The organism is Ancylothrix sp. D3o, from assembly GCF_025370775.1.
Lineage (GTDB): Bacteria > Cyanobacteriota > Cyanobacteriia > Cyanobacteriales > Oscillatoriaceae > Ancylothrix.
In genome coordinates this window covers 518,680-747,649 of record NZ_JAMXEX010000002.1, presented here as the reverse complement: position 1 = coordinate 747,649, position 228,970 = coordinate 518,680, and the positions used below count along the sequence as shown (strand labels likewise).

Annotated in this window: 173 protein-coding genes; 87 read left to right on the top strand and 86 right to left on the bottom strand. The window is 43.7% G+C overall.

The annotated features are described in order from the left end of the window. Positions 1 to 102: 102 nt before the first annotated feature. Positions 103 to 801 (top strand): glycosyltransferase, encoded by a 699-nt coding sequence (locus NG798_RS07385; protein WP_375338949.1) that lies wholly within the window; start codon positions 103 to 105, stop codon positions 799 to 801. Between the two features lie 96 nt (positions 802 to 897). Here the strand turns inward: NG798_RS07385 and NG798_RS07380 are convergent, their stop codons facing one another. From NG798_RS07380 to NG798_RS07365, 4 genes are all read right to left on the bottom strand, one after another. Further along, on the bottom strand, positions 898 to 1,656 hold the full coding sequence (locus NG798_RS07380; RefSeq protein ID WP_261221512.1) for a peptidylprolyl isomerase: 759 nt from the start codon (positions 1,654 to 1,656) through the stop codon (positions 898 to 900). A gap of 52 nt (positions 1,657 to 1,708) precedes the next feature. Further along, positions 1,709 to 2,320 (bottom strand): DedA family protein, encoded by a 612-nt coding sequence (locus tag NG798_RS07375; RefSeq protein ID WP_261221511.1) that lies wholly within the window; start codon positions 2,318 to 2,320, stop codon positions 1,709 to 1,711. An 88-nt stretch (positions 2,321 to 2,408) separates the two neighbouring features. Beyond that, positions 2,409 to 3,686 carry an adenosylhomocysteinase gene (ahcY, locus tag NG798_RS07370; protein WP_261221510.1) on the bottom strand — a complete coding sequence of 426 codons (1,278 nt, stop codon included), beginning with the start codon at positions 3,684 to 3,686 and terminating at the stop codon, positions 2,409 to 2,411. Between the two features lie 656 nt (positions 3,687 to 4,342). After that, complete coding sequence (locus NG798_RS07365; RefSeq protein ID WP_261221507.1) at positions 4,343 to 5,827, bottom strand: calcium-binding protein; 1,485 nt, start codon at positions 5,825 to 5,827, stop codon at positions 4,343 to 4,345. Positions 5,828 to 5,914: 87 nt separating this feature from the next. On the opposite strand from NG798_RS07365, the gene NG798_RS07360 reads away from it, so the two are divergent. Next, positions 5,915 to 7,984, top strand: coding sequence for a thioredoxin domain-containing protein (locus NG798_RS07360; protein WP_261221505.1), 2,070 nt, complete (start codon positions 5,915 to 5,917; stop codon positions 7,982 to 7,984). Between the two features lie 61 nt (positions 7,985 to 8,045). Here the strand turns inward: NG798_RS07360 and NG798_RS07355 are convergent, their stop codons facing one another. Together NG798_RS07355 and NG798_RS07350 are read right to left on the bottom strand one after the other, a co-directional pair. Then, entirely contained in the window at positions 8,046 to 9,929 is a 1,884-nt protein-coding gene (locus tag NG798_RS07355) for a penicillin-binding protein 2 (protein WP_261221503.1), read from the bottom strand. A gap of 139 nt (positions 9,930 to 10,068) precedes the next feature. Then, positions 10,069 to 10,602: a hypothetical protein gene (locus tag NG798_RS07350; protein ID WP_261221502.1), complete on the bottom strand. Its 534-nt coding sequence runs from the start codon at positions 10,600 to 10,602 to the stop codon at positions 10,069 to 10,071. Between the two features lie 493 nt (positions 10,603 to 11,095). On the opposite strand from NG798_RS07350, the gene NG798_RS07345 reads away from it, so the two are divergent. From NG798_RS07345 to NG798_RS07330, 4 genes are all read left to right on the top strand, one after another. Beyond that, positions 11,096 to 11,350, top strand: coding sequence for a hypothetical protein (locus NG798_RS07345; protein WP_261221500.1), 255 nt, complete (start codon positions 11,096 to 11,098; stop codon positions 11,348 to 11,350). 278 nt (positions 11,351 to 11,628) lie between these two features. Continuing rightward, a complete protein-coding gene (locus tag NG798_RS07340) occupies positions 11,629 to 12,297 on the top strand; it encodes a glutathione S-transferase family protein (RefSeq protein WP_261221498.1) in 669 nt (222 codons plus the stop codon). A gap of 421 nt (positions 12,298 to 12,718) precedes the next feature. Continuing rightward, on the top strand, positions 12,719 to 13,489 hold the full coding sequence (locus NG798_RS07335; RefSeq protein WP_261221497.1) for a hypothetical protein: 771 nt from the start codon (positions 12,719 to 12,721) through the stop codon (positions 13,487 to 13,489). Positions 13,490 to 13,522: 33 nt separating this feature from the next. Further along, entirely contained in the window at positions 13,523 to 13,816 is a 294-nt protein-coding gene (locus tag NG798_RS07330; protein ID WP_261221495.1) for a glutathione S-transferase, read from the top strand. 115 nt (positions 13,817 to 13,931) lie between these two features. Here the strand turns inward: NG798_RS07330 and ribBA are convergent, their stop codons facing one another. Further along, positions 13,932 to 15,629, bottom strand: a complete 1,698-nt coding sequence (gene ribBA, locus NG798_RS07325) for a bifunctional 3,4-dihydroxy-2-butanone-4-phosphate synthase/GTP cyclohydrolase II (RefSeq protein WP_261221493.1) — start codon at positions 15,627 to 15,629, stop codon at positions 13,932 to 13,934. Positions 15,630 to 15,824: 195 nt separating this feature from the next. Between ribBA and NG798_RS07320 the strand changes: the two genes are divergently transcribed. Together NG798_RS07320 and argC are read left to right on the top strand one after the other, a co-directional pair. After that, entirely contained in the window at positions 15,825 to 16,058 is a 234-nt protein-coding gene (locus NG798_RS07320) for a hypothetical protein (protein ID WP_261221492.1), read from the top strand. 109 nt (positions 16,059 to 16,167) lie between these two features. Continuing rightward, positions 16,168 to 17,226, top strand: a complete 1,059-nt coding sequence (gene argC, locus NG798_RS07315; protein ID WP_261221491.1) for an N-acetyl-gamma-glutamyl-phosphate reductase — start codon at positions 16,168 to 16,170, stop codon at positions 17,224 to 17,226. A gap of 68 nt (positions 17,227 to 17,294) precedes the next feature. On the opposite strand, the gene NG798_RS07310 is transcribed toward argC, so the two are convergent. Continuing rightward, a complete protein-coding gene (locus NG798_RS07310; RefSeq protein WP_261221490.1) occupies positions 17,295 to 17,879 on the bottom strand; it encodes a Uma2 family endonuclease in 585 nt (194 codons plus the stop codon). Positions 17,880 to 18,044: 165 nt separating this feature from the next. Between NG798_RS07310 and NG798_RS07305 the strand changes: the two genes are divergently transcribed. Then, on the top strand, positions 18,045 to 20,306 hold the full coding sequence (locus tag NG798_RS07305) for a DNA phosphorothioation-associated putative methyltransferase (RefSeq protein ID WP_261221488.1): 2,262 nt from the start codon (positions 18,045 to 18,047) through the stop codon (positions 20,304 to 20,306). A 93-nt stretch (positions 20,307 to 20,399) separates the two neighbouring features. Here NG798_RS07305 and NG798_RS07300 read toward each other — a convergent pair whose 3' ends face one another. Then, a complete protein-coding gene (locus NG798_RS07300) occupies positions 20,400 to 20,978 on the bottom strand; it encodes a hypothetical protein (RefSeq protein ID WP_261221486.1) in 579 nt (192 codons plus the stop codon). Between the two features lie 266 nt (positions 20,979 to 21,244). Between NG798_RS07300 and NG798_RS07295 the strand changes: the two genes are divergently transcribed. Both NG798_RS07295 and NG798_RS07290 read left to right on the top strand, forming a co-directional pair. Next, positions 21,245 to 22,147, top strand: coding sequence for a DUF5050 domain-containing protein (locus NG798_RS07295; protein ID WP_261221484.1), 903 nt, complete (start codon positions 21,245 to 21,247; stop codon positions 22,145 to 22,147). A gap of 86 nt (positions 22,148 to 22,233) precedes the next feature. Beyond that, positions 22,234 to 23,091 (top strand): ChaN family lipoprotein, encoded by an 858-nt coding sequence (locus NG798_RS07290; protein ID WP_261221482.1) that lies wholly within the window; start codon positions 22,234 to 22,236, stop codon positions 23,089 to 23,091. Positions 23,092 to 23,163: 72 nt separating this feature from the next. Here the strand turns inward: NG798_RS07290 and NG798_RS07285 are convergent, their stop codons facing one another. The 4 genes from NG798_RS07285 to NG798_RS07270 form a co-directional block, all read right to left on the bottom strand. After that, the gene (locus NG798_RS07285) at positions 23,164 to 23,946 is read right to left on the bottom strand and encodes an inositol monophosphatase family protein (protein WP_261221480.1); all 783 of its coding nucleotides are present in this window, start codon (positions 23,944 to 23,946) and stop codon (positions 23,164 to 23,166) included. A 128-nt stretch (positions 23,947 to 24,074) separates the two neighbouring features. Further along, positions 24,075 to 25,523, bottom strand: a complete 1,449-nt coding sequence (locus tag NG798_RS07280) for a BCD family MFS transporter (RefSeq protein ID WP_261221478.1) — start codon at positions 25,521 to 25,523, stop codon at positions 24,075 to 24,077. Between the two features lie 108 nt (positions 25,524 to 25,631). Continuing rightward, a complete protein-coding gene (locus tag NG798_RS07275; protein WP_261221476.1) occupies positions 25,632 to 27,857 on the bottom strand; it encodes a carotenoid oxygenase family protein in 2,226 nt (741 codons plus the stop codon). A gap of 111 nt (positions 27,858 to 27,968) precedes the next feature. After that, on the bottom strand, positions 27,969 to 31,880 hold the full coding sequence (locus NG798_RS07270; RefSeq protein WP_261221474.1) for an adenylate/guanylate cyclase domain-containing protein: 3,912 nt from the start codon (positions 31,878 to 31,880) through the stop codon (positions 27,969 to 27,971). Between the two features lie 486 nt (positions 31,881 to 32,366). Between NG798_RS07270 and NG798_RS07265 the strand changes: the two genes are divergently transcribed. The 4 genes from NG798_RS07265 to pgmB all read left to right on the top strand — a co-directional run bounded on the left by NG798_RS07265 (position 32,367) and on the right by pgmB (position 39,742). Then, the gene (locus NG798_RS07265; protein WP_261221550.1) at positions 32,367 to 33,335 is read left to right on the top strand and encodes an aldo/keto reductase; all 969 of its coding nucleotides are present in this window, start codon (positions 32,367 to 32,369) and stop codon (positions 33,333 to 33,335) included. A gap of 179 nt (positions 33,336 to 33,514) precedes the next feature. Beyond that, positions 33,515 to 34,036: an isoprenylcysteine carboxylmethyltransferase family protein gene (locus NG798_RS07260; RefSeq protein ID WP_261221473.1), complete on the top strand. Its 522-nt coding sequence runs from the start codon at positions 33,515 to 33,517 to the stop codon at positions 34,034 to 34,036. 134 nt (positions 34,037 to 34,170) lie between these two features. After that, a complete protein-coding gene (locus NG798_RS07255) occupies positions 34,171 to 36,471 on the top strand; it encodes an amylo-alpha-1,6-glucosidase (RefSeq protein WP_261221472.1) in 2,301 nt (766 codons plus the stop codon). A 364-nt stretch (positions 36,472 to 36,835) separates the two neighbouring features. Beyond that, positions 36,836 to 39,742 carry a beta-phosphoglucomutase gene (gene pgmB / locus NG798_RS07250; RefSeq protein ID WP_261221471.1) on the top strand — a complete coding sequence of 969 codons (2,907 nt, stop codon included), beginning with the start codon at positions 36,836 to 36,838 and terminating at the stop codon, positions 39,740 to 39,742. A 259-nt stretch (positions 39,743 to 40,001) separates the two neighbouring features. Here pgmB and NG798_RS07245 read toward each other — a convergent pair whose 3' ends face one another. Then, on the bottom strand, positions 40,002 to 40,304 hold the full coding sequence (locus tag NG798_RS07245) for a DUF2973 domain-containing protein (RefSeq protein WP_261221470.1): 303 nt from the start codon (positions 40,302 to 40,304) through the stop codon (positions 40,002 to 40,004). Positions 40,305 to 40,458: 154 nt separating this feature from the next. Beyond that, positions 40,459 to 40,785: a DUF2605 domain-containing protein gene (locus NG798_RS07240; protein ID WP_261221468.1), complete on the bottom strand. Its 327-nt coding sequence runs from the start codon at positions 40,783 to 40,785 to the stop codon at positions 40,459 to 40,461. 290 nt (positions 40,786 to 41,075) lie between these two features. Between NG798_RS07240 and thrS the strand changes: the two genes are divergently transcribed. The 5 genes from thrS to NG798_RS07215 all read left to right on the top strand — a co-directional run bounded on the left by thrS (position 41,076) and on the right by NG798_RS07215 (position 47,857). Continuing rightward, positions 41,076 to 42,911, top strand: coding sequence for a threonine--tRNA ligase (gene thrS / locus NG798_RS07235; protein ID WP_261221467.1), 1,836 nt, complete (start codon positions 41,076 to 41,078; stop codon positions 42,909 to 42,911). A gap of 60 nt (positions 42,912 to 42,971) precedes the next feature. Further along, positions 42,972 to 43,436 carry a hypothetical protein gene (locus tag NG798_RS07230; protein WP_261221465.1) on the top strand — a complete coding sequence of 155 codons (465 nt, stop codon included), beginning with the start codon at positions 42,972 to 42,974 and terminating at the stop codon, positions 43,434 to 43,436. A 53-nt stretch (positions 43,437 to 43,489) separates the two neighbouring features. Beyond that, positions 43,490 to 44,281 carry a DUF4058 family protein gene (locus tag NG798_RS07225; RefSeq protein WP_261221464.1) on the top strand — a complete coding sequence of 264 codons (792 nt, stop codon included), beginning with the start codon at positions 43,490 to 43,492 and terminating at the stop codon, positions 44,279 to 44,281. 158 nt (positions 44,282 to 44,439) lie between these two features. Next, the gene (gene thrB, locus NG798_RS07220) at positions 44,440 to 45,387 is read left to right on the top strand and encodes a homoserine kinase (RefSeq protein WP_261221462.1); all 948 of its coding nucleotides are present in this window, start codon (positions 44,440 to 44,442) and stop codon (positions 45,385 to 45,387) included. An 805-nt stretch (positions 45,388 to 46,192) separates the two neighbouring features. Further along, positions 46,193 to 47,857 (top strand): NAD(P)H-quinone oxidoreductase subunit 4, encoded by a 1,665-nt coding sequence (locus NG798_RS07215; protein WP_261221460.1) that lies wholly within the window; start codon positions 46,193 to 46,195, stop codon positions 47,855 to 47,857. 71 nt (positions 47,858 to 47,928) lie between these two features. On the opposite strand, the gene NG798_RS07210 is transcribed toward NG798_RS07215, so the two are convergent. Continuing rightward, positions 47,929 to 48,750, bottom strand: a complete 822-nt coding sequence (locus NG798_RS07210) for a hypothetical protein (protein ID WP_261221458.1) — start codon at positions 48,748 to 48,750, stop codon at positions 47,929 to 47,931. 187 nt (positions 48,751 to 48,937) lie between these two features. Between NG798_RS07210 and NG798_RS07205 the strand changes: the two genes are divergently transcribed. From NG798_RS07205 to NG798_RS07190, 4 genes are all read left to right on the top strand, one after another. After that, complete coding sequence (locus tag NG798_RS07205; RefSeq protein ID WP_261221456.1) at positions 48,938 to 49,171, top strand: hypothetical protein; 234 nt, start codon at positions 48,938 to 48,940, stop codon at positions 49,169 to 49,171. 307 nt (positions 49,172 to 49,478) lie between these two features. Next, positions 49,479 to 49,715 carry a hypothetical protein gene (locus NG798_RS07200; RefSeq protein WP_261221454.1) on the top strand — a complete coding sequence of 79 codons (237 nt, stop codon included), beginning with the start codon at positions 49,479 to 49,481 and terminating at the stop codon, positions 49,713 to 49,715. Positions 49,716 to 50,135: 420 nt separating this feature from the next. Continuing rightward, the gene (locus NG798_RS07195) at positions 50,136 to 55,511 is read left to right on the top strand and encodes a cadherin domain-containing protein (protein ID WP_261221452.1); all 5,376 of its coding nucleotides are present in this window, start codon (positions 50,136 to 50,138) and stop codon (positions 55,509 to 55,511) included. A gap of 852 nt (positions 55,512 to 56,363) precedes the next feature. Continuing rightward, positions 56,364 to 58,127, top strand: a complete 1,764-nt coding sequence (locus NG798_RS07190; protein ID WP_261221450.1) for a PAS domain-containing protein — start codon at positions 56,364 to 56,366, stop codon at positions 58,125 to 58,127. Positions 58,128 to 58,190: 63 nt separating this feature from the next. On the opposite strand, the gene NG798_RS07185 is transcribed toward NG798_RS07190, so the two are convergent. Next, positions 58,191 to 58,538, bottom strand: coding sequence for a translation initiation factor (locus NG798_RS07185; protein ID WP_261221448.1), 348 nt, complete (start codon positions 58,536 to 58,538; stop codon positions 58,191 to 58,193). A 105-nt stretch (positions 58,539 to 58,643) separates the two neighbouring features. On the opposite strand from NG798_RS07185, the gene NG798_RS07180 reads away from it, so the two are divergent. Together NG798_RS07180 and NG798_RS07175 are read left to right on the top strand one after the other, a co-directional pair. Next, the gene (locus NG798_RS07180; RefSeq protein ID WP_261221446.1) at positions 58,644 to 59,810 is read left to right on the top strand and encodes a methyl-accepting chemotaxis protein; all 1,167 of its coding nucleotides are present in this window, start codon (positions 58,644 to 58,646) and stop codon (positions 59,808 to 59,810) included. Positions 59,811 to 59,957: 147 nt separating this feature from the next. Further along, entirely contained in the window at positions 59,958 to 60,215 is a 258-nt protein-coding gene (locus NG798_RS07175) for a hypothetical protein (RefSeq protein WP_261221445.1), read from the top strand. 88 nt (positions 60,216 to 60,303) lie between these two features. On the opposite strand, the gene NG798_RS07170 is transcribed toward NG798_RS07175, so the two are convergent. The 12 genes from NG798_RS07170 to NG798_RS07115 form a co-directional block, all read right to left on the bottom strand. Then, entirely contained in the window at positions 60,304 to 61,203 is a 900-nt protein-coding gene (locus NG798_RS07170) for a carbohydrate ABC transporter permease (RefSeq protein WP_261221443.1), read from the bottom strand. Positions 61,204 to 61,271: 68 nt separating this feature from the next. Then, positions 61,272 to 62,381 carry an ATP-binding protein gene (locus tag NG798_RS07165; protein WP_261221441.1) on the bottom strand — a complete coding sequence of 370 codons (1,110 nt, stop codon included), beginning with the start codon at positions 62,379 to 62,381 and terminating at the stop codon, positions 61,272 to 61,274. Positions 62,382 to 62,385: 4 nt separating this feature from the next. After that, positions 62,386 to 68,253 carry a PAS domain S-box protein gene (locus NG798_RS07160; protein ID WP_261221439.1) on the bottom strand — a complete coding sequence of 1,956 codons (5,868 nt, stop codon included), beginning with the start codon at positions 68,251 to 68,253 and terminating at the stop codon, positions 62,386 to 62,388. A 270-nt stretch (positions 68,254 to 68,523) separates the two neighbouring features. After that, the gene (locus NG798_RS07155; protein ID WP_261221438.1) at positions 68,524 to 69,627 is read right to left on the bottom strand and encodes a response regulator; all 1,104 of its coding nucleotides are present in this window, start codon (positions 69,625 to 69,627) and stop codon (positions 68,524 to 68,526) included. A gap of 53 nt (positions 69,628 to 69,680) precedes the next feature. Next, complete coding sequence (locus NG798_RS07150; RefSeq protein ID WP_261221435.1) at positions 69,681 to 71,435, bottom strand: EAL domain-containing response regulator; 1,755 nt, start codon at positions 71,433 to 71,435, stop codon at positions 69,681 to 69,683. Between the two features lie 458 nt (positions 71,436 to 71,893). Then, positions 71,894 to 73,036, bottom strand: a complete 1,143-nt coding sequence (locus NG798_RS07145) for an ATP-binding protein (RefSeq protein WP_261221433.1) — start codon at positions 73,034 to 73,036, stop codon at positions 71,894 to 71,896. 11 nt (positions 73,037 to 73,047) lie between these two features. Beyond that, complete coding sequence (locus NG798_RS07140; RefSeq protein ID WP_261221431.1) at positions 73,048 to 77,838, bottom strand: PAS domain S-box protein; 4,791 nt, start codon at positions 77,836 to 77,838, stop codon at positions 73,048 to 73,050. 301 nt (positions 77,839 to 78,139) lie between these two features. After that, positions 78,140 to 78,847, bottom strand: coding sequence for a response regulator transcription factor (locus NG798_RS07135; protein WP_261221429.1), 708 nt, complete (start codon positions 78,845 to 78,847; stop codon positions 78,140 to 78,142). 505 nt (positions 78,848 to 79,352) lie between these two features. Continuing rightward, positions 79,353 to 80,897, bottom strand: coding sequence for an ATP-binding protein (locus tag NG798_RS07130; protein WP_261221427.1), 1,545 nt, complete (start codon positions 80,895 to 80,897; stop codon positions 79,353 to 79,355). A 322-nt stretch (positions 80,898 to 81,219) separates the two neighbouring features. Beyond that, the gene (locus NG798_RS07125) at positions 81,220 to 83,607 is read right to left on the bottom strand and encodes a PAS domain S-box protein (RefSeq protein ID WP_261221425.1); all 2,388 of its coding nucleotides are present in this window, start codon (positions 83,605 to 83,607) and stop codon (positions 81,220 to 81,222) included. Positions 83,608 to 84,760: 1,153 nt separating this feature from the next. Further along, complete coding sequence (locus NG798_RS07120) at positions 84,761 to 86,116, bottom strand: DUF3370 domain-containing protein (RefSeq protein ID WP_261221423.1); 1,356 nt, start codon at positions 86,114 to 86,116, stop codon at positions 84,761 to 84,763. A gap of 243 nt (positions 86,117 to 86,359) precedes the next feature. Further along, positions 86,360 to 86,665: an RNA-binding protein gene (locus NG798_RS07115; RefSeq protein ID WP_261221421.1), complete on the bottom strand. Its 306-nt coding sequence runs from the start codon at positions 86,663 to 86,665 to the stop codon at positions 86,360 to 86,362. Positions 86,666 to 87,531: 866 nt separating this feature from the next. On the opposite strand from NG798_RS07115, the gene NG798_RS07110 reads away from it, so the two are divergent. Then, positions 87,532 to 89,565 (top strand): family 10 glycosylhydrolase, encoded by a 2,034-nt coding sequence (locus NG798_RS07110; protein WP_261221419.1) that lies wholly within the window; start codon positions 87,532 to 87,534, stop codon positions 89,563 to 89,565. Positions 89,566 to 89,841: 276 nt separating this feature from the next. Next, positions 89,842 to 91,995, top strand: a complete 2,154-nt coding sequence (locus NG798_RS07105; RefSeq protein ID WP_261221416.1) for a family 10 glycosylhydrolase — start codon at positions 89,842 to 89,844, stop codon at positions 91,993 to 91,995. A 101-nt stretch (positions 91,996 to 92,096) separates the two neighbouring features. On the opposite strand, the gene NG798_RS07100 is transcribed toward NG798_RS07105, so the two are convergent. From NG798_RS07100 to NG798_RS07065, 8 genes are all read right to left on the bottom strand, one after another. After that, positions 92,097 to 93,377, bottom strand: a complete 1,281-nt coding sequence (locus NG798_RS07100; protein ID WP_261221414.1) for a Rid family detoxifying hydrolase — start codon at positions 93,375 to 93,377, stop codon at positions 92,097 to 92,099. A 182-nt stretch (positions 93,378 to 93,559) separates the two neighbouring features. Next, positions 93,560 to 94,375: a pentapeptide repeat-containing protein gene (locus NG798_RS07095; RefSeq protein WP_261221412.1), complete on the bottom strand. Its 816-nt coding sequence runs from the start codon at positions 94,373 to 94,375 to the stop codon at positions 93,560 to 93,562. Between the two features lie 265 nt (positions 94,376 to 94,640). After that, positions 94,641 to 95,042, bottom strand: coding sequence for a type II toxin-antitoxin system VapC family toxin (locus NG798_RS07090; protein WP_263012916.1), 402 nt, complete (start codon positions 95,040 to 95,042; stop codon positions 94,641 to 94,643). Continuing rightward, positions 95,042 to 95,323, bottom strand: a complete 282-nt coding sequence (locus NG798_RS07085; RefSeq protein WP_261221409.1) for a hypothetical protein — start codon at positions 95,321 to 95,323, stop codon at positions 95,042 to 95,044. Before NG798_RS07085 ends, NG798_RS07090 begins: the two co-directional genes overlap by 1 nt. A gap of 141 nt (positions 95,324 to 95,464) precedes the next feature. Continuing rightward, the gene (phnE, locus tag NG798_RS07080) at positions 95,465 to 96,256 is read right to left on the bottom strand and encodes a phosphonate ABC transporter, permease protein PhnE (protein WP_261221407.1); all 792 of its coding nucleotides are present in this window, start codon (positions 96,254 to 96,256) and stop codon (positions 95,465 to 95,467) included. Between the two features lie 77 nt (positions 96,257 to 96,333). Next, positions 96,334 to 97,068: a phosphonate ABC transporter ATP-binding protein gene (locus tag NG798_RS07075; RefSeq protein WP_261221406.1), complete on the bottom strand. Its 735-nt coding sequence runs from the start codon at positions 97,066 to 97,068 to the stop codon at positions 96,334 to 96,336. 338 nt (positions 97,069 to 97,406) lie between these two features. Next, positions 97,407 to 98,432 carry a phosphate/phosphite/phosphonate ABC transporter substrate-binding protein gene (locus NG798_RS07070; RefSeq protein WP_261221404.1) on the bottom strand — a complete coding sequence of 342 codons (1,026 nt, stop codon included), beginning with the start codon at positions 98,430 to 98,432 and terminating at the stop codon, positions 97,407 to 97,409. Positions 98,433 to 98,700: 268 nt separating this feature from the next. Further along, complete coding sequence (locus NG798_RS07065) at positions 98,701 to 99,135, bottom strand: NUDIX hydrolase (RefSeq protein WP_261221402.1); 435 nt, start codon at positions 99,133 to 99,135, stop codon at positions 98,701 to 98,703. A 182-nt stretch (positions 99,136 to 99,317) separates the two neighbouring features. On the opposite strand from NG798_RS07065, the gene malQ (NG798_RS07060) reads away from it, so the two are divergent. Both malQ (NG798_RS07060) and malQ (NG798_RS07055) read left to right on the top strand, forming a co-directional pair. Continuing rightward, positions 99,318 to 100,802, top strand: coding sequence for a 4-alpha-glucanotransferase (malQ, locus tag NG798_RS07060; RefSeq protein WP_261221400.1), 1,485 nt, complete (start codon positions 99,318 to 99,320; stop codon positions 100,800 to 100,802). A gap of 141 nt (positions 100,803 to 100,943) precedes the next feature. Further along, complete coding sequence (gene malQ / locus NG798_RS07055) at positions 100,944 to 102,485, top strand: 4-alpha-glucanotransferase (RefSeq protein ID WP_261221398.1); 1,542 nt, start codon at positions 100,944 to 100,946, stop codon at positions 102,483 to 102,485. 40 nt (positions 102,486 to 102,525) lie between these two features. Here the strand turns inward: malQ (NG798_RS07055) and NG798_RS07050 are convergent, their stop codons facing one another. Then, on the bottom strand, positions 102,526 to 103,320 hold the full coding sequence (locus tag NG798_RS07050) for a RodZ domain-containing protein (protein ID WP_261221395.1): 795 nt from the start codon (positions 103,318 to 103,320) through the stop codon (positions 102,526 to 102,528). After that, the gene (locus NG798_RS07045) at positions 103,317 to 104,108 is read right to left on the bottom strand and encodes a pseudouridine synthase (protein ID WP_261221394.1); all 792 of its coding nucleotides are present in this window, start codon (positions 104,106 to 104,108) and stop codon (positions 103,317 to 103,319) included. Before NG798_RS07045 ends, NG798_RS07050 begins: the two co-directional genes overlap by 4 nt. 611 nt (positions 104,109 to 104,719) lie before the next feature. Here NG798_RS07045 and NG798_RS07040 point away from each other — a divergent pair. Continuing rightward, positions 104,720 to 105,478 (top strand): DUF2993 domain-containing protein, encoded by a 759-nt coding sequence (locus tag NG798_RS07040; protein WP_261221393.1) that lies wholly within the window; start codon positions 104,720 to 104,722, stop codon positions 105,476 to 105,478. A 56-nt stretch (positions 105,479 to 105,534) separates the two neighbouring features. Here the strand turns inward: NG798_RS07040 and NG798_RS07035 are convergent, their stop codons facing one another. Beyond that, complete coding sequence (locus tag NG798_RS07035) at positions 105,535 to 106,404, bottom strand: phosphatidate cytidylyltransferase (protein WP_261221391.1); 870 nt, start codon at positions 106,402 to 106,404, stop codon at positions 105,535 to 105,537. A 116-nt stretch (positions 106,405 to 106,520) separates the two neighbouring features. Here NG798_RS07035 and NG798_RS07030 point away from each other — a divergent pair, with 116 nt between their 5' ends. Continuing rightward, positions 106,521 to 106,667 (top strand): hypothetical protein, encoded by a 147-nt coding sequence (locus NG798_RS07030; protein ID WP_261221390.1) that lies wholly within the window; start codon positions 106,521 to 106,523, stop codon positions 106,665 to 106,667. Between the two features lie 88 nt (positions 106,668 to 106,755). Here the strand turns inward: NG798_RS07030 and cbiT are convergent, their stop codons facing one another. Together cbiT and NG798_RS07020 are read right to left on the bottom strand one after the other, a co-directional pair. Then, positions 106,756 to 107,349 (bottom strand): precorrin-6Y C5,15-methyltransferase subunit CbiT, encoded by a 594-nt coding sequence (gene cbiT / locus NG798_RS07025; RefSeq protein WP_261221388.1) that lies wholly within the window; start codon positions 107,347 to 107,349, stop codon positions 106,756 to 106,758. 51 nt (positions 107,350 to 107,400) lie between these two features. Further along, a complete protein-coding gene (locus NG798_RS07020) occupies positions 107,401 to 108,861 on the bottom strand; it encodes an aminotransferase class I/II-fold pyridoxal phosphate-dependent enzyme (protein ID WP_261221386.1) in 1,461 nt (486 codons plus the stop codon). A 184-nt stretch (positions 108,862 to 109,045) separates the two neighbouring features. On the opposite strand from NG798_RS07020, the gene NG798_RS07015 reads away from it, so the two are divergent. Next, entirely contained in the window at positions 109,046 to 109,264 is a 219-nt protein-coding gene (locus NG798_RS07015; protein WP_261221384.1) for a hypothetical protein, read from the top strand. A gap of 169 nt (positions 109,265 to 109,433) precedes the next feature. Here the strand turns inward: NG798_RS07015 and NG798_RS07010 are convergent, their stop codons facing one another. Further along, positions 109,434 to 109,811 (bottom strand): hypothetical protein, encoded by a 378-nt coding sequence (locus tag NG798_RS07010; protein ID WP_261221383.1) that lies wholly within the window; start codon positions 109,809 to 109,811, stop codon positions 109,434 to 109,436. A 244-nt stretch (positions 109,812 to 110,055) separates the two neighbouring features. Here NG798_RS07010 and ychF point away from each other — a divergent pair, with 244 nt between their 5' ends. Next, the gene (ychF, locus tag NG798_RS07005; RefSeq protein ID WP_261221381.1) at positions 110,056 to 111,153 is read left to right on the top strand and encodes a redox-regulated ATPase YchF; all 1,098 of its coding nucleotides are present in this window, start codon (positions 110,056 to 110,058) and stop codon (positions 111,151 to 111,153) included. Between the two features lie 143 nt (positions 111,154 to 111,296). Beyond that, positions 111,297 to 111,500 carry a hypothetical protein gene (locus tag NG798_RS07000; RefSeq protein ID WP_261221379.1) on the top strand — a complete coding sequence of 68 codons (204 nt, stop codon included), beginning with the start codon at positions 111,297 to 111,299 and terminating at the stop codon, positions 111,498 to 111,500. 185 nt (positions 111,501 to 111,685) lie between these two features. Here NG798_RS07000 and NG798_RS06995 read toward each other — a convergent pair whose 3' ends face one another. From NG798_RS06995 to NG798_RS06980, 4 genes are all read right to left on the bottom strand, one after another. Further along, positions 111,686 to 112,828, bottom strand: a complete 1,143-nt coding sequence (locus tag NG798_RS06995; RefSeq protein ID WP_261221377.1) for a DNA cytosine methyltransferase — start codon at positions 112,826 to 112,828, stop codon at positions 111,686 to 111,688. A gap of 22 nt (positions 112,829 to 112,850) precedes the next feature. After that, the gene (locus NG798_RS06990; RefSeq protein WP_261221375.1) at positions 112,851 to 113,624 is read right to left on the bottom strand and encodes a hypothetical protein; all 774 of its coding nucleotides are present in this window, start codon (positions 113,622 to 113,624) and stop codon (positions 112,851 to 112,853) included. Between the two features lie 27 nt (positions 113,625 to 113,651). Further along, a complete protein-coding gene (locus tag NG798_RS06985; protein ID WP_261221373.1) occupies positions 113,652 to 114,236 on the bottom strand; it encodes a Uma2 family endonuclease in 585 nt (194 codons plus the stop codon). A 133-nt stretch (positions 114,237 to 114,369) separates the two neighbouring features. Beyond that, a complete protein-coding gene (locus NG798_RS06980; protein ID WP_261221371.1) occupies positions 114,370 to 120,642 on the bottom strand; it encodes a translocation/assembly module TamB in 6,273 nt (2,090 codons plus the stop codon). Between the two features lie 485 nt (positions 120,643 to 121,127). Here NG798_RS06980 and NG798_RS06975 point away from each other — a divergent pair, with 485 nt between their 5' ends. The 3 genes from NG798_RS06975 (at position 121,128) to murQ (ending at position 123,346) form a co-directional block, all read left to right on the top strand. After that, the gene (locus tag NG798_RS06975; RefSeq protein WP_261221370.1) at positions 121,128 to 121,898 is read left to right on the top strand and encodes a calcium-binding protein; all 771 of its coding nucleotides are present in this window, start codon (positions 121,128 to 121,130) and stop codon (positions 121,896 to 121,898) included. A gap of 138 nt (positions 121,899 to 122,036) precedes the next feature. Beyond that, on the top strand, positions 122,037 to 122,408 hold the full coding sequence (locus tag NG798_RS06970; RefSeq protein ID WP_261221368.1) for a DUF3110 domain-containing protein: 372 nt from the start codon (positions 122,037 to 122,039) through the stop codon (positions 122,406 to 122,408). 14 nt (positions 122,409 to 122,422) lie between these two features. Then, positions 122,423 to 123,346 carry an N-acetylmuramic acid 6-phosphate etherase gene (murQ, locus tag NG798_RS06965; protein ID WP_261221366.1) on the top strand — a complete coding sequence of 308 codons (924 nt, stop codon included), beginning with the start codon at positions 122,423 to 122,425 and terminating at the stop codon, positions 123,344 to 123,346. Positions 123,347 to 123,635: 289 nt separating this feature from the next. On the opposite strand, the gene NG798_RS06960 is transcribed toward murQ, so the two are convergent. Further along, complete coding sequence (locus tag NG798_RS06960) at positions 123,636 to 127,787, bottom strand: putative Ig domain-containing protein (protein WP_261221364.1); 4,152 nt, start codon at positions 127,785 to 127,787, stop codon at positions 123,636 to 123,638. A 491-nt stretch (positions 127,788 to 128,278) separates the two neighbouring features. On the opposite strand from NG798_RS06960, the gene NG798_RS06955 reads away from it, so the two are divergent. The 6 genes from NG798_RS06955 (at position 128,279) to NG798_RS06930 (ending at position 134,143) form a co-directional block, all read left to right on the top strand. Further along, entirely contained in the window at positions 128,279 to 129,799 is a 1,521-nt protein-coding gene (locus NG798_RS06955) for a site-2 protease family protein (RefSeq protein ID WP_261221363.1), read from the top strand. Positions 129,800 to 130,034: 235 nt separating this feature from the next. After that, positions 130,035 to 131,087, top strand: a complete 1,053-nt coding sequence (locus NG798_RS06950; RefSeq protein WP_261221362.1) for a PIN domain-containing protein — start codon at positions 130,035 to 130,037, stop codon at positions 131,085 to 131,087. A gap of 355 nt (positions 131,088 to 131,442) precedes the next feature. Next, positions 131,443 to 131,667 carry a hypothetical protein gene (locus NG798_RS06945; RefSeq protein ID WP_261221361.1) on the top strand — a complete coding sequence of 75 codons (225 nt, stop codon included), beginning with the start codon at positions 131,443 to 131,445 and terminating at the stop codon, positions 131,665 to 131,667. An 85-nt stretch (positions 131,668 to 131,752) separates the two neighbouring features. Beyond that, positions 131,753 to 131,944 carry a hypothetical protein gene (locus tag NG798_RS06940; RefSeq protein ID WP_261221360.1) on the top strand — a complete coding sequence of 64 codons (192 nt, stop codon included), beginning with the start codon at positions 131,753 to 131,755 and terminating at the stop codon, positions 131,942 to 131,944. Between the two features lie 501 nt (positions 131,945 to 132,445). Next, positions 132,446 to 132,700, top strand: coding sequence for a hypothetical protein (locus NG798_RS06935; protein ID WP_261221359.1), 255 nt, complete (start codon positions 132,446 to 132,448; stop codon positions 132,698 to 132,700). 273 nt (positions 132,701 to 132,973) lie between these two features. Next, the gene (locus tag NG798_RS06930) at positions 132,974 to 134,143 is read left to right on the top strand and encodes a hypothetical protein (RefSeq protein ID WP_261221358.1); all 1,170 of its coding nucleotides are present in this window, start codon (positions 132,974 to 132,976) and stop codon (positions 134,141 to 134,143) included. 41 nt (positions 134,144 to 134,184) lie between these two features. Here NG798_RS06930 and NG798_RS06925 read toward each other — a convergent pair whose 3' ends face one another. Next, positions 134,185 to 135,978 carry an ABC transporter ATP-binding protein gene (locus tag NG798_RS06925; RefSeq protein ID WP_261221356.1) on the bottom strand — a complete coding sequence of 598 codons (1,794 nt, stop codon included), beginning with the start codon at positions 135,976 to 135,978 and terminating at the stop codon, positions 134,185 to 134,187. Between the two features lie 414 nt (positions 135,979 to 136,392). On the opposite strand from NG798_RS06925, the gene NG798_RS06920 reads away from it, so the two are divergent. Together NG798_RS06920 and NG798_RS06915 are read left to right on the top strand one after the other, a co-directional pair. Further along, positions 136,393 to 136,779, top strand: a complete 387-nt coding sequence (locus tag NG798_RS06920; RefSeq protein WP_261221355.1) for a VOC family protein — start codon at positions 136,393 to 136,395, stop codon at positions 136,777 to 136,779. A 152-nt stretch (positions 136,780 to 136,931) separates the two neighbouring features. Further along, positions 136,932 to 138,512 (top strand): FAD-dependent oxidoreductase, encoded by a 1,581-nt coding sequence (locus tag NG798_RS06915; protein WP_261221354.1) that lies wholly within the window; start codon positions 136,932 to 136,934, stop codon positions 138,510 to 138,512. Positions 138,513 to 138,616: 104 nt separating this feature from the next. On the opposite strand, the gene NG798_RS06910 is transcribed toward NG798_RS06915, so the two are convergent. Continuing rightward, positions 138,617 to 139,849: a glycoside hydrolase family 10 protein gene (locus NG798_RS06910; protein ID WP_261221353.1), complete on the bottom strand. Its 1,233-nt coding sequence runs from the start codon at positions 139,847 to 139,849 to the stop codon at positions 138,617 to 138,619. Positions 139,850 to 140,175: 326 nt separating this feature from the next. Here NG798_RS06910 and NG798_RS06905 point away from each other — a divergent pair, with 326 nt between their 5' ends. Together NG798_RS06905 and NG798_RS06900 are read left to right on the top strand one after the other, a co-directional pair. After that, on the top strand, positions 140,176 to 140,388 hold the full coding sequence (locus NG798_RS06905; protein WP_261221352.1) for a hypothetical protein: 213 nt from the start codon (positions 140,176 to 140,178) through the stop codon (positions 140,386 to 140,388). After that, on the top strand, positions 140,385 to 140,834 hold the full coding sequence (locus NG798_RS06900; protein WP_261221351.1) for a nuclease: 450 nt from the start codon (positions 140,385 to 140,387) through the stop codon (positions 140,832 to 140,834). The genes NG798_RS06905 and NG798_RS06900 overlap by 4 nt, the downstream gene beginning before the upstream one ends. Before the next feature lie 225 nt (positions 140,835 to 141,059). Here the strand turns inward: NG798_RS06900 and NG798_RS06895 are convergent, their stop codons facing one another. The 5 genes from NG798_RS06895 to NG798_RS06875 form a co-directional block, all read right to left on the bottom strand. Further along, on the bottom strand, positions 141,060 to 141,941 hold the full coding sequence (locus NG798_RS06895; RefSeq protein ID WP_261221350.1) for an alpha/beta fold hydrolase: 882 nt from the start codon (positions 141,939 to 141,941) through the stop codon (positions 141,060 to 141,062). Between the two features lie 254 nt (positions 141,942 to 142,195). Then, positions 142,196 to 142,540 (bottom strand): DUF1815 family protein, encoded by a 345-nt coding sequence (locus NG798_RS06890; protein WP_261221349.1) that lies wholly within the window; start codon positions 142,538 to 142,540, stop codon positions 142,196 to 142,198. Positions 142,541 to 143,496: 956 nt separating this feature from the next. Further along, positions 143,497 to 143,712, bottom strand: a complete 216-nt coding sequence (locus NG798_RS06885; RefSeq protein WP_261221348.1) for a DUF2839 domain-containing protein — start codon at positions 143,710 to 143,712, stop codon at positions 143,497 to 143,499. Positions 143,713 to 143,828: 116 nt separating this feature from the next. Continuing rightward, entirely contained in the window at positions 143,829 to 145,370 is a 1,542-nt protein-coding gene (locus tag NG798_RS06880; protein WP_261221347.1) for an ATP-dependent DNA helicase, read from the bottom strand. Positions 145,371 to 145,455: 85 nt separating this feature from the next. Further along, complete coding sequence (locus NG798_RS06875; protein ID WP_261221346.1) at positions 145,456 to 146,313, bottom strand: hypothetical protein; 858 nt, start codon at positions 146,311 to 146,313, stop codon at positions 145,456 to 145,458. A 995-nt stretch (positions 146,314 to 147,308) separates the two neighbouring features. Here NG798_RS06875 and NG798_RS28155 point away from each other — a divergent pair. From NG798_RS28155 to NG798_RS06865, 3 genes are all read left to right on the top strand, one after another. Beyond that, on the top strand, positions 147,309 to 147,596 hold the full coding sequence (locus NG798_RS28155; protein ID WP_375338948.1) for a hypothetical protein: 288 nt from the start codon (positions 147,309 to 147,311) through the stop codon (positions 147,594 to 147,596). 77 nt (positions 147,597 to 147,673) lie between these two features. Continuing rightward, positions 147,674 to 148,078, top strand: a complete 405-nt coding sequence (locus tag NG798_RS28150; RefSeq protein ID WP_375338947.1) for an RNA-guided endonuclease InsQ/TnpB family protein — start codon at positions 147,674 to 147,676, stop codon at positions 148,076 to 148,078. Between the two features lie 212 nt (positions 148,079 to 148,290). Then, complete coding sequence (locus tag NG798_RS06865; RefSeq protein ID WP_261221345.1) at positions 148,291 to 150,861, top strand: response regulator; 2,571 nt, start codon at positions 148,291 to 148,293, stop codon at positions 150,859 to 150,861. Between the two features lie 11 nt (positions 150,862 to 150,872). Here the strand turns inward: NG798_RS06865 and NG798_RS06860 are convergent, their stop codons facing one another. The 3 genes from NG798_RS06860 to NG798_RS06850 all read right to left on the bottom strand — a co-directional run bounded on the left by NG798_RS06860 (position 150,873) and on the right by NG798_RS06850 (position 154,723). Continuing rightward, positions 150,873 to 151,478 (bottom strand): DUF1517 domain-containing protein, encoded by a 606-nt coding sequence (locus NG798_RS06860; protein WP_261221344.1) that lies wholly within the window; start codon positions 151,476 to 151,478, stop codon positions 150,873 to 150,875. Between the two features lie 65 nt (positions 151,479 to 151,543). After that, complete coding sequence (locus tag NG798_RS06855) at positions 151,544 to 153,115, bottom strand: pentapeptide repeat-containing protein (RefSeq protein ID WP_261221343.1); 1,572 nt, start codon at positions 153,113 to 153,115, stop codon at positions 151,544 to 151,546. An 84-nt stretch (positions 153,116 to 153,199) separates the two neighbouring features. Next, entirely contained in the window at positions 153,200 to 154,723 is a 1,524-nt protein-coding gene (locus NG798_RS06850; protein ID WP_261221342.1) for a pentapeptide repeat-containing protein, read from the bottom strand. Between the two features lie 752 nt (positions 154,724 to 155,475). Here NG798_RS06850 and NG798_RS06845 point away from each other — a divergent pair. The 4 genes from NG798_RS06845 (at position 155,476) to NG798_RS06830 (ending at position 159,191) form a co-directional block, all read left to right on the top strand. Next, positions 155,476 to 156,747 (top strand): HhoA/HhoB/HtrA family serine endopeptidase, encoded by a 1,272-nt coding sequence (locus NG798_RS06845; protein WP_261221341.1) that lies wholly within the window; start codon positions 155,476 to 155,478, stop codon positions 156,745 to 156,747. 264 nt (positions 156,748 to 157,011) lie between these two features. After that, on the top strand, positions 157,012 to 157,866 hold the full coding sequence (locus tag NG798_RS06840) for a GGDEF domain-containing protein (protein WP_261221340.1): 855 nt from the start codon (positions 157,012 to 157,014) through the stop codon (positions 157,864 to 157,866). 164 nt (positions 157,867 to 158,030) lie between these two features. Next, positions 158,031 to 158,534, top strand: coding sequence for a hypothetical protein (locus NG798_RS06835; RefSeq protein ID WP_261221338.1), 504 nt, complete (start codon positions 158,031 to 158,033; stop codon positions 158,532 to 158,534). 171 nt (positions 158,535 to 158,705) lie between these two features. Beyond that, complete coding sequence (locus tag NG798_RS06830) at positions 158,706 to 159,191, top strand: gluconokinase (RefSeq protein WP_261221336.1); 486 nt, start codon at positions 158,706 to 158,708, stop codon at positions 159,189 to 159,191. 65 nt (positions 159,192 to 159,256) lie between these two features. On the opposite strand, the gene NG798_RS06825 is transcribed toward NG798_RS06830, so the two are convergent. From NG798_RS06825 to NG798_RS06815, 3 genes are all read right to left on the bottom strand, one after another. After that, complete coding sequence (locus tag NG798_RS06825) at positions 159,257 to 159,547, bottom strand: hypothetical protein (RefSeq protein WP_261221334.1); 291 nt, start codon at positions 159,545 to 159,547, stop codon at positions 159,257 to 159,259. A 74-nt stretch (positions 159,548 to 159,621) separates the two neighbouring features. Then, a complete protein-coding gene (locus NG798_RS06820) occupies positions 159,622 to 160,443 on the bottom strand; it encodes an SDR family oxidoreductase (protein WP_261221332.1) in 822 nt (273 codons plus the stop codon). Between the two features lie 133 nt (positions 160,444 to 160,576). Further along, positions 160,577 to 160,816 carry a hypothetical protein gene (locus tag NG798_RS06815; protein ID WP_261221330.1) on the bottom strand — a complete coding sequence of 80 codons (240 nt, stop codon included), beginning with the start codon at positions 160,814 to 160,816 and terminating at the stop codon, positions 160,577 to 160,579. 130 nt (positions 160,817 to 160,946) lie between these two features. Here NG798_RS06815 and psb32 point away from each other — a divergent pair, with 130 nt between their 5' ends. Continuing rightward, the gene (gene psb32 / locus NG798_RS06810; protein ID WP_261221329.1) at positions 160,947 to 161,669 is read left to right on the top strand and encodes a photosystem II repair protein Psb32; all 723 of its coding nucleotides are present in this window, start codon (positions 160,947 to 160,949) and stop codon (positions 161,667 to 161,669) included. A gap of 91 nt (positions 161,670 to 161,760) precedes the next feature. On the opposite strand, the gene NG798_RS06805 is transcribed toward psb32, so the two are convergent. The 4 genes from NG798_RS06805 to NG798_RS06790 all read right to left on the bottom strand — a co-directional run bounded on the left by NG798_RS06805 (position 161,761) and on the right by NG798_RS06790 (position 166,748). Next, positions 161,761 to 162,141, bottom strand: coding sequence for a DUF4346 domain-containing protein (locus tag NG798_RS06805; protein WP_261221327.1), 381 nt, complete (start codon positions 162,139 to 162,141; stop codon positions 161,761 to 161,763). Positions 162,142 to 162,212: 71 nt separating this feature from the next. Beyond that, complete coding sequence (locus NG798_RS06800; protein WP_261221325.1) at positions 162,213 to 164,036, bottom strand: aspartate kinase; 1,824 nt, start codon at positions 164,034 to 164,036, stop codon at positions 162,213 to 162,215. 206 nt (positions 164,037 to 164,242) lie between these two features. After that, complete coding sequence (locus NG798_RS06795) at positions 164,243 to 166,009, bottom strand: cell envelope integrity protein TolA (RefSeq protein WP_261221323.1); 1,767 nt, start codon at positions 166,007 to 166,009, stop codon at positions 164,243 to 164,245. 271 nt (positions 166,010 to 166,280) lie between these two features. Then, positions 166,281 to 166,748, bottom strand: a complete 468-nt coding sequence (locus NG798_RS06790; protein WP_261221321.1) for an NUDIX hydrolase — start codon at positions 166,746 to 166,748, stop codon at positions 166,281 to 166,283. Between the two features lie 9 nt (positions 166,749 to 166,757). Between NG798_RS06790 and NG798_RS06785 the strand changes: the two genes are divergently transcribed. Beyond that, entirely contained in the window at positions 166,758 to 167,462 is a 705-nt protein-coding gene (locus NG798_RS06785) for a triacylglycerol lipase (protein WP_261221320.1), read from the top strand. Positions 167,463 to 167,465: 3 nt separating this feature from the next. Here the strand turns inward: NG798_RS06785 and NG798_RS06780 are convergent, their stop codons facing one another. Together NG798_RS06780 and NG798_RS06775 are read right to left on the bottom strand one after the other, a co-directional pair. After that, positions 167,466 to 168,425: a DUF459 domain-containing protein gene (locus NG798_RS06780; protein ID WP_261221318.1), complete on the bottom strand. Its 960-nt coding sequence runs from the start codon at positions 168,423 to 168,425 to the stop codon at positions 167,466 to 167,468. A gap of 2 nt (positions 168,426 to 168,427) precedes the next feature. Then, entirely contained in the window at positions 168,428 to 169,699 is a 1,272-nt protein-coding gene (locus NG798_RS06775; protein WP_261221315.1) for an MBOAT family protein, read from the bottom strand. Positions 169,700 to 170,073: 374 nt separating this feature from the next. Here NG798_RS06775 and NG798_RS06770 point away from each other — a divergent pair, with 374 nt between their 5' ends. The 4 genes from NG798_RS06770 (at position 170,074) to NG798_RS06755 (ending at position 172,877) form a co-directional block, all read left to right on the top strand. Then, entirely contained in the window at positions 170,074 to 170,298 is a 225-nt protein-coding gene (locus tag NG798_RS06770) for a DUF167 domain-containing protein (protein ID WP_261221313.1), read from the top strand. 12 nt (positions 170,299 to 170,310) lie between these two features. Beyond that, complete coding sequence (locus NG798_RS06765) at positions 170,311 to 170,943, top strand: molybdenum cofactor guanylyltransferase (protein ID WP_261221312.1); 633 nt, start codon at positions 170,311 to 170,313, stop codon at positions 170,941 to 170,943. A 114-nt stretch (positions 170,944 to 171,057) separates the two neighbouring features. Beyond that, positions 171,058 to 171,246 (top strand): CsbD family protein, encoded by a 189-nt coding sequence (locus NG798_RS06760; RefSeq protein WP_261221310.1) that lies wholly within the window; start codon positions 171,058 to 171,060, stop codon positions 171,244 to 171,246. Positions 171,247 to 171,659: 413 nt separating this feature from the next. Further along, entirely contained in the window at positions 171,660 to 172,877 is a 1,218-nt protein-coding gene (locus NG798_RS06755; protein ID WP_261221308.1) for a DUF3747 domain-containing protein, read from the top strand. A gap of 80 nt (positions 172,878 to 172,957) precedes the next feature. Here the strand turns inward: NG798_RS06755 and NG798_RS06750 are convergent, their stop codons facing one another. Next, positions 172,958 to 173,755, bottom strand: coding sequence for an MOSC domain-containing protein (locus NG798_RS06750; protein WP_261221307.1), 798 nt, complete (start codon positions 173,753 to 173,755; stop codon positions 172,958 to 172,960). Positions 173,756 to 174,150: 395 nt separating this feature from the next. Here NG798_RS06750 and NG798_RS06745 point away from each other — a divergent pair, with 395 nt between their 5' ends. Then, positions 174,151 to 178,476, top strand: coding sequence for a response regulator (locus NG798_RS06745; RefSeq protein ID WP_261221306.1), 4,326 nt, complete (start codon positions 174,151 to 174,153; stop codon positions 178,474 to 178,476). An 89-nt stretch (positions 178,477 to 178,565) separates the two neighbouring features. Here NG798_RS06745 and NG798_RS06740 read toward each other — a convergent pair whose 3' ends face one another. From NG798_RS06740 to NG798_RS06720, 5 genes are all read right to left on the bottom strand, one after another. Beyond that, on the bottom strand, positions 178,566 to 179,498 hold the full coding sequence (locus NG798_RS06740; RefSeq protein WP_261221305.1) for an FTR1 family protein: 933 nt from the start codon (positions 179,496 to 179,498) through the stop codon (positions 178,566 to 178,568). Positions 179,499 to 179,693: 195 nt separating this feature from the next. After that, positions 179,694 to 180,128 carry a bacterioferritin gene (locus tag NG798_RS06735; protein ID WP_261221303.1) on the bottom strand — a complete coding sequence of 145 codons (435 nt, stop codon included), beginning with the start codon at positions 180,126 to 180,128 and terminating at the stop codon, positions 179,694 to 179,696. Between the two features lie 79 nt (positions 180,129 to 180,207). Beyond that, on the bottom strand, positions 180,208 to 181,155 hold the full coding sequence (locus NG798_RS06730) for an FTR1 family protein (protein ID WP_261221302.1): 948 nt from the start codon (positions 181,153 to 181,155) through the stop codon (positions 180,208 to 180,210). 79 nt (positions 181,156 to 181,234) lie between these two features. Beyond that, positions 181,235 to 182,266, bottom strand: a complete 1,032-nt coding sequence (locus NG798_RS06725) for a helix-hairpin-helix domain-containing protein (protein WP_261221300.1) — start codon at positions 182,264 to 182,266, stop codon at positions 181,235 to 181,237. A 279-nt stretch (positions 182,267 to 182,545) separates the two neighbouring features. After that, on the bottom strand, positions 182,546 to 183,535 hold the full coding sequence (locus NG798_RS06720) for a multicopper oxidase domain-containing protein (RefSeq protein WP_261221298.1): 990 nt from the start codon (positions 183,533 to 183,535) through the stop codon (positions 182,546 to 182,548). A gap of 942 nt (positions 183,536 to 184,477) precedes the next feature. Between NG798_RS06720 and NG798_RS06715 the strand changes: the two genes are divergently transcribed. The 3 genes from NG798_RS06715 to NG798_RS06705 are packed head-to-tail and all read left to right on the top strand — an operon-like array spanning position 184,478 to position 186,812. Next, on the top strand, positions 184,478 to 185,401 hold the full coding sequence (locus NG798_RS06715; protein ID WP_261221296.1) for an energy-coupling factor ABC transporter permease: 924 nt from the start codon (positions 184,478 to 184,480) through the stop codon (positions 185,399 to 185,401). Beyond that, positions 185,394 to 186,050: an energy-coupling factor transporter transmembrane protein EcfT gene (locus tag NG798_RS06710; protein WP_261221294.1), complete on the top strand. Its 657-nt coding sequence runs from the start codon at positions 185,394 to 185,396 to the stop codon at positions 186,048 to 186,050. Before NG798_RS06715 ends, NG798_RS06710 begins: the two co-directional genes overlap by 8 nt. Before the next feature lie 18 nt (positions 186,051 to 186,068). Then, the gene (locus NG798_RS06705) at positions 186,069 to 186,812 is read left to right on the top strand and encodes an energy-coupling factor ABC transporter ATP-binding protein (RefSeq protein ID WP_261221292.1); all 744 of its coding nucleotides are present in this window, start codon (positions 186,069 to 186,071) and stop codon (positions 186,810 to 186,812) included. A gap of 41 nt (positions 186,813 to 186,853) precedes the next feature. On the opposite strand, the gene NG798_RS06700 is transcribed toward NG798_RS06705, so the two are convergent. After that, positions 186,854 to 187,798 (bottom strand): ion transporter, encoded by a 945-nt coding sequence (locus NG798_RS06700; RefSeq protein ID WP_261221290.1) that lies wholly within the window; start codon positions 187,796 to 187,798, stop codon positions 186,854 to 186,856. A 372-nt stretch (positions 187,799 to 188,170) separates the two neighbouring features. On the opposite strand from NG798_RS06700, the gene NG798_RS06695 reads away from it, so the two are divergent. Together NG798_RS06695 and NG798_RS06690 are read left to right on the top strand one after the other, a co-directional pair. Further along, positions 188,171 to 189,133: a LysR family transcriptional regulator gene (locus NG798_RS06695; protein ID WP_261221289.1), complete on the top strand. Its 963-nt coding sequence runs from the start codon at positions 188,171 to 188,173 to the stop codon at positions 189,131 to 189,133. Between the two features lie 57 nt (positions 189,134 to 189,190). Continuing rightward, positions 189,191 to 190,234 carry an anthranilate phosphoribosyltransferase family protein gene (locus NG798_RS06690; protein WP_261221286.1) on the top strand — a complete coding sequence of 348 codons (1,044 nt, stop codon included), beginning with the start codon at positions 189,191 to 189,193 and terminating at the stop codon, positions 190,232 to 190,234. Positions 190,235 to 190,282: 48 nt separating this feature from the next. Here the strand turns inward: NG798_RS06690 and NG798_RS06685 are convergent, their stop codons facing one another. Further along, positions 190,283 to 192,460 (bottom strand): CHASE3 domain-containing protein, encoded by a 2,178-nt coding sequence (locus NG798_RS06685; protein ID WP_261221283.1) that lies wholly within the window; start codon positions 192,458 to 192,460, stop codon positions 190,283 to 190,285. A 90-nt stretch (positions 192,461 to 192,550) separates the two neighbouring features. On the opposite strand from NG798_RS06685, the gene NG798_RS06680 reads away from it, so the two are divergent. Together NG798_RS06680 and NG798_RS06675 are read left to right on the top strand one after the other, a co-directional pair. Then, a complete protein-coding gene (locus NG798_RS06680; RefSeq protein ID WP_261221282.1) occupies positions 192,551 to 193,228 on the top strand; it encodes a response regulator transcription factor in 678 nt (225 codons plus the stop codon). A 403-nt stretch (positions 193,229 to 193,631) separates the two neighbouring features. Next, entirely contained in the window at positions 193,632 to 194,303 is a 672-nt protein-coding gene (locus NG798_RS06675) for a pentapeptide repeat-containing protein (protein WP_261221280.1), read from the top strand. Positions 194,304 to 194,447: 144 nt separating this feature from the next. Here NG798_RS06675 and NG798_RS06670 read toward each other — a convergent pair whose 3' ends face one another. After that, positions 194,448 to 195,632, bottom strand: a complete 1,185-nt coding sequence (locus NG798_RS06670; protein ID WP_261221279.1) for a bifunctional 2-polyprenyl-6-hydroxyphenol methylase/3-demethylubiquinol 3-O-methyltransferase UbiG — start codon at positions 195,630 to 195,632, stop codon at positions 194,448 to 194,450. A gap of 386 nt (positions 195,633 to 196,018) precedes the next feature. Between NG798_RS06670 and NG798_RS06665 the strand changes: the two genes are divergently transcribed. Continuing rightward, positions 196,019 to 199,270, top strand: a complete 3,252-nt coding sequence (locus NG798_RS06665) for a phycobilisome rod-core linker polypeptide (protein WP_261221277.1) — start codon at positions 196,019 to 196,021, stop codon at positions 199,268 to 199,270. A 90-nt stretch (positions 199,271 to 199,360) separates the two neighbouring features. Here NG798_RS06665 and NG798_RS06660 read toward each other — a convergent pair whose 3' ends face one another. Beyond that, positions 199,361 to 199,804 (bottom strand): retroviral-like aspartic protease family protein, encoded by a 444-nt coding sequence (locus NG798_RS06660; RefSeq protein WP_261221276.1) that lies wholly within the window; start codon positions 199,802 to 199,804, stop codon positions 199,361 to 199,363. A 265-nt stretch (positions 199,805 to 200,069) separates the two neighbouring features. Here NG798_RS06660 and NG798_RS06655 point away from each other — a divergent pair, with 265 nt between their 5' ends. Further along, on the top strand, positions 200,070 to 201,206 hold the full coding sequence (locus NG798_RS06655) for an EcsC family protein (RefSeq protein WP_261221275.1): 1,137 nt from the start codon (positions 200,070 to 200,072) through the stop codon (positions 201,204 to 201,206). Between the two features lie 140 nt (positions 201,207 to 201,346). On the opposite strand, the gene NG798_RS06650 is transcribed toward NG798_RS06655, so the two are convergent. Next, complete coding sequence (locus tag NG798_RS06650; RefSeq protein WP_261221273.1) at positions 201,347 to 202,225, bottom strand: Rpn family recombination-promoting nuclease/putative transposase; 879 nt, start codon at positions 202,223 to 202,225, stop codon at positions 201,347 to 201,349. Positions 202,226 to 202,499: 274 nt separating this feature from the next. On the opposite strand from NG798_RS06650, the gene NG798_RS06645 reads away from it, so the two are divergent. Next, the gene (locus NG798_RS06645; protein WP_261221272.1) at positions 202,500 to 204,665 is read left to right on the top strand and encodes a putative Ig domain-containing protein; all 2,166 of its coding nucleotides are present in this window, start codon (positions 202,500 to 202,502) and stop codon (positions 204,663 to 204,665) included. Positions 204,666 to 204,730: 65 nt separating this feature from the next. On the opposite strand, the gene NG798_RS06640 is transcribed toward NG798_RS06645, so the two are convergent. The 4 genes from NG798_RS06640 to NG798_RS06625 form a co-directional block, all read right to left on the bottom strand. Then, the gene (locus NG798_RS06640) at positions 204,731 to 205,228 is read right to left on the bottom strand and encodes a peptidoglycan-binding protein (protein ID WP_261221270.1); all 498 of its coding nucleotides are present in this window, start codon (positions 205,226 to 205,228) and stop codon (positions 204,731 to 204,733) included. Positions 205,229 to 205,318: 90 nt separating this feature from the next. Then, on the bottom strand, positions 205,319 to 205,822 hold the full coding sequence (locus tag NG798_RS06635; protein WP_261221269.1) for a peptidoglycan-binding protein: 504 nt from the start codon (positions 205,820 to 205,822) through the stop codon (positions 205,319 to 205,321). A gap of 90 nt (positions 205,823 to 205,912) precedes the next feature. After that, the gene (locus tag NG798_RS06630; protein ID WP_261221267.1) at positions 205,913 to 206,416 is read right to left on the bottom strand and encodes a peptidoglycan-binding protein; all 504 of its coding nucleotides are present in this window, start codon (positions 206,414 to 206,416) and stop codon (positions 205,913 to 205,915) included. A gap of 90 nt (positions 206,417 to 206,506) precedes the next feature. Beyond that, the gene (locus NG798_RS06625; RefSeq protein ID WP_261221265.1) at positions 206,507 to 207,010 is read right to left on the bottom strand and encodes a peptidoglycan-binding protein; all 504 of its coding nucleotides are present in this window, start codon (positions 207,008 to 207,010) and stop codon (positions 206,507 to 206,509) included. Positions 207,011 to 207,540: 530 nt separating this feature from the next. Here NG798_RS06625 and apcA point away from each other — a divergent pair. From apcA to NG798_RS06595, 6 genes are all read left to right on the top strand, one after another. Beyond that, complete coding sequence (apcA, locus tag NG798_RS06620; protein WP_261221263.1) at positions 207,541 to 208,026, top strand: allophycocyanin subunit alpha; 486 nt, start codon at positions 207,541 to 207,543, stop codon at positions 208,024 to 208,026. Positions 208,027 to 208,100: 74 nt separating this feature from the next. Further along, positions 208,101 to 208,586 carry an allophycocyanin subunit beta gene (gene apcB, locus NG798_RS06615; protein ID WP_261221261.1) on the top strand — a complete coding sequence of 162 codons (486 nt, stop codon included), beginning with the start codon at positions 208,101 to 208,103 and terminating at the stop codon, positions 208,584 to 208,586. A 412-nt stretch (positions 208,587 to 208,998) separates the two neighbouring features. Further along, positions 208,999 to 209,202 (top strand): phycobilisome linker polypeptide, encoded by a 204-nt coding sequence (locus NG798_RS06610; RefSeq protein WP_261221260.1) that lies wholly within the window; start codon positions 208,999 to 209,001, stop codon positions 209,200 to 209,202. A 129-nt stretch (positions 209,203 to 209,331) separates the two neighbouring features. After that, a complete protein-coding gene (locus NG798_RS06605) occupies positions 209,332 to 210,513 on the top strand; it encodes an FtsW/RodA/SpoVE family cell cycle protein (protein WP_261221258.1) in 1,182 nt (393 codons plus the stop codon). 37 nt (positions 210,514 to 210,550) lie between these two features. Further along, on the top strand, positions 210,551 to 210,742 hold the full coding sequence (locus NG798_RS06600; RefSeq protein ID WP_261221256.1) for a hypothetical protein: 192 nt from the start codon (positions 210,551 to 210,553) through the stop codon (positions 210,740 to 210,742). 112 nt (positions 210,743 to 210,854) lie between these two features. Then, positions 210,855 to 212,804 (top strand): ATP-binding protein, encoded by a 1,950-nt coding sequence (locus NG798_RS06595; protein ID WP_261221254.1) that lies wholly within the window; start codon positions 210,855 to 210,857, stop codon positions 212,802 to 212,804. A gap of 105 nt (positions 212,805 to 212,909) precedes the next feature. On the opposite strand, the gene NG798_RS06590 is transcribed toward NG798_RS06595, so the two are convergent. After that, positions 212,910 to 213,602 (bottom strand): Uma2 family endonuclease, encoded by a 693-nt coding sequence (locus NG798_RS06590; RefSeq protein ID WP_261221253.1) that lies wholly within the window; start codon positions 213,600 to 213,602, stop codon positions 212,910 to 212,912. Positions 213,603 to 213,697: 95 nt separating this feature from the next. Here NG798_RS06590 and NG798_RS06585 point away from each other — a divergent pair, with 95 nt between their 5' ends. The 4 genes from NG798_RS06585 (at position 213,698) to NG798_RS06570 (ending at position 217,008) form a co-directional block, all read left to right on the top strand. After that, positions 213,698 to 214,291, top strand: a complete 594-nt coding sequence (locus NG798_RS06585; RefSeq protein ID WP_261221251.1) for a Uma2 family endonuclease — start codon at positions 213,698 to 213,700, stop codon at positions 214,289 to 214,291. Between the two features lie 66 nt (positions 214,292 to 214,357). Then, positions 214,358 to 215,095 (top strand): cytochrome c biogenesis protein CcdA, encoded by a 738-nt coding sequence (locus tag NG798_RS06580; protein ID WP_261221249.1) that lies wholly within the window; start codon positions 214,358 to 214,360, stop codon positions 215,093 to 215,095. 92 nt (positions 215,096 to 215,187) lie between these two features. Continuing rightward, positions 215,188 to 215,400 carry a hypothetical protein gene (locus NG798_RS06575; protein WP_261221247.1) on the top strand — a complete coding sequence of 71 codons (213 nt, stop codon included), beginning with the start codon at positions 215,188 to 215,190 and terminating at the stop codon, positions 215,398 to 215,400. Between the two features lie 246 nt (positions 215,401 to 215,646). Further along, positions 215,647 to 217,008 (top strand): cytochrome c biogenesis protein, encoded by a 1,362-nt coding sequence (locus NG798_RS06570; RefSeq protein ID WP_261221245.1) that lies wholly within the window; start codon positions 215,647 to 215,649, stop codon positions 217,006 to 217,008. Positions 217,009 to 217,086: 78 nt separating this feature from the next. Here NG798_RS06570 and queF read toward each other — a convergent pair whose 3' ends face one another. After that, on the bottom strand, positions 217,087 to 217,494 hold the full coding sequence (gene queF, locus NG798_RS06565; RefSeq protein WP_261221243.1) for a preQ(1) synthase: 408 nt from the start codon (positions 217,492 to 217,494) through the stop codon (positions 217,087 to 217,089). Positions 217,495 to 217,765: 271 nt separating this feature from the next. On the opposite strand from queF, the gene NG798_RS06560 reads away from it, so the two are divergent. Further along, entirely contained in the window at positions 217,766 to 218,305 is a 540-nt protein-coding gene (locus NG798_RS06560) for a hypothetical protein (RefSeq protein WP_261221242.1), read from the top strand. Positions 218,306 to 218,462: 157 nt separating this feature from the next. Here the strand turns inward: NG798_RS06560 and speD are convergent, their stop codons facing one another. Together speD and NG798_RS06550 are read right to left on the bottom strand one after the other, a co-directional pair. Continuing rightward, a complete protein-coding gene (gene speD, locus NG798_RS06555; RefSeq protein ID WP_261221240.1) occupies positions 218,463 to 218,879 on the bottom strand; it encodes an adenosylmethionine decarboxylase in 417 nt (138 codons plus the stop codon). A gap of 130 nt (positions 218,880 to 219,009) precedes the next feature. Then, positions 219,010 to 220,065 carry a pentapeptide repeat-containing protein gene (locus NG798_RS06550; RefSeq protein ID WP_261221239.1) on the bottom strand — a complete coding sequence of 352 codons (1,056 nt, stop codon included), beginning with the start codon at positions 220,063 to 220,065 and terminating at the stop codon, positions 219,010 to 219,012. 1,003 nt (positions 220,066 to 221,068) lie between these two features. On the opposite strand from NG798_RS06550, the gene NG798_RS06545 reads away from it, so the two are divergent. The 4 genes from NG798_RS06545 to NG798_RS06530 all read left to right on the top strand — a co-directional run bounded on the left by NG798_RS06545 (position 221,069) and on the right by NG798_RS06530 (position 228,801). After that, positions 221,069 to 224,740: a PAS domain S-box protein gene (locus NG798_RS06545; protein WP_261221238.1), complete on the top strand. Its 3,672-nt coding sequence runs from the start codon at positions 221,069 to 221,071 to the stop codon at positions 224,738 to 224,740. A 220-nt stretch (positions 224,741 to 224,960) separates the two neighbouring features. Continuing rightward, a complete protein-coding gene (locus NG798_RS06540; RefSeq protein ID WP_261221236.1) occupies positions 224,961 to 225,407 on the top strand; it encodes a response regulator in 447 nt (148 codons plus the stop codon). Positions 225,408 to 225,531: 124 nt separating this feature from the next. Then, a complete protein-coding gene (locus tag NG798_RS06535) occupies positions 225,532 to 227,901 on the top strand; it encodes a bifunctional diguanylate cyclase/phosphodiesterase (protein WP_261221234.1) in 2,370 nt (789 codons plus the stop codon). A 180-nt stretch (positions 227,902 to 228,081) separates the two neighbouring features. After that, positions 228,082 to 228,801, top strand: a complete 720-nt coding sequence (locus NG798_RS06530; protein ID WP_261221232.1) for a hypothetical protein — start codon at positions 228,082 to 228,084, stop codon at positions 228,799 to 228,801. Positions 228,802 to 228,970: the final 169 nt, after the last annotated feature.

Below are 228,970 nucleotides of genomic sequence, written 5' to 3'. Positions count from 1 at the left end.
TTTCTTGCACCCTTACTACTTTTTTGGTCGGAAAATCCCTACACTGTTTACTTTTCTCACTGATTCAGCAAGCCCTATTTAGATAAAGCTATTGCTTCTGTTGTGGCTCAAACTTATGAAGATTGGGAGTTAATTATTTGGGATGATGGCTCAACGGATGCGTCAGTTATGATTGCCCAAAGTTGGGCAGCAAAAGATGCGCGTATTCGTTTTTATTCGGCTGCTCATCAGGGGTTTAATTCGGCTTTGCGTGCAGGCTATGCCTTGTGTCGGGGTTACTATCTTGGTTCAGTTGATTCTGATGATTTGCTTGCACCGGCAGCTTTAGAAGAAACGGTGGATTTTTTAGATAAAAATCCGAATTATGGTTTGGTTTATACTGACCGGTTTCTAATTGATTCTCAAGGCAATAATCGCGGTTTAGATGAGCGCTGTAAAATTCCTTATAGTCGTGACAAATTGTTAGTAGATTTGATGGTTTTTCATTTTCGATTATTTCGCCGGCCGGTATTTGAAGCAGTTGGGGGAATTTCGCCAGATTTTGAAACAGCAGAAGATTATGATTTTTGTTTGAAAGTTTCGGAAATTGCCGAAATTAAACATCTGCAAAAACCGCTTTATTATTATCGAATTCGCACCGGCCAAATTACGCAAGCAAAACGTCCTGAAGTAATAAGAGATTCAGCAAAAGCTATTAATAATGCTCTTTTGCGTCGTGGTTTGGCAGAGTCTTATTATTTAGAAGTGACTGATCAGCAGGTATTTCGGATTTTGCGCCGGCAAGATAAAGTCGCCGGTTGAATAGCGCCTACAAAAAACCAACCCCGTAGGGGTTTTATTCGTGTAGAGACGGGTTTTAACCCGTCGCATTAACCCGTCGCTTGGCAAAAAACGAGATTAATCAATGTGTAATTTAATGTCTTTGTTTTGAAGTTGTTGTTTTATCCAATCTTCAAAAAGTTGGTCTTGAATTTCTTGTTTTAACTTGGCTTCGAGGATAGCCGGTTGCCATTGTTCAACGCGCAGAATGGTGTGCCGGTTTTCGACTTCCACCGGCCCCAAAATATCCCCTGGTTTTGCATCAATCAACAGTTCTTGAATAGCATCAGGAAGTTGACCTACTTTCACTAATCCCATCATGCCATTTAAAAGCCGGTCAGGAGTGATCGAGTGTAGCTTTGCAAGTTGTTCAAAAGGCCGGCGATCATCAAGCAATTGACGCATCAATTCTTCAGCAAGATTAATGTCTGTGACAACAATGCGAGACAGAATAACTTGATTGAGTAGATATTGGTTTTCGTTGAAATATTTTTCGATTTGATTATTGGTAAGTTCGCCTTTAAGTTGGCTGAGTTTAAGCGTCGTGATAAATTGTTGGCGAAATTGCTTGTAACTGAGGTTTTGGGTTGTTAGCCATTCTTCAAAAGTTTCTGGGAAACCAAGCTGATTTTGTAGTCGAAAATTGATGATAGCTTGTTCTAGTTGTAAAGGATCAATTTCGAGGCTGGGACGAAGCGTAAGCTGTTGTTCGATGATATGTTGGCGGAGAATTGTTTGGATAATGCGCGATAGTTCGCCGGCAGTTTGGAGATAACCAATTGCTTGACGTAGGCTGATTGGTTGGTTGTTAAAAGTTAGAAAAGTTTCAGTATCCATAATTTTTGGGTGAAGCATAAGTCAGAATGATTGTCTGCCGGTTTTAGCGAAATTACTCATCTCGCAATCTTTTTCTTAATACCCACAAAATAAACCCGATCACTAAAATTGCGGCAACAATTTTGGAAACCGGCCCTAAATATTCATCTACAAGATGATAATCTTTGTTTAAGCTTGCCAAATAATACCCAGCTATTGTTAATAAACTTACCCAGATGATTGTCCCGATGGTGGAATATAACAAAAAGGGAAAAAGTGCCATGCCATTGATACCGGCAGGAATGGAAATGAGAGTGCGAACTCCGGGGACTAACCGGCCAAAAAATACCGCTTTTTTGCCATGCCGGTTAAACCAATTATTTGCTTTTTGGATGTCTTTTGCTGAAACAGAAATCCATTTTCCATATTTATCTGCTAATTGTTCTAAGCGGTGTTCTCCTAACAGTTTGCCCGCATAATACCAAGGTAATGCACCCAAAACAGTCCCCACAACACCGGCCAATATTGCCGGCAAAAATTCCATTTGTTTCTGGAATATTGTAAACCCGGCCAACGGCATAATTAACTCGGAAGGAATGGGCGGAAATAAGTTCTCTAAAAACATCAATAACCCAATACCAAAATAGCCCAGGGTTGTCATCGTTTCTGTAATCCACTGTTCCATATTCGTTTTATTTTTCCCCCAATAATTTTGTTTCGTGGCCGGCTCTGCAAAAGAAACCCGGTTAACTTAACCGGGTTTCTAAATCAAATTAAGTTCCTGATGTCCAAGAGTTGATATACTCAATTTGATCGGCGGTTAAGCTATCAATTGAAATACCCATTGCTTGCAGTTTCAAACGAGCAATTTCTTGGTCAACTTCCACAGGTATAGAATGAATACCGGGTTCAAGTTTGCCTTGATTTTTAACCAAATATTCACAGGCTTTTGCTTGGTTGGCAAAGCTCATATCCATCACAGCGCTGGGGTGTCCTTCGGCGGCGGCTAAATTAATTAACCGGCCTTCTCCCAACACAATTACAGATTTACCAGATTTGAGTTTATATTCTTGGGTGAAAGGACGAACAGTAGAAATATCTGCTGCTTGGGCTTCCAAAGCTTTGAGATCAATTTCAATGTCAAAGTGACCAGAATTACAAACAATTGCCCCATCTTTCATTGAAGCAAAATGTTCGCCACGAATGACGTGCTTATTGCCGGTAACGGTGATAAAAATATCGCCAATTGCCGCAGCTTCATCCATCGGCATGACTCGGAAACCATCCATAGTTGCTTCAATGGCTGGAACCGGGTTAATTTCGGTGACGATGACGTTTGCACCCATGCCGCGAGCACGAGAGGCGGTACCTTTGCCACACCAACCATAACCAGCAACAACGATAGTTTTACCGGCTAATAAAATATTAGTAGCACGGATTATGCCATCGAGAGTTGATTGGCCGGTGCCATAACGGTTATCAAAGAAATGTTTGGTTTCGGCGTCGTTGACATTAACTGCGGGGAATGTCAAAACACCATCTTTAAACATTGCTTTCAAACGCACAATGCCGGTGGTGGTTTCTTCGGTGGTACCAATTAAATCAGCAATTTGATGAGGGCGTTCTTGAAGCAAAGTTGCAACTACATCACTACCATCATCAATGATGATATTAGGTTTGTGATCCAAAGCAATTTGAACGTGCCGATGATAGGTTTCGTTATCTTCGCCTTTGAAAGCAAAAACGGGAATGCCATAATCGGCAACCAAGCAAGCAGCAACGTCATCTTGAGTGCTGAGGGGGTTGCTGGCGATGAGAAGGGCGTCTGCACCACCGGCCTTGAGGGCGATGGCTAGGTTTGCCGTTTCTGTCGTGACGTGACAGCAGGCGACTAAGCGAATGCCGGCAAACGGTTTGTCTTTGGCGAATTGATCGCGGATCTGCCGCAGCACCGGCATTTCGCGCGATGCCCATTCAATGCGCTGACGTCCGAGGGGCGCAAGGGATAGGTCTTTGACTTCGTATTGTAACTGAACTTGAGTTGCGGTCATATTCTTGGTTGCTCGACAAATTTAACCTTAACAAAAGTATGCACTTTCGTGTACAAAAAAATTCTCCAAGCGGGCCGGTGATCCGGCTGTTGACAGCAGGCAACCTCTGGAAGTTTGCCCCTAGCAAGTGTTCGGAGTCTTGGCAAGGGTGAATCACAAAGAATTTACCCTTGCAACATCTCCCTCATTGCAGAAACGCAAAATCTAAGCTTTTTCAGATAATAAGGGCATCGGCAAAAGCCAGTTTTTTTATAAACCTGCTTTTGATAACTGCCAAACTCTACTACATCCAACTAAAAACTGCTCTCAATCCTTCAATTTTTTTTGGTTTTGGCGGTTTACAGGATTGGGAGATTTTTTGCCGCTATCTTGCTGGGGTTGGGTGTCGTTTCCTCGCACTTGTGAAACTTGAAAAACTAATTTAAAAGATTGATTGATTTCCCGTTTCAGAAACTCCTCAACTAAACAAATTCTGGCAATTATACAAGCGCTGCCGGTGAGGACAAAAAAGTTTATTTCCAGCCTGGAGTCTTCTTGTAGGTCTAGGTTTTTTAGCCGCGACGGGAGTTGAAAAGATTTTAGGGTAAGTGGTTATTGTTTGGAGTTTATCAATAGTTGGGTAGTTTTTAGGGTCGGTTATTCAACCCATCAAAACCCTACAAACTCAAAATTGAATCCGTCACCGGCGCAATAAACGTACTATTGGTAACATCCGCAGGAGAAGCATTAAAAACCACCGCTAAAATATCCCCAGTTGGCCTCAATTGAATCACCGTATTGGGCCCCGCCGCGCCAAACACCAAATCCGACAACTGCAAACTCCCAACTACCCCAATTCTATCTTGCCCTACCACAAAATCACTCACCTGATCTGCTATGGCAATCTCCTTTTTACCCGCCTCTGTTTCCGTCCGAAAAACAAACGTATCTCTCCCACCTCCACCAATCAAAGTATCATTGCCAAAATCCCCTATTAAAATATCATTACCATCGCCTCCCGCCAAAAGATCATTATCTCGATTTCCCCGTAACAAATCATCCCCACTTCCCCCATCCAAAGCATCATTCCCTAAATTTCCATTCAAAAAATCATTTCCATCTCCCCCAAAAAGTTGATCATTATCTCTGCCGGCAAGCAACATATCATTTCCGCCATTACCCACCAACAAATCCATCCCCACATTTCCATAAATTACATCATCATTTACACTTCCACCCACCGTATCATTCCCATCAAAAGCCCTCACTCCCCCCACATCTTCAGCCAAAGAATTAGGCGACAATTGTTGAATCAAATCATCCCCAAATGTTAAATCAAAATGTTGCCGTCTTGCGCCCCCAACAGCAGCCCTAGCTGACATTGTTTTAAACAAATTCAGCAAATTAAAATCATTAACAATCAAAGATGCCGGCTGTGTAGCTGCTAAAGATAACAGATATTGTGTATCAGCACCGGCATTAAATAAATCAGAGCCATTATCCACCAAAACATAATAATTTCCCCCCGGCAAAGGAATATTAATACTATCCTCTGCTACACCCAAATTTGTCGAAGCAACAACTAACTCATCCTCATCCAAAATTCCATTATTATCATCATCTCGAAACAAACGTAAATTTGCATTTTGACTTAACTGATAAAGCAACCCACTAAAATCAGCCGCCGCCCCCAAACTAAAACGATAAAAATCTCTGGTGTCTGCTTGTCCTACAAACTCATTAAAAAGTAATGGCGGAATTCCCAAAAAACCAATATTTAACGCCGTATTAGCAGTATTACCCACCGAATCTTGCAGGCCGGTTGTTTGATAAGATAAATTTAACGAATAATTAGTGTTTGACGTAAAAACATTCGTCACCTGCGCCAAATAAATCCCAGCCCCTAACAACCCACTAATACGCTCATTCGCCACCCCCAAATTTGCCGAACCGGTAATCAATTCATTTAACTCAGCTAAACCATTATTATTTCGGTCTAAATATAAATAAATATCCGCATTATCAGTTAAATTACTTAACCCCACCGTCAATTGTCCCACACTATCCAAAGCAAAACGATAAATATCCTGCGGAGCAGCCACCCCCACAAATTCACCAAAACTTGGACTACCTACCAAAAAACCGATATCATACGTCGCCATAATCTCAGATTCTCATTCTGCCGGTTGAAACCAACAGCTACAATTTAGTTAAAATTATAAAACCTTCACCAAAAAATATCATTACCCATGTCAAATCATTTAGCCGACTCAAAAAGCCTTTACCTCCGAAAACACGCCGACAACCCGATCAATTGGTGGCCTTGGTGTGAAGAAGCCTTGCAAACAGCCGCATCAGAAAATAAACCGATATTTCTATCAATTGGTTACTCAAGCTGCCATTGGTGTACTGTCATGGAAGGCGAAGCATTTTCTAACCAAGAAATAGCCGACTATATGAATGCAAATTTTCTGCCAATCAAAGTTGACCGCGAAGAAAGGCCAGATATTGACAGCATTTATATGCAGGCATTACAAATGATAGCCGGTCAAGGCGGTTGGCCCTTAAATATTTTCCTCACCCCCGACGATCTCGTTCCCTTTTATGGCGGAACTTATTTCCCCATTGAACCTCGTTATGGACGCGCCGGCTTTTTACAAATATTGCAAGCACTACGCCGGTTTTATGACACAGACAAAGCCAAACTCAACTCCATCAAATCAGAAATCTTAGAAAACCTCAAAAACTCCGCCAACCTCCCAGCCTCCTCACTCACCCAAAACCTACTACACAAAGGACTCGATACAGCCTCAACCATCATCGCCACCCCCGTCTACGGCCCAGCTTTCCCGATGATACCCTACGCAGACCTGACGCTCAGAGCGAGCCGGTTTGAAAATGAAGAATTTAAACATGACCCCAAAAAGGCAGCCTTACAACGCGGTTTAGACCTCGTATTAGGAGGAATTTACGATCATATTAGCGGCGGATTTCATCGCTACACCGTTGACCCCAACTGGACAGTCCCCCACTTTGAAAAAATGCTCTACGACAACGGACAAATCGTAGAATATCTATCAGAATTATGGGCAAGCGGAATCAAAGAACCGGCCATCGAACGCGCCATAGCCGGCACCGTAGAATGGTTAAAACGAGAAATGACGTCCACCACCGGCTACTTTTACGCCGCCCAAGATGCCGACAGTTTCCCCAACAGTGACTCCAAAGAACCCGAAGAAGGACATTTTTATGTATGGAGTTATAGCGAACTCCAACAAAACCTCAGCCGCGATGAACTTGCCGAACTCGAAGCAGTTTTTAGCATTAGCCAACAAGGCAATTTTGAAGGAAAAAATGTTTTACAAAGACAGCAAAGCGGTAAACTAAGCGACAGCATAGAAACCACCCTCGAAAAATTATTTGAACTGCGCTACGGAAGCCGGCCGGTAGACACACCAACCTTTCCCAGTGCCCGAAACAACCAAGAAGCCAAAACCGCTAACTGGCCAGGACGCATCCCCCCTGTGACTGACACAAAAATGATCGTCGCCTGGAATAGTTTAATGATATCCGGTTTAGCCAGGGCTTCTGCTGTTTTTGGCAAACTCGAATATCTCCAACTTGCCATCAAAGCCGCAGAATTTATCCTCAAAAATCAATTCATAGAAAATCGCTTTCACCGGCTCAACTATGACGGCGAAACTTCAATTTTAGCTCAATCAGAAGACTACGCTTTTTTCATCAAAGCTTTACTTGATATTCATCAAGCTTGTTTAATTTATCCCTCATTGGAGCCTAACCAATGGTTAGAAAACGCCCTCAAATTACAAGCCGAATTTGACGAATTTTTGTGGAGTTCTGAAAGTGGCGGTTATTACAATACAGCCAGTGATGCCAGTCAAGATTTATTAGTCCGAGAACGCAGTTATATAGACAATGCGACTCCTTCGGCAAATGGTATAGCTATTGCAAATTTAGTGCGTCTTACAGAACTCAGCGAGAACCTAGAATATCTGGCAAAAGCAGAAAAAACGTTAGAAGCTTTTAGCAGTGCTATGTTGCAAGCTTCCCAAGGTTGTCCGAGTTTATTTAGCGCCCTTGACTGGTATCAAAATCAAACTTTAATTCGCACAGGTTCGGAACAGATTGCTCAACTTATTAAGGAATACGGGCCGGCAGGAGTTTATAAAGTAGAAACAGGTTTGCCGGCGGGTAGTGTTGGATTGGTTTGTCAAGGTTTACGGTGTTTGGAACCGGCTACAACAATTGAGAAACTGTTACAGCAAATTCGGGAGAGTCAAAATTTAAGAAGAAATTAACCGCATCCTATAGCAGATAAACGCAGATAAATGCAGATAAATGCACAGCAGGTTTCTGGGTTTATCGGCGATTATTTTCTGGGGCTGTCGTAGGGGGGATTTTTTCAAGAGCGATTAAGGCTTCAATGACAGTTTTAACAATTGGTGCTCCTACCTCGCCGCCACTTCCCCCCACCGGCTCATCCACAATTGCTACTACTACATAACGGGGTGATTCTGCCGGCACTACAGCCCCAAAACTCACGATTTTGGCATAATCAGAATAGCCTCCAGAAGCGCTAGATTTTTGAGCGGTGCCGGTTTTGCCTGCAATGCGATAACCTTCAATTTGAGCGGCTTTGCCGGTGCCATCAGTTACTACTTTTTCCATCATGGCAAGAACCGCTTTCGTGGTACTAGGCGAGAAAATTTGCTCGGCTTCTTCTAATTTTGGCTGCCAATAATATTTGCCATTACTATCAGTCAAACCTTTGACAACATGGGGAGAAACTAATTTGCCACCATTGGCTAAAGCTCCATAAAATTCTACAAGTTGCAAAGGAGTAATTGCAAAACTTTGTCCAAACGCTGTAGTGGCTGCATTAACTTTGCCGGCCAAAAATTCTTTTTCACTCAAAATTTGACTTCGACCGGCAAAAGGTAAATCTGTTTTGAGAGTTGAACCTAATCCTAAACGTTCTAACCACTTATAAAACAAATCTTGTTTCAGCGAAAAAGCCACTTGTGCCGTGCCGACGTTATTAGAATATTGCATCACTTCCGTCAGAGAAATCGTACCGCGACCGGCTCCATCAGCGTTACCAATCGTCGCCCCATTCACATAAAGCTGTCCGCTGTCGTACACCACCGAATCAGGTTGAACCGTTCCTGCTTCCAGCGCTATCGCAATTGTCAAGGGTTTGAAAGTAGAACCGGGTTCATAAATATCAGAAACAGCCCAATTTTTAAAGCGAGACAAATCATATTTGAAATACTGATTCGGGTCGTAAGTTGGTTCGCAAACCAGCGCCAAAAGCGAACCATCTACAGCATCCATAACAATTACAGTCCCGCGTTTGGCTTTAAACTCTGTCATTTTTTCACTCAAAGCTCTGCGGACGGCTCGCTGTAACCGGCTATCAAGCGTCAATTGTAAACGCAACTCATCAATAGCCACAAAACCAGGACTGTGGGGGGGAACATTGCGCTCAAGCATTTGAGAAAAACTGTATTCAACACCGGCTTGAGGAAGATTTTCTGCATCCACATAGCCCACAACCTCAGCCGCAAGGTCTTCGTAGGGGTAGAGACGAGCATAACTTTCTAACAGTTCTAAACCATCGAGCCTGAGTTCAACAATTCGAGAGCGCACTTGTTCTGAGAGAAACTCAGAAACTTTGAGGCCGGTGTCTCCCTGAGAGAATAAATCGATTAATTCTGACTTTTTTCGCTGCAAAAGCGGCGCTAACTTTTCGGCTACCTCAACGGCTGGCTGGTTAAACATCACCGGGTGAGCATAGAGCGTATAAACGGGCCGGTCGATGGCTAAAAAATTACCTTGACGGTCAATAATAGGCCGTCGGGGGATCATGCGGGTAGGAGCGAGTTGTTGCTGAGCCATTGCTCGTGCACGCAGATCCGAGCCTTTAAAAATTTGTAGTTTAACTAAATTTAAGGTTAAACCTAGACTGCCTGCCAGCAAAACTCCCCACACCAATAACAATCTCCAGCGCCTACCGCGAGGCGACATCTCGATAGCCGGTGGAGAAGACGGCTTCTGAGGACGGCGGCGGCGTCTTCGGTTGAGCGGGGTTGGTTGGTTGGAGGGGATGCCGGTTTTGTCCTTTCTTGTTCGCTTAGCCTCGCGTAGGGGAGGCGAATTGTTGCTAACAACGCTCAAGCGCCGGTTATTTTTGCGACCTTTAAAAGCTTTTAATTTTGAGTTTGGGGGGTTGCTGGCATCCATTATTTCCTCGGCCTGTATTCTCGCAAACAATAACTCTTGTTGGGGTTTTATTTACTTACCCTTGTCAATCAACCCATCGGTGGTTTTTTGGAAAAAAAACGGCCAATTGCTGCTATTTATGTCCATTGGGCCACAAATGTTAGTAACCGAGAGGAGCGGGCTCGGTATCTTGGGGCATTACTGGGCGAGACTGGGCGGGGGTTGCTGGTTGAGTGCGCTGGGGGGCTGGTTCGAGAAACATAATTTGAGAGGAATTGGGTTGCACTAAACCGCTGCCCGGACGGTCGGCTAATTTGGCAATTTGATTTTTGAGGGTTTCATTGGCGGCGATCAATTGGCGCTCGTCGCGGCGCAAAGAGTTCAGTTTGCTCGATTCTTGTTGCCATTTTTCCTGGGAGTAGACGGTGAAGCCATAGACGCTTAAACAAGCCGCGACTAAAACCAAGGTTAATATCGATGAAGCTTGTTGAGCTTCTATCAAAGAACGCAACCACACCGGCATCTGTGTCGGCGAGGGCATCATTTGTACGGTTTGCTCGCCCCTGCTAACGGATGGTAGGGTTGTTTTTTTTCTATCTATGGGCGTGACTTTGGCGCTGGTTGCGGCACTTTCAGGTTTGGGTAGGGGTTGGAGCCGGTGGCTCGAAAGAGAGGCTTTAATAGCAGCAGTCATAGACTTGTCCTATATCAAATCACTATTTTTGCACGGCTCGATCTCCCAAGATTTGATGAGCTTTTCAGACTGGCTCAGATCGGGCCTGTGGGTACAGGTGTGCGACTAGAAATGAATCTCCACCATCCTAGCAGAGAGGCTGTTTTTCTCTGGTACAATTTCACGCGGGTTGTGGGGGAGGGGAAAACCGTCCTAAACAAGTATGTTGACTTTTATGAAATTTTTGGTTAAATGAAGTATCTTATTCATCTAGCGGATTACAATTTGGGCCGCTGTTGAATCGGGCTTAAGGCTGGACTTTTCAGTTTAGACTTGGTTCTCGGCTATAGTAGATTCGCTGTTGAGCGCAACTACTTACTAGGAGCGCGAAAATCGCTTCTACATACCGCCGGCTCTTCAACACTGATACACTGCTGATTGTCAACTTTATTAGGAGGTAACGTGCTTATCCATCCCCCCCTGTTGGGTGGCGTAAGTAGCGAACTATTGGTCTATGAACAAAAAATTAGTTGCTTTGGTTTTAAGTCTGGGTTTGGCCGGCACTTTGGCTGCTTGCGGTGGCGAAACCACTACAACCCCTGAAGCTACTCCTGCTGGTGGTTCTACTCCGGCTGCTCCTGCCGGTGGCGCTACTACAAGTCCGGCTGCTCCTGCTGGTGGTGCTAAGTCTACTGATACTAAGTCTCCCGCTGCTGGTGAAAAGGGCGAAAAGTCTCCGGCTGCTACACCCGCAACCAAAACTCCTTAATTGGTTGGCTCGCTCCTCACTTTTTTTGCGAGCTATTTAAAGAGCGTGTTTTTTCACGGAAGTTGAAAGAGCGTTTGCTCTGGCATTCGCTCCTCTCCACTTTCTTGATGGGTTTTTCCATCAGCTTTCAAGGGTTCTGTGTTGAACCAAACAGCACAAAGGGGCTAGTCTTGTTTTTGAGAAATTCAAGCCTAGCTCTATTGTCTGATTTTGTTCGGTTTGTTATGTTTGTCGGGGTGCTATCTTCCCGGTTTTTTATTGGATTTTTTGGCTGATTAATGTTGCTTTTACAGTTCAGTACGTCTCACTATTGCCGTAAGGCTCGTTTGGCTCTGGGTTATAAGAAAATTCCTTATGCGGTGGAAAATTTAACTCCTGGGTTTCATGCTTTGAAGTTGAAACCGCTTACGGGTTTGACGACTATGCCTGTTTTACTTCCGCAATTGGAAAATCAACCGGCTGCAATTGGTGATTCTACGGAGATTTTAAGGTTTCTCGAAGGCTACCAGCCTCTGCCTTCTTTTTTACCGGCTTCCCCGTCGCTACAGGCGGAGGCTTGGATGTTGGAAGATTGGCTGGATGAAAGTGTTGGGGTGGCGGCGCGGTTTGTTTATTATGATTTTCGTGCCGGTGCCGGTAAGTCTATTGATGAGTCTTTTTTTAGTCAGTTGGTGATTGGGGTGGTACGCCGGCAATATAAGATTAATTCGGCTTCGGTACGGCTGGCTGCTCTGCGTTTGGAGAAGGCGATGGAGTTTTTGCGCTGCCGGTGGCAAGTTTCGCCTTTTTTGGTGGGAGATAATTTGAGTGTGGCGGATATTGCGGCGGCGGCTTTGTTGAGTCCGCTGGCTTTGATTCCCCAGTATCGAGAAAATTATCCTGAGTTGATGCAGCTCATTGCTGAGATTCATAATGTTTGTAATGAACCTTTACCGCCTGGTTTGTAAAATTCTCTGGGCGAAGAAAATTGAATAACTATTTCTTTTTTAGCCTAAGAGGGGTAGGCAAAAAAGGCTTTTTGTGCTTGTTTAAAAGTGTTTTGCCTGCTGATACCAGGTCATAATAGAGTTAGATTTTCTGGTTTTTTGGCCTGTTTAAGTGGTTTTTTTACTGCCTTTTTAACCAAACTCTTCAGGATTTTTCTGGTGCATTGGATGATTACATATGTCAAAAGTCAGGATATGTGATCTATCTACGGGGGGAGCTATTTTCCCTTTACCTTGTATTAAACTTACCTTAACCTCACTAAAAGTCGTAGAAATAAGAGCTAAACAGTTCTTGGAAATGGCAGAGTCAATCTGGATCTGGCACCCTCTAAGTCTATGTTTCTAGTGGGAAAAAGTTCCCAGAATTATTGAGAATAAAGCTATGAAATTAAAAGTTTCCTTGTCTCCGTGGAAGGTAACACGGTTTTTGCTGTTGATTGTTTTTTCTCTGGCAACGCTTTCTTTTTTAACACATTTAAGTAACTTTTTCTTTCCTAATTATCCATTAAAATATTATTCACACAGTCTAGTTAATGTAGATGGGGAAGGAAATATACCTACGCTTTATTCAGCTTTGACATTGCTGTTTAGTGGGCTGCTGCTAGGGCTGATTGCTTATGTAAAAAAACAAGATAATTCTCGCTATGCACGCCACTGGGGGTTTTTATCGGGGGTATTTTGCTTTCTTTCTTTTGATGAGCTTTTTCAATTTCACGAACAGTTGATTTCACCGACTCGTAAGTTGTTAGGAGCGACGGGTTTTCTTTACTTTACTTGGGTTGTACCGGCAGCTTTTTTGTTGGTGATATTGGGGCTATCTTATGTTAAGTTTTTAGGTCATCTGCCGGCAAAAACTCGGACGTTATTTATGTTGGGGGCTGGGCTTTATATTGGGGGGGCGATAGGTGCAGAATTGATTGGCGGAAACATCGCTTTCGAGGGAGGAATGAATAATTTGTCTTACCATGCAATCGCTACTTTTGAGGAGCTATGTGAAATGCTGGGCGTTGTGACGTTTATCCATGCGTTAACATCTTATATTAGCAATTATCTCAACGAGGTGATTGTGCAAGTTCGGGTAGGGAAGGAATTGGCCGCTGTGCGACAAAAACCGAGTGAGGAGTTGGTTTCTCAAAGCAGCTATTTCGAGTAACATGGGTTAAGGAGCCGGTTGGAGGACAGACCCATGAAAAAGTTTGCTGTTATTTGTTTACTTTTGTGGTTTGTCGGTGTGGTTTCACCGGCCCTTGCTTTACCCCCGCCAGAGGATATTCCCGAAGAAATTCTGCGGACAGAGATTTTTACGGAGGCGCGTTCGCCTTTGGATGGCAGCCTCGTGAGTGCGGCGGAGTATATTTCGATTCAAGAAGATTTACAAAAAGGGCCGGCAGAGGTAAGAATTAGCTCGGATATTCAGCATCTTATTTTCTTGCTGAAGGTGCGGGGCTTTCTGCGGAATATTATTCCTTTTGTGCCTTAATTTTTCAGGGGTTAGTGGTCAGTTGTGAATTGTGAATTGGTCTGGGGATGAGGGAAAGTTTGCCAATTCTTTATTTACGACTGACCATACCACTGAGTAAGGTTTTTGTCAAGATTTATTTGGGATGCTCTTGACTAAAGTTGTAGATGATTTGGGTTTCGAGATGTTGACAAACAGAAGAGGGTAGCTGATTTAATAAGCTGTAGTTTTGGCGGTCGAGATCGGCGGTTAAGTGGATTAGGGGGTCGTGGCCGCCGGTGGAGGTTAAGAATTCCATGCGGGCGAGTTGAGGCAGAGTGGCAATTTTATCGAGAATTTGGGCAAGGGATTCGAGATAGGGGTGGTTGGGTTGGCGGTACCAGTCGGGGGATGCCATGCCTGGTTGATCGAGGCCAAGATGGACGGTGACGGAGGGTTTGCCAAAGAGGGGTAAGATGACCGGCCTGGCTTCTTCGCGGAGTAGAAGGTGGTGATCGAGGACGTGGGAGCGGATTTTTTCGAGCCGGTTATAGCGTTCTGGGAGGGTGGGTTCGTCGTCCCAGAAAATGGCAACGGTTGCTAGGTAGGTTTGAAGCAACATATGGCCGAGTTTTTGGGCTTTTGTGTCGAGATAGAAGCAGTTATAGGGGTTGGCTTCGATGAGCAGGGGTACGCGGTCTACGATTTCGATGCCGTAACCTTTGAGACCGGCAATTTTGCGGGGGTTGTTGGTGATGAGGCGGATTTTTTTGATGCCCAGATCGTTGAGCATTTGGGCTCCCATGCCGTAGTTACGGAGGTCGGCGGGGAAGCCGAGGCGTTCGTTGGCTTCGACGGTATCGTAGCCTAAGTCTTGGAGGGAGTAGGCTTTGAGTTTGTTGACGAGTCCGATGCCGCGTCCTTCTTGGCGCAGGTAAACTATGACGCCTTCGCCTTCTTGTTCGATCATTTTGAGGGCGGCTTGTAGCTGCATTCGGCAGTCACAGCGTAATGAGCCGAGGGCGTCGCCGGTGAGACATTCGGAGTGAACGCGCACCATGACGGGTTTTTCGGCGAAGTCTTTGGGGTCGCCTTTGACTATGGAGACGTGCTCGGTGTTGTCTAGGAGGTTGCGGTAGGCGTAGATTTTGAATTGGCCGAATTCGGTGGGCAGGAGGGCTACGGTTTCGCGTTGTACGAAGCGGTCGTGTTTTAGGCGGTAGCTGATCAGGTCGGCGATGCTGATGATTTTGAGGTTGTGCTCTTTTGCATATCCGATGAGTTCGGGTAGCCTTGCCATTGAGCCGTCTGGGTTTTGAATTTCGCAGATCACTCCGGCTGGGTAGAGGCCGGCGAGTCGGCAGAGGTCTACGGCTGCTTCGGTGTGACCGGCCCGCTGGAGTACGCCGCCTTCTTTGGCGCGGAGGGGAAAGATGTGTCCGGGCCGGCGGAGGTCGTTAGGTTGGCTGGTTGGGTTGAGGGTGATTTGAATCGTGCGGGCGCGGTCTTCTGCGGATATGCCGGTGGTGACTCCGAGGTGGCGGGCTCCGTCGATGCTGACGGTAAAGGCGGTTTGGTCGGAGAGGTTTTTGCTATTGGAGACCATCAGGGGAAGGTCGAGTTCGTCGAGGCGTTGGCCGGTCATGGCGAGACAGATTAAACCTCTGGCATGGATGGCCATGAAGTTGATCATGTCTGGTGTGGCGAATTGGCCGGCGCAGATGAGGTCGCCTTCGTTTTCGCGGTTTTCGTCATCGACGACTACTATACACCGGCCTGCTTTGAGTTCGTCTAGGGCGGTGTCGATGGGGTCAAATTTGACGTTTTGTGTTATGGGGTTTTGGGGCGATTGCACGGAATAGTCCAGCTATTTACTCGTAAAGTTTTCTTAAGCTTATAATATTTTCGATTTTAGCCCGTTTGGGGGTGGCGAGTACGGGTTGGTTGGGGTGGAGTTGGGGGAAAGGGGGAGAGGGGGGAAGAATTGATGGGGGTGATGGCTGTATAATTTTGAGCCAGATGTATTTGAAAAGAAGTAAAGCGCCCCAGCATGGTAACTCGCAAAGCATTGGCGGAAATCGTTAGCTGTTTGGGCCCACCCTATTATGAAGCACCAAACTGCATAATTTATCAGATCGATTGCCTAGAGGCGATGTCAAGGCTGCCTGATGAATGTTTAGAACTGACGGTTACAAGTCCTCCCTACAACATTGGTAAAGAGTACGAAAAACCATTGCCATCTATCGGGCGATTCAATCTACACACTATGAGTGTGATGAAGTAATTGCTTAAAAACTATGGTGCCGTGCAACGGTTCGCACAAGCCAACGTGGTATAGAATTCAGCAAATACGGCACGAACGTTAGGAAAAAAATGGTTAGGGAGTAACTATTATGAATGATTCGCAACGTCTACGAGTGGGGATTGTTGGTGCTTCTGGGTATGGCGGGGTGCAATTGGTGCGCCTGCTGATGGATCATCCTAAGCTGGAGTTGACTTATCTGGGGGGTGACAGTAGTGCGGGTAAGCCTTTTTCTGATTTATATCCGCATTTGGGGCATTCTGTGTCTCAAGTTATTGAGCCGGTGGATGTGGAGGTGATGGCAAATCGCTGTGATGTGGTGTTTTTGTCGCTTCCAAATGGTTTGGCGTATAAAATGACTCCAACTTTGTTGGAAAAAGGCTGTAAGGTGCTGGATCTTTCGGCAGATTATCGCTTTTTTAATTTGGATACTTACACGGCTTGGTATGGTGGGGAACGGACGGATAGGGATGCGGCGGAAAAGGCTGTTTATGGGTTGCCTGAGTTGTATCGAGAACGCATTAAGGAGGCTCAATTAGTTGGTTGTCCGGGGTGTTATCCGACGGCTAGTTTATTGGCGCTTTCTCCGCTTCTTAAACAGGGTTTGGTGTTACCTGAAACGGCGATTGTTGATGCAAAATCTGGTACTTCTGGGGGGGGTAGACAGGCGAAAACTAATTTGTTATTGGCTGAGGCTGATAATTCTTTGGGTGCTTATAATGTGGGGCGTCACCGGCATACTCCTGAGATTGAGCAGATTTGTAGTGATTTGGCCGGCCATGAGGTGAGGGTGCAGTTTACGCCGCATTTGATTCCTATGGTTCGGGGTATTTTGGCTACGGTTTATGCTACTTTGCGTGATCCGGGTTTGGTAAGGGAAGATTTACTTACTATTTATTCGGCTTTTTATCGTTCTTCGCCTTGGGTTAAGGTTTTGCCGACGGGGGTTTATCCACAGACAAAATGGGCTTGTGGAACTAATCTTTGTTATATCGGGGTGGAGGTTGATCCGCGTACTGACCGGGTAATTGTGATGTCGGTGATTGATAATATGATTAAGGGTCAGGCTGGGCAGGCTATTCAGTGTCTTAATTTGATGATGGGTTGGGATGAGACTTTGGGTTTGCCTCAAATGTGTTTTTATCCTTAGTTTTTGGGGTGGGCTTTTGCCCACTTTTTTTGTTTTTAAGGTTTGGGTAAAGGGGTTTAGTGGGTGTTTTAAATGTCCCAAATTGTGGTTAGGTCTAAGATAAAACCAGGTAGGACTTCTTCGCCGACTAATGTTGTGGGATTTTCGAGAATTTCTACATTTTGAGAAGGTCGATAGATTTCTACTTGTTTGGTTTTTGGGTCGATTAACCAGCCTAAATTGGCTCCATTGTTGATGTATTCTTTCATTTTTTCTTGGAGGGTTTTAAGGCTGTCGCTAGGTGAGCGTAATTCGATGACGAAATCAGGGCAAAGGGGTATAAATTTTTCTTTTTGTTCTGGTGTTAATGCTTCCCAACGGTGCCGCTGTATCCATGAGGCGTCTGGGGAACGATCCGCACCGTTGGGGAGTTTATAGCCGGTGGATGAGTCAAAGGCATGGCCAAGGTTTGTTTTGCTGCTCCATATTTCTAGTTGAGCGGCTATTTTAATGTTACGTTTGCCTGTGTTTCCGCCGGTTGGTGACATAATAACTAATTCTCCTGATGCTGTGCGCTCAAATTTTAAGTCGCGGTTTTTTTGACATAGCTGGAAAAATTGTTCGTCTGTTAAGTCGATTTCTAATGCAAGGGGAGTTGTTAAGGTTGTTTCCATGATTTTTTACCCCTAAATTGGTTTTTAGTTTTTGTTTAATTTAACATAAATTGGTGTGCAAGTGGGGTGAATTTAAAAGATTTTATTAAATTTTTAAGGTTTTGTGTTGGATTGGTAGATGATTGGTATCACAAGCTGATAGGGCGGTCGTCCGCAGGAAAGGCTATGAGTGATTGCAGTTTTGCTTCCATAAAAACTGTTTCTGCTGATGGGGAATCTGCCACACAGCAACGGGAAGATGTGGTTATTGATGTGGCTGTTTGTAATTTTCGGGAACGGGTGGGTTTGGAGGTTTTGCCGGCTTCTTTGCAAAAAAATATTGAGGCTTTTTTTGGGTGTTATGAGTCTGCTTTTGTGGCGGCTGAGGAAATGCTTTCTCAAGTTAAACAAGCAGGTGTTATTAGTAATCTCTGCGAAGTTTCAACTGTGGGAAAACATTTACCAAATGCTCTTTATGTTCACTCTTCGGCTGTTTTTGCTCTTGATCCGTTGTTGCGTTTATATGAAAAGTTGGCTTATGTTGTGGCGGGTTGTCCCGAAAATGTGACGTTAATTAAGTTTCAAACTGATAGACCAAAAGTTTCTTATTTATTTTATCCGGATTTTGATAGCGATCCTCACCCGGCTTTACGCTCTACTATTGTTGTGGGAATGGATAATTTAGATGTGACGAGTCGGGATTATGCTGATACAAATAATCCGCCGGTTTTACACCGTAAAGAAACTTTTGTTATGCAAGGTTATCCTTGTTATGAGGAGTTTGCGGAGTTAACTCGTCAAGAGGAGTTGCTGGGTTTGTTGGATGAAACTCGCGGTATTGGGATGAAAATTGGCTGGCAACAACGTTTAAATTGCCAAAAAATTGCTTTTAATAATCATTGGCTTGTTTGTCGGATTGATTGTGGTTGGGAAGAGTTGAAATTGCGAATTGATCGGCATAAGGCGGCGATGGCTCGCACGAGTTTATCTAAGCCGGTGCGGACGGCTTTGGAGGCGGATTTATTTAGGGAAAAAACGACTTTTTTTGATTATGGTTGCGGTTATGGTGGGGATGTTAGCCGCATGAAGGAAAAGGGTTATGATAGTGTTGGGTGGGACCCTTATTATTTTCCGCATAATGGCAAGGTTTCTGCGGATATTGTGAATATTGGTTATGTGATTAATGTTATTGAAGATAGGGTGGAACGTCAGGATGCTTTGCGGGAAGCTTGGAGTTTAACTAAGCGGGTTTTGGTTGTTTCTGCTCAAATTTTGGTGGATGATTATCAACAAGGTTGGATGGTTTATGGGGATGGAATTATTACGAGTCGAAATACGTTTCAAAAGTATTATGAGCAGGAAGAGTTGAAAGTTTATATTGATCAGGTTTTAGAGGCTGATTCTGTTCCTATTGGGTTGGGGATTTATTTTGTTTTTCGTGATGAAGCAGAGGCGGAAGTTTATAAGGCTTTGAAATTTCGCTCTCGCACGAGTACGCCCAGAATTCGCAAAAATTTTAAAAGCTTTGAAGAGTATCAGGAATTGCTTACGCCTTTAATGGCTTTTGTGGCAGAAAGGGGTCGTTTACCGGCTAAGGGCGAATTGCCATCTGAGGCGGAAATTAAGGCGGAATTTGGCAGTTTACGCCGGGCTTTTGATGTGATTTTGCGGGCAACGGATATGAAAGAATGGGAGGCAATTACGCAAAAACGGCGGGAAGATTTGCTGGTTTATTTGGCGCTTTCTCGGTTTAGCCGGCGTCCGAAGCCGGTGGAGTTGACTTTTGAGGCTAAGGAGGATATTAAGGGGTTGTTTGGTAGTTATAAACAAGCTTGTCGCGAAGCTGATGCGTTGCTTTTTAGCAGTGGTCATCTTAATATTATCCGCGAAAGTTGTGAAAATAGTTCGGTTGGAAAACTTTGGCCTAATTCTTTTTGGTTTCATGTTTCTGCTTTAGAATCTCTTGATCCTTTGTTGCGGGTTTATGAAGGTTGCGCGAGTCGGACAATTGGCCGGTTAGATAAGTTTAATGTGATTAAGTTAAGTACGAAAGCCCCAAAGATTTCTTATTTGTTTTACCCTGAGTTTGATACAGATCCACATCCGCTTTTAAAAAGTTGTATGCAGGTGGATTTACGGGATTTGAAGGTGAGTTATCAAAGGTGGAAAGTTGAAGATAATCCGCCGGTGCTTCACGAAAAAGATAATTTGGTAATGTGCGATTACCCGCTTTATGAAAAGTTTGCAAAATTAACGCAGCAGGAGAGAAATTGGGGGTTATTAGATGACTTTTCTGCGATTAGTAATCGTAGCGGTTGGCTGAAATGTTTGGAAGAACATTGTGCGGTGATTGTTGGCTATCAATTACGCTGGAAAAAAGATGCAGATCCTTATAAAGTTAAGCTCTTACGTTCGGCAATGCGTGCGCGTCAAACAAAACATAATTAATGCCAATGGCCGAAATTTAGGGGCGTGTTTATCCGTGATGAAACTGGGAGAATAAATTAAAGATAAACCGCCTCTCCAAATAAAAAGTTACTGTTATTTGGGAATTTTCCCGGCTAATTCTCTCCAATATTCTATGCCTTTTTTGCTGGGGATTCCGGTTTCGGTAAATGTCCAGATATCTCGCTTGTTTTGGGGGCCATAACTGATATGAATAGGTCGAGTTTTTCCATAATAATAAATTGAATCAAAGGGCAATTGTTTTTGTAATAACCAGTCTAGGACTTTATCGCTGGATTCGCTGATGATTAAAAAATCACAGGCTGCTCCTAGCCGGCTACAATAATATTGACCTTTTTTGTTGATTTCGTGGGCGATGTGTTGGTCGCGGCTGGTGTCAATTCTGCCGTTTTTTTGGCCGGTTTGGGGGTCTTTTTTGTCTAGGTATCTTTTGAGGGTTGGAGAACAAAACCCATAGGTTAGCTTAAAGTTTTCGCGGCCAAAGTTATCGATAATGGGGTCAATAATTATTTGGTTAAGTGCTTGTAAAGCGGGGATAGTTTCTTCAATATTTTTCGGGTAAGGATCAATTGACTCGGCATATTTTTGATAGGTTTTACTACAGGTGCAAAATTCTTGTAGGGTTAGGTATTTTCCAAGGTTTAGGGATTGCATGATTTAAGCTTGGGATGTTTGGTGGAGTTTTTATTTAAATTTTATCAAATTCTTGTTTGAAGTAAAAAGTTTGGGGTTGAAAGGTTAGCAAATATAGCTTATAATTGAAAACAGCAGTTTAATGGTAATTAACAGTAAGGAGGGCCGGTGGATAATGATAGTTTAAAAAAAATAAATGCTGTTTCCGGAATATTTAGATAATTTGAGGATGAATAAAAAAGCGTCTCAGTCTGTTAATATAAAGAGTGTGTGGTGAGGAAAATTTTATGAAAAACCTCTCGATTTTGCGTTTAATTTCGGTGTTTGTATTTGGCGTGGTTTTGGTGATGGCCGGTCATCATAAGTGGGGGATGGCTCAAAGTTCAAATGAAAGTCGCATTGTGTTTATTTCTGACCGCGATGGCAGCCCAGAAATTTATTTTATGAATTTTGATGGCTCGAATGTAACAAAAATTACTAGCAATTCTCCTTTACCTAATTTACCACAGTGGTCGCCAAATGGGGAGAAAATTGTTTTTCTGTCCGATAAAGATGGCAATGCAGAACTGTATTTGATGAATATTGATGGCTCAAATCAAGTTAATTTGACGAATCATCCGGGGGGTGATTACTCGCCTGATTGGTCGCCGGATGGCAGCAAAATTGCTTTTGATTCTTATCGAAATGGCAATTTTGAAGTTTTTGTTATGAATGCTGATGGAACGAATTTAGTTAACCTGACTAATAACCGCGCCAGTGATGGGTTTCCTGCTTGGTCGCCTGATGGTCAAAGAATAGCATTTTCTTCTGATAGAGATAATGATGAGGATAATATTTATTTGATGAATGCAGATGGTTCAAATTTGGTGAAATTGACGAATACAAAAGAGGCTGATTTTTCACCGGCCTGGTCTCCTGATGGCAGTAAAATTGCTTTTGTTTCGGAACGCGATGGCAATAGCGAAATTTATGTGATGAATGCGGATGGAACCAATGTTATTAATTTAACAAAAAACCCTAATTTTGATACGTTTCCTGCGTGGTCGCCTGATGGCAGTAAAATAATTTTTCATTCGGAACGTGATGGCAATATGGAAATTTATGCCATGAATGCTGATGGTTCAAATGTTACCAACCTAACCAATAATCCGGGGGTTGATATGTCTCCTTCCTGGGCGCCTAGGCGATGAGAAAATATACCCCACGCAAAAGAAATAACTGTAAGTGTCAAAAATGCTATGACAATTCGTCTCAAATGACAAAGGACAAATGACAAATGACAAAATTTTTGGCGTTTTCTCTCGGTTTTTTGTTGCTATGCACCGGCACCGCAGAAGCACAAAAAATTACTTCTCCCGTCGAACAACAAATTTACACCCGTGAGCAGTTTTTTCCGCTTTTGGAAAAAGCAAATGTTGTGTATTTGGGAGAAACTCACGACAGCGAAGCTGATCACAAAGCCCAATTACAAATCATCCAACAATTACATAGCAAAAATCCTAAAATTGCTATTGCTATGGAGATGTTTCAGCGGCCTTTTCAAGGCGTAATTGATGATTATTTGGCGGGAAAAATTAGCGAAGTTGAGTTGTTTGAAAAAAGCGAATATAACAAACGTTGGGGTTTTGATTGGGAGTTGTATGCACCGATTTTGCGTTTTGCGAAGGCTAATAATTTGCGGGTTTTGGCTTTAAATACGCCGTCGGAAGTGACGCGAAAAGTAGCGCGGGGGGGTTTACAAAGTTTAACCGCAGAAGACCGGCTATATATTCCCTCAGATGCCGAAATTCGCACGGATAATGCGGAATATAAAAATATGGTGATGGAGGTGTTTAAACAACATTCTGGGGCCGGTCATGGTAATAGTGCCAATTTTGATAATTTTTTTCTGGCACAAGTTTTGTGGGATGAAACAATGGCGGAAACTATTGCAAATTTTGCTCAAAATAACCCCGATTATCAGGTGGTGGTTTTGGCCGGCAAAGGTCATATTATTTACGGTTATGGTATTCCTAGCCGGGTGATGCGGAGAGTTAATAATGCGGGTTTTATTCAGCGTTCAATTTTGCTTAATCCAGATCAAGATTGGCCTTTAAAAGATGGGCCTGTGGCTGATTTCTTTTGGCATGATTGATTATTTAACCGCAGATGAACGCAGATGAACGCAGATATGAACGCTGATATTTAATGATAGGCAAAGGGGGTACTATCCGAATTTTTTTACGGCAATTAGGGGTTTAAAAACCGGCCCCCATTCTTCTTTACTGATTACCATTGTTGGGTAGTTTTTTTGGCTATAATCTTTGCCAGGTTCTAAGGGAAAAAGTGTTTCTGATTCCAAGGAAACCCAACAACCACCGGCTGCTTTTACAATTGTCCAAACTGCTGCTATATCCCAGATTTTCGGGGTGGCTTCGACTCCTCCTAATGTCCAGCCGGCAGCCACGTTTAAAAAGTTATAGCTGGCAACTCCTAACATTCTTATTTTACACGAAAAGGGATGCTCAATTGAGGCAATGCTGCGCGAACAAAAGCTGAAAAATTCATTTTTGCCGGGGGGACGTTGGCTAGTATGAATGGGGCGTTTGTTTAAAAAAGCTTGGTCAGAAAAAGCATGGAATGTTTGCCCCAGAGGAGGTAAAGAAACGTAGCCAAAAACCGGCCTTCCGTGATGAAATAAAGCCATTGAAATTGCCCAAATAGGAATCCCCCGCGCAAAATTTGTAGTTCCGTCTAAAGGGTCAATAATCCAGCAATATTCGTTTTCTGGGAAAACATGATCTCCCTCTTCGCTTAAGATTCCGTGTGTAGGAAAGGCGGCTTTTATTGCTTGGGTAATTTCAATATCTGCCCATTTATCGGAACGAGTAACTAAACTGCCATCTGCTTTTTCGTCTGCTTGCACTTTGCCAAAATCTTCTAACAATTGCTTGCCAATTTTTTCGGCAATTGTATCGCAAAATTCCAAGATTTCTGTAAAAAAATCCATCTTCCTCAACTCAATTATAACTTTTAACTTTTTAACCCCCTCCGGGGGTTTTCTTCGTGTAGCCACCGGTTTTAATCGGTGGCGATATTGGTGGCGATATCGGTGGCGATGCTGGTTTTAACCGGTGGCTAATCCAATTGCCCCTCCATCACTGCCTTAATAGCCGCATTAGCATTGTCTTTAAACTCCTGCACATTGACATAATTTAAAAACCAAATTGCCAGTAACATTCCCACTGCTTGAATTGCAAAAACACTGCCATAAGCAAGGAGTGGCACCCCAAACAAACTCTTACCAATATCTAAAACAATTCCCCCCAAAATTGTAGCACTTCCCCGCGCCATTGCCTGCGCTAAACCCCACGCCCCGACAAAAGTACCGGCAGTTTCAGCAGCAGTTAAATCTAGCATTAAACTCAACGCGCCGGTTGTGGCAACTCCCGCAGATAATCCAAATAATACCATCGCGGCTTTTAATAATCCTTGATTGGCGCTAAATCCTGACAAGATAATTAACAGAAAACTTACTGAAGTTGCCAAACATCCTAACTGCGTGGTTTTGCGTTTTCCTAAGCGGGGAACAAGGTAAAAGCCGGTGGCACTTAAACTCATTAACATCCCAATTCCCCAAAACGAATTTAACAGCGAAGTTTCGGGAATTGACATTCCAAAAATTTGCCCGCCATAGGGTTCTAAAACTGCTTCCTGCATGAATAAACTTATGCTCATTATCAGCATGAAGGTGAAAAATAAGGCGGTTTGTTTGCTGGCAGTGAGGATTTTAATTGCCATGCCTAATGTGATTTTGTCTTCGCGGTTGCTTGTGCTGACGCGAGTGGAATAACGCGAGTATTTTTTTTCGACTCCCCAGGTGGCAATTACTGCTAAAATAAAAACAATTGCCGGCACAATCAGAAATAAGTTGCTAATGGCTGATTGGATAATTTCTAAGGAGGCATTGTTGTCTTCTAAGCGTTTTAACAAGACTTTACTGGTAATTCCTCCAGCCGCAATTCCTACGGTCATCATTGACCAGACAATGCCTATTAATTGGCCGCGATTTTCTTCTTCGGAAACATCGACTAATAAGGCAAAAAATGGGGTGGAACTTATGCAGCTTGCTGTGCCATAAAGGGCGAAAATACCGGCTAAAGCTGCCGTTAAACCAAAAGTTTGAGTGTTCCAAACCCAACCACCGGCAGCGTTGACAACATTGCCTAATTGCCATATAATTTGAGTAGCAAAAAATAAGGCAATTGCAAATAAACCGGCCCCAATCAAAACATAGCCGGTGCGGTGGGTTCCAAACAGCGGTTTGCTATCGGACATTTGCCCAAATAAAACTCGCAAGGGTGCCACAAATTGCGATACGGTAATGGTGGCGGCGGTGATGGTGGCGGGAATGGCTAACTCGGCAATCATTACGCGGTTGAGCACTCCCAAGGTTAAGACGGCTAAAATGCCTAACCCCATTTGAAATAAACCCAGACGAAACATCGTCAGAAGCTTTATTTGCGGCAATATTACCGGTTGTGGTGGTTGGGTTTGGTCGAAGTTTGATAAGTTTTCGGCTGTCATCGCAGGTTGTGTATCAGTTTACTGTATTTTCCCACGATAGTTAAGTGCCGGTGTATTTTCAAGCCCTGTTGAGTGCCCACCCGGTTATAATGGTGGGCAGAGTTCAGCTTAAGATTGAAAATGCGGGTAAATTTCTTTCTCAAATAATTCTTGAATTTCAGGCGGCTGCTTTGCAACTAAATCTTTATAATCGTCCTCAACAGGAATATTGTAAGTTGCTGTGCGTTTACTAATTTTTGGCAACCAAGCTGTATGTACAGTAAAACCGAGTTTAAGTTCTGGATGCCATAGCTGACAAACCGGCCCTTGTTTAAGATTTGCCGCATCAAAAATCCAAATTTCATTACCATTATCTGTTTCCTCATCTGTGCCATGATGCACCACACAAACAATATACCCATCCGTTGAGTTTCCACTCCCACCGGCGCGAGGCACAAATTGCGGTGAAGTCCCAAACGAATTACTCGGAAACTGATAGATATCTTGAATTTCTAAACGATTTTCCGACCCGCTAACAATCGTTAAAGGCTTAATATGCAAGCGCAATAAGTTTGATTGGATTCCCTCTTTTGTTAGGTTAATAACTTCATGTTCTGGCACGTCTCGATACTTAAAGTCTTTGTACAGTTTTAACCCGTGTTTTGTTAGTAACTCCGGCCAACATCCCAAACAACTCCAGTAAATATCTTGCAATTCTTGCGGCGGCGGCGTATCCACACAAGTAAATAATGCCGGCCCCCAAGTGTACTGAGAATAAGGTTTTTCTTCTTTATTTTCCTCAGATTTATTTGAGTTATAATTCTCGTAGAGATCCGTCAAATCTGAGCGGATTAATTTGCCGGTTTCTCCATTCAGAATATGGCATCCCAGCCGGCTTATATCTGTTGGGCCCATAATCACCCCATAAAGTTTTTCTAAATCGTCAATTTCCCCTGATTTAAACACTGATTCATCAATATCTCGAATCCACTCCGCCGCATCCCAAGTCCCCATATTTGCCATGTGCAGAGTAATTTGTTGGTTGGGATTTTTGTATTCAGCTATAAAATGATTTGTACCACGAGGAATGCTGGCTTTTTGTACCCGGACTTTTTTCTTGTCTGGTTTTAGCGCCTCTCGACGAACAATATAAACCCGATTGTCGGCTAATTGTTGCCTGTCTATTAAATTCCTTAACCATTTCTCAACACTTTTATATTTTTTACCTGGTGCCGCCGGCAATATCTCTTCTATCAGCATTTTAAATGCCGTATCTATCAGGATAATATAATCTTCCGTTATGGCAAATTGGTGTAGACTTTGCTCAATTTTTACCGGACAGCCATTTGCTTGTACGAGTTTCCATTTTTGAATATTTCCTTTACCATCCCAGCGCACCAAGTAGGTAAAATTACTAAACGGGTTGAAGGCTTGCAACAAATTGTAAATTGCTAAAATTAAGCTTTTAAAAAAATCGATAATTTTCTCAAAAATGTTTTGGGAAGGTGCTTGTTTTTCTTCTTGTGCTTCTCTTGGTTGCTGGATAATGATATCTTCAGGAGGGTGAGGTCTGATTAAACTTAGAACATCCAAAACCCAATAAATTACTGGTCGTAATTGTGAAAGAAATGTGGTTAAAGACCGGCCAGTATTAACCGTAAACATTTCTTTTGTATTAAAATCAAAACAAGGATGCGCTGAACCTTGAATTAAAGGGAAAGGAAAAGGTGGTTGAAAAGGCAAATCTGCCATTAAAGGATTCATCGGACGCCACTCCGAACTATTCCCCACCGGCGTTATAAGTTCCAGAGTTTCGGTGTCAATTTCGTAAGGCCGGCCAATATCCCACGTTGCCAACAAACGATAACCTTCTTCCTCAGAAAACTTCATTGGTAAAAAAGCAGTATTAAGCTGATTTCTTGCTCCCAATTTTTCAGAAAAACGTAAAATTCCTAAATTATAAAACTTTATTTTTTTTTGGCGAAACGTGGCAATATCAGCATAATAACAGGGAGTTTTCATCAACGCCGAAGAAAACTTCACTCCCGCAGGAATATCATTAAAATCTAAGCGATAAACCATTCCATCGCCATTATAAAGAGCAGTTGAGCCATCACTGGCAGGAAAAACAATTTCTGTACCAGGCTTATTAGGAGAATTTACCGAGCCCACCGGCCCAATAATAAAGACATGACCCTGCAAATCTTCTGGAATTTTTTTATCATCTTTCACAAGCAATTTTAGCGCCTGTTTTTTCGCTTCTTGCGTCTCATTTGTGGCTCCAAATTCCGCTCGATTTGTTGATAAAACTGAGCGAGGAAACACCCCAGTAACCACTTCCCCTTTTTGATTCATAACACCCTTTATTGTTTAATTTGCTAATAAATACAGCAGATAGGCGGGAGCGAGTAGATTTTTTTATCTTAAAGGAGAAAAAATCACATCCAGGTTTTTCTTCCAATTTTTTTAAGAAAGTTCCCTCAGCAATTGTTGCGCCGCGATTAAATCTGGCATATCAAACCCCTGCGTAAACCAACCATAAATCTCACTTAGCAATGCTTTAGCTTCGATTGTTTTGCCTTGCTGCTGCCACAAGCTACACAAAGAAATACTAGCTCGTAATTCTAAAGACTTTGCCTCTTGCCGGCGTGCCACCTCAATACTTTTTAAATAACTTTGTTCCGCCTCTTCTACTTGGTTTAAATCTAACAAAAATTGCCCCTTAAGACGATAAACTTCAGCTTCAAAAAAACACTCTTTCGTCCGTTCTATTTCATCAACACACTCAGCTAAAATTTCTAATGCTGCTGCCGGTTTTCCGGCTTTAGCATAACCTTCTGCCAAGAATGTTAAATGACAGTGCCGAGCTAAAACCGCTCCTACAGACTTCCACAATTTTAAAGTTTCTTCAATTTGATTAATCGCTTCTTCTGGCTGGTCAAGTTGGATGGCAACCCAAGCCCGAATCAAATTTGATAACATGATAAAAAAAGGAAACTCATTTTCAACAGCCACAGCCATTAATCCATCCGCTTCTTGTAAAGCCTTTGATACTTGTTTACTGTATAAAGCCAGCCAAGCCTTACAGTTAAAACCATAAGCCAAACTAAACGGATGAGATAATTTTTGAGCTAGGGTAATAATTTCTTTACTCTGCTGAGTAGCAACCTCTGGATACCCTAAAAACCAGTTAGCCATACAGTCAAACAAGAAACACCCTATTGCCGGATCTTGTGCATATTTAGCCATATAAAACTCATGGTTTTCTGGCTGATAAGTCGCTATTCCCAACTCTGCGTAATATCGGGCTTGATTAAATTCCCCCAAATGGAAGAAATTAAAAGTGTATGAATTAGAAAATAATGGGAACAATCGCTGCTCTTGCGTACTTTGAGCTAAAGCTTCAAGTTGCTTACACAATTCCAGAGAAGCGGGAAAATCCGATTGAGTACAATAAGACACAGCCAAGGCATTTAAAATAGAAAATAGTTGAGATTCTTGTCCAACTTGTTGACAAAGTTCTCTGGCTCTATCGTAGGTTGCTTTAACTTCGACTGCACCATAACCTCTAATCGCCATTAACGGGCTACCCAAAGCAATTTGCAAACGCAATTCCTGCTCTTTTCTCTCCAGCGTATCCGGCAAAGTTTCCAACCAATCCAACGCCTCCGTAAATAACTGCAACGCCTCCCGCAAAGCGTGCGCCCGCACCGCCTGCTCTCCCGCCTTTTCTAAATAAAAAATAGCCTTTTCTGCAACCCTCGCCTGACTCCAATGATGCGCCAAAACCGAATAAAAACCCGACAAATCCTCATAGCTTCTTTCATACCACAACGCCAAAGTTTCATGCACTTGCCGGCGCTGCGAATACAACATCATCCCATAAGCAACTTCCTGCGTAATAATATGCTTAAACGTATAAGCCAACTCTGGCTCCGGCGTTTCCATCGGAGTCAAATCAAATTTTTCTAACTTCGTTAAATAAGTAGGCAATTGTAACTTATCATCCTCAATTGGATGAATTTCTCGCAACATCCGAAACCCAAAAGACCGGCCTATCACACTCGCCACTTTTAAAGTAAGCTGCTCATTAGGAGAAAGCCGGTCAATCCGCTCAGCAATTACCCCCTGCACCGTCTCAGGAAAACGTAACTCATCCAAATTCCCCACCCCCGGAGCAATTCGACATTCCCCATGATGAATTTCAATCACCCCCGCCTCGCGCAAACCATACAACAATTCCTCACTAAAAAACGGATTTCCCTCCGCCTTTTTCTCAATTAACTCCACCACCTCATCCGGCAAACTTTTCACCCCCAAACGCTGACACAACATCTCTCGCGTATCTGTAGCGTGCATTGCTTCTAAATGCAACTGTTCTACACCTTCCACCCTCAGCAATTCCTCGTATTCCACCGGCACCGGCTCACCCATCGGTCGCGTTCCAATCACCAGCAGCAAGCGCTTGACGTTCTTAGATACCGCCAAAACCAGTGCCCAGCTTGACGAATCCAACCAATGAGCATCCTCTATAACCAGCAACTTAGGAGAACGATTCACTGAATCCTGCAACAATTGTACCAACAAATCCCGCGTCGCCTCCGCCCGTTGCTGCCCCACCAACCCAGCCGTCACTTCCGTATCTGGCAAATCTAATTGCAAAACTCCATTTAAAAGCGCCGCTTTTTCTAACAACTCCGCCTCATCTTCTAATAACTCTAAAACCTGCTGTTTTTTCGCCTCTGGAGTTGCCAAAAAAGTTAAATCCAGCAATTGATTAAACACCCCATTCCAAGCATGATAAGGCTTAGATTGATCAATCGCATCCCCCGCACCAGTAAGCGTACCCAACCCTAAATCTTGTGCTTGCAAAAGCAAATTTTCTATCAAACAAGACTTGCCAATTCCCGCCTCCCCAGAAATCAACATCACCCCAGAAGCACCGGCTTTTAATTGCTGTAATTTTTCAGCCAACAAAGCCCTTTCTTTTTCCCGCCCCACAATATTTTTTTGAGTTTCTAAACTCATCCACCAAGGGCGATCTTGCACCACAAAGCTAGTCGGAACAAACACCGCTACCGCCTCATCTCTACCTTTAACTTTAATCGGAGTTAATGTTTCAAAATTTATCTTTTCTTTAGCTCTTTCAAAAGTCCTCTCATCACACAAAATCCCATCATTTGCCGCCTGCATCAACCGCGCCGACAAATTCACCACCGCCCCAATAATCGTATATTCCCGCCGTTTATCACAACCAATTACACCACTATAACAAATGCCGGTGGTGATGCCAATTTTCGGTTTTAATCCTAACTTTCTCAACTTCTCTAAAATCGCCATTCCCGCTGTCACACAGCGCACCGCATCATCTCCGTGAGAAAAAGGCGGCAACCCCAAACCTATCACCAATGTACTGCCTTTATCATCTACCAAAAACTTATTTAAAGTGCCTTCATAAACCGTTAAAACATTTTGAATAACCGTCAAAATCTCTGTAATAAAATCCAAAGAATTGGGAGCATTATAATCAATACCAGGCAAATTTAAAAACATCACCGACACGCGCCGCAATTCTCCTAACCACTGGGTTTGACCGGCCTCCAACCGTTGCAAAACCCCCATATTGATATATCGTTTCAGCCGAGTTTCCATCGCTTTATTCAAGGAAATTTCAGGTGATTTAGGCAAATCTAAAATACTGCGATCCACCACCGATGCCTGATAATTAAAACCTTCTAAACGCACAACATTACTTTCTAACAAACTGCCATTAAATTGATGTTTAATTAATTTCCAAGCCGGTAGAGAAATACAAGCCTCACCCGTACCTGCTGCTATTTCAGCACTTGCAACTTGAGCAATAGGTTCACCGGCCACAAAATACTCCCATTTATCAGCACTACCGCCGGTGTAAAATTCCTTCAGTTCGCCAGCACCAATACCGATATGTAATTGTAATTGAGCATCGGCGCTTTTATATTCCCCCAAATCATTTAAAATTGCCAAAGCACATTGAGCCGCTCGAAAAGTTGCTTGTTCTAAAGAAAGAGTTTCTGCCGGCCAAATAGCCAACATAGCATCGCCGGCAAACTTGACAATATCCCCCTCATGTGCTGTGATTAGCTCTATTAATTGGCCAAAGTAAGCATTAAGATGTTTGGTGAGTTCCTCAACACCGGCAGAACCTTTTTGAGCAAGACGTTCTGTCAGAGACGTAAAACCAGAAATATCAGCAAATAAAACCGCCGCATTCAAAGAAGATATTTTTGGACTTTTGAGAGGGATAGGATCTGCCGCGAAGCAGCTTAAAACACGGAATGGCATAAAGCTGGCAAGAGTTTCTAACAAAGTCGGCATAGGAGAATTGCGAGTCATCATGGGAAAATAATATTAGTGGGGATGCAATAACGTTTTGATGGAATTAATAACACCCTGAAACGGCTTTTATCCGGTTTTATTTGAAGAATGGCGTCTTAGTGTTACCTACAGCACTATTTAAGCCAACCATGTTTGTGTATGGCCGGTGCCATCCCTCATTATTGAAATCTAATTTTTAAACTAGCACAAAATCGGAAATTTGCCGATAACATCCTACTTTCTGCCTTTTGGGAATTTTTAATAAATAGCTATTTTGCCAAAGTCAAACAGAAGTTAAATTGCTTAAACTCTTGTTAAGACTGATTTTTCTCTGGAGACAAATAAAATTTTAACTTAAACATTTGTCCTCAATTTTCGGAGAATTTGCCCAAATGCGAAGAGAACAAGGCGACTCGTGAGGACACTTGGGCAGAAAACAGTGCCGGTTTAACACTTAATAGAGAAGACCACGCTAAAACTAAAGGAAGAGTAGACAATTTTGGCAATATGGAAACCACAACCCTCGGCTATCGCCCCGCCAACGCCGGCGAAAAAACTGGCCCCACCGTCACAAAACTAGGCATCGGCGCCTGGTCATGGGGAGACAAACTCTTCTGGAACTATGGCAAAGACTACGGCGAAGAACAAGTCAAAGAAGCCTTTAAAGCCGCCGTCGAAGCCGGTATCACATTTTTCGACACGGCAGAAGTCTATGGCCCAGGCGAGTCGGAAATCTTACTCGGTAAATTTATCAAAGAAACCGGCGCCAATGTCCAAATCGCCACAAAATACGGCCCCTTACCTTGGCGTTTCACAGCCGAGTCAGTTTCCGACGCCTTAACCGACAGTTTAAAACGATTGCAACTGCCCCGCGTCACCTTGTATCAAGTTCATTGGCCATTTACATTTTTAATGAGTCAAGAAACCTTGATGAACGCCTTAGCCAACGAAGTAGAAAAAGGCAGAATTGAGTCGGTTGGTGTTAGCAATTACTCAGCCGAACAAATGCAGCAAGCCCATCAAATTTTAGCCAAACGAGGCATCCCCCTAGCCGTTAATCAAGTACGATACTCATTACTAAACCGGCAAATAGAAAGCCAAGGAATTCTAAGCACAGCAAGACAACTAGGCGTAACAATATTAGCCTACAGCCCGCTTGCCCAAGGCTTACTCACCGGCAAATACACCGCACAAATAACACCAACCGGCCCCCGCCAATGGGATGCAAAGTTTAGTAAAGAAGGATTGCAAAAAATTGAGGGAGTGTTGGAATTATTAAGAAAATTTGCCGAAAAATATCAACGCACACCGGCGCAAGTTGCTTTAAATTGGTTAAAGGCTCAAGAAGGAGTAATCCCCATCCCCGGAGCCAAAACAGCCAAGCAAGCCATAGAAAATGCCGGTGCATTAGGGTGGCAATTAACCTCCGATGAAATCGCTCAATTAGAGCAAATATCACGCCCTTGGTTGAAGTAAAAAAGTTGTCGTTGGTCATTAGTCAAACGTAGGGGCGGTGCCACTTTTTGGCGCAGGCAGAGCGGCTGTAAGCCCCGCTCAACAAACGACCAATGACAACTTTATGGCCGGTGCCACTCTTTAGCGCAGGCGGGGCGCTTGTATGCAAACCTCAACAAATAACAAAGGAAATTTGACAAATGACAAAAGACATATTAAGAGAATGGGGTTTCACCCGTGAGGGGTGGCGCACCGGCCAAAAAGGAGAATATTTAGTATTACTACAAGGGCTATTACTTGTAGGATTTTTTTGTTTGCCGGTGTACAAACCAGCCGGTTTAAAAATCAACACAGCCGGCTTACATTGGGGAATATGGATAATAGCCGTTAGTTTAGCAATAGCAGGGGGCATTTTAATAATCAAAGCCCTACTTGACTTAGGCAACAACCTCACCCCCTTACCCCAACCAAAGGAGACAAACCAACTTGTACAAACCGGCATCTACAGCATAGTCCGTCACCCCCTTTATAGCGGCATAATCTTCCTAGGACTAGCTTTTACCATCTATCATCAAAGCCTAACTCACCTGCTTGGTAGCCTGATATTATTTATCTTTTTTGACATCAAAGCCAAGCGAGAAGAAAACCTCCTCAGCCAAAAACACAGCGACTATCCTGACTATCAAAAACGAGTTAAAAAACTCCTACCCGGACTCTATTAAAACCCCACCAAAACCACCACAAACCCTACGCCAAAAGCAGAAAACCCATCCGCGTTAATCTGTGGGGCAGGCATCTTGCCTGCTTGACATCTGCGGTTAAAAAATCCAAAACACCCACCAAAAAAATCATCAAAATGACACAAGAAACCATCCAAATCGAAGGAAAAACCTACATCAACGCCGAACAAAACCCCATCCCCGAATGGCCGGCAGTCGTCAACGAACAACCCCAACCAACCCTAACCCTAAAAGACAACGACATATTCTTAGTTACAGACAGCCTAGGAAACATCGCCGGTAGCCTACAAGACGACTGCAACAGCAGCATGGGATTATTTTGCCGCGACACAAGATTTCTCAGCCGGCTAGAACTACAAATCGAAAAACGCACACCCGTCCTCCTCAGCAGCACAGCAGACAAAGGCTTCGGGCTCACCGTACTTTGCACAAACCCCCGCATAGAAAACCACCTTTCCCCCGACACCCTAGGAATCAAACGGGAACTAATGCTAAATGGCGCATTATTTTCCGAAATTGAAATCACCAACTACAGCACAGAAGCCGTCAGTTTTCAAATTAGCCTAAGCTTAAACGCCGATTTCGTAGACTTATTTGAAGTGCGCGGATATGGCCGGCCAAAACGCGGACAACTTTTGCGAAATTTGGCAATTATTGGAGACAAAAAACCCGTAGAAGAACTGCTCACCGTAGGCGCCGGCAACAACGAAATTGAAAAAGAATTTGCCAACTATATAACACCCCTCAGCCAAGACGAAGAACTAATCTTAGCCTACCTCGGACTTGATAATAAACTCATGGAATCGCGGATTCGCTTTGATCACCGGCGCCCCGACTACCTAAAAGGATATACCGCCATTTGGAACATGAATCTACAGCCGCATCAAACCGAAATCATCGGCTACCGGCTGCAAATGTTCATCAATAACCGGCCCGCATCAGTCATCAACCCCCCCGTCACCCTCACCCAAGCCAAAGCAGCAGAAAGCCAAGAAGAACAACTCTGGACACACGAAAGCACCCACATCCGTTCCGACAAAAACACCTTTAACGAAATCATCGAACGCGCCGAAGAAGACTTATATATTTTGCGGCAAACTTTCGGCAAAAACACAGCCTTATCAGCCGGCGTACCTTGGTTCTCAACTTTATTCGGACGAGACTCGATCATCGCCGCTTCCCAAACTTTAATGCTAAACCCCAAATTAGCCCGCGATACCCTCCAAATACTCGCGGAATATCAAGGCAAAAAAGACGACGAATGGCGCGACGAACAACCAGGCAAAATCTTACATGAAATTCGCTACGGCGAAATGGCCCGCTGCGAAGAAATCCCCCACACTCCCTATTACGGAACAGTCGATGCTACACCGCTTTGGCTAATGCTATATGCCGAATATTTTGCCTGGACAAACGACAAAGAACTGCTCGAAGAATTGTGGCCAAACGCCTTAGCGGCAATGGAATGGATAGACCGAAACTGTCAACAAACCGGCTATCTCTCCTATGACCGGCAATCAAAAAGAGGCTTAGATAACCAAGGTTGGAAAGACTCAGGAGACTGCATCGTAGATCGCCAAGGAAAAAGAGCCACCGGCCCCATCGCTCTCTCCGAAGTACAGGGCTACGTTTATGCAGCAAAAATTCGCCTAGCCGAAATTGCCCGCCTCAAAAAACGCCTCGACTTAGCAGATCGCTGGCAAGAAGACGCCCGCAATTTAAAACAGCGGTTTAACCGCGACTTTTGGGTAGAAGATTTGGATTTTTGCGCCCTCGCCTTAGACGGAGAAGGCAAGCCGGTAGACAGCATCACCTCCAACCCCGGACACTGCTTACAACTAGGAATATTTGAACTTGAAAAAGCACACAGCGTAGCTGAACGACTCCGCGCCCCCGATATGTTCAACGGGTGGGGAATCCGCACCCTCAGCAGCAAATCTCCCGCCTATAATCCAATGGGATATCACATAGGCTCAGTATGGCCTCACGATAATTCCTTAATCGCAATTGGGCTGCGTTCGCTAGGTTTAGTAGAACAAGCTATCGAAATAGGAGAAGGCTTATTAGACATGACCCGCGTTCAAGCTTATAAACGTCCTCCTGAACTTTTTTGCGGCTACGAACGTCAAGATAATAACAGGCCGGTTCGTTACCCTGTTGCTTGCTCCCCGCAGGCTTGGGCAACCGGCAGCATCTTTCAATTGTTGCAAATGATGGTGAACTTAGTTCCCGACGCACCCAACAATTGCCTACATATTATCGACCCCACCTTACCCGAAAGAATCAACAAAATATCCCTCTCAAATCTAAAAATCGGCAACACAATTCTTGACTTAGAATTTGAGCGATCTGGCAATACTACCGCTTGCCGTGTTGCCAAAAAAAGAGGTAATTTGCGAGTTGTGATTGAGGCTTAATTTTTTTTCAAGGTTAGGGCAGAGAGCGAAACATACAGAGAAACAGAGGAGGTTAAATTTGACCTTCTCTGTGCCTAACTCTGTGTGGAAAAACAAGTAAAAAAGCCTAATGCTGAAACGATTAATTTAGTTTGAGCATAACACAAGTGTGATCTTTTTAGCCCCTCTTTACAAAAGCTTTACTTTATTGCAAAAGTTGTATTTTTCCAGCTTTTTTTAAAGAGATTAAGATAAAATATACCTAAAGGAAGATGCTAAAAAAGATTTTAAATTTTCCTGTTCTTCGCCCCAAGGGCCGCTAACAGTTATCAGGCGAAACTACATCCAACCCCTATTTTTTATAAATCGTACAGTGACACACATCATGCAATCATCCGGCTGGTCAATTGTTGAAACTGAATTCTGCCCCCGCCAACTCCACAGCAAAGAAACAGTCTTTACTATTGGCAACGGGTATTTAGGAACACGCGGCAGTTTTGAAGAAGGGTATCCAGGGGCAATGCCGGCTACCCTGATCAATGGCGTTTATGATGCCATTCCTATCTGCCATACAGAGTTAGTTAATTGCCCCGATTGGCTGCCTTTAGTTATCCGCATCAAAGGCGAATATTTTTCCCTAAATACTGGCGAAATTCTCAGCTACCGGCGCTGTTTAGATATGCGGCGGGGTGTCCTCAGCCGTGATGTGCGCTGGCGCAGTCCCAAAGGTCATACTCTCGATTTTTACTTTGAACGTTTTGCGAGTATGGCAGATGATCATCTGCTGGCGTTGCGTTGTCAAATAACACCCGTTGATTTTGAGGGTTCGCTTGATATTCAAGCCGGTATTAATGGCTATTCCGATAACCAAGGAATGCGTCATTGGGAGTTTCTTGAACAAGGCGAAGCAGAAAACACAACTTGGTTAAAAAGTCGCACCCGTTCTTCTCATATTGACTTGGCAATGGCTGTTAAGTTAAATGTAATTTATGAAGGCGAAATTTTGCCGACTCAAACCACCGGCACCCCTGGTTATCCAACTTTAATGGCCGCTGTTATCGCCCGTCCAGGCCAAAAAATCACAGTTGAAAAATTTGTAACTCTATATACCACGCGAGAAACTCCTGATCCCCTCCAAGCTGCCAAAGAAAAACTCGCAAGTCTGCCTGACTGGCATACCGTACAGCACACCCACGAAGTAGCCTTGCAGCACCTCTGGGAAAACAGCGATATCGTGATTGAAGGCGACCTCAAAGCCCAGCAAGCCGTCCGTCATGGGTTATTTCAACTCTTGGCAGCCGCACCCCGTCACGATGACCGTGTAGGCATTCCCGCCAAAACTTTATCGGGTTTTGCATATAAAGGGCATAATTTCTGGGATACAGAAATCTTTGTTGTGCCGTTTTTAACTTATACCCAACCGCAGATCGCTCGCAATTTATTAACCTACCGTTATCACACCCTGGCCGGTGCGCGTCGCAAAGCTCAAGAAAGCGGTTTTGAAGGAGCCATGTTTGCCTGGGAAAGCGCGGATACAGGCGATGAAGTTACGCCTCGTTGGGTGCCGGGGCCGGCGGGTAAAGAATTAATCCGCATTTGGTGTGGTGATATTGAATTACACATTACCTCTGATGTGGCTTATGCACTTTGGCATTATTGGCAAATTACCGGCGATAATCAATGGATGTGCAATTATGGTGCAGAAATTCTCCTCGATACTGCCGTTTTTTGGGGTAGCCGAGTTGAAGAACGCCACAGCAGTGATGGTGTACGCTATCAAATAACCGACGTCATCGGCCCGGATGAATACCACGACCGCGTAGACAACAATGCTTTTACTAACCGGATGGTGCAGTGGCATTTAGAAAAAGCGCTTTCTGTGCTTGACTGGTTAAAACAACACGATCCCGAAAAAGCGGCTGAGTTAAATGATCGGCTTGATCTTAATTCCCACCGGCTCGCTCGTTGGCAAGATATTATTGACCGGATGTGGGTTTCATATAACCCCCAAACCGGCCTGATTGAGCAGCACGAAGGTTTCTTTAAGCTTGAAGATATCGACTTGGCTGCAATGGAACCGCGCACTAAGTCGGTGCAAGCACTTTTAGGCATAGAAGGTGCTGCGGCAACGCAAACGCTTAAACAAGCCGATGTTTTGATGTTGATGTATTTGCTGCGTGAGCGGTTTGAGCGCAGTGTTGTTGAGGCAAATTGGGATTACTATAATCCTCGTACTGATCATACATTTGGCTCGTCGCTTTCTCCTGCCATTCATGCCATTTTGGCTTGTAGTTTAGAACCGGCTTCTGCTTATGAGCATTTTATGCGGGCGGCGTTGGTGGATGTGGAAGATGTGCGACGCAATGCCGGTGAAGGCATCCACTCGGCGAGTGCTGGGGGTGTTTGGCAGGCGGTGGTGTTTGGGTTTGCCGGTGTTGTTTTAACCGATGCAGGGCCGGTGGCTAATCCGAATTTACCGCCGCATTGGACGCGGTTACAGTTTAAGCTGAATTGGCAAGGCCGGTGTTACGAGTTTGATTTGAAAGCACACCAACGCACACAGTCGCATTTTCTCGTTCATCCCCGGACTAAAAATTTCATCCAAGGTGTGATTTTTGACTTGGATGGGGTGATTACGGATACGGCTAAATATCATTATTTAGCTTGGAAGCAGTTGGCGGATGAAGAGGGTATTCCTTTTGATGAAGCAACAAATGAGCAGTTACGCGGTGTGTCGCGGGGCGATTCGTTGCGGTATATTTTGGGCGACCGCAAGGTGAGTGATGAGCAGTTTCAAGCGATGATGGATCGCAAGAATGCTTATTATGTCGAGTTTATTAAGGATATTTCGCCGGCAGATTTGTTACCTGGGGCCGGTGAATTGTTGGATGAGTTGCACTCTTATGGTGTGAAAGTTGCCCTGGGTTCAGCGAGTAAGAATGCCCGCGATGTAATTGCTGCGTTGGGAATTGCCGATAAGTTTGATGCAGTTGCCGATGGCTACAGTGTGGTGCATTCTAAACCGGCACCGGATTTATTTTTACACGCAGCGGATTTGTTGGGATTGTCTGCCAAGGACTGCGCTGTGGTGGAAGATGCGGCGGCGGGAGTAGAAGCGGCGCTGGCGGCTGGTATGTGGGCCGTTGGTTTAGGGCCGGCTTCCCGTATCGGCCAAGCTCATGTGATTTTACCCAATTTGGAGGGTATCTTCTGGGATGAATTGCTGGCTCGCTTGGTGGCTGTGGCGGGAGTGCCGGTGCTGGAAGAGTCAGAGTTAGTTAAGGCCGGTTAAGTTAAAGTTCCCCCCTCCTGTTTTAGGAAGGGGGAAATTTTTTTAAATTTGTGCATGGACGTTTTTTTTAACCGCATCCTATAGCAGATAAACGCAGATGTTGGTAGAGACGTTCCGCTGGAACGTCTGTACGCTGGAACGTCTGTACTGGATTTGGTATTGCTAATCTAAAGTTGAGATTTCCTCTTAAAAAAACCCAAAAAAATTAGGGGTTATCTCTCAATAACCCCCACCCTAAAATTACTCTAAAATTTATCCTTTACTCTTCGTCTCGCACCTCATTTGTCGCCCCCGGTGAAGACTTATAAAGCGCATCCAACTGTTCACGCGCATCCTCCACCGTCATCGACTTCATCACTAAAAGCGGCTCATTGACAAAATTACCGGCCTCATCTAACAATTCTGGATGGGGTACTCCTCTAAACCGGCCTCCATTAGAAACCGGCATTTGGGAAAACGACCGCTGCGAGTCTGCACTCAAGGTAATCAAACTGCGGATTAAATTAGTCACCGCCACAATTGCCAGCGTCGTAAATGCTAAAATGTAAAGTAAATGTAACATCGGAATTTTCCTCCTAACTCAACAGCTTATCTGCAAATTACAACAAAAATTTTTAAACGTAGTCCCTTATTATCGCTTCAATGGAAACAGGAAAGCAACCATCCTTAGATCTATAATGTAGAGTCTCCAGAGACCTTTTCTCAACCTATCCTGGTTATTCTCGTTTCTGGGACTTGTCGATACGATTTCGCATAGAGACTTGCCAGCATTCATTGAGTAGCTTATGCCAAGGCATCAACACATCCATTTCTACCCCTACTTGATTATTTGTAAGCTTTAAAAGTGTTTTTGCCGTTTTAACTTCACTCAGAGCCTGCATCACCCGCCCCAGTAGGTCAGCTTGGCCCTCCGTTCCTAAAAAGGCAATCTCCTCAGTTTCTAGGAGCACCCGCGAACGATCAAACCAGTAAACGAAATCGTCTAACAGCGGTTCTAATAAGGTTTTCAGCAAGTCTGGTTCAGGCAGATTCGGATTCAGCATAAATTAAAGATCAGTTTATAACCTCATTTTAATCTTAACGCACTTTACAAAAATTAACATTTATTTCTAAATTTCTTAACATCTCCACCGGCGTGAGGAATACCACCAAGCCGGCTAAAAATAAATCGTTTTAAGCATTGACAAAATTGCCTAAATATGCGTTAGTAACCTCAAATTGATATCTGATAGAGACAGCCACAGCAGACACCTCTTTAAAAAAGTTAAATACACGACAGCTTAAAATAGAAGAATCCAAAACAAATCAATATTGTTTGAAAGGTTAACCGCCAATGGTTCAACAGCCAATGCCTAGCTCATCCGTCTCTGAACAACCGCAAAAAATCCACTTACCGCGCACCGGCGAGTCGGAACAACTCCACAAAATTCGTCACACCGCATCCCACATTATGGCGATGGCAGTGCAAAAGCTGTTTCCCAAGGCGCAAGTAACAATTGGCCCCGCGATAGATAACGGCTTTTATTACGATTTTGATAGTCCCGAACCTTTCAGCGAAAAGGATCTCAAAGCAATCAAAAAAGAGATGATTAAAATCATCAATCGTAAACTGCCGGTGATCCGTGAAGAAGTTTCCCGCGAAGAAGCAGAAGAACGGATAAAAAAAATCAATGAAACCTACAAACTGGAAATTCTGGCAGACATCAAACAAGAGCCAATTACCCTTTATCATTTAGGTGAGGAATGGTGGGATTTATGCGCCGGCCCTCACGTTGAAAACACCGGCGAAATTAACGCCAAAGCCATTGAAATTGAAAGTGTGGCCGGTGCTTATTGGCGCGGAGACTCCAACAAACAACAACTTCAGCGCATTTATGGTACCGCTTGGGAAAACCCCGAACAACTCGAAGAATACAAACGCCGCAAAGAAGAAGCACTCAAACGCGATCACCGCAAATTAGGCAAAGAATTAGGGCTATTTATTTTCTCAGATTTAGTTGGCCCTGGTTTGCCTTTGTGGACACCAAAAGGAACGCTTTTGCGCTCAATTTTAGAGGATTTTCTCAAACAAGAACAGCTAAAACGGGGATATTTGCCGGTTGTAACTCCCCACATTGCCAGAGTTGATTTATTCAAAACTTCTGGACACTGGCAAAAATACAAAGAAGATATGTTTCCGATGATGGCAGAAGATGAGGAAGCAAAAAACATTGAGCAAGGTTTTGTGCTTAAACCAATGAACTGCCCTTTCCATATCCAAATTTATAAAAGCGAGTTGCGTTCCTATCGGGAATTGCCGATGCGTCTTGCAGAATTTGGCACCGTTTACCGTTACGAACAATCAGGAGAATTGGGAGGTTTAACTCGTGTTCGTGGCTTTACGGTTGATGATTCTCACTTGTTTGTTACCCCAGATCAGCTTGATGATGAATTCCTCAAAGTTGTCGATTTAATTTTGTCTGTGTTTGGAAGTTTGCAACTGAAAAACTTTAAAGCAAGGCTGAGTTTCCGCGATCCTAATTCTGATAAATATATTGGTTCTGATGAATATTGGAATCAGGCAGAAAATGCAATTCGCAAAGCGGTAGAAACTTTGGGAATGAATTATTTTGAGGGCATTGGTGAAGCGGCTTTTTACGGGCCAAAACTTGATTTCATTTTCCAAGATGCCCTTGATCGGGAGTGGCAATTGGGAACCGTTCAGGTAGATTATAATTTGCCAGAACGCTTTGAGTTAGAATATGTTGCCGAGGATGGAATTCGCAAACGTCCTGTTATGATTCACCGTGCGCCTTTTGGTTCTTTGGAACGGTTAATCGGGATTTTAATTGAGGAGTATGCAGGGGATTTTCCGCTGTGGTTGGCGCCAGAACAGGTGCGTTTATTGCCGGTTTCTGATGAGTTTTTACCCTTTGCAAAGACTGTTGCTAGTCAAATGCAATTGCAGGGAATTCGTGCAGTAGCAGATAGCAGTAATGAACGTTTGGGTAAATTAATTCGGAATGCCGAAAAAGAGAAAATACCTGTGATGGCAGTTGTGGGTGCGAAAGAGGTTGAATCTAATTCTTTGAATATTCGTACTCGTGCTTCTGGGGAGTTGGGTTTGTTAGCGGTTTCTGAGGTTATGGAACGGGTGAAAAACGCTAATACCAATTACGGCAATTTTTAATAAATTGGCCGGCATTTTTAACAATTTGGCGGGCCAGAGGCCCGCCCCACTGGGGGTTTTATGAATTTAGAAGATTATCAACTTGAAATTTTCCAAATTTACAAAAATGCCTTAATTTATATCGGCGTAAATTTTTCTCGTGAAGATGTGCAAGAGGCGCTGGAATCTTGCCATGAGGGGATGGAAGATGCGTTTAAAGCAACTATTGCTTACTGGAAACATAAAAAGGAAAACGTCGAATATCCCACTGCTTTTTTAATTCAAGCTTTGTCTGAAAAATGGAAACCTTATGAATGGCAACCAGAATGGTTACTCGACCAACGTTTTAAAACTGCTTGTCAAAAATGGTGGGATGATTGCGAGTTTTATTGGGGTAGTGAGTGGCGTAATTCTTTGGTTGCTGATGTGGTAGAAAATCCCAGAGGTGCAGATTATATTCTATTTATGAATGGCAGAACTTTAAGACTTTCAACTGCTGAATCTTGGGGGTGGCAAAAAGTTTTAGATTACGCTCAAGGTGAATGAAAATTGAGATAATTTTGTGCTATAATGCCAGAAAAAATTAGGGAGTAATTTTTATGCCTTCGCCCTTCCCCGGAATGAACCCCTATTTAGAAAATCCTCAAAAATGGCCTGCTGTCCATAACCGTTTGATGATTGCCATTGCTGATGCTTTAATGCCGCATTTACGCCCTAAGTATAGCGTGGATATTGAAACGCGAGTTTATGAAATTGGGCCCGACAAAGACCTTTTAGTGGCTATACCTGATGTCACAGTAACACGCACACCGGCCCCAAGTCCGAAAAACACCGGCAATGTGGCTATTGCGGCACCCCCCGTCAAATCTGTTAAAGTTAATGTGCCGGTGCCAGAAGAAATGAAAGAAGCTTATTTAGAAATCCGCGAAATTGCTTCTGGCAAAGTAATTACCGTTATTGAACTACTTTCCCCCACCAATAAACGCCCCGGTATTGGTCGAGAAAAATACGAAAATAAACGCCAAAGAATTTTAGGAACTCTCACTCATCTCGTAGAAATTGATTTGCTGCGTGACGGCGAACCTATGCCTGTTTTAGACAACCCCGAAGAAACCTCCCATTATCGCATTTTAATCTGTCGAGGAAATCACCGGCCTACAGCAGATTTACTACTATTTAATCTCCAAAATCCTATTCCCCAATTTGCCCTCCCGCTGCAAAAAGGCGACACAGAACCCATCGTAGATTTACAAACATTATTAAATCAAATTTATGAGCGCGCCGGCTACGATTATACTATCGATTATAAAAACGAGCCGGTGCCGGCACTTTCCGAAACAGAAACGCAATGGAAAAATAATTATCTCACCGAACAAGGCATTTTAAGCTAATTCGTAAACCTTCAACATTTTTGCCTGGTAATAAATCTGAAAAGCCCCTGAGAGAAAAATTACCATTGTTGAATTCGCCATCAATTTAAAAATTCAACACTTCTCAAAGGTTCCCTCTCCGCTTATTATATAAAATTGGCCTTAATTACTATTTTCTTATGTCTTCTATTTCTGCTGCAACTGTCACCGTCCCCGCCACCACCGCCAACTTAGGGCCAGGTTTTGACTGCATAGGTGCAGCCTTATCCATATATAACGAGTTTAAATTTACCCGCGTTGATGCCAACAAAACCGCAGAAAATCAACCCATTCTACAAATATATGTCAAAGGATTAGAAGCAGATCGCGTTAGTACGGACTCCACAAATCTTGTTTACCAAGCCTTTCTTAAGTTTTATCACCATATCCAACAAACCCCTCCCTCGCTTTCAATTGAAATTAACCTCGGCGTCCCCCTAGCGCGTGGTTTAGGTAGTTCCGCTACTGCTATTGTCGCTGGTTTGGTTGGGGCAAATGCTTTAGCCGGCGCCCCCCTGACTCAAACTCAAATTATGCAATTAGCAATTTCAATGGAAGGGCACCCCGATAACGTCGTACCGGCCCTTTTAGGTGGCTGCCGGTTGGCTGCTTGCGACACCTCCAACCCCCAAAACTGGCAAATTTGCGAAATTTCCTGGCATTCTGATATTGTGCCGGTTGTCGCTATCCCTAATTTTGAACTCTCCACCTCAGAAGCGCGCCGCGTTTTACCCACCGAATATAGCCGCGCCGACTCTATATTTAATATCTCTCATTTAGGCTTATTAATTCGCGCCCTCGAAACCGGCACCCCTGACTGGTTGCGCGTCGCTTTACAAGATAAAATTCATCAACCCTACCGCCAAGCCTTAATTCCTGGTTACGAAACCGTCAGTCGCGCCGCAGTCGAGGCCGGTGCCTACGGTATGACAATTAGTGGCGCCGGCCCAACTCTTCTAGCATTATCTCCCCACACCCAAGCAAACGCCGTCAAACAAGCCATGACAGAAGCTTGGAAACAATGCGACATTACACCAGATGTCCACATCCTACAACTTGATGGGGCCGGTGCCACTCTCTCAGCTTAAAAACCGGCATTTTTAACGCTGAACTTGACAGACAGAAAAAAAAACTACATAGTTTTGTGAAGTTTTGCAAAGCCTTCTAGCAGGGGGCCGACATCTGCTTTAAATGCCGGCCCAAATTTCCCATGACTTTTATAGCTCAGTTCGCATGAACGATAACTACCCGAAAAAATGCGGCCCTCACCAGCAACATTTCGAGAACTGATTAACCGTTATTTAGACAAAACTCGATGCTTGTATTATTATGAAAACTCACTTAAACCTATGTAACGTAATATTAAGTCCGTTTAAATAAAGCAATTATGGTATTGAAGAAACCGTTAAAAAAACCTGAAAAACAGCCCTTATTTTAAGAGTCATTTCTCATAATTTTGGGGAAATTTACCTATTGACATTTTCTTCAGTCGTCAAACTCCCCATCTTTCTCTAAAGAACACTTCCAACCCCCTGCCAAAAATCTCTTCAAAAAACTATATATTTTCAATTGTCAAACTTTACAATCTCTTCAAACTCTTTCCCAGCAAGGCTTAACAAGGTTTCAAAAAAAGCATAACTAAAGCAAACCGGCACAGACAACACCGGCCCGACAAAACAAATTCACTTTATTTATGGGATTATTAAAACGCCAATTATCTTGAAATAATTAAGCTTTGAAAGGTTATATTTGTAAACTTAAAAACCCGAAAAAAAATAACAATCAATCTTTCTCTATCACCGCCATACAAATTTTCTACATTTCTGATCTTTTCAAAAGTTTACGAAACTTAATACAATAGTCGTGTAAGGCAATAAGTATTTATCCTTAGTTATGGAATCAATAACATTTCCCTGGTTAACCGCTATTATTCTCCTTCCCTTAGTTGCTGCCTTTGCTATCCCCGCCTTGCCAGATAAAGAAGGCAAAACCGTTCGCTGGTTTGCCCTGGGTGCCGGTATAGCAGACCTCGCCCTCAGCATTTATGCCTTTTGGAACCACTACGACACAACAAACCCAGGCTTTCAACTCGCAGAAACCTATAGCTGGGTGCCCCAACTAGGCTTAAACTGGTCGGTGGCTGTTGATGGCCTTTCCATGCCCTTGATCGTCCTCACCGGCCTCGTCACTACCCTCGCCATTTATGCCGGTTGGAAAGTCAAACACAAACCCAAACTCTTTTACTTTTTAATGCTGGCAATGTATAGCGCCCAAATAGGAGTATTTGTAGCAAAAGACTTGCTGTTATTCTTCCTTATTTGGGAACTGGAACTTGTGCCGGTGTACCTGTTGATTTCCATTTGGGGAGGCGCAAAACGCCGCTACGCCGCTACGAAATTTATCCTCTACACAGCATTGGGTTCGATCTTTATTTTGGTGGCCGGTTTAGCAATGGCCTTTTATGGCAACAGCATCACCTTCGACATGGCAGAAATTGCTCAAAAACAATTCCCTATCGCTTTTGAACTTCTCGCCTATGCCGGTTTGTTGATCGCCTTTGGTGTCAAACTTCCCATCTTCCCTCTGCATACCTGGCTACCAGATGCACATGGTGAAGCCTCCGCGCCGGTTTCGATGATTTTGGCCGGTGTTTTGCTGAAAATGGGTGGTTATGCGCTGATCCGCCTGAACGTTCAAATGCTACCGGAAGCACATTTACACTTTGCGCCGGTGTTGGTAGTTCTCGGTGTGGTAAATATCGTGTACGGTGCCTTAACTGCCTTTGGTCAAACTAACCTGAAACGCCGGCTTGCTTGTTCTTCTATTTCCCACATGGGTTTTGTCTTAATTGGCATTGGCTGCTTTAACGAACTCGGCCTCAACGGTGCCGTTTTGCAAATGGTTTCTCACGGTTTAATCGCCGCCGCTTTATTCTACCTGTCTGGTGTCACCTACGAACGTACTCACACTCTGGCAATGGATCAGATGGGTGGTTTAGCTAAAGTAATGCCTAAAACCTTTGCCTTGTTTACGGTTGGTTCAATGGCTTCGCTGGCTTTACCTGGTATGAGTGGTTTTGTGGGTGAGATTACTGTGTTTTTGGGATTAGCAAATAGTGACCTCTACAGCACTCCTTTTAAAACCGTTACTATCTTTCTCGCAGCGGTTGGTTTAATTCTGACTCCGGTTTATTTATTGTCGATGTTGCGTCAAGTGTTTTACGGAACGCAAAATAAAGAACTCGCTGAGATTTCAATGTTTGCTGACGCGAGTTCCTTAAAGTTGGCTGATGCAAAATCTTTAATGTTTGCTGACGCAAAACCTCGCGAAATTTTTATTACGGCTTGTTTGCTTTTGCCGATTATTGGGATTGGTTTATATCCAAAATTAGCGACGCAAACCTATGATGCAACAACGGTGGCGGTTGCTGCTGAAGTGCGTAATGTTTTCCCCCAATTTGCTCAACAACATGAAACTCTTTTCTCTGGTTTGACTGCGCCGCAGTTACCTAAAGCGGAGTCTCAAAGTGTTTTGGGAGTAGTAACAGTGGCTAAATAAACCAAAACCAACAGACAGGGATACTCTTATGAAAAGCCGGTTTATCCCGGTTTTTTTGTTTTTGCATAAGTTCAAAAATAAAGTTGATAATTTTCTGTTTCATCACCGGCCCCAATCATGGTTAACTCTTTTAAAGTGGCCGGTTCTGTGAAATTGGTTTTTTGCCAGAGGACTTTTTCGTTTGCTAAGTTTAACGTTTTCTCTGACAGGGGGAGAATGTTTTGGGGGGTAAGAATTTCAAACATCTCCCAGGTTTTCATAGAGATGCGTTTGGCCCACCGGCGGGGTTTGCCGTCTTTTCTTCGTTGGGTTTTGCTTTGATAGATGGCGAAAGCTCTATAGGTCGGTTCTGTTAAAATGTGGTGGCCGCGATGGTACACTTTTCGAGTGCCGGTGGTGACGCGAATTTCGATGAGTTCCCAGTCAGGATTTTGTAGCGATTGAATTAAACCGGCTGCATTTGGTACATACCAGCCAATTTTTCCACTCTCAATTACGCCGTTTTGCAGCTTAATTTGTCGGGTTTGTGTGGGTTGTGGGGTTGGGGTTGGTTCTAAGATGGGCCGGCGCAGGTCGTTTTCTCCTTCTAGCCATTTACAGACGTCATAGCCTATTTTTCCCCAATAAGGGCTTGTGCTGATCGTGCGTCCGTCTCTGGTTTGGATGGTGATCCAGCGGTTTTCAATAATTGTTTCTAGGTCGTTTGCTTTGAGTAGTTGACGAGTTTCTCTTTCAACTCTTTGAAATACTTGCTGGTTAAGGATTTGAGCTACTACACGGCGTTTGTGGTAGCGGGGTTTTAAACCCATACTGCGAGCGATTTGTTTACAGGTGGCCGGTGTTAGGCTTTGAAGATATTCACGGCTGTAGTCTTGTTGGCTTGAATGTGTCATAATTTTACTTATGTTTTATTTTTGGTCAAAGCAGTACACTACGGTTTTAAACTTTGGTGACTGCTTTGTTTATGTTTTTATTCTAACCCTGTATTCAAGGATAAGTCAAGAGATTTGTCAAAAATTTTTACCTGAATTCAGGCTATAATTAAGACTAAAATTGAGACAAAATTTTAAGTGTAAAGCAATGCCTAATCCGTCCCCAAAAATTACGCCTGGATTTTTAGAGAAGCAATTTGAGCGTCAGGAAGGAGGTGGTGAACCTTTATGTCCAAAGTCGTTGAGTGTGAAAGTACCTAACGATGTTTACCATGCAATTAAACAGCATCCCAAAGGAACAGCATGGATGCGTCGCGTGTTAACAGAAGCTGCTAGACGGGAACTGATACCGGCACCCACAGATGAAACTAGCGCATCCTAATTGATTTTATGCAGATAAGCCGGTGTCATCACTTAAATCGCGGGCGTTTGTGTTTGCATCGTGCTGGTGTAAGGCTTTGAAGATATAAAGCGGCTGTAGTTGTACAGAATTGAATATGCCATAATTAATTTACTTTTGTGTTTGTTAGGGCAGTGGGTGTTAGTTTTGCAAAACGTGGCGCTCACTGCTCAGTGTTTTTTTTATCATACCCTGTCGGACAAGGAATGTCAAGTTATTCTTTGAAAATTTTTTGCGGTTATTCAGCGATATAATAGAAATACACACGCACAACAATTACTCTTGCCAAATGTCGAATCCTAACCCAAAAATTACAAAAGAATTCGTTGAAACGCAATTTAAACGTCAGGGAAGCGAAGACAATGCGCCTTTGGATTATCGAGTCAGCGTTCGCGTTTCAGAGGAAATTTATAGGGCTATTAAAGGGCATCCTCAAGCAAGTGGATGGATGCGCCGCATCTTAACAGAAGCGGTTAAACGAGAACTTCTACCACCGGCCCCCCCAGATGAGTCTACCGGCCCGTAATTTAACTTTTAACTTTAATATTGCAAGAGAAAATGCCTTTTTTTAGAGGTAAATTTCTAATTTTAAGTAGTTGTCAAAAAGTGAAACTTTTAAACTGAGTTGGTGAGGAACAGCTTTTTAGGGTGGCAAAATTTTTCAAAGGAGTTCAACAGCACCGGCAAACATCATTCTTTAGATAGAGAAAAATTTGGTTGAGCGATTTTATCAAGGGGCAGGAAAGTTTCCTAAGCAAAAATGATAACATTTTCGGGGATTTGGGGAACAATTCCGGAAAGTTGAAAGACTTTTATTCTCAGTATAGACTGAGAGTAAATCTTTAAAGTCAACCAATAATATTACCAGGCGGGTTGATTTTTGAAATTTCCGTATATTTACCGTTGCTAAGAACAAAACTTTCACTTTTTATCAGGAAAAACAATTATGCCGACAATTTACGGATCACTAGGAGAAGATTTAATTCAAGGAACAATTGAAAACGATATTATTCTGGCTTTGGACGGAAATGATATTGTAGATGCTATGCAGGGTGATGATTTTGCCGCCGGCAATATTGGCGATGATGTGGTAGATGGTGGAGAGGGTAATGATATTGTTCGGGGTGGACAAGGTAATGATTTAGTCCGAGGCGGCGTCGGCGATGATGTTGGGTTTGGGGAATTAGGAAATGATACGGTGATCGGAGATGTCGGCAATGATACGCTGGTGGGCGGATGCAGTGAAGATGGCAAAAGCGACTCGACAGGACGTGATTATATTTGGGGAAATAGCGGCAATGATATTATTAATGGCAATGAAAGTGAAGATACGATAAGTGCCGGTGCTGATAATGATATTGTGAATGGCGGTAGTGGTGATGATTGGATTGCCGGTGATTTGGGGGAGGATATTTTATTTGGTGATCGCGGTAATGATACAATTTTGGGCGGTCAAAATGAACCGGCAATTGCTTTAAATGATGGTAATGATCAACTCTATGGCAGAACCGGCGATGATGGTATCTTCGGGAATGCTGGTAATGATTTAATTTTTGGCAATGAGGGGAACGATACTTGTAGTGGTGGACAAGGTGGGGATGTTGTTTCTGGTGGTGTCGGTAATGATGTGCTTTCAGGAGATCGGGGGGATGACCGACTGGCGGGTGATTTAGGTACTGATTATATTACGACGGGCGAAGGAAGTGACACTGTTGTAATTGGTATCCGTAATGCGGGTGTGACTACCGGCGGTGTGGCTGTAACTGATGCAGATTTTATTACCGATTTTACAAAAGGTCAGGATATTATTGAGTTAATTGGCGGTTTGACTTTTAGCCAATTGAGATTTATTGAGGGAGTAAATGAACTGGCCGGTCATACAATTATTCAAGAAACAATTAATGGTCACTATTTAGCAATTTTGCGCGGCGTTAGTAGTGCTAGTTTAAATATTAATGATTTTCGGGTTGCTGCGAGTGCAACTCCCACTCCAACTCCTCCAAGTTCGGGTGGTGGTGGTGGTGGGTTTTTCCCAAGTCCAAGTCCAAGTCCTAATCCTAGTCCTAATCCTAGTCCTAATCCTAGTCCTAATCCTAGTCCTAATCCTAGTCCTAATCCTAGTCCAAGTCCTAATCCAGATCCAAGTCCAAGTCCAAGTCCTGAACCAACGCCAACTCCGAGTAATAGCACACCGGCAGATGTTGTTTTATCGAATAGTAATATCGCCGAAAATTCTGCTATCGGCACTTTAATCGGTACATTTTCAACAATTGATCCTGATGTCGGAGATACGCATACTTACACTTTGTTGGATAATGCCGGTGGCCGGTTTGTGCTAGAAGATAATCAGCTAAAAGTTGCCAATGGAACTTTGTTAGATTTTGAAACAACGCCGAAATATGATATCAGTATTCAGGTTAAAGATTCGGCGGGAAATGTATTTACTAAAAACTTGACAATTTCCCTAAGTGATGTTAATGAAACGAATGCCGGTAGTGCGCCGACGGATATTGTTTTAAGCGCAAGCGCAGTAAATGAAAATAGCGCCAATGGTGCTCTAATTGGTGATTTTTCGGCGGTGGATGCGGATGCGACAGACACTCATACTTTTGCGTTAATTGATAATGCAGGGGGCCGGTTTGTTATTGAGAATAATCAGCTAAAAGTAGCGAATGGAAGTTTGTTAGATTTTGAAACGGCAGCCACGCAAAATATTAAGATTCGAGTGACAGATGCGGCGGGAAATACGTTTGATAAAGATTTTACGATTTCCCTCAATGATGTCAATGAAGCGACTTTTAGTAATCCGCCAACTGATATTAGTTTGACAACTACAACTGTTAACGAAAATAGTGCGAATGGTACTGTAGTAGGTGCGCTTTCGGCAACCGATCCAGATGTGGGAGATAGTCAAACTTTTACGTTATTGGATAATGCGGATGGCCGGTTTACGATTGCCGGCAATCAGCTACAAGTGGCAAATGGCAGTTTATTAGATTTTGAAACAAACTCAAGCCATAATATTACTGTTCAGGTGACGGATGCGGCTGGGAATACGTTTGATAAAAGCTTGACAGTTGCAGTAAATAATGTTAATGAGGCGCCCATAGGCACGGCTATTACAAATCAAACGGCAACGCAAGATACGCCTTTTTCGTTTCAATTGGCGGAAAATACTTTTACCGATCCTGATAGTAATGCTTTAACTTATACGGCGAATTTGGCTGATGGAAATTTGTTGCCAAGTTGGTTAAATTTTGATGCAGCAACTCGTACCTTTTCTGGAACTCCTACTAATGCAGATGTGGGAAATGTTTTGATTAATGTTCAAGTAACGGATAATTTGGGTGGAACTGCTACTCAAGAATTTACTTTGGCGGTTGGTAATGTTAATGATGCACCGGCTTTAACGAATATTGCTAAAACGGGAAATGAAGATGCGGATATTACGTTTACGGTGGCTGATTTTACGGGGAGTTATAGTGATGCTGATAATGATCCGCTGAATAAAATTAAAATTTCTACGTTGCCGGTGAATGGTACTGTGAAATTAAATGGCACAGCCATTACTGCTAATCAGGAAATTGCTGCGGCTGATTTAGCGAATATTACTTTTACTCCAGATTTAAATTACAACGGGGCGACAAGTTTTAGCTGGAATGCTTTTGATGGCACGGCTTATGCTGTTAATGATGCAACGGTTTCTATAACGGTGGCGCCGGTGAATGATGCACCAACGGATATTAATATATTGCCTATTAATTCATCAGTTTTGTCTGTGGAAGAAAATAGCCCCACCGGCACGGTTATCGGTGATTTAACTACGGTTGATATTGATACGGGGGATACGCATACTTACAGTTTAGCTGATACGCTGGGAGGCCGGTTTAAAATTGTTGGCAATCAGTTACAAGTTGATCAAGGTTCTTTAATTGATTACGAAAGTTTAGGGCCAAATTATAGCTATAACCTGACTGTTAATTCAACGGATAGTCAACAGCTATCTGTGCCGAAAACTGTGACAATAAATGTAAGCGATGTTCCTGATCCGCCGATTGCGAATGATGATACTGTTCCGGTGACAAATCCGGTTTTCTTGCGAACTGGCGTAACGATTGACACCGCCACTCAAGTTTTAAATAATGATAATGCAAATGGCGGTACAACTCCGACGGTTACAGCGGTTTCAAGTACGGATGGAACGGCTGTTTTAAGTGGAACAAATATCATCTTTAGGCCGAATATTGGTTTAACAGCACCGGCAGCTATTAATTACACAATTAGCAATAATAATGGCACGGATGCGGGAACAATTACGGTGAATTTAAGCGTTGTATCGCAAATTAATTTAAGTACAATTACGGATCAAACAAACTTGCCTACGGGGGTAAGTGGTTTTGCAATGAATGGGGAAAATGCCAGTTATGCGGGGTTTTCTGTCAGCGATGCTGGTGATGTGAATGGAGATGGTTTTGGGGATGTTATTGTGGGTGCTTATCGTGGGGGTGGAAATGCTGGCCGGTCTTATGTTGTGTTTGGAAAAAGTGATGGAGGGGCGCTAGATTTAAGCAATATTGCTGCGGGAAATGGTGGTTTTGCAATTAATGGAAAAGCAACCTATGACTATTCAGGTAATTCGGTTTCCCGCGCCGGTGATGTGAATGGGGATGGACTTGCTGATTTGATTGTTGGTGCTAGTCGTGCCGATTTTGATACTCAAGATGAGGGGCAGTCTTTTGTTGTATTTGGTAAAACGGATGGTACATCGGTTTCTTTAGCGGATATTGCTGGGGAAACAGGCAATGGTTTTGTTTTAAATGGGGAACAGACAAATGATAGGTCAGGCAATTCTGTAAGTAATGCAGGCGATGTGAATGGTGATGGTTTAGATGATTTAATTGTGGGTGCGAGTTTGGTAGATAATGGGATTTCAAATGATGAGGGACGTGCTTATGTTGTCTATGGAAAAACAACAAATACTGAGATTAATTTAAGTGCTTTGGGGACTGCCGGTTTTGCAATTAATAGTGAGGTTGAATTGAATTTAACCGGCACTTCTGTCTCATCTGCGGGTGATGTGAATGGTGATGGTTTTGCTGATGTTATTGTGGGGGCACCGGCAGCGCTAAATGGTGTGGGCCGGTCCTATGTGGTGTTTGGTGGAACCACAAATAATACTGTTAATTTAACGCAAGTTACGGCGGGAATCGGCAATGGTTTTACTATTAATGGGGAAGCATCTGTTGGTCTTGCTGGTACTTCGGTAAGTGCTGTGGGTGATGTGAATGGTGATGGTTTTGCTGATGTGATTGTGGGGGCACCAGGAGGTGGTGGAACAGGCGCGGGTAAGAGTTATTTGGTGTTTGGTAAATCAACGGGCACAGCGATTAATTTAGCCGATGTTTCTGCGGGTAATGGTGGGTTTGTAATTAATGGGGAAACAGGAGTTTTTAATTCGGGAATTTCTGTTAGTTCAGCGGGGGATATGAATGGGGATGGTTTAAATGATTTAATTGTGGGTGCTGATTATGCAAATGATACGCAACAAGTGTACACCGGCCGGTCATATGTTGTGTTTGGAAAAGCAGCGGGAACGGCGGTAAATTTAAGCGAGGTGGCGCAAGGAATTGGCGGGTTTGCTATTAACCGCGAGGTGAATTATGATCGGGCCGGTTTTTCTGTTTCAGCAGCGGGTGATGTGAATGGTGATGGTTTTGCAGATATCACGGTGGGTGCGTTTAGTGGCAATAATTTTAATTGCCGGTCTTATGTAATTTTTGGTGGTAATTTTAGCGCTTCTGTGACGCAAGAAGGCACAACCGCTGCTGAAGTTTTAACGGCAGTTGTTAATTCTGAGGGGTTGGTTGGAGGTCAAGGAAATGATAGTCTGAGTGATGGTAATTTTACAGATGTGCTGCTTTATGGCGGTAGCGGCAATGATGTTATTACGATAACTAATGCTAATTTCCGCGCCATTGATGGCGGTTTAGGTAATGATACTTTGATGGTGAATGGGGCGGGGTTGAATTTAGATTTGACTTTGCCAACTCTGCGAACGAAAATTGCGGGAATTGAGGCTATTGATTTAACCGGCACTGGTAATAATAATACGCTGACTTTAGATTTCGCTTCCCTGCAAAGTTTGGTGTCTGGTATTAGTCCAAAAACTTTAAGTATTATTGGTGATGTTGGGGATACGGTGGTGGCGAATTTGACGGGTTTAGGGTTTACATCTTCTGCGGGTACTGGGGTGACGAATTATACGCGAGGAAATCTTGTTTTGTCTGTGGAAGATGATGTGACACGAAGCATTACGGCTTAGTTATACGGAAAGCCGGTTTCTGGTTTGAGACCGGCTTTTTTATGTTGATAAAGGGATAGTGGCAAAACAAATTCTTTCTAAGAAGCCAATTTGCCGAATAAACGAGGGGATTTTTTTACCATAGTCCTCTACATCTGGGCTAAGAACTGTGGCAGCTAGGCTTAAATATTCGCCTATATCTATCATCAATGTCTTTGATAGAGGCCGGTTTCTCTAGCAATTCACGGTGATAAAATTGGGTAGGGTGGGCCGGTATCAACGATTGTCTCTATTATTTTGTCTGCAATTTATAGGGGCAAAATCATGGGATTTATGGTTTTATTGGGTGTGGCTGGGTGATAATCGTAACTAACTGCACGGGTAGCAAAATTATTGCGATTAGCAAAAAACAAAAACGTTAATCAAGCACCGTTATATACAAGTTTTTGGTATTAGGAAGCTTATTATATAGCTCCTCACTCTTTGCTCTAGTTGCGACTCACGAGGGTTATACTGAGATTTTTTGGACTTTGTAAAAATCTTGCCGATCTAAGGCTTTATCTGTCCCTTTAATGCTTTCTTATGGGGTGCTATAAATTATTGTCTTATCCTTGAAAAGGCTGGTTTTATTTTCTCGCAGTGGAGAAATAAAAGAGGAGAGTGAGGAAAAATGCGACTAGGAGAGGGATCAGGGAAAATGTAGCTTTAAAGACGCCGGCCCGGAAAACCAGGCTGGGGAAAGAGACCGATTGATAAGTATTTTGAATTATTTACTGTTACAATATTTATTATGTGATTAATGTTTAAAGGAAGGGCGCATTTCTGTAAAACGATCTGCTTATCTTTTGTTCCACGTTCACAGGCGAGTCGGTTATGCTAAAAACAATTTCTGAGATTCTCGAAACCTCTCCAGGTCAAGATATGCTGTGGCTGTATGATCGTGCACTTGCAGCTACCAGTACCGGTATTGTAATTGCAGACGCAAAAAAACCTAACCGACCATTAATTTATTGTAACGATGCCTTTGTAAGGATGACAGGTTACACGCTTGAGGATACGATTGGGAAGAACTGTAAGTTTTTGCAAGGGCCAGATACCGATCCGGCGGCGGTGGAAGAAATTCGCCAAGCGTTGCGCGAGGAACGTGAGTGCAAAGTTGTTTTAAAGAATTACCGTAAGAATGGAAGTTACTTTTGGAATGAGTTAACTATTTCGCCGGTGCGAGATAGTGAAGGTAATTTAACAAATTTTATTGGCGTACAAAATGATATAACTGCTCGCGTGGAAGCGGAAATGAAGCTGAAAGAAAAAACCGCAGAATTAGCAGAATCAGAAACAGCTTTACGCAAGCAAACGCAGATATTACAATCAATTTTAGATAGCCTTGCAGAAGGGGTACTGGTGGCGGATGAAACGGGTCAATTTTTGTTTTTTAATCCGGCGGCCCAGCAACTTTTGGGACAAAGTTTTGCTAAAGTAAATCCGCAGAATTGGTCAGAAAAATTTAATTGTTATTTGCCGGATGGAATGACGCCTTATCCTTGGGAAGAATTGCCGCTAACTTTAGCGATTCAAGGAAGGCCGGTGGATGGGGCCGAAGTTTATATTCAGCCGCCTAATCAGTCAGAAAAAGTTTGTATTAGTGTGAATGCAAGACCTTTGAAAGATGAAACGGGAAATATCAAAGGCGGGGTGGCTGTTTTTCGGGATATTACTGATAAAAAACAGGCATTGGAAGCTTTAGAAAAATCTGAGGCTCAATTGCGAAATCAAACAATGCAGTTGAAAAAAACTCTCCACGACTTACAAGACACTCAAGCAAAATTAATTCATTCCGAAAAAATGTCGAGTTTGGGGCAGTTGGTGGCCGGAATTGCCCATGAAATTAATAATCCGATTAACTTTATTTATGGAAATTTGGTTCACACCGGCGAATATGTAAAAGATTTGGTACATTTGGTGAGTCTTTACCAGCAATATTACCCGAATGCGATGCCTGAGATTCAAGAAAAAAGCGAAGAATTTGACGTTGATTTTTTGCTGGAAGATTTGCCAAAGCTTTTGCAATCAATGCTGCAAGGTTCGGAAAGAATTAGGCAAATTGTTTTAAATTTAAGAAATTTTTCGCGGCTGGATGAAGCAGAGGTTAAACAGGTGGATATTCACACCGGCCTGGAAAGTGCGCTGTTAATTTTGCAGCACCGACTAGCCTCTACTCAGCAGCGACCAGAAATTAAAATTGTCAAAGAGTATGGAAATTTGCCAAAGATTGAATGCCATGCCGGTTCGCTCAATCAAGTGTTTATGAACATTCTCAGCAATGCCATTGATGCCATTGAAATCGCTCATAATAACCGCATAAATCAGCCAGAGATAAAAATTATGACTTGTTTGGAAAAAGGGCGAATAATCATGGAAATTACTGATAATGGCATTGGCATGAGTGAGCAGGTTTACCGGCATTTGTTTGATCCGTTTTTTACAACAAAGCCGGTGGGAAGTGGTCGAGGTTTGGGGTTATGGGTAAGCTATCAAATTGTGGTAGAAAAACATGGGGGTGAATTAAAATGTATTTCCGAATTTGGAAAAGGAACAAAGGTTATTATTGAACTTCCCTTGCGACAAGAAAAGCTGTAGGGATAAAAACCTTAAATTCCTGTCCTTAGAAAACTTGAGGGTGCGAAACCATGTTTAATGAAATTAGCCGCCGCTGATTTTAGCTTTGTAGCCTAATTGAGTTAAAAGTTCAAGTAGTTTTTGTTTGTGGTCGCCTTGAATTTCGAGGGTATTGTCTTTAACAGTACCACCGGCACCACATTGGGTTTTTAACTGTTTGAGCAGCGTTTCAAGGGTTTCTGGCTTGAGTTGAAAACCGCTGATGACGGTAACAGTTTTGCCACCACGTCCTTTGCGAGAAGCTTGTATTTTTAGGTTATGCTGGGCCGGTGGCTGTTCCGAGACGCCTCTTTCAAAGGCATCTGGGTTAGTGCTGTTGCCAAACTCCCGATAGACAAAAGGCTCGCTGGACTTACGTTTTGAAGAAGCCATAAGATTTTAGACAAAAATTAAATTTCTTCTATTTTAGAACGTTTCGTTTAGAGTTATGTTTTCAAATCTAAAACGCTTGGCTCTAAAATGGTATAAGACAAGTAAATGGGATATAAAGAAGAGGAAAAAGCCCTGATGGTTGCTAATCGAAAACTAAGTGTCTATATTTGGCTATTCTCGCTGTTGCCGGTGGCTGGCTTCTTGGGAACCGTTGGACTAACTTACTTTAATAGTTTGAAAGTAGCCGAAGATTTTAAACAAGTTAAAATCGTCCAGCAAAAAATTTTAGAAATGCCCAATGTTCCAGAGCCGCAGCGAAATTTAGTACAAGCAAATACAAGGCAGGTTGATGCGTCTTTGAATTCGTTAATTTTGTGGCTGGGGGTAGCAACGGTTACAGAAGTATTGATTTTTTTAATTGCGGTTTATTTAATCGTGCTTGCTGCCAAACAAAGGGTTACTGAAGTTGCCACCGAAATTACTGCTTCTTCTGGTCAAATTGCTGTTACAATGGAAGAACAAGAAAGGATGGCAAACCAGCAAGCTGCATCGGTGCATCAAACTACCACGACAATTGATGAACTTTGGGCATCATCAAAAGCGACAGCAACCCAAGCAGAAAATGTGGCAAGTGGGGCAAGAATGGCTTTAAATTTAGCCGAAGGGGGAACGAAAACGGTAGGGGAAACATTGGAGAGAATGTCGGTTTTAAAAGATAAAGTTGAAGCAATTGCTCAGCAAATTGTCCGCTTGAGTCAGCAAACTTCCCAAATTGGAAATATTGCCGCTTTGGTGGGAGATTTAGCCAATCAAACTAATATGTTAGCACTGAATGCAGCAGTCGAAGCGGTGCGAGCCGGAGAGCATGGAAAAGGCTTTGCGGTGGTGGCTGCGGAAATTCGTAAACTTGCGGATCAAAGTCAAAAATCAACCGAGAGAATTAATGCTTTAGTGGCGGATATTCAAATGGCAATTAATTCAACGGTGATGGTGACGGATGCGGGGACAAAAACGGTGGAAGAAGGCGCAAAAATTGGCAAGGAAACGGCGGAAGCTTTTCGTTTAATGAGTGAGGCAATTAATGACATTTGGGTGAATACGCAACAAATTTCGCTTTCTGCAAAACAACAGGCTATCGCTGTGCAGCAGGTGGTGGATGCGATGAATGCGCTTAATCAAGTGGCGGCGCAAACGGCTGAAAGTATTACGCAAGTAAAAATTGGTACGCAACAGCTTAATGCAGCCGCGCAAAAACTTAATTCTATTTCTTAGCAAAACTAATCTCCAGAATTCGGGAAAGGGGCAGCTTTGAGGATAAACTAAGTAGGTAGGTATAATTAAACGCAAGCAACCCGGTTTCTTTTAAAAACCCGGTTACTATCTTACATCAACGAAAATCGCGCTGAGGGCTATATAGGGATGGAATTATCACGAAAATTGATCCAGCAACAGCTTGAAGAAAGCAGAGAAGAAGCGGTCGTTCACGCACAGCGGATCAATGAGCTTGCTGAAGAATTGGCGTCAGAATTGCAAGCTTTAAAAGCAATTGCGGATGAGATTAGCCCTTATTATTGGCAGGTGTATTATAAACCTTTTATTACGGGGTTTAAAAGTATTTCTGTTCCTTATGTCCGTTCTGATGGCGAAGTTTGGACTATTTTTAACCGCATGGTTTGATGGGTTTTTGGGGGTGCGCCGTTCTACGCCCCCGGTCTTTTTAGCTTTGATTATTTTAGGGAATTTTGCTGTAGGGATTTTCGGTGATTTACGACCGATTTTCTGATAATTTGAGGTTCAAAATCGACAATCCTAAAATTAGCAAAAATAAGACTAATCCGATGGCGCAAGCATAACTCATGTCTAATTCTCGGAATCCTTTTTCATACAAATAATAGACGATGGTTTTAGAACTGTTACGCGGCCCGCCTTGAGTCATAATATACACTTCTTCAAAAACTTTCATGGCAGAAATTGCCGAAATGACGGCAACTAAAAACAAATAAGGCTTCATTAAAGGTAAGGTAATATCCCAGTGTTTTTGCCAGCCATCGGAACCGTCTAATGCTGCTGCTTCATACAATTCTGCGGGGATTGATTGCAGGCCGGCCAAATAAATGACCATATAATATCCTAAGCCTTTCCAGATGGTAACAGCCATGACGCTAAAAATTGCAAATTTAGGACTGGTTAGCCAAGGAATTCCCTCTCCTTTTGCCACTAAGCCGAGCATTTGTAATAGTTGATTGAGTAAACCGTTTTCTGCATAAAGCCATCGCCAGGCAATACCGGCCACTACCATTGAAATAACAACCGGCGTATAATATGCAGCACGAAACCAGCTTATACCGCGTAACTTTTGATTGACTAAAATTGCCAACCCCAAGGGTAAAATCACTAAAATGGGTACAACTCCCAGCAAATAAATCAAGGTATTTGTTAAGGTTTTCCAGAATAATTCATCTTGGAATAAACGCTGTAAATTTGCTAAACCTACCCATTTTGGGGCTTGGGTTAAATCATATTCAAACTGGGTAAAGCTTAAATAAAAAGCGTTAAGGGCCGGCAAAAACACGGTTAAAGTCAGCATAAAAAGTGCCGGTAATAAAAATAAATAAGGAGTCAACTGCTGCCGGCGGATATGACTGAGATTAAATTTAAAAGACATTTCTTACTTGCCAAATTATTAATTTTATAACTAAATTGTATCAGCACCCTGACTTTTTTAAAACCAAATTACGAAAGCGGACTCTGGAAAGGTAACTTGACTGTAAACCGGGTTCCCACTCCCACCTTGCTTGTCACTTCAATAACACCTTTGTGTAAATCAACCGAACGTTTAACAATCGCTAATCCTAATCCTGTGCCGGCAATCTCTCCGACATTTTGGGCACGATGAAACGCCTCAAAAAGCTTTAGGACATCTTCTGGAGGAATACCAATTCCCTGATCTTGGACGCAAAAACTAACCTCATTTTCACATCGCACAACTTCCAGAATAATCTTTGTTTTTTCTGGGGAATATTTAACCGCATTGCCCAGCAAATTTGTTAAAATATGGTAGAGGAGTTTTTCATCCATTATAGCCCCTGAAAATTCCCCGGAAATTTCCAAGTTCAAGCTATGATTTCTTCCTGTGCTTTGGGTGATTGCTTCCAACAACTCTTGACAAAATTCAACAACATTTATCGCCCCTGGAGAAAAAGAAATTTTGCCCGACTCAGCGCGCCCCAGGGTTAAAATATCTTCCAACATGGTATTCATACTCGTGATAGCGTTTTGAATTCGCTCAAAATGCCTTTGTTTTTTCTCTGGGGTGAGTTTTTGTTCATACTGTTGCAAAAGTTGAGACGACATTAAAATCGTGGTTAAAGGCGTGCGAAATTCGTGGGAAGCCATCGAAAGATATCGGTTTTTGCGATGTCTTTCTTCTTCGGCTTCTTTGGCTTGCTGTTTAATTTTCTGTTCGGCTTGATAGCGGCGGAGGGCAATTTCAATTGTTCGTTTTAATTCCTTTTCTTCGATGGGTTTAACCAAATAGCCATAGGGTTCTGTTGCAGTTGCTCGTTGCACCGTTTTGTCATCGGCATTAGCGGTTAAATAAACCACCGGCACATCCGATTGTTGGCGGAGTTTTTCAGTGGTTTCTATGCCATCCATATCGCCTTTTAACATAATATCCATCAATACCAGACTCGGAGAAGTTTGGCTAATTTTTTGAAGGGCTTTTTCGCCGGTGGAGACAATACCAACCACCCCATAGCCTAAACTTCTTAAGGTATCGGCAATATCTTCAGCCACAATTAATTCATCTTCGACAATGAGGATATTTTTGGCATTTTCCATACAGTTAGTTCCTCGATTTATATATCAATTCTTGAAACTGAATTTGAAACTTAGTTCCCTCAGTTCGGTCAATTTCTACGGTTCCGTCAATTTGATTAACCAAAGAATTCACCAAACGTAATCCCAATGTTCCAGAGTTTTCCCAATCTAAACTTTCGGGAAATCCCACCCCATTATCCTTAACTGTGAGTAAAAACTTTTGCTCTGGAAGCGCAGAAAATTCTACCCATATTTTGCCTTGCCTGCCTTGGGGAAAAGCGTGTTTCAAAGCATTAGAAACCAACTCATTCATCAGCAAACCACAAGGAATTGCTGTATCAATATTAAGCGAGGCATTTTCTGCTTTAATTTCAAGTTTAACCGCATTAACATCCACCGTGTAAGAATAAAGTAAATTGCTGGTTAAATTACCCAAATACTCCGCAAAATCGATGCTTGCCAAATTGGTTGACTGATACAATTTTTCGTGAATCAAAGCCATTGACTTGACACGATTTTGACTTTCCCTGAGCATATCGAGAGTTGTGCGATCTTGCGTATAGCGAGACTGCAATTTCAGCAAACTAGAAATCACCTGCAAATTATTTTTAACGCGGTGATGAATTTCTTTGAGTAACACCTCCTTATCGCGTAGAGAAGCTTTGAGTTGCTCTTCAGCCTGCTTGCGCTCAGTGATATCAATTCCAACAGAAACACAAGCTCGACCTTGCTGGTATTTTTGAGCAATGATCAAGTAACTCCGCGCTTCGCCATCTATATCTAAAGTAATACTTTGCGAGGCCGTTTGGTTAGACTTTACAAAAAATTCACGCAGAAAATCACAAAACTCTGTTTTTTGTTGAAGAAAACCTATCTCCTGACCAACAAAAGTTTCTGGCGGTAGATTAAACATAGCGGCCAGATGCCGGTTGGCCCCCAAATAACGCAGATCCGAATCTATCCAAGACACCAACCCCGGCACCGCATCCAAAACCGCCTGAAGCTGATCTTTAGCGTGCTGCAATGCTTCTTCGGCTTTTTTACGATAGGTAATATCTTGGCAAACACAAATCAATCCGCCCCCTTCAATGAGAGTCAGGAAAACTTCTTGAGAAAACAAAGATCCATCTCGCTTTTTACCAGTCGTTTCTCCGCGCCACTGGCCGGTTTTTGCCAATTGAAAAAACGCTTCGTGTTCAACACGGTCTGCTTCAGTCGGACAATACAACTCACGCCAGCTTTTTCCTAGCAATTGCTCAGGGTTATCGTAGCCAAAAAGTTTAAGATGAGCATTATTCAAATAAATATAATCGCCGTTTTGATTTAAAACCGCAATGCCATTTGTTGCAGCCTCCACAGCAGTTAATTGTTGTTGGAGGGCTTCTTGGGTAATCTGACGTTCTTTTGCTAGAGAAATTGCCGAAGCAACAGACATTAAAAGACTCACTTCCAAAGAATCCCACTGCCGCTTTTCCACACAGTTATCAAAGCCAATAAATCCAAAAAACTCACCTTGAACAATCAAAGGTAAAACCAAGATAGAAATAATACCTTGCATTTCCAAAACTTCTTTTTCCACTTGGGGAAAATCTGCTACATTTCCTTGCATAATCTTGCCCTTGCTTAAATTTTCAACCCAACGCGGAAAAAACTCATCATAAGGAAGATTTTGCAGCAAGGGATTATCAATTTGTGGCTCTATATCAGCAGCACACCACTCGGCTCGCTGAGAAGTTAATAACCTCCCTTCGGCATCACGGTGGTTTTCAAAAATATAAACGCGGCTTGCATTAGAAATGGGTGCCAAAATTTGGAGAATTTTTTGATACAAATTTTTCTCTACCGGCGCTGTTAATAATTGCCGCTGCACTTCCACAATGCCAGTTAAATATTGCTGATGTTTAGTAAGATCCGCTTCTACTTGTTTGCGTTCCGTAATATCCGTATGAGAACCTGCCATGCGGTAAGGTGTGCCGGTGGAACAACGCAACGCTGCACCTCGCGTCAATATCCAGCGATAAGTGCCATCTTTATGACGCAAACGGTGCTCGACTTCATAAATCGGCAAATTACCCTGTAAATAATCGTTAATAATTTTAGCAATCTTCACCTTATCGTCGGGATGAACTCGCTGTTCCCACTCCTCAAAACAATTAGGAATTTCATCATCCGTGTAGCCTAACATAGTCTTCCACTGCGGTGAAAAATAAACCTCATTAGTAGTAATATGCCAATCCCAAATGCCATCTTTCACCCCCTCCACCGATAAAGCAAATCGCTCCTCACTTTTGCGTAACTCTTCTTCGGTTTTTTTGCGTTCGGTGATATCGAGACGAATTGACAAATATTGTATCGGCTTTTTCTGACTATCTAACACTGGCAAAATCGTGGTATCCACCCAATAAAAACTGCCATTTTTGGCTCTGTTTTTAAATTCACCTTTCCAAAGTTTGCCTTGGCTAATGGTATCCCACATTTGGGCATAAAACTCCTCAGAATGATAGCCCGAATTCATAAGAACGTGAGTTTCTCCAATCAATTCGTCTTTTGAATAACCAGAAATTTCACAGAATTTTTGATTGACATAAGTGATAATACCTTCGGCATCTGTCATCGAAATAATTGCCGACTGATCCAGGGCAAAATTTTGAAACTCTAACTCAAAAAGCGCATTTTGTAACTTAGCTTCTACTTGCTTTTGAGCGGTGATATCAATCATAGATCCCACAATTTCTAAAGGGTTGCCTTGTTCATCCCGCACCAATCGTAAATCATCTCTGAGCCAGCGATACTGCCCATTTTTCGCCATAAAACGGTATTCATGGGCGTGGATTCCCTCTTTAAACAGCGCTGGCAAATCCCTAAAAACTCGCCCTGCATCTTCTGGGTGAATATGACTTGCCCAAAAGTCAGGATTCTCCAAAAATTCCTGTGCTGTATATCCCAAAATTGCCTTGATATTTTCACTCATAAAAGTAGGCGGATAACTGCCCTCTGTTTTGCAGCTATAAATCATCGCCGATCCCGCTGAAATTAAATACTCCAACCGTTCTTTAAGCAAAATTAATTCTTGTTGGGTGTGTTTGTGTTCTTGTATTTCTTGTTGTAATTGCTGAATTGCTTCCGCCAATTCCACCGTGCGATTAGAAACTCGAATTTGCAGTTCTTCATTGAGATTTTCTAAAGCATTTTCAGCCATTTTCCTATCTGTAATATCTGTGATCATTGCCAAAGCGCCGCAATAGTGGCCGGCATCATCTAAAAAAGGATTCGTAGAAACAATGGCATAAACCGATTTCCCATCTTTGCGGATAAATTTAAAATCATGCTGTTCTTTAATATTGTTTTTGCGGCGTTCGATATTTCGATGAGCAATTGCCAATCCCTCCGCATCCATAAACTCAAACAAAGATTTTCCCATCATTTCATCAACGCCATAGCCTAACATTTCGGCCATTCGCTGATTCACGAAACTGGTTTTGTTATCTTCATCAATTAACCAAATTCCCTCTATTGCCGTCTCAACCATTTGGCGATAACGTTCCTCACTTTTTCGCAGCGCTTCCTCAGCTTGTTTGCGAACTGTGATATCCCGTAATACCACCTGAGAAGCGAGTTCGCCATCTAAATGAATCACCTTTGCGCCGGCTTCTACATGAATTTCTGAACCATCGGCCCGAATATATTTTTCATCCAACCAATCTGTACTTATTCCTTCTTGTTCTTGTAAGCGAATTCTCTCTTTTACTATCGCATGAAAATCCGGGTGGATGACTTGTAAAACCGGCTTGCCGATCAAGTCTTTTGCACTGCGATAACCCAACATTTTTACCACTGCCATATTCACGAAGCGGAAAATGCCTTTTTGAGAAATAAAAATGCCATCCGGCGAAAGATCCACCAAAGCGCGATAGCGTTCTTCACTGATTTTTAGCGCTTGTTCTGCCTGTTTACGTTGGCTAATATCGGCAACGCTTGTCACCGTAACCTTTCGCCCATTTTCCTCTACAACCGGGCTGGCGTTTAAGTAAATATCAACCACTTTGCCATCCGCTCGACGCAACTGCCACTCGGTATCTATTGGTGTTTGATCTTCTAAAAAATTGTGGTATAAATCCAAGGCAGACGGGCGATTTTCTGGCGGTAAAATTTTAACAAAAGTTTGTCCTTGTAATTCTTTTTCGCTGTAGCCTGAAATATTACAAAACGCCGGATTTACTTGGATAAAATAGCCTTGTTCATCCGTAATACAAATGCCAAGACTACCGGATTGATAAAACAAATCCAGCAATTTTTGGGTTTCTTCTACTTGTGCTTCTGCTCTCTGGCGACGGGTGAGTTCTGTTTGGACACGATTAAATAATTCCGCTTGCTGAATGGCAATTGAAATATGCAGTTCCAACTCCTCTAATAATTGCAATTCCGATGTTTCCCACCGGCGAGTTGAACGGCATTGATGAGCAATCAACAACCCCCAAAAACGAGGCTGCTGCTTTTCTTCTTCTATAAAAATCGGCACAACTAAATAAGCTTTCACCTGCAACCGTTCAAGTAATTTAAGATAACAAGGGCTTAAATTAGCGTTTTGAATATCTGAAATTACTCGTTTAGTTTGGGGCAAATACTCCAAGCCGGTTAGGGGATTTATACAGAGATCAGAAACTTCGATATTCACACTTGGTTCCCAACCGTCTGCCACAGATTCGGCAACAATTTTGCTTTGAGGAAGGCCATAAGTCTGATAAACCAATACCCGCTCACACTCTAATAATTGCCGGACTTCGCTCACAGTTGTATCTATAATTTCTCGCAAGTGAATAGAGGCCCGAATCCGACTTGCCATTGAAGTTAAAAGCTGCTGTTTTTCGGTTTGGTGTTGCAGTTGTTCGGTGCGATTCTGCACCTCGGTTTCTAATTCTTGATTGCGACTTTCTAGCAGTCTCAGATTTTCGCTCTGTAGAGCATCAACTTGTCCTTGTAGAGTTTCAATCACATTGCAAATTTGCACGGCATCAAGGCCGCGCAGCAAACTGGTTGGGGTGACAATCCCCACAAGTTCGCCATCGTTGCCGGTGATGATTAAATGCTTAATTCGTCGCTTTTGCATTTGTTGTTTCGCTTGCAAAAGCGTATCATCGGGCTGTAAAGAAAACACCGGCCCACTCATCACATCACCGGCATAAATAGTGGCTAAATCAACTTGCAGGGTTTGCAGTTGTAAAATATCTCCTTCGGTAATAATTCCAATTGGAATCAATTTTTTTGATTCATAAAATGCCGGAGTATTTTCATTGGTAATTACCACACAACTAATAGAATGATTTGCCATCACTTCGCCAATTTCTTGGACTGTTACCGTTGGCGGTCTACTGATAACCGGGCTTGCCATAACTTCCCTCACCCGCTGCAAGCGCATTAAATTATGGGCTTGCAAAGAAACTCGTAATGTTTCTGCTGTTGCGACCCCTAGCAAATTGCCATTGCTATCAATCACCGGCGCCTCGCGGATCGAGTGCTGGCGAAAAAAAGACAGGGCTGTAAAAATGTTTTCTTGGCCGGTGTTTTCAAGCAAAAGCACCGGCGTTTTCATCACTTCCCCTACCGTAATTTGGGCAAAAGAAGAGCTTTTTGCTGTTAGTTTTACCAAATCTCTCGATGTAAAAATGCCTTTGATTTCGGAATTTTCTAAGACTAAAACGCAGGATGAATAACTATGGGGATCGGTGTTTTCTTCATCATCTTCTTGGTCAAGATAAATTTGACAATTAACGCGGTGCTGGGTCATTAATTCCAGCACTTTTTGTACAGTTGTGTCTGAGGTAACAGTGAGGGGGTGCCGGTCAATGGCATCTTGCAAAGAAGGCAAATTTAAAGATAAGTGTTTGGTGAGCATAATGAGTGCAAAGGGTAGTGGGCTGATTTAATTAAAAGCAAAGCTGGGAGAATTTATGACTGCTTTCAATTTTATGGTTTCAGGGATTAGATATCTATGAGAGCGCATCGCAACTCATCTCAAATCCTCTCAAACCGGCCTCAATTACAATTTAATTTTTCTGCCGACAAAAAAAATAAATTTTGATTTTTTGTAGAAAGTACCGGCAGAAGCTAACTTTTCTAAAGCAATTTAGTCAAGGCCATCAGTGATGTATAACATCAAAAAACATTACTCAACCAAACAGCCACCCGGAAGAATGAGGCTGAGGGTTGTTTGTTCACCGGCAATACTTTCAATGTTTAACTCTCCGTTGTGTAACTCCACCAAACGTTTACTAATTACCAGCCCCAAACCAGAGCCTTGTTGTTCATAAAGTTTACGTTCAAATTGCATATAAGCCCCTATTTCAGAAATTTGGGCAGAATTCATCCCCCGTCCGCGATCCGCTATGACAAGAATATATTTATTGTCTTGGAGGGTGCCGGTTAGAGTTACGGCTGTACTTGGTTTAGAAAATTTAAAAGCATTATCCACCAATTCTTCAATTATTTTTTGCAATCGCGTGGGAGGAATTTGCACCTCGGCTTCCGCAATATCTAAGTGCAAATCCCTTTCTCTTTCTGCTTCTTTTGCTACTTTCAAAGCCGTGTCGCTAATCAATGCTTGGCATTCTGTGGGCTGCGAATTTCGCAACGCCTGAATACGTTTCTCATCGCTGGCTATCAGTTCAAGTTCTGCGTATAAAAGATAATTTTGGACAAGCCGATAAAGACGTTTTCCAGAGCGGCGAATTTCTACTAACATTTCCCGCACTTCTGAAGGTTCGAGAGATTCGTATTCTTGCAAGAGCAAATCTGCAAAACCGAGAATGCCATTGAGCGGGGTTCGCAATTCGTGGGGGAGGGCTTGGATGATATTACTGCGTAAATCGTTAAGTTTTTGGGCTTGTTGTCGCTGAAAAACTGCTTGTTTTTCGAGGCGGGTGCTAATCGCAGCCAGCAATTGGTTGGGGGTACAAGGTTTGGTAAGATAGTCATCTGCTCCCAGTTCCATGCCTCTACGGGTATCTGATTTATCGGCTAAGGCGGTGAGGAAAATAAAAGGAATGGTGGCAGTTGAAGGTTGTTCTCGCAAGGCTTTAAGGACGCCATAACCGTCTATTTCTGGCATCATTACATCACAGACAATTAAATCGGGTTTATTTTCGATAGCCAAGGCAATGCCGACTTTACCATTTTCTGCCCCAAATACTTCAAAGTCTTCTGTTTCGAGCAGTTCTAAGATGTTTTCCCGAATGATTCTTTCGTCTTCTATTACTAAAATTTTAGCCATGTTTCTGGGGTGTGATTTTTGTTGGAGGGGTTGAAATTTAAGTTATCCTATTTTTAGGGAAGTTGCAAGCATTTATTGGCGCTCAACAGTTGTTGAAACTCCGAGGCGCTGACCGGCTTACCGAAAAGGTAGCCTTGCATTTCATCACAATTATGACGGCACAAAAAATCCAATTGTCCGGGGGTTTCGACACCTTCGGCAATGACTTTTAAGTTCATTTGGTGAGCCATTAAAATCAGGGCAGTGGTAATGGCTGTGTTTTTGGGATTGTCGCTGATATTGTTGATAAAGCACTGGTCAATTTTCAAAATATCAAAGGGGAATTTTTGCAAGTAGCTCAGCGAAGAATAGCCGGTGCCAAAATCATCTATCGAAATTTTCACTCCAATTGATTTTATGGCTTGTAAGCGGCGAGTTGCCAGTTCTGCATTTTGGACTAAGCTGCTTTCAGTTAATTCTAAATCGAGATACTTTGGATGGATGCCGCTTTCTTCTAAAATAGCCGCAATGCGTTCGCAGAGGTTGGGTTGGGTAAATTGCCGGCCTGATAAATTGACACCAACGCGCAAAAATTTAAAGTTATTTTCATGCCATTGTTTAAGTTGTCGGCAAGCGGTTTTTAGTACCCATTCTCCAATCACTTCTATGATGCCGGTTTGTTCGGCAATGGGGATAAATTTAGCCGGTGAAATCAAGCCTCGTTCTGGATGATACCAGCGCAATAAGGCTTCGCAGCCGACAATTTGACCGGTTTGTAAGCTAACTTGCGGTTGATAATGTAGGCGCAATTCCTCACGGTCAATTGCATAGCGCAAATCGGTTTCTAAGGCTAACCAATCATCTGTATCGCTGGCAAAAGTTGGGCTATAAATTTCGCAGCGGTTGCCTCCTTGCCGCCTTGCATAATTCATAGCTTTTTTTGCTAATTGCAGCAGTTTATCAATGTCTTGTCCGTTGTCGGGATAGAAGGCTATTCCAATACTAGCCGTAATAAAAACTTGGGTGTTGTGAACTTGAAAAGGAAGGCTTAAGTGGTTTTGGATGATTTGTGCTTTTTGAGCCGCAGTTTCTTTGTTTTTGACGGGGGATAAAATGACCGCAAACTGATCACCATTTAAGCGGGCCACAATGCCGCTATCCCCGACGCTTTCAGACAATCGCAAGGCGAAAGACTTTAGCAAAAAATCACCCATTTCGTATCCCAAGCTATCATTAATGCGATTAAATCGCTCTAAACCCAAGCAAAAAATCGGGACTTTTTGAGAGGAATTTGGCGGCAAAAAAACCGGTGAATAAGTTCCATAAACTTTTTGGATAAATCGTTGAAACAAATTTTCCAGTGATACTCGCGTGGGCAATTCTGTTAAAGGATCGCAATCAATCGGCTCGGCAATAACTTTTGGTTGTTTGATGTTGTTAAGATAATATTGTTGCTGGCGCTGCTGTTTTTCTAGGCGAATTGTAATGGCCTTGAGCAGTTCCGCCGGCAGGCAAGGTTTGACAAGATAATCATCGGCTCCTAATTCCATACCGGCCCGCATATCGAGCCTGTCTGCTCTTGCTGTTAAAAAAATAAAGGGAATATTTGCGGTAGAAGGATTTTCTCGCAAGGCTTTGAGAACACTATAGCCATCCATTTCTGGCATCGTCACATCACAAATAATTAAATCGGGCGATTGTTCCATTGCCATTTTCAAGCCCACTGAACCGTTTTCAGCACCTATGACGTCAAACTCTCTCATATCCAGCAGTTCTAAAATATTTTCGCGGATAGACAGTTCATCTTCTATTACTAAAATTTTTGCCATAATCTTAAGGGCGTTGTAATAATTTATATTGTTCGGCAAATATACGAAAATTTTTGATCAATTTCTCACAGCCCCAAGCAAGAAGCTTTTTTGATTTTATCAACCCTAAAAGTGGTCGCTCAATCTTCCTTTTTAACCTGGAAGAGTTTTAAGCTATCCCCCTCTCTTATCAGCGGAGGAGCGGAAAGATTTCTTTCTTCGCTTTTAAGGGAGGGGGAGAAAAAAACTTCTTCCCCGCCCCTTCGCTTTCAAGCTAAGGGGGGTTGGAGGGTTAGGTTTTTCCCGATCAGAGATGGTCTCTTTCACTTTCGCATACAATTTGACCGTCTTGCAAGCCCACAGACTTTTTCACTTCTGCGGCAATTTTTTTTCTTGTTAGAAAAAAATAAGGTTCTGTTTGATGTTTTCTCCCGCTTCACTTCTGGTTTTGCCATCTAGCAGCAAGTTTTGAGCCTAGATTAGGTTTTGAGGGGGATGGTGGGAAGCATGACAATAAAAGTCGTCCCCACTCCGAGCTTCGTTTCTATCTCTATTGTGCCTTGATGTAAATCTACGGATTTTTTGACAATAGCTAACCCCAGGCCGGTACCCGAAATTGTGCCAACATTGGCTGCTCGGTGAAAAGATTCAAACAAGTGTTTTATATCTTTTTCAGGAATGCCAATGCCTTGATCTTCAATTCTAAAAACGGCATTTTTTGCTGGCTGAGACTCTCCCGTTCTGGTAAAACTCGCTATTTTTTCGGTTAATTTAAACTGAACTTTACCGCCTTGCGGAGAATATTTAATCGCATTAGAAAGCAAATTTGTAAAGATATGCCGCAACAACCTTTCATCCATAATTGTCGAAGAAAAATCTCCCTGACAAATAAAGGAAACTTGATGTTTTTCTCCCGCCAAAAGCTGCATTTCTTCACTCAAGTCGCTGCAAAACTTTTCTAAGTTCATAGCGGCGGGTTGAAATTCCAACTTGCCGGCCTCGCTTTGACCTAAAAATAAAACGTAATCGAGCATTTCAGTCATGTGCTGAACTGCTGTCTGAATGCGTTGTAAATGCTTGATCTTTTTATTGTCAGGCCATTCGCTGCCATAACTTTCTAGTAAGCCTGCCGAAAACAAAATTGTCGCCATTGGAGTGCGAAACTCATGGGAAACCATCGAAACAAAACGGGATTTTAGTTCGTTGAGTTCTCGTTCTTTTGCCAAAGCCTTACGCATTTCCGTTTCCGCTTTTCCCCGCGCCATTGCAATCTCAACTGTCGTGTATAAATCCTTTTCCTCAAACGGTTTAACAATATAACCAAAAGGTTCCGTTTCTTTGGCCCTTTGCAAGGTAATTTCATCGGTATGAGAGGTTAAATAAACCACCGGAATTTGATAAACTCGGCGGATTCTTTCGGCAGTTGTCACTCCATCCATTTCGCCTTGCAGCATAATATCCATTAACACCAAATCTGGTGCACACTGAATCACTTTTTCCAAAGCTTGCAAACCCGAAAAGACGATAGCCGGCACTGAGTAGCCCAAATTCACCAAGCTTTGTTTGATATCGAGGGCGATAATTCTCTCATCTTCAACAACTAATATAGTGCCTTTTGTCATAAATTACTCTCTCAAGTTTCTCTGCTTTTTAAAAAACGAATTTCGTAAAAAGTTCCTTTTTTGCCATTGGCTTTAATTGTTCCGCCGAGTTGTTCGGTCAAATTAAAAACAAGCTGCAATCCTAAAGAATCGGCGGTTTCTAAATCAAAATCTGCCGGTAAACCAATCCCATCATCAGCCACCGTCAACACACAGATCGCGTTTTCCTCAGAAAGGTGCGTCTGCTGCGGTGTCAAGGCGGAACTGTGGGCCTGATTTAATTTAAAATTAATCGTCACCAAACCTTGTTTACCCTGGGGAAAGGCATATTTAAGAGAATTTGACACCAATTCATTAATAATTAAACCACAAGGAATCGCCGTATCAATGTCCAGTGCAATTGTTTCCACATCTATTTTAACTTGAATCAGCCCCGAAGAAACCCCATAAGCGCCGCACAAATTAGCAACCAAGTTGCGAATATACTCCGAAGCATCAATGCGAGCTAAATCCGAGGAACGGTAAAGCTTTTCATGGATGAGAGCCATTGAACGCACACGGTTATAACTGTCTTTAAACAGTGCCAATGCTTCGGGATCTTTAATATATCCCGACTGTAACTTAAGCAAACTTGAAACAATCTGCAAATTATTTTTAACGCGGTGGTGTATTTCTTTGAGCATCACTTCTTTGTCTCGAAGGGAAGCCAGCAATTTTTCTTCAGCTTGTTTGCGTTCAGTAATATCAATAGCTACTGACACCGCTGCTTTTCCTTGCTGGTATTTTTGCGCTGCTATCAAGTAATCTCGGCCCGTACCGCTGCTTGTAAAATTAATTACTTGACTGGCAAACATAGCCGAACTTATCATAAATTTGCCCATAAAGTCTGTATAGGTTAGGCTATTTTGCAAAAAGCCTAATTTTTGCCCAATAAATGCTTCAGGATTCAAGTTATAAGCAGCCGCCAAATGTCGGTTTACCCCCAAATAGCGCAAATCATTATTAATCCAAGAAACAAACCCCGGCACCGCATCCAAAACCGCTTGCAATTGATCTCGTGCTTCTTGCAATTTTTCCGCAGAAATCTTGCGGTGAGTAATATCACTTTGAATGCCGATATAATGCGTCAAAGTATGGTGGCGATCATAAAGCGGAGCAATACTTAACTCATTCCAAAATAACGTGCCATCTTTGCGGTAGTTTCGCAACACCACAGTACAACTTTCTCCTGCTTTAATACACCGGCGCAGTTGCTCAAGTTGAGGCTGGTGTTTATCCTTTCCTTGCAAAAACCGGCAATTTTTACCCAACACTTCCTGCGGCAAATAGCCAGTCATTTTCTCAAACGCCGGATTGACATAAATAATGCCTCGATCTGGCAATCGCATATCCACAATCACAATCGCATTACTGCTCGCTTCTATCGCTCTTTCTCGCAGTTTTAACATTTCTTCAGACAATTTTCTTTGAGTAATATCTTGCGCCGTTCCTAAAATTTGTTGAGGCGAACCATCCTTTCCACGACTAAAAACCGTATCTCGACTAGAAAACCAACGCCACTCACCATTAGCGTGTTTTAAGCGATATTCATTCTCTAAAACTTCCTCATCTTTAGCGCTTACAAATTGCCGGCAATACCCCTCAAACTTAGCAAAATCTTCCGGGTGCATCATCCGGGGCATAAATTCTTCTTTAATATTTTTAACGTCTTCTTCCCCATACCCCAACAGCAAACTCATTTGATTATTCAAATAAATTGTCCGCCGTTCTACAACATCATAGATATAAATAATACCCGGCACCGCATCCGCCACCCGCTGAATAAAAAGCTGACTTTCCCGCAGAGCTTTTTCCGCTTGTTTCCGCCCAGTAATATCCCGATCAATCCCCCGATAACCGCAAAACACACCCTCAGCATTAAACACCGGCACCCCATTCGTTTCTAGCACCACCAAATGCCCATCTTTATGCTGATTAATATTTTCTAAAGAATGAAAGGGCTTTTTGTCGATCAAAACCTCATTCATTATTTCTATGATTCGGCTTGCCTCATCTTTTGGCATGAAATCAAAAGGAGTTTTGCCCACCATCTCTTCTGGTTTATAACCCAAAATTTCTTTAACCCCTGGATTTGCATAAGTATAAGCCACATTTGCATCCACCTCCCAGACAAAATCATTTGTCGTTTCTACTAAATTACGAAACCGCTCTTCGCTGGTTTTTAAAGCTTTTGCCACACAGCAACGTTCAGCAATTTCTCGCTCAAGTTTCTCGACTGTTTCTAATAACTGATAAGTCCGTTCTTCCACCCTTTCTTCTAATTGTTCATTCAATCTTTGCAGAGCTTCTTCGGCTTCTTTTTGCTGTGTAATATCGCGGCCAAACCCATAAACTAACTGCTTTTCTTCCAACGCCACTGCATTCCAAGATACCCAGCGATATTCGCCATTTTTGCAGCGAAAGCGGTTTTGAAAATCCACTACGGACTTTTGATCATTTTCCATCATAGTTTGACAGCGTTTCTGCGTTACCTGTAAATCTTCAGGATGAATCAATTCTTGGAAATTCATTCCTTGTAAATCTTCTGGGCTATAACCCAGCGTTTTTTCCCAAGCAGGATTAACTAACTTAATCACTGAGTCGTAACTGCTAATTATCATTAAATCCGTAGAATTATTAAAAAAGCGGTCGCGTTCAGCTTGAGCTTGTTTGATTTCACTAATATTTCGACCTTCGGGAATCAGCCACTTTACCTTACGGCTTTCATCGTAAACCGGCTTCAAAGAAAAATCAATCATTGCCACCCGATTCCCCGCACCGCGCACTTGCTCTTCATAACGAATAAACTCCCCCGCTGCTGCCTTAACAATCGCTTGTTTTAAGCGTTTGTGAGAAGCAATTTCCTGCTTCGACGGCTGTTCACCCAACGCCCACCAGGGAGTTTCCCAAAAAGGCAATCCGAGCACATCTTTTGCTTCGGCTTCCACAAAATCTAAAGCCGTTTGATTCACTTCCAGCATAATTCCTTGGGGTGAAAGCAAGCCGGTGAATTGGAAACAATGATTAAAAATTGCCTGGTATTTCTCCTCACTTTCTTTTAATTGTTTTTCCGCTTCTTTTCGTTCTGAAATATCACGAGAATTTGCCACAACCGCTTTTAAAACTGGGTCTAAAGTTAAATTGCTTGCCGTAGTTTCCAGCCAACACCAAGACTTGTTTTTATGCAAAAATCGATATTCGGTGGGTACTGAAATACTCCCCGGTTGTTGAATTAACTCGTTAAACTTAACCAGAATCAATGTTAGATCCTCTGGATGAATGAAATCAAAAACGTTTTTTCCAATTAGCTCTTCTGGTTTATACCCTAAAACTTTCTCTAGGGAAGGACTTTCATATTCAATAATTCCCTCTTTATTAAATAAAGTAATAATATCCGAGCTATTTTGAATCATAGAGCGAAACTTTGCCTCACTTTTGGTAAGAGCTTGTTGCGCTTTTTTGCGTTCGGTAATATCCCTCACTATCACCAAAACTTCATCTTCCCCACAAGCAACAATCCGCGCCTCAAATTCTTGAATATCTCCGCCTCTACTTAACTCGTATTCCAAAGCTTGTAGCTCCCCAGTGACGAGTGCTTTTTCAATGGCTTGCCTATACTGAAAAGATACTTCACCGGGCAAAACTTCTCCTACAAATTTGCCGACAAACTCGCTAGAATTAACCAGCGGCAGAGTTAACAGGCTTGGTTGAAAAGAAAGAAAAACACCGTCCCGACTGATCCGAAAAATCATATCAGGAATTGCATTCAAAATCGCTTTATTTGTGGTTTCACTTTTATGCAGTTGCTTTTGCTGTGCCGCTATTGCTGCTTCGGAATTTTTGCGAGCCGTGATATCTTCTACCGTGCCTTCAAAATAAAGCAAATTGCCGGTTTCATCGCACACAGCGCGGGCATTTTCGCTAATCCAAATAATCTCCCCATCCGTGCGAAAAATTTCCGACTCAAACCCTACCACACTGCCCGACTTTTCTAACTCAGCAATAAATTCATCGCGCCGGTGAGGATCGATATAAAATTGTTGCCCAATATCCGTTATCGTAGCCATCAAACTTGCCGGAGAATCATAACCGCAGATGCGAGCTAAAGCCGGATTTGCTTCTATAAAACATCCGTCTTTTGTACTTTGAAAAATTCCTTCTATGGCATTTTCAAAAATGCTGCGATATTTAGCTTCAGCAAGGCGACTTTTTTGCTCTGCCGAGTATCTTTGTTCAAGTTCTGTCCGCAAAAGCTCATATAACTCAGACTGCTGAATGGCGATGGCGCAGTGATCGGCAATGCTTTTAACAAAGGCAATTTCATCCTCTGTCCACTCCCGACTATTTTCACACTGATGCAAGCTAATACCACCCATATAGGTGTCGCCATGCAGCAAAGGCACGATTAAAATTGCTTGAATACCACACTCGCAAGCAGCGGCTTGAATTTCTGGCGGTAAGCTGCTGTTAATACAACCTAAAGCCACTGTTTCCCCCTGCGAAAGAAATTGCCGGTAATAGCGGTAAAAATCGCAGTAAACGCCGATCAAACTCTTGCCCTCAGAGGTAGCTTCAGAAACGTGGTGAGCGTTCATTTGTTCGTGACTATCGGGCCGAAAAATTAAACACCGGCTGGCGTTGAGAGCAATATGAAGCCGATCAGCAGTGGTTTGCAAAATATCGCCCAAAACCAGCGTCCCACGCATCGCTTGCACAATGTCGTTGATTAGTGCCGCTTGCAGAGCTTGTTTTTGGTGGTAACAGGAGCCGGTGGTGAGGTGCATGGTTGTTATTTAACGCTGATTTTAAGATACTCTAATCCCCCCTTTTATGCACCCTTTATTTCCTCCCTATGGGCTATCAATGCCATTCCTGCCAACCTTTGGATAAACCTATTTTCATCTCGGTTTAGAAGAGGGTGTCAAGCGCAGTGGGGAAGGGAAAAAATAAAAGTTTATCTCTGTGTAACCCTGGGAGTAGGGCAAAAAAAGGCCGTTGCACATTAATCGAATCTGTGTCCCAGCGAACATTATTTTTTAATACAGAGATTTCAAGTTTGGAAAAAGGGCTGTTTTTCCGATAAATTTAACTTTTTGTTTTGGAATTCAGCAAATTAAATTGACGCAGCAATTTAACATTATCCGGAGTCAATAAAGATTGTAATTCCGAAACTTGATTGAGCAGAGCAATTTCGCGATCAAATTCTTCTTGCAAAATTTCTAAATACCTCTCTACCCTTGCGCCCGCCGGAGGATCTTTCATTAAACGAATTGCCATATTAATTTTAGAAAGCGGATCGCATAAATCGGCAATAAGTTTTTTCAGCAATTCTGCATGAGTGTCGCTTAAATGTTGAAGTTCTTGCATTTTTTGCTCGGCAAGTTGAGCGCGTTGCCGTTCGGTAGTATATTGGTGAATCAGCGTTTCATGTTTGGCAAGGCGCGAGGAAACAGCCTCAAGAAGTTCTTGGCGTCGAAAAGGTTTAGTAAGATAATCATCCGCCCCTAAATTCATGCCTTGTCGCAAATCGGTTTTATCAGCTTTGGCGGTCAAAAAAATAAAAGGAATGGCGGCGGTTGGGGGATTTGATCTCAGTTCTGTTAACACTTCATAGCCATCTAAATGCGGCATCATAATGTCACAGACAATCAAATCCGGAAGATTTTCTTTGGCCAATTCAATGCCGGTGATGCCATTTTCTGCACAAAGCGGGAAAAATCCCCCGGATGTGAGAATTTCTACAATATTGCTTAATACTGGTTTTTCGTCTTCAATCACTAAAATTTTTTTCATCCGTTTTATTTATTTGGGTAAGTTAATACAAATCTGACTATAATCCGTAGGTGTACATATAATAAACCGCTCAACGGCTTGTTTCACGAGGACGCTACCCTGAACCAGTGCGGGAAAAATCACCTGCTGATGCCGGTGCCTGCGCCACGCCTAACAAAGAGGCTGTTGATTTTCAGATAATCTCCTCAAGAGTTAGTGTAAACCGATTTACACCTGTTGAGGAAAAGATTTAACACTCTTTAAAACTGATTTCTGTTGGTTTGCCCCTACTTCTTGACCGGCCTTCTTGTCACCGGCTGTCATTTCAAGGGACAACCGGCCTATCTCAGGTTTGAGTAACCTAACCCCCCTACCCTCCTTCTTTGTGGGATAGGCGAACAAAAAATTTTTCCCTTCTCCCCTGTTTTATAGCCAAAGCAAAAAATTTCCCCCCTCGCCGTCTACAGAAAGAGGGCTGGGGGGCGAGGTTTCTTTTACTTACTATTTGCTTTAAATGCTGATATTTCTAGGCCGGCTCTGGTTTGAGAGAATTGGTGACGGGAATTTCTATCCAAAATTCTGCCCCCTGACCAGGTTGAGAAATACATTTTAAAATTCCGCCATGTTTTTCGACAATAACTTGATAAGAAATAGACAGCCCTAAGCCGGTGCCAGAACCAACCGGTTTTGTAGTAAAAAACGGGTCAAAAAGTTGCGTTTGCTCTTCTAAAGGAATTCCCTTGCCGTTATCACAAATGCGAATCACTACCGAGGGAGGCTTGGCTGAGTTGCCGGTATTATTCTTCAGTTCTGTAGAAATAGTAATTTGAGGGTGCGGCTGGTTTTCTAAGGCATCAATGGCGTTACAAATAATATTCATAAACACTTGATTGAGTTCACCGGCACAGCACTCTACTCGCGGAAGCTGGCTGTATTCTTTCAGCACTTTAATTTCGGCGTTGGGTCTTTCTTTGAGGCGGTGTTGCAAAATCATTAAAGTGTTATCGATGCCTTCATGGATATTCACTGGTTTGATTTCTGCTTGGTCATGGCGAGAAAAATTTCGCAAACTTAAAACAATTTTTTGAATTCGTTCGCCACCCACTTTCATTGAGTCTAAAAGTTTGGGAAAATCTTCACCCAAAAAAATTATATCCGCCTCTTCTCGCAGTTGTTTGATTTCCATCGCCGGGTTTGGGTAGTGTTTTTCGTAGAGCTTAAGCAACTTGAGTAAGTCAGTGGCGTAGTGGTTTGCGTGTACTAAGTTGCCGGTGATAAAGTTAATGGGGTTATTAATTTCGTGAGCAACTCCAGCGACTAATTGCCCCAAAGATGACATTTTTTCTGTCTGAACAAGTTGGGCTTGGGTTTTTTTGAGTTCGCCGAGGGTTTTTTCAAGTTCTTTGGTTTTAGAACACAATTCCGCTTCACGGGAGCGCAGCGCAATTTCTGCTTGTTCGCGTTCGGTGATGTCGCGTAGGGTTGCTAAAAATGCGAGTTTTCCTTCCCACTCTGTCTCGACAATTCGTATTTCGGCGATGGCTATTTGTTGGTCTGGCCGGTTAACATCGACTTGCGTTTGAACTACTCTTGTTTCTTGTCTGGCTTTCGCCCTTTTAATCGTGCCGGTGTTCATTTGGCCTGGTCTTTCTCTGACTAATTCTCCAAATAAATCCCGGCTGATTAATTGTTCGGCTGGGCTATTAAATAAAGATTCGGCAGTGGGGTTTACAAAGCGGATTTTTCCCTGGGTATCCAAAATAATTATCGCATCAGCATTTTTGTCAATAATATTCCGAAATGCTGTAGATGTTGATTGCAGTTGATGCCGCAATTGTTTAATTTCTTGCTGCAATTCCGATTTTTCTTGTACCCATTCTTTGCGTTTTAAGCTGTCGTTTCTCAGGGGCAGAGTTAACAGATTTGAAATGTAGCTAACCGCTTGTTTTAAATGAGGATCGGCTTGTTCTAAGTCTGGGTGATCTTTGTTTTCGGTTTGCCAGCTTAAACATTGTTCGGTTAAGTTAAGCAGTTTTTTAGGCGATGGGGGGTTTTTGTCAGCAATAAACATAATTGACAACTCCATAGAGGGGGGACGTTTTAATAGGTGGTTAACCAGTTGCTTGTTATTGTATAGTTTTGTAACGCTTTGTTGAACAGCAGCACTCGTCAAAGCCCACAAAATTCCAAATAAGCATTTATTTAATGCAGATGCCGGCTGGATGGCTGAGAATTTGGAAAAAATTATACAGCCTCTTGCTCTATAAAAATGCTAATCTCGACACAGATAAGCTGGCAACCGTACAAAATGATAAATTTTTCTCGGTGAATCTACCGAGATTAATGGCCGTAAAAATACGGAGTTTGAAAAAATTATAATGGGGTAGCCAATCTCAAATCGGCAGAGATACCGTAAAAGTGGTACCGGCATCCACAACGCTTTCGAGAATAATTTCAGCGTTATGAGCATCGGCGGCTTGTTTGACAATGGTTAGCCCTAAACCTGTGCCGCCTTGGTTATTTAGGTTGCTGCCTCGATAAAAAGCATCAAAGATGTGGGGAATGTCGTTGCTGGGGATGCCTATTCCAAAGTCTTGAATTTTAAAGACAGCCAATGCCTGTTGATCTGCCGTTTGTTCTGCGGGTTGAGAGCAACTTAATTCAAATAGGATATCTGTGTCCACCGGCGAATATTTTACCGCATTTGACAGCAAGTTCACTAATATTCGCTCAAGTAATGTTTCATCTAAAAAAACGTTGTCGCAGTTGCCGGTTTTAATAAAGTTAATTCGCTCTTTATCAATACTTAAAGTTACGCTGATTTTATTAATAATTTGATGACAAAAATCTTCTAAATTAATCAAAGTGGGATTACATTTTATCTGGCCGGCAATTCCTTTGCCGGTTGCTAAAATATCATTTAATAAATTGCTGATGCGGATAGCCGATGCTTGGATGCGATCAATGTGTTCTTTTTGTTTTTCTGTACGTCCGCGCTCTATATACAATTCTAGTAAATCTGCTGAAGACAAAATCGTACAAAGCGGAGTGCGAAATTCGTGAGAAGTTATGGTTATAAATTGGCGCCGGAGTTCCGAGAGTTCCTTTTCTTTTTCGCTGGCTTCTTGGACTTTTTCTTCTAACATTTTTTCCTGGCTGATATCCTGGCAAGTCCCCCTAATTTCCGCTGGCGTACCTGCGCTATCAAAAATTAAGTGGGCTTCGTCTCGCAGCCAGCAGTAGTTTCCGTTTTTACACAAAAATCGGTACTCTATAGTGCGTTTATGTTGGCTGTGGCTAAGAATTTCTTTTTCAATTTTGCAGCGGTCTTCTGGATGAATTCTGCTCACCCATAAAGACGGATTTTTGATGATCTCTTCGGCTTCGTAACCCAGAATAGTAGCGCTATTTTCACTCAGGTTTTTAATTATAAAATTCCCCGAAAATTCGGCTTTGTAAAGAATAGTCGCGGTGGCTTCCATCAACTGCTGAAGCTGTTGTTGGGTTTGGTCAGGAGTTGACAAAGCTGAGTGATCTTCCTCGTCGGGGTTGTGGTTGTCAGCAAGCGTTAATGACTCTACAGATGCCGATTTATGAGAGTCTTCAATAAAGGCTGAGTCTGGGGATATTTTCAGATCCAACCAGGATATTTTGGTGGCGGCAGGGTTTGCTTGCCAAAAATTTTGATACTGGCCTAGTCCAGGTTGCTCAAAAACCGGTTTCACAGGGGGGTTGTTAAAAGCCATTATAGTTTTAAAAGTTGGGGTAAAAGAAGAAAGATTATTAAAAAGAGAGACTCCTATCAAAGCTAAAAAGTTGCTTTTTTGTGGAGAGGGTTGACTTTGTTGGTTTTGGCTTTCTTGTAAGGCTTGTTCAAGTTCTTTCTTTTGGCTGATGTCGGTGCAGGTATGAATGATGCCGGTTATTTCTCCGGCTGCGTTTTTAATCACAGAATGGGTGAGGTGAGCGAAGAGGCGCGTGCCATCTGCTCGCTCAATAGTTATTTCTGTTTGCCAAAAGTCTTTTGTCTGTAAAGATTGTTCAAGTTCTCCTAAAAGCTGAGAATTAAAACCTTTAATAATTTCCCTGAGTGGTTGGTTGATTAGTTCTTCTCTGGGTTTGTTATATATCTGGCTGGCGAGTTGATTGCAATGAATAATTCTGCCTGTTTTATCGGCAATAATTATTGCATTGACGGTTCTTTCTAAACTAGCTTGCAGCAAAAGTTTTTCTTCTAAGGAATCTGCCGGCCCCCCAGAAAAAATAGCGTCTTGAGAATTTTTAAAAATGGCCACGTTTGCAGTTGGGTGGAGTTGAGCTTTGTCTGTGAGGGTTGCTATTAAAGCAGTTTCGCTATCGCTAAGGATGATATCTACAAATCTCTTTTCTAGCAAAAGGCGAAATTGAGAGCTTTCGCTTTGGCTTGGGTTGGTTGTTTTTGAAGTTAGCGGAGAATTTTTGGTTTGAGGCCAGTTTTCGCTATTACTAAGGAGTTGCTGACAAGAGGTGTTGAGTGCCTGCAATAAGCTGTTTTGCGTTACCAGTCCCACCGGCTTGCCTGACCCATCCACGACCGCTGCGTGCAGGATTTGATATTCTGATAAAATTTTGGATAGTTGTGAGAGTTCAGATCCTTGGGCCGCTGTAATAATAATCGCTGCTTGATCCATAAATTTCACCAACATGAAGGTAGTTTGCCGTTTTTGTTGCCGGCCTGTTGCTGGATGGTAAAAATTTGCTTTTACCAAGCACTGCCGGTGTTGGGGTGGGGTTGAAGCCAAACACTTCTTCGGGTTGTCAAGTTTGGTGTTTGTCTTTTAGCGCTAATACCGGCAGGGGTAATGGTTCCAAAAATCCCCCCTCAACAGATGAGGCTAAGTCAACCAACTTTCAGCACAACTTTCTCGATGCCTGGTTAACTTTTTCAAGTCGCTTATCCAAAAAGTATATAGCTATAAAATGTTAAAATTTATCTCAACTTTTCCAGCTTCCTTATTTTCTTTGAGGGATTCTGATTTCCAGCTTGTCAGACTTGACAACAAAAGCGTTTTTTTTGGGTTGTTGGTTGCCTTGCTCACCGGTAAGCTTGACAATCCCCATTTTTCACTTAATTGCTCGCCTTGGCTATTTTAACATTTCCCTCTCCTCCTCTATCTTTCAATATAAATTTTTTCTGACCTTTGGCTTTAATGTTGCCCTTGCTCAATTATGATTTTCTGCATTTGGGAGACGTTTTTTTGGCTTAATTTCACGTTTTTATGCAAAGTTTGATTTTAAATCCTGAGCATTTCTGAGTTTTTTGGGCTTCTTTTAAAAGCTTCAGGGTTGGCTTGGTGGCTGGCAGCTATCATCAAACACGAGCATCATCCGAAAGAAATATGTAAATATTTTTTACATATTTTTACCTTATCGACTGTTTTTATTGCGGTTGTGTTAAGAAGGTTTTTTCCCTCTCGATAGAGAGCTTGGCCGGCCTCCTATACAAATGAGCATAACCAATTTTATTAAAATTGACAAGATAGCTTAAAAAATCATATTTAAGGGCTTTAATGATAATAAATTTAAGGAAAACTCAAAAGGTCTTGGCCCACAATTGAGTATAAACTATGAGAAGTTATAAAAATTTTCTAAAGTCTGCAATAAGAGTTTGAGTTTACGGAAGACTTGACCCTCAATAAAGCTTGATTTAAATGCAGCATCTCAAGGAAGGCAATAAAAAGGCAGAAACCTCTCCCCCAAGCCTTCACCAAGGGTTGGGGGAGATTTTTTCGCCGTGAGCTTTTAGGGAAGGGGGTTAAGTTCTTCCTTGAGGATGGTGTACAGTGTTTTTGCTTTTGAATTAGTCATAAAAAAAACAGCACAACAGGCTCGTCACAGGTGAGAGTTGCGGGTAAATGTTTTTATAAAAATCACCTTCAAGAGGGCAAAAATCATTTAAGGCTGGGTATTGATCGTGAGTACCTGGGGAGGGGTAGCATCGGGGGGGTAAAGAAAATCAATTTGTACCAGTCGGCGGCTGGCCGGTGTCATAGCCAGTTCAACCAGGGGCTCACTTTGTTGTCCGCGCCGCTGCACTAAATGGATATAGCGAGTTTGGGGCCGGCCTTGGTCATCGTTGTAGCGCAAGCGGACAGTACCGCGAAAAAACGTTTGCGGGCCGGGGGGTTCGAGAAACCGCAGGCCATTTTTGCTAAGTTGGTCTTCTTTGATCGCTGTTTGGAAAGCCAGTCTAACAGTTTGGGTGCGAGTCGTGGGGTTGAGGAGGGGGAGGGTGAGGCTGTATTGGACGCCGTAGTTTCCGTGTGCTTCGTAGGCGGTGTCTGGATAGCGAACGAGCAGAGGGGCGCTTTGATTTTGGTTGGTTCCCATTCGACCGCGCAGGAGGGTACTGAGGGCGTAGGAAAAGGCTTGTCCTGGTTCGGGGATGCTGAGGTTGCCTGTACTGTCGGTGAGTTGCGCTCGCCACACGGAACCTCGCTGGACACCGGCAACGCGACTGTAGATAATGGGGCCGGTGGTTTGCTCTGGGGGGGTCGGTATTTTGTCTCGTGGGCCGGCAACGTCGCTGGTTTGCAGAAGTTGTTGCCATTCTTGGAGGTTAGGCGGGCGTTCGCTGCCGTCGGGGTTGAGTCGGGCAAACATTCCCATGCTGGCCAGGTAAACGGTGCCGGTGCTTCGCAGGCGCATGAAGGTTGACCGGCCATTGAGGGGGGGTGTGAGGGTGCTCACGGGTATGGGGTGGTTGATCAGCATTTGGCTTTCACCGGCCCCTATCACCAGTTGAGCCGGCCATTCGCTTTGTCGTTGTCCGCGTAGAATATCGTTCATTACCCGGTCGCCTGGGCCGGCATAAATACTGCCTGTCGGGTTTTCTTGTTGCGGCGGAAGCTGAATAAACGGCGCATCCGGTTGACTGAGGTAGCTGGCGGCTTGGAGAATATCGACGGTGACAGTTTGGCGAGTTGGGTTGTGGACAATGACACCCAGATAAAGGGTGCGTAAGTTTTCTGGTGGGTCTGCTTTGGCGATGTGGTGAGCAAAAAGGTCAAAGCGTCCTTGAAATGGGAAGTTGAGGTGGGCGCTGGGAATATTGCGGCCTGTGGGGGGAAAGGTGGAAAGCAAAATGCCTTCTTTTTGCACAACTTCGGGGCTGTTGCTGTTAAACATCGGCACCGTATCCAACTGTCCGGGTAAGGGGCGGACTTGTTGCGGCACTACAATTTCTTGTGGTTGGGGGGGCGGTGGTGTTTGGCTGAGCCAAAGCGTTGATAACATCGCCAAAATGTGCATTTTTAGCCTCTCACTACTTCACCGCGATTTATTTTACTACTAAAAATAGATTGATTTTATTTTTAGGTTCTGGTAAATTTTGCTACTTTTAAATGGTTTGTATAAGGAATGATGTTTGTTTGATCCAAGCCTTAAAAAAGACCCAAGCAAAATTGCTTGAGTCCCATATATTTTTATATTTCTGGGGGCCTCTATTATTATTAAGGCCGACTAAGTGAACCTAAAAGGTTTTAGCCTGTCTGTTTAGTAGCGGCGAGAAAAGTTATTATTTTCACGACGACCGCCACCAGCCGGACGACGATTATTTTCGCGGGGCTTGGCCTTGTTCACTTTCATGTCACGGCCCATCCACTCCGCACCGTTTAGCGCTTCGATGGCTGCTTCTTCTTCTTCATCGGTAGACATTTCGACAAAACCAAAGCCGCGCATCCGGCCAGTTTCTCGGTCTACGGGTAGTTGAACCCGCTTAACACTACCGTACTCAGCAAAAACAGCAGTCAAATCTTCTTCTGTAACTTTGTAGGATAAATTTCCCACATAAATAGACATGGACTCTCTCCAAAACCAAAACAGCGCAGAGACTTAGATTTCGGAGGTAAGCCTGTCAACACCAAAAGCAAAATGCAAGTCAATGAAAACAAACGCTGCAACCGAATCAAATCTCGTGATCTGGAGAAAGTATAGCATGGTTAGGATGAGTTTGGGTAGGAAAGTTTGGCAAAAAATCGGAAATTTTTTTAGTTGATTGCGGTTAAGCTGAGGCCGGCCCCCACACTGCCCGCCCAATGGGCAGTCTTTGATGTTAGCGTACTCTGTAAATGCGGCTTGTGGGGCCCCCCCAACTGTTAACACGCCCACTCATCAACCGCTTGTTTTGTCGATATTGGGTATGAGTGTTTTGGCCGGTGCCTAGATCCCGTCACAGATAGCTTCTAAATTTTCAATGGTTGACATTGTTTTTTTCTATAAAGATTTTGGTTTGACTAACCGGCTCTTAATTTTTTTTGGCGATATTTTCCCACCGAAATAATTTAAAAATTTGAATTTTTTTATTTTTTAGCAATTCTCAAAATTAATTAAAAGAGGGCGTTTTTGCCAACCAGGGCCAGTTTTTGCCCCATCACTGAGCAGCGCCACAAGCTGAGTTGGTTCTAAATTGGCTCATCGGCAAAGGGTAATCTCAGCCTTTGATGCGTTTGTCTGATTTTTCTAAAAACTAACCAAGCATATTTACAGCTTTTTGTCAAATAAAAACAGAGCGCTTCATCCGCCGGCACCCCAACTGCGACAAATAAGCTTTAAAAAGCTTTCCTCAAGGACTGTTGAATGATGACAATTAGTAAAGCTTCACCCCCAGTTGGTTAAGTTGATGAAAGCCGATGGTAAAATCTCATCATATAACCAACAAAACTGATATGGTTGCAACAAATAGTCAATTTACGGATATTCAAAATCACTGGGCGCGCCCCTTCATTGAAGGTTTAAGATCGCGTAACATTATTAGCGGATTTCCTGATGGAACATTTCGGCCTAATCAAGCTATGAATCGGGCTGAATATGCTGCCATTCTCCGCAAAGCTTTTACGATGAGCGTAAAACGCGCTTATATTCCTTTTTCTGATGTTTCTTCAAGTTTTTGGGGTGCGCCGGCCATCCAGCAAGCTTACGAAAGTGGGTTTATTTCTGGGTTCCCTGATAAAACTTTTCAGCCCAATGAAAGAATCACTCGCATTCAAGTTTTAGTTTCTTTGATTGGGGGGTTAGGAATTACAGTTAATAACACCGCACTCTTACAAAGTTCCCTCTCGGAAATTTATCAAGATGCCGGTTTAATTCCTCCCTACGCTACCGAAAGAGCCGCCATTGCCACCGGCACGGGTTTGGTTGTAAATTATCCCAATTTAAGATTACTTCGACCCAGCCAAAGTGCTACAAGAGGCGAAGTTGTTTCCTTTATTTATCAAGCCTTGGTTTATCTAGGTCAAGCGCCAAAAATTCAATCAGATTATCTGATAATACCGCCACAATTCAACAGCGGCAACACCGATAATAACCTCCAGCAAATTGTCAAAGTTTCCCATACAAGAGAATTTCGGGGCGTGTGGCTAACAACGGTATGGAATAGCGACTGGCCCTCGAAAAGAGGACTTTCTAGCCAGCAGCAAAAAGATGAATTAATCAAAATCTTAGATTTAGTTCAATCGCTGAATTTAAACGCCGTTGTTTTCCAAGTACGACCCGAAGGCGATGCAATTTATCCTTCCCAATTAGAACCCTGGAGTATTTGGCTGACCGGCACCCCTGGCAAAGCACCAGAACCCTATTACGATCCGCTACAATTTGCTATCGAAGAATGTCATAAACGCAATTTAGAACTCCACGCCTGGTTTAATCCTTACCGCGCCAAAACTTCAACAAAAAGCGCTGCATCCGTGCGTCCCCATATTGCCGCCACAAACCCTGAATGTGTATATGAATGGGGTAATCAATTGTGGATGGACCCTGGTTTGCAAATTGTCCAAGACCGCACCTTTGAAGTAATGATGGATGTGCTGCGCCGGTATGATGTCGATGGCATTCATATTGACGATTATTTTTATCCCTATCCCATTGCCGGTCAAAGCTTCCCCGATAACAAAACTTATGCAGATTATAAGTCAAAAGGGGGAACCTTAAACCTGGGAGATTGGCGGAGGGAGAATGTCAATAAAATGGTTAAACGCCTTGCTGAGGGCATTAAAGCTATCAAACCTCATGTTAAATTTGGTATTAGTCCGTTTGGGATTTATCGCCCCGGACAACCACCCGGAAGTAAAGGTTTAGATCAATATGGCGAACTGTATGCCGATGTGAAAAAATGGTTACAGGAAGGCTGGTTAGATTATCTCTCACCCCAGCTTTACTGGCGTATTGACCAAGCTGCTCAAAGTTATCCAATGTTGTTAAAATGGTGGGTAGAAAATAACCCCAAAGGCAAACATATTTACACCGGCAACAACTTAGGCTTGCTAGATGGTAAAGCCTGGAAAATTGAAGAAATTACGCAGCAAGTAGAAATTAGCCGCAACTTAAAAAATCAACTTTCTTTAGGGAATATCTACTTCCCAATGAAAGGCTTTTTAGAGAACCGGGAGAATATCTGCGAGACGTTTAAAGCTTCAACTTATGCTCAACCGGCCCTGGTTCCGACAATGCCAGAAATTGATAATACTCCCCCAGAAATTCCCGCAGAATTAAAATCAGAAAACGGCCAAATAACCTGGAAGCCGGCAGCCACGCAGGATATCCGTTCTTGGACACTTTATTATCAAGAAGGTAGCACTTGGCGATTAATAAATGTGTTGCCGGTTTCTGTCACTTCCCTAAAAGCCCCCGCAGGAACCTATGCGCTTTGTGCGGTGGATAAAAAAGCCAATGAAAGCCAAGGCGTTGTAGTAACGGTTAAGTAATAAAATAAACCGCAGATGAACGCAAATGAAAACAGATAACCTATCTGCGTCCATCTGCGTTTATCTGCGGTTAAAAAATAAACCTAATCGAGAGAACTTCCTCGGCTTTACCGCCTGTCCCGAAAAAAAGATTCTTAAGAAATTACCCGGAAAAGCACCCGGAGAAAAAGAAAGACTGTAGAAGTGTAAACACCGAGGAAAAACAAAGGGTGACAGCCCTCTGTTGCAATCACGTTGCCCGGTGTTAAAATCTACCCACTTTAAAAAGAGGTAAAAATGGTAACATCTACTTCACCACGTTTTTCAGATATACAAGATCACTGGGCAAAACCTTTTATTGAAGCCTTAGCCAGTCGCGGTATAATTAGTGGCTTTGAAAATGGCACATTTCGCCCTAATGAACCGATCACTCGCGCACAGTTTGCTGCCCTTTTGTTAAAAGCATTTCCCAAAAACAATAGCCGGCAATATTCTAGTTTTGTGGATGTTCCAAAAGAGCATTGGGCAGCCGCAGCCATTCAAAAAGCTTACGAAACAGAATTTTTATCGGGTTATCCAGACAAGCGTTTTCGCCCCGATGATAATATTCCCCGCGTGCAAGCTTTGGTGTCTTTGGTAAATGGTTTGGGAATTACTTCAACGGTTCCTAAATTGAAAATTGCTTTGGCAGAACTTTATCAAGATGCCGGCGAAATTCCCAGTTATGCAACCGAGGCTGTAGCAGCGGCAACAATGGCGGGAATGGTGGTAAATTACCCGAAATTGGAAAGTCTTAAACCGCTGTTTGGGGCAACTCGTGCTCAAGTTGCGGCGTTTATTTATCAAACTTTGGTTTATCAAGGCAAGGCGGATAATATTGCTTTTGATTTTATTGTGGTTCCGCCGCAAAATATTGGCGTGAAACCAACACCGGCACCGGCACCGGCACCTGCACCAACTCCTACACCCACTCCCCCAGTTGTGGTTATCCCCACACCGGCACCAGCACCAGCACCGGCACCCGCACCAAAACCAACCCCCACACCAACACCGGCACCGGCACCCACTCCTAGCGCGCCTCAAGTGGTGTCTGTGAATCATAAACGCGAGTTTCGCGGTGCTTATATTCCGGCAGTGTCGGGAGATTGGCCATCTAAACAGGGGCTTTCTGGCGATCAGCAAAAAGCTGAATTAATTAAGCTGCTTGACCGCTTGCAAGAGTTGAATTTTAACGCCGTGATATTCCAAGTGCGGGCAGAAGGCGATGCTTTGTATAAGTCAGATTTGGAGCCTTGGAGTGCGGCGCTGACGGGTACCCAAGGTAAAGCACCTGATTATGATCCGCTGCAATTTGCAATAGATGAATGCCGGAAACGTAATTTAGAATTGCACGCTTGGTTTAATTTGAATCGCGCTCGGTTGTCTTCTAAAACTGTGCCGGTTAGCCCTCATATTTCGGTGACCAATCCAGACGTTGTTTATGAATATAATAAGCAGTTTTGGATGAATCCCGGTGAAAAAGTTGTGCAAGACCGCGCTTATGATGTGATCATGGATGTGGTGCGCCGGTATGATGTCGATGGCGTTCATATTAATGATTCGTTTTATCCTTATCCGGTGAAGGATCAAACAATTGGCGATACCAAAACTTACGATGCTTATAAGGCCGGTGGTGGCACTTTAAGTATTGCTGATTGGCGCAGGGATAATATCAACAAAGTCATCAAGCGAGTGGCTGAGGGTATTCGCAGCGTTAAGTCTCATGTGAAGTTTGGTATTAGTCCGTTTGGGATTTATCGCCCCGGACAACCGGCCCAAATTAAGGGTATGGATGCTTACAATGAGTTGTTTGCAGACTCGAAGAAATGGCTGGCTGAAGGTTGGGTTGATTTCTTGGCTCCTCAGTTGATTTGGCGGGCAGATCAAGCCGGTCAAAGTTACCCGGTATTGCTGGAATGGTGGACACAAAATAACCCCAAAGGCAAGCATATTTATGCTGGGAATAGTTTGGCTCAGCTTGAGGCGAAGACTTTAACTTTGGAAGAGGTTAATAATCAGGTTAATTTGACTCGTGGTTTGGCTCCTAAGTTGTCGCTAGGCAATATTTTTAACAACGTCAAAATGTTAAATGAAAATAAGGAGGGAATTAGCGATAATTTGAAGGCTGGTTGTTATAATGGGCCGGCTTTGGTGCCTACTTTGTCTTGGATGAGTTCAACGGCACCGGCTACTCCGGCGGGTGTAACGGCGAAGGATGGTAAGCTCACTTGGAATAGTTCTTCTCAGGTGCGCTCGTGGAGTGTGTATAAGCAAGAGGGTAGTAATTGGTCGCTTGTGCGAGTGTTGCCGGCTTCTAGCACTTCTGTGAGTGTTGCTCCTGGTACTTATGCTGTGTGTGCTGTGGGCCGGTTGGCTCAAGAAAGTCAAGGTGCGGTTGTTGCTGTGAAGTAGGGGGGATTTTTTAACCGCAGATGTATGGCAGGCAAGATGCCTGCCCCACAGATGTAGGCGCGGATAAATGCAGAGCAGGCTTCTGTGTTTATCTGCGTTTTTTATATAACAGCTATACACTCAATTTCTACGAGTGCGTCTTTGGGGAGTCTTGCGACTTGGATGGTTGATCTGGCGGGTGCGGTGGCGGCGTCAAAGTATTTGGAGTAAACGGCGTTCATGGCGGCGAAGTCGTTCATGTCTTTGAGGAAAACGGTGGTTTTGACGACGTTTTCTAAACCGGCACCGGCTTCTTTTAATACTGCTTGAATATTGGCTATTACTTGTTCGGTTTGTTTTGTAATGTCTTCGGGATATAGGATTTCGTTTATTCTGGGATCTAGGGGTATTTGGCCGGCTAGAAATATGGTGGTGCCGGTGGCTGCAATTGCTTGGTTATAGGGGCCAACGGGGGCCGGTGCTTGTTCTGAACGGATGATTTTTTTGGTCATTTGAGTTGTTGTTTTTGTGGTTTTTTCAGATTTCTCTGCTTTATTGCGTTTTCCATCTGGCATTATCGCACGATTTAGGTCTGCGTTTTCCAGATTTGCTCCTTCAATATTTGCGCCGGTGAGGTCTGCTTTTGACAGGTTTGCGTGTTTTAAATTTGCTTTTGTTAAATTGGCGTTTCGCAAACTCGCTCTTTCTAAATTGCATTCTTCTAGTGAAGCTTCGCTGAGGTTGGCGTTTTCAAGGTTAGATACACTCAAATCTAGGCCGGCTAAGTTCATCCCTGATAAAATAACACGGCTTAAATTAATCCCCCGCACTTTTTTGGGCTTAAAATTTGTGTTTGAGAGAATCGAACCACTTAAATTTGCTACGCTTAAGTCTGAGTCAGTTAAATCGGCGGAATTCAAATTCGCATTACTTAAATTTGCTCCGCTTAAATTGGAGTCAGTTAAATCTGCTGAAGTCAAATTGACATTACTTAAATTTGCTCTACTCAAATCGGCTTCAACTAAAGAAGCACTCGTTAGATTTGAACTGGGAAGCTGAGCACCGCTCAAATTTGCCTTATCCAAATTTGCTTGAGTTAAATTGTTAATTCCGCCGTTAGCTCCCCGCAAATCAGCACCACTCAAATCAGCCTGACTCAAATTAGCAGATCCCATCTGCACCTGGGTCATATTGGCATCGGTGAGGTCTGTTCTCGTTAGGTTAGCTGATCCTATGTTAGCCTGCGTAAGGTTTGCTCCACTTAAATCTGCTGCCGTTAAATCAGCGGCGTAAAGGTCTATCTGGATTAAATTGGCCTCTGTAAGGTCTACCCCACTAAGCTGTACTGACCGAAAACCTCGCGCACCTGATGCGTATCTTTCTAAAAGTGTCTCAGCATCCATAACGCACCTTTAAATAACTACTACAAAAGCTTATCAGCAAACTAACCCAAAAATCCATAAGTATTATTAACTCTCATCAGAGAAAAATGCCACAAGCGACATACAACACCGGCCCCGTAAAATATCCCCATCACCAGGCAAGGCAGTAAACTTAATTTTTACCGCCTTTTCCTAATTAAACATTACTTTTTCTCGCTATCTTCCTGCTTATACCGTTCTCCATCCGGCATAATTGCATTCGTTAAATCAGCCTCTTTAATGCTGACACCGTAGGTTTTTGCATCCGTCAAATCAGCCCTTTTAAGATTAGCTCCTTTCAGATTTGCCCGAATCAAATTTGCCCCTATAAGGCTTGATCTTTCTAAATTTGCCCCTCGCAGATTAGCTTTTTTGAGATTCGTTCCTGCCAAATTTGCAGCACTCAAATCTACCCCAGAAAGATTAAATCCCGACAAATCCACATTCTGTAAATTAACTTGCCGGAGTTGTGCTTCTTGAAAATTGGCACTTTGTAGCTTTACACCGATTAAATTTGCCCCACTCAAATCAGCTTTACCCAAATCAGCCCCCGTTAAATTGGCATTATCTAAAGTCGCCGGACTGATATCAGCTTCCATTAAAGAAGCTCCTGTTAAATTAGCCGATCTCAGACTTGCTTTGCTCAAATTTGCCTTATCAAAAGTAGCATTATTCAAATTACTACTATCCAAGTTAGCCCCACTCAAATCTGCACCACTAAAATCTGCCCCACTCAAGTTTGCTGAATTGATAACAACATTGCGTAAATCAGCGCCGGTGAAATTTCCTCTCATCAAGTTGGCACCATAAAATTTGGCATTAGTCAAGTTTGCCTTACTCAGATCAACAGCACTCAAATTTGCATAAGAAAAGTCTACCCCGCTCAAGTCTACACCTGTTAAATCAATCTCTGCTAGTTGTATTTTTTGAAAATTCCTTTCACCCTCTGCATATTTTGCCAGCAGTTCCTTAGCATCCATAACGCACCTTTGAATAACTACCACACCAGTCTACCGGCAAACTAACCCCAAAAATTTATAACTATTATTAACTCTCGTCAGAGAAAAATAAACAAAAAAAAATAGCCCGCTAGGGCTTTATTCCTGTACCGGCCGGTTTCAACCCGTCGCGCCAACCCATCGCGCCAACCCGCTGTGCTAACCCACACACAAGCCGATTCAAACCGGCAGCTACACAAAAAAGAAGCCATTCACCGCTTAATTTTAACCTCTTAATCCTCAACTATTACTCCACTTCCCAATCTTCAATTTTTAACCCATCAACGCGGCTAAACTCACGAGTATTATGCGTTACCAAAATTAAATTGTTTGCTAAAGCAATAGCCGCAATTTGTAAATCATTTGCTCCGATTGGTGTTCCCCTCCCTGCCAATTCAGCACGAATTCGAGCGTAAACAGTAGCCGCCTCATCATCAAAAGGTAAAGACACAAACTGATTCAAAAACGCTTGCTGTCTCTCTAAACTCCGCTGGGTATTGTTACTTCGCAATGCGCCATAAAATAACTCTCCCTTCACCACAGAACACACAGCGATATCTTTTATAGGTATGCGTTCTAGCCGTTGTCGAAGCACCAGAGAGCGGTTATTCAAATAAATCACACAAACATTAGTATCAAGCAAATACATCACACAATTTCTGCCTTTTCATCAAAAACCCCATCTAAATTATCATCAAGTTCTTCGGATATTCCCTCATCATCAATGACAATCGGATCATCTGCACAACTACCCCACGTTCTATCAAAAAAACCAGCCGGCCAACCCAAATTTTCAGGAGACTTAACAACCGGCCCCACTTTTTCTACCATCACCGTCACCTCTATTTCCTCATCACAAAAACCCACCGGCACATCCAAACGTAAAATCCCATCCGAACCAACACGAGAACGAATTTTAATACTTTCCATAAAACTATTCTCCCTAACATTAACTTTAATTTTAACCGCAGATAAACGCAGATGTACGCGTAGCGGCGCGTAAGCGCTACGCAGATAAGCTATCCGTGTTCATCTGTGGGGTAGGCATCCTGCCTGCCTTACATCTGCGGTTTATAACCTCTCCAATCTCTGCCTTAACTTACTACTAACCCCATCAATAACCGTCACCACAACCAACAAAACCAACATCATAGTAGTCGCCTTATTATATTCAAAAGCCCGAATATAATTCACCAACTCAAAACCAATACCCCCGGCACCCACAACCCCCAAAACCGAAGCCGCCCGGATATTATACTCAAACATATACAGCGTATATCCCAAACTCAAAGGCACAACCTGCGGCAAAATTCCATACTGCGCCACCTGTAACCAAGAAGCCCCCGACACCCGCAAAGCCTCCAGCGAACGAGGTTCAACAGCCTCTATCGCCTCTTGATAAAACTTCCCAAGATAACCAACCGTATAAATACCCACCGCCAAAGTCCCCGCCGGCGCCCCCAAACCCGTCGCCGCCACAAAAATTAAACCCAACACAATAGAAGGAACCGATCTCACCGCATTCTGCAAAAAATTTGCAATCCACTGTAACCATTTTGGAGCCAAATTATGAGCGCTACAAATTGCAATTGGCAGCGAAATAATCGCCCCTATAGTCGTACCCCAAATCGACATCTGCACCGTTTCAATTAACGCCTTAACCGCCACATCCAAAATCTCCCAATTTGGCGGCCACAGCCTAACCAAAAAATCAATAATATTCGGCCAACTATCCCGCAACAAATCTAAATTTATTTCTAAACCCTGCAACGCCCACCCATACACCAAAACCACGCTCAATCCAATCCCGAACCACCGCGCCCAACCATTTCTTTTCCACCAAACTACAAAATTTTTTTTCATTTCTCCCTCTCCTTTTTAAGTAAACTTAGGAAGCCGCTTATTTCAAGAAACCGGCCTTCTCAAATCCCAAAAAACTATTATAATTTAACTGGTTTTAAATCAGCAAATTGTTTAGATAAATCTCCACAAACACCATCATAAATCACACGCCCTGCATCCAAAATCACCGCCCTATCTGCATACAAACTCGCCAACTCCAAATCATGCAAAACCACCACCACTGTTATATTTTTTTCTCTGCACAAATTAGCAAAAATATCCATCACCTGACGCGCCGCCAGCACATCTAAACCTGTCGTCGGTTCATCAGCTAATAAAATCTCTGGACGCTGAATTAAAGCCCTAGCAATGGCTACCCTCTGCTGCTGTCCCCCACTCAACAAGCCCGTTTTTTGATCTGCTAAATTCCCTAAACCTAAACTTTCTAATAACTCCAAAGCATCCTGCCGGTCTTTTTTGCTAAACCCCCCCAAAGTTTGCCAAGCAGAAAGCGCCCCCAACCGGCCACACAATACATTATCCAAAGCCGAAAGCTGCCGTACTAACCCCCCACCTTGAAACAAAAAACCCACATTTCTACGAACTTCTTTTAACGTCTCCCCCTTCACCGGCACTTCCTTAACACAAATCTCGCCTTTTTGAATAGGAACCAACCCAACCAATGCTTTTAAAAGCGTCGATTTACCCGCCCCATTCAACCCCAAAAGCGTCACAAATTCGCCTGATTTTACCGAAAAATTAATGCCATTTAAAATAGGCCGGCCTAGTGCCAAATTATAACCCGTTTCTATACCTTTACACTCAATAATCATGGCTTATTCTTAATTGTTGATTATTCCTGCTTCCTGGTTCATAGTTCATTAAATCCAATTTTCACTCTTGACAAATGACAATTGTACAAGCCGTGCAGGGGGGCACGCCCTGACCAATGAACCATGAACAATAAACAAACTATGGAGTCATTTTCGCACGGCGAAGCGCATCCCGCATCAAATGTTTTCCCTCATTTTCAATCATCTCTAATTAAATTTTTTAAATAGCCCTCAAAGTCTTTCTCGGAATTTATCAGAAAATTCTGTTCAATTTAACAGAAAAATAGGTGACTAGAATTACTTTTTCCAGTCACCGTTTACCCTATCCCTAATTGCCCTTAAGGAGTCATATTTGCCCGTTTCAGGGAATCTTTCATCGGAGCTAAATGCTTGTCGTGGTCAACTTTTACCAACTCCGTCGAATTATAAAGAGCCGTTAACAATTGATTATTTGCCGGCTCATTTAACTTCATCATCGCATTGACAAACTTTTCTTTAACGTCTGCCGGCACATCATCATCCAGCGTAATTCCATGAGCCGGCACCCCCGGAATTGAATGTAAAACCCGCAATTGTGCGGCTTCTTCTTCGGTAATATAAGGTGGTTTCAAAGCATATTCAGAAACCGCCGCTACATCCGCCTGATCTTGGAGAACAGCTTTCAGTGCACTACTGTAACCATCCCCATAATTTACCTGACTAAAAAAGTTTTCTAAACGATCTGGGCCATCCACCAAACCTTGCCCAACTAATTCGCCGGTGGGAATAATAAAACCAGACCCAGACGTGCGAGAAGCAAACGCCATTTTCTTATCTTTTAACTGTTCCAAAGTTTCCTTAGCCGTAGCCTTTTGTGCCAGCGGACTATCTTCTTTGACAACCAAAACAGAATTATAAGTATGACCCCCAGAATAGTCCTTTCTAACCTCTGCCAAAACCAAACGAGATCCGGCTAATTCCTCAGCCTTCAAAGCCGGTCGGCTGCTCAAAAAAGCCGCATCTACTTTATCCGATCTCAAAGCCTCAACAGCAGCCGTATCATCGCCGATCACCGTTTCCACCGGCATTCCCATTTCCTTAGACAAAAACTCACCAACCGCCTTAGCTTTTGCCTCTAACTCTGTAGCATCCTTGCGAGAAGCAAAAGCTACCGTCAACTTAGACATTGGCTGAGAAGAAGTTTGCGGCGTATTTTGTGCTGTATTTCCCGCAGTTGCTGCCGGTGTATTCTGGCTAGTAGTCGTATTTTGAGAAGCTTGCTCCTGACCGCAGCCGGTCAAACCAGCCAAACCCAAACACAATATCCCAGCACCCAAAACCACCCGCTTGCGTGCCAACCCAACAACCCCTACAAATTCGTTCATAATCAACCTATTGACAAAAATTGCAACTAACTCCCTAAATAAGTTAGCAGCTTTCTGACAAAAAAACTCAATAAAAAGAACATAAGAATTTACAATGAGAACCCCATCCAATAATTAGAAACCTTAAATATACATTAAAATTGCATATTTATTCCAATATCAATAAATCTCAACCGTGAGATTGAGCCAACCTTTCTTACATCTGGGGTAACTTCTTGTAGAGACTGGGGGTAAAAGCAGCGGAATTAGCAACAATAACTTATATAAATTAAAAACCCAAACGAGGGCGAATGTGATAATGCCGGTAAAACCAATAGTCGCGCAAAATGCGGTCATGGTCAAAACACAAAACATCAGGCAGAGAAGAAAACACAAAAAGCCCCAAATTTTTCGCATCATCAGCCGCCTGGGGTTCACCAGTAGCAGCAGCAATAAAAACAACACTCAGAGTATGCTGACGGGGGTCACGGTTCGGGTCAGAATAGACACAAAACTGCTCAATAAGCTCAACATTCAAGCCAGTTTCCTCAAGAGCCTCACGACGAGCAGCCACCTCAACCGGCTCGCCATAGTCCACAAAACCCCCCGGAAGAGCCCAACCGTGAGGAGGGTTGCGACGTTCGATTAAAACGATAGGCCGGTCTTGGCGGTCAACAAGCTCAATAATAATATCCACCGTCGGGACAGGATTGCGATAAGTCATAAAACGTTAAATTTCCGATTTTAGATTTTAGATTAAGACAATATAATGGCCATGCTCAACAACCGTAACATCCTAGCAGCAGAACAACAGAAAATAAAAATTAAAACTTAGGAATGATGGTGGAGTGCTTCAATAAGTATAAGATTTACGGAAACAAAGCTAACTGAGGAATCAGCAAGGATATGCCCCACAGAGCAAGCGGCATTTTGCTACACCCCACCTCCCTGCCAAGTCGATTTGGCATAGGAGACTTAGGGCCAGAAGCCTATAAATTTGTTGATTTTTTAGCAGAAAGCGGACAAGGAATATGGCAGATATTGCCATTAGGGCCAACCGGTCACGGAAACTCCCCTTATGCTTCCTATTCAGCAATGGCCGGCAACCCATTGTTAATCAGTCCAGAAATTCTGCGAGAAAAAGGCTTACTCAGCCACGAAGACATAGCCAAACCGCCGCAGTTTCCTAAAAACCGCGTAGATTATGACCACGTTATCAACTACAAAGAAAATCTGCTGTGGAAAGCGTTTGAAAACTTTCGCTCATTCCCCCAAGATGAATTTCAAGAATTTTGCCAGCGTCATGCAAGCTGGTTAGAAGACTATGCCTTATTCATGGCCATTAAGCAAATGAACCGGGGCGTTTCTTGGAATGCTTGGAACCCGGTACTGCGAGACCGTGATCCCGACGCACTCAAAGCCTGTCGGATGTTATTGGAAGTTGAAATCAATTTTCGCAAATACCGGCAATTTGAATTTTTTCGCCAGTGGGGATACCTCAAACGCTATGCCAACGAGCGAAGAATACAAATTTTAGGAGATTTGCCCATCTATGTCGCCCACGATAGCGCTGATGTGTGGGCACATCCAGAAAATTTTTGTTTGCATCCCCAAACCGGCCTCTCAACCTTAATGGCAGGAGTACCACCAGACTACTTTAGCGCCACCGGCCAACTGTGGGGCAACCCAATTTATAACTGGTATCACCTCCGCCAAAAAAATTACCAGTGGTGGGTAGAACGCTTAGAAGCAATGCTCGAAACAGTAGACTGGATACGCATTGACCATTTCCGCGCCTTTGAGGCGTATTGGGTGGTCAAACAAGGCGAAAGCACTGCCATGAATGGCCGGTGGGTTAAAGGGCCAGGGGCCGACTTTTTTAAATCTATCGAAGAACAATTAGGCCGGCTTCCCATTGTCGCCGAAGATTTAGGCTTAATCACTCCAGAAGTCGAAGCATTGCGGGATCAATTTCACTTACCGGGCATGAAAATTTTACATTTTGCCTTTGGTTCCGATTGGGGAAATGCTTATTTACCTCACAACTATCCCCGCAACTGTGTGGCCTACACCGGCACCCACGACAACGATACAACAGTTGGCTGGTTTAGTGATTTGTCAGCGCTTGAAAAAAATAATTTCCTCAATTATTTAGGGCAATACAACCTTTCCGAGATTCATTGGGATGCCATTCGCGTCATTATGTCATCTGTTGCCGATTGGGCAATTATTCCCCTTCAAGACTTACTCGGAATTGGAAGAGAAGGAAGAATGAACACCCCCGGAATAGGCGAGGGCAATTGGGGATGGCGTTATACTCCGGGTGTCTTAACCAACCACCTCTCCGGTCGAATTCGTAACCTTGCTGAAATCTATCGCCGGCTTTATTAAATGGTCATTTGTCATTTGTAATGATGTCACCTCTTCCTCTGTAGCGGCGAGTTTAGCTACATCTTGAAGGCAATTTTCATCATTAAAGAACCTTGCCCCTACGTCTTAAACAGTCCCTAATCACTAATTACCTGGTCGCCTATGCCTTTTCCCAGAACCAGCGGAATTTTATTACACCCTACATCATTGCCAAGTCGGTTTGGTGTCGGGGATCTTGGAAGACCGGCCTATGAGTTTATTGATTTTTTGGTCGAAAGTAATCAAAAACTCTGGCAGGTTTTACCTTTGGGCCCCACCGGCTACGGCAATTCGCCCTATATGTGCTATTCGGCAATGGCCGGCAACCCGATTTTAATTAATCTGGATTTATTGGTCGAAGATGGTTTACTTTCCTATGAAGATATTGGCCAGGTTCCAGACTTCCCTAGCGAAAAAGTAGATTTTGAGCAGGTTTTAAGCTTTAAACTGCCCCTGCTGCAAAAAGCTTGTCAGAATTTTGTCCAACATTCTACAGAAAATTTGCCAGAAGAACCCAATGAGAATTTTCAGCCGAATTGGGCTCAAAAATTGCAGCAAGAGTTCCAGACATTTTGTGCCGGCGCAATTTACTGGTTAAATGATTATGCTCTGTTTATGTCTCTCAAAGCTGCTCACGCGGGAGATAGTTGGCATACTTGGGATCTCGGTATTCGTCACCGTGAACCGGCAGCCGTTGAAGCCTGGAAACTTCAGTTAAAAGACGAAATCCAATATCACAACTTTGTCCAATTTATCTTTTTCCGTCAGTGGTCAGCCCTGAAAAAATACGCCAATCAAAAAGGCATCGAAATTATTGGCGATATTCCCATCTATGTTGCTGCCGATAGCGCCGATGTCTGGGCCCATCCTGAAATTTTTTGCTTGGATGAAGAAACCAGCCTCCCGTCTTTAATGGCCGGTGTTCCCCCCGATTATTTCAGCAGCACCGGCCAACTTTGGGGCAATCCTGTTTATGACTGGGACAAGTTAGAACAAACAGATTTTGACTGGTGGATAAAACGCTTTGAAGTGTTGCTGGATTATGTCGATATTATCCGCATTGACCATTTCCGGGGATTTGAGGCATATTGGGCCGTTAAGCAAGGCGAAACCACAGCCCTGAATGGTGAATGGTTAAAAGCTAGTGGTGATGAGTTTTTTGAAGTTTTGAACGAAAAACTAGGAAAACTGCCGGTTATGGCTGAAGATTTAGGGATCATCACTCCCGAAGTGGAAGCCTTGCGCGATAAATTTGAACTGCCAGGGATGAAAATCTTACATTTTGCCTTTGGTGGTAATACCGATAATCCCTATTTGCCGTTTAACATTTCCCGCAATAGTGTTATTTACACCGGCACCCACGATAACGATACAACAGTTGGCTGGTTTAACAACCTTGGGGAACATGAAAAACAAAACCTCCTCGATTATCTAGGCTGTACATCGTCAGATGGCATCCACTGGGATCTCATTCGTCTAGCCCAAAGTTCTGTTGCCAATCAAGCCATTTTTCCCTTACAAGATATTTTAGGTTTAGGAACAGAGGCCCGAATGAACTATCCGGGGAAAGCTGAGGGCAATTGGGAATGGCGTTATCAGGCCGGTGCTTTAACCCACTCTGTATCATCCCTTCTCAAAAAACTCACCCACATCTACGGACGCTAAAAAAATAGGCTGGCAAAAGCCAGCCTCCAACTCAAGATTTTTAATTGGCTTTAACTCGCAATTCTTCAACTTTTCCTGGTGCTCCCATTTGTTTTGCTTGTCCGTTGTTGACGGCTACTAAAACACCCCCCGCATTCCCCGCACGGACGATTAACTGTTCTTTGGCTTCCCAAGTGCGCTGGGTTCCTTCTGCCAAGATTCCTTCAAAAGCCATTTTGCCATCGGCTTCTACTTCAATCCAAGAATCGGCTTTTAAGGTTAAACCAATGCGTACCGGCCCTTTATCCTCACCAACATTTTTTGAGGAAGTTTGACTGGCGGCTATTGCCGTGAGTTCGGTGGTGGGTGTGGAGTTTGTCCCCACAACATCTTGAGTGGGAAGTTGTTGTTTTTGCAGGGTTGTGGCTTGAAAGGCTGAACGGTTCACCATATAAGACAGCCCTTGTACCGAACTCAGGATCAACAAGATATAAAGAGCATACAGATGAATTGGCCGCAATTGCACTCCGGGCAATGGAACCCACGATCCATAACTCAGCAAGCGCATATTGGTTTCGGTGGGAAAATCACTGGCAAATGTTGCCCCATTCAAGCCTAGGGCATTGGCAAACTTGCGGATATAGCTTTGGGTGTAAACCGGTTCAGGTAATTCTTGCAAGTTGGCTTCTTCAATGGCTTGGAGTATTTTTACCCCGATCATTGTTCGGGCGGCGACTTCCTCAATAGGAAGTTCCTGCTCTTGGCGCACTCGTCGCAACTCGGCTCCTAGGCAATCGAGTTTTTCTTGGCGCTCTTGTTCCAAATTGCGTATAACTATATTTTTATTTTTCTTCATAGGGTTTGCTCCTCAATGTCTGTAGGAACACTTACTGATGTTACTTCGAGTTGGCTTTGTAAAAACCGCAACTCGAATTTTTTTAGAGGGCGGCATTTCCCCACCGGCAAGATCGGTTCTCCTGGCGGTTTGAGCAAAATCGGGCCAATGGCTGTGCGGTGTAAATTTATCACAGGATATCCTAGCTGTTCGGCAACTTTTCTTATTTGTCTGTTTCTTCCTTCTTTAAGAATTACTTGCAAAAGTGTTGAGTCCGGATATTGTTTAAGCCGGCAGACGCTGGCTTCTCTTGTTTTTTTGCCCTCCAGTATGATGCCTTCTCGCCACGCTTGCAGCACTTTTTCGGGGGGTTGCCCTTTTACCAAAACTTCATAGGTTTTGGGGATGCCGTGACGGGGATGGGTTAACCCAAAGGTTAATTCGCCGTCGTTACTCAGCAATAAGGCTCCTGTGCTGTCGCTATCTAAGCGTCCTATGGGATGCAAACCCTGACCTCTAGCTAAAGATTCTGGCATTAATTCCAATACTGTCGGACGCCCTTGGGGATCGCTACAGGTGGAAACAACGCCTTTGGGCTTGTGTAGCAATAAATACACTAACTGGGGCCGGTGTGCCGGTGTTAACAACACTCCATCTACTTCTATTTGATCTCGCTCAGGATTGGCTCTTTGGCCAAGTTCTCCGGGTTGGCCATTCAGCCGTACCCGTCCGTCAAGGATCATTTTTTCGGCTTGACGACGTGAGGCTAAGCCCCACTGGGAGAGGATTTTTTGCAGTCTTTCTTCCACTTTCCGACGGCTGAATATTTCTGGATATCTCGGTACAAGATTGCTCTGGGTTTTTAAGACAGAGTATGTACAAATATTACAAGAGGGATGGTTCCAAGGATGCCTGTTCTTTTTATGGCGGTGGATAACAGCACCGGCCAGGTTGGCGAGGCTGAGTTTTTTGGGCCAAATATGCGCCCAGCCTGCCTCAATCTTGGTTTGGCTGTTCGGCTTTGATTGTTGGGTGCCGGGGCTAAATACAATAATGTCCTTGACTTGAGGTTATTGCGGTTGAGGGTCAAAGCTAAGCAGTTGTGAGGGGTTTTTCTCAATAAACTAATCAGGCTTGCTGTGGTTCTGCTAGACATAATAATATCACATATCTGCTGTCTTGTTTTCTCTGCTGACTTTGTTTTCGGGCATCAGTTAAATTTACCTTACAATTTAATCTCCTTGACTTTCTACCACCGCTTGGCTTTTCTTTTAGGGTTATCGATTTTATGTTTAAATTCTAAAAGTCTCTGTCAATGGGCTTTGTTTTTGCCTAGCTTGAATCTAAGAGTGTTCTTTTTCGTCTTTTGCTAAAACAGACTGTCATCACAACCTTGTCATTTTTTTAAGGAAATTCGACTATGCCTTCTGGTTTTAATTCTACTTCTTCCGACTCCCCATCGGGTTTAAACTCAAACAACAATTCAGCCCAAAAATCTACCCAACTGATCGCTAAAGTTTTATCGCCCGCCGTGCAGTTGTGGTTACGCTCTCAACTTGATAACGTGGAAGAACTGCTTGTTAAAATTGAAGGCGGAAACCGGCAACTGTTGAGCGGTTATATTCCTTCTGTTTCTGTCAGCGCTCGTCAAGCTGTCTATCAAGGTTTACATCTTGGGGAAATTTCCCTTACCGGCAGCAATATCCGCATTAATATCGGTCAAGTTCTCAAAGGTAAACCCTTACAAATTCTGGAAACTATCCCGGTTTCTGGGGAGCTAATTTTACTTGAAACTCATCTCAATGCGTCTTTGAATACTCCTCTATTAGCTAATGCTATTTGTGAGTTTTTGGGGCCAATTTTTCAATTAAATAACTCTGGGGCCGGTTGGTCTTTAAAAAACTCTGACATTAAAATAGAATCCAATTTTCTTATTTTAAAGGGTGAATTAGTTTCTTCCACCGGCCAATTGATTGCTTTTGTTTTGCAAACAAGTTTGGAAGTTTTGGAGGGTCGGTATTTAAAATTTGTGGATACTCAGTTAAAAACCTCTGCCCCCATTCAAAGCAATTTAGAAGGCTTTACGCTTGATTTAGGGCCAGAAGTTAATATTCAGGAAGTTTCTTTTCTACCAGATAAACTCATTTGTCGGGGACAAGTTAATGTGATTCCCGCTTAATATTTTGAGTTTAAATTGGTTGTTAGCAGTCGGTAAAACTTCCAGGGGGGGAGGTTTTATTTTTGGAGCAAGGGTAAAGCTAAGGTGACGAAATAATAAATCAAAGGCGCTGTAAAAACATAACTATCAGCGCGGTCTAAAATGCCACCATGACCGGGTATTAATTGCCCGGAGTCTTTGACACCGGCATCGCGTTTCATCATCGACTCTGTTAAATCTCCTAGTAAGCTGGCAATGCCAATTAATAATCCTAAAGCAATGCCCGTCCAAGGCCATGATGGCCAGTCTAAATACCAGGAGCCGATAGTGGCTACCACTACGCTACCGGCCAGACCAAATAAAGCTCCTTCTACGGTCTTTTTGGGGCTGATTTCTGATAGTCTGGTGCGGCCAAAAAACTTACCAAAAATATAGGCTCCAATATCGGCTGCCCAAATACAAAGAAAACCCAAAATTGTGAGAGTCAGTCCTTCTGGCATGGTTTGGATAATTAAGCCTTCATGGGGCCAATATCCTCCCAAGGGTAAATTACTGAATTGATGACTATCTAAACTTCGCAATCTTACCCAATAACTCGGCAAATAGCCGCCATAAAATAATCCTAAAATGGAAGAAGAAATATCGGCTATGGTGGATAATTTTGGCTGAAATAACAAATAAAAACAAATAAATGTCCCCGCCACCGGCAAAACGGCATCTGCCAAACTTGATGAACAAGTGGCAATGATTAACAAAGCTTGGGAAACCGCTAAAGTTGTTTTACCGGCCGGTGCGATGCCGGTGGCTCGTACCAACTGGAAGTATTCAAGCTGTCCGAGATAAACAATTACCCCAAAAGCTAGGGTAAAATACCACCCTCCCAGGAGAGTGATCCCCAGAGCAAGAGCGATCCCAACAATTCCACTGAGGATGCGAGGCCAAGGCATAGGACGTTTTTATGTTTTTGTTTGCGATGTAATTAACTATTTAAACTTAAAAATTTAACCTTGAAAAACCGTAATTTATTTAACTTTTTTAGGGGGTTATTTGAGATTTTCGATGGTTGGCGAGGGCACCGGGCCGGTGGGCACGGGTGGCGAAGCGCGCCATCAATAGGGATGCTGAGGCTTTTCGTGGAAACCAAGCAAGGGTTAACGGAAGCTTAACTCATCCAATTTCCCATATTTTGGGGATGATTGAGTGCCGGTGAGGAGTTTTTTTAGTGAGGATTTTTTTGCCATTAACCGGCCTCTCGTCGGTATGGTGGAAATACAAGGCCATTGGCCCAAGCCTGAAATTCAATCTAGTTTTTCACCACTCAAAATAAAAATGGGATCAACCGCAGCAAAGACTTGATGGCTACCGCGAGTTTCAACGCGGTTAACTCCACACTGGACAACCTCGATGTTTCGCAGTTGCAACTCGGAAAAATTAGCGGAAATGGTATAGAGGCTTTCGAGGTTTCCTGCGGTGGCGACTATTCGACCATTAGGGTGCAAATATCGCCAGACTTCTTGCAAAATGGCTTTCATTGGGCGTCCGCCTTCTATACAAACTCGCTGGGGTGTTGCTGGTAAGTCTTTGAGGCATTCTGGGGCACTGCCGGTGATGATTTCTACGTTTTTAACGCCAAAGCGGTCACAGTTGCGCTGAATCAAACTGGCGACTTCTTCATCTCGCTCGACGGCTATAATGCGCCCTTTTGGACACAATAAACCGGCCTCTACTGGGATGGTGCCGGTGCCGGCGCCAATATCCCACACCACGCTGTCGGGTTTGAGACGGAGGTGAGAGAGGATGAGTAGACGCACTTCCCTTTTACTTAGGGGAATTCCAGGCAATCTTTCAAATAAATCATCGGGAATGCCAGGAGTAATATAAGGCCACAGCATATATTGATTTTAGATTTTAGATTTTAGAGTCTGATTGACAAAAAACGTTTTTTATGCTTTGATAACCAGAATTTTTTCTAGGTCGGGGTGAGAACATCCTGTTATTGTGCCACCATTCGCTAGGACTTGCTGTAAGTAGTCGAGGGCTTGTTTGGTAATGGGTTCTCCGGGCACCAACACCGGCACCCCAGGCGGATAGGGGCAAATTAATTCAGCACTGATGCGGTTGATTGCTTCAGACATCGGCACGGTTTCGGTTTCGGCAAAAAAGGCTTGGCGGGGGGAGAGGGCGGGCACTCCTGCGGGGAGGCTAGGGTAAATTGCAGGCGTGCCGACTGCGCCACTGGGGGGAATGTTTTGGAAGGCGTGGATCAGTTGGTTGATATCAGCCGAGGTGTTGCCAATGGAAAGAATAAAGGTAAGTTGCCGGAGGGTGGGCAATTCGGCGGTTACTTTGTATTGTTCTCGCAAGATTTCGTCCGCAAGAAAGCCGGTTAACCCTAATTCGGCAACATTGATGCTGAGACGGGTGGGATCAAGGCTGTGAAAACCGGGTTTGGGGTGTGCCGGTTCTTGTAATACTCTCAGGTGGGGAATTTCAGCTAGTTTGCTGCGGGCGGTTTTGGCGAGTTCTAGGGTTTGGCTAAGTAATTTTTGGCCGTGTAATGCCATCTGCTGACGTGCGGCATCGAGGGAGGCGAGGAGGATGTAGTTGGGACTGGTGGACTGGACAAGTTGTAAGGCGTTGTTGAGGCGATGGGTGTTGATGCGGTTGCCTTGAATATGCAACATTGAGGCTTGCGTAAGGGCTGATAAAACTTTATGGGTCGATTGTACGGTTAAATCGGCACCGGCACTCATTGCAGATATTGGCAAGTCTGGATGAAAGCTAAAATGGGCTCCATGTGCTTCATCGACGAGGATGGGGATGCCGTGTTGGTGGGTGATTTCTACAAGGGTTTTTATATCGCCGCAAACTCCGTGATAAGTTGGATAAACGACCATCACGGCTTTGGTGTCGGGATGTTGGTTTAAAGCTTGTTGGAGGGCTTGGGGAGTGATGCTGTTGGCAAGATCCCAGGTGGGGTCATATTCGGGGTTGATGAAGATAGGAATGGCCCCGGATAAGATTAATCCTGAGATAACAGAACGGTGAATATTTCGGGGTAATATTATTTTTTCGTTGGGGTTGCAAACTGCTAATATACTGGCAATAATTCCGGCGGTGGAACCGTTGGCTAAAAACCAAGTTTGGCTGGCTCCAAAGGCTTCGGCGGCGAGTTTTTGGGCTTCTTGAATTACGGTTTGGGGGGCAAATAAGTTATCGAGTTCGGGGAGTTCGGGTAAGTCGGCGCTAAAGAGTTTTTTTCCTAAGAGTTCTGCTAGGGGTTGCGGGGTTGCTTGTCCGCGTTTGTGTCCGGGTGCGTAAAAGGGGGTGTCGGGTTGGCTGGCGGCTTTTTTGAGGGCTTCTAATAAGGGTGTTTGTGTTTGAGGGTTGTGGGGAGATGACATTTTTTTTAGGTAGGTTAAAGGGGCAATGTCTGAGAATAGGATACTATTTTTGGAGGAGATGGTTTTTTAGTTTTTGGCTAAGGTTTGTGGAGGGAAAAATAAGGTGATTTTAGGTCTTTTGGGGGATGTGTTTTGTGAGGGTGGGTTTTAGGGTGAGGGGGTAGGTAATTTTGGGGAAGTGTTTATGTTTTCTGGGTGTTTGAATGGGGTTGTAGAAGCGATTGGGCCTTTGCCAGAGTCTATGCCGGGGCCGGTGCCGGAAACTGTGCCAGGACCGATACCACAGCCTATTCCGGGGCCGGTGCCAGAGCCTATTCCGGGGCCGGTGCCGGAAACTGTGCCGTCGCCTATTCCGCAAACTGTGCCGGCGCCTATTCCGCAGACCGTACCGGGGCCGGTTTAGTTTGTTGTGCGTGAAAAGTTGCCGGTTTGGATGAGGGGAATTTTAAGAGCTACGCTAGGAAGATTGAATAAGGATTTGGGAATGTTGTTAGATGATAAAACCCCAGTTCTGGCAAAAACTGGGGTTTGAAGGGGTTTAGGTTTTAGTCAATTTGGCTGGAAATTTGGAATTACCACAGGGCTTGAATGGGGGTAGCTGTGAAGTTTACAGCGTTGAGAGTACAGAGGTTATAGTCGTAGAGGTCGCTGATTTTGCCGTCATCCCATTGAGCGCGAATGTCATATATGCAGCCTTCGGCGCTGGTGCGAGGGCTAAAGCGGACTTCTACGCTTTCACGAGGAGGCAAAACGTCTACGCCAAGAATATCGGGCCCCCAGGTGTCTCTGTCGGCGGGGCTAACGTAGAGTTCGGTTAAGACGCGGCCTGTGGCGTTGTTAACGCTGAAGTCTCGGATATCTTGGGCTTGGGCGTGGGGGGCGTTTAAAGCCAGCATTGGGGCTGCGAGGGTAGCACCAAGGAGGATGTTACGCAGAGATTGTTGAAACATTTATGTATTTTCCGTTTTATTCAAGAGTATTGGAAGTTGGGTAGATGCGGTGAAGGGATGCACTTTTGTGAAATCTGGTATGAGGTTAGTTGAGTTTGCTTGCTTTGTCATCTATCTAAAGGAATAGATTAAGGCGTAATTGGGGAATGGGGGCTGGGGGTTGGTGGGTGGTGATGAAGCAGGGGAAATGAACTTTGGCTCTTTTTTGCTATGCTGCAAAAGGTTAAAAAGGGTTTACATTGTTATGCTGAGAGCCGGGATTGTCGGACTGCCTAATGTGGGCAAATCTACGTTATTTAATGCTTTGGTGGCTAATGCTAAGGCGCAAGCTGCTAATTTTCCGTTTTGTACGATTGAACCGAATGTTGGTGTCGTGGCGGTTCCCGATGAGCGGTTGAATGTGTTGGCGAAGTTGTCGTCTTCAAAGCAAATTGTGCCGACGCGAATTGAGTTTGTTGATATTGCCGGTTTGGTGAAAGGCGCTTCTCAGGGGGAAGGGTTGGGAAATCAGTTTTTGTCGCATATTCGAGAAGTTGATGCGATTGTAAATATGGTGCGCTGTTTTGAAAATGACGATATTATTCACGTTGCCGGTTCGGTTGATCCGCTGCGGGATATTGAGATCATTAATTTGGAGTTGGCGCTTTCTGATTTGGCTCAGGTTGAGCGTCGAATTGAGCGGACTCGCAAGCAGGCAAGAACAAGTAAAGAGGGGCAAATTGAGTTGAGTGCTTTGGAAAAGTTAGTGGTGGCTTTAAATGAGGGTAAGCCGGCACGTCAGGTGAGTTTAAATGAGGAAGAGGCGGAGAGTGTAAGGGTTTTGAATTTGAATTTGTTAACCGGCAAGCCGATTATTTATGCGACAAATGTGTCGGAGGAAGATTTGGCGACGGGGAATGAATATGTGGAAAAAGTCCGAGAACTTGCTGCTACAGAAAATGCAAAAGTTGTGGTTGTTTCGGCACAAGTTGAGTCTGAGTTGGTGGATTTGTCGGAAGAAGAAAGAGTTGATTTTCTGCAATCTTTGGGGGTGGAAGAAGGCGGTTTAAAATCGTTAATTCGCGCTACTTATGAGTTGTTGGGATTACGGACTTTTTTAACTACGGGCCCGCAAGAGTCGCGCGCTTGGACTATTACGGCGGGAATGTCTGCACCTCAAGCTGCTGGGGTAATTCACTCGGATTTTGAGCGGTGTTTTATTCGGGCGGAAACGGTTGCTTATGGGGATCTTGTGGGTGCCGGTTCTATGAATGCGGCGAAGGAAAAAGGGTTAGTTCGCAGTGAGGGTAAAGAGTATGTTGTGCAGGAGGGAGATGTGATTTTATTCCGCACAAGTGCGTAGAGTTTTAGTGTTGAGGAAGCCGGCTTTTTTAGGAAACCGGCTTTCTGATAAGGGCAGGTTTGTTATAATGGCAGGAAAATTAAGGTTGGTTATTGCTTTTTTGGCTTGCCGGCTGGCTGCTGTTTGAATTGGAGGAGAGAATTATGGAGAGAACGGTTAATTGCGCGGTGGAGTGCGTGAATGGCTGTGTTTTGGGGGAAAAGTGCCCTAATAAAGAGTATGCACAGTCAGCTTCGCAGTTTATTAATGATACGTCTTTGGATAAGATTCTGGAAATGGCTGAGGCGGCGCGAATTAAAAAACTTACCGCACCTCCACAATGGATTATTCCTGATTTTGACGAGTAAGTTTTTGATGGGGTGCAATTCAATACAGGCGAGTTTTGCACCTCGTCGTTTTAAGGTTTATTGATGATTTATTCAATAAATAGACGGTTTTAAGAGAGAAGGCTGTATATTTTATTTGGATAAAGGGTTATAAATAAATTTTGTCAAGTCATGTATCCGATTATGTGGCGGTCAATTTAACTTTTTCAAAACAAAGATAGTTGCACAGATTCCGAAATCGGTGTCTGAGAGGGTGGAGGAGAGAAAGGTAAATCTTGATCTAAACACTTCAGCGCTTTTTTAATATTTTTTGCTAAATGTTGAGCAAAACGCACCGGCACTGCATTACCTATTTGTAGGTGGATATCTCGTTTATTTCCTCCCAAAAATATCCACTCATCAGGAAAGGTTTGTAAACGTGCATATTCTCGATGGGTAAACGCTCTTATTCGTGAGGCTGAAATGCGCCAAAGGGTGACGCTTGCTTGAGGATTTCTAACAAATTTTTCTTGAGTTCTATCTTTAGGATAACGCTTGGCGATAATATTTCCTTGCGCCCATCCCCAGACGGTTGCTGTGTCGATAGCTGGAAAAGGTGCATCAAAGGAGCGCACTGGGTGACCGTCTGATGCAGTTCTTGAAAGGCGCACCGGCAAGACTTCTTCGTAAGAGTTAAAGATTTCTTGTGTTTCTATATGAACCGCGCTTTTAAACCCCCAAGTTGGATTATGATTTGGCAGATTTATGGTAGGATTTTGCGCTAAGTCATATAGAAAATCTCGAATGGTTGTGATGGCTGTCTCTGGGGGTAAAAGGTAGTTGGAAGGAGCAGCTTTTTTGAAGGCAATAAAAACAAAACGTCTCCGCGTTTGCGGAACGCCATAGTAACAGACTTTAAAAATACCATAAAATACTTGATAACCAATTTTGGTTAGCTCAGAGGCAATTTGTTCTGTATAAGGAATTTTGGTGTGGGGTACTAACATTGTCCGCAAATTGAGGACGTTTTCGATTAGGATAACTCTTGGCCGGCAGATTTCAGCTATTCTAATAACTTCTTTATAAAGCAAATTTCTTTTATCCTGTGAGTGGCGATTTCCACCCAAGGAAAAACCTTGACAGGGAACTCCTGCGATCAAAACATCTGGGGATTTTATCAGCTTGGGGTGATAGGTGCAAACATCTCCTAAAATTACGTTCCAATCTGGCCGGTTTTTGTTGATCGTTTTGACGCACCAAGGATTTATATCAATGGCTTCTAAGAGCTTAAATCCCTCGTTTTCAAATCCTAAGTCAAGGCCACCGGCCCCTGAAAATAAACTAAGTATGGTATATTTTTTATCGCTCATTCTTGGATTACTCTAGTGAAACTCAATTTTTCAGCTTAACTTGCGGCCCACCGGCATTTTTTAGGCGGTAGGCTATAAAAAGATGAACTTTTCCCGCTGAGGGATTCTCTTCAAAAGTTGGGGTAATGTCGTTAGTAATCATATTAAAAGAATAACCAATCACTAACTGGCTTGCTTCTATGCGCGAGAGATTACCAACTGCTTCAAGTCGTGGATCGCTTGGGTAATTTGCTGGCAAAATCAAAGTGATTTGTCGATCAACCCCACTAATTAAACCATAAGGCGTAGGAGCAATATACATTTTGCGGTCACGAACTTTAATATCTCCATAACTTCCTAGCCCTTTAAAACTTTTATTTTTGTGGATATACTCCCGGTCTGAATTTAAAAAATCACCATGAGCAATGACTAAATCTATCACTGGATATTCATCCTCATTTGGCGCTGAGGGATAACGTCCAAACACATAATAAATCGTTCTACCATTGTGATGTCCGCTAGGAACCTGACTATTACAATCATAATCTGTTTCTCTACCTGGCCATCCCAATCCCTTAACCTCAAATCCTTCTGGGGTTTGAACTAAAGTAAAATCAGGATAAGTATTGCGGCCTTTTTGATCGTAAGCGATGTGAGATTCTTTCAGCCGCGCCTCAAACCAGTTTTGAAAATGAAACTCTTTATCTTGCCGGCTAATGCGTTGAATTAACGAGCCTTCCATAATCGCCTTATGGCAAGCCAAAAAGATATCTACACACTGGCTACTTATTAAATTTGATTCTGTTTCTTGCACCATTATATTTCGCCTTTTAAAAGCTTATTCTTATTCCTCAACGTCAAAATTAACCTTTTCATAAATATCTTTTAAACTCATTTCTACACCGGCAGAACTAAATCTTACTATCGCATCTTCGCCCTCATAAGCTAGAAATAACCATTGTCCTGATCCATTTTTGATATACTGCTCAACATAAAATTCATATTGATTGACTAACACATATTCGCTAAATTCTGGAATCGAACGATAAAAGCGAAATTTATCACCTTTATCATAGTCTTGAGTGCTTTTAGAAAGTACCTCGACAATTAAAGAAGGATTCAGTATTTCATCATTTCTTCCGTCATTAAAAATCGGTTCTCCAGAAATTACCATCACATCAGGATAAGTACCACGCCGATAGCGCGGTATCCAGAGACGTAAATCACTTGAGAAAACCTCATAAGGCTGTCCGTCAAGCAAATTGCCTAATTTTCTTGCTAAATTTCGTGTAATCCGATTGTGGTTGATAGAGCCGCCAGTCATGGGTATAATTTCTCCGTCGTGGTATTCATTTCTAAAATCGGCAGTTTCTTCTATTTGCCGGTATTCTTCAAGCGTAAAGGTTTTTTTTGGAGTTTCAGTAAGCATTTTAACCTCTTGTCAATTGATTTTTTAGAATTTGTCTATTTAATCTTACCATTTAAGTTTTAATAGGGGCAACCACAGTTAGATTATAACTGTGAGGCAGAAAAACCTCTGAAAAACCCTATAACAACAACTCCTAAAAGCGCAATTCATACTCAACAGTTGCCCGACTATCGCCCGAAAAATCCGTTGAACCCCTCAACAAAGTTTGCTCATTTAAACGATAACGTAAACCAAATTGAGTAGGCTGATTATCCGTCAAAATTCGTAAAACTGAAGCCGAAAGCGACTGAGTAATATCAATTCCCGCCTCCGCCGCCAAACCCAAAGTAGAAGTCCGCCTACCATCATTAGTACCCACAGTTGGAAACAAGCGAAACTCAGTCAAACCCAAAGCACGACTTAAAGCAGATTCAATAGGAGATAAAAGCGCCGAGCCCGCCAAATTTGCCAACGCCAAGGAACTATCACCGCGCCCCAAAGTATTAACAAAACCACCACCCAATAAAGCTACTATTTCTGACTCGCTTCTACCCGGAGAACTCGTCAACTCTAAACTATTAAATAACTGACTAGCCGGCCCCTCTACTCGCGCTTGAATACGCACAGTTTGGGAACTACCAAACGCCGTAATCGGATTATCCGCAATTTCATTAGAAAAAGCCGAAGTTGGTACCCGGCTTCCTGTCACCTCATTTACCAAAGCAATTAACCGCACATCTAACAAAGGATCTAAACCGCGATTTGGCACAAATGTTGCGGTTTGTTCATAGCCACCGGCTAACCTAAATTGAGTAGTAAATAAATTCACCTCACCGCGTGTTAAACGAATCGTGCCCGCAGGTTGCAACTCATACAAAGGCCCATTAATTCGTAAATTTCCCGCCGCCAGAAAATTAAACAAAGGCACCTGAGAAATCGCAATATTATCTCCCAAAACCAACAACAAATTATTAAACCCAACCTCAAAACGTCCTTGATCCTCCGCAGCGACATCTCTACCCGCCGCCGCCGTTCCCGTCGCCCGATTAGCCACAGCTTCCGCCAACAAAACCTGACCATTAGAAAGCTCAATTCGGCCCCCAATTTGCGGTCTAAAAGCCGTGCCGGCAATTCCCACCAAACCCGTCACACCGCCGCGATATAAGCCCTTTAAATTCACCGCCAGCCGGTCTAAACTCACCCGCAAACTATTACCCCGATCAGGATCATTCCCTCCCAAAGGTGCAAAAATTGGCAACACACCCTGTGCTACTACTTCACCCTCACTAAACCGGCCCTTAATCCCCTCAACCGCAATTCTGTCACGATTAAATACGACTCTTCCTGTTACATTCGTCAAGGGTTCTGGTAACAACTTTGCCTGCATTACAGCATCCTCAAAAACCGCTACCCCCGTCGCCAAAGGTTCCCGCAAAGTCCCCTCAACTTTAACCTGTACTTGACCCTTTCCGCTAACCCATTGCAACTGCTGATTCGTGAGAACATTTAACACAGCCAACGCTTCATTTTGCACATTCAATGCAAGAGTTATTTGATCTCTCCCTGGCAAAGGCAACAACGGCACACTACCCACCGCCTGAATCGGTTCCGGGCCACTCACGAGTACCGTTGAACCAAAATTTAACCGCAAATCAGACAGCGCAAAACTCGCCTGCGCCTTCTGCACTGGCGTTTGATTCAAACTGCCCTCAACCAACGCCACCTCCCCTACAACCTGCGGATTAAACACACTTCCGCCAATCGTCGCCTTAGCATTCAACTTGCCGGTCACATCCAAAGGCAAATCGCCGCCCAACTTCTCAGCCAACTCCTGTAGCGGTTCTATCGGGAAATTCTCAATTTGTAACTGTCCCGACTGGCGCTCACCTCCGAGGGTGCCGGCAAAGGCAAAAACGCCATCAGCGCGCTGTAAACGCAGCGGCAAGAGCGTCACCACCCCGTCTTGATACCGGCCCTCAACCAAAGCCTGATCCACCGTATAGCGGCCCCAATTCCAATCTTGACCCTGCACCCTAAAATTCGCCGCCTGCAACCCACCGGCCAGCGAACCATTCACAGAAATCTCGCCACTAAACGCCCCCCGCAAATCCGCCAAATCAGGCAAAGGCGAAGCCTCTTCCCGCGCTGTTTTTTGCTTTTCTAACAATGCTTGTATTTCAGCAAATCTCCTCAATTGATTAAGAATATCTTGATTTTGCACACTCACGCCGGTGGGTCTTACTTCCTCACCTTTTGCATATTCAGGTGGTTTTATCCCCCGCTGAAAATCCTCTAATCTAAAAATTTGCAAAGATGTTAAAACTTGCTGCAACTGACCTTGTTTAATCTGCACACTTGCTTGATATTGCGGATTTGCCCCCAGACCTACTCTTCCTGACAATAAATACTCAGTCTCTCCCTGTTTTAAACTCCCACCATCCAATGTTGCCATCCCATTTCTAACAGCAACTTCCCCGGTAAAATTATCCGCCTTCACATAACCCACGCGAGGATTAGCAATAGCAACTTTTCCCCCACCTTGCAAATTTTGCACAGCACAATCTATACTCCGACAACTTAAAGCATTACCAAGATTCAAATCTAAATTTGCCGAAATTTCCCCCGAAACATAGCCAGGGCCGGCAATTGCTGGCGCTGTTAATTTCAAAGCATTAATCGGGAATTGTTCAAGATTCAATCTCAGCCGGTTGTCGTTTCTTGTCGCACTTGCCAAAACCTCACCACTGCGGACTAAAACATTAGTTGGCAAATAATTTCTATCCAAATTTAAAGCAATTCTGTCATTATTTCCTCTTAAATCTACATCCACTACACTCCCCGGCGCCACATTCACTCGACCGGCCAAAACCGGCTCAAAATTGATCTGATCCACCACTAAATTATAGACTTGCACATTTCCTGCCAGTTTCGGCGCATTTAAACTGCCACTAATTTTGCCATTAAAATCAGTTTGGCCGGCAATTAAAGGCAAGCTAACACCTTGATTGCTATTGTTGAAACTTAACCCATATTTTGCCAAATCTGCTATATTTAATTTCTGTGCCTCTACATTTAAATCAAAATTATTTATTTGCAATCCTGCTGAGTTTTGTGTATTTATATCAATCACACCACTTGCATTTAATTGGGCTGATTTTGCTTCTTTAATTTGCAGCCTTCTGCCATCCCAAGCAATCACCGAAGATAACGGATCATTCAAAAATGCCACCCCTTCAGATAACCTGACTCTACCTTCAGCCCTAATTCCTGCTAGACTTAACTCGCTCAAACTTCCGCCTACATTCAAATTGCCATCTAACTCGCCTTTTAACTGATTAGAAAAGCGGCTTATTTTTACATTTTCTGGCTCAACTGTTGCCTGCCAACGGCCCCCATTTAACTGCACATTATTAGCAGTAATTGTTCCCCCAGCCAGCCCTAAATTTCCAGAACCACTACCGCGAATTCCTGCTAAATCAAAGTTATTTGTTAACCCCGCAAACGTAAAATTACCCGTAAAATTTCCAATTTCTGAAGCAATTTCTCCCACTTGCGCCGGCAACAAAGGCTGAACCGGCAACCCAGCCGCCGCCACCGTCGCTTGCCAACGGTTGCCGGTCGTGCTAACGGTCACATCTGCTGCCCCTTGCCCAACCCCCAATCTGCCAGACCCATTTATCGCTACTTCCGTTAAATTAATCTCTTCATTTTCTGGTGCTTTTAATGCAACATCAAAGTTGCCATTAAACCGACCTAACAACGATGAAGGCACATTTACATTACCCCCCACAAACGGACTCACCGGCACTTCCACCGCTTCCACCGAAGCCAAAATCTGCCCTTCTTGGCTGTTAACCGTAACATTTGCTCTGCCATCTGCCACCGCCAAATTACCCGAACCATTCACCCGGATATTATTTACATTCACTTCCTGAGTGCTACCCGAAACCTCAAAATTGCCATTAAACCGGCCCAACTGTTCCGACACACTAGCCACCGACACAGCAAAGGCCGGTTGAATATCATTTGCTTCTACCGTTGCGGCCCACCGGCCCTCCGCCACCCGCAGATCCCGCACATCCACAGACCCACCGGCCACTGCTACCCGCGCCGCCCCATTAACACGAATTGCATCATTTGTCAAGTTATTTGTTGTACCGGATAAAGTCGCTTGAACGGTGGCGGGGCCGGTGGGAACGTTGGCCGGTATGGCCACCAACTGTCCCACTTGAATTTGCGAACCTTGAACAGCCGCCTGCCATTGGCCATTTTCAAGAGTGCCGGTGATAGTCGTATCGCCACCCGCTACCTTTAATTGCACATTGGTACTACCAGAAATCGTATCCGCAGAAATATTATTAATAGGGGCAGAAAAAGTCACATCACCCCCCAAAAACTCCACCGGCAAACTAGCAATTTCTGGCGCAGAAATAGGCAACTGTTGACCAGGAGGCGAAAAAGAATTTGCCAACTCAGCTAACTCGCTTAACTCCAAACCAACCGGCTCAACAATCGCTTGTAATTGGCCGTTACTTATCTCAGTTTTAATACTTGCCGCACCCTGAGCAACACTCACCAACAAATTGCCATCAGCCGTAATATTTTCGGGAGAACTTGCCGCCGTATTCCCCGAAAGTTGTAAACGACCGCTAATAATTTGCCCTGGAATATTCGTATTAGAAATTTTAGCGTTTGGATCTTCAATAAATTCTCGATTAGCAAGTTGAGCAAGTTGGCTTAATTTTAAACCCAAAGGTTCAATAGTTGCACTCCATTGTCTGCCAACTAATTGACCCGAAAGCGTCGCCGTCCCCCCGGCAACTGTAGCAAGAGTATCACGCAATAAAATCGTGTCGCCCGCAATAATAACCTTGCCGGTTGCCGGAAAAATTGCCTCTGGCGCTTGCCAATTAACAGTAGTTTGCAACTTATCCGCCGGCCCGACAATTTCGCCAGTCGCAGAAACAGTACCAATTCTAATATCAGGAGAAACCCCATAAACAGGGCCGTAAAAATTCCCCGGTAATTGAGTTGCATTAAACCCGAAAGACAACGAAGTAGGCCGGTCTTGTGAAGCGAGGCGAATTGTGCCAGAAGAAGTAATTTTACCCCCAGCATTTGGCGTAGCCTCAATATCTTTTAATTCAACAAGACCCTTAGTAAATTGAAAATTAGCGCTGAGTTTTGCTAAATCAACACGGTCAATTTTTAACGGCGGTTCTTTAGATTGATTATTATCAGGAGTGCGAACATTGCCAACAACAATTGGCTCAGTAATTGGGCCTTTCACCAAAATATCAAGCTGGACATTTCCCGCCGTAGTAAAAGGAATTTTTACATCTATAGTTTCTAAAGCATCACTAACATTCACCGGCCTAACAACAATGCCCAAATTAGAGTTACTTCTTAGAGAAATTAACCCATTCGCCACCGCCGGCACTTTGCCATAAATTGTCGTGATATTTCTAACATTAATATCATTGCCAAGAAACTCTAAATTTCCATTAGTTTCTGATAAAAGCTTAGGCAGAGGATTTATTTTAGCAACAACTGATTTTACCCTGGCTGTGCCGCGAATTTCGGCTTGTTCTTGGGGACGAATACGGATATCTAAATTGCCATCAACTTTGCCGCTATTTAAAGCAATAGGTAGCTTGACAGTGCGAGCAAGCAAACGGTATAAATCAAGAGCTAAAAAATCTTGAGCATTGACCTTTAAATTTGTCGGACGATTGGGAAGAAGCGTTTCTCCTTGAATAGCAAAAGAACCCCCCGCAGCCGGTTTGCCTTCCACTTGATAAAGATAAAGTTGGTTTTGTTCGCGTAGTTGTAGTTGACCGTTAACCGAAAATAACCTAATGGGAAGATTAGCAGTTTGAGGATTATTTGGACTCAAAGAAGCCGGCAATAAAACCACCGTCGCATTTTGCAATTTTAGGGTATCAACTTCTGTTTTAATAACCCCAGAATCTTCTTTTTCTTCTGGTTTCGGAATTTGTACCCATTCACCGTTTTGCTCTTGTTCTATATAGGCGTTTGGGTTAATTAATGTAATATCGAGAATTAGCTTTCTTGTAGTGATTAATTGCAGCAAATTAAAGTTAATATCAACCGCCTCAACCGTAGCACGGTCAGGGTCAGTTGGGGTAGCCGGCAACGCCGAAGGGCCAAAGCGCAGACCATTGTAGGTAAAATCTTCGACTTTTCCGAGTTGTACCGGACGTTTTAAAGTTTGGGTGAGTTCTCTTTCTACCAAAGGCGCCAGGTCATTATTAACAAAATTCCAGCCATAAATACCACCGGCTGTCACTCCCGCTGTCGCCGCCACACCCAAACCGATGCCGGTAAATTTCAAGCGCCGTCGCCAGTTGGGCCGGTTGGGGCGTTCTTGCGGTTGATTGTTGCTTGAATTTGGGGAATTAGTCATTTTTTCCTCACACCATTGTTAGACTTTTTGGTTATAATTGGCTGGTTTTACGGCCTAGCTGCTACCTTAGTTAAGGGAGCAAACAGAGTAAAGTGTTTTAATGCGTGTTACAGATGACTGATTAACTGCAAACTTTGTTCGCAGGCACATCCTATTCTCTTAAAAAGTCGGTGAATACCAGCCAAAACCCAAACAATTTACTATTTTCCGGTTTTTAACTCATTTCAAGTTTATAAAGCCTTCTTTTAGGAAACAGATTATACAGGAGAAACATCAAATTGCGGAAAAACCTAATAGGATTTATATGAACGGATCTTTTAAAAAAAATCAACTACGTTTCAGTAGCCGATATCACACAGTCAAGAGAAAAGGACACTCGGTTAGGGTAGCACGAACAGACGAACTTAGCATCCTTGGATAAAAAGATGCCGGAAAAAATATAATTTAATGTAATTAAACGTAGATTGTAGGGAGCAACAAAAAATATGCCAACGGCTGTATTTCCTGAATATGTAGGCGACGAAGAATTGCTAGAAGGTTTTTACGAGGGAGTTATCGATCTCCCTGATAGTGTGTTTGAATCAGGCACAACAGTCGGCAGCCCTAATGGAGGGAGTGGAAATAATTCGGGAACCGACCAAGCAGACAGTCTCAGAGGAAACACTGGATCTGATACTTTATTAGGATTGGCAGGAAACGATACCATCGAAGGAGTCGGCGGCCCCGATTGGCTCTATGGTAATGGAGATGACGACTCGATTCTAGGGGGCCAAGATTCAGATACAATTTTGGGCGGACGGGGAAATGACTTGCTGTTTGGCAACGAAGGAAGCGATTATCTCAACGGCAACCGCGAAAGCGATACCCTGTTTGGAGGTGCTGGTGATGATTCAATTTATGGCGGTCAAGATAACGATAGCCTGTTAGGGGAAGCTGGAAACGATACCATGTTGGGAAACTTGGGGGCGGATACCCTGACCGGCGGAGATGGCGCTGATCAATTTGTGATTGCTAAAGCCACCGGCGGTACAAGCCTCTCCAATGCAGATGTAATTACTGATTACCGGCCCGGACAAGATTTAATATTGTTAGGCGATAATTTGACAGTGCAAGATTTACGCCTCTCTGCCGGCACCGGCGAGCAGCAGGGAAATTTGGTTATTCAACTACAAGAAACCAATGACTATTTGCTAATTTTGCAAGGTATTGCAGGAAATAATCTCGGCGGTGGTAATTTTAGTCCGGCTGTATTTTAGGCTAGTGCAGAGAATTACCAGAATCTTCAAAAAATTGCCCCAAAGCAAAAAAATCGGCGGCAGGTCTGGAGACTTGCCGTGTTATTGGATGATAGGATTCAAGATAAAACCAAAAATTTTAGGATGAAACTATAGGCCATGCGAGTGTTTGTCTTGCTTTTTAACACCGGCACAGAAAATGAGGGCATCCACACCCTTAAGGATTTGCGTTCTGAGCGCAATAAAGTTTTGATGTTTGAATCAGAAGACGATGCTACGCGGTTTGGTGTACTTTTGGAAGCTCAGGATTTTTTTAACCCTTCTGTAGAATCGGTGGACTCGGAAGAAGTTAAGGAGTTTTGCCGCAGTGCCGATTATGATTGGGAAATTGTGCCAGAAGGGGCTCTGGCTGTGCCTCCAGAAACAAATGTGGATCAAACAGACTGGCAAAAAGAGCAACGAAGAGAAGCTGGTGAGATGTCACAATCAGAGTTAGATCGGATTCGCCGGCAATTAGAAGGGCTGCTTTAGGAACCCAAAGAAGAATGAATAATTTAGAAGAACGCGGACACCTACTCACTGAACAAGTTAACCCCAATAGCCAAAACCTTGATCAGCTTAGTTCTTTGGAATTGGTGGAGTTGTTTAATTCTGAGGATGCAAAAACTCTTTCGGCTATTGCTGAGGCTAAGGAACAATTGGCTAAGGCTATTGATATCGGCGCTCATCAATTGCATCGGGGTGGCCGGTTGTTTTATGTGGGTGCGGGGACTTCTGGCCGGTTGGGAGTTTTGGATGCGGCGGAATGTCCGCCTACTTTCTGCTCACCGCCGGAGTTGGTGCAGGGTATTATTGCTGGGGGGGCCGGTGCGCTGATTCGCAGTTCGGAAGATTTGGAGGATCGCGCGGAAGATGGGGCGGAGGCTATTGCTCACCGGCAAATTACTGAGTTGGATGTGGTGGTGGGTATTACTGCCGGCGGGACTACTCCTTTTGTTCAAGGTGCTCTGAATGCTGCTAAAGCACGGGGCGCTAGTACGGTTTTGATTGCTTGTGTGCCGGCTACTCAGGTGAAGTCTGAGGCGGATGTGGATATTCGTTTGTTGGTGGGGCCGGAAATTTTGGCCGGTTCGACGCGACTTAAGGCCGGTACGGTTACTAAGATGGCTTTGAATATTATTTCTACCGGCGTGATGGTGAAGCTAGGTAAGGTTTATGGTAATCGCATGGTTGATGTGGCTGTCACTAATAAAAAGCTACACGACCGCGCTTTACGAATGTTGGTAGATTTAACAGAGTTAAGTCGGGAAGATGCTGGTTATTTGCTTGAGCGTAGTGGCCGGTCGGTGAAGTTGTCTTTGCTGATGCACTGGACGGGGTTGGATAAGGAGGCCGGTGTTGAGTTACTTAATGCTCATCAAGGTCAACTGCGACCGGCCCTGCTTAGTTATCAAAAATCTCAGCAATAAGTAGGGGCGGGTTAACCGATTTTTTTGATTCTTGCATGGTTCTCGCTAAACCCGCCCTTTATTCTGGTTTTTCTAAATCTTTTGGAAGGCCGATCTCTACAATAAGGTGATTTATTTTATGATAGTTCTTCCTTATCGATTTTATTATATCACGCCGGCCTGCATATTGTCAAGCGATTTTTGGCAGAAATTAGGTTTTTTTTTGGCTTTTTTTGATTCGGAAAAGTTGAGGAGAAAAACCGGCTTTCTCAAAGGTTTACTTACAAGTGAAAAAGCCGGCTTCTTAAGACTAAATCGTAATGCCGGTTTGAGTGATATCGTTTTCCACAACTAACTGCAAGTTGCCTTTAGTGTAGGTAGTTTCAGTTGCACCAAAGCTGCTAATGAAACCAAAGCCGGCTAAATTGACTGTGATAATATCGCCGGTGTCACCACGCACTGTTAAACGATTGAAGCCACCAGAAGCACGAGTTTCTTCAACCAAATTCAACAGAGAACCATAACTTAAAGTTAAGGTGTTATTGCCGGTGCCGGTTAAATCGATAGTTTCAAAAGAAGCGATTTTAGTGTTATCTGCGGTGCCGGTGAGGTTTAAAGTTATGCCACTTCCTGCTAATACCAAAGTATCATTTCCTAAACCACCATCCAAACGGCGGAAATTAGCATTGTTGATGCTGATAGAATCATTACCTGCACCACCATACATCAGGGTATTAGTAAAACCACCATCGCTGAGAATATCATCGCCGGCTGCACCAACTAAAGCTTCATCATTTGCGGTGCCGGTGAGATTATCAACAGCATCGGTACCTAGTTGAGTGACGGCGCCGGTGAAGTCTCCACCAAATATGACGTAAGACTTGCCGGCATTAGTACCAGAAGCAGGATCAGCAAAGGGAGCACCAACAATTAAATCAGCCAAACCATCACCATTGACATCCCCTGCACTGCTGACAGAAGAGCCGCTATTGTCATAAGTCGCCTCACCATTGATGATAAAACCACCAGTACCGAGAGAACTTAAATTAATTGCCGTATTGTCTGTTTTGCCAAACACCAGATATGACTTGCCGGCATCAACTCCTGAAGCAGTATCAGCCAAGGGAGCACCAACAATTAAATCAGTCAAACCATCACCGTTGATGTCGCCGGCACTGTTGACAGAAATGCCGCTAAAATCATTAGCGGCCTCACCATTAATGATAAAGCCCTCAGTACCAAGAGAATTTAAATTAATAGCATCAGTGTTTGTTTTGCCAAACACCAGGTATGACTTGCCGGCATCAACTCCTGAAGCAGTATCAGCAAATAAAGTACCAACAACTACATCAGCCAAACCATCACCATTCACATCGCCGGCAGTGTTGACAGAAACGCCGCTCATATCACCAGCCGCCTCGCCATTGATGATAAGACCCCCCGTACCGAGAGAGCTTAAATTAATTGTATTAGTGTCTGTTTTGCCAAACACTAGGTATGACTTGCCGGCAGCACTACCAGAAGCAGGATCAGCATAGCGGGCACCAATAATTAAATCAGCCAAACCATCACCGTTGACATCTCCTGCATTGCTGACGCTCCAGCCGCTTTGGTCACCAAACGCCTGTCCATTAATGATAAAACCCCCCGTACCGAGAGAGCTTAAATTAATTGTATTAGTGTCTGTTTTGCCAAACACCAGGTATGACTTGCCTGTATAGTTACCAGACGTAGGATCAAAACCAGGATTACCAACAGGGAAAGAAGCCGGACTACCACCAGGAACACCAACAATTAAATCACCAAAACCATCACCATTCACATCTCCTGCACTGCTAACAGAATAGCCACTCTGGTCAGACGCCACCTCACCATTGATGATAAAACCACCGCTACCGAGAGAGCTTAAATTAACTGCATTAGTGTCTGTTTTTCCAAACACAACGTATGACTTCCCGGCACGATTAACAGAAGCAGGATCAGCATCGGGAGCGCCAACAATTAAATCAGCAAACCCATCACCGTTTACATCTCCTCCACTGCTGAAACTCCAGCCAGTCCAGTCACCAGCCGCTTCACCATTGATGATAAAGCCCCCAGTACCGAGAGAATTTAAATTAATTGCAGTAGTGTCTGTTTTTCCAAACACTAGATAAGACTTCCTGGCATTAATATCAGAACTAGGAGTATTACCAGGAGCAGCAACAATTAAATCAGCCAAACCATCACCGTTGACATCTCCTGCACTACTGACAGGAAAGCCGCTCATTTCATTAGTCACCTCACCATTAATTACAAAACCCTTTGCCCCCAATGGCAAATTCGTCCCCGATACAATATTACTCAAATTCACCGCATTAACCGAAGTGATATTGAAATTCACTGCTGCTTCAGCAGTCCCTCCATTTTCATCAGATACTGTGTAAGCAAATGAGGCTCTACCTGTAGCTGTGGGATTAAATTTTACTACCCCATTTATCAGAGATACTGTGCCATTTGTGGGATTAGAAACACCCGTAACAGTCAAGGTATCATTTTCTACATCGGTATCATTTAGCACTAATTCTGAAGCTTGAATTAAAATTCCTGTACTCAACAAAACTGTTGCATCTGGCAGAGGATCATCCACAGCCACCGGCTCATCATTAACAGCATTAACACTCAAACTTGCCGTATTTGTATTACTACTAAATGCCGTTATTCCACCATTTATTGACGTATCTGCTACATCCCCATTCGTTCCACTTGTAGTATCCCAAGCACGGAAAGTAATATTTCCCGAACTACCGTTATAATTAGCATTCGGAACAAAACGAATTTTATTAGTAGTAGATGCCGTTAAAAGTCGTGCCGTTGTTGAAATATCTACGTTACTTTCTGTTGTGGCTGAAAAATCATTCCAGGTAGTTCCATCTATTGTGTATTGCCATTGGCCATTAGTATTATCAACACCTGTTACAGCAATACCTTTAACAGCGCCAGTATCAACATTATTTATTAATGATGTGAGTGCCGTAATATCAACTGCATCGCCTATATTTGTCGTGACATCTTCATCAATAGCCGTGAAGGTAACTGCTGTTGCTGTTAAAGTTGGCGCATCATTGACATTAGCCACAGTAATATCAAAGTTGCTTGATACTGAAGCATTACTTGTGTCTGTTGCTGTCAATTTTATCGTTAAAATACCGACATTCTCATTAGCTGGAGTTCCCGAAAATGTCTGAGAAGCCGCGTTAAATTGTAGCCAGCTTGGTAGATCACTTCCATCTGCAAGAGTTGCACTATAAGTTAGGCTGTCTCCGGCATCAATATCTGCAAAAGTGCCGGTGGGTATGGTGAAGTTAAATGCTGTATCTTCTGTGGCTGTTTGAGATGCAATAGTACCGGCAGTTGGTGTGTTGTTTTCGGGTGCCGGTGTTGGTGTTGGCGTTGGTTTGGGTGTGGGATCTGGTGCCGGTGTGGGTGTGGGATCTGGTGTTGGTGTCGGCGTTGGTGTGGGATCTGGTGTTGGTGTCGGTATAGGATCTGGTGCAGGTATAGGATCTGGTGTTGGGTTTGGTGCCGGTGTTGGGTTTGGGTTTGGTGTTGGTGCCGGTGTTGGTGTTGGGTTTGGTGCCGGTGTCGGTGCCGGTGTTGAAGCAGCCAAGCCAACAAAATCACTACGCTCAATTGTAAGCGCTTCAATGCCCCGTAAAATTGCTAAATATTGGTTTGTGATTGTTTCTTGAATAATGCTAAACCCAGCATACTCTCCAGAGCCGGCAAATATCCTTAATTGCTCAAAAGTTAATCCACCCAAGATTTCAATTTTATCTTGACCTTTGACAAAATCTGTAACCCAATCTGCATCTTTAATTTCTGCCCCGCCGGTGGATAATACTCCAGGGACATCTTTGCGTAAACCTATCACAAAGATATCATTACCCTCTGCGCCGGTAAGGGTATCTGCACCTATATCTCCAACAAGTCGGTCATCTCCCTTATCTCCTGATAAGATATCGTTGCCGGTGCCTCCGTTGAGGGTGTCGTTACCTTTTCCCCCGGCTAGAGTATCGGTGCCGGTGTTTCCGAAAAGTTGATCTTCTCCACCATTACCATATATTAAATCATCACCGCTACCACCGATGAGAACGTCTTGCCCGTTCCTGTCGTTGTTGCTGCCGTCGGAACATCCACCAAATAAAGTATCGTTGCCTAGTTCACCATTAACTGTATCATTTCCTAAATCTCCAGATACTTGATCATCGCCAGCCCCACCCTGCAAGAGGTCGTTTCCTTGTCCCCCGCGTAGGATATCATTGCCGGTGTTGCCAAATATTAAATCATCGTCTGCATTGCCAAACAATAGATCGTCATTACCTAAACCAAGTAAGATATCGTTGCCGGCTCTTCCAGCGAGGGTATCTGCATCTATTGTTCCGATTAAAATATCGTTATTGAGGCTGCTTTGTTGTGACATGAATTTAAGGATTGTAGAGTTTAAGATGTTGAGCAGTAAAGGTGTAGCCATCAAGCAGAACAACAGGAAAGTCAAACCTCAAAAGCTCTTAAATTTACTGCTAAAGCCTGTACGCTTGCTAAATGTCTCTCACTTTTTCTGCATTTAGAAATATTATGTTTGAGTCTTTAGGGAGGTGACAACAAAAAATGTCAGAAATATTGTTTAAACCGGCCCCTAATAAAGAAGAGTAAAGCAGTTGACATCCATCCCCCAGCCATGCTATGCTAAAATTGATAAGGAAGAACTATCTTGCAAACAAAAGAAGAGTGCGCTTCCCGCTACCATTAAGTAAGCGGCGACAAGGAATTTTTGACAAGAGCCACCGGCCAATATACTTAAAGTAGGGGTCGTTTTGCTCAGAGAAAGTCACACCGACAGATATCTCTCTGGACAAATTGTCTTGCAGACGACTCAGGCACTATTAATTAAATGAAAGCAAAGGTTGAGAAATGGCGATAGCGACCGAAAACGCGGCAACGATTGCAATTGTGCTAGTAGCTTTAGGCATTTTGGGGTGGGGTTATTACCGAGCCAAACCCTTCGGCAAACTGGGAGTTTTAGCTTGGCTGCAATCTGTTTCTTTGATGGCTCCTTGGTTGATTTTTTTTGGTTTATTTGCTGCCGGCGTTTATCTTAATTTAGTCAGCATTTTGTTTTTATTAGTTGGCTTTGCTGGATTGTATATTTATTTAGGAAATCAATTACGAGCCAGTAGTCAAGATACAGCTTTGCGGGAAAAACTGGAAGCACTTTTAAAATCTGAAGCCACACCGGCAGTTTCAGAACCAAAACTCGAACCAAAAACCGATAACCCCACCAACACCACTCAAATACCTCCCATCCCAGACGGCGAAGTGCTGCCGATTCCGGGGCCAGACTTGCAAACAATTAAGGAAATTTTTGGCATAGATACCTTTTTTGCCACCGAAACAATTTCCTATCAGGATGGGGCAATTTTTAAAGGCAATTTGCGCGGAGAACCGGCCACAGTTCAGCCTCGTTTAGCAGAAAAATTACAAGCACGTTTAGGAGAACGCTACCGCTTATTTTTGGTAGAAAATCCAGACAATAAGCCGGTAGTCATTGTTTTGCCGAGTAGCAATGACCCTCAACCGGCAACCCTCCAGCAAAAAATTCTCTCAGTTGTGTTAATATTGGCAACCTTGGCCACAAGCCTCGAAACCGCTGGATTAGTAAGAAACTTTGACTTTTTTAATAATATCAATCGGTCGGCGGAAGTGCTGCCCTTTGCCGCAGGAATTTGGGCGATTTTAATTGCTCACGAAGTCGCTCATCAAGTAATGGCAAAACGCTATAATATTCGTTTTAGCTTGCCTTATTTTTTGCCGGCTTTGCAACTAGGCAGTTTTGGGGCGTTTAATCGTTTTGAGTCGCTTTTACCCACTCGAAAAGCGCTTTTTGATGTGGCTTTTGCAGGGCCGGCTGCGGGGGGTTTGGTATCTTTGGGGATGTTAATAGTAGGTTTATTACTTTCTCATCCAGGTAGTTATTTTGAAATTCCTTCCGAGTTTTTTAAAGGCTCGCTGTTAGTGGGAACTTTAGCGAAAGTTGTTTTAGGAGATGCTTTGCAACAACCTCTGGTAGATGTGCATCCGCTTTCCGTTTTGGGATGGTTAGGTTTAGTGGTTACGGCGCTGAATTTGATGCCGGCCGGTCAGTTAGACGGTGGTCGTATTGTCCAGGCAATTTATGGCCGCAAAGTGGCCGGTCGAACTACAGTAGCGACTTTAATTGTGTTGAGCTTGGTGGCTTTATTAAACCCTTTGTCGCTTTATTGGGCAATTGTGATTTTGTTTTTGCAACGCAATCTCGAAAGACCGGCTTTAGACGATATTACAGAACCAGATGATGCTCGTGCAGCTTTGGGGTTGTTGGCTTTATTTTTAATGCTGGCAACTTTGGTGCCTTTAAGTCCTGGTTTGGCCGGTCGTCTGGGGATTGGCAGTTAGAGGGTTGTTTCCAATAGCTTCGCATCCCTTATAAGGTTTAGGCTGGTCAAAAGCACTCAAAGTATCCCCTCTCTGTGCAAAACCGGCCTTTTTTTAAAACTCTTGATCATCCCCGCCCAAAACCTTTTGGCATGAAAAGCGGTGTCATACTCCTTAATCACTTCTTGCCTATTCACTATCATGGAAATAAGAACAATTAAACGATAATCCTCTAGTGTTTGGGGTGTGCTTTAACGTGCTGTTACTTTTAGATTTTGATGTAGTGATGACTGGCAAAAGGCGCGAATGGGAAAGTTTTTCTCACTTGGGGACTTGCTTTCTGCCGGTGGCGGTTTATGACGAAATTGAGTTGTTGATGCGCGATGCTGCGGAATCAACTCAAGAGTTGGTGGCTGGGGATTTTTTGCGTTTTTGGCCTCGCAGTGGTTGGCAACTTACAAGTGCTACCGCTTCTCATACGTCTTTGCAACCGGCGAGTGGGGTGGAAGGCAACCGACAAGCTAGGCTGATGGTGGCGGTGGCTCAATGTGCTTATGGGTTGTCGCAACAGCAGCCTAAACAATTGGTGGTTTTTGTTTCTACGAGTTTGTCTCTGATTAAACGTTTGCAGTCTTTGGGAGTTGTTAATCTTTGTGCAATTCCAACTGTGGCGCTGTTGCAGTGGGCAAAATCTGGGGTAGAGCCGGAGGTGGTGTCTGAGCAGTTACGGGTTTTGGAGCAGTCTTTGCCTGTAGCTTCTCCTTTCCTTGATTCGCCAATGTCGGGTTTTAATGATGATGCTCAAGGCTCAAAATTCAATCACTCTACAATCGCAAAGCCAAAATCTTCTTCGTCTCGTTTGCCAACAACAAAAGCACCAAAATCTTCTTCGTCTCGTTTGCCAACGACAAAAGCACCAAAATCTTCTTCGTCTCGTTTGCCAACAACAAAAGCACCAAAATCTTCTTCGTCTCGCTCAGGTGACTCAAAATTCACAACAAAGGGGCAAAGGCGACAAGAAGAGATTCCTGAGATTTATAGGGAGCCTTATAAGGATATTTCGGAGCCGGCTTATGTTCAAAGGTTGCCTCGTGTTGTAGCGCATCGAGCAAAAGGCCCGAATTTTTTTGCCTCTTTGATGTCTTCTGCAATTGCACTGATTGCTTTATTGATTGCGGTTGGGTTTGCTTGGCGTATGATTCAGCCTTCTAGTTTTGATGTGTTTTGGCGACGGCAAGTGATGCCGGTTTGGCAGCAAAAAATTGTCCCGGCTCTTCCGCAACCTCTGCGGCAATTTGTCGGCAAATGAGGGGGCTCGACAGGTTGTACAGCTAGAGATTGTTTTTCTGGTAAAAATAATAACCTTAACCTCCCCGTGGTGAAAGGGTGAGGTGGTGTGAGGAAGGTTATAAGAAGTTTGATTGCACAGTTTTAGATTTTAAAGTTGCTTGTAAAGCTTTGGTTTGCAAGGGGAAGCCTGTATCATCGTTTTCGTAAAAATTGGTTTTTGACCGCAGGATTATCACAAATCTTAAGCTTAAATTTTCTCAAGTTATACCCTTGAGGGTGAGTTGCTTTTTGAGATAATATGATAGATTGTACTGAAAAATACTTTTTTTATGCACTTTTTGTGCTGCTGCTCCCTAAATTGGAGGTGAGGGGCTATGTCTATAATGTCGTTTGTGACTTTGCTGGTCGCTGTTGGCTCTGGCTGTTTGTATCTAAATGCTTCGGGGGAAATTGCCCGAATTATGGCTTTGACGATACTGGCGATCTGTTTTGTTTTGCTTTTGGTTCTGGCACCTTGGCCTGTTCAGTTGAGTATTTTATTTTTGCTTTTGTTCGTTACAAGAAAAGTAGTTTGGCCCCAAGAAGGCCGGTTAAGTTAAGTTTGCTTGCCATGTCCTGACATTTCAGCTTTGCCTATAACAAGCTAAAGTGGGGGATTGTTATGAAGGGGTTGGGTTGGGATTTATGCAAGAATTAGCACTCATTTTATTCTTGGTTGTTCTAGCGGTTGCCATAACGTGGCTGGTTGCTTATGTTGCACTTTTGGTAAACGGTTTGTTGATTTTTTTTAGGCTACTTCCTGAGTGGACTTGGACGGTTGTTTTGCTGATTTTGACGCTGGCTACGGTTAGGGGTTTGCGTTATTCACCAGACTAGATAAGTGATAATTGCTTGCCGGTGGAAAGGGTAGGATTTTTAGGTATTAATTTTTTACCGGCCTCTTCATACAAATCTGCTTTCCCAGCCTGATTTTTTTAAAATTATCCCGATTCGGGCCGGTTTGCCCCGACGCAAGTTGTTGAGAGTAGCTTAACAACTGTTAATGTTTTTCGGGCGGGTTTTTGCGAAAATTCCGTATATTCCGCGATGAAGAAAAATTGATTGAAGAGGCAAACTGGTATGAAGGGCTACTTAATGCTGGTTTCTGCCTGTGCGACAATCGGCACAGATAGCAGAACCGCAACATCCTAGCCGATAAGCCACCGGCGCTTAAGGGCCGGTTTGAGGCGATGGCAGAATTTTTAGAATTAATGGGTATAAATTTTAACCCTTAGCTAAAAAAAATTTTTAAATTGTTCCGCATTGTGCGGAAATCAGGGTGTAGCTGCTAAAAAGAAAAATCTCGCAAAAATAAGACATCTGCGATCTTAGGCGGCCATGAATAACCATACACATAACTACCTCTCTGAAGTTTCGACAAATCAAGCCGTTAAGTCACCTAACCCTTTAATATTGGCGATGGCGCTGACGGCATTGTTATATTTTACTGTCGGCTCAACGTTGCCAACAAAAAAGACCGCCCTCAGGCAACAAACAAGCGCTATAGTTACACCCCCTCAGAAACAGGCTATTGTAGAAAATTCGTCCGTGCAAGTAAAAGTGCCTTATTCTGTCGCCAATGGTCGCAAATAGTAGAGGCGATAAAGCACTGGCAAGTCCGGTAGCCGGCTCATGGTGGGCCGGTTTTTTTATGGGAATGGTTGAAAAAAATCACCCGTTGAGGTGATGCGATTTTTTGGAAAAAAAGGGAGAATATTTGATAGGGAAACTAATTAACGTTTAAGCAGTCTTAGCACTTGAGGATTTGAATTATTATTTTTCCTCTAGGGGACGCTGGGCGAAACTTTCATCTACCACTTTTTCGCAGTATTTCATGTAATAAAGTTGTTGAGTTCCAAGAATTGTATGCAACGGTTTTCTAAGTTTTCTGACTTCTACGAATCAAAGAATGTGAGTTTGTTTTACCAAGTTTTTGCTGGGTTGCTGTTAACCGGTTTTTTATCGGTGGGTGCAGAATTCATGCTGATCAAGGAGGCAAATGCAGCGCCGCGTTCAGCACAACCGGCCACAGAAAGAGCGCAAAATCCGAGGGGAAATCGTTTACCTCCGGTTATTGCAAATGCTGTCCGCCGTGATTTATCGCGGGTAGCGAATGTGCGAATCAATCAGCTACAGGTAGTGAGTGCGGAACGCAAAACCTGGCCGGATCGTTGTTTGGGTGTGCCGAACCCAGCAGAATTATGTGCGCCGGCGTTGACGGAAGGCTGGCAGGTTGTGATGTCGGATGGTTCAAGACAGTGGACTTATCGGACAGATAACACCGGCCAAACGGTAAGAATGGCTAGAACTCCTAATTCAGAAGGTAACTTGCCGGCTTCCGTGAGTGAGGCGGTGCGAAAAAATTTATCGATTCGGCTGCGGGTACGTCCAGAAAGTTTATATATTGTGAGCGCGTCACAGCGGCAATGGCCGAATGGCTGTCTGGGAATTAATCAACCGGGTGTGATGTGTACTCAAGCAATTGTTGATGGTTGGGAGGTGAAAGTTGCCAGCCGCAACAGTGGGCAATTAAATGATAAATTCTGGGTTTATCGCACTAATTCTAACGGTTCTGTTGTAGTTTTAGATGAATCTGCCAGCGCCATTGGTGATAGTGGTACGGTTAAATCTGCAATGATTCCTGCTAATGAATTGCCGCCGGCTTTGGGTAAAGATATGGTGTTTCGGGCAATTTCGAGTGGCGGGTTTGCCGGTCGCACTTCTGAAACAATTTTGATGCAGGATGGCCGGTTACTTCAAAGCTTTTTAGTGGCGAATGGTTCAACTCAACGGCAAGTTATTCGGCAGCTTTCTGTTGATGAGTTACGGCAGTTTATGGCGACGGTGGAAAGGCAGCGTTTATCTCGTTATAATCGCATGGATTTTTTACCAGCACCGGGGTCTGCTGATTATATGACGGTGACGCTGACAAGTCGGGATACAACTACTCGTTTTGCTGATAGTATTCAAGGGCAATTACCGCAAGATTTACAAGCAGTTGTTCGCGCTTGGAATGATGTGGTGAACCGGCGATAACTACGAAAGGGCGGGCACTTCTGCACCGCCCTAAAGAAATTTTATTGATAATATTTGGCCTGAATTTCAAACAACTGAGCATAAGTACCACCAAGCTTTAATAATTCTTCGTGGGTGCCGGTTTCTACAATTTTGCCATTTTGCAAAACAAAGATGCGATCTACCATCTTCACCGTTGAGAGGCGATGGCTAATTAAAATTGCTGTTTTACCTTTAATAAGTTGGCGAAATTGCTCAAAAACCTCATATTCCGCTTTGGCATCAAGGGCGCTTGTCGGTTCATCTAAAATTAGAATTTGTGCTTGACGTAAAAAAGCTCTGGCAATTGCTACTTTTTGCCATTCTCCGATGCTTAATTCTTCGCCTTCATCAAATTGTGTGCCTAAAGTTGTATCGTAGCCTTTTGGCAGTCGGGAAATTACACGATCTGCGCCCGATTCCTGTGCAGCTTTGACAATATCTGCGGTTTCTTGCAATAAATTAATATTCCCAAACCCTATATTTTCCTGCGCTGTGAGATTGTAGCGGGCGTAATCTTGAAAAACTACACTAATTTCTCTCCGCCAGTCTGTAGTATTCAATTGTTTTAAATCAATGCCATCGATAGTAATGCTTCCGCTGGTTGGATCATAAAGTCGGCATAAAAGTTTAATTAAAGTTGTTTTTCCGGCTCCATTTTCCCCGACTAAGGCCACCGTTTCTCCGGCTTTTATTGTTAAATTAATATCTTCCAGCAAGGCGCGATTGCTATGGGGATAATGGAAAGAAACGCTTTCAAGTTGGATTTGGTTTTGGATGGGTTTGGGGACTGTTTGGGGGGATAAAGGTTCAACAACTGCTCGCTTTAAATCGAGGAATTCGTAAAGAAGAGACAGAAACAAACTATTTTCATATAAACTCGCTAAACTGTTGAGCATTTCTCGCAAAAAAGTTTGTCCTCTTTGAAATCCTTGGTAATACATTACCAGTCCGCCTAATGTAATTTGCCCTTGAATTGTTTGGTAAGCAATGAAACCACAAGCGGCATAAACTGCTAAGGTGCTGCTTGCTTGACTCATTAATTCGGCAAGATTTCGTTGTTGAGAAAGGGTGAGTTTTTCTTGACGTATTTGAGTACGGAGATTTTGATAGCGCCGGCGAAATAAAGAACCCAAATCAAAAAGCCGCACTTCTTTGGCATAGGAATGATTAGTTAACATCAAATGGAAATAGTAAGCTATTCTTTCGGGCATTGTCCAACTGCGCTGTTTTTTATATAGCTTGCCGGTGTGCTTGAACCGCACGAATAAACTGGGAAGCGCTGCTACAAATAACACGGCTGCAATTCCCCAATGCAAGGATACTAATAACCCGGCAATTGCTATCAAAGAAATGGCATTTTGAGCGAGTTGTACCAGACTGGTTAGGATGCGGTTGGGCCGGTAAATGGCTTCTTGTTGGGCGCGATGGAGGGCGTTATAAAATTGGGAATTTTCGTAATATTCTAGGTCTAATTCTATGGATTTGGCGTGGAGGAGATCATGCACAAAGTCTGTAACAATTTGAGACTGTGCCTCACTGGCATAGCCAGATAAAGATCGACATAAATCGGAGAGTAAAGCGGTGATTCCTGCTAAAAATACAAACAGCAAAACTTGATAAAATGCCGCTGTTCCGCCACCTATTCCTGCTGTCACTGTATCGACGATCAGCTTCATTAAATAAAGCGATAGTAAGGGCAATAAACCTTGGATCAGTAACAGTATAAGACTGGCGGTTGTCCAAAGGTGGGTGCTTTGCCAAACTAAACGAATGGCTCTTTTTAGGTTCTGGAGGAGTTGGAGTTGATTTTTCAAAATGGCAAAAATGTGATTAGATAAAAAGATAGATTTTTTGAGTTAGGATAGGGAGAAATGACTCAGGAGCATATACGGTGGTACGGCCTCTACAGTAACTTTAATTTCCTGGTAATTGTTTAAACAATCTTATTGTATTGTATGCGTTAATAATCAGGGAATTAAAGCAGTAACGCTAACCTCTCCCCACAATAACGCCCGACCCTCACAAAATATCCAGCCTGATTGGTACATAAGGAATTTTCGCAACCAGTATCGATAGCCAAGAAGTAGTAAACTGAGATTAAAGAGTTTGCTTTGGTTTTGTTAAGTGCCACCCCTTAAAGCGGGTCAGATCAGGAATTAAGAGGCTTAAAGGGCTGAAATTAAGCAAATTTTGAGACTTGAATAACGAATTTAAGGAAAATTTAGATTATGAAAATTAACCGCATTCACCACGTTGCTATTATTTGCTCAGATTATCAAAAGTCTAAGCATTTCTACACGCAAATTTTAGGATTTTCTATTATCAAAGAAACCTACCGGCAAGAAAGAAAATCTTATAAATTAGACTTAAGTGTGGGGGATAGCGGCCAAATCGAGTTATTTTCGTTTCCTAATCCACCGCAACGCCCTTCTCGCCCCGAAGCTTGCGGCTTGAGACATTTAGCTTTTGAAGTAGAAAATATTGAAGAAACAGTTATAAATTTGCATAATAAAGGCGTAGAAACTGAAGAAATTAGGCTAGATGAAATCACAGGCAAACGCTTTACTTTTTTTAAAGATCCCGATAATTTGCCTTTGGAAATATACGAAAGATAAGTGGTAGAGGCATTGCCCCATTGAGGAGGCCGCCCTGTAAAGATTTATCAAAAATATCCTGAAAGCTGGCACTCCAAACAGAAACAGCAGAGAATGGTATAAAATAATCAACCAAAACCTAAACAATGACAGGTAGAAAAGGAGAATAAAAAATGGTCAGGGATGTACAAAGTTATGATGTCATAGGATTTGGTGATGAAGTTCCGGGGGTGCTGGCTGTAATTGCGGCTGCTAGAGAATATCGCCGGCGCACCAACAAATATCCGCGCATATTGTTAATATCAAAAAACAACTTGCAAGAAGGCATTGGCGGGCATTTAGTGCGGGGAAGATTAGCTTATTTAGACCGAACTCAAATTGATGCAGAAACACGCAAAAAGTATGGGTTAGGAACTTTTGGAGATCCGGCCTCTCTATATAAAGAATTTTTGCAAAAATCCGCTGTAAATGGCATTGCTCTTGACCCACAAAAAGCGGGGGAAGCCCTCAAGCAAATGTTGAAAGAAGCGGGGGTAAATCTTCTTAGCAACTTCAAAATTGCTTCTGTGACAAAAAGCGGGCAAAATTTGACAGGAATTGTGGCATCTAATGGCATAACCTATAATGCAAAAGTTTTTATTGACGCTACTGTGAATGCCGAATTAGCGCAAGCAGCCGGAGTGAAAAAACACAAAGGCTTTGAAACTTTTGGTTTACCCGAATCAGAATTGCCTGTTACCTTAGTAATAGAAACACAAGGATTGAGCGTTAAACGAATCAAAGAACTTGATTTTGCTTACAACAAACGCTTTACTAACCCCGCCGATCAAGAAGCCCAAAAATATTTGCTGCAAGCTGCTGGCTTTGATGCAAAACTTGCCGAAAATCTCAAACAAGAAATGCTTGATACGCGAGGAAATTTGCGAACATTATGGGCCGGTAACGATCATATTGATATTCGTTCTCCAGCCTTATCAGTGGCTTATCATTCATTTCGCGGCATCAAAATGTCTTTAGAACAAACGGGTGTTTTATTGGATGAAGGAAACGTTGCCATTCTTCCGGGGGAAAGACTTTCTTGGAATGCGCTGTTATTTAAAGTTTCAGGAAGCGAAGCCGAAAACCTCGCCAGAAATGGAGGAAAACCAACTCCAAAAATGCTCCAAGAATTTAAATTTGCGGAAACTTGGCTAAAAAGTTTAGGTGCAACTTCGGTGACACCTGGTTCAGAATTATATATCCGCCACGCCGGCAATGTCATCGGAGTTGTAGAACCTCTCAACGGTTCTAAAATGTTGTTTGGAGGCGTTGCCGAAAATGAAGCCATCGCCACTTTTAGCTATCATTTCGATGTCCGGGGTGGAATTCCGGGACTTGGCGACACAGCCAGCACAAAAGGCTGGGGAAAAAGCCTTAATTTTCGACCGCCATTATTTAATATTGGCATTCGCCACGCCTTAATTAAAAACGTTCCTAACCTTGCTGTTGTCAGTCCTGGGTCTGGTTTTGAAGGCTTGGCTTCCTCGGCAGGAAGAATTGTAGAATTTAATGCGGCTGTGGGACAAGGTTTAGGAATTGCTGCCATTATTGCCGTTCTTAATAACCGTAATCTTGCGGATATTACTAACCTAGAAGTGCGAAAAGTCTTAGATCAAACCGGCCAAACTCCCCGCATTTTTGGGCAAAACTTTTCTTTTGAAGGAACCCTACTTGCTCAATTTGAAAAACTGGTGTTGGGGCCGGTGGTTGCTTAAGGTTCGTAATTGGGATGCTGTGGAATACTAAAAACCCAGTTTCGTCAAAGAAACTGGGTTTTTAGAAAGCGTTTCTGTACTTCAAACAACGGCCAAACCTTTAATTAAGCTTCCTTATCCACCACCGAAGGACGATTCACCGGCTCAGGAAACAAACGCTTAAAAAACCGATCACGTTGCGCCGGTGTTTCTGTTGCCCAACTTGACAAACTTTCATAGAAAAAGAACGAAACTCCCGCCAAACCTCGCTGACGTACTTCCTTCACTTGTTCTTGAATTTGCGATAGCGGAACTGCTCGACCTTTTAAGCCGCTTAAAATTCCAATTCCCACCGGCACATGAGTTTTTGCTAACCCAATTTCTTCCCGTTCCAACTCTGCAATAAACCGACTCAAATCATTGCGATAAACCTGCACAATAATCTCCTCAATCCAACCCCGTCGCTCCCAGGTAAACCAATCTTGTAAATGTGTCGGTAAAGCATAGTGTAACGGATTCGGAGACAGCGCCACAATACAATCTTTTTTCCGCGATTTCACCTCTTTAAACAACCGCTCCATAAACGCATTCAACTTATCTGCACGCCAGCGCACCCAAAACGTCTCCTTAAAATCATCCGAAGGCTTTTGTTTAATTTCTTTTTGATACAAACTCACCGTATAATCATCATATCCAAACTCTGCCGGCAAGCCAAAATGATCATCAAATTGAATGCCATCTAAATCATAATTCTCCACAATTTCACTCACCAAATCTACAATAAATTGCTGTACTTCTGGGTGGAAAGGATTCAGCCATACCCTGTCATGTATTCCCTCTCGATAAAGTGTTGTCCCATCCCGGCGTTTCGTAATCCAATCAGGATGACGTTCCACAATTTCTGAATCTGCCGGCATCATAAACCCAAACTCAAACCAAGGCATAACCGCCATCTTTTTCTTATGCCCAATCATAATAATTTCTTTGAGCATATCTCGCCCTGGTTCCGTTCCCAAATCTGGATCAATATCCTCATCTAAAGGCGTTACCAAACGCACAGAACGCCCCAAAACTTTCTCAGCAACTTTACTCGGATAAAGCGTATATCCCCAATTCCAAACAGTCGGATAAATTGTATTAAAATTCATCGACTCCAAACGCTCAACCGCTCTGACAATATTCTTGAGCGAAAACAAAACTTGGCTGTCAATATTTGTAATCCAAACACCTCGAAGCTCACCAGAAAATGAAGGATTATTAACTAATTGAGCGGTGGCCGGTGGTAATTTTAACTGTAATGTTACAATCAAACTCAGAAAAAATGCCAAAGCCGGCACCCATTTTTGTAACCTAAACATTTTCTTCAAACTACCTCAATTCTCGTTAATCCTTATTATTAACTAAACTGTCCCAACCTTTTCAGGAATCAACCGCAAGTTTTCATCAATAACCAAATCAAAACAAACAGACATACTCTTCTATTTATCAATGCCTTATTCTATCAAGTCTAAAATTAATCTTATTTCCTAAAAATTAAATTAGTGTCTATTTTAACTTTGCACCGGCAACTGGCTACAATAAAAACCTCTTCTTTTAGAAACCCAGTTTTTAGCATCCACTTCTATCCAACAGAGAACCGCTATAATAATCAATATTCTCCTTAGAAATAAAGGAAATTAACTCTATGACAGCACAACCTCTACAACAGCCGGCCCAGCCTCAAACCCCCTCCCCCTTTGACCCCCTTCCACCAGAAAAAATTAAGAGAATTATTGAAGAATTAGATTCTTGGTGTAATGTAGGAGAAGAAGACGCGCAGGAACAGCGCGAAACTCTGGAATACTTAATAAAAGCACTCGATGAAGATCGTCTCTCCTACAGAAAGCTATTCCCATGACAATCGTATTACTTGATTCTGGCCCGTTGGGATTAGTAACAAATCCTAGTGGGTCAGCCTTGGCTTTGGAATGTCAGCAATGGCTGCAAAGCCTCCTTCAATCGGGGACTTCCGTACAAGTGCCAGAAATTGCCGATTATGAAGTGCGCCGAGAACTACTACGCGCCGGCAAAATTAAAGGATTACAAAGGCTAGATTTTATAATTTCAGAACTTGGCGTAGTTTCTATTAATAGAGAAGTCATGTTAAAAGCAGCAGAACTTTGGGCAGAATCTCGCCAGCGCGGTCAACCAACTGCTAATAATCAAGCTTTAGATGGTGATGTTATTTTAGCAGCCCTTGCCTTTTCCATTATTAATCTAGGTCAAAACGTAGTTATTGCTACTACAAATGTCCGCCATCTCAGTCGGTTTGTGCCGGCTCAAATGTGGAACGAAATTAACTAATATCATCCTACATATATTTACCTCAAATAATTAACTAAACTAAACTTCAAATTTCCTCATGTTTACCTCATATATCCAACAAATAACCTTGAGAAGCCACCGATTAAAATCAGTTTGTACACGCATAATAAAACCCCCGAAGGGGTTATAAAAGTTTATTCAGATTTTTTAGGCAGCAAAGCAGGTTTTACTCGTCGATGTGAACACCCTATTTTAATCAGTAGCTTATTCCTGACGCAGAAAGTTTAACAACTCCCGGTTAACAGTTTGGGGCGCTTCTTGTTGAATCCAATGCCCGCACTCTGGCACCAATTGCAACTTAAAAGGCGCAGCAATTAAGCGATCTAAACCCTCAATCAACCGGCGACTTAAAAACGAATCTTCCTCACTCCATAACACCAAAGTAGGCACCGTAATCAAATCAGGAGATCGCCCCCAATTTGCCATCCAATTTTGAGGTAAAAGCATTTGCCGGTAATAATTCAAAGCCGCCGCTATCGCCCCCGGTTTTTCCAAAGCCTGCTGATAAAGTTTCGTAGCTTCCGCCGTAAAAGGCGTTTGCCGAATCGCAGTTTCACGAAATAACCGTTTCACAAAATCCTTTAAATTTTGCTGAATCAACCACTCAGGAATCCCCGGAATTTGAAACGCAAAAACAAACCAACTGCGCCGCAACTGATCAAAATTTCCTGCCAATTCTTGCACCAACCGATCTGGATGCGCTGCATTTAAAATAGCCAACCGGTTCAGATATTGCGGAAATTTTTGTGCCAAATGCCAAGCTATCGTACCGCCCCAATCGTGACCCACAATGTGAGCGCGAGTATATCCCAAATTAGAAATTAAACCACGAATATCCGCACTTAAAGTATCTAAATCATAACCAGAAGCAGGTTTATCCGAATCATTATAACCGCGTAAATCTGGCACTACAACCTTAAAATGACGCGCCAGAGCAGGAATTTGATAGCGCCAAGAATACCAAAACTCAGGGAATCCGTGCAGGAGAATTACTAAATCTCCCTCACCTTGGGTAACACAGTGTAAGCGAATTCGATTTGTTTCAACAAAATGATGTTGCCAAGGTGAATCTTGAAAACCAGTCATCAACACTCCCACAATCTCCCGCGCTTTGTGCGCCTCACATAAAGTAAGTTAGTGAACGAGTATTTGGGAGGCTTGATGAGGTTGTTTGGCTCAAAAAAACCGCCGAAACCGTAGTTCAAGCCCCCATTTTCCAGCCTAACATTTTGGGGATCAATCACCAGCAACAATCGTAAGAGCAGAGCAAGAATGCCGGTGTCTTGACGTGCATCTCAGCAATCAGGAAAATGGGAGACAAAAACAACACCAACAAGGTTTTATACCTTTTGGGCGACGACGGGACGCTCTTGGGCCGGTTGGACTTGGTACTTCACCAAATTGCCCAACTCGTGAAGCTGGCTGATCGCTTCTGCCCCTTCGAGTTTCATCAGTTCCCGGTCATCCCGCATCTCCGTCCAAGTAATCCCATAATCCGACACCAAAAACCGAATTAGATGATTATCCGCAAGGCTGACCATAAACGAAGCGCTATTCATTTGGCCCCCGCAGGTATAGCAAGAAGCCAGATAACCCCGACGCTCTAGCACAATGGCCAAAGCCTGAAGGTTCATCACAAGATCCTGTACAAATTGACGATGTTGGTCTGCAAGTCTAAGAAACACAATTATCCTCCTTATCACCACATTTCACATTTTAGGTCATTTTTCATACTTTCTTAAGATTTTGGTCGCTACCGGCCAAACGGTACGCTCATAAACCCTCAAAAAGTTGAAAACCCGCTTCCAGTGGATTGACGGCCAAACTTAAATTGTTTTAAGGTATGATTTGCCAGTCCTATGTCTGTCGAAAGACAGAAGGCAACCAATTTAGCGCACCTCTTCACCTACATTTCACCCCCACCCGGAACTGTCCGCTAAAAAAGTTCAGGGAGTCTTCAGCTTGTTGTGGGAGTCTCAAGGGTTTTTGGCCATCTATCTTAAGGCCGGTTGCACCACAGAGAACCTTAAACCTAAAGTTCTCAGCAAATCCACAAAACTTTATAGCCTTAATAGCTCACCTGCCTGCTCTGCAAGATCCGGCTGGGGTACAGCTTTGACAACATATCCTCTGTCGGGATAATAATTTTCGCTCATTCCAGCAACAATCTTTAATTAACACCAACATCAACTCCTGGGTAAAAAATTTGTAGGCTCAACAATACCTTACTTTACTTTTAGTTGGAACTGCGAATAAATTGTTCCCTCCGCAGGTATATTCCCCCAGCCACTACCTCTCTAACAATTTGCTGATTTTTTCCAGCTTAACCGGCTTCAACCAACAGCAAAGTATAGACTTACACACTTAGAAAAAATCGCTCATAACCTAAGCTCCCAGAGACTTAAAGCTCTTATTATTGCTTCAATTCCCCGTCAGCAGCGCCCTGCCTTGATTGCGGTCTCAGCCACGCTTTTTTGTTCCCTAAAAAACTAAAAACAGCTTGCCTAGAGTCAAAAATGACCGTTCCAAGCTGCCGGCAGAATGTTTTAAATTAGTTATCAGAGTGATTGAAAATTCCTATAAGCTTTCAGCCAGTGTGCCGGTCAAATCACCGAGTTTCAACAACAAGAGATGACAAATTTTAATTATTCAATTGCCACCACCCCATAGCCGGCCCAATAAACAGAACCGTCACCCAAATAAGAGCCAACACAGCAATGCCGATCCAACTGCCGCGAGTTGTCCACTTCATAAAATCTTTAGATTGGCTTTTCGTCAACGGCAACCAAGGAAAAACATAAGATTCTTGGCCGTATTTCTCGCCCAGAGCATCTTTACGACGTTTTGATTCACCCATAATTATTAATTATCACCACAGGTTTCAAAACGATAATAGCGCCAACCTGAGAAAGGCGTCTCACTTTCTTAACAAAATTAAAGCTAATTACTCATTTAAGCCGCCGGGGCTAACCATCAATCCAAAACCTCATAATCACCAGCAGCAAACAAACTTGCATCCAAATAATCAATCCTCGCCAGAGGGCTGAGAGCCGACAAAACCTGAGAGCCATAACTGCGGTGGAGAACCCGACTATCGAGCAGAGCCACAACCCCTTGCCGGTCGCGCACCGCAGCAACTGCCCGCTGCATTTCACACAAAGCCACCGGCAACAAAAACAACCGAAACCAATCTTGACGCTGCTGCTTATAAAAAGCCACCCGTCCAGCCACCAGAGGATTTTCCAAAGAAGGCACCGGCAGAGTCGAAATCACCAACAACTGAGGAGCCGGCATCACCCCCGCCTTAGATCGCCAAAACTCCCAACCGGCCACCAAAATTCCATTCTCATCCAAACCCGTCTTTTCCACCTGAACCCGCGATCCGAACTCAGCCGCCAATTGAGTACCGATAATCCTCTTCAGAGGCGTATCCCCCACCAACAAAACCACCAAACCCCCAGCCGGATCGACAGCACTCAACAACGCCCGGATATGCTGCAACAAAGCCCCTTGATATTGCGGCGTATTCGGCAGAGGCAGCCGGTCAGGCAAATAAAGCTGGATTAACTGATTACAGCGATCAGGAGCAAACTTCACACAAGTTAACTCACCCAAACCCACCCGATGCCGGTAAGCAGAAGCCTCAGCCTCCAAATCTATCGCCCCCCCGATCAACACCACCGGCTGCATTTGCCAAATCTCCTTTAGGGATCTTGCCACCTCAACCGGCCCGCAAAGCAAAGAAAAGCCGCCCTGAGCCGGCCAAACTTCCGCCCATAAAAGCGAATTAATAGAACCCCACAAACGCCAAAAACTTCCCCAGCGCGAAGGCAACTGCTCCACCGCATTAGCCTCCAGCAACACCGCCAACAAACCCCGTAAAATTTCAACTTCCTCTTCATCGAGCAAACAACACTCATAAGGATTAGCCGGATGCTGATAAATCGCCCGCGTCAAACTCACCCGCGCATCCCGAATCTCTTCCACTTTGTCAGGAAACGCCAACATTAGCTCATTCCAATCCGCCGCCTCCAAACGCACCGTCAAACACTGCTGAGCCCAACTCTCCAGATCATCAACCCCATCAAAAATCGTCGGCACATTCGGAGGAATTGCCCCCCCGCCAGAGAGCCGGTCAGCCAACCAAACATCAGGAGTCATCAAAAGAACCCCCTTAAAATCCGGGTGAGGCCAACAAGACCCCTGCCGGATCGGCTTAGACACCGACACCCACTGCTGCAACTGGGGAATTTCCACCATCAACAACCGCTGCAAAACTGCCTCAGTTGCCACCACCACCGCCGGCTCAGGCCACATCAGAACCGGCATCAAATAACTCAACCGATAACGACCGACCGACGAACCCGGTGCAATACCAGTTTGCATCAAAGCACTGCGTCCCAATCGCAAAGCCCGCGCCACCAGCCGCGCCATCGTTAAATGGTGCGGCCAGTTCGGTTCTCCACTGGAGCGCAGAAAACTGCGGAGCGAGTTGTGGACTTCTACCTCAATCACAACGGGTCAGAAGAAAGACTGCGATTTTCATTCTGACACAGCCAAAGGGACATTCGTGCCCTCGACGGGACAAACGCGGGACACCTTAGCGCCGTCTTGACCTAGCCGGCCGGCGACTGCCAGCCCCGCTAGAACCAGAACCACTGCCAAAACGGGGTGAGCTTTTTTGGTTGCTTGAAGACCCTTGTCCCGACTGTTTCAGCGTACTCGTCCCAAAACCTGATCCCGTAGGTTTACCCGTCGAACTTGGTCTTGAGGGATTCGCTGTAGTTGAAGAAGGAGAATTGATTCGTCCTGTACTGCGGAACTGAGTGCGATTTCGCTCCACAATCGGCGGAGCTTGATAGCGCGTTTGGTAACTTTGCACCGCTTGATTATAAGTTCTGCCATAACCGCCATAGCCCGTCATCACCCCAGGCTGATAAACCGGCGGCATATAGTAATGAGGCGTAAACAGCATACTTCCAATCATTTGACCGGCCAAAGCCCCAGCAAACGGTGTCCAAAAACTCGACTCTTGCCGCACAATCACAGTTTGAGGCTGGCCGGTTTGCGGATTAGTTTGAGTTTCAGTAACAGCATGGACATATTCAATTTTGAAGTCTTCTGTTAAATGCAACGATTTTTGACCATTTTCCACTTTTAAGTAACTTTTTTCACCGGCTTTCTCTTCCTCTTCTGTCAGGCGGGCCATTTGTAAATCCGTCGTCCGAACCAGCGAGGGCGAGGAATTCAGCAAAAATAAGCTATATTCCCCATTGCTGTCATTAAAACTCCCTTGCTGAACAGGATACTTACCATCCGCAATTTTTGTGTTGGTGCTGGTCGCCACCGGAGCTTGATTTCTATTCGGTTGGGCCACATTATTGTTTCCACCCCCACAGGCAACCGTCGTCAAACTTAACGAAAAAACAATCAACAGCGTAATCAAGTTGCGAAACATATACACTCCATGAGTGGTTACTACAGTTTGCTCATCTTACAGAGGCGATCCCCAATCACGAACGCCACTAGGCTACACTCCCAACCGCCGACCAACCTGCAAACATAACGTTTAGCAACAGTAGCGGCGGCAGATCGCGGCTGCATCAACTTAATGCACCACTCTGTTCAATTTTAGAAGACACCCAGTACAGACGTTCCGTCGAAACGTCTCTACCCACCGGCCTATCCAACTCTAATTTTATTGAAATACCCAAAATACTGCTACAAATAACTACCCTAAAACTCAATAAATAAGGCTATGTAGGCCAGAAAATAATGCAAATAAAACGAGAAATACAAATAAATTCCCAGATGTCTTTACTAGAGGCCGAACAAGTAGCGGTTAATTCCGCAATTATTCCGAGCAGAACAACACAAAACTTGTCAAAGTATGAAGGTAATTTTTCATCCTAAAGACTGATTGACATCCACCCCTAACCCTTAACCATAAAAGTACAAAAAAATAATCATCCCCAAACACCACAACCGCCCCAACAAAAAATCTTCCCTAAATGACTTGTTAACCTTTAAAATCTAAAATGGGAGACTGAAAGCCAAGAGCGAAGCATCCCGCATCCGATGGCTTCGCCACGCCATAGTCTACCCTCAAAAAGCCAAAGTAAAACTTTTTCATGGGGAGCGACTTAGCAGAAGCCTAAAAAATTAAAACCTAACCAATCAATACCTTAACCATGAACTTTCCCAAAAAAAAAAGGGTTTAAAGCCTAGCCCTAGAAGGCCGACTTTTAGATGATATAGTATATTTGCGTAGAATTATTCAACGTAAAATGAGAGTTTTAGAATTCAAAGCCAAGGGTAAAAAAACTCAATATAGTGCTATTGACGAGGCAATTTAAACGGCTCAATTTGTCCGCAATAAGAGTATCCGTTTTTGGATGGATAATCGAGGTGTAGGAATCAAAGAGTTATACCGCCTCAGCAAAACACTCAGAGATGAGCTTCCCTTTAGAGCAGATAAAACAAGTTAGGTTGAGAAGTCAAGCCGATGGGTACTATCTTCAATTTTGGATTAGTGCTGAAAGCCAAATAGAAGCACAACCTACAGGCAAGACAATCGCTTTGGATGGAGGGCTAAAAAACTTCTATACCGATAGCAATAGTTACTCCCAACCTAATCCAAAGTTTTATCGAGCTAGTGAGAAACGGTTGAAGCTTAAACAACGCCGTATTTCTCCTAAAAAAAAGGTTCTGCCAAGCAGACAAAAGCCATTAATTGACTAAAGCGAGTCCACCTCAAACCAAAGTAGATAACGTGTTCGCGTAGCGTGCGCGTAGCCCATAGACTTGAGGATTAAAAATTGGTCAAAAATCATTGTCTCGCCAAGTCCATTAATGATGTTGGTTGGTATCAGTTCAGAAAACGGGTGGAGTATATGGGGGTAAAGTTGGGCAGAATAACAGTAGCAGTTAATCCAGCCTCTACTTCCCAGAAATGCTCTAGTTGTGGTAAAACAGTCAAAAAGTCTTTGCCAACAAGAACTCAAATTTATTCCTGTGGGTTTGTGTTAGACCGAGACTGCAATGCAGCTATCAACATTCTGAGCCTAGCCTGGAGTACCGTAGGGCATACGCGAACTTTGGTTCGGCTTCGCTCACCGAGCGTAGTCGAGGTGAACGCTTCTGGAGATTTGACCTCTACTGAGATGGGAGCAATCTTGTCGCAGCAAGTTGGATCTAGGAATGAAGAATTTTTAAGCCTTTAGGCTGGGGAGTGTCAAGCTATCACTTAAATTAGTTATTGTGGAAAAAAACCAGCATCCCCAAGACCAGCATCACCAAGACCCAAGACCGATAGCGTAATTCATCGGACATGGGGCGCGATAGCCGGAAAAAAAGATTTTTTTTATTCCTGATGCTTTGTTTTTTTTCCTTATTCATTGTTCGTTAATTTCCCTAAACCATTCACCGTAAACAATTGCGATACTGGACACCTCGCCTGACGCGCTTGGGAGTCGCCCCGATCATGGAAGAAACCCTCAAAATTCTGGTAGTAGATGATGATCAAGTAGACCGGATGGCCGTGCGCCGTGCGCTCCAAAGCGCCCGCGTGCGAATGGAGCTATCCGAGGCACCAGACTGCGCCACAGCCCTCGCTACCCTCTATGAACAAACATTTGATTGTGTTTTTCTTGATTATTTATTGCCAGATGGAGATGGCCTCACCCTCGTTAAAGAAATTCGCTCTGCCGGCTTTAAAATGCCATTAGTCGTCTTAACCGGCCAAGGAGACGAACAAATCGCCGTTGATCTAATGAAAGCCGGAGCCTCCGACTACCTTTCCAAAGCAAAAGTATCCTCAGAAAATTTATCAAAAAGCCTACACAATGTTGTCCGCCTCCACAAAGCAGAAATGCAGGCAATTATCGCCAATCAACAAAAACAAGAAAGTGAAGAACGCTACCGCCTAGTCTTAGAAGGAGCCAATGACGGGATCTGGGACTGGCACATTGGCGAAAATCAAATTTATTGGAATGACCGGCTCTTTGAAATCACCGGCTTAGCAGGTGGTCAATTTGCCGGCACCTACGAAGCCTTCTGCGAACTGCTCCATCCCGACGATAAACAAACCTTCATAGAAGCCCTCGAAGCACACTTACAACGCAACATCGAATTTAACGTCGAGTTACGTCTGCGTCACACATCCGGACAATACCGCTACTGTATGGCCCGCGCCAGAGCAAGGCGAACCAGCACCGGCGAGCCCTTTCGGATGTCAGGCACAATCACCGATATTACTGAACGCAAACAAGCCGAAGAAGCCCTGCGATTTTTAGCCGAAGCCAGTCCCATCCTCGCCTCTTCCCTCGACTACAAAACCACCCTCGCCGGTATCACCAAACTCGTTGTCCCAAATCGAGCAGACCTTTGTTTTTTTGATGTCGTTACCAACGACAACCAACTACAACGAATAGGCTGCTTTCACAACCAGCAAAACCCGCCAGAAATATTTAACCAAATCCAAAACCACAGCACCACACCCACCGACAAAAATCTCCCCCTCGCAAACCTTGGCACCGGCTTTGAAGCGATCTTCATCCCCGATATCAACCAAAATAACGGCTCCAAAATAACCAACCCAGCCCACCAAGAACTTATAGAAAAACTACAAATCCGCTCACTCATCACAATTCCCCTAGTCGCACACAACCGTAAACTAGGAACCTTAACATGGGCCTTAGTACAAGGCTCGGTGCGAACCTACACCCAAGAAGACTTATCCTTAATGGAAGAATTGGGCCGGCGTGCAGCCCTGGCCATTGAAAATTCCCGCCTCTACCGCGAAGCCCAAGAAGCAAACCGCGTCAAAGACGAATTTTTAGCCACCTTATCTCACGAACTGCGTACCCCCCTCAACGCCATGCTGGGATGGGCCCAGCTACTTAAAAGCCGCAAACTCGATCAAGAAAAAACAATCAAAGCGGTAGAAGTCATCGAACGCAATGCCCGCTCCCAAACGCAAATGATCGAAGACTTGCTGGATGTATCGCGCATTATCACCGGCAAACTACGCTTAAATTTCCGCAGTTGTAATTTATTAACCGTCGTCGAAGCTGCTTTAGATACAGTCCGCCCCACCGCATCTGCCAAGGGCATTGAATTAATCTCCTATTTTGACCCACAAATAGGAGAAGTCAAAGGCGACAGTGACCGCTTACAGCAAGTTGTTTGGAATTTATTATCCAACGCCGTCAAATTTACCCCCCCAGGGGGGCGGGTTGAATGTTCCCTAATTCAAACCGATCACCGCGCCATTATCCAAGTCAAAGACAGCGGTATCGGCATTAAACCGGAATTTTTACCTTATGTATTTGAGCGGTTTCGTCAGGCAGATAGTACAACTTCTCGCGCTTACAATGGTTTAGGGTTAGGTTTGGCCATTGTCCGTCATTTGGTCGAATTACACGGTGGCTCGGTGGCCGCAGATAGTGGCGGTGACAGTACCGGCGCTACGTTTAGAGTCTCAATTCCGTTTGGGGAATCTCAGCCGGTGGTTGGCGGTGTCAAAGCTGCTGCTATCCTCTCCAAGGATGCTCAACAACAACAGAAGGAAGCGTTATTTCCGACGGTACCTTTAGCTGGTTTACAGTTGGTCGTGGTAGATGATGAATTAGATACGCGAGAGTTGATTTGTGTGATGCTTAAGCAATACGGAGCCGAGGTGAGAGCAGCGGCTTCAGCCCAGGAGGCTTTGGCATTGCTGGATGAATTGGTGCCCGATGTCTTAGTCAGCGATATAGGAATGCCGTTCCAAGATGGCTATGCTTTTATTGCTCAGGTGCGCCAACGTAGTCCAGAGCGCGGGGGATTGTTACCAGCTTTAGCTTTGACTGCTTATGCTCGTGACTCTGATCGCGCTCTGGCTCTTGGGGCGGGGTTTCAGTTACATTTAGCTAAGCCGGTGGAGCCGGTGGATTTGGCGAGGGCTGTGGCTCAGTTGGCCGGTCGAGAAGTTAGTTTGCAGAGTTCGGAGGTTCCTGAAAACTGAAACTTTTATTTTTACAAAGGTATCAATTCAGGAAAGTTTTCTAAAACTTGGTCATCAGTAAGTTCGTCTCCGAGTTGGGCCGGCGAAAAATGCACTTGAATCGCTCGGAGACTGTTTTGATAATGCAAATTAATTAGAGCTTTTAAACCTTGCGTCAGGGCATCAATATCAGCAAGATCCGTTTCTAATGGGGCAACTTCTCCTACATAAGCTGCTGTAATCATCACCACTAGGTTATGTGTCACCGGCAAAGTTAAAGGTTGATTTGTATCGGCTGTATAGAAATCGGAAGTTTGGCTTAAATAGCGGGAGGCGGAGTCTGTGAATAACTCTGATACATAGTCACCGGCGGCTTCTTCTTGCCAAAAAACATCGCCTTCATTGGCGGCGCTTTGCCAGTAGGATGTAGCTTCTAAAAGACTTTGACAAACTTTGACTAATTCGGAGCCGGTTCGTACTAAATCGCCTTGTTCTTGTACAGCAACTCTGGCGGCTTGATTAAGAACTCCCAATAAAGGAGCTACATAATCACCGCGACAATGAACAAAAAGGCGACAGACTACAAAGCGGGTACGTCCAGTCATTTTGTTGAAACGATCTCCGAAAGCGTCAAACATTTTTTCTCCTGTTAATGATAAATTAAAAGTTGTCCATTTCTGGCTTTATTTAAGAATAACCAATTTTACAAACTCTGTCCTTCCATTGAATAAAAACCGCGAATAAAATCTACCAAAGCGGAGAGAGGAGGCATCACCGGCGGAACATTTGGCTGGGGGTTCGTGTTTTTATTATTCGCCGGATTGGTAGGATTCATAAAGCGTTTGCCAAAACTGGGGTCGTGATATAAGCTTAAGGTTTGGTCGCTGGAATTGAGCAAAAGTGTATGGGTGGGGGCTTTAAAAAAGCTGGTGTTTTCAATGGCCGGTGGGATAATTTTTGATAAATCAAGAGCATTGGCTTGATTGAGAGTTTGACCAAGGGAATTACTTAATTGTTGAATTCGCCTTAAGTCCGGAATACTCAGATGATTTGTGGCATGATTTCGCAGTTGCTTAATTGAAGTGATGATGCTTTTTTGGGTGACTGTGGCATTTTCAAAGGGAAGAATTGCCACATAAGCGGTGGATAATAGTTGTTCATCGTTCTCAACCCGAAAGGTTAAAACGGTGCGGCGGTAGCCAACGGTAATACTGGGGGGTTGGGTTAAGCCGGCATATTGCTGACTGAGATTATAGTAAGCAGCGGCTAGGGCAAAGTTTGCCACAGAGTCGAGAGGAGCATCAATGATGATGCGAACAGTGGGGGGTGTTTGATTAAAGAACTTTTTCGAGTCGTCGGTATCAAAGCGGTAAATTTGACTGTGATCGCCGTGAGGACTAACATCGACCCATTCGCAGATCATGCCATCGGTTTTGAGGCCAAATCGAGACACAGCATAAACTTTCGCTCCTGTCAAGGTGGCTCCTGATAAATCGGCACCGACCCATTCAGCGCGGATCAGGTTGGCTTGGGTGAGGTCGGCGTGAACTAGACTGGCGTTGAGTAGGTTGCTGTTACTGAGGTTTGCTCCTATTAAGTTAGCGCCGCTGAGTTTGGTGTCGCTGAGGTTTGCCCATTGGAGGTTAGCGCCAGAGAGGATTGCCCAGCGGAGGTTAGCGCTGCTGAGGTCGGCTCCGCTGAGGTTGGCGCGGTTAAAGTTAACGTGGCGGAGTTCAGTGTTGCTGAGGTTGGCTCCGCTGAGGTCGGCGCTGCTGAGGTCGGTTTGATTGAGTTTGGCTTGTTCGAGGTTGGCTCCGGCGAGGGAGGAGCCGCGTACATCGGCTTCGCTGAGGTTTGCACCGCTGAGGTTGGCGTTTCTTAGTTTTGATTCTCGCAAGTCGGCGGCGTTGAGGTTGGCTTGTTCGAGGTTGGCGCGGCTGAGTTCGGCGCGGATTAATTCGGCGCGGATCAAGGAGGCTTGGACAAGGTGGGCGTCGCTGAGGTTGGCGCGGACTAAGTTAGCGACGTTGAGGATGGTGCCGTTGAGTTTGGCACGGCTGAGGTTGGCGCCGCTGAGACGGGTAACGTTGAGTTTGGCTTGGCTGAGGTTGGCGCCGCTGAGGTTGGCGCCGCTGAGGTTAGCGATGCTGAGATTGGCGCCGGTGAAGTTAGCGCCACTGAGGTTGACTCGGCTGAGATTGACTTCACAAAGGTTGACTCCTGAGAAATCGCGCTCACCGGCTGCATATCTATTTAGTAATTCCTCAACTTCCATTAGTTTGTGACCGTTTTAATCATTTTTAGGGGATGTGTATAAAAGAGTGGGTTTTGGGATCGGTATGAGACTTTGTTTTTTTGTTTATTTGGAGGAGAGAAAATGTAATCCTTGGATAAAACTGATGACAACGCTTACTGGGGGTAAAGCCAATTGCTGGTTTTCGGAAAGGGAGGAGGCGCTTAGTTCGATGTTTTCGGTGGCGCTGAGCCAGCGTTTGCCAAAGTTCGGGTTATGATGCACATCGAGGGTACGGTTTCCAGAGTTGGTGAGTACGGTTAGGGTGGGAGCGGCGAAGAATTTTTCGCGTTTTACCATTTTGGTAAAGGTTTCAGATTTTTTGATGTCCGCAAGTTTGCCGGTGGCTTGATTGAGTAGGTTGCTGATATCGGGCGATTCAATCATTTCGACTAAGCGAAAGATTTTTTCTTGGGAGATGACGGCATCTTTAAAGGGAAGGATGGCGACGTAGGCGGTGGAAAATAAACGGGCATCGCTATTTATCCTAAAGGTTAGGGTGGTGCGTCGTCCGCTGACTTCGATATTAGGGGGGTTGCTGAGGGCGGGGTATATCTGAGCAACTTGGTGGTAGGCGACGGCGAGGGCGAGGTGAGCATCAGCAGTCAGGGGTGCATCAACGGTGATGCGGACGGTGGGTAGGGTTTGGTTGAAAAATTTTTTTGAGTCTTCGGGGGTGAGCCGGTAGATGGTGGAACGGTCGCCGTTTTCGCTGAGGTCTACCCATTCACAGATTAACCCTTCGGTTTTGAGTCCGTAGCGTAAAACTTCGTAGAGTTTTGCGCCGGTGAGGGTGGCTCCCGATAAGTCGGCTCCCATCCAGTCAACTTCGATTAAGTTTGACTGGGTTAAGTCGGAATATACTAAGCTGGCGTTGAGTAAGTTGGCATTGCTCAGGTCGGCTCCTCTGAGGTTTGCTCCGCTGAGTTTCGCTTCGCTGAGGTCGGCCCAGCGAACGGTTGCGCCGGATAGGTCGGCCCATCGCAAGTTTGCGCCGCTTAAATCGGCTCCGATCAGTTTTGCTCCTGATAAGTTGGCGCGTCGCAATTCGGCGTTTCTGAGGTTGGCTCCGCTGAGATCGGCTCCTCTGAGGTCGGTTTCTCTCAGGGTGGAGCGTTCGAGGTTGGCTGCTTTGAGGGATGCGTTGGTGAGATCGGCTTCACTGAGGTTTGCACCGGCTAGGTTGGCTTGTCGCAGTTTTGCTTCTCTGAGGCTGGCTCCGTTGAGGTTGGCTTCGCTGAGGTTGGCGCGGCTTAAATCGACGCGAATCAGTTCCGCCCGAATCAGGGCGGCTTGTATTAAACTGGCATCGCTGAGGTCGGCTCGGATCAGGTTGGCAACGTTGAGATCGGCTCCGTTGAGGTTGGCTCCGTTGAGGTTGGCTCCGTTGAGTTTGGCGACGTTGAGTTTAGCGTGGCTCAAGTTGGCTCCACTGAGGTTCGCTCCCCCTAAGTTGGCGATGCTCAAGTTGGCCTGGCTCAAGTTGGCTCCGCTCAGTGTGGCTCGGCTCAGGTTGGCTTCACAGAGGTTGGCGGCCTGAAAATCCCTGACTCCGGCTGCATATTTTCTTAGAATTTCCTCAGTTTCCATCGGGGTTCCCTTTTAAGCATCCCGACTTTTACAGTCACAGGACTGGGCATTCCCATGCTAACGTTTAGGCTGTTCGTTAAGCGGTTTGGCGCTGCATGGCTTGGTAGATGTGAGCTTTTATATCGTTGAGTGAGGGTTTTTTTGGCTGCTTTGGGTAGGGCTTTTGTGGCATTTTTACCCCCAGCGGGGGCGCTGCTGCCTCTGCAAATTCCTACTTAATGTCAGTTGGTGGCAAAATTGTACAATAGGAGGCCGTCTCTATTTCACCGGCACGCCTAAAATAAGATGTTTTCGCTACCTACTATATCCTGATTTTACCAAGGTTTCTACTTGTTTTTTGTCTGGGCTCACGGTTTTGGCTTTTGTTTCTCGCCTTGTTTTTTGCCAGCAATGTTCAATGAATGCCTCTTGCTTGGTTTCTGATTGTCCTCGCTTTATGTTCTTGCCAGCCAAAATTCCTGACTCTCTGTTTCCTAAAATTCTCTGCTGTCGTTGGCAAATTTTTCACGTTTTTGCGATAAATTTGTCACAGCGTTGTCATAAGTGTTGTCTAAATTAATAATAATCGGCTAAAATTAGCGATGAGTGCAAAGAGCAATTCCTACTCTGCCTGAGCATTAAATTGCAAAAGGCTACTCTCTAAAATCTTTGGCAAGCAACTCAGACTAAACCTTTTTGGAGAGAGGTTTTTTAGGTCTTCTCTTAGCACTCCAAGGTCGGTTTTTTGACTATTTTTGTGACAGGTGAGAGCAATGCACACACAACCCCAAGATGTCAATAAGGTTTCTGCCGAATCTAATACTGTGGAATTAAAATCTTCAAAGCCTAATTTTTATTGGAAACAGTCGGTGAGCTATTTATCAACTATGCTTCTGGGTGCTGCTATTGCTTGGTCGGGCAGTTATTATTTTTTTAGCCATGCTTCTATGCCGCAGACAAGACCGGCTCTGGCACAAGCTATTGCAAGTCCGGTTCAATCACGGTTGCCTTTGAGTGCTGATGGCTCTAATTTTGTGACACCGGTGGTGGAAAGTGTCGGGCCGGCTGTGGTGCGTATTGATGCTTCTAAAACGGTTACTTCTGAAGTACCAGAGGTTTTTAATGATCCGTTTTTCCGTGAGTTCTTTGGCGGTGTGCCGGTGCCTCCCCAAAGGCAAGTTCAAAGGGGTTCGGGTTCGGGTTTTATTATTAATTCTAATGGTCAAATTTTGACGAATGCTCATGTGGTAGCTGGTGCGGATGAGGTACGAGTTACTCTCAAAGATGGCCGCAGTTTTAAAGGTCGGGTTTTGGGAACTGACCCGGTTACGGATGTGGCGGTGGTGAAAATTGAAGCCCAAAATTTGCCGGTGGTGAGAGTTGGTGATTCGGAAAAACTCCAACCGGGTGAATGGGCAATTGCTATTGGCAATCCTCTGGGTTTAGATAATACGGTGACGGTGGGAATTATTAGCGCTACCGGCCGGTTAAGTTCTCAAGTCGGAATTCCTGATAAACGGGTTAGCTTTATTCAAACTGATGCGGCAATTAATCCGGGCAATTCGGGCGGGCCACTCCTCAATGCAGCGGGTGAGGTGATCGGTATGAATACGGCGATTATTAATGGAGCCCAGGGGTTGGGTTTTGCTATTCCTATTGCTACTGCTCAACGCATTGCCGATCAGTTGATCGCTTCGGGTAAAGTGCAGCATCCTTATTTAGGTGTTCAAATGGTGACCCTTAGCCCAGAACTTAAACAAGAAATTAATAGTAACCCTAATTCTGGTTTAACAGTAAATGAGGATAAGGGGGTTCTGGTTGTCCGGGTGATGCCTAATTCTCCGGCGGCGAAGGCCGGTTTGCGCGCGGGTGATGTGATTAAAAAAATTAATGGGACACCGACTCTTGATGCTTCTACGGTTCAGCAGGTGGTAGAAAAAGGTCAAGTGGGATCTAAATTGTCTGTAGAGTTGGGCCGTAATGGACAAAGTTTAACGGTGGCTGTGCAAGCGGCCACTTTCCCGGTGGAACAACAGGAGCCGTAAGATTTTAACGTTTCATCGTTGAGTATAAAGTTTGCAATCAGTAGGTCTGGGTGGGTTTGGCATAACCCATCCTTTTTTTTGTTTTAATTAGAAATTATGTCTCTAAAATAGGTTTTTCTGTTTTTAGCAACTATCTAGCCAGCTTAATGTTGTGACTGCTCGAAAGATGAGAATGCGGCTACAGCACCTCATGGTTTAGGAGGGTTTTTTAAACTTTTTTGTGGATAGCGTTAATGAGAATCAAATTTTTGGAGTTTTTGAGCCGTGAAAATTTTCCCGTTTTTCAAAAATATTTCGCCTCTTCAAGCGATGTTGCTGGCCGGTTTCTTGCTGGCGGTCATTTTCTGGCTTGATTGGACTATCAAAAATTATCTTTCTCTATCGATTTTTTATTTGGTTCCCATTTCTATAGTTACTTGGTTTGCCGGCCGGTTTTATGGTTTTTTTATGTCCGTTGTCAGTTCGGTTTTATGGTGGGCTGCGAATTTATCAGATTATCCCATTCCTGTCAATGCGGGGATTTATTGCTGGAATACAGCGGTAAGATTAAGCTTTTTTTTATTAACAACTTATTTGCTTTCAGAATTGCAGAACTCTCTGCGGCGAGAAAAGCAACTTGCTCGTACTGATTTTCTCACGGGGGTTGCTAATACCCGCTTCTTTTTTGAATTTGCGGACATTGAAATTAAGCGGGCGCAACGTTACCGTTATTGCTTAACTATTGCTTATTTGGATGTGGATAATTTTAAAAAAATCAATGATCAATTCGGTCATAAAACCGGAGATGAGCTTTTAAAATTGTTGTCTAAAACTATTAAATCAAAAATTCGCTCAACGGATTTGCTCGCTCGGATGGGTGGTGATGAATTTGCAATTTTGATGCCGGAGACAGCTTACGAACAGGCTCAAGTTGTTTTAGATAGAGTTCAAAAATGTTTGCAGGAAGCAATGCAAGAGCATCAATGGCAGGTTACATTTAGTATTGGGGCGGTGACGTTTATTAAAGCGCCAAATTCTGTAGAAGATTTGATTGAAAGAGCGGACAACCTGATGTATTACGTCAAGCATAACGGCAAAAATTTGGTTAAGCATGAACGCTTTGAAAACGAGCAGACTTAGGAATAAAAAACTCGTCCAGACTTGGAAGTTCTATCTGTAGATAGGGGAAGATGAAGCCATTTATTATTCCCGTTGAGGGGTTTTTTAAAATAGCAATAGTTGTAAGCTGAACTCTTACGAAATCTTGAGATATTTTCTCTAGGACACCGTGGGAGATGGGATTTATGAAACTGAAAAACTCCAATTTATTCAGGCTGAGTGCTGTAATTTTAGTCACCGGCAGCAGTTTTTTTTACGGGATGCCGGCATTCTCTCAAACTACAACTAGCCCGAGTAATTCCACACAGGATACCGGCAACGGCGCTACACCCAGCGGCACTACTATTATGCCCAGCGGGAGTCCGGTTCCTGGCCCTAGTGCAGTTCCGAATGGCAATACGGGTTCGGGTACTTTTGTTAACCCGCCTAATTCAACGACTCCTACTGACACCATGATCGCACCGAGTGGAACGCCGGTTCCTGGCCCTAGTGCGGTTCCCAATGGCACCAATAACACGACGGTAACGCCGAATGGCACTGAGGGTGCTGCACCGAGTTCGTTTCCAAATGGCACAACTTCCCCTGGGACGCCTAACCCTGCCGGTACGACAACAACAGAACCAGGCTCGACCACAACTACTCCCAATAATGTCAACATTACCCCGGAAGGTACGATTATAATTCCTTAATTTTGGGTGAGTTTTGCCTGTAGTTTGCAGCTTCGCCTATAGGAAAGACACCGCTTTTAACCCCCCTTTTTCAGGGGGGGATAAGTGGATGCTGATTTAAGGGGGAAAACCCAAAGAAAAGATTTTCCGAATCTCCTTTAAAATAAAGGAGAATCTAAAATCTACAATTCTATGATTATTTTGGTGATGGGAGTTTCGGGAGCGGGAAAATCAACAATTGGGAACTTATTGGCAAAATCTTTAGGCTGGGAGTTTAGCGATGCAGATGATTTTCACCCACCGGCCAACATCGAAAAAATGAGCCTAGGAATTCCGCTTTTAGATGCAGATCGTTTGCCTTGGATTGAGAAAATGCAAACGGCGATTGATGGCTGGCTAAAAGAAGATAAAAATGTTGTTTTAGCTTGTTCAGCGTTAAAAGATTCCTACCGAAAATTGTTGCAGCCAGATGCAGAAAAAATAAAGTTAGTTTATTTGAAAGGTTCGTTTGATTTAATAAACCAACGCCTCACGCATCGGCAAAATCATTATATGAAAAGTAATTTATTGTTCAGTCAGTTTGAGACTCTTGAGGAACCGCAAGAGGGGCTGTGTGTAGATGCCGGTGAACCGCCGGAAGTTATTGTGGCTGAAATCAAGAAAAGTTTGGGAATTTAGAGAATTTTTTTGCCGAGTTTAAAAGGGGAAAAAGCCACCAAAGAAGGGCTATTTAACCATAAAAATTACAACTCATCTTCGTCGGGGAAGTCGCCGATGCTTTCGAGACAGGGAAAAGAAGATATTTCTTCAGAGTAGCTGTCTGTGCTGAGGTCGCCGATAGTTTCCATACAGCTAAAACTGTTAATTTCTTCCTCATAATTGTCTATCCAAGATTTTGCCATTTCTAAGGCTTCTTCTTCGCTTTTGGCGTTGCGGACGGGGATGTAGTGATGTCCACCGCCATCCCACACTTCTACATAAAAAGTTTGTTGAGTTTGGAGAATCCAATTTTTGTAGGTTTCTGCTGGTTTCATACCCTTAAAAAAATGCTAATTAATGGATGAAATACGCTGAGAATGCCGAGGTTTTGTTTGTAAAGGTCGCTGAATTAGGATAAAGTTTGAGGGTGGATAAGTTGATATCCTGCTGCTTTTATTTTGCTATTGGCAACTCGTGCATTATAAGACCGAAGCGACTCAACAGAAGCATCCCAGGAAACGTTGGGTAAGCCGTGACGCTGTGATAAGCCATCCAAAAGTTCTTGACTGGTTAGGTAAGCATCATTAACTAAATTGTAAATGCCGTTGAGCCGGTTTTTTCTGGCATATTCGATTGCCCCGACAATATCATCTAAGTGTATCCAGTTGGTGATGTCTTTTCCTGTCCCCGGACGGGTTTTTCCAAAGGCGGAACTAAATATTTTTTCTATTTCTCTTCCGGGGCCATAAATTCCTCCGAGTCGGAGAATACAAACTGCTAAATTTTCTGATCCAGCTTCGATTAATGCTTGTTCAGTTTGGGCTAAAATTTGGCCGTTTTCATTGCCGGTTTTAAGGGGTGTTTCTTCATCTACCCACTGGCCGTTATGGTTGCCATAAACTGAATAGCTGCTGGTGTATATAATCTGTTTTAGGGTTTTGACTTTTTGCGCGGCTAAAACTAAGTTCTGGGCGGTTTCAAGATATGTTTGGCGGTAGGAATTTAGGCTACGGGCACCGACACTTAAAACTACCACTTCTTGATTTTCTAGTGCCGAAACTATGGCATCAAAATCACTGCCTTTGACCAGTTTTACCTGGGGGGAAATTTGCTGTAAAGAGGTAATTTTTTCGGGCGTTGTAGTTGTGAGGGTTAGGTTGTGACCAGTATTTTGCCAGAGTTTTGCTAGTGCAGTTCCGACATATCCACAGCCAAGGATGGTAATGTTCATCGACATTGTGGTGAAAGTGGCGAATGGGTCTGAGGTTAATTTGGCTAAATTATAAGCTTGAGAGAAATTTTAACTTTTGTTGATTACTGCTGTGACGCTTTGCCGATGAGTTATTCCCCATGACCCCATTTGCTTAGAATGGAATATCATCAAAAGGTGGCTCGTCATCGGGGTTGATGATTTCAGGATCGCCGGTGAGTTCTGGTGGTTCTTTTTGCCGGTCTATCCAGCGCTTTGCTTGGGATATGGCATCGCGTTCGGATATGGCGTGTGGGACTAAAACGCGATGGTTGCCTTTTCCGTCCCAGATGTCAACGCAGTAAACTTGCTGGGCTTTAATAATCCAGCCGTTGTAAACTTCTGGTGAACTCATAACCTCGTCTCCACAATCTGCCGACAATCCCTTTATCCTCACCCTAGCATGATTAGCTTCGGCTTTGGTGTGTTTTGTGGGCAAGTTCTGTAGTATTTTTTGGTAACAAGCAATTATAAGGATTTTGGCAATGAAGCAGCTTTTCACTTTGGTAAAGCATCGGCTGCCTTATCATATTCGGTTGATTTTGTCAATCGTTGTTTTAGTGGTAGCGACTCAGTTGATAGGACTACCGGCTTTGGCAACAGGCGTTTATGAAATTCCTAGTCTGGCGGCGGGTGATCCGACTTGGGTAATTGATAAGGATGAGATTATTAGCCGCATTAACGAAGGAAGTATTAGCACTAAACTGGATAAGCTGGCAAAAGAAACAGGCTTTGAGGTGCGATTTGTAACGGTGCGACGGTTTGATTATGGCGAAACGGCTGAGACGTTTGCTGATAAGCTTTTTGATAAATGGTTTCCGACAGGCGAAGCGAAAGCTAATCAAGTTTTGTTGGTGTTAGATACAACAAAAAATACTTCGGCAATTCGCACGGGTGATGATTTGAAGTCTATTTTGTCTGATGAAATTGCCGAAAGTGTGGCACAGGAAACTTTAATGGTGCCTTTGCGCGAAGGCGATAAATATAATCAGGCTTTTCTGGATGCTGCTGATCGGTTGGTAGCGGTGTTGTCGGGAGAAGCTGATCCGGGGGCGCGCGTGGTTGCTGATACTTTAAATGTGGAACGCACGTTTAAAAAGGCCGAAGAAACTGATCAGGGTAACTCGACAATTGTTGTGGTGGTGTTGTTAATTGCGGCAACGGTTATCCCAATGGTGACGTATTTCTGGTATCAAGGTTTTTCGTAATTTGTTATTAGTCATTGGTCATTGGTCATTGGTTATTTGTTTTGTCCTTTGACTAATGACTAATGACTATGGACAAAGGACGAATGACAAATTAATCTTGAATATAATCCTGGCCGTTGATTAAACAAATTTCGGCGCGGACAAATTCTCTACCGAGATAGGCGGCGTGATCGAGCATGGTTACAGGGCTTGGTTTGGTTTCTTCCAAGAGTTTAACGCAGAGTTCTTTAGCAGTTCTGCCGGTGAAAACTTCGCTATGGGTGCGTTCAACTTTGCCGCGTGCGGGGATAACTTGGCCGGTTTCGGGATCGACAGCTAAACCTTTTTCATTGATGGTGTTGCTGAAATGTTTGGCACAAATTAAACCGGCTTCTTTATCGAGATAAATAAGAAAATAGCCGCCTGGATCTAATTCTAAAGGGCGTTTAGAAAGTTGCTGGTCTATGGCAGTAATGTTGTCTGCTGAAGTCATGGTAAATTTTCCTATCTGGGTAGGGTGGGCTATGCCCACCAAAAAAAACCGGTAGGCAGAGCATGGTTCTACTAAGCCGGCACTTCTATTTTTGTGGTTCCTGCCAACTCAAAAGCTTCGTGGATGACTTGTAAAGCTTTGACGCCGCTTTGTTCATCGACTACACAACTAATTTTAATTTCTGATGTAGCAATCATTTGGATATTGATTTTTTCTTTTGCTAAAGCATCAAACATCTGTGCTGCTACCCCCGGATGATTGATCATGCCTGAACCCACGACACTGACTTTAGCAATAGCGGTGTCAACAACCACCTCAGCGCAACCTAACTCGGCGGCGAGAGGTTCTAAGATTTTGCGGGCGTCTTCAGCATCGGTGCGGGCGACGGTAAAAGCGATATCGCGGGTGGGTAGTCCGTTGATAATGTGGCAGCGCTGGGATTGAATAATCATATCGACGCTAATATTTTTTTGCGCTAAGAGGACAAAAATCTTAGCGGCCATGCCCGGACGGTCGGGGATGTGGCGAATGGCTAAACGCGCTTGTTTCATGTCGAGGGCGACGCCACGCACTGGGGGAGAGGGCGGGGAGGCGATCAAGGGCGGGGAGGGGGGCTGTGAGCCTACGATGGGAGAGGTGCTGAGGTCAAAGCTTTTGCAGAGGGCGCTGATGGCTTGGTCGATTCGTTCAGCTTCAACGACGCAGCTAACTTTGACTTCTGAGGTAGAAATCATTAGGATATTGACTTCTGCATCGGCGAGGGCTTGGAACATTTGGGCGGCGACGCCGGGACGTCCGATCATGCCGGCACCAGCGATGCTGACTTTGGCGATGTTGCGTTCGACTAAAACTTCGGCTTCTTCGGCTGCGCTGGGCTGGGAACGAAGGGTTGGGGCGATGGCTGAGGCGACGGCTTCGGCTGAGTTGAGGGTGTTTTTGGTAACGGTAAAGGCGATGTCGTTGGTGTTGAGTTCGTGGATGGATTGGATAATCAGGTCTACGTCTAGGTTACACCGGCCTATTTCGCCAAATAAACGGGCGGCTATACCGGGCCGGTCGGGGACGCGGAGGAGGGATACTTTGGCTTGGTCGGTGTCAAATTCGATGGCATCGACGGGGTAAACAAGTTCTAAGCCTTCGACGGGACGGCCAACGCGGGGGGGTGAAGTGACGAGGGTGCCTTTGTCTTCTGTCCAGCTTGAGAGGACGACGAGGGGGACGGCGTAGTTACGGGCGATTTCAACGGCGCGGGGGTGGAGGACTTTTGCCCCAAGGCTGGCGAGTTCGAGCATTTCATCACAGGTGATTTCGGCCATTAATTGGGCGTTGGGGACGAGGCGGGGGTCTGTGGTGAAGATGCCGGGGACGTCGGTGTAGATTTCGCAGCGATTGGCTCGCAGGGCGGCTGCGAGGGCGACGGCGGAGGTGTCGGAACCGCCGCGTCCGAGGGTGGTGATTTCGAGGTCGGTGGTGTTGCTGATGCCTTGGAAGCCGGCGACTACGACGACTTTGCCTTGTTCGATTTGGCGTTCAATGCGTTCTGTCTGGATGTTGAGGATGCGGGCGCGGGTGTGTTCGGCTTCGGTGACGATGCCTACTTGGGCGCCGGTGAGGGAGATGGCGGGCTGGCCGAGTTCTTGGAGGGCCATGCTGAGGAGGGCAATGGAGATTTGCTCGCCGGTAGACAGCAGCATATCCATTTCTCGCCGGCTTGGGTTTGGGGAGATTTCTTGAGCGAGTTTTACGAGGCCGTCGGTTGTTTTGCCCATTGCTGAAACAACTACGACTAATTGGTTGCCGGCTTTTGCTGTTTTGATGACTCTTTGGGCTACTGCTTGAATTCGCTCGACTGTGCCGACTGAGCTTCCACCGTATTTTTGAACGATTAAGGCCATAGTGATTGGGGATTAGGAATTGGCGATTGGCGAGGGGGGGTTGGGGGTTGGGGATGCCGGTTGACCACTGCTCTGTCCCCATTTTGCATAAGCTTGTATTCTTACCACATTTTAGGTTTTTTGTGTAGGGTTATTTTGTTTTTATTTACAATCATTTTTGAAAAAACCCGGTTTCTGGGTTTCGTGTAGAAACCGGGTTTCTGGGTTTAGGGGGCTGCGGGTTCGCTTGGTGGGGGAGCGGCTGGGGTGGCTGGTTGGCTGTTTTCGGGTGCGGGTGCGGGTGCGGGTGCGGGGGTTTGGCTGACGCTTGGGGGCAGCCAGGTAGGCATTTGGAGGTCGGCGGCTGTGCCCGTTGTTGGGGCCGGTTGGCTGCTGGCCGGTTGTTCGGGTGCGGGGGTGGTTGGGGTTTCGGTGGGTTGGGGGGGTGCGGGGGTTTCTGTTGGGGTTGGTTGGTTTTGTTGTTCAGATGGGGGTGGGGTGGTTTCGGTGGGTTGGGGTGTGCTTGGTTGTTCGGGTTGGGTTGCCGGTGGGGTTAAAGGTGCCGGTTGTTGGGGTTGGGTTGCCGGTGGTGTTAAAGGTGCCGGTTGTTGGGGTTGGGTTGTCGGTGGGGTTAAAGGTGCCGGTTGAGTTGGTTGGTTTGCCGGTGGTGTTAAAGGTGCCGGTGGTGTTAAAGGTGCCGGTTGAGTTGGTTGGGTTGCCGGTGGTGTTAAAGGTGCCGGTTGTTGGGGTTGGGTTGTTGGTTGTTGGGGTTGAAGTTGGGTTGCTGGTTGTTGGGGTGTGGGTGGGGTGTTGTTGCCAAAGATGACTGGCTGATTGTAAAAGGTGTCTTTGCCGGTGGCTGGATAGGTTTGCTGTCTGGCGGCTTTGAGGGCGGCTTCGTCGATGGCGGGATCTCCAGAGGAGGCGGTTAGTTTGGCATCGGTGACTTCGCCGTTGCTGTTTGTGGTGACAGCTACGACGGCATAGCGGGGTTCTTCGGGTGAGGCGGCTGATTTAGGTGGCTCAACGTTGATGGTGGGGGCGTTGGCGCCGTAGGTGATTTCGGGGTTTTGCTGTTTGGCTTGCTCGAATTGGTTGAAGCCGGCTTGCAAGGCGATGATTCCCACGTCTCTGCGTACTTGGGTGGGATCGATGTTGGTGTTTTGGGCTTGTCTTTGCTGGTTAAGCAAAGCCTGCATTTTCTTTTGATTTTCTTGGATGCGAGTAGCTAACTGGGTGCGGTTGCCTGCGGGGCTGTTTTGGAGGTTGGATGGGGGTGTTTTGGGGCTGCCTATGTCGGTTGGCACTGTGGTGTCAAGAAAGGGGTTTTTGGTGGGATCGGCTGGGGTGAGGTTGGGGAGGAAGTTGGGGTTGTTGAGGCTTGGATAACCGAGGGCTGTTGCGGGGGGTGGGGGTGGCAATTGATCCCAACTGCCGGTTTGGGGAACGTTGGGAAAGCTGGAATTGTAAGAGGATGTTGAGGGGAAGTTGGAGGGGAAGCTTGATGCAAAGTTGGATGGGAAGCTTGAGTTGGGGAGGGGTGGGTTAATTAAGGTTGGGTTTGGTTGAATGCTGAGGTTGGGAAAGCTGAGGGCGGGGAGGGGGCCGGTGGTTGAGCTTGGTATTGGGGGGAGGGGCGGGATGTCGGGGATCGGGGGTAAGGGCTGCGATAAGCTGGGGGGTATTTCGCCGGCTAGGGGTGGCAAGCTGGGCGGTAAGGGGATGGAGGGGAGTTTGAAGTTGGAGGAGAGGGGCGAGAGAGGGGCGAGGCTGTAGGGGTTTTGGCCGGTGGCAAGGAGTTTTTGTTCTTCGGGGGTTAGCTGGACAACTTGTACTTTGCTGAAGCCTTCGTTTTGGTTGTTGTTGCCAAAGGAGAACACCGGCAAAGTGATTCCGAGCACGCCGTGCAGACCAACGGAGGCGGCAATTGCGATGGTGGTGGGTTGCAGGATAGCGCTGCGAACTGAGTTGAGGATGGGGAGGGTGCTCGTCATAATTTGTATAAGTGGTGGTTTTTGGAAGCGTGGGTGTCAATAAAGGGGTTTTATATCTGAACTATTCTTAGGCGATGGGAAAATCAGGGAATTTCTGAAAAATTTTAAATCTATGTTTGGGTTTATTGCGAGTTTTAATTTTGGTTTTGACGGTTTGCGTCTGGGGTAGGGTCAACTATGGGGGGGATTGCTTCTACATTATTATTTATGTGGAAGCTTTGTTTTGTTGACTGGGTTGGTTTGGTTGATGTTGCTTTGACTGTTATGAGTGTTAAAGGTTATCGGTTTGGGTTTTGAATGTCAATAGGTCTAAGGGATAGATTTGCCGGCCTTGGGAGATATTTTTACACAGTTCTGCCAGGTTTTTTTCGCGGAGGGGCATTTGGTTGATTTCTTCGAGGGTAAACCAGCCGGCGCCAAGGGAGTGTTCGTCTGCATAGGTTTTTGGTGGGGTGTTGTCTTGGGGATGGGCACTCAAAAAAACTCGCAGGCGGGTCATGTTTTGGTTGGGGAGGGTTGTGTGTTCTATTTGAAGGATGCCGTCAAGGGTGATGGGGATGCCGGCTTCTTCTTGGGTTTCGCGTTTTGCTGCTTCTAATATGTTTTCGCCAAATTCTACGTTTCCCCCCGGAAAGTACCAATGTTGTTGATACCGCAATTCTTGAATGAGTAAAAATTTGTTGTCTTTTTGAACGATAACAAAGGCATAATAGGATGTCGGTGTGGCTTCACGAGGCATAGGTTAAAAATGGTGTTTCCAATTGTTATTTTACCAGGTTTTTTTGCGGGTGCTTCTGAATACCGCGAAATGCAAGATTGTTTGATTGATTTGGGGTTTCCGACTGTGACTGTACCGTTAACCCGGCGTGATTGGTGGCCGACTGTGGGGGGCCGGTCTTTGGTGCCGGTTTTGCGGAAACTTGATGCAACGGTTAAGGGGGTTTTGCAAGAGTCTGGAAGTGAAAAAGTTAATTTAATTGGTCATTCGGCTGGGGGTTGGATTTCGCGGATTTATATGGGAGAAAAGCCTTATGTTATTCATGGGGATGTTTTGGAAGATGCGGGGTTATGGGGGGCTTTTTCTTGTGTGGCTAGTTTGGTGACTTTGGGTACTCCTCATTTTAGCAAGTATGAGCGCTGGACTCGGAAAAATTTGGATTTTGTTAATGATAATTATCCGGGGGCTTTTTATCAGAGTGTTCGCTATATTTGTGTTGCTGGTAAGGGGATGTTTGGGGCGCGTCGTCCGGGGGCTTTGTTGGCTTACAATAGTTATTCTTTGACGGTGGGTGTGGGAAATTGTTGGGGGGATGGTATTACTCCTATTGAGGCTGCTCATTTGGAGGGGGCGGAAAATTTAATTTTGGATGGGGTTTTGCATTCTCCTCGACGGGTTGGTTTGTGGTATGGTTCGGCTTCTGTTATTCCTTTGTGGGCGAAGTTTTTGCAGTAATTTTTACTTTTTTTGGGGGGGTGTTTTGAGGATTTTGTCTTTTTGCATTTCCCCGATTAGTGTGTCTGCTACTATACCGGCACCATGTGGGGTAAAATGTACTCCGTCAGCGGTTTTGATGTAGCCTTTTCTGCCGGTTTTGTTGGGGAGTATGGGGGCAAATTTTCCCTTGACTGAGAGAATTTCCCAAGTTGAGATAAATTCGATTTTGGGGTAATTTTGGCTGACTTGTTTATAAATTTGATTGAAGATGGGGAAAAAGGTGTTGTAACGAGTTCTGCTGGTGATTGGTTGGCCGATCCAATAAACTTTTCTGACAGAGGAGGCGCTGATTAATTTGGCGTATTTGTCTACTCTTTGCTGGTAGGCTTTTTTCCAAGGTTCTGTGAGTGCTGTTCTGTATTTTCCGCTAAAGTCTCTGATGTCTTGGTCGTCGTTTCCTCCAAACATTACTACTAATACATCTGGTTTATAAGTTTTGAGGAGTTTGCTGGTGCGATCATACCAGTTATAGAAGTCAATTCGATTTAGGCCGGTGGATATTTTATAATCTAATTTGATGCTTTTGATGTTATATTTGGCGATTAAGTTGTTTTGAGTAGCTATGGCTACTTCATAGATAATTGAGTCTCCTACAAATAAAAATCTTCTGTAGGGTTTTTGTGGTTTTGTTGTTTTGGGCGTGTTTGTTGGTTTTTTGGAGGGGGTGGTTTCGACTTTTTCAATGGGGGTTTCTGGTAAGGGTTCTTCTTCTGGTTCAGAGTTCAATTCTTTGATGTTGTTCCAGAATTGTTGTTCTTGGTTTCTGAATCCTTCAATTTTGATGTTTTCTGCGGTTTGTTTGATTTCTTCGTTGGCTAAGTTTTGGGAAACTAAGCTTTTGAGAAACCAAGGAAAATCTACCCAAATTAAGGTCAGAATAACTGCACAAGTGATGAGTAAAAATTTGCCGTCTTTTAACATGATTAAAAATTGAAATAAATAAATGGTGGAACGGTACTCGGCCCCAATTTGAGAATAGTATAGGTGCAAAGCGATATTATGGCAATCTGAATGATGATATGGCTGCGGTTCAAGGTTTGTTTAAAGAGATGGCTAAATTTATCGCCATAAAAGTTTAGGGCTAAAATTAAGGCTAAACAGGCGTAGAGTTGCCAATAGTTAAACTGAATAGTTTTGATGGGAGAGGTAAAGATACCGCTGATAAATAGGCCAGCAGTTTCTAAGCTTACGGCGTTAAAAAATATCCAGGTAAATGTAATGAATAGGAATGTTATTAACCAATTAATTAGAGGGGCAATTTTGGCGAAAATTTCAGACTTGAAAGGAAGTTTTTTAGCGGTTTCTTTCCAGAGATGATTGACAATTAAGCCGATTCCGTGTAAGCTTCCCCAAATAATAAATGTCCAACCGGCCCCATGCCAAAATCCTCCGATTAACATGGTTAAAAATAAGTTGAATAGTTGACGAGTTTTGCCTTTGCGGTTTCCACCTAAAGGGATATATAAATAATCTCGTAACCATTCGGATAAACTAATGTGCCACCGGCGCCAAAATTCTTGGAGGCTACGCGATTGATAAGGCATATTAAAGTTAGGAACTGGTTTAAATCCAAGTAAGCAAGAGATGCCATTTGATAAGTCGGAATAGCCGCTAAAGTCAGTATAAATTAAGCCGGTATAAGCAAAACTAGCAAGTATTAAATCTAGGCTTGAGTATTGTTGAGGTGTTCTGAAGGGAAGTTGAGTAAAGTTAAATAAAAAGCTGGAAAGGGTGTATTTTTTGAATAAGCCTGATAATATTAAAACAATCACGTCGGCGATTTCATAGTTATATTTTGTTGGCTTGTTAAGTTGTCGGTAAAATTCAAGGGGTCTAGCTATGGGCCCGGAGGCAATTTGAGGAAAATAGCTGATATAAATGCTATAATCTATGAGGTTTGGGCAGAGAATTTTATAGTGGTAGCAGTCTAGGAATTGAGCAATGATTCTAAAGGTATAAAATGAAATGCCAACGGGAGCAATAATTTGAATTATTGGAAAGCTTGTTTGCAGATTAAGAGAATTGAGAAAGGCAAATAAGGAATCAGCAAAGAAGTTGAAGTATTTAAAGACTCCGAGATAAAAAAGGTTGAGTGTGATCGTGAGAATTAAAATCAATTTTCTGTGAGTTTGCTTAACAGAGAGCAGTTTGAGTAAGCTGTAGTTGATGAGCATATCTGTAATGAGAAGTGCCAAAAACCAACTACTCCAGAAAGAATAAAAGATGAGGCTAACTACCAGCAAGAAAAGTTTATAGGTAAAAACTTTGCTTTTGAAGAAAATAGCACAGGAAAAAACTAAGATAAAAAAGATTAAAAATTGGTAAGTGGGAAATAACATGATGCCAGAATTAGCTAAAATACGCTTTTTTTCAAGGAAGTGAGGTTTTAAAGAAAGCCGGTTTGTTTAAGAAAGCGGGTTTCTATTAGCAAAAGAATAAAGCAAGTTTAGCACAGGCTTTTACATTTAAGGCGGTGGAAAGAGAAAATGCCGATTGCGAAATATTGACAATGTTCTATACTATAGCAAGATAAAAACGTCTGTTGCTGAAACCGTAAGCGGCAAATCCTATGAGTATAATTACAGTCAAGGTTAAACCCAATTCTAAAAAACAAGCAATTCAAGAAGAAGCGGATGGCAGTTTAACTGTGTATTTGAAATCGCCGCCGGTGGATGGGAAAGCGAATCAAGAATTAATTGAGGTTTTGGCAGAAAAGTTTGAGTTACGCAAATCTCAAATTACTATCAAAGCCGGTTTGTCTTCTCGAAACAAACTTATTGAGGTAGAGGATTAAAAATCTATGGAAATGCCACAAACTAATATCAGCTTAAGTGCGGTGTTATTGGCCGGTGGGAAAAGTTCACGGATGGGTCAAGATAAGGCTTTGCTGGCTCCAAAAGGCATCGCTATGATTCGCCATTGTTTTGATATTGCGGCGGCTGTTTGTGAGAGTGTTTATGTGGTTACGCCTTGGCCGGAACGCTACCAAGAAATTTTACCCAAAGAGTGCCAGTTTGTGCGAGAGGAACCGCTTTTTGGCTCGACAGAAACTCATGGGCCTTTGGTTGGTCTTTTGCAAGGTTTAGATGTGGTGGAAAGTAAGTATGAGTGGGTGTTGGTGTTGGCTTGTGATTTGCCTAATTTGCGTTTAGATGTGTTTGAAGGTTGGTTAAATTATCTGGTAAATTCTCCTGAAGAAATGATGGCTTTTTTGCCAAAAGATGAGAGAGGATGGCAACCGCTTTGTGGTTTTTACCGGCGCCGGTGTACGGTTTTAATGGAGGAGTATATTAAAAAAGGGGGCCGGTCTTTTCAAGGATGGTTGCAAACGGTGCCGGTGCAAGAATTGCCTTTAGCTGACCGGCAGATATTATTTAATTGCAACACAGCGGCAGATTTGCAGCAAGTCGCTACAGATAATAGTCCTTCTTTTGGCTGAGGTGGGGAAAAAGTTTTTCAAACTAAAGGGGGATGGCAAGCAAACAGACAAAGATTTAAGCTGTGTTTAAGTTGAATGATTCTAGGCGGTGAAAAAAAACACCAGGAGAGTCTAATGAGCCTTGAACAAAGAGCCGCTGCGGTGGCAAAAAATATAGAAGGAAAAATTCAAGAAGCTGCGAGCGAAATAACTGGCGACCCTAAAGATAAAATTGAAGGTCAAGTCAAACAAGAACAAGCAGCCGCTATGCACGCAAAAGAAGATATGAAAGATAGCGCTAAAGAGATGATTGACCGCGCTTAAGTTTTCAACAACACAAATCCTGCCAATTTTTCCAGCAAGTGATACATTTGCTGGATTTTATTTATGGGGGGGAAGGAGGCTGATCTAAAATAATCCCCTCATGGTTTGGGTTTGGGGGGGTTGTGATGGATTTAGGCCGGCGTAAACGATAGATTTTTTTGGGGTTGGGGTTGCTGGTGGGTAGACGTTCCGAGGGAACATCTCTACCCAGTGGACAGTTGGGGAACCGCAACAGGATGGGGAGAAAATGCAAACCCCATTCGTCAGGTGTGGGTGAGAACCGGCTAGACAGTTGGGAAACTATACCGTATTCTCTTAAAAATTAAAGAGACTGTAGCGACAATAAAAACATAGCAGAGGAACCGCTCTCGTTATTACTACAGTCAATTATTTAAGATAAAGAGGTAAATGGCATGAAAACTAATCTTGGGGTTAAAGTTGTTGCTTTTGCTACCGCAGCACTTTCGACACTGGCTGCTTTTAGCCCTATCAATGCTCAGGTTTTATTTGGTAAGAAAGAAGTTGAGCAAAATAAATTTATTGTCGTGGCGCAACCGCTGCCAAATAATCTTTATAAGTTGCTGGTTTTTGAGCAAGTTTCAACGCAAAGAGCTTGCTGGAGTGAAAGTGGTGCTCAACCGGCTACTGTTGAACCGCTTTTGCTGAATTTTGATTTCACCGGCATTTGTGGCCGCAGTGTAGATAGTAATGGCTATTCTATTCGCATGGCGGATCAAGATTTAGGCTGGCAGTACACTTTGCGTTTAGTTCCAGAAGGAAATGATGTGCTTTTGGTGGGTGTTCCGGCTAAAGATCCGAATGGCCCTACGGTAACAATTGGTCGCACTTTTGGGGTTTCTAATACTTTTTCAAAGGTGGTTCTTAATCCTGGTTGGCGGCTAACAAAACGTACTTATCAAGATAAAACTTTAGGTCACGTTTATTTTACCAGCGATACTGTTTTGGGTGGCGTTCCTGGTGGTAATACTGGGGGAAATACGGGCGGCAATACGGGTGGAAATACGGGCGGAACGTTGTTTGCAGATATCCGAAATGATGTGTATGCCTCGGAGATTGATCAAGCGGTTACAGCGGGGTTTGTAGCTGGGTTTAAAGATAATACTTTCCGTCCCCAAGAAACGCTGACTCGTGAGCAATTGGTTTCGATGGTGGTGGAGTCTTTGGCTAAGATACCGAATGTAAATGTTAGTTTCCCCACAGTAGTTTCTGCTCGTCCTTATCCAGATGTGGAAACAAGCCGGTGGAGTGCTGCAAAAATTCAATGGGCGCGGGATAATAATATTATTAGCGGCTATGGGGATGGCACATTTCGTCCGAGCCAAACGGTAACGCGGGCGGAAATGATTGCGGTGTTGCGTCGTGCAGCAGAAAAGGGTAAAACAATGCGCGGGTTGCCGGCTACTTTGACGCCTAAACAACAAGCAAAAGTTTTCAATGATACGACAGGACATTGGGCTGCGGATACGATTTCTCGGATGTCTGGTTATTGCAATGTGGCTTCTGCTTTTAATGAAACGGGTAGTGCTTTTTATCCGAATACGGAGACTCGCAGAAATTATGCGGCGGCGGCTACTTTGCGGATGCTTAATTGTGTGAAAACTGATAAGTAATATCTCAGCGATTTGAGGTTGAAGGTTTTTAAAACCCGGTCTTTTAAAGATACCGGGTTTTTTTGATTTTAAATTTTGTATTAGGCTGGAATAAGTGAATCGCCAATAGCTACAGAACCGCTGTTAATAACTGTGGCTAAAACGCCGGTTTGGGCGTGGCCAAATTTTTTTGGTAATAGGGAAAAGAGGGGAATATCGCGGATGCCGGTTTCGGGGTTGACTTCAATATTTACACACCGGCCAATACGAGCAGTAACGGATATTGTTGCTGTTCCTAATTGAAATTGTTGCCCGATCCAGTTAAATTCTTCCCAAGCAGAAACGCCTTGAATTACAAAATTAGGACGAAACCGGCGGACATCGGCGGGATGATTTGTAGCTTGGCTAATGGTGTCTAAAGTTGCTTGGCTGACTAGGGAAATATGCACTGGTTCGCGGTCGGGGTAGCGGCTTTCTCCGTTGGTATTTCCTACTAAATAGAGGGGAGCTTTTTGGGGATGCCTTGCGGTGTCGGTGGGGGTTAAGGATGCTAAATAGCCGGTGAAAAATGCGCTGATTAAATTTCGTCCGGCTTGGGTAAAAGTTTCGCTTTTGAGAAGTAAAACACCGTTATGTTTGACCGTTAAATTGCCTGTTTGGTGGTCATAATAACACTCTAAAGCGGCAAGTCCAGGCCAGTCATTTTGCATGGCAAAGTTGCCTTTAGACATCCAAGGTATTATTTCTGGGGGCTGAGTTCCGTCTTCTGCATACATCAAGGCAAAAGCGCGATCTCCTGTGATCCCATGTTGGATTTTCAAGATAACTTTTTCGGTGGGATGGGGAGTTAAACCCTTGATGGGATAGGTAAAAATTTGTTGGACGGTTGCTGAGGTCATTTTTATGTAATATTTTGGGAGAGATTTTTTATTGTATCATCAGACATATTTTTAAAATGATTTACTTTGGAAAGGTTAAGTTTTTATGTATAATTAAAGGGTTGGGAAAGTTGGAGTTAGCTTGGGCCGGTGGAAAGAGCTTTTTAGAATAAAAATTTGGCAAAAGAAAGAGAAAGCTGGCAAAACCCTATCAAACAAAGGTAAACCGATAACATAAAGTAAATTTGGTTGCCCCTTGCAGGAAGTAACCTAGGAGAAAATTAGAGAGCGATGCTGTTAAAAGAGGGTAATTGCAAGTAAAATGAGTTGGTATGGGATAGGGAATTTGTTTATAAACTAAGTTTTAAGTTGCCAAAGCCATTAAAAGCCAATTAACAAGCAAAAAATTATAACCCATGAAGCCGGATCAAGAGACTGCATCGAAAGGGAATATTTTAGCCGTTGACGATACTCCCTTAAATTTATATCTTTTAACAGAGATTTTATCGCTGCACGGCTATCACGTCGAAGTAGCAGGGAACGGCAAAAAGGCTTTAGAGTCTGTGCGGTTGAATCCCCCAGACTTGATTTTGCTCGATGTTTTAATGCCTGATATGGATGGCTATGAAATTTGCGAATATCTAAAAGCAGGCGAGGAAACCCGCCATATACCTGTGATTTTTTTAAGTGCAAAAAATGAGGCTATTGATAAAGTTAAGGCTTTTAATAGTGGGGCGAATGATTATATTACAAAACCCTATCAAAGTGCGGAAGTTTTAGCGCGAATAGAAAATCAATTAAGCATCGGTCGCCTTTCTAAAAAGTTGCAAGAGCAAAATGCACAACTTCTACTAGAAATTGAGAAGCGACAGCAACTTGAAACAATGTTACAGAGGCAATTTTATTGTAGTGAGTTTATTCGATATTTGACTGATAAGATTCGCTCGGAAATTGACTCAAAAAAAATCTTTGAAACGGCTGCAAAACAAATTGGGCAAGCGTTAGGGGTGAACCGCTGTGTAATTTATACTTACAGCCCCAAACCTTTTGGAGAATTGCGAGTAGCGAGTGAATATTTAACGAAGGGTTATGAGTCTTTAAGAAATTTAAATATTTCTCCCAGTGCGAATGCTTATGCGAATAAATTGTTATTAATTGATAAAGCCAGAGCAACAGAAAATGTCAAAAGCGACTTGCTTTTATCAAACTATCAGCCGATAGTCCGCAAATATAAAATTAAATCGATGTTGGCAGTTCGCACTTCGTATCAAGAGCAACCAAATGGCGTTATCAGCTTGCAACAATGCGATAGTTTGAGAAAGTGGACAGACGAAGAAATAGAACTTATAGAAGCGATTGCTCAACAGTTGGGAATTGCCATTGCTCAGGCAAATTTGCTGGAACAAGAAAAAGAAGCACGCAACAAATTAGACCGGCAAAATTTGCAACTCCAGCAAGAAATTAAGGAACGCCAACAACTTGCCGCCGAACTGCTGAATAGCCAAAAACGTTTAAGCACCATCATTGCTACAAATGCAGACAGTTTAATTGTCGTAGATGCGGCTGGAGTGGTGAGATTTGTCAATGCGGCGGGTGAAGTTTTATTTGGTAAAAGTTCTATAGAATTGCTGGGTAAAAATTTGGGTTTACCGATTTTGGTTAACGAAGCAATTGAAGTAGAAATACAGCATCCAGAGCGGGGAATGATTGCGGCAGAAATGCGCGTGGTAGAGATTGGTTGGGAAGGTGTCAATGCTTATTTAGCTTCTTTAAGAGATATTACAGAACGCAAACGAGTAGATCGAGAAATGCGTTTATTATTAACAACAACACAAGCGATTGGACGAGCCGGCAGTGTCAAGGATGCTTTGGCGGTTATTTTACGCTTAATTGGCGGGGCAATTGGTTGGGATGTGGGGGAGGCTTGGGTGCCGGCGGCGGATGGTAAAGTTTTAGAATATAGTTCGGGATGGTATGGGGATGGAAGTGATTTTGAGGTGTTTTCTGAACAAAGCGAAGGGGGGAAACTGGCGGCGAATGAAGCGTTAGCAAATCGGATTTGGTTATCGCAACAATCTGAATGGATACAAGATTTTTCTAAAAGCGAAGTTTCGGTCTTTTTACAAAGCAAAATTGCTGACGATATTTCGTTAAAAACTGGCTTTGGGGTGCCAATTATTGCGAATGAGCAAGTGGTGGCAGTTTTGGTGTTTTTCCAAGCTGTAAAAAGTCTGCCAGACTCGCGTTTATTGGAGTTGGTAAATGCGGTGGCGGCGCAATTGGGTTCGCTGATCCATCGCAAACAAGCAGAAGCGGCACTAAAAGAAAGTCAACAACGCTTGCAGCTTGCTTTAGAAGGCAGTGCGTTAGGATTGTGGGATTGGAATATCCAAACCGGCAAAACTTTTTTTGATGTTCAGTGGAAAAAAATGCTGGGCTATGAACCCGAAGAAATTGAAGATCATATAGACGCATTGTGGAGGTTAATTCATGCGGAAGATTTACCAAAAGTCAAAGAAATTTTAGAGGATTATTTTGATGGCAAAAGCTCTACCTATGAAGCTGAATATCGGATGCAAACTAAGCTGGGTTTGTGGAAGTGGATTTTAAATCGGGGTAAAGTTTTTGATCGAGATTCGCAGGGAGTTGCTTTGCGGATGGCTGGCACCCATCAAGATATTACAGAACGCAAACAAGCAGAGCGAGTATTGCGAGAAAGTGCGGAGCGAGAAAGGGCGCTAACTTTAGTGATTCAACGGATGCGCCAAACGCTAGATATTGAAATTATTTTCAGCGCGACTTCCAATGAATTGCGGCGAGTTTTAAATTGTGATCGGGTGCTTGTTTATCGCTTTAATGAAGATTGGAGCGGGCGAATTGTTGCTGAGTCTGTGGCGAATGACTGGGTTTCTTTGCTCAATATAAAACAAAATGATGAGGCTCTTTCTGAAACCCCTATTGCTGGGGATGATTGTGGGGTAATTTTTTTACAAAGTTCGGGCTTTTCTCTGACGGATAGTTATTTGCAACAAACAAAAGGCGGTGCTTATAATCCTTCGAGTTATTTGGTCGTAAGTGATATCTATCAAGCTAATTTTCAATCGTGTTATATTCAGATTTTGGAGCAGTTGCAAGCGCGCTCTTATATTACCGTGCCGATTTTTTGCGGTGATAAACTTTGGGGTTTGTTAGCAAGTTATCAAAATTCTGGTGCTCGCAATTGGAGCGAAACAGAAATTAATATTGCTGTTCAAATTGGTGCTCAGTTAGGTGTGGCTTTGCAGCAAGCAGAGTTGCTGGCACAAACCCAACTTCAAAAAGCGGCTTTGCAACAAGCTGTTTGCGCTGCGGATGCTGCTAATCAGGCAAAAAGTGAATTTTTGGCTAATATGAGCCACGAGCTAAGAACGCCGCTTAATGCGATTTTGGGATTCACGCAGGTGATGAGCCGCGATGCTTCTCTCAACCGGCAACAACAGGAAAATTTAGGGATTATTAATCGGGCCGGTGAGCACTTGCTGGAGTTAATTAACGATATTTTGGAAATGTCGAAAATTGAAGCCGGTCAACTTTCGCTAAACAAGGAAGATTTGGATTTAATTAATCTTGTTGATACCTTGGAAAAAATGCTGGCTTTAAAAGCCCAATCTAAAGGTTTAGAGTTGAGTTTTGAAATAGGCGCTGAAGTTCCTCGTTATGTGCGAACGGATGGGGGAAAACTGCGCCAAATTTTGATAAATATTTTGGGAAATGCTCTTAAGTTTACCCAAAAGGGTCGAGTTATTTTGCGGTTAAAAGCAGTTCTCCCTTCGCTGATTTTTGAAATAGAAGACACCGGCCCAGGTATTGCTCCAGAAGAAATGAATTTGCTTTTTGAGGCATTTGGGCAAACTGAAAGCGGCAGAAAATCACAACAAGGTACTGGTTTAGGTTTGTCAATTAGCCAAAAATTTGTGCAATTGATGGGCGGTGCGATCCAGGTCAAAAGTAAGCTAGGAGAGGGAAGTTTATTTAGTTTTGATATCCCCTTTGAACCGGCCCAAGCCAGGGACATTACAACAAAAAAACCGATGCGTCAAGTTTTAAGTTTAGTTCCCAATCAACCGGAATATAAAATTTTAGTTGTGGATGATCAGCCTGAAAGTAGGCTGGTTTTAAGTAAACTTTTAACTTCAATTGGTTTTGTTGTGAAAGAGGCTGAAAATGGCGCTGAAGCTGTCAAAATTTGGTTGAGTTGGCAGCCGCATTTGATCTTTATGGATATGCGAATGCCGATCATGGATGGTTATGAGGCAACTAAACAAATTAAAGCTTATTCTGAATCAGAACAACCCGTTATTATTGCGCTGACTGCTAGTGCTTTTGAAGAAGATCGGCAAGTGGTTTTGGGGGCCGGTTGTGATGATTTTATTTGCAAGCCTTTTCGTCAAGAAGCTGTGCTAGAAAAAATCAGCCAATATTTGCAAGCTGATTATGTTTTTGCTGAGGAAAAGCCATCGGATAAAGATGTCAATTTTCAAAAGACTGTCAGTGATGCTGATTTAAAATCTCAGTTATTGGAAATGCCGGCAGATTGGCTGAAAAAGTTATACATTCATGCTTGTCAATGCAGCGATGATGCAATTTTTTACCTAATTAAACAAATTCCAGCCGATAAGTTAGATTTGGCAAATTTTCTCACGGCGTTAGCGAATGATTTTGAGTTTCAAAAAATTATGGATTTCGTGGGGGATTTGGGATAGTTAAGGGTTCTATTGACAGGTTAGGGATGAATTTACGCGGTAGTGAAGGGTTTAAGGGGTAGCCACGCAGCGACTACCCCTACAAACGGTTATGATGAAGTTTCCTTAGTGAGGGTTGTTTTGGCAGTTAATGATGGATTGCTGAGACTTTTAAAATAGATGCTTCCTGCGGTTGCTAAAAAGCTGAAATAGGCTATGAACTGAAGAAGATAAAGTTTTGATCGGTAGCCAAACAAAGCTTTGAGGATAACCCCCGGAAATTCGTTATCAGGTAAAAAGCCGGTTGCATCCCAAACTTTCGGCCCCAAAATGCAAGAATTCCGGGAAAAACAAAGGCTGCTATCGGGGTTAAGTTGAGAGAAAGTAGCGGCGGCCAGGTCGAAATTTTTAAGGGCAGAAACAACTAAACCCGATACAATTAATAATAAAAAAATGCCCATGATTTGAAAGAACAACCGCAAGTTTATTTTCACTCCCCATTTAAACAACAATGCGCCGATGATGGCAGCCACAAAAATGCCGGCAAATGCTCCAAAAGCTGGGACTAACCCTTGCTGAAAGCGGGCAAAAATAAATAAAACCGTTTCAAATCCTTCTCGCAAAACAGCAATAAAAATTAAGGTGAAAACTCCCCAGCCAGCAGCCATTTTTGAGTCCGAAAGAGCAGCACTGACTGCGCCTTCGATTTCTGTTTTAAGGGTTTTGGCTTGCTGAGTCATCCAAATTAACATCCAGCTTAACATTCCGATTGCCACCACGCTTAAACTTGCGGCAAGTAAGGGTTTAATGAGGGGGGCATAAAATTGATTTGAATGGCTGAGAATTTGCATTAACCAGCTAAAAATTAAACCAACAATTACACTAGCTGCAATGCCTGCAAATATGCCCGTGTACACCCAATTATTAAGCCGGCTGGCATTGGCTTTTTTAAGGCAAGCTAGGACAATTCCGACCACAAGGGCGGCTTCTACTCCTTCTCGTAGAGCAATTGCAAATGTGGGTAAAGCAGAGGTGAAATCCATAGGAATTGGGGGCTGATAATTAGAAATTAGGAATGAGAAATTGCTTTTATTATCGCTTAATTTTTTGAAGTTTTGAGAGTAGTTTTCTTTTCTGGTTTCCCCGTTCCAAGTCTTCCTTTCCTCCCCACTGGTAAAAAAGTTCTGCCTGTGATGGGTGTGGATGGGGGTAGATTTCCCCAAACCCCCATTCCTAACTTAACTGAAGTCGCGCAACATTTTTCTAATTTCGATGTTGTGCAGTTCTTCTTGACCGATTTGTGTGCGGGCAAATTCTTCTAAATAAACGCTGGCATCTTCGACAACATCAAGCAAGTCTTTATAAAGTTCGAGGGCTTTTTTTTCGTGGTTAAGACTTTCTTCGAGAATGTCGCGGACGGAGTGTTTGTAAGTTTCTTCAATTGGTGAAATTTTTTGGCTAGGATGACCTTCTAAGCCGGTGAGAATTTCGCCTACTTGCTGCGCGTGTAAGAGAGATTCTGTGGCTTGCATTTTAAAAAAATTGACAATGGGGATACGATTGGGCCCCGTTACCATCAGAGAATAATGTGTGTAGCGGACGACACCGGCCAGTTCAAATTCCATGATGCTATTCAGCAGGCCAATTGTTTTTTGTAAATCGAGGTCTTTCATTCTGGCTCAAAGATCCATTGTGATTTGTGTTTATTCTATTATGCTTCTTTTTGGGTTGGTGGTGTGTAACAAAAAGAGCTTATTTGGCCGGTGGGGCATTTTTGATGGGGAAGAAAACCCGGCCAGCAAGGCTTTGAAAATAAATTGCGCCAATGGTGAATAAAAACAGCAAATACCCGACGGCTTGGACAACATAAAGCTTATCCGTGTAGCCAAAAAGCGCATTCAACAACAACCCCGGAAACTTATCTTCGGGTAAAAATTTCGTTGTATTCCACACCAGCGGGCCAAGGATGCAAGAGTGAACTTTTGCGAAATGTTCGTAATAAACACAAAGCGATTGTGACTGCCGATCCATCTGAGCTAAAGTATTAATCGCCGTATCAAAAAGCCCCAAGGCTGAAACCACCAATCCGGCGACAATTAACAATAGCAAAATTCCCATAGATTGAAAAAATAAGCGGATGTTAATTTTGACACCCCATTTAAACAATAAAACGCCAATACTTGCGGCTACTCCTAACCCAAAAAGCGAACCTAAAGCCGGAATTAAGCCTTGTTGAAATTTTGCTACAATAAATAAAACCGTTTCAAATCCTTCGCGGACAACTGCAATTAAAATTAAGCTAAAAATACCCCACCCAGCCCCCTTTTTATCCTGATTTAAGGCGTTATTCACAGCGCCTTCAACTTGCATTTTCATAAATCGGGCTTGCTGAGTCATCCAAATCAGCATCCAGCTTAACATTACAATTGCTAAAACGCTAAAGCCGGCTTCTAATAAAAATTCTATTACGGGTGCAAAAGGATTATTAGACTTACTTAAAGCTTGCAATAATGCCCCAAACAATACACCAATAAAAGCGCTGACAATTAGGCCAACAATCACGCCGGCATACACCCAAGGTGCGAGATGACTTTGTTTTGCTTTTTTCAAACAAGCAAGGACAATTCCCACAACTAAGGCAGCTTCTACGCCTTCACGGAGGGTGATTACAAAAGTCGGTAAAGCAGATGTGAAATCCATTATTTTTAGTGATTAATTGTTATAGCTTTGGGCTTTGCCTACCAACAATTAAGCCGGTGGGCAAAGCCTAGCATAAATTCTAGGATTTAATGACTTTTTGGCTGTTATCCTCGATGGTTTTTACAAGTTTGGAAACTTGCTCAGGAGTCATCACCGGCGCCGCTGGGGGAATGGCTTTCGGCCACGCTTTTGTTAGGTCGGCCATGCTTTTTTCAATGGCTTTATGTGCTTGGGGATGTTGTTTTTCCATTTGCTGAGAAATGGTTTTATAAAGGCTGTTGGCATAGATAACAAACCCGCGAGAATCTTGATACTCAATGGCCGCAGAAATTTTGCCGCTGGCGATGGCAGAACCATATTCCGAATTGGCTGCATCGAGTAATTCATTAATTACTTGCAGCACAAATTTAGGATCGTTGCGTTGTTGTTCTGGTAAGCCTTGAATCGCGCTATCAATGGCTTGCATTGACGCTTCAAATTCTGGTTTAATTTTTTCGCTTTTCCCGTTGGCTTTTACTAGGTTTTGCAGGTTGATTAAAGAAGATTTGAATTCTTTAACGTTGCGTTCTTGCAGTTGTTCTTCTACATCGATATATATTTCTTCAACGGGGTGGCCGATGTGGGGTTCAGCTTGATCTGGTTTCTGTTGATCTAACAGTTCTTTGGCGACTATTAAATGACCTTTCATTAAGCCGAGTTTTGTCATATAATCAATGTCTTTGGCTTCACCTGTGAGGGTGATATCTTCGACCGTTACCATGTCTTTAATTTGGTCAAATTGCTCTTGGGTGATGACTTTCTTGCTGACTAATTCTTCTGTGTTTGCATAGGGCCGGCTGCCTTGAATTTTGTTTGAGAGGGCCGGTACTCCCAGTTTGGCTTCGAGTTTGTCTAGTTCTGACAAAATGGCGCTGTTGATATTAATTTTTTTGCCGTTGTTGTGGCTGCCGCCATGCTCATTTGAGGCTGTGTTGGATGTGGCAGTGGGGGTGGCGTTGCTGTTGGGGTTTGTGGCAGTGTTGTTGTTGGCAGAATTGGTGTTACAACCGGCCATCAGCATTAAAGCGGCACTGGCAAAAATTAAAGATTTAAGACGAAAAGAAAACACCATAATTACTTTCCTATGTGACCGTTTTTTGAGTAAATTATCTCAGAATTAGAGGTTTTTAAGCCTTTTAAAATTTGCTCGTTAATCTCTCGCACTGCGACAAAATTGCTTTAGACAAATCGATTAACTCAGGCAATTTACTTACCTGACCTGGAGGTAGCGGCAAGCGATTTAAAGTAACTGTCCCGTTTGCAAGCTTGGCTTTTATGAGAATTAGAGACTCCCTATTCTCTCTCTACTGCTAAAGATTGTCAAGGTTATTGCTACAAATTATCAAAAATTTTAAACAATGACATCAAAGTTACCCATGCAGCCGTTTTCTGCAATGTTGTCTTGATGGGGGTGAAACATATACCGGCCCGGATAGCGGAAACTAAATTCTAAGATATGACGCTCAGCCGTTCCCATCGTTATCACATCGGTTTCTTGAGTGGGGGTTAAAGTGCGACCCGTTGGGTACACTTGAAACATATTCGCATGAAGGTGAAATGTTGCTGCGGCTTCAAATTCAATCATATTCAACACATAGGCACGAATAAGCTGATTTTGATAAATTTTGATGGGGTGGTGCATATAATAATCGGGCAATCCATTAAAAGCATAAAGCTCATTTTTGCCATCATCATTGACATCATATCCAGCCATAATCAAGACCATTTCATCAGCCGGCGGGCGGGGTTTTGGGGGGTCTATAATAAACATTCCATACAACCCTTTATTAATATGACGAGTCACCGGCTCAATGTGGCAATGATAGAGGTGAACCCCAAATGGTTCTGCATCAAATTCATAGATGGTAGCTGTGTCGTGACGGATCGGTTTTACCCCATCCATTTCTGAAGGGTGGATGCCATGAAAATGCAGGGAGTGAGGATGACCGGCCTGGTTGAGAAAGATAATACGAAGACGATCACCTTCTGTGGCTCGCAAAGTTGGCCCCGGAACCCGCTTATTAACATTCCAACTGTTAAATGTAACGGCGTTATTTAGCTTAATTTCCGTTGTATTTGCCACCAGGCGATATTCCCGAATAATTCGCCCGTTTTCTTTTTTAACGGTGCCATAATCAAAGTCTCGTAAAACCGCCATTGGATTAAAATCATTGCCTGTGCTTTGGGCTTCATTTGGCGAAAAATCTGGGATTTTTGCAGCGGTAAATTTTGGTTTTTTCAATACCTGTGGTAAGGCAATGGCAGCCCCCGCAACACCGAGGCCGGCAAGGCCCATTTGCAGGAGTGTACGACGGTTTAAAAACAGCGGTTGACTAGACATTGTTTGAGTTTAAAAAGCACGAATGTAAGGTTTTTGTGTGATAAATCAAAGATATTTTTGAGTTTCTTTTCAGTTAGGTGGGCCGAGCCTACCGGACGTTTTAAGTTAGTTTATCATTTTGGTTGCTTAACTTTATTAAAAATGCTCGCTCTTGGCATCAAGCACCGTTTCTAGTTTCCAATTTCTAAGAAGCCAAAAAGGGTAAATTTTACAGGAAATTAACCAACCATATCTAAAAGCTGGCCCTTATTTTACCTAACTTTTTTTGCCGTTGTTTGGCTGACTTAAGCGGTGGAAATGAAATAATTTCGGGCCATAACGAAACTTTTAGCAGAAAATAAGGGTGATTTTGTCCTTTTATGTTGAAACCGCTTTTGTTGGCAAATTTGCTCTTTCAGTACCACTGTAGAGATTTTTTTTGGCATTTGTTTTCATTTAGTCACAATAGATATATTGTCAAAAATTTGCAATATATTTGTAACATTTATTTACAAAACCTGCCAGAGAGAGGCCGAAAGGGGGATTGGCCAAGCGCTCTAACTTATACAGGTAAACGTATTTAAGTTTCTAAGACTTTTTGACACCGGCCCGAAATCTCAAAAAAAAATCTTATCCAACCTTTCAAACTCATCATCATTATTGATATTTACTTTCATTAAAAGCATTTTTGTTACCAAGATATTGAAAAGCATTGAGTAACAATAAATTATATGAACTTATGAAATAAAAATTAATTTTTTTGCTGGCCTTACACCTTTTTTCAAAAAGCAGAATCCCAATCACTGAAAGCCAAGCAGGGAAATAATCAATAAAAATCTAAAACTTAAAATCTAATCGGGACAAAAGGGTAAGTGGGTAAATCCCCCCAGATAGGGATTGTAAAATTGATAGTAAGTCTGCTTTTCTAACAAAAGACTCATTACATTTCAGGGAGGACACTAAATGCACATTCCCGATGGATTTGTTTCTCTGCCGGTGGCAGTGGCAACCGGACTCGTCACTGCTGGCGTGGTGTCAGTGGCACTCAACAAAGCTCGTGACGCTTATGGAATAAAACAAGCGCCACTTTTGGGTTTAACAACCGCCTTTATTTTTGCCGCGCAAATGGTTAATTTTCCCGTTGCCGGTGGCACCAGCGGACACCTTTTAGGAGGCACCTTAGCCGCGATTATATTAGGCAGTCCTTGGGCCGGCACGCTTTGTATTGCAACGGTCTTAATTATTCAAGCAATTTTATTTGCTGATGGAGGAATTACAGCTTTGGGAGCAAACATTTTTAATATTGGAATCATAGGAGTTTGGACAGGGTGGATTCTCACCCAAGTTTTGCAACGATTATTAGGAGGTAGTAAACGCCGACTGCCTTTAGCCGCCGGCATAGCAGCCGCAATTAGCGTAGTAGCAGCAGCAGTTGGTTGTGGAATTCAATTAATTTTATCAGGAACCGCACCGGCCAATTTAGTTTTACCAGCAATGAGCGGAGTACATATCTTAATAGGCATTGGCGAAGGCATAATTACCGGCGGAGTTTTAACTTATTTAGCAACAGCAAGACCCGATTTATTACCCGGAGAACAATCAGAAATTAAAGGATGGTTAATCCCAATTGTTAGCATTTGTTTAATTGCCGGTGTTTTGTCCTTATTTGCTTCTGCATGGCCCGATGGTTTAGAAAAAGTTGCCGAAAATTTAGGATTTTTAGAATTAGCAGAAAACGTCCGCGTCAGCATTCCCACACCCTTTGCAGATTACAGTATTGAAGGATGGGGGCCCGTTGGTACCAGCATCACCGGCCTTGTAGGCAGTGCAGCTTCTTTTGGTGTAGCATTTGGATTAGCCAAGCTTACCAAACCAAATAATGCTTAATCTTTCTATTCCTTTTAAACTACGGCTCTCGTTAATTGTTGTGATCGGAGCCGCTTGTTTAAAAACTCCCGCTTGGTCATGGTTAGCAGTTTATGCCGGTGTCGCCCTCGCTTGGGCAATTGCCTTGCGCGTGCCGGTAAAACCACTTTTTAAATTACTCGGTTCCGAAATCATTTTACTAACCCTCATTGCGTTTCCCCAAGGTTGGGAACGCGCTAGTTTTTTGCTTGTTCGTTCCCTTGTTTGTTTGCTGACCATGAACAGCTTCCTATTAACCTTACCTCCCCATAGTTTTGCAATAGCTTTGCAAGGTTTACCCCTACATCCATCCTTCAAAGAAACTTTACTTTTAGCCGGTCAATATCTCGAAATACTGCTTGGAGAAGTCAACCAAATGCAGAGAGCCGCTCAGTGTCGAGGTTTGGGGGGTGCAGCAGGTTGGTTGCGCTATACCAGTGCATCAATGATTGGAGCGCTTTATCTACGCAGTTTACAACGATCCGAGCGCGTTTATAATGCAATGCTGCTGCGTGGCTATCAAGGAAAATTGCCCAGCGATGATAAATTTCCTCCCAAAGAAAGAGCCATCTTAATCGCCCTCAGCTTAATTGCTGCTAGTATAACGATAAGCTCCTATCTGAAATTCTAAATCCAGGGAAAATATCGCTTGAGTTCTTCAATATTTGGTCAATCAAAACCAGCCATCCAAGTTGAAAATCTGGTCTTCAGCTATCCCAACCAAAAACCAACCTTACAGGGAATTTCTTTGAATATTCAGCCTGGGGAACGCCTCGCCTTGCTTGGCCCAACCGGCTCAGGAAAAAGCACATTATTAGACAACTTAGTAGGCTTAAAACAACCCTCATCAGGCCAAATTTTTATTCAAGGAACTCGCCTTGAAACCTCCAACTTAGCCCAAATACGCCGGCAGATAGGTTTTTGTTTTCAAGATGCAGATGACCAGCTATTTATGCCCACCATCCTTGAAGATATCACCTTTGGCCCCCGCAACTACGGCGTGCCCCCCGCCATAGCCAAAGATAAAGCCCGTCAATTGCTCGCAGAATTTGGTTTAGAAGCTTATGAAAATCGTTCCGCACACGAACTTTCTGGAGGCCAAAAAAGACTAGCCGCCCTCGCCGCAATTTTAGCCTTAGAACCCTCAATTTTAATCTTAGATGAACCCACAAATGGTTTAGATCCCGGTTGGCGCCGGCATTTAGCCAAGGTGTTAATAAACGCCACAGTGGATGTATTATTAATCGCTTCCCATGATCTCAATTGGATACGCAAAACTACCCAAAGAGCAATAGTCTTAACCGACGGAAAAATACAAGCCGATGCGCCGGCAAATGAATTATTAGAAAACGCCGAATTATTAGAAAGTTTTGGCTTGCCGGTGGACTATTAAAACCTACCTCCCAGCTTAAGCTGGGAATACTCCATCAAACACTACAAATTAAACTTTTTTACCGCATCTTCATAAAGCAAACTTGCCAGATCAAAAACCTTTTCTTCATCCTCAAAATCCTCACCAAACTTATTTTTAGCCGCCTCAATACACAATTTCATCACTTCTGCTGAACGGTCGATATATTCCCCTATTTCTTCTATTTCTGCCGATAATTTGTGATTTTCTGGCTGCTTTTTTCTTTGCACCTCTTCAGAAAACCCCGATGCAATAATACCCGCCGGCAAAGCAAATAAGCCAATCCCAATAAAAGCCAACATAGCCCCAAAAAATTTACCAATCGCCGTAATAGGGTAAATATCCCCATATCCCACCGTCGTCAGCGTTACAACACCCCACCACATCGCCGCCGGTATGCTCGGAAAAGCTTCAGGTTGGGCCTTATTTTCCGCGAAATACATCAAACTTGAAGCAAAAACCAGCAAAATCAACACCTCTAAAAACGTCATAAATAACTCTTGCTTTTTATTTCCCAACACCCGTAAAATTGTTTGCAAAGATTCCGAATAGCGAATTAACTTTAACAACCGCAACAAACGAAACACCTCCAAAGACTCAATCAAAGCCACTTGCGGAAAAACTGCCATCAAGTAAAAAGGCAAAATTGCCATCAAATCAATCAAAACCAAAGGCGTAACTGCATATTTAAGCCTGCCTTTAATTGGATGTGCATAGCGAACATCAGCCGTGCATGACCAAATTTGTAAAATATATAAAATGGTGAAATAAATTAAAGCAACTTTTTCTATACGCAACAAAGAAAATTGATAGGTATTGTAAATAGCTGGCAAAGTTTTTAGAATAAAATCAGCCACATCTAAAATTACCAAAATTGTTACGCTGTAATCATCCAACCGGCGCAGCCAATCATCTGAATTAGAAACTTCTAAGATTTCATAAACTCGGTGTTTAAAAGCTTCATACATCTGGCTTTATTCTCCTTTTAATTAATAAAAATAATTAAAAATAAAAATGCCGGTGTAATCCACCGAACACTAGCTTTTTCAGCATTTTTATGATGATTATGCCACTAAAAACCCAGAGTTCTTAAATCAACAAATAATAGAAAATTTAAAGCTCGGCTCCCTTGGGCGACAAAACTGGATGCCAAAGCCCAGAACAACAGCCAAAATTAGCAAAAACGTAAAAATTTACCGTCAAAGAAAAAACTATGGTATTTTCTTAGTAATTTCTTAATATTTCTTTGACGAGGTGTATCAAATAGTACGGAAAGCCAAAAGCAGACCGGCTAACCTCGTTGGAAAAGTCATCCATCACAATCTTGGGGCTAAACCATCATGCGGTTAGAGCAGTTGCAAGCCTTCTTAGCAGTCGCGGAAACCGGCAGCTTTCAACAAGCAGCTAGAAAATGCGGAGTCACCCAATCAACCATCAGCCGGCAAGTGCAAGGACTAGAAGCCGACCTAGGACTGCCCCTGTTTCACCGCACAGCCCAAGCTAAACTCACACTAGGAGGCGAACGGCTGCTACCCCGCGCCAAAAAAATTTGCTCAGAATGGCAAAACGCCCATCAAGAACTTTCCGATCTCATGGCCGGCAAACAACCCGAACTCTGCATAGCTGCCATCCACTCAGTTTGCGCCTACAGCCTACCGCCGGTATTATTGCAATTTGCCAAAGACTTCTCAGATGTGCAACTGCGCGTTACCTCCCTGGGAAGTGATCGTGCCCTGAAAGTGCTTAAAGACGGACTCGTAGACCTCGCCATTGTAATGAATAACCGCTTTCTCACCGCCAGTCCCGATCTGATCGTAGAAAGCCTTTACAACGAACCCATCGAAGTCTTAATGGCAGCCAATCATCCCCTCACCCAATACGAAACTATACCCTGGACAGAATTAGGCCGGTATCAACAAGTGCTCTTCAAAGACGGCTACGGAATGCAACGCCTCGTCCAAGATCAATTTGACCGGCGCGGCATGAAACTACAAGCAGCCCTCGAACTCAACACCCTAGACGCCTTCCGGGGAGTCGTCCGCTGCGGCGAATTGATCGCCATCTTACCCCAAACCGCCCTCATCGAAGCTCAACTTGACCCCACTCTCGCCATCCGCAAAATTGAAACCACAAACGACACCGGCATCAGCAGACAAGTCGTTGTTGTCACAAGCCGAGATCGTCTGCAAATTCCCCCCATAGGCCGGTTTTATCAACTCGTCAAAGAACTTATGCCCGCCTACTTCACCCAACTTACCACCAAAAATTCCCCCTCGCTTTCCCCACACACACAAGTCGCCTAATGGTTTAATCAAATAGGGGAAATTTGTAAATTTTAAACACAGGGTAAAGTTGCAAGAATGAGTGATGCGTTTAGAGAATTGCTGAAGAAAGTAGGAAGCGGCAACCACACCAACAAAGACTTAACTCGAAGCGAAGCCTTTCAAGCCGCCGAAATGATGCTATTACACCAAGCAACCCCCGCCCAAATTGGTGCATTTTTAATCTCCCACCGCATCAAACGGCCCACAGGTGAAGAACTCGCCGGAATGCTAGACGCCTACGATGAACTCGGCCCAAAACTCCAACCGATCAACCTTGCCCAAAAAGTCGTTGTCTTCGGCAGCCCCTACGACGGACACAGCCGGTATGCGCCCATCCTTCCCATCACCGCCCTAATTTTAACAGCCGCCGGAGTGCCGGTGATTCTGCACGGCGGAGACAGAATGCCCACCAAAGAAGGCATCCCCCTCATCGAAATATGGCAAGGACTAGGAGTACACTGGAATCGCTACGATATACCCCAGATACAAAAAATATTAGAAAAAACCCTTCTCGGCTTTGTATATCTACCTAACCATTTTCCCCTCGCCCAACAAATCGTTCCCTACCGTTCTCAAATCGGCAAACGTCCGCCCCTGTCTACCTTAGAACTGATCTGGTGTCCCTATACCGGTGATTCTCACATTATATCAGGCTTTGTTCATCCTCCCACCGAAAAGATGTTTCAAATATCTCACCAATTGCGAGGATTTAACACCTATACAACCGTCAAAGGATTAGAAGGCAGTCCAAACCTACCCAGAGATCGCGCCGCAATTATTGGCACCCAAAACCCTGAAAAAAGCTTTGAGCACATCATCTTACACTCGTGGGAATATGGCTTAGGCGGAAAAGATGTTCCCCTAAGCGAAACCACTTTTGAACTAATAAGAGAAATCCAAACAACCCTGCAAGGAAAACCCACAGAAATGACAAAATCCGCCATTTGGAACGGAGGCTTTTATTTATGGCATTGCGGGATTTGTTCAGATTTAGAAGCCGGTTTAGCCAAAGCAGAACAAATGCTCATCAAAGGAGAAATTGCCGAAAAATTAGAACAAATAAAAGCGGCTTGTGATTAGAAAGAAAGAAAATATTGCTTAAATCTCAGGATTTTTTTGCCCTTAAAACTAACCGCATCTCCGACAAGGAAGCCAAACTGTAAACAAACTCCCAACCCCAACCTCGCTTTCTACAGAAATCCTTCCCCCGTGTAACTCTACACACTTTTTCACCACAGCCAAACCCAAACCAGTCCCCGGAATATCGCCAACATTTTCCCCCCGATGGAAAGAATCGTAAAGAAATTGCCGGTCTTCCAGCAAAATCCCAATTCCCTGATCCCGAATTTGAAAAATAGCCATTTCCCCCTCGCGTCTTAACGTCAAATAAATCGAACTTCCCTCGCCGGAATATTTAATAGCATTTGACAACAAATTAGTTAAAATAGAACGCAATAATTTTTCATCAACCCAAGCCTCCCCACCACACCACTCAGACACAAAAAAAACTCGCTGATTTACCAGCAAACTCACCTCCACTTGTTCAATTAAAACTAAACAAAATTCAGTTAAATTCAACAATTCTGGATGAAAATCAAGCTTACCGGCCTCTGCACGAGTTAAAGTCAAAATATCTGTTAATAACTGCGTCATCGTTTTAGCAGACATTTCAATGCGATTGAGATTTTTAAAAGTTTTCTCCTCTCCCCATCTTCCCCCCGAACTTTTTAACGATTGAGCAGAAAGTAAAATCGTACTTAAAGGCGTGCGTAACTCGTGAGAAGCCATCGAAAAAAAGCGTAACTTCAATTCACTCATTTCTCGTTCTTTTTCCAAATACAGCCCCACTTCTTCCACCCGTTTGCGTTCAGTAATATCTTGACTTACACCGACGCGGCGGTAAATTTCGCCCGCAGAATTTTTAATAGGAAAACTGCGGTCAAGAATCCAACGAATTGAATTATCAGGACGAACAATCCGATACTCAATTTCTATCGATTTCTCCCTATTTTTCAGCATATTTGTCATCACGCTTTCTCTATCTTCTGGATGAACAACGTCTAAAAAAGACAAAACATTTTTATATAAACTTTCACAACTGCGCCCCCATATTTGCTCATAAGCAGAATTAACATATAAAATTTTTGTCAACTTTAGATCGCTCATCCAGAAAACTTCGTGAATATTTTCGGCAATTTGGCGAAACTTTTCCTCACTGACTCGTAAGGCTTCTTGCGCTTTATTTTCTTCGGTAATATCTCTGGCTAAAACCAATGTAGCCGGTCGGCCTTTAAACATCAAATCGTGAGCAATAACCTCAACATCAATCACAGTTTCATCTTGTTTTATATGTTTTCTTATCCCCTGCATAAAAGGAAATAAATAAGGTTTATCCCCAGCCACAATATCGCACAGCCGCAGGGATAAAAATTCTGCTCTCGAATAGCCATAATGTTGAATCGCCGCCTCATTCACGGCCAAAAACTCCAAAGTTTCCTGATCATAAACCCATAGCGGATGAGGGTTTAGTTCAAATAAACTACGGTAACGTTGCTCACTTTCGCTCAAAGTCTCTTCAAATTGCCGGCGTTTTTGAATTTGCTGGTGTAACAACGAATAAACAGCAAAAAGCAAAGAAAAACTCAACCCATGACCCACTACATCAAGCAACATTTTATAGCGAAAAGTTTCTTGAGATTCGGCAATTCTTTTTTGTAAAATCAATTGCTCTTCCCCTTCCATTTCCGCAATCACTCTCCAAATTGCATCATGCTGTCTAATTCCCAGATCCGTTAATTCAATTTGAATTGCTCTATCTTCAGGATTTTTTTTATAAAGCGCGATAGACTGTTTAATTAAATCAACCCGCAGAGCAATTAACGGCTCAATCAAATCAAGCCGGTGTTGCTGGGTTCTACTATTCGCTGTTAATATCCGAACCTCATCAAACTTATCCTTGATCGTTTCAACAGAGGTCTCATAAGTAGATAAATAACTGTCTTTTCCCGTAATAACATAACCACGTCTCGCCCTTTCAGCATCCCGCAAAGTCGTTAAAACTTCTTTAACCTTTTGCAGAACCTCATAACTATATTCAACTTGTTTTTGACGTTCAAAAAGCTGGGTTGTCGTCCAATACCCCCCACCACTCACGCCACAAAGAATCAAAACCGCCCCCCAAAAACCCGCCGCACTAAACTTTAACTCAAACGCCCATTTCATCACAGCCAAATTCTCCCAAAAGCCAAATATTTCCCAATCGTTCAATACCCGCAACCGGCTCGTATAAGCGTGGTGAAGTTTCACTAAATCAGGTATATTGCAATAAACCTCCGACTAACAAAACATCTTCCCCATCAAACCGGCCTTTTATATCCCAACAAGGTGTACCCAAAAATGCGGATTTTGCTTGTAGAAGACGATATCCGACTAGCAGAAGCCCTCTGTGAAGCCCTCAGCGACCAACTTTACGTCGTCGATCACCTCAAAGACGGCGAAAGCGCATGGAATCAAATCCAAAAAAACACCTACGACCTAATCTTGCTAGACATCAATCTGCCTAAACTCGACGGACTAAGCCTATGCAAAAAAATCCGCACACACGGACACACCTTACCCATCCTTATGCTAACAGCGCGAGACACCAGCAACGATAAAGTCAACGCCCTTGATGCCGGTGCGGATGATTACGTTGTTAAACCCTTTGACTTGCAAGAACTCCTCGCCCGTATTCGCGCCCTCTTGCGGCGTGGTAATACCTCCACCCCCCCCATACTTACTTGGGGAAACCTATCACTCGACCCCAGCACCTACGAAGTCTCCTATACCAACCAACCCCTACACCTCACGCCTAAAGAATTTAGCCTCCTCGAACTACTCTTGCGAAATGGACGCCGCGTACTTAGCCGGTCAGTTATCCTAGACCGGCTATGGTCATCAGAAAACCCCCCAGAAGAAGAAACAGTCAAAGCCCATATCAAAAGTCTGCGAATGAAACTAAAAGCCGCCAACGCCCCCGAAAACCTCATAGAAACAGTACACGGTCTGGGATATCGCCTTAGCCAACTCAGCTAAACTGTTACGTTCCCCAATTCTTCCCGAAAACTTCCCGAATTATTTTTTTTTCCTTCCTTGAAAGTTTTATAGCAGTTGTTGTAGTCTCAAAGACGAAAGCAAAAAGTAACACACTTGCTTTTTTCTTTTCTGCTTGATTTACATATTTTTGCGGGGGCGATGTCAATCCCACTGAGCGCCATCCTCCCCCTAAAGTTTTTTTTAGTCTATACAAACCATCTTCCTAAAGCCTATTCCCCTAGATAGATTCACACCCAAAACCACCGCACTCACCACCATTAATCAAAACCTAAAATCTAAAATGGTAGAATAGCCCGTCTGGCAACCCAACCGGCCCAGCCCAGGCAAAAAACCGCAAACATAACCAAAAAATATAACCGCAAACCTCCAAGGAGTGGAAAACGTGACCCTGACAACTGAAGCCCAAGAAAAAACCTTAAACCAAATACCTGAAGAAATTTTTACACAACTATTGCTCAGCCGAAACAACCTCAGCGGCATCGAATTAATAAAAGTAAACTTAAGCGAAGCAAACTTAGTAGGAGCAGAATTATCTAGTGCAAACCTCAGCGGAAGCAAACTCAAAGGAGCTAACCTAAGCTACGCCAAACTTTTACAAGTTAACTTACAAAATGCAGACTGCGCCGAAGCCAGTTTATTTGAAGCCAATCTCAGTAATGCTCAACTCGCTAAAATTAACCTTTGCGGAGCCTTCCTCTGGAGAGCTAAACTAACCAGAACCAATCTTTTAGCAGCCTCTCTCTGTGAAACTGACCTAAGCGAAGCTGATCTAAGTTTTGCTCAACTCACAGAAGCCTCTCTGATAGGAGCTTATTTAGTAAAAACTAACCTCTCTGAGGCCAAACTCTGCGGAGCTAAACTACAAGAAGCTAACCTCACCCGCGCAAACCTCTGTAATGCAGACCTCCGCTGGGCCAACTTAACGGGAGCCGACTTAACCGAAGCCAACCTCGAAGGTGCAAACCTCTACGGCGCAAATCTTACGGATGCCAAACTCTTCAATACCATCATGCCTAACGGGGCTATTTTACCAAACAATTTGGCGGTTGCTTAAGGGTGCCTGGAAGATACCAAAACACCTTTTAGGGTGGGCTATGGGCACTCTTTTTTAAACCGCAGATAAACGCAGATGAAAAACCCGGTTTCTTGAAGAAGCCGGGTTTTTAAAAACTTATATTTTGGGGAGATTACAAGGTTTTTATTCTTGTTTTAATAAGATTAACTGCCGGTTTTGTAGACTTCTTACTTCGTTTAACTCTACAGTAACTTGCTTCAAAATTTCCTCAACAGTTTTATTACTATCACAAGCTTGCATAAAGGCAAATTCGCCATCTGATAATTCAACAACTTGATAGTTGTAATCAAACACTTGTTGAGAAGGCCAACCCTGAAGACAAGGTGAAACCACCGGCCTAGCTTTCATAAGCTTTTCATCTTCATCCCAATTAATTTTAGCCACCGGCGCCCGACCCAAGAAAAACTCATAATGCGTAATATTCTCTGGATCTAACAACTCAACCAGCCGGTAATATTCCTTTTTATTTAAACTTTTTGCCCGTTCAATTAAGGCCGGTTCACTACCTAAAAGCCGGTTTAAATTCCAATATTCAGGATTAGAAAAACCAATAAACTCTAACCCAGAAGCATCGATTAACTCAAATAAAGTCTCAACATTGTAATCAATTTCTTGGGGATGAACATACATATCCGCAAAATTGGCATCCCGCATATTTTCCATTGACCACCGTTCTTTTTCGCGCTTGACAAGACGGTTGTTTTGTGGTAAAGAAGCAAAAATTTGTCTGCCAACCTTAACGCCATCTTGATAATCGCCGCGCTTGTCGGCTTGGAGCAAAGAAATTGCCTTTTGCATAAGCTGAATTTCCCACCGGCCCAACTCAGCATAGACAAAAATGTGCATCAACCCCCCCGGAGCAAGCTTAGAAGCCAAAGCCTTAATTCCCCGTATCGGCTCAGGTAAATGATGCAGCACTCCCACACAATTAATTAAATCAAACTCCCCCTCAAGCTGGGCACAATCATACAAACTCAAGTGCTGGAACTGGACACGATCTGCACCCGATCTGCGGCAGCGTTCCTTTGCCACCTCCAGCGCCCCGCCGCTCAAATCAATACCAGTCACAGAAGCTTCGGGGTTAAGATGAACCAGATACTCAGTACCTACACCTGTACCACAACCGGCATCAAGAATACGAGGCTTTAAAGTTTCGGGATAGGAGCCGGTGCAAAAAGCATAAGCAGCAGGCCAACTCCAACGCCAGTTATAACCCGGTGGAGCTTCATCAAGCAGAGGTTCAGGGGGAAAAGGGTAAGTATCATAAAGCCGACTCACCGCCGCGCTAATTTCTTGAGAATTCGTCATAGAGGCGATTAGAGATAGAGGAATCTGGAGAGGGAGAGAGTGCGCTAAACAGTTTACCCGATCTGCGATCTGTATTTATCAATAGTTGAATAGCTCAGCCTTCCCCCGATGGGGAAATGTTACAAAACTTATCTTTTTTCTCAGCAAACCAGCCTTAATACTTTATGATCGCCCACAGACTAAACAAAATTTGTCCGACACAAAATTTAACAAACGGGGGGAGAGAGGCCGAAACGTTTTAATCTAAAAAAACTGGAATCAGAGCCAACACCTGGCTGAGAGATCCATAAAAAAGAAGGCTCTTGAGAGGCCAAACGTACTCGCAAACCTTCAATCACATCCGATAGACCGCAGTAATACATACAAATTGGAGCTTTTGACATCGCATGAGTGTAAAAGCAAGTGGTGGAAGCTTAGTAGCACGTCCGCAACTATATCAAACCGTACCAGTCGCAACCATATCGAGCGCCGAACAGCAAGACCGTTTTTTGCAAAGAGGCGAACTCAGCGAACTGGAAACCTACTTTAAATCTGGAGCCAAGCGCCTTGAAATTGCGGAAATTCTGACAAAAAACTCAGAGTTAATCGTCTCAAGAGCAGCAAACCGGATTTTCACCGGCGGTTCGCCGATGGCCTACTTTGAAAAACCCGCAGAGCCCGTGAAAACGGCAGCGGCGCCAGTAATGAATACCAAAGAAGGCATGAAACTGGGAACCGTCACCTATGTGGATGCCAAAGGCGGCGGATTTTTCGAGGGATTAAAAGGACTGTTTACCCTGTCTCCGGGTGGTGGCCCCTTGCCTCCTGGGTTCCAACCGATTAACATTGCTCGCTATGGCCCAAGCAACATGAGCAAATCCCTACGGGATTTAAGCTGGTTCTTGCGCTATCTAACCTATGCTATTGTGGCCGGTGATCCAAACATCATCGCCGTCAACACTCGCGGGTTACGGGAAATTATCGAAAACGCCTGCTCGACACCGGCAACGCTTGTGGCGCTGCAAGAAATGCGGGCCGCGTCCTTGGGGTATTTTAGACAAGACGAAGATGCTAAAAATATCGTAGGTCAGTATTTTGAAGTGCTGATCAGCGAATTTAAGGCTCCCACACCTTCTAACAAAGTCCGTCAGCGTGAGAGCAACGACCAACAAGGTTTAGAACTGCCGCAAATTTATTCCAATGCAGCCGAACGCCGGCCTAAATTTGCGATGAAGCCTGGTTTGTCGTCTTCTGAGAAAAATGATGCCGTCAAGGCTGCCTACCGGCAAGTGTTTGAGCGCGATATTACCCGCGCCTACGGCTTGGGAATTTCTGATTTAGAATCCAAAGTTAAAAACGGCGAAATCTCCATGAAGGAGTTTATCCGCCGGCTTGCCAAGTCTCCTTTGTATCGCAGTCAATTCTTTACGCCGTTTATCAATAGCCGCGCTTTGGAGTTGGCTTTCCGTCATATCTTAGGCCGTGCGCCGTCTTCGCGTGAAGAAGTGCAAAAATACTTCTCCATCGTGTCTACGGGTGGTTTAGCGGCTTTGATAGATGCGTTGGTAGACTCGCAAGAATACGCGGATTATTTTGGCGAAGAAACTGTGCCTTACTTGCGTGGTTTGGGTCAAGAGGCCCAAGAATGCCGCAACTGGGGGCCACAGTTTGATTTGTTTAACTACAGTGCGCCGTTCCGCAAAATTCCTCAGTTCATTACGCTTTATGCGTCTTATGAGCAGCCGTTGCCTGATCAACACCCCTACGGTAGTGGGAATGATCCGCTGGAAATTCAGTTTGGGGCTATTTTCCCGAAAGAAACTCGGAACCCCAGCAGCGCACCGGCACCGTTTAGTAAGGATACCCGCCGGATTTTAATTCGTCGCGGTGCAGGAATTGAAAACCAACTCAGCAACCCAGCCGCACGGGGCAATAATCCGGGTAGTTTGGGGCCGAAGGTCTTCAAGTTGGATCAAATTCCTAGCGGCACCATGAAGTACGGTAAGCGCGGTGCGACGCCGGTACAGGGTGTGAGCGTTAAGTATTCGGAAAGCTCAACCCAAGCGATAATCAGAGCAGCTTATCTGCAAGTTTTTGGCCGTGATGTATATGAGGGTCAACGCCAAAAGGTTGCGGAAATTAAGCTGGAAAACGGCGAAATTACGATGAAGGAGTTTATTCGGCTTTTGGCGAAGTCGGATATTTTCCGCAAGATGTACTGGACTTCGCTTTATGTTTGTAAGGCGATTGAGTATATCCACCGGCGTTTGTTGGGCCGTCCGACCTATGGACGCCAAGAGATGAATGCTTATTTTGATCTTTGCTCGAAGAAGGGTTTCTACGCTTTGGTGGATGCCATTATTGATAGCAAGGAGTATGAGGAGGCATTTGGTGAGGATACGGTGCCTTATGAGCGTTATTTGACGCCGGCCGGTCAATCGCTGCGGTCGCTGCGTGTTGGTACGATTGCTGATAAGGGTGCGAAGGCTCCTGAAGCGGAAACGACTCCTCGCTTTGTGGAGTTGGGTGCTGTGCCTGAGCGTTCGCCGGCTGAGGTGGATATGCGTTTGGCTCAAGGTGTCCAGAAACGTCGTGAGCAAACGAAGGTGTTTAAGCTGACGAACCGGACACCGGCTGAGGCTCAAACGGTGATTCAGGCTGCTTACCGGCAAATCTTTGAGCGTGATTTGAATCCTTACGTTATTAAGAATGAGTTCACGGCTTTGGAAAGTAAGCTGCGGAACGGGGAAATCACCGTTAAGGAGTTTATTGAGGGGTTGGGTTGTTCCAGCCTGTACGTTAAGGAGTTCTATGCGCCTTATCCGAATACTAAGGTGATTGAACTGGGGACGAAGCATTTCCTCGGACGTGCGCCGCGTGATCAGGCTGAGATTCGGAAGTATAACCAGATTTTGGCTTCGCAGGGTATTCGTGGGTTCATCGGTGCGATGGTGAACAGTATGGAGTATTTGCAGGCGTTTAATGAGGATGTGGTGCCTTACCGCCGCTATCCAACTTTGCCGGCTGCGAATTTCCCGAATACTGAGCGGTTGTATAACCAGTTGACGAAGCAGAATGAGGATTTGGTTGTTCCTTCGTTTGTGCCGGTGAGTTCGGATGCGAATATGACGGCTAAGTTGCCTTTGACTTCTAAGGCGATGGCGTCTATGCCTGGTAAGAGTGATTTGGTGGGTGTTGGCCGGTCGGTTTCTGCTGAGGGTGTGAAGCCTGTGGCGGCGACGAATGCGGCTCGGATCTATCGGATCTCTGAGGGTATGGATGCGAATGAGTGGAGTTTGGCGATTGAGGCTATCTACCGTCAGGTGATGGATGTCTATTCTGCACAGATTCCTGCTGAGTTCCGTTTAGCGGATGCTGAGGCTAGTTTGCGTGCCGGTGAGATTTCGGTGCGTGAGTTTGTGCGTGCTTTAGTGTGCTCTGAGGCATACCGTGAGCGGTTTGTGGTGGCGTTCCCGCAGGCTAAGGCGGCTGAGTTGATGTGCCGTCATGTGCTGGGACGTATGCCGGCGGTTGCTGAGGTTGCTCAATGTGAGAAGCTGATGGCGGAGTGCGGTGTGCCTGCTGCGGTTGCGATGTTGCTTGATGGTGCTGAATATGCTCGCTATTTTGGTGAGAATGTGGTGCCTTACAAGCGCTAATTTTATGTAGTTGTGCTTGAGCAACATTTTTAAGTTTAAAACCCTGGTTTCTTTAGAGAAACTAGGGTTTTTCTTTGGAGGTTTATGGGGTTAATAAATGGTGTGGTAGGTGTCGTTTCCGTCTATGGGTAAGTGTCGGAGGCATTGGTTTTTTAAGTCGGGTTCTAGGGCTAAGTCTTCTAGGGGAAATACACCGAGTAAGGGGTCTTCACCTCCTGGGAGTTCAATACAACTATAAGAGCCTTCTCGTCCTTCTACGTTCAAGGCTGCATTTTTGAAGACGCGGACTGTTCGGTTGCCGGCTGCGGTTTTTACTACTATTTCTCCGACTGGGGTTAAGCCAAGTTGACTGATGATTTCTGCGGGGAGACAAAGGCGGGTGGCGCCGGTGTCTACGAGGACGTTATGCAGGGTGATGGAGCGAATTTGATCGACGGGGATGAATCCTCTTTCTGCAAGGATTTGATCTACTTCGTTTGTGACGGTGATTGTGGTGGTGACTTTTCCCATTTGGGTGTTGGTTGGGGATGGCATGGTAGGGGTTTTTTAGATATTACACTGATTAGTATAGTGTGAGGAAATGGTGCCGGGGATGCCTAGAGGTGGGGGCCGGTTCTAACAGCCTGTATGCCTGTCTTTTCGCTCAGGACAACTACTGTTTCAAGAGGGTGATTTGCTAATTTTTATCATTCAAATAAATAGATATTTTTCTCTGAAGAAAGAATAAATAAGGCTTGATCTTATGGTGGATGTTAGCTAAGCTCTTATATAGAAACAATTATCTTTGGGCAGAGCGGCAATGAGTGTAAATACGATAGAGAACGCAAGGCTATTTAAACCAACCATCTGTAATATCGATGGAGAGCAAAAAAAAGGGAAAGTCCTGGCAGTAGCTACCTGGGTAGACAGGCAACAAGTCTGTTTCCTTGTTGAAGGGCTTTCGATGGGAGAATGGGTGCCGGTTTCAGCACTTGTTGACTCAGAAACAGTAATTCAGCCACAAGTTAAACAAAACGAGCAAAAAATCCATAAAAAAGCCCAACAAGAAGCCCAACAAGAGGCGGAACAAGATGTTAATTATCTCGTGAAGTGGATAACGGATGTTCAGCAAGCCGTAACGAATAAAGCCACAAAAGATATTGAAACAACACTTTACTTTGTGACGGAAAGCCAAAAATTTATCTCGCAAAATATTGAAGCCGGTGGGCAAGCTGTCGGAGAGGCCGGTCAAGAGGCTTTACAGTTCATCTCTTTAGCTTTTAAAGGAACTGAAAAAGCAATTGCAGATTTAGTGCAACCGATCATTATTTTGTGGAACGGAATCTGGGTAGAGCGTATTGTTGAGGGGTTGATAAAAGTTGATGCAGAAAAAGCAAAGAAAAATGTCAACAAAATTAAGGAAGATCACCCAGATCGCTCACCAGCACTTATTGCTCAGATACTCATTAATGAAAAGGCAATTTGGTCAACAGCCACAGGCTTGCTTAATCTGGTGCCAGGCGTAGGATTGTTATTAGACTTTGGTACTACTACCCCCTTACTCATCCAAATGGTTTACGAAATTGCCTATGCCTATGGTGAAGATATCAAAAACCCCGAAAAATCTAGTGAAATTTTAGCAATTTTGGGTTTGACTTTGACGGCTGATACTTTACCAAAATTAGGTCTCGCTTTTTTACTCAAAAACACTCCTACTGCAAGCTGGGCGGTCAGTCCATTTGTGAATGCAATGGCATTCTTAGCGGTTGGTTATGCTGCTTGCGAGTATTATGAAGCTAAAAAAGCAATGCCAAGCGCTGCGAGTTTTGCGGCAGAATATCAAACTCTTGAGGTGAAAGTTCAAGCTTATATTAAGGAACTTATCTCTGAAAAGTCACAGATCCAGAAGGTTATCGATAAAGCTTTGTCTGTAAAAGAGCAACTTCCTGCAACCTAAAGATTGTTTTTCACAATTGATGTGAAGAAAGCCGGTTTCTTATTTGTTTCCCTAAAACATAGACACCGGCTTTCTCATTCAAATTGTTAACCAAATCAAGCATAAATGGGGCCACCGGCCCCAATCAATCTACAAGTTTCCTAGGAATTTTCCTGCAACCACGCAATTAAATCCGAAAGTTGAGAAAAATCCAAAAGCGCCTCTCCTAACTCCTCTAATTTCGGTAAAGATAAGCTTTGAATTTGCTGTCGCAATTGCTCATCTACACCCCCAACACGGCGTACAAGCTGGCGTATAATAAGTGATGCAGCTTCCTCTTGTTTTCCTTGTTGGAGTCCTTGTTGGAGTCCTTGTTGGAGTGCTTCTCGCCGGCCTTCGACTCGGCCTTCCTCAAGAATAGCTTGATAAGTGACAGATTCGCGCATAAGATCGCTCCTCAATAATTGTTGAATTAATCGGTCTTCAAACCGTAAACCCGCCAGAACATAAGCACAAGCACTAATATTCTCGCGTTCCGAAGTTGACTCTATTCTAGCGACTTGCTCCGCCACTTGGGAGAGCAACATTTCCGGCGCATCACTCCGTGTTAAACTCGCAAAGGGAAGTAACCCAGGATTCCCTAAAAAAATAGCCGGATCTTGTTCCCACAAACGAATCACCCGATAGCGATGCGTCGTAGTTCGATCTTGATACATTTCAGTAAAAGCAATCTCAGAATTTGTCGGTTTTAAGAAAATGACAACCTGCTCAACGTCACAATTATATTGACGTTTTAGCCTCACTGAATAATCCAGCATTCGGAAAGGTAGCGGGGGCGTAGAAACCGGCAACGTTTGAAATTCAAGGTGCAGAATTGATGACAAAATTTGCAGAAAAGTCAGAGAATCAGCACGAATTGGTTCTTGGTTTAACTCCGTCTTGATGACCTGGATATCTGTCGTTTCAACGGACAGCAACCAGCGAGCAAAATCCACTGGGTATCTTTCTGCTAAAAACTTACAAGTGTTATCGTAAGCCAAAATTCCTACAAGTTTTATAAACGACTTTTTAATATTACTTCGTAATTTGCTAATTGAAAAGCTTAATGTTATTCTTTGATCAACGAAAAACAGCTTATCTTTTGGCCGGTAGCTGAGAATATATTTTCGCCATATAAGCGATAGAAAATATATCACAAAAATAAAAACTTTACAAGAATTGACGAGAGATTTATTCGGGGTTCTAGTGAGTTAAGTATCAAATCCGTTCAGCTAGTTTTAACGACATACTTAATTTTCATCATAAATATATTTTATGACGAACATATTTATCAGTGAGATTCACTACGACAACACCGGCACCGATGCAAACGAAGGCATAGAAATAACTGGGCCGGCCAACACAAACCTAGCAGGTTGGAGCCTCGTTCTGTACAACGGAAATAACAGAAATTTTTATAACACTCGCATTCTTTCCGGCATAATTCCCAACCAACAAAACAACTTCGGCAGCCTATTTTTTTCTTATCCGACAAACGGCATACAAAACGGCCCTGATGCCATTGCACTTGTAGATAACAACAACAACGTTATTCAATTTCTCAGTTATGAAGGCATATTTACTGCCGCTAACGGGCCGGCCATTGGGTTAACAAGTATCGATATTAGTGTAATTCAAAACGCCGCTCCCCTCGGTCAATCTTTGCAACTAACAGGCACCGGCACCACTTCCGCAAATTTTAGCTGGACATCCGCAACAAACAGCTACGGAACTATTAACACCGGCCAAACTTTTCCCCTTCCCATTTTACCCGGAATTACAATTACCGAAACTGCCGACAGCACAAATGTAAACGAAGAAAATCAAACAACCGATACTTACAACATATCCTTAAATGCAGCCCCTACAGGACAAGTAGAAATAACAATATCAGCAGATAGCCAAACTCAAATTAGTACAGATGGCGTTAACTTTTTAAACTCAATTTCTTTAAATTTCCCCACCACAAACCCTCAAACAATTACTGTTAGAGCAATTAACGATTCAACAGTTGAAAACTCTCCTCACACCGGCATCCTCACTCACAGCATCACCAACAGTGCTGATCCGGCATACTCCAACATCCTTACACCCATCCCCAACCTGCAAGTCAACATAACAGATAATGAAACTCCGAATACTCCCCCAACTGTAAACATCCCCATTTCCGATATCGCCATTGTTGCCGGCACAGCATTTAGTTTTAAATTGCCAGAAAATATCTTTGTTGATGCCGATGGCGAGCCGCTTACCTACAGCGTAACACTTAGTGATGGAACTCTCTTACCTTCTTGGTTAAATTTTGATGCGCTAACGCTTACTTTTGGAGGCACATCACCAGAAAATATTCAAGAAACTTTGAGGTTTTTAGTAACAGCAAAAGATAGTGCCGGTGCGAGTGTTAGCAATTCTTTTAATTTGCTACTAAATTCTCCCACACCCTCGCCAACACCGGCACCCACAGAAACTTCTACGCCAACACCGGCACCAACAGACACTTCTACATCAACACCAACATCGGAAGTTTTTGCTGATCCTGATGTGAGTTGCCTGTGCGATATTTTCCCAACACCAAGCAGCTTTATTACCAACCCAACACAAAACAGTTTAAACGGTAGTTTGTCTGATGATTTTATCACCGGCACCGATAACAGAGAAAGCATTAATTCTAGCCTTGGAAATGACACAATTATCGGCAAAAGTGATAACGACAACCTGGTTGGTGAAGATGACAACGACTTGATTTTTAGCAACACCGGCAACGACTATATCGATGGCGGAAAAGGCAGAGATACAGTATTTGCAGGCAAAGATAACGATGTCATTTTAGGCAGTGAAGGAGACGATATTCTCTTAGGAGAAATTGGCAATGATACGATTATAGGCGGGACAGAAAATGACTTAATTATTGGCAACACCGGCCACGATATTATCGATAGCGGCAAAGGAGAATATCTAATATTTGCCGGTAAAGATGATGATATTGTCAAAGGTTATGCCGGCAATGATACCATACTTGGAAACTTCAACAACGATACAATTTGCGGAGGAAAAGGCAACGATATACTCTTTGGAAATAGCGATTTTCATATACTAGATGGCTGTGAGGGAGACGATACACTTCAATGCGGAAAAGATAACGATATTCTGATTGGCGGAAAAGATAATGATATCCTCGATGGCGACTTCGGCAGTGACACCCTCAGCGGCGGACTAGGAAACGACAACTTTATATTAGAAAAAGCAGCCGAGATGGATATCATCACCGATTTAAAAAAGGGGGAAGACTTGATCATTTTAAGTGCCGGTTTAACCTTCCAAGAATTAATAATTACTGCCGATATTAACTCTAATATTATCAGCACAGGTTCCGAATTACTTGCCACTCTTAACGGCGTTCAACCTTCCCTTATCGATGTGTCTGATTTCCAAATAATTTAGCTGGTAAAACCCGATTTCTATAAGAAACCGGGTTTGTAGCATACCAAATTGCTCTAAAAAACACTCTAAACTCGTGCGTTTACCTTGCTCAAAGCATACCAGGTTTTATTGCCCACAATTCCATCGGCTACCAAACCAGAATTTTTTTGAATTGTGCGAACCGCAGCAACAGTTACTTCCCCAAAAATTCCGTCCATTGCGCCAAAATAAACACCGGCATCTCGTAAAGCACGTTGCAAGGTTTTTACCGCTTCGCCTTGAGAACCTTTTTGTAAAGTCGGCATATTCACAGGGGCGCCGGTGTATAATGCTTTCCAAGTCAACGAACCCACAATACCATCCGATTTGAGAAACATTCGGTATTGAAAAGCTGTAACCGCCTGTTGTACATACTTCGAGAAAGAACCATCAATCGAGAAACCGTTGGGTAGGTAATTCCAGCGAATTAAAAGCTTTTGCAACTCTTTAACATCATTACCTTTAGAACCTAACTGGAGAACCGGCTTATTTAATTGAGCAGCAAATTCTTGAGATTGAATTGATTGGTTGTTGGTGGATTGCATTTTGGTGTTCCTTGAGTTAATAAAGTTGATATTTGAGAGAGTGTTGAATGCCCAACAGGGCATTCATTCCAACCAGAGTAAAATTCGCAATTAACAGCCCACAGGTGCGTAAATTTTGCTCAACGCATACCAGGTTTTATTGCCCACAATTCCGTCAACAACTAAACCGGCATTTTTTTGGAAAGTGCGAACAGCAGCCTCAGTAATCGGGCCAAAATTTCCATCATTTACGCCATAATAAGAATTAGAATCGGCTAAAGCGCGTTGCAAAGTTTTGACTGCTTCCCCTTGAGAACCACGTTGCAACATTGGCATATTCACAGGGGCGCCGGTGTACAATGCTTGCCAGGTATTCTTGCCAACAATGCCATCCATTTTCAAAAATACTCGATATTGAAAAGCTGTAACAGCATCTTGAACAGTGGTAGAGAAATAACCATCAATGGAGAAACCGTAGGGAAGATAATTCCAGTGAATTAAAAGCTTTTGCAACTCTTTAACTTCATTACCTTTAGAACCAAACTGGAGAACAGGCTTATTTAATTGAGTAGCAAATTCTTGAGATTGAATTGATTGGTTGTTGGTGGATTGCATTTTGGTGTTCCTTGAGTTAATAAAGTTGATATTTGAGAGAGTGTTGAATGCCCAAGAGGGCATTCATTCCAACCAGAGTAAAACTCGCAATTAACAGCCCACAGGAGCGTAAATTTTGCTCAACGCATACCAGGTTTTATTGCCCACAATTCCGTCAACAACTAAACCGGCATTTTTTTGGAAAGTGCGAACAGCCGCCTCAGTAATCGGGCCAAAATTTCCATCATTTGCGCCATAATAAGAATTAGAATCGGCTAAAGCGCGTTGCAAAGTTTTGACTGCTTCCCCTTGAGAACCACGTTGCAACATTGGCATATTCACAGGGGCGCCGGTGTACAATGCCTGCCAGGTATTCTTGCCAACAATGCCATCCATTTTCAAAAATACTCGGTATTGAAAAGCTGTAACAGCATCGTGAACAGTGGTAGAGAAATAACCATCAATGGAGAAACCGTTGGGTAGGTAATTCCAGTGAATTAGCAACTTTTGCAACTCTTTAACTTCATTACCTTTAGAACCTAACTGGAGAACCGGCTTATTTAATTGAGTAGCAAATGCTTGAGATTGAATTGATTGGTTGTTGGTGGATTGCATTTTGGTGTTCCTTGAGTTAATAAAGTTGATATTTGAGAGAGTGTTGAATGCCCAACAGGGCATTCATTCCAACCAGAGTAAAACTCGCAATTAACAGCCCACAGGAGCGTAAATTTTGCTCAACGCATACCAGGTTTTATTGCCCACAATTCCGTCAACAACTAAACCGGCATTTTTTTGGAAAGTGCGAACAGCCGCCTCAGTAATCGGCCCAAAATTTCCATCATTTGCGCCATAATAAGAATTAGAATCGGCTAAAGCGCGTTGCAAAGTTTTGACTGCTTCCCCTTGAGAACCACGTTGCAACATTGGCATATTCACAGGGGCGCCGGTGTACAATGCCTGCCAGGTATTCTTGCCAACAATGCCATCCATTTTCAAAAATACTCGGTATTGAAAAGCTGTAACAGCATCTTGAACAGTGGTAGAGAAATAACCATCAATCGAGAAACCGTAGGGAAGATAATTCCAGTGAATTAGCAACTTTTGCAACTCTTTAACTTCATTACCTTTAGAACCTAACTGGAGAACCGGCTTATTTAATTGAGTAGCAAATGCTTGAGATTGAATTGATTGGTTGTTGGTGGATTGCATTTTGGTGTTCCTTGGGTGAACTTGTTTGTCCTTACATTTCTAACGATAAGGGGTGTCACCCCTTACCCCCTTCCCCCGGTATGCTCATCCAAAGGTAGATGCTTCAATCACCCCCCCCTCTCACCCAAAAGGATGAGGCCAACCCTATGGAGGAGGGTTATATATGCGTAGTGCTTCTCACTCAAAGTATCTTATAAATAAAGTATTCCCTCTCCTTAGCTAAAAATCCCACCCTTAAAACCGGCCCCTCTGTTTTGGCCCATCTCCGGCCCCGTATGAAAAAAATATTAAAAAATATTAAGCGCTTGTCAGAAAGCAAACCTCATGCTGCAAAATATCCGTATTTGCAAAAACTAACTGGCGTTAAAAGTCTGAAAGCGGCACAGATACCCTTAAAATACACAAGGGACATCTAAAGCCAGTGCAGAAGAAGCGGCCCAAAAGCCACTTACTTTATAAGCACAGCCAAAGACCAACCCAGCAACCGGCCTAAAAAGCCGAGTTTACATATCATTGGGAGGAAACCGTTAATGAGTATCGTCACGAAATCCATCGTGAATGCTGATGCCGAGGCCCGTTACCTGAGCCCTGGTGAATTGGATCGCATCAAAGGCTTCGTCACCACCGGCGAACGCCGCGTTCGGATTGCCCAAATCTTGAGCGAATCCCGCGAACGCATCGTCAAACAAGCTGGCGACCAACTCTTCCAAAAACGCCCCGACGTCGTGTCTCCTGGTGGAAACGCTTATGGCGAAGAAATGACCGCCACCTGCTTGCGTGACCTCGACTACTACCTGCGCCTTATCACCTACGGAATCGTTGCTGGTGATGTAACCCCCATCGAAGAAATCGGTATCGTTGGCGTGCGCGAAATGTACAGATCCTTGGGTACCCCCATTGATGGCGTTGCCGAAGGCATCCGCGCAATGAAAAACGCAGCTTCTTCTCTGCTGTCTGGCGAAGATGCAGCCGAAGCCTCTTCCTACTTCGACTATGTGATCGGTGCAATGCAGTAAGGAATTATTCCCTACTGTTAAACCGTAACAACGAATAACCACCGAAAATTAGGCAGTTTAAGGAAACATCAAAGATGCAAGACGCAATTACTTCCGTAATCAACTCTTCCGACGTTCAAGGCAAATACCTTGATAGTTCTTCTCTCGACAAACTGAAAGCATACTTCGCCACCGGCGAACTCCGCGTCCGCGCCGCAACCACCATCAGCGCCAACGCAGCCACCATCGTCAAAGAAGCAGTAGCCAAATCTCTGTTGTACTCTGACATCACCCGTCCCGGTGGCAATATGTACACCACCCGTCGCTATGCAGCTTGCATCCGCGACCTCGACTACTACCTCCGTTATGCCACCTACGCCATGTTGGCCGGCGACCCGTCCATCCTTGATGAGCGCGTCCTCAACGGTTTGAAAGAAACCTACAACTCCTTGGGCGTTCCCATCGGCGCTACCGTTCAAGCTATCCAAGCTATGAAAGAAGTTACCGCCGGTTTGGTGGGTGCTGATGCCGGTAAAGAAATGGGCGTTTACTTCGACTACATTTCTTCTGGCTTGAGCTAATAAAGTCCCTTGTCCATTGTCCTTTGTCCTTAGCTAAGAACAAATGAGCAATGACGAATGACTAAATAATTGGGGTTTGGGCCGTCCAGAGTGAGTGTTAGCCTGTTTAAGGCTTATTTATTCCAAAATAAATGAGTTTTTTCGGTCTAATATTGACTCTTGATGCCCAACCTTCAATAAAAATTATGGGCTACCTCGCGTGCATTAGCCTCCGCATCGATAGTAAAATGCAAAGCTTGTCAGCCAAAAAGCTCGTCGTTCGGTCAAATCATCCAAATTTGACTAATAGTAAAAACGACCAAACAAACGCTTACTCCCCGTAAAATTTTTTAAATAATTTACCGGCGAGACGTTGACATTAGATAATTAATTCACATCCAAATTTTTCATATCCCGCCAGGAGAAGAAAACCATGAGAATGTTCAAAGTTACTGCCTGCGTTCCCAGCCAGTCGCGTATCCGCACTCAGCGCGAATTACAAAACACCTATTTCACCAAATTGGTGCCTTACGACAACTGGTTCCGTGAGCAGCAACGGATTATGAAAATGGGTGGCAAAATCGTTAAAGTTCAGCTAGCTACCGGCAAACCCGGCACCAACACCGGCCTGCTGTAATAGCCACTTTAGTTTGAATCACGCTTTGAAAAGAGGTCGCTAGTAGCGGCCTCTTTTTTGTGATTTGTCATTTGTGATTTTACCAAGGACAATTGACAAAGAACAAATGACCAAGGATAAAAAACAATTGTGAATATAAGCCGGCTATTACCGATTTTTGACCCTTCCGTAAAAGATTGGGCGTGGGAAGCGCGGATATTGCGGTGGTTAACCTTCCTGTGGCTGTTTACCGGCCTCATAGTCATGTATTCTGCATCCTATCCTAGCGGCTTTGTAGAACATGGCGATGGCTTGTTTTTTGTGAAACGCCAGCTAGTTTGGATATTGATCGGTTTGCTAGGCTTTAATATAATCGTCAACTCCCCCCTGCGCTACATCATGGGGATAGCAAATTTTTTAGTTTTGCTATTGCTGGGCTTTATTTGGATGACGCAGTTACCCGGACTTGGACAAACCGCTTTCGGCGCAACTCGCTGGCTAAAATTGGGGCCGGTTTTGATTCAACCTTCGGAATTAATTAAACCATTTTTAATCTTACAAAGCGCTCGTATTTTTGGGCATTGGAACCGCTTTTCTTGGGGAGTCCGCATTACTTGGCTGGGGATTTTTGCCCTTGTTTTGCTTGGGATTTTAAAACAGCCAAATTTAAGTACAACAGCCCTTTGTGGCATGACATTGTGGTTAGTAGCGCTGGCGAGTGGTATTCCTTTCAATCAACTGGGGGGAACCGCTTTAGCCGGCTTAATGTTAGGGCTTTTAAGTGTAACTTTTCAAGAATATCAACGCCGCCGGGTTTTATCATTTTTGAATCCTTGGGCCGATGCAATGGGAGATGGTTATCAACTCACCCAAAGTTTAATGGCTGTGGGTTCGGGTGGAACCGTAGGAAATGGCTTCGGAATGTCGCAACAAAAGTTATTTTTTCTGCCAATTCAATACAGCGATTTTATTTTTTCTGTGTTTGCGGAAGAATTTGGGCTTTTCGGATGTTTAGGGTTATTTTTGTTGTTGGTTGCTTATGGAACAATGGCGCTGAGGGTAGCATTTAAGGCTCAAAATATTTTACATCAATTAGTAGCAATTGGGGCGATGGTTTTGATGATTGGGCAGTCGTTGTTAAATATTGGTGTGGCAACAGGTGCGTTACCTACAACCGGTTTACCTTTGCCTTTAGTCAGTTATGGTGGTAGTTCAATGATTGCCAGTTTGTTGACTGCCGGTTTGTTAATTAGAGTGGCAAGAGAAAGCAGTGGTGGCGAGGTTTCGTCGTTGGAAGAACGCCGTCAAAAACGCCGACGCCGGTCGGCGTAAGTTAAAGTCAAAAAGTGATGAATAGGCTTTAGAAGATATGAAATTAAAAGTGCGTCCGCATCCAGCAGAAGCGGTTTCTATTTTAACTCTAATAGATACTTTAGAATCGCTTAAGCAAGTTTCGGCGCATCGAAAAATGCCGGTGGAAACCTTACTTAAACTTTCCATCGGGCAAGGTTTAAGGCAAGATTTAGCAAAGACAACAGTAAAGCACCGTCATGTCAATTAACAGCAAGTTTTCACCCTGACCTTAATTCGATTAACTCAGTATATTTACTGATCTCCTCGGCTCAAGGAGAGTGATAAGATAATTTCGTTCCCAGTAAACTACACATATCTTTATGGCTTCACTTCATCCCCACATATCCTATACACACTCTTTGTCTGAGCTTTCAGTTAATAAAAAAGACCCCTGTGAGGTTATTCGAGAATTAATATCAAACTCCTATGATGCACGGGCAAATAGAATAGAAATTTATCCATTATTGAAAGAAAAAGGATTTATTTACTTTGACAACGGTATTGGTTTAAGCGAGACTCAAGAAATTAATGGGATAACTCCTTATGAGGCTTTTTTCTCTATAGGGATGTCTACAAAAATTCAAGGAGAAGCTATAGGCTATAAATGTCAAGGATCAAAGCTATGTTTTGCTTCTACAAAATTTACCTTGATTACCAGATGTAAGGGTGAGGAAAATTGGCGTTCAATATCTATAGATAATCCTAAAAAGAACTTAAAAGTTGAATTTGATATTTCCTCGCAAAAAAATGAGCAACCTTGGGAAAGTCTAGCGGCTTTATTTAAGATCAAAAATTCTCAAATTCAGCCGATTCTGGATAAACTTAATCAAGAATATTTTAGAGATAAATTTAACACAGGAGCTATGATCATTGTTGAAGGTCTGGAGGTGAACAACTTTCCGGATTATTATGATTCCAAGAAACATAAAGATGAGGAATTGTCATATTTAAGGAATTACATACGTTTTTACACCCGACATGGTGATATGAGAATTCTTCGCCCTAATGACACAGGATTTCCAAACGATAAACAAGAACTTTTTAAAAGCTGTACTGGTTACAATGATCAATGCAAGTTATATCTCTGGACAGAAAATAAATTAAAAAAAATTGAAGTTGGGTATCCTTATTTAGAAAAGCCAGATGACTCTGATAAGTTAACAATCAAAAGTCCGGCCAACGTAGCAAAACTTATTGATGGAAGGTTTTATGAGCGGCTTGCTACTAATTTTGAATTTGAAGGAATGACTTATTGCCTAGTTTTGGCAATTGACGGAAATCGCCGAGCAATGGACAAATATTCCCAATTAAGCAGAAAAGGTAAGAAACAAAGTTGTGGCATTAAATTGACGGATCAGAGAGGGACATTTATTTGCGTTGAAGGAGTTAAAATTTGTAGTTTTAATGAAATTTTTGAACAAAGCCAGTTAGATGATTATGCAGTTCTGGCAACTCCGGCGGGTCAATGTCACTATACTTTTATGATTAATGGCACCTTTGATGTGGTAACGAATAGAAATTCTTTAACGGACGCTTCCTTAAACGTTTTGAGAAATCCTTCTTTCGTGGATGAAATCAAATATTTTTTTGATAAAGCCATGAATAAAGAGGTATTTAAGGAATTGATAGAGCGACTCAACAAAGAGAACCAAGAGGTCAAACTAGACACTTATACCAAAAAACTGAATAACCTAAAAAAAGGAATTAAACACAGGCCAAGATTTATGGTGGATATTGAGTCATTTAAAGATAGATGGATTGTAGAGCCTAAAATGGGTGAAGAGCATTGGGTAGGAGCCTTATACACAATGTTTGCTCATCTTGTACCTAATGATTCGCCTTATGCGGATATTTGGCTACGTCCGCGAACTTTCTCTAGCATGGGAATTGATAGCATTGCTGTTGATAACGCAGAGAAATCTTTAGATGAAAATGTCCACAAAGCCCTGGAATATAAGTACGCATTTTATCCAAGTGATGAGTTTAATCATCCCTTGATATTGACTTCTCAGATCATCTGTTGGGAAATGCCAGCCGGAGAAAATAATGAACAGATTGAGGATTCATACGAATACTCTGGCTCCATAGTTTTCACTGAGCAGCTTGACGGTATAGGTTACGAAATTCAAAATATCGAGAATGACACCAACGGCGACGTTCATGGAGGAAAGATCAAAGTTATCAGTCTTAAAAAACTGCTACAAAAAACTTTTCCTAATTCTACATGGAAATCTGCGCCAGCAGTTAGTAAAAAAAAGGGCACTACTTAATCAAGATAACTTGAGATGTTAAGCAAATCATCTTCTAAGTGTTAGAAAAATCACAGCCCCAGAAAATTTAGCATCCAAAGCTCAATTTCTGGGGCCAAAAATTCCTTACAACTGCTGAGGATCAATTCCCATTTCTCGTAGTCGCGCCTCTAAAACTTCCCGCCGCCGGCGTTCCTCTTCTAATAACGCCTCAGCCTGCTCTGCACGTTGCTGTTGTTGCTCCTTTTGTCGTATTAATTCCACATAAGAAGCAAAACGCTCACCATCAGGCCGGCAAATCACCAATTCCCCCTCAACCACATCCAATTTTATCCCCAATCTCGGACTTATCCAACCCCTCATTTCTTCAATAACTTCTAACTTATTTTCAGCGCGTAACCATCCACATAAATCGCCCTTTTCCGGGTCAAACAAATAATACTCTTCAACGCCGTAATTGTTGTAAAATTCCTGCTTTTTCGCCATCTCCTTAATCGTATTACTTGGCGAGAGAATTTCAAACACCACGATGGGCGGAATATTATCTTCAAGCCATTGTTTATAAGAACCTCGATATCCCTTGGGCCGGCCAAAAACCACCATCACATCCGGCGCTGTACAAACAGCATTATTTCCCTCCACCGGATACCACAACAAATCCCCCGCTACAAACACATTTTCATCATCTTTATATAGCCCATCTATTCCCCCCTGAATTGTCACAATTAAATGGTATTGTTTCGTATTATCTGCCATTGGTTTCCCGTCGCTATCTGGGTAAATAATTTTAGATTGTGCCGGTGATTGCAGTTCGAGCATTTTGCTATTCCTCCCCTAGGCTTTTACCATTATTATAAAGGTAGGTTGGGTTAAATAACCCAACCTACTATAATGACTAAAAACAACCCAAACTTATGCAAACAGCAGATACAAACTTAGAAACAACCTTACCCCTGCGCCTTTGGACAGTGGAAGAATATCACCGGCTCGCAGAATTCGGAATATTAACCACTGATGAAAAAGTAGAATTAATTGCCGGTCAAATCATTAGAAAAATCAGACCTCAAACACCTATACACGCAACCGGCCTAACCTTAACCCGCCTATTAATTCAAAAATTATTAGCTAAACAAGCCTTAGTCATAACCCAACTGCCGATCACATTAAATGATTTTTCAGAACCAGAACCAGACATTGCAGTAGTCATACCCGATGAATTGCGATATCTTGCCAATCACCCCACCCCCGCAGACATCCATCTGCTAATAGAAATAGCCGACACAACCTTAAAAACAGACACCGGCATCAAAGCCAAAGAATACGCAAAATCAGGCATCAAAGAATATTGGGTACTCGACCTCAAAAACCGGCAACTTCTTGTTTTCAGACAACCCACAGAAACAGATTATCAAAACAAACAAACACTCCCAGAAAACAGCAGCATTTCAGCCCTACAATTTCCCCAAATTAACCTTCAAATTCAACAAATGCTACCACCGGCCATCTAAAAAAAACGAAATTTCGGCCCTTAACTAAGTTACAATCCGAAATAATTAGGCAAAGCACCGGCCAGCATGATAGAAACACTTAAAACCCAGCTATACCACCTCCAACAACTCGCCGATAACCTAGTCACCGGCCAACTCACCCACCTAACCCCCCTCAGCATCGCCATCATCTTTCTAGCCGGCCTCCTCACCAGCCTAACCCCCTGTATGCTCTCCATGCTGCCCATCACCATCGGCTACATCGGAGGCTACGAAGCCAAAACACGCCTCCAAGCCGCCGCCCAGTCCACCTGGTTTTCCCTAGGACTAGCCACCACCCTAGCCGGCCTCGGCATCCTCGCAGCAGTAGCCGGTCAAGTCTACGGACAAGTAGGAATTGGCCTACCTATCATCGTCAGCATCATCGCAATACTAATGGGCCTAAACCTCCTCGAAGCCCTCCCCCTCCAACTCCCCGCCTGGGGTTCCACAGACTGGATCTCCAAAGACCTCCCCGAAAGCCTCAGATCCTACCTCACCGGCCTTACCTTTGGCATTGTCGCCTCCCCTTGCAGCACACCGGTTCTCGCTACCCTCCTAGCCTGGATATCCACCACAAAAGACCCCATCCTCGGCAGCCTCCTACTACTCTCCTACACCGCCGGCTACGTCGCCCCCCTCATCCTCGCCGGCACCTTCACCGCCAGCCTCAAAAAACTCCTAGAACTGCGCCAGTGGTCATCATGGATCACCCCCCTAAGCGGCGCCTTATTAGTAGGATTCGGCGTATTTTCCCTACTATTTAGACTTGTTCCCGCCGCCTAACAAGCAGAAAATTTCTAATAAAAAATCTCCGCATCTTTTGCCCCTAACACCACAAAATGTTAAGATGACAGTAAAACCAAAAGCCTGCAACCATGACCAAAATAAACCCATCCCAAACACAGGCAGAAGAAAAAATCATCCCATCTCCACCCAAAACCGCAGAAGCCAAAGCCTTACAGCGACTTGAAGACCTCGAAGCCGGGGAAAAAATAGATTGGATTACCACCATACAAGAAGGTGATTTAATAGACGATCAAACCCTAGATAAATGGCTGACAAAACGTGGCTACTCAGGCGAGGTATGAAATTCAAATACACCCGCTGGTCTACAGAGAAGACCTTGGCGAACTACCAGAAGAATTAGCAACAGAATCGTTTATCGAATTTATGAAAAACCCGCTCCCAAAAGGGTAGTTATTATCAGCTTTGGCGAACACGATCCAGCTTATGATTGAGCAAAAGAAAGAGCCGGCAGAAACTAAAAGTGCCACCTTTTTACAGCTTTTTCATTGACAATATTTTTTTGATAAATCCCTGCCGACAACCAACAAATGACCCCCAACAACACCTCATACCCCAACCTAACAAACTGGTTGCTAACCCCCCAAAAATTCATCCGTAAAGAAATCCTCCCCCTAATCGCCGACCTAAGATTAGCAATCATCCTACTATTAGCCATCGCTGTCTTTAGCATATCCGGCACCGTCATCGAACAAGGACAAAACCTCGAATACTACAAAAGCAACTACCCAGAAAACCCAGCCCTATTCGGCTTTTTAACCTGGAAACTCCTACTCGCCCTCGGACTCGATCACGTCTATCGAACCTGGTGGTTTCTATCAATATTAATCCTGTTTGCAACCAGCCTCACCACCTGCACATTCATCCGCCAATTCCCAGCCCTAAAAGCAGCACAACGCTGGAAATACTACGACAAACCCAGCCAATTTCAAAAACTCGCCCTTAGCACTCAAATACCCACCGAAAACCTCAATACTCTTGAAACATTACTCCAAAAACGCCGCTATAAAGTCTTCCGTGAAGGCGAAAAAATCTACGCCCGCAAAGGCATAATCGGACGCATCGGCCCGATCATCGTTCATGCTAGTATGCTGCTCATACTTGCCGGTGCAATTTGGGGCACCATGACCGGCTTTATGGCACAAGAACTCGTTCCCAGCGGTAACACCTTTCAAATTGAAAATATCATCGATAGCGGCCCTTGGGCAGCCGGTCAAGTCCCCAAAGATTGGGCAGTCCACGTTAACCGCTTTTGGATCGACTATACCCCCGACGGCACCATCGATCAATTTTATTCTGACCTTTCCGTTGTTGATAAACAAGGCGCAGAACTCGACCGGCAAACCATCTACGTCAACAAACCCCTCCGGTACAAAGGTGTCACCATGTACCAAACCGACTGGGGAATATCTGCAATTAAAGTGCAAATCAATAACAGCCCTATTTTCCAGCTACCAATGGCCTCCCTCGACACCGCAGGAAAAGGCCGTCTTTGGGGAACGTGGATACCCACCAAACCAGACTTAAGTGCCGGTGTTTCTCTTCTTGCAAAAGACCTGCAAGGAACTCTCCTCATTTACGATACCACCGGCAACCTCGCCACCACAGCCCGTCCGGGGATGTCTGTTCAAGTTAATGGAGTTACCCTCAAAATTCTCGATGTTATTGGCAGCACCGGCCTCCAAATTAAGGCAGATCCAGGCATTCCTATGGTCTATCTTGGCTTTGGGTTACTGATGTTAAGTGTGATGATGAGTTACTTCTCTCATTCTCAAATTTGGGCGCTGCAAAAAGATGGAGAGTTATATATCGGTGGCCGTACAAATCGCGCTCAAGTTGCTTTTGAAAGAGAGGTAATTGAAGTTTTGGATACCATGAGCGCAAAAGGATAGTTTTTAAGCCTCGCAGTGGAGATGGACGCAGATTTAGCTAGGATTTCTGCGTCCTCTGTTTAAGCAAAATCTCTTTCTTTAATTTGCGTTTTTTGTATGCTGTACTTCTATGACTGTATGCACGTTTCCTCTAGGGGCAAAGTCTCCTTTGACGTTCATTTCTAAGGGATCGACAGCCGCAACCAAATCATCTAATATTTGATTAACCGATTCTTCATGGGAAATATAGCGCTCTCGGTAACTGTTGATATATAGCTTTATGGCTTTTAGTTCTACTACTTTTTGATCGGGTACATAATTAATATGAATTGTGGCAAAGTCAGGGTATCCAGAAAAGGGACATTTACAGGTAAATTCTGGTAAGGATATGCTGATGTTGTAGCGCCGGCCCGGTCGTGGATTTGGAAAAGTAATTAATTCTCCCTCGGCAATATTGCGTTCACCGTATTTCATTTCTGCGGTTTCTTTTGTTGTTTGGTCTGACATATCGATTTTAGAGTTAAAATTTTAGGCCGGTGGTTCTTATTTAGAACCCGGATGATAAGTATAGTCATAATTTTAGGGTTTTTCAATCACCGAGGATTGATTGGGCTTTGATTTTTTGCGCTTGTTAGAAGTTTTTGGTCGGTTGCTTGACGAATCGTTGTCTGAGTTGCTGTAATCAATGTGGCTGGCTCGAATCAAAGGATGTCTTTCTTTTTACTCCGCACTGCGTCTGCTAAACTTCAATCAATGTCTTTAACCTCAAGCGCGATCTATGCGAAATGTTACCACCACCGGCAATTCTACTCCAGCGGAATCTTCGGGTTATTCTCCTGCTGTTCCCATAACCGTTTATCGTGAACTCTCCGCAGAGTTAGATTCTACGAAAGCTCAACTACAAGCTACCAGCGTCCATAATCAGCAGTTATCACGAGAAAATCAATTGTTGCGTCAAGAAATTGAAAAGTTGATGCAATCAGCGTTTCGCGCCCAGCAGGCTGTAAATTCTCTTCAGTCTCAGCCTAGTCCTTCGTTTGCAAGCGAGACACTTCACCAAAATAATGCAGCTTTTGCTGACTATAGTAATGAGCCGGTGGCAAAAAACCCTTTTGCGGTTTTGGAGTCGGAAGCGGCTGTCTCTCCTGCCAAAAACCGATTATTTACTGAAGAACAAGAAACTCGTCCGCGCCGGTCTCAAAAACCATCAGCCCGCGATATGGGGGGGATGTGGTTTGCTGTGGCGATTTTATTGATTGTTGTCGCTGCTTTTGGGGCCGGCTATTGGGTCGTTCGTCCGATGTTGCTTAAACGCTAATTTTATTTTTATAGATGTATTGTCCGGCAGGCTTCTTACTTGCCTTTGGCTCAAAAACATCAAAAAGGTTGAGTTTAGCCTTTTGCTTTACCCAACCTTTCATTAGACTTATTCCACGCGGTTAAAAAACCGCTACCTTGAACCTGGCCGTTTATCCCTAGACGGCAGCAGCTTCCTTGGGACGAGCCTTATAAAACTCCGTAGGAACAGGCTCGTCAGCACCCATCTCTGGATAGAAGCCTCGCGGAATCTCTCGCATTGTTACCTGTTCAGCCTGAAGCGCAGTTTTTAGCACTTGCATCGCTAATTTTGGCTCACCGGCTCCACAGAAAAATAAATCGGCGGCGAAATATCCATACTCAGGCCAAGTATGAATAGCGATATGGGACTCAGCTAAAGTGGCTGTGGCCGTCACTCCGTGAGGACTGAACTGATGCACACACAGGTCAATGAGAGTCGCGCCTCCAGCTGAAATCGCATCTATCAAGGCGCGGCGGATGCGTTCAGGATCGTTGAGAAGGTCGCCCGGAGACTGCCAAGCTTCAACAACCAGATGGGTTCCCATTTGTTTCATTCTGCCCGTTTTACTCCACCCTAAAATATCGCAAACCTTTAGAATATATCACAAATTTTGACTCCTCTCAAGCCTTTATTAGACTTTCGATGCCTAATTTTGTGAATTTTTTGTAAAGTTTTTAGAAGAATTATGATGGATGTCTCATTCCATTGGGTAAAACAGCACCATCAAGCAAGGTTCCATTCAAACAAGCGTCCGCTAGTTTTGCTCCTATCATATTAGCGCCGGTTAAATTTGCCCCGCTTAAATCAGCGCCACACAAATAAGCCAGCAGCAAACCGGCACCAGACAAATTGCAAAAACGTAAGTTTGCATCGCCTAAATCAGCCTCAAGCAAATTCGCACCGGCCAAACTAGCCCCACTTAAATTGCAAGAACGCAAATCAGCCCGCGTCATTTCAGCGCCATTCAAATCAGCCCCAGAGAGCAGCAAACCACTCAAATCAGAACCACTTAAATTGCAAGAACGCAGATCGGCACCTCGCAACATAGCATTTTTAAGTTTGGCTCCCGTCAAATTAGCGCCCCGCAAGTTAGCGCCGGTCAAATTACAGCCACTAAGATCAGCTTCGCGCAAATCAGCCTCACTCAAATCAATTTCTACCAAACAAGCCTGCTGTAAATTACACCGGCCTAAAGAAGCCCGAATCATCATCGCCCCACTAAAATCAGACCCAGACAAATCAGCCTCACTCAAAATCGCCCGATTCAGCTTAGCGCCCTTTGCCTTCACTTCCGACAAAACCGCACGACTCAAAGAAGCACCCATCAGCAAAGCCTCCTCTAAAACAGCCATGCGTAAATCAGCCCCCACCAAAGACGCAGACACCATCGTACTTTTTGCTAAATTTGCCCCCGTCAGAGTTGCCCCACCGAGACTACACCCACTGAGATCAGCCCGCATCAAATTTGCAGCAATTAAACTTGCTTTACTCAGCGTCGAATCAATCAACGTCGCCCCCGAAAAATCCGCCCTATATAAATCTGCTTCACTCAGGTTAGCAGCCACCAAAGATGCCCCCGAAAAATTAGCTTTCTTTAAAACAGCGCCCCGCAGATTGGTTCGGTTTAAATTCATCCCACCAAAGTTAGCTTTCACTAGCTGGGCACCGCGAAAATCCCGCTCCCCTTGGGCGTGACGGTTCAACAGTTCATTAGCGCTCACAAGCTCGTTAGTATTCATAAAGATTTGCCTGATTTAGCTTAAAGTTGCAATTGTTGCGGCTCAAACCAAATAAAACTCTATAAAAGTTTGAGCCATAAAATAGTGCCTTAACCACAACTAAGCTTCACGGCTATACCATTTTGGGAGCGAAAATTTTAAACTCTTAAATTTGAAAAGCCTTGCAGAACAGCAGTTTTAAGACGCCATTCCGGGCACAAACATATCCCTCGAATGGTATGGCCTTGAGGCTTAGCAGATAAGTAAACGCTTAGGCCGGCCCAAAGCTTGATCCAGCCGTCATCGTCCACGACTTTTCTGGGAGACTCGCCACCAGATCGAGGAATTGCTATGTATATTCTGCTCTTTTAACTGCCATTAGACGCTCACGCCCTGGCAGCCAATTTTCACGGTGCCGGTTCGTATTCATGCAAATTTTATCGTTGGTTCATTTAAAACTTTACAAAAAAAGGCCATTAGCTGCGGTTCTGTCACCCCGCTCGCTATATCTATTTTGTTGGCCGGTTGCAGCCTCCCTAAATTAAAGATAATCTCGACTGCCTATTTGCCGCAACCGGCAGCCTTAATGCTTAAGTCCCTCCGACCGACACCCCTAAAACCCCCTCGCCGGAAAGTATCAACCATAGCTGACATTTGTTTTAATCAATAAACAAGCAAATTAACTATTTACAATCCCCAGCTTTTACAATAGAAACATCCTTGAGCAATTCCCCAGCACACAAAACCCTAGCCCAACTTTTCGTTCCACAGCTTTAGGGACAGAGCCGGCCAAAAATAAAAAACAATAGTTATTTTTATTACTGGTTGGTTTCGCACGGGATAATCTCAAACACCCTTTTAGTGAAAAAACAACCGCACCCCTTAATTTCCTAAACAAAAACATCCTGCCTTACCTAAAAAAAGGCAACAAAAGATAAAAGCTATCCCTCCTCAGAGTGTCGGCTTTTCCAGAGACTCAAAACCCACCCTTGTTACCCCTCTAGCCGGGGGCTGACAGCAAAAAATGACAGAACTATCTTTGAACAACTCTGACATCACAACCTTATTTAACCTGTCAGCAGAGATATTCTGCATAATCAACCCACAGGGAAACTTTGAAAAACTCAACCCAGTCTGGCAAAACCTTTTGGGATGGACACCCGAAGAACTTGAAAGCCAAGCTTGGATCTCCTTTATTTACCCAGACGACGTAGCCGGCACCCTCAACAACCTCCAACACAGCAAACCTGATACGCCCTGCGAGTTTGAAAACCGCTTTCAGCATAAAGATGGCCTGTATTTGTGGCTGCGTTGGAGAGCCATTCGCGATCAAACCGGCACAATTTTTGCCACCGCCACCGACATCACCCCCATCAAACGCCTGAACCGGCAATTTTCCAGCCAACGAACCATCAACACCCTCTTTAGCTCCTCCAGCTTTGGCGTCGCCGTTGTAGACAAACAATTACGCTTCTTACAAATCAACCAAACCCTAGCAGACATTCACGGCATCAAACCGGCTCAACACCTGGGCAAAACCTACCGCCAAACCTTACCCCACCTCGCCCCAACCATTGAACCCCTCCTCCACAAAGTGCTTCGCGCGCGGACAAAAAACGCTGTAACCCAAATTGTCACCACTACCGACAAGCCAGAAAACAAACGCTACTGGCAACTATCCGTTTTTCCCATCGACGAACCCCCCCAACCCATTAACAGCCTCGGTATTCTTGTTAGCGAAATTACCGATATCAAACTTCGTGAAAAACTGATCGACCGCCGGCTGGCATTATTTGAAGCAGTATCCCAAATTTCAACACTTGTGGGGAGCGGTAATTTTTCGCCTAATCATATCTTGCAAATTTTAGGAGAAAATATCGGTGCTAGTCGTGGCTATATCTTTGAATGCAGCGCCGGCGGCACAAAAATAAACAACAAATACGAATGGTGCTCGCCTCTCACTCCACCCCTAATTTCTGAAGAGCAAAATCTGGCAACTATCGATTTTTCTTGGTGGGTAAATCAACTTGCCGCCGGTGAATCGATCAATATTGCAGACATTTCTACCCTACCAGAAGTAGCCGGTACTGCTGCACAAATTCTCCGGTCACAAAATATTCGATCCCGTCTTTGGGTTCCCATCAAAAGCGCCATCGGCACCCTCACCGGCTTGATCGGTTTTGATGTCATTCATACCCCAGAAAATTTATTAAACGATACTTCTAATACATGGCTAGAAAGCCAAGAAATCCTCGCTATCCAAACCGTCAGCGAAATTTTGTCTCGCGCCAACCACTGCCAAGAAATCACAACCCAACTAAGCCGAATTTCCCGCATCCTTAAAGCCAAAACTGCCTGCAAAGAAGTTGCTCAAAATGCAACCAATTCCACAGAACTACTGCAACAAACTTGCCGTATTTTGGTAGAAGTGGGCGAATATAGCAATGCTCGTTTATCAGAACCGGCTACTGATCCAGGCAACAACAAAGTAAAATTCTTCTCTGCCTATAATGTTTTGCCGTCATTGCCTCTCGCCGTTGGCGACACGCCGCTATCAACTGCTTCGCTTTTGGCTTCCGACTATGCGCCTATCAGCCAAATAACCACCTCAAACATCAATCAATCCTCGGTTTCTCTTCCTTTGGTGGCCGGTGAATTTAATTTTGGAAATCTCAACATTCATGCCAACGATCCTAACGCCTTTCAAGAAGAAGAAATCAACGCTTTAAACCAACTGGCCTCCGAAATTGCTCAAGCAGCCGCTCGGACTACTTTACAGCCCACTTTTCCAGCGCCAAATTATGCAAAATTTTTCGATTCGGGGCCGGTTTTATCCCAACCTCATGCTATTTTTAGTACCAGTTTAGATGGCACTTATTTAGACTTTATTTCCGCCGAAAACTTTGAACCTTTGATTCCTGCTAATGAGTTGATAGGCAAAAAAGTTTCGGAAGTTTTCCCGGCACCCCTTGGCGAAAAAATTATCGAAATTATCCAGCAAGTTTCCCGCACCGGCATTGACCAAACTTTTGAGTATCAACTATTAATCAATAACCAGTTACGCTCGTTTGTGGTTCGCAGTTTCCGCTCTTACCGCAATGAGGTTTTATCCTTTGTCCAAGAACTCCGCCTTCGTGCTGACAATAACCCTCAATTACAATCCTCTACACGCTTAATTTTATCCAATCAGGCAGAAGGCCAAAATCTGGCTATTTCTCACTTGATTGAAATTGTTATTATTACCGACACTTTGGGGGATTTGATTTATATTTTCCCTGAAAATAAAGCTTTTGTGGGCTATTCTATAACCGAGCTTTATGAATTTAAAAATATTCAGCGGCTCTGGGGCGAAATTTTGGGGGATGCTGCTTTGTTGACGGCGGGAGAAATCAAAAATAGGGAAGTTTCCGTCAAAGATAAAGGGGGGGAAACTCGCCAAATCATAGTAAATATCAATCGGAAAAATAGAGGAGATTGCCTTTGGATTTACACTTGTAGAGATGTAAGTAAAGTAGATTTAGTTAATAAAAGTTTGTTATCTTCTTTGGCAGCAAAACCTATTAAAAAAAGTCAGCCTTTATTAGAAGAAAGTACCCAAAGCTTTGAGAAAATTTTTGATGAGGGTAGCCAAGGAATTGCTTTTCTTAGAAAAGATGGTATGTTTTTGAAAGTCAATTCAAAGTTTAGTCAATTGCTGGGATATACAGAAGCCGAGTTAACAAAACTGACTAATGCTCAAATAACTCATCCAGAAGATTTGGAAACCGAGTTAACGTTATCACGATTAGTTTTTGCCGGTGAGTTGCCGTCTTACACAATGCAAAAACGCTATCGGAAAAAAAATCAAGAACTGGTGTGGGCACTTGTCAAATTCTGTATAATTCGAGATGCTGAGGAAAAACCCCTTTATGCTTTAGGCATGATTGAAGATATTACGCAACGCAAAATTTTAGAAACAGAATTATGCCAACTTAAGCAGGAGTTTGAGAGACGCTTAAAAGAACGTTTGGAACATTTAGAAAAGGCAAATAAAGAACAGGAAAGTTTTTGTTATACGGTGGCTGAAAACTTGCAAGCGCCGTTGCGAAGTATTAATGGCTTGGGTGCGGCGCTATTGGAAGATTATTTACTATCGCTTGACTTGACCGGCCAACATTACCTCCAGCGCATCCGCAATGCAACAGAGAAAATGGGAAAACTGATAGAGGATTTATTGTGGTTGTCGAGGATAAAATGCCATAGTGTGGAACGAGTTCCGGTCAATCTTAGCTATTTGGCAACGGAGATCGCTGTACATTTAAAAGAAACTTTTCCGACTCGTGATTGTAATTTCGATATTGCCGAAAACCTTGTCACTTATGGAGATTTTCAACTGTTACACCTGCTGCTGGAAAATTTATTGAATAATGCTATTAAATTTAGTGCCGGTTTAGCAGTAGCTAACATTGAATTTGGAGAAAAACTGCTGGATGGAGAACGAGTTTATTTTGTGTGCGATAATGGTGCAGGGTTTGATATGGCTTATGCCGAAAAACTGTTTACTTTTTTTGGCCGGCTGCACCCCGAAACTGAATTTGAAGGCACCGGCATGGGTTTAGCAATTGCTAGGCACATTGTTGAGAGTCATTCAGGACGAATCTGGGTTGACGCTGCTCCAAATAAAGGTGCAACATTTTATTTTACTCTGAGTAGATAAAACCCTTCAAAAATCAGGAGTGAGCGCCTTTTGAAAACAATTAATTTCACACTAATTTGCCTAAAGTGAGCAACATAAAACCCTGATTAATACCGTTCAATTTCAGCAATTCTCAAACTAGGGAAGCAAAAAAATTAGGATAAAACTTTACACAATAAAAAAATGAGAGGGTAGTGAACAACCAATTCTCACCAAACTTATCAAAAATGTTGAAGGAAAGATGGAGAAGAAAATTATTTTGTTAGTAGAAGATAATTTAGATGAAGAAGAATTAATAAAGAGAGCCTTGAAAAAAGGAAATATTCCCCATGAAATTATTGTAATGAATGACCCAGTGGAAGCGCTGGATTATTTGTTTGGAACCGGCATTTATAGCGGACGTGATTTGAGAATTATGCCTAAAGTCATCTGGCTGGATTTAAACCTTCCGAAAATGGACGGCTTAGAAGTATTGCGTCGTCTGCGTGAAAACCAACGTACAAAATTAGTGCCGGTGGTGATGCTGACGGCATCAAATCAGCAGGAAGAGATTGTAAAAAATTATGGTGTGGGTGCAAACAGCTATGTTCGCAAACCAGTTGAATTTAGCGAATTTGCCTTATTGGTGCAACAGTTGGCTGTGTATTGGTTACAAGTCAATCAAACTCCACCAGTGTTGATATTATGATGCAGCTTCAACATATCAAGGGCTGTCGGTACTGGCAGGCGATGGCACAATAAGAGTGGACAGTGAGAGCAGGCACAGAAACAAGGTTTGCTCTGGCGCTGCCATTAAACAGGAATAAAACGCGATGAATTTGGACTTATCGGGTGTAAATCTATACGGTTCCTCACAGATAACTGGCCTCCGAAATGCCAGTCGAAGCGGAAGCGACCGGCAAGCATCTCCAGAACAGTTATCTTTGTCTACTGTGGGTGAGTGTCAGAATCATTACAAGCCCCTAACAAGGAAAATTGAAACGATAACCACTTACTGTAGGGACTGCTTTGTTGAACCCAGCAAAGTCCTATTGGAGGAAAACTGCGTGCAATCATCGCTGCAAGTTTTAATTGTCCAAGATTCTGAAGAAGATGCCTTATTGCTGGTACGCGAGTTGCAGCGCGAGGGTTACGAGTTAAGGTTCTCTTGCGTGGCAACGGCGAACCAAATGAGCGCCATGCTGGAGTCTGGTGTTTGGGATGTCATTTTGGCAGTAGATTGTTTGCCAGAATTCTGCATCCTAGAAGCGTTGGCGTTGGTTCAAAAAAAGGATCAACAACAACCATTTATTATTGTCTGTGATCCCCAGCGTGAGCCGTTGGCACTGGCGGCGATGAAAGCCGGTGCAGATGACTATGTGACGCTGGATAATTTGGCTCGGCTGGTGCCGGTGATTGAGCGGGAATTGCGATCTGCGGAAAGACGCCGGTGGCATATTGGTGCTGAGGCGGCTTTGCGAGCCTCAGAACGCCAACTCAGGGCAGTTTTTAATGGAGCCCTCGATGCAATGGTGATTGTGAATGACAGCGGACAATTTATGGAAGTCAATCAAGCCGCGCAGAGCTTTTTTGGCCTCACGAAAGCAGAATTGCTCTCGCGCCAAATGAAAGATTTTTTAGTTACAAACAGCAATTTTTCCCAAACTTGGCAAACGTTACTAGAAAAAGGTCAAGTCACCGGCGAACTGCGGATGTTACTGCCAAATGGTAGCACTCGTGATGTGGAATATTCAGCCACCGCCAACCTGCTCACCGGCCTACATTTAGCAGTTATTCACGATATCACCGAACGGAAACAAGCCGAAGATCAATTGCTCTATCACGCTTTTTATGATTCTCTCACCGGCCTGCCTAATCGGGCTTGGTTTTTGAATTGTTTGGGACGTTCTATTCGTCAAGCTAAACGCTCAAACAATCGTTTATTTGCTGTTTTGTTATTGGATCTTGACCGCTATCAAGTAGTTAAATATAGCTTTGGTCATTTGGTTGCCGATCAGCTTTTGATTGCGACGGCTCGCCGCATTGGTACTTGTTTAAGTCCTAAAGATATGATTGCTCGTTTAGGTGCGGATGAATTTGCAATTTTGTTATCAGATTTAGGCGATTGGCAAGAAGCTAGAGATATTGCACAGCGTCTGCATCAAGAGTTACGCTTGCCTTTTCATCTCCACGAATGTGAATTGTTTAGTACAGCGAGTATTGGCATTGCTCCAAGTAGTTTAGGTTTCGAGCAACCAGAAGATTTTCTGCGGGCGGCGGATACGGCAATGCACCATGCTAAAAAATTAGGTGGGGCGCGTTCCGAAGAGTTTGAAACTTCGATGCACACGCGGGCAATTAATTTATTGCAGTTAGAAACTGATTTGCGCCGAGCGCTAGAGCGTCAGGAACTTCGCTTACATTATCAGCCGGTGGTTTCTCTGGCTACCGGAAGTATTACAGGTTTTGAAGCGTTGGTGCGTTGGCAACATCCAGAACGGGGTTTTATTTCTCCTTTGGAGTTTATTTCTGTTGCAGAAGATACGGGTTTGATTATTCCTTTGGGTGCTTGGGTAATGCGCGAGGCGTGCCGGCAGTTGCACGAATGGCAATTGTTAATGGCTAAACATTTGCCTGGGGAAATAATGCCATTGACGATGAGTGTTAATCTTTCTGGGGTGCAGTTTGCTCAACCTGGTTTGATTGCTCAAATTGATGAAATTTTAGAGTCTACTGCCATTGCTCCGAGTAGTTTAAAGTTGGAAATTACCGAAACCGTGATTATGGAAGCTGCCGAACCGGCAACTAATTTACTTTTGCAATTAAAAAAACGTGACATACAGTTGTGTATTGATGATTTTGGCACTGGTTATTCTTCTTTGAGCCGGTTGCAACGTTTGCCGATTGATACTTTGAAAATTGATAAGTCTTTTGTTGGCAGGATGAGCTTGGAAAAGAAAAAAAATTCCGGGGGTTCTATGGTTGTTAGTGATGCTGCGTTAGCGGAAGTTGAGATTGTTAGGACTTGTATTAATTTGGCTCACAATTTGGGGATGAATGTTGTTGCTGAGGGGGTGGAAACGGCGGAACAATTGGCGATTTTGCGGTCGCTGGGGTGTGAGTTTGGTCAGGGATATTTGTTTTCTAGGCCGGTGGATTCTGAAAAGGCTCGTTCTTTATTTTTGTCTAAGTTCCAGTGGTAGGTTTCGGGAGTTGGTTAGCGTTAAATGTTTTTTAAGATCAGGTTAAAAAGCAACTAAGAACTAAGTACCCACAGGTGTAAAGGGGGATTATGAATAAATGTTTAAGTTTCTTTAGGGCAGGTTTGGCGGTTTCGGTTGGCGTTTTATAGTTATAGGTAGTTTGTTTTGGAGGGTTTGGTTATGTTTGAGGTGGATTTTTCTCCTTTAGAGGCTTGTTCTTTTATTCCGGCTGATAAGTTGGTGGCTTTGAAGCATCCTTTGGCTCAAAATCTTGAGTTGTCTATTCCCAGTTATAAGGAGGCTAATTCGGCTGAAATTCAGGCTATCCAACGCCGCGAACGTATTCCAGGGGTAGTTAAGCGGATTATCCCTTTTGATCATTTGGTTTGTTGGGAGTATTGGTGGTGTGTTCCTGGGCGTTTTTTGTTGCCGGAAGATGTGGATTTGTTGAATCGGGATCGCTTGCGTGTAGAGTCGATTTTAGAAAAGTTGGTTTGGTTATTTGGGGCTTGTTGTTTTCATAATGGCAGTAGTTGTGATGGCGATCAAGAGTTGATTTTTGATTGGGAAAAGGTTCTGGAGTTTGCGGCAAAGCAGGGGTTTGATTCTTATTTGTTAGATATTGATTTTTTCCCAACGGCTAGTAAGTTAATTCAGGATGAAAAGAAAGTTTCTCCTAACCATATTGCGGTTGAACCGGCCCACTGGCATATCGAGTTTTTTCACCTTGAGCCGGTGCAGGGGGGTTTTGAAATTGTCGATCCTAAGCCTCGTTGTAGTTGTCAAGTTTGGACGGCTAAGCCTTTTATTAAAAATTTAGAAACCGGCACGTCTCAGACTCGTTATGATTTATGGATTTCTAGCCCTTTAGATATTACTCATGCCTTTTGGCTAACGTGAAATTTAATAAAAAAGTATAATAAACTTTAGTTTTTTAGATGAGGAAAAGTTAGATTTTTTCGCGCGACTAACTTTCTCTTCTATAAGACAAGTACAGACGCGGGAGTTATGGATTTTTGGAGTTATGGAATTTGCAGCAAAATTAACATTTTTAACTTAGCAATTTTGT

Coding starts and splice junctions, on each gene's coding strand:
- NG798_RS07380 (WP_261221512.1), bottom strand. CDS start 1,656: ATGGATACTGAAACTTTTCTAACTTTTAACAACCAACCAATCAGCCTA.
- NG798_RS07375 (WP_261221511.1), bottom strand. CDS start 2,320: ATGGAACAGTGGATTACAGAAACGATGACAACCCTGGGCTATTTTGGT.
- ahcY (WP_261221510.1), bottom strand. CDS start 3,686: ATGACCGCAACTCAAGTTCAGTTACAATACGAAGTCAAAGACCTATCC.
- NG798_RS07365 (WP_261221507.1), bottom strand. CDS start 5,827: ATGGCGACGTATGATATCGGTTTTTTGGTAGGTAGTCCAAGTTTTGGT.
- NG798_RS07360 (WP_261221505.1), top strand. CDS start 5,915: ATGTCAAATCATTTAGCCGACTCAAAAAGCCTTTACCTCCGAAAACAC.
- NG798_RS07355 (WP_261221503.1), bottom strand. CDS start 9,929: ATGGATGCCAGCAACCCCCCAAACTCAAAATTAAAAGCTTTTAAAGGT.
- NG798_RS07350 (WP_261221502.1), bottom strand. CDS start 10,602: ATGACTGCTGCTATTAAAGCCTCTCTTTCGAGCCACCGGCTCCAACCC.
- NG798_RS07345 (WP_261221500.1), top strand. CDS start 11,096: ATGAACAAAAAATTAGTTGCTTTGGTTTTAAGTCTGGGTTTGGCCGGC.
- NG798_RS07340 (WP_261221498.1), top strand. CDS start 11,629: ATGTTGCTTTTACAGTTCAGTACGTCTCACTATTGCCGTAAGGCTCGT.
- NG798_RS07335 (WP_261221497.1), top strand. CDS start 12,719: ATGAAATTAAAAGTTTCCTTGTCTCCGTGGAAGGTAACACGGTTTTTG.
- NG798_RS07330 (WP_261221495.1), top strand. CDS start 13,523: ATGAAAAAGTTTGCTGTTATTTGTTTACTTTTGTGGTTTGTCGGTGTG.
- NG798_RS07320 (WP_261221492.1), top strand. CDS start 15,825: ATGGTAACTCGCAAAGCATTGGCGGAAATCGTTAGCTGTTTGGGCCCA.
- argC (WP_261221491.1), top strand. CDS start 16,168: ATGAATGATTCGCAACGTCTACGAGTGGGGATTGTTGGTGCTTCTGGG.
- NG798_RS07310 (WP_261221490.1), bottom strand. CDS start 17,879: ATGGAAACAACCTTAACAACTCCCCTTGCATTAGAAATCGACTTAACA.
- NG798_RS07305 (WP_261221488.1), top strand. CDS start 18,045: ATGAGTGATTGCAGTTTTGCTTCCATAAAAACTGTTTCTGCTGATGGG.
- NG798_RS07300 (WP_261221486.1), bottom strand. CDS start 20,978: ATGCAATCCCTAAACCTTGGAAAATACCTAACCCTACAAGAATTTTGC.
- NG798_RS07295 (WP_261221484.1), top strand. CDS start 21,245: ATGAAAAACCTCTCGATTTTGCGTTTAATTTCGGTGTTTGTATTTGGC.
- NG798_RS07290 (WP_261221482.1), top strand. CDS start 22,234: ATGACAAAATTTTTGGCGTTTTCTCTCGGTTTTTTGTTGCTATGCACC.
- NG798_RS07285 (WP_261221480.1), bottom strand. CDS start 23,946: ATGGATTTTTTTACAGAAATCTTGGAATTTTGCGATACAATTGCCGAA.
- NG798_RS07280 (WP_261221478.1), bottom strand. CDS start 25,523: ATGACAGCCGAAAACTTATCAAACTTCGACCAAACCCAACCACCACAA.
- NG798_RS07275 (WP_261221476.1), bottom strand. CDS start 27,857: ATGAATCAAAAAGGGGAAGTGGTTACTGGGGTGTTTCCTCGCTCAGTT.
- NG798_RS07270 (WP_261221474.1), bottom strand. CDS start 31,880: ATGATGACTCGCAATTCTCCTATGCCGACTTTGTTAGAAACTCTTGCC.
- NG798_RS07265 (WP_261221550.1), top strand. CDS start 32,367: ATGGAAACCACAACCCTCGGCTATCGCCCCGCCAACGCCGGCGAAAAA.
- NG798_RS07260 (WP_261221473.1), top strand. CDS start 33,515: ATGACAAAAGACATATTAAGAGAATGGGGTTTCACCCGTGAGGGGTGG.
- NG798_RS07255 (WP_261221472.1), top strand. CDS start 34,171: ATGACACAAGAAACCATCCAAATCGAAGGAAAAACCTACATCAACGCC.
- pgmB (WP_261221471.1), top strand. CDS start 36,836: ATGCAATCATCCGGCTGGTCAATTGTTGAAACTGAATTCTGCCCCCGC.
- NG798_RS07245 (WP_261221470.1), bottom strand. CDS start 40,304: ATGTTACATTTACTTTACATTTTAGCATTTACGACGCTGGCAATTGTG.
- NG798_RS07240 (WP_261221468.1), bottom strand. CDS start 40,785: ATGCTGAATCCGAATCTGCCTGAACCAGACTTGCTGAAAACCTTATTA.
- thrS (WP_261221467.1), top strand. CDS start 41,076: ATGGTTCAACAGCCAATGCCTAGCTCATCCGTCTCTGAACAACCGCAA.
- NG798_RS07230 (WP_261221465.1), top strand. CDS start 42,972: ATGAATTTAGAAGATTATCAACTTGAAATTTTCCAAATTTACAAAAAT.
- NG798_RS07225 (WP_261221464.1), top strand. CDS start 43,490: ATGCCTTCGCCCTTCCCCGGAATGAACCCCTATTTAGAAAATCCTCAA.
- thrB (WP_261221462.1), top strand. CDS start 44,440: ATGTCTTCTATTTCTGCTGCAACTGTCACCGTCCCCGCCACCACCGCC.
- NG798_RS07215 (WP_261221460.1), top strand. CDS start 46,193: ATGGAATCAATAACATTTCCCTGGTTAACCGCTATTATTCTCCTTCCC.
- NG798_RS07210 (WP_261221458.1), bottom strand. CDS start 48,750: ATGACACATTCAAGCCAACAAGACTACAGCCGTGAATATCTTCAAAGC.
- NG798_RS07205 (WP_261221456.1), top strand. CDS start 48,938: ATGCCTAATCCGTCCCCAAAAATTACGCCTGGATTTTTAGAGAAGCAA.
- NG798_RS07200 (WP_261221454.1), top strand. CDS start 49,479: ATGTCGAATCCTAACCCAAAAATTACAAAAGAATTCGTTGAAACGCAA.
- NG798_RS07195 (WP_261221452.1), top strand. CDS start 50,136: ATGCCGACAATTTACGGATCACTAGGAGAAGATTTAATTCAAGGAACA.
- NG798_RS07190 (WP_261221450.1), top strand. CDS start 56,364: ATGCTAAAAACAATTTCTGAGATTCTCGAAACCTCTCCAGGTCAAGAT.
- NG798_RS07185 (WP_261221448.1), bottom strand. CDS start 58,538: ATGGCTTCTTCAAAACGTAAGTCCAGCGAGCCTTTTGTCTATCGGGAG.
- NG798_RS07180 (WP_261221446.1), top strand. CDS start 58,644: ATGGGATATAAAGAAGAGGAAAAAGCCCTGATGGTTGCTAATCGAAAA.
- NG798_RS07175 (WP_261221445.1), top strand. CDS start 59,958: ATGGAATTATCACGAAAATTGATCCAGCAACAGCTTGAAGAAAGCAGA.
- NG798_RS07170 (WP_261221443.1), bottom strand. CDS start 61,203: ATGTCTTTTAAATTTAATCTCAGTCATATCCGCCGGCAGCAGTTGACT.
- NG798_RS07165 (WP_261221441.1), bottom strand. CDS start 62,381: ATGGAAAATGCCAAAAATATCCTCATTGTCGAAGATGAATTAATTGTG.
- NG798_RS07160 (WP_261221439.1), bottom strand. CDS start 68,253: ATGCTCACCAAACACTTATCTTTAAATTTGCCTTCTTTGCAAGATGCC.
- NG798_RS07155 (WP_261221438.1), bottom strand. CDS start 69,627: ATGGCTAAAATTTTAGTAATAGAAGACGAAAGAATCATTCGGGAAAAC.
- NG798_RS07150 (WP_261221435.1), bottom strand. CDS start 71,435: ATGGCAAAAATTTTAGTAATAGAAGATGAACTGTCTATCCGCGAAAAT.
- NG798_RS07145 (WP_261221433.1), bottom strand. CDS start 73,036: ATGACAAAAGGCACTATATTAGTTGTTGAAGATGAGAGAATTATCGCC.
- NG798_RS07140 (WP_261221431.1), bottom strand. CDS start 77,838: ATGCACCTCACCACCGGCTCCTGTTACCACCAAAAACAAGCTCTGCAA.
- NG798_RS07135 (WP_261221429.1), bottom strand. CDS start 78,847: ATGAAAAAAATTTTAGTGATTGAAGACGAAAAACCAGTATTAAGCAAT.
- NG798_RS07130 (WP_261221427.1), bottom strand. CDS start 80,897: ATGTTTATTGCTGACAAAAACCCCCCATCGCCTAAAAAACTGCTTAAC.
- NG798_RS07120 (WP_261221423.1), bottom strand. CDS start 86,116: ATGCACATTTTGGCGATGTTATCAACGCTTTGGCTCAGCCAAACACCA.
- NG798_RS07115 (WP_261221421.1), bottom strand. CDS start 86,665: ATGTCTATTTATGTGGGAAATTTATCCTACAAAGTTACAGAAGAAGAT.
- NG798_RS07110 (WP_261221419.1), top strand. CDS start 87,532: ATGGTTGCAACAAATAGTCAATTTACGGATATTCAAAATCACTGGGCG.
- NG798_RS07105 (WP_261221416.1), top strand. CDS start 89,842: ATGGTAACATCTACTTCACCACGTTTTTCAGATATACAAGATCACTGG.
- NG798_RS07100 (WP_261221414.1), bottom strand. CDS start 93,377: ATGGATGCTGAGACACTTTTAGAAAGATACGCATCAGGTGCGCGAGGT.
- NG798_RS07095 (WP_261221412.1), bottom strand. CDS start 94,375: ATGGATGCTAAGGAACTGCTGGCAAAATATGCAGAGGGTGAAAGGAAT.
- NG798_RS07090 (WP_263012916.1), bottom strand. CDS start 95,042: ATGTATTTGCTTGATACTAATGTTTGTGTGATTTATTTGAATAACCGC.
- NG798_RS07085 (WP_261221409.1), bottom strand. CDS start 95,323: ATGGAAAGTATTAAAATTCGTTCTCGTGTTGGTTCGGATGGGATTTTA.
- phnE (WP_261221407.1), bottom strand. CDS start 96,256: ATGAAAAAAAATTTTGTAGTTTGGTGGAAAAGAAATGGTTGGGCGCGG.
- NG798_RS07075 (WP_261221406.1), bottom strand. CDS start 97,068: ATGATTATTGAGTGTAAAGGTATAGAAACGGGTTATAATTTGGCACTA.
- NG798_RS07070 (WP_261221404.1), bottom strand. CDS start 98,432: ATGAACGAATTTGTAGGGGTTGTTGGGTTGGCACGCAAGCGGGTGGTT.
- NG798_RS07065 (WP_261221402.1), bottom strand. CDS start 99,135: ATGACTTATCGCAATCCTGTCCCGACGGTGGATATTATTATTGAGCTT.
- malQ (WP_261221400.1), top strand. CDS start 99,318: ATGCCCCACAGAGCAAGCGGCATTTTGCTACACCCCACCTCCCTGCCA.
- malQ (WP_261221398.1), top strand. CDS start 100,944: ATGCCTTTTCCCAGAACCAGCGGAATTTTATTACACCCTACATCATTG.
- NG798_RS07050 (WP_261221395.1), bottom strand. CDS start 103,320: ATGAAGAAAAATAAAAATATAGTTATACGCAATTTGGAACAAGAGCGC.
- NG798_RS07040 (WP_261221393.1), top strand. CDS start 104,720: ATGCCTTCTGGTTTTAATTCTACTTCTTCCGACTCCCCATCGGGTTTA.
- NG798_RS07035 (WP_261221391.1), bottom strand. CDS start 106,404: ATGCCTTGGCCTCGCATCCTCAGTGGAATTGTTGGGATCGCTCTTGCT.
- cbiT (WP_261221388.1), bottom strand. CDS start 107,349: ATGCTGTGGCCTTATATTACTCCTGGCATTCCCGATGATTTATTTGAA.
- NG798_RS07020 (WP_261221386.1), bottom strand. CDS start 108,861: ATGTCATCTCCCCACAACCCTCAAACACAAACACCCTTATTAGAAGCC.
- NG798_RS07015 (WP_261221384.1), top strand. CDS start 109,046: ATGTTTTCTGGGTGTTTGAATGGGGTTGTAGAAGCGATTGGGCCTTTG.
- NG798_RS07010 (WP_261221383.1), bottom strand. CDS start 109,811: ATGTTTCAACAATCTCTGCGTAACATCCTCCTTGGTGCTACCCTCGCA.
- ychF (WP_261221381.1), top strand. CDS start 110,056: ATGCTGAGAGCCGGGATTGTCGGACTGCCTAATGTGGGCAAATCTACG.
- NG798_RS07000 (WP_261221379.1), top strand. CDS start 111,297: ATGGAGAGAACGGTTAATTGCGCGGTGGAGTGCGTGAATGGCTGTGTT.
- NG798_RS06995 (WP_261221377.1), bottom strand. CDS start 112,828: ATGAGCGATAAAAAATATACCATACTTAGTTTATTTTCAGGGGCCGGT.
- NG798_RS06990 (WP_261221375.1), bottom strand. CDS start 113,624: ATGGTGCAAGAAACAGAATCAAATTTAATAAGTAGCCAGTGTGTAGAT.
- NG798_RS06985 (WP_261221373.1), bottom strand. CDS start 114,236: ATGCTTACTGAAACTCCAAAAAAAACCTTTACGCTTGAAGAATACCGG.
- NG798_RS06980 (WP_261221371.1), bottom strand. CDS start 120,642: ATGACTAATTCCCCAAATTCAAGCAACAATCAACCGCAAGAACGCCCC.
- NG798_RS06975 (WP_261221370.1), top strand. CDS start 121,128: ATGCCAACGGCTGTATTTCCTGAATATGTAGGCGACGAAGAATTGCTA.
- NG798_RS06970 (WP_261221368.1), top strand. CDS start 122,037: ATGCGAGTGTTTGTCTTGCTTTTTAACACCGGCACAGAAAATGAGGGC.
- murQ (WP_261221366.1), top strand. CDS start 122,423: ATGAATAATTTAGAAGAACGCGGACACCTACTCACTGAACAAGTTAAC.
- NG798_RS06960 (WP_261221364.1), bottom strand. CDS start 127,787: ATGTCACAACAAAGCAGCCTCAATAACGATATTTTAATCGGAACAATA.
- NG798_RS06955 (WP_261221363.1), top strand. CDS start 128,279: ATGGCGATAGCGACCGAAAACGCGGCAACGATTGCAATTGTGCTAGTA.
- NG798_RS06945 (WP_261221361.1), top strand. CDS start 131,443: ATGTCTATAATGTCGTTTGTGACTTTGCTGGTCGCTGTTGGCTCTGGC.
- NG798_RS06940 (WP_261221360.1), top strand. CDS start 131,753: ATGCAAGAATTAGCACTCATTTTATTCTTGGTTGTTCTAGCGGTTGCC.
- NG798_RS06935 (WP_261221359.1), top strand. CDS start 132,446: ATGAATAACCATACACATAACTACCTCTCTGAAGTTTCGACAAATCAA.
- NG798_RS06930 (WP_261221358.1), top strand. CDS start 132,974: ATGCAACGGTTTTCTAAGTTTTCTGACTTCTACGAATCAAAGAATGTG.
- NG798_RS06920 (WP_261221355.1), top strand. CDS start 136,393: ATGAAAATTAACCGCATTCACCACGTTGCTATTATTTGCTCAGATTAT.
- NG798_RS06915 (WP_261221354.1), top strand. CDS start 136,932: ATGGTCAGGGATGTACAAAGTTATGATGTCATAGGATTTGGTGATGAA.
- NG798_RS06910 (WP_261221353.1), bottom strand. CDS start 139,849: ATGTTTAGGTTACAAAAATGGGTGCCGGCTTTGGCATTTTTTCTGAGT.
- NG798_RS06905 (WP_261221352.1), top strand. CDS start 140,176: ATGACAGCACAACCTCTACAACAGCCGGCCCAGCCTCAAACCCCCTCC.
- NG798_RS06900 (WP_261221351.1), top strand. CDS start 140,385: ATGACAATCGTATTACTTGATTCTGGCCCGTTGGGATTAGTAACAAAT.
- NG798_RS06895 (WP_261221350.1), bottom strand. CDS start 141,941: ATGACTGGTTTTCAAGATTCACCTTGGCAACATCATTTTGTTGAAACA.
- NG798_RS06885 (WP_261221348.1), bottom strand. CDS start 143,712: ATGGGTGAATCAAAACGTCGTAAAGATGCTCTGGGCGAGAAATACGGC.
- NG798_RS06875 (WP_261221346.1), bottom strand. CDS start 146,313: ATGTTTCGCAACTTGATTACGCTGTTGATTGTTTTTTCGTTAAGTTTG.
- NG798_RS28155 (WP_375338948.1), top strand. CDS start 147,309: ATGAGCTTCCCTTTAGAGCAGATAAAACAAGTTAGGTTGAGAAGTCAA.
- NG798_RS06860 (WP_261221344.1), bottom strand. CDS start 151,478: ATGTTTGACGCTTTCGGAGATCGTTTCAACAAAATGACTGGACGTACC.
- NG798_RS06855 (WP_261221343.1), bottom strand. CDS start 153,115: ATGGAAGTTGAGGAATTACTAAATAGATATGCAGCCGGTGAGCGCGAT.
- NG798_RS06850 (WP_261221342.1), bottom strand. CDS start 154,723: ATGGAAACTGAGGAAATTCTAAGAAAATATGCAGCCGGAGTCAGGGAT.
- NG798_RS06845 (WP_261221341.1), top strand. CDS start 155,476: ATGCACACACAACCCCAAGATGTCAATAAGGTTTCTGCCGAATCTAAT.
- NG798_RS06835 (WP_261221338.1), top strand. CDS start 158,031: ATGAAACTGAAAAACTCCAATTTATTCAGGCTGAGTGCTGTAATTTTA.
- NG798_RS06830 (WP_261221336.1), top strand. CDS start 158,706: ATGATTATTTTGGTGATGGGAGTTTCGGGAGCGGGAAAATCAACAATT.
- NG798_RS06825 (WP_261221334.1), bottom strand. CDS start 159,547: ATGAAACCAGCAGAAACCTACAAAAATTGGATTCTCCAAACTCAACAA.
- NG798_RS06820 (WP_261221332.1), bottom strand. CDS start 160,443: ATGAACATTACCATCCTTGGCTGTGGATATGTCGGAACTGCACTAGCA.
- NG798_RS06815 (WP_261221330.1), bottom strand. CDS start 160,816: ATGAGTTCACCAGAAGTTTACAACGGCTGGATTATTAAAGCCCAGCAA.
- psb32 (WP_261221329.1), top strand. CDS start 160,947: ATGAAGCAGCTTTTCACTTTGGTAAAGCATCGGCTGCCTTATCATATT.
- NG798_RS06805 (WP_261221327.1), bottom strand. CDS start 162,141: ATGACTTCAGCAGACAACATTACTGCCATAGACCAGCAACTTTCTAAA.
- NG798_RS06800 (WP_261221325.1), bottom strand. CDS start 164,036: ATGGCCTTAATCGTTCAAAAATACGGTGGAAGCTCAGTCGGCACAGTC.
- NG798_RS06795 (WP_261221323.1), bottom strand. CDS start 166,009: ATGACGAGCACCCTCCCCATCCTCAACTCAGTTCGCAGCGCTATCCTG.
- NG798_RS06790 (WP_261221321.1), bottom strand. CDS start 166,748: ATGCCTCGTGAAGCCACACCGACATCCTATTATGCCTTTGTTATCGTT.
- NG798_RS06785 (WP_261221320.1), top strand. CDS start 166,758: ATGGTGTTTCCAATTGTTATTTTACCAGGTTTTTTTGCGGGTGCTTCT.
- NG798_RS06780 (WP_261221318.1), bottom strand. CDS start 168,425: ATGTTAAAAGACGGCAAATTTTTACTCATCACTTGTGCAGTTATTCTG.
- NG798_RS06770 (WP_261221313.1), top strand. CDS start 170,074: ATGAGTATAATTACAGTCAAGGTTAAACCCAATTCTAAAAAACAAGCA.
- NG798_RS06765 (WP_261221312.1), top strand. CDS start 170,311: ATGCCACAAACTAATATCAGCTTAAGTGCGGTGTTATTGGCCGGTGGG.
- NG798_RS06760 (WP_261221310.1), top strand. CDS start 171,058: ATGAGCCTTGAACAAAGAGCCGCTGCGGTGGCAAAAAATATAGAAGGA.
- NG798_RS06755 (WP_261221308.1), top strand. CDS start 171,660: ATGAAAACTAATCTTGGGGTTAAAGTTGTTGCTTTTGCTACCGCAGCA.
- NG798_RS06750 (WP_261221307.1), bottom strand. CDS start 173,755: ATGACCTCAGCAACCGTCCAACAAATTTTTACCTATCCCATCAAGGGT.
- NG798_RS06745 (WP_261221306.1), top strand. CDS start 174,151: ATGAAGCCGGATCAAGAGACTGCATCGAAAGGGAATATTTTAGCCGTT.
- NG798_RS06740 (WP_261221305.1), bottom strand. CDS start 179,498: ATGGATTTCACCTCTGCTTTACCCACATTTGCAATTGCTCTACGAGAA.
- NG798_RS06735 (WP_261221303.1), bottom strand. CDS start 180,128: ATGAAAGACCTCGATTTACAAAAAACAATTGGCCTGCTGAATAGCATC.
- NG798_RS06730 (WP_261221302.1), bottom strand. CDS start 181,155: ATGGATTTCACATCTGCTTTACCGACTTTTGTAATCACCCTCCGTGAA.
- NG798_RS06725 (WP_261221300.1), bottom strand. CDS start 182,266: ATGGTGTTTTCTTTTCGTCTTAAATCTTTAATTTTTGCCAGTGCCGCT.
- NG798_RS06720 (WP_261221298.1), bottom strand. CDS start 183,535: ATGTCTAGTCAACCGCTGTTTTTAAACCGTCGTACACTCCTGCAAATG.
- NG798_RS06715 (WP_261221296.1), top strand. CDS start 184,478: ATGCACATTCCCGATGGATTTGTTTCTCTGCCGGTGGCAGTGGCAACC.
- NG798_RS06710 (WP_261221294.1), top strand. CDS start 185,394: ATGCTTAATCTTTCTATTCCTTTTAAACTACGGCTCTCGTTAATTGTT.
- NG798_RS06700 (WP_261221290.1), bottom strand. CDS start 187,798: ATGTATGAAGCTTTTAAACACCGAGTTTATGAAATCTTAGAAGTTTCT.
- NG798_RS06695 (WP_261221289.1), top strand. CDS start 188,171: ATGCGGTTAGAGCAGTTGCAAGCCTTCTTAGCAGTCGCGGAAACCGGC.
- NG798_RS06690 (WP_261221286.1), top strand. CDS start 189,191: ATGAGTGATGCGTTTAGAGAATTGCTGAAGAAAGTAGGAAGCGGCAAC.
- NG798_RS06680 (WP_261221282.1), top strand. CDS start 192,551: ATGCGGATTTTGCTTGTAGAAGACGATATCCGACTAGCAGAAGCCCTC.
- NG798_RS06670 (WP_261221279.1), bottom strand. CDS start 195,632: ATGACGAATTCTCAAGAAATTAGCGCGGCGGTGAGTCGGCTTTATGAT.
- NG798_RS06665 (WP_261221277.1), top strand. CDS start 196,019: ATGAGTGTAAAAGCAAGTGGTGGAAGCTTAGTAGCACGTCCGCAACTA.
- NG798_RS06660 (WP_261221276.1), bottom strand. CDS start 199,804: ATGCCATCCCCAACCAACACCCAAATGGGAAAAGTCACCACCACAATC.
- NG798_RS06655 (WP_261221275.1), top strand. CDS start 200,070: ATGAGTGTAAATACGATAGAGAACGCAAGGCTATTTAAACCAACCATC.
- NG798_RS06645 (WP_261221272.1), top strand. CDS start 202,500: ATGACGAACATATTTATCAGTGAGATTCACTACGACAACACCGGCACC.
- NG798_RS06640 (WP_261221270.1), bottom strand. CDS start 205,228: ATGCAATCCACCAACAACCAATCAATTCAATCTCAAGAATTTGCTGCT.
- NG798_RS06635 (WP_261221269.1), bottom strand. CDS start 205,822: ATGCAATCCACCAACAACCAATCAATTCAATCTCAAGAATTTGCTACT.
- NG798_RS06630 (WP_261221267.1), bottom strand. CDS start 206,416: ATGCAATCCACCAACAACCAATCAATTCAATCTCAAGCATTTGCTACT.
- NG798_RS06625 (WP_261221265.1), bottom strand. CDS start 207,010: ATGCAATCCACCAACAACCAATCAATTCAATCTCAAGCATTTGCTACT.
- apcA (WP_261221263.1), top strand. CDS start 207,541: ATGAGTATCGTCACGAAATCCATCGTGAATGCTGATGCCGAGGCCCGT.
- apcB (WP_261221261.1), top strand. CDS start 208,101: ATGCAAGACGCAATTACTTCCGTAATCAACTCTTCCGACGTTCAAGGC.
- NG798_RS06610 (WP_261221260.1), top strand. CDS start 208,999: ATGAGAATGTTCAAAGTTACTGCCTGCGTTCCCAGCCAGTCGCGTATC.
- NG798_RS06600 (WP_261221256.1), top strand. CDS start 210,551: ATGAAATTAAAAGTGCGTCCGCATCCAGCAGAAGCGGTTTCTATTTTA.
- NG798_RS06595 (WP_261221254.1), top strand. CDS start 210,855: ATGGCTTCACTTCATCCCCACATATCCTATACACACTCTTTGTCTGAG.
- NG798_RS06590 (WP_261221253.1), bottom strand. CDS start 213,602: ATGCTCGAACTGCAATCACCGGCACAATCTAAAATTATTTACCCAGAT.
- NG798_RS06585 (WP_261221251.1), top strand. CDS start 213,698: ATGCAAACAGCAGATACAAACTTAGAAACAACCTTACCCCTGCGCCTT.
- NG798_RS06580 (WP_261221249.1), top strand. CDS start 214,358: ATGATAGAAACACTTAAAACCCAGCTATACCACCTCCAACAACTCGCC.
- NG798_RS06575 (WP_261221247.1), top strand. CDS start 215,188: ATGACCAAAATAAACCCATCCCAAACACAGGCAGAAGAAAAAATCATC.
- NG798_RS06570 (WP_261221245.1), top strand. CDS start 215,647: ATGACCCCCAACAACACCTCATACCCCAACCTAACAAACTGGTTGCTA.
- queF (WP_261221243.1), bottom strand. CDS start 217,494: ATGTCAGACCAAACAACAAAAGAAACCGCAGAAATGAAATACGGTGAA.
- NG798_RS06560 (WP_261221242.1), top strand. CDS start 217,766: ATGCGAAATGTTACCACCACCGGCAATTCTACTCCAGCGGAATCTTCG.
- speD (WP_261221240.1), bottom strand. CDS start 218,879: ATGAAACAAATGGGAACCCATCTGGTTGTTGAAGCTTGGCAGTCTCCG.
- NG798_RS06550 (WP_261221239.1), bottom strand. CDS start 220,065: ATGAATACTAACGAGCTTGTGAGCGCTAATGAACTGTTGAACCGTCAC.
- NG798_RS06545 (WP_261221238.1), top strand. CDS start 221,069: ATGACAGAACTATCTTTGAACAACTCTGACATCACAACCTTATTTAAC.
- NG798_RS06540 (WP_261221236.1), top strand. CDS start 224,961: ATGGAGAAGAAAATTATTTTGTTAGTAGAAGATAATTTAGATGAAGAA.
- NG798_RS06535 (WP_261221234.1), top strand. CDS start 225,532: ATGAATTTGGACTTATCGGGTGTAAATCTATACGGTTCCTCACAGATA.
- NG798_RS06530 (WP_261221232.1), top strand. CDS start 228,082: ATGTTTGAGGTGGATTTTTCTCCTTTAGAGGCTTGTTCTTTTATTCCG.